This window comes from Methylomonas sp. MgM2 (genome assembly GCF_054172045.1).
In genome coordinates this window covers 1-163,785 of sequence record NZ_JBSYXO010000008.1, presented here as the reverse complement: position 1 = coordinate 163,785, position 163,785 = coordinate 1, and the positions used below count along the sequence as shown (strand labels likewise).

The 163,785-nt window shown below is 51.9% G+C and carries 135 protein-coding genes, 1 tRNA gene and 1 pseudogene; 60 read left to right on the top strand and 77 right to left on the bottom strand.

What is annotated here, in order from left to right:
• Positions 1-192, top strand: a 192-nt coding sequence (locus ACW73I_RS08845) for a hypothetical protein (protein ID WP_458028901.1), incomplete at its 5' end; no start/stop codon positions are given.
• On the opposite strand, the gene ACW73I_RS08840 is transcribed toward ACW73I_RS08845, so the two are convergent.
• The 7 genes from ACW73I_RS08840 to ACW73I_RS08810 form a co-directional block, all read right to left on the bottom strand.
• Entirely contained in the window at positions 183-311 is a 129-nt protein-coding gene (locus ACW73I_RS08840) for a hypothetical protein (RefSeq protein ID WP_458028900.1), read from the bottom strand. The two genes, ACW73I_RS08845 and ACW73I_RS08840, sit on opposite strands and share 10 nt — an antisense overlap.
• 10 nt (positions 312-321) lie before the next feature.
• Positions 322-882 (bottom strand): cytochrome P460 family protein, encoded by a 561-nt coding sequence (locus ACW73I_RS08835; protein WP_458028899.1) that lies wholly within the window; start codon positions 880-882, stop codon positions 322-324.
• Positions 883-896: 14 nt separating this feature from the next.
• A complete protein-coding gene (locus ACW73I_RS08830; protein ID WP_458028898.1) occupies positions 897-2,978 on the bottom strand; it encodes an amylo-alpha-1,6-glucosidase in 2,082 nt (693 codons plus the stop codon).
• A gap of 252 nt (positions 2,979-3,230) precedes the next feature.
• On the bottom strand, positions 3,231-3,716 hold the full coding sequence (locus ACW73I_RS08825; protein WP_458028897.1) for a DoxX family protein: 486 nt from the start codon (positions 3,714-3,716) through the stop codon (positions 3,231-3,233).
• A gap of 3 nt (positions 3,717-3,719) precedes the next feature.
• Complete coding sequence (locus ACW73I_RS08820) at positions 3,720-4,529, bottom strand: HvfC/BufC N-terminal domain-containing protein (protein WP_458028895.1); 810 nt, start codon at positions 4,527-4,529, stop codon at positions 3,720-3,722.
• Entirely contained in the window at positions 4,513-5,385 is an 873-nt protein-coding gene (gene bufB / locus ACW73I_RS08815) for an MNIO family bufferin maturase (protein WP_458028894.1), read from the bottom strand. The genes ACW73I_RS08820 and bufB overlap by 17 nt, the downstream gene beginning before the upstream one ends.
• A gap of 9 nt (positions 5,386-5,394) precedes the next feature.
• Positions 5,395-5,670, bottom strand: a complete 276-nt coding sequence (locus ACW73I_RS08810) for a BufA1 family periplasmic bufferin-type metallophore (protein WP_458028892.1) — start codon at positions 5,668-5,670, stop codon at positions 5,395-5,397.
• Positions 5,671-5,967: 297 nt separating this feature from the next.
• On the opposite strand from ACW73I_RS08810, the gene ACW73I_RS08805 reads away from it, so the two are divergent.
• The gene (locus ACW73I_RS08805) at positions 5,968-7,860 is read left to right on the top strand and encodes a sigma-54 interaction domain-containing protein (RefSeq protein WP_458028891.1); all 1,893 of its coding nucleotides are present in this window, start codon (positions 5,968-5,970) and stop codon (positions 7,858-7,860) included.
• Positions 7,861-7,963: 103 nt separating this feature from the next.
• Here ACW73I_RS08805 and ACW73I_RS08800 read toward each other — a convergent pair whose 3' ends face one another.
• Both ACW73I_RS08800 and ACW73I_RS08795 read right to left on the bottom strand, forming a co-directional pair.
• Positions 7,964-8,368, bottom strand: coding sequence for a hypothetical protein (locus ACW73I_RS08800; protein WP_458028890.1), 405 nt, complete (start codon positions 8,366-8,368; stop codon positions 7,964-7,966).
• Between the two features lie 130 nt (positions 8,369-8,498).
• A complete protein-coding gene (locus ACW73I_RS08795) occupies positions 8,499-8,642 on the bottom strand; it encodes a hypothetical protein (RefSeq protein WP_458028889.1) in 144 nt (47 codons plus the stop codon).
• Positions 8,643-8,804: 162 nt separating this feature from the next.
• Between ACW73I_RS08795 and ACW73I_RS08790 the strand changes: the two genes are divergently transcribed.
• The 19 genes from ACW73I_RS08790 (at position 8,805) to ACW73I_RS08700 (ending at position 41,328) form a co-directional block, all read left to right on the top strand.
• A complete protein-coding gene (locus tag ACW73I_RS08790) occupies positions 8,805-9,431 on the top strand; it encodes a DUF4255 domain-containing protein (RefSeq protein ID WP_458028888.1) in 627 nt (208 codons plus the stop codon).
• Positions 9,428-10,438 (top strand): hypothetical protein, encoded by a 1,011-nt coding sequence (locus tag ACW73I_RS08785; protein ID WP_458028886.1) that lies wholly within the window; start codon positions 9,428-9,430, stop codon positions 10,436-10,438. The genes ACW73I_RS08790 and ACW73I_RS08785 overlap by 4 nt, the downstream gene beginning before the upstream one ends.
• Positions 10,439-10,464: 26 nt before the next feature.
• Positions 10,465-12,432 (top strand): phage tail sheath C-terminal domain-containing protein, encoded by a 1,968-nt coding sequence (locus ACW73I_RS08780; protein WP_458028884.1) that lies wholly within the window; start codon positions 10,465-10,467, stop codon positions 12,430-12,432.
• Between the two features lie 51 nt (positions 12,433-12,483).
• Entirely contained in the window at positions 12,484-12,921 is a 438-nt protein-coding gene (locus ACW73I_RS08775; protein ID WP_458028882.1) for a phage tail protein, read from the top strand.
• A 12-nt stretch (positions 12,922-12,933) separates the two neighbouring features.
• Entirely contained in the window at positions 12,934-13,389 is a 456-nt protein-coding gene (locus ACW73I_RS08770) for a phage tail protein (RefSeq protein ID WP_458028880.1), read from the top strand.
• Positions 13,390-13,422: 33 nt separating this feature from the next.
• Positions 13,423-13,605, top strand: coding sequence for a DUF5908 family protein (locus ACW73I_RS08765; RefSeq protein WP_458028879.1), 183 nt, complete (start codon positions 13,423-13,425; stop codon positions 13,603-13,605).
• The gene (locus tag ACW73I_RS08760; RefSeq protein ID WP_458028878.1) at positions 13,605-14,306 is read left to right on the top strand and encodes a CIS tube protein; all 702 of its coding nucleotides are present in this window, start codon (positions 13,605-13,607) and stop codon (positions 14,304-14,306) included. The genes ACW73I_RS08765 and ACW73I_RS08760 overlap by 1 nt, the downstream gene beginning before the upstream one ends.
• On the top strand, positions 14,303-16,069 hold the full coding sequence (vgrG, locus tag ACW73I_RS08755; protein ID WP_458028877.1) for a type VI secretion system tip protein VgrG: 1,767 nt from the start codon (positions 14,303-14,305) through the stop codon (positions 16,067-16,069). Before ACW73I_RS08760 ends, vgrG begins: the two co-directional genes overlap by 4 nt.
• Positions 16,070-16,082: 13 nt before the next feature.
• Positions 16,083-16,352, top strand: a complete 270-nt coding sequence (locus tag ACW73I_RS08750; protein WP_458028875.1) for a PAAR domain-containing protein — start codon at positions 16,083-16,085, stop codon at positions 16,350-16,352.
• Between the two features lies 1 nt (position 16,353).
• On the top strand, positions 16,354-16,797 hold the full coding sequence (locus ACW73I_RS08745) for a GPW/gp25 family protein (RefSeq protein WP_458028873.1): 444 nt from the start codon (positions 16,354-16,356) through the stop codon (positions 16,795-16,797).
• Between the two features lie 2 nt (positions 16,798-16,799).
• On the top strand, positions 16,800-20,510 hold the full coding sequence (locus ACW73I_RS08740; protein ID WP_458028872.1) for a baseplate J/gp47 family protein: 3,711 nt from the start codon (positions 16,800-16,802) through the stop codon (positions 20,508-20,510).
• Positions 20,507-24,259, top strand: coding sequence for a hypothetical protein (locus ACW73I_RS08735; protein WP_458028870.1), 3,753 nt, complete (start codon positions 20,507-20,509; stop codon positions 24,257-24,259). The genes ACW73I_RS08740 and ACW73I_RS08735 overlap by 4 nt, the downstream gene beginning before the upstream one ends.
• A 14-nt stretch (positions 24,260-24,273) precedes the next feature.
• A complete protein-coding gene (locus ACW73I_RS08730; protein WP_458028869.1) occupies positions 24,274-28,776 on the top strand; it encodes a hypothetical protein in 4,503 nt (1,500 codons plus the stop codon).
• Positions 28,773-30,278 (top strand): contractile injection system tape measure protein, encoded by a 1,506-nt coding sequence (locus ACW73I_RS08725; RefSeq protein WP_458028868.1) that lies wholly within the window; start codon positions 28,773-28,775, stop codon positions 30,276-30,278. The genes ACW73I_RS08730 and ACW73I_RS08725 overlap by 4 nt, the downstream gene beginning before the upstream one ends.
• A gap of 21 nt (positions 30,279-30,299) precedes the next feature.
• Positions 30,300-33,440 carry a hypothetical protein gene (locus tag ACW73I_RS08720; RefSeq protein WP_458028867.1) on the top strand — a complete coding sequence of 1,047 codons (3,141 nt, stop codon included), beginning with the start codon at positions 30,300-30,302 and terminating at the stop codon, positions 33,438-33,440.
• A gap of 51 nt (positions 33,441-33,491) precedes the next feature.
• The gene (locus ACW73I_RS08715; RefSeq protein ID WP_458028866.1) at positions 33,492-37,067 is read left to right on the top strand and encodes an eCIS core domain-containing protein; all 3,576 of its coding nucleotides are present in this window, start codon (positions 33,492-33,494) and stop codon (positions 37,065-37,067) included.
• Between the two features lie 250 nt (positions 37,068-37,317).
• Positions 37,318-38,643, top strand: a complete 1,326-nt coding sequence (locus ACW73I_RS08710) for an ATP-binding protein (protein WP_458028865.1) — start codon at positions 37,318-37,320, stop codon at positions 38,641-38,643.
• Between the two features lie 254 nt (positions 38,644-38,897).
• Complete coding sequence (locus ACW73I_RS08705) at positions 38,898-40,574, top strand: P-loop NTPase (protein WP_458028864.1); 1,677 nt, start codon at positions 38,898-38,900, stop codon at positions 40,572-40,574.
• Positions 40,575-40,647: 73 nt separating this feature from the next.
• Positions 40,648-41,328 carry a hypothetical protein gene (locus ACW73I_RS08700; RefSeq protein ID WP_458028863.1) on the top strand — a complete coding sequence of 227 codons (681 nt, stop codon included), beginning with the start codon at positions 40,648-40,650 and terminating at the stop codon, positions 41,326-41,328.
• A gap of 269 nt (positions 41,329-41,597) precedes the next feature.
• On the opposite strand, the gene eutC is transcribed toward ACW73I_RS08700, so the two are convergent.
• The 3 genes from eutC to ACW73I_RS08685 form a co-directional block, all read right to left on the bottom strand.
• The gene (eutC, locus tag ACW73I_RS08695; protein WP_458028862.1) at positions 41,598-42,356 is read right to left on the bottom strand and encodes an ethanolamine ammonia-lyase subunit EutC; all 759 of its coding nucleotides are present in this window, start codon (positions 42,354-42,356) and stop codon (positions 41,598-41,600) included.
• Positions 42,353-43,741 carry an ethanolamine ammonia-lyase subunit EutB gene (locus ACW73I_RS08690; RefSeq protein ID WP_458028861.1) on the bottom strand — a complete coding sequence of 463 codons (1,389 nt, stop codon included), beginning with the start codon at positions 43,739-43,741 and terminating at the stop codon, positions 42,353-42,355. The genes eutC and ACW73I_RS08690 overlap by 4 nt, the downstream gene beginning before the upstream one ends.
• Before the next feature lie 211 nt (positions 43,742-43,952).
• The gene (locus tag ACW73I_RS08685) at positions 43,953-44,270 is read right to left on the bottom strand and encodes a hypothetical protein (RefSeq protein WP_458028860.1); all 318 of its coding nucleotides are present in this window, start codon (positions 44,268-44,270) and stop codon (positions 43,953-43,955) included.
• Positions 44,271-45,128: 858 nt separating this feature from the next.
• On the opposite strand from ACW73I_RS08685, the gene ACW73I_RS08680 reads away from it, so the two are divergent.
• Genes ACW73I_RS08680 through ACW73I_RS08670 form a run of 3 tightly spaced genes read left to right on the top strand, consistent with a single transcriptional unit; the run spans position 45,129 to position 46,673 of the window.
• Positions 45,129-45,668, top strand: a complete 540-nt coding sequence (locus tag ACW73I_RS08680) for a hypothetical protein (protein WP_458028859.1) — start codon at positions 45,129-45,131, stop codon at positions 45,666-45,668.
• A 31-nt stretch (positions 45,669-45,699) separates the two neighbouring features.
• Positions 45,700-46,359: a hypothetical protein gene (locus ACW73I_RS08675; protein WP_458028857.1), complete on the top strand. Its 660-nt coding sequence runs from the start codon at positions 45,700-45,702 to the stop codon at positions 46,357-46,359.
• A gap of 11 nt (positions 46,360-46,370) precedes the next feature.
• Positions 46,371-46,673: a DUF3298 domain-containing protein gene (locus ACW73I_RS08670; protein WP_458028856.1), complete on the top strand. Its 303-nt coding sequence runs from the start codon at positions 46,371-46,373 to the stop codon at positions 46,671-46,673.
• A 273-nt stretch (positions 46,674-46,946) separates the two neighbouring features.
• Here ACW73I_RS08670 and ACW73I_RS08665 read toward each other — a convergent pair whose 3' ends face one another.
• The 4 genes from ACW73I_RS08665 to ACW73I_RS08650 are packed head-to-tail and all read right to left on the bottom strand — an operon-like array spanning position 46,947 to position 49,412.
• Complete coding sequence (locus ACW73I_RS08665) at positions 46,947-47,402, bottom strand: ankyrin repeat domain-containing protein (protein WP_458028854.1); 456 nt, start codon at positions 47,400-47,402, stop codon at positions 46,947-46,949.
• A gap of 15 nt (positions 47,403-47,417) precedes the next feature.
• Positions 47,418-48,095, bottom strand: a complete 678-nt coding sequence (locus ACW73I_RS08660) for a hypothetical protein (protein ID WP_458028853.1) — start codon at positions 48,093-48,095, stop codon at positions 47,418-47,420.
• Positions 48,092-48,856: a 4Fe4S-binding leucine-rich repeat protein gene (locus ACW73I_RS08655; RefSeq protein WP_458028852.1), complete on the bottom strand. Its 765-nt coding sequence runs from the start codon at positions 48,854-48,856 to the stop codon at positions 48,092-48,094. The genes ACW73I_RS08660 and ACW73I_RS08655 overlap by 4 nt, the downstream gene beginning before the upstream one ends.
• Position 48,857: 1 nt before the next feature.
• Positions 48,858-49,412 carry a flavodoxin gene (locus ACW73I_RS08650; protein WP_458028851.1) on the bottom strand — a complete coding sequence of 185 codons (555 nt, stop codon included), beginning with the start codon at positions 49,410-49,412 and terminating at the stop codon, positions 48,858-48,860.
• A 325-nt stretch (positions 49,413-49,737) separates the two neighbouring features.
• Between ACW73I_RS08650 and bfr the strand changes: the two genes are divergently transcribed.
• The 4 genes and pseudogenes from bfr to ACW73I_RS08630 form a co-directional block, all read left to right on the top strand.
• On the top strand, positions 49,738-50,205 hold the full coding sequence (bfr, locus tag ACW73I_RS08645) for a bacterioferritin (RefSeq protein WP_458028850.1): 468 nt from the start codon (positions 49,738-49,740) through the stop codon (positions 50,203-50,205).
• 176 nt (positions 50,206-50,381) lie between these two features.
• Positions 50,382-51,407, top strand: coding sequence for a GlxA family transcriptional regulator (locus tag ACW73I_RS08640; RefSeq protein WP_458028849.1), 1,026 nt, complete (start codon positions 50,382-50,384; stop codon positions 51,405-51,407).
• Positions 51,408-51,498: 91 nt separating this feature from the next.
• Positions 51,499-53,661: an enoyl-CoA hydratase-related protein gene (locus ACW73I_RS08635; RefSeq protein WP_458028848.1), complete on the top strand. Its 2,163-nt coding sequence runs from the start codon at positions 51,499-51,501 to the stop codon at positions 53,659-53,661.
• A gap of 95 nt (positions 53,662-53,756) precedes the next feature.
• Positions 53,757-54,055: pseudogene (locus tag ACW73I_RS08630) on the top strand (transposase); the annotation flags it as partial.
• Between the two features lie 143 nt (positions 54,056-54,198).
• On the opposite strand, the gene ACW73I_RS08625 reads toward ACW73I_RS08630, so the two are convergent.
• The 3 genes from ACW73I_RS08625 to ACW73I_RS08615 form a co-directional block, all read right to left on the bottom strand.
• On the bottom strand, positions 54,199-55,107 hold the full coding sequence (locus tag ACW73I_RS08625; RefSeq protein ID WP_458028847.1) for a glycosyltransferase family 2 protein: 909 nt from the start codon (positions 55,105-55,107) through the stop codon (positions 54,199-54,201).
• Positions 55,107-56,048 (bottom strand): glycosyltransferase, encoded by a 942-nt coding sequence (locus tag ACW73I_RS08620; RefSeq protein WP_458028846.1) that lies wholly within the window; start codon positions 56,046-56,048, stop codon positions 55,107-55,109. Before ACW73I_RS08620 ends, ACW73I_RS08625 begins: the two co-directional genes overlap by 1 nt.
• Before the next feature lie 90 nt (positions 56,049-56,138).
• A complete protein-coding gene (locus ACW73I_RS08615) occupies positions 56,139-57,143 on the bottom strand; it encodes an acyltransferase (protein WP_458028845.1) in 1,005 nt (334 codons plus the stop codon).
• 1,537 nt (positions 57,144-58,680) lie between these two features.
• Between ACW73I_RS08615 and ACW73I_RS08610 the strand changes: the two genes are divergently transcribed.
• A complete protein-coding gene (locus ACW73I_RS08610; RefSeq protein WP_458028844.1) occupies positions 58,681-59,499 on the top strand; it encodes a class I SAM-dependent methyltransferase in 819 nt (272 codons plus the stop codon).
• Positions 59,500-59,634: 135 nt separating this feature from the next.
• Here ACW73I_RS08610 and ACW73I_RS08605 read toward each other — a convergent pair whose 3' ends face one another.
• The 19 genes from ACW73I_RS08605 to ACW73I_RS08515 all read right to left on the bottom strand — a co-directional run bounded on the left by ACW73I_RS08605 (position 59,635) and on the right by ACW73I_RS08515 (position 77,545).
• A complete protein-coding gene (locus tag ACW73I_RS08605; RefSeq protein WP_458028843.1) occupies positions 59,635-63,423 on the bottom strand; it encodes a glycosyltransferase in 3,789 nt (1,262 codons plus the stop codon).
• Positions 63,424-63,555: 132 nt separating this feature from the next.
• Complete coding sequence (locus ACW73I_RS08600; protein ID WP_458028842.1) at positions 63,556-64,398, bottom strand: FkbM family methyltransferase; 843 nt, start codon at positions 64,396-64,398, stop codon at positions 63,556-63,558.
• Positions 64,399-64,513: 115 nt separating this feature from the next.
• On the bottom strand, positions 64,514-65,839 hold the full coding sequence (locus tag ACW73I_RS08595; protein WP_458028841.1) for an FkbM family methyltransferase: 1,326 nt from the start codon (positions 65,837-65,839) through the stop codon (positions 64,514-64,516).
• Positions 65,840-65,889: 50 nt separating this feature from the next.
• Entirely contained in the window at positions 65,890-66,798 is a 909-nt protein-coding gene (locus ACW73I_RS08590) for a hypothetical protein (RefSeq protein ID WP_458028840.1), read from the bottom strand.
• Positions 66,799-67,333: 535 nt separating this feature from the next.
• Complete coding sequence (locus ACW73I_RS08585) at positions 67,334-67,588, bottom strand: DUF2442 domain-containing protein (RefSeq protein ID WP_458028839.1); 255 nt, start codon at positions 67,586-67,588, stop codon at positions 67,334-67,336.
• Positions 67,589-67,599: 11 nt separating this feature from the next.
• Complete coding sequence (locus ACW73I_RS08580; protein ID WP_458028838.1) at positions 67,600-67,860, bottom strand: DUF4160 domain-containing protein; 261 nt, start codon at positions 67,858-67,860, stop codon at positions 67,600-67,602.
• Between the two features lie 69 nt (positions 67,861-67,929).
• Positions 67,930-68,175 carry a hypothetical protein gene (locus ACW73I_RS08575; protein ID WP_458028837.1) on the bottom strand — a complete coding sequence of 82 codons (246 nt, stop codon included), beginning with the start codon at positions 68,173-68,175 and terminating at the stop codon, positions 67,930-67,932.
• Positions 68,176-68,475: 300 nt separating this feature from the next.
• The gene (locus ACW73I_RS08570) at positions 68,476-68,913 is read right to left on the bottom strand and encodes a DUF29 domain-containing protein (protein WP_458028836.1); all 438 of its coding nucleotides are present in this window, start codon (positions 68,911-68,913) and stop codon (positions 68,476-68,478) included.
• Between the two features lie 253 nt (positions 68,914-69,166).
• Complete coding sequence (locus ACW73I_RS08565; RefSeq protein ID WP_458028835.1) at positions 69,167-69,349, bottom strand: PIN domain-containing protein; 183 nt, start codon at positions 69,347-69,349, stop codon at positions 69,167-69,169.
• A 665-nt stretch (positions 69,350-70,014) separates the two neighbouring features.
• Positions 70,015-70,707, bottom strand: a complete 693-nt coding sequence (locus ACW73I_RS08560; protein WP_458028834.1) for an ABC transporter ATP-binding protein — start codon at positions 70,705-70,707, stop codon at positions 70,015-70,017.
• Entirely contained in the window at positions 70,707-71,471 is a 765-nt protein-coding gene (locus ACW73I_RS08555; protein WP_458028833.1) for an ABC transporter permease, read from the bottom strand. Before ACW73I_RS08555 ends, ACW73I_RS08560 begins: the two co-directional genes overlap by 1 nt.
• A gap of 84 nt (positions 71,472-71,555) precedes the next feature.
• On the bottom strand, positions 71,556-72,104 hold the full coding sequence (gene rfbC, locus ACW73I_RS08550) for a dTDP-4-dehydrorhamnose 3,5-epimerase (RefSeq protein WP_458028832.1): 549 nt from the start codon (positions 72,102-72,104) through the stop codon (positions 71,556-71,558).
• Positions 72,104-72,988 carry a glucose-1-phosphate thymidylyltransferase RfbA gene (gene rfbA / locus ACW73I_RS08545; RefSeq protein ID WP_458028831.1) on the bottom strand — a complete coding sequence of 295 codons (885 nt, stop codon included), beginning with the start codon at positions 72,986-72,988 and terminating at the stop codon, positions 72,104-72,106. The genes rfbC and rfbA overlap by 1 nt, the downstream gene beginning before the upstream one ends.
• Entirely contained in the window at positions 72,985-73,887 is a 903-nt protein-coding gene (gene rfbD / locus ACW73I_RS08540) for a dTDP-4-dehydrorhamnose reductase (protein WP_458028830.1), read from the bottom strand. Before rfbD ends, rfbA begins: the two co-directional genes overlap by 4 nt.
• Complete coding sequence (gene rfbB, locus ACW73I_RS08535) at positions 73,884-74,954, bottom strand: dTDP-glucose 4,6-dehydratase (RefSeq protein WP_458028829.1); 1,071 nt, start codon at positions 74,952-74,954, stop codon at positions 73,884-73,886. Before rfbB ends, rfbD begins: the two co-directional genes overlap by 4 nt.
• A 293-nt stretch (positions 74,955-75,247) precedes the next feature.
• Positions 75,248-75,559, bottom strand: coding sequence for a pyrimidine/purine nucleoside phosphorylase (gene ppnP / locus ACW73I_RS08530; protein ID WP_458028828.1), 312 nt, complete (start codon positions 75,557-75,559; stop codon positions 75,248-75,250).
• Positions 75,560-75,590: 31 nt separating this feature from the next.
• Positions 75,591-76,166: a tRNA (mnm(5)s(2)U34)-methyltransferase gene (locus ACW73I_RS08525; protein ID WP_458028827.1), complete on the bottom strand. Its 576-nt coding sequence runs from the start codon at positions 76,164-76,166 to the stop codon at positions 75,591-75,593.
• Positions 76,141-77,196 (bottom strand): NAD(P)/FAD-dependent oxidoreductase, encoded by a 1,056-nt coding sequence (locus tag ACW73I_RS08520; RefSeq protein WP_458028826.1) that lies wholly within the window; start codon positions 77,194-77,196, stop codon positions 76,141-76,143. Before ACW73I_RS08520 ends, ACW73I_RS08525 begins: the two co-directional genes overlap by 26 nt.
• Positions 77,186-77,545, bottom strand: coding sequence for a HopJ type III effector protein (locus ACW73I_RS08515; protein ID WP_458028825.1), 360 nt, complete (start codon positions 77,543-77,545; stop codon positions 77,186-77,188). The genes ACW73I_RS08520 and ACW73I_RS08515 overlap by 11 nt, the downstream gene beginning before the upstream one ends.
• Positions 77,546-77,756: 211 nt before the next feature.
• On the opposite strand from ACW73I_RS08515, the gene ACW73I_RS08510 reads away from it, so the two are divergent.
• From ACW73I_RS08510 to ACW73I_RS08495, 4 genes are read left to right on the top strand one after another with little or no spacing between them, the layout of a single operon-like run.
• Positions 77,757-78,374: a polysaccharide biosynthesis/export family protein gene (locus ACW73I_RS08510; protein ID WP_458028824.1), complete on the top strand. Its 618-nt coding sequence runs from the start codon at positions 77,757-77,759 to the stop codon at positions 78,372-78,374.
• 39 nt (positions 78,375-78,413) lie between these two features.
• Positions 78,414-79,721: a hypothetical protein gene (locus ACW73I_RS08505; protein ID WP_458028823.1), complete on the top strand. Its 1,308-nt coding sequence runs from the start codon at positions 78,414-78,416 to the stop codon at positions 79,719-79,721.
• Between the two features lies 1 nt (position 79,722).
• A complete protein-coding gene (locus ACW73I_RS08500) occupies positions 79,723-81,468 on the top strand; it encodes a lipopolysaccharide biosynthesis protein (RefSeq protein WP_458028822.1) in 1,746 nt (581 codons plus the stop codon).
• Between the two features lie 16 nt (positions 81,469-81,484).
• On the top strand, positions 81,485-82,264 hold the full coding sequence (locus tag ACW73I_RS08495) for a CpsD/CapB family tyrosine-protein kinase (protein WP_458028821.1): 780 nt from the start codon (positions 81,485-81,487) through the stop codon (positions 82,262-82,264).
• Positions 82,265-82,361: 97 nt separating this feature from the next.
• Here the strand turns inward: ACW73I_RS08495 and ACW73I_RS08490 are convergent, their stop codons facing one another.
• The gene (locus ACW73I_RS08490) at positions 82,362-84,767 is read right to left on the bottom strand and encodes a tetratricopeptide repeat protein (protein ID WP_458028820.1); all 2,406 of its coding nucleotides are present in this window, start codon (positions 84,765-84,767) and stop codon (positions 82,362-82,364) included.
• Positions 84,768-85,006: 239 nt separating this feature from the next.
• Between ACW73I_RS08490 and dhaL the strand changes: the two genes are divergently transcribed.
• Positions 85,007-85,645 (top strand): dihydroxyacetone kinase subunit DhaL, encoded by a 639-nt coding sequence (gene dhaL, locus ACW73I_RS08485; RefSeq protein ID WP_458028819.1) that lies wholly within the window; start codon positions 85,007-85,009, stop codon positions 85,643-85,645.
• Positions 85,646-85,798: 153 nt separating this feature from the next.
• Here the strand turns inward: dhaL and dhaK are convergent, their stop codons facing one another.
• Positions 85,799-86,785 (bottom strand): dihydroxyacetone kinase subunit DhaK, encoded by a 987-nt coding sequence (gene dhaK / locus ACW73I_RS08480; protein WP_458028818.1) that lies wholly within the window; start codon positions 86,783-86,785, stop codon positions 85,799-85,801.
• Positions 86,786-86,800: 15 nt separating this feature from the next.
• Positions 86,801-87,613, bottom strand: coding sequence for an HAD-IIA family hydrolase (locus ACW73I_RS08475; protein WP_458028817.1), 813 nt, complete (start codon positions 87,611-87,613; stop codon positions 86,801-86,803).
• A gap of 149 nt (positions 87,614-87,762) precedes the next feature.
• Here ACW73I_RS08475 and ACW73I_RS08470 point away from each other — a divergent pair.
• Positions 87,763-87,838: transfer RNA gene (locus ACW73I_RS08470), tRNA-Phe, on the top strand.
• Between the two features lie 111 nt (positions 87,839-87,949).
• Here ACW73I_RS08470 and hypF read toward each other — a convergent pair.
• From hypF to ACW73I_RS08440, 6 genes are all read right to left on the bottom strand, one after another.
• Positions 87,950-90,208, bottom strand: coding sequence for a carbamoyltransferase HypF (gene hypF / locus ACW73I_RS08465; protein ID WP_458028816.1), 2,259 nt, complete (start codon positions 90,206-90,208; stop codon positions 87,950-87,952).
• Between the two features lie 14 nt (positions 90,209-90,222).
• The gene (gene hypD, locus ACW73I_RS08460; protein WP_458028815.1) at positions 90,223-91,335 is read right to left on the bottom strand and encodes a hydrogenase formation protein HypD; all 1,113 of its coding nucleotides are present in this window, start codon (positions 91,333-91,335) and stop codon (positions 90,223-90,225) included.
• A 14-nt stretch (positions 91,336-91,349) separates the two neighbouring features.
• The gene (hypB, locus tag ACW73I_RS08455; protein ID WP_458028814.1) at positions 91,350-92,189 is read right to left on the bottom strand and encodes a hydrogenase nickel incorporation protein HypB; all 840 of its coding nucleotides are present in this window, start codon (positions 92,187-92,189) and stop codon (positions 91,350-91,352) included.
• Positions 92,190-92,208: 19 nt separating this feature from the next.
• Positions 92,209-92,577 carry a hydrogenase maturation nickel metallochaperone HypA/HybF gene (locus tag ACW73I_RS08450; protein ID WP_458028813.1) on the bottom strand — a complete coding sequence of 123 codons (369 nt, stop codon included), beginning with the start codon at positions 92,575-92,577 and terminating at the stop codon, positions 92,209-92,211.
• Positions 92,570-92,806: a HypC/HybG/HupF family hydrogenase formation chaperone gene (locus tag ACW73I_RS08445; RefSeq protein WP_458028812.1), complete on the bottom strand. Its 237-nt coding sequence runs from the start codon at positions 92,804-92,806 to the stop codon at positions 92,570-92,572. The genes ACW73I_RS08450 and ACW73I_RS08445 overlap by 8 nt, the downstream gene beginning before the upstream one ends.
• A gap of 523 nt (positions 92,807-93,329) precedes the next feature.
• Complete coding sequence (locus ACW73I_RS08440; RefSeq protein ID WP_458028811.1) at positions 93,330-93,833, bottom strand: hydrogenase expression/formation C-terminal domain-containing protein; 504 nt, start codon at positions 93,831-93,833, stop codon at positions 93,330-93,332.
• Between the two features lie 279 nt (positions 93,834-94,112).
• Here ACW73I_RS08440 and hypE point away from each other — a divergent pair, with 279 nt between their 5' ends.
• Positions 94,113-95,132 (top strand): hydrogenase expression/formation protein HypE, encoded by a 1,020-nt coding sequence (gene hypE, locus ACW73I_RS08435; protein ID WP_458028810.1) that lies wholly within the window; start codon positions 94,113-94,115, stop codon positions 95,130-95,132.
• Positions 95,133-95,179: 47 nt separating this feature from the next.
• Here hypE and waaC read toward each other — a convergent pair whose 3' ends face one another.
• The 4 genes from waaC to ACW73I_RS08415 all read right to left on the bottom strand — a co-directional run bounded on the left by waaC (position 95,180) and on the right by ACW73I_RS08415 (position 99,282).
• Positions 95,180-96,181, bottom strand: coding sequence for a lipopolysaccharide heptosyltransferase I (gene waaC, locus ACW73I_RS08430; protein WP_458028809.1), 1,002 nt, complete (start codon positions 96,179-96,181; stop codon positions 95,180-95,182).
• A 5-nt stretch (positions 96,182-96,186) separates the two neighbouring features.
• Positions 96,187-97,146, bottom strand: coding sequence for a lipopolysaccharide heptosyltransferase II (gene waaF / locus ACW73I_RS08425; RefSeq protein ID WP_458028906.1), 960 nt, complete (start codon positions 97,144-97,146; stop codon positions 96,187-96,189).
• 54 nt (positions 97,147-97,200) lie between these two features.
• Positions 97,201-98,124 carry a branched-chain amino acid transaminase gene (locus tag ACW73I_RS08420; protein ID WP_458028904.1) on the bottom strand — a complete coding sequence of 308 codons (924 nt, stop codon included), beginning with the start codon at positions 98,122-98,124 and terminating at the stop codon, positions 97,201-97,203.
• A 177-nt stretch (positions 98,125-98,301) separates the two neighbouring features.
• Entirely contained in the window at positions 98,302-99,282 is a 981-nt protein-coding gene (locus ACW73I_RS08415) for a malate dehydrogenase (RefSeq protein WP_458028808.1), read from the bottom strand.
• A 194-nt stretch (positions 99,283-99,476) separates the two neighbouring features.
• Between ACW73I_RS08415 and ACW73I_RS08410 the strand changes: the two genes are divergently transcribed.
• The 5 genes from ACW73I_RS08410 to ACW73I_RS08390 all read left to right on the top strand — a co-directional run bounded on the left by ACW73I_RS08410 (position 99,477) and on the right by ACW73I_RS08390 (position 105,547).
• Positions 99,477-100,334, top strand: coding sequence for an NADP-dependent methylenetetrahydromethanopterin/methylenetetrahydrofolate dehydrogenase (locus ACW73I_RS08410; RefSeq protein ID WP_458028807.1), 858 nt, complete (start codon positions 99,477-99,479; stop codon positions 100,332-100,334).
• 16 nt (positions 100,335-100,350) lie between these two features.
• Positions 100,351-101,697: a glycerate kinase type-2 family protein gene (locus ACW73I_RS08405; protein ID WP_458028806.1), complete on the top strand. Its 1,347-nt coding sequence runs from the start codon at positions 100,351-100,353 to the stop codon at positions 101,695-101,697.
• A gap of 21 nt (positions 101,698-101,718) precedes the next feature.
• On the top strand, positions 101,719-102,978 hold the full coding sequence (glyA, locus tag ACW73I_RS08400; protein ID WP_458028805.1) for a serine hydroxymethyltransferase: 1,260 nt from the start codon (positions 101,719-101,721) through the stop codon (positions 102,976-102,978).
• 54 nt (positions 102,979-103,032) lie between these two features.
• Complete coding sequence (locus ACW73I_RS08395) at positions 103,033-103,710, top strand: glutathione S-transferase (protein WP_458028804.1); 678 nt, start codon at positions 103,033-103,035, stop codon at positions 103,708-103,710.
• Positions 103,711-103,873: 163 nt separating this feature from the next.
• Positions 103,874-105,547 carry a formate--tetrahydrofolate ligase gene (locus ACW73I_RS08390; protein WP_458028803.1) on the top strand — a complete coding sequence of 558 codons (1,674 nt, stop codon included), beginning with the start codon at positions 103,874-103,876 and terminating at the stop codon, positions 105,545-105,547.
• 63 nt (positions 105,548-105,610) lie between these two features.
• Here ACW73I_RS08390 and ACW73I_RS08385 read toward each other — a convergent pair whose 3' ends face one another.
• The 15 genes from ACW73I_RS08385 to ACW73I_RS08315 form a co-directional block, all read right to left on the bottom strand.
• Entirely contained in the window at positions 105,611-107,446 is a 1,836-nt protein-coding gene (locus ACW73I_RS08385) for an Hsp70 family protein (protein ID WP_458028802.1), read from the bottom strand.
• Complete coding sequence (locus ACW73I_RS08380) at positions 107,443-108,090, bottom strand: DUF2760 domain-containing protein (protein WP_458028801.1); 648 nt, start codon at positions 108,088-108,090, stop codon at positions 107,443-107,445. Before ACW73I_RS08380 ends, ACW73I_RS08385 begins: the two co-directional genes overlap by 4 nt.
• Before the next feature lie 130 nt (positions 108,091-108,220).
• A complete protein-coding gene (locus ACW73I_RS08375) occupies positions 108,221-108,601 on the bottom strand; it encodes a hypothetical protein (protein ID WP_458028800.1) in 381 nt (126 codons plus the stop codon).
• 346 nt (positions 108,602-108,947) lie between these two features.
• Positions 108,948-111,047, bottom strand: a complete 2,100-nt coding sequence (locus ACW73I_RS08370) for a putative bifunctional diguanylate cyclase/phosphodiesterase (protein WP_458028799.1) — start codon at positions 111,045-111,047, stop codon at positions 108,948-108,950.
• Positions 111,048-111,174: 127 nt separating this feature from the next.
• The gene (locus tag ACW73I_RS08365; RefSeq protein WP_458028798.1) at positions 111,175-111,600 is read right to left on the bottom strand and encodes a CBS domain-containing protein; all 426 of its coding nucleotides are present in this window, start codon (positions 111,598-111,600) and stop codon (positions 111,175-111,177) included.
• Between the two features lie 740 nt (positions 111,601-112,340).
• On the bottom strand, positions 112,341-112,976 hold the full coding sequence (locus ACW73I_RS08360) for a YqiA/YcfP family alpha/beta fold hydrolase (RefSeq protein ID WP_458028797.1): 636 nt from the start codon (positions 112,974-112,976) through the stop codon (positions 112,341-112,343).
• A gap of 9 nt (positions 112,977-112,985) precedes the next feature.
• Positions 112,986-113,945, bottom strand: coding sequence for a GNAT family N-acetyltransferase (locus ACW73I_RS08355; RefSeq protein WP_458028796.1), 960 nt, complete (start codon positions 113,943-113,945; stop codon positions 112,986-112,988).
• A 306-nt stretch (positions 113,946-114,251) separates the two neighbouring features.
• Entirely contained in the window at positions 114,252-116,927 is a 2,676-nt protein-coding gene (locus tag ACW73I_RS08350; protein WP_458028795.1) for a molybdopterin-dependent oxidoreductase, read from the bottom strand.
• Between the two features lie 11 nt (positions 116,928-116,938).
• Positions 116,939-118,156: an NAD(P)/FAD-dependent oxidoreductase gene (locus ACW73I_RS08345; protein WP_458028794.1), complete on the bottom strand. Its 1,218-nt coding sequence runs from the start codon at positions 118,154-118,156 to the stop codon at positions 116,939-116,941.
• Positions 118,157-118,257: 101 nt separating this feature from the next.
• A complete protein-coding gene (locus ACW73I_RS08340) occupies positions 118,258-119,517 on the bottom strand; it encodes an alginate export family protein (RefSeq protein WP_458028793.1) in 1,260 nt (419 codons plus the stop codon).
• Positions 119,518-119,557: 40 nt separating this feature from the next.
• Positions 119,558-121,324, bottom strand: coding sequence for an ABC transporter ATP-binding protein (locus ACW73I_RS08335; RefSeq protein ID WP_458028792.1), 1,767 nt, complete (start codon positions 121,322-121,324; stop codon positions 119,558-119,560).
• A gap of 10 nt (positions 121,325-121,334) precedes the next feature.
• Entirely contained in the window at positions 121,335-122,348 is a 1,014-nt protein-coding gene (locus ACW73I_RS08330) for an ABC transporter permease (RefSeq protein ID WP_458028791.1), read from the bottom strand.
• A gap of 113 nt (positions 122,349-122,461) precedes the next feature.
• The gene (locus tag ACW73I_RS08325; RefSeq protein ID WP_458028790.1) at positions 122,462-123,862 is read right to left on the bottom strand and encodes a CmpA/NrtA family ABC transporter substrate-binding protein; all 1,401 of its coding nucleotides are present in this window, start codon (positions 123,860-123,862) and stop codon (positions 122,462-122,464) included.
• Between the two features lie 401 nt (positions 123,863-124,263).
• A complete protein-coding gene (locus ACW73I_RS08320; protein ID WP_458028789.1) occupies positions 124,264-126,027 on the bottom strand; it encodes a DUF2235 domain-containing protein in 1,764 nt (587 codons plus the stop codon).
• Positions 126,028-126,241: 214 nt separating this feature from the next.
• Positions 126,242-126,415 (bottom strand): hypothetical protein, encoded by a 174-nt coding sequence (locus tag ACW73I_RS08315; protein ID WP_458028788.1) that lies wholly within the window; start codon positions 126,413-126,415, stop codon positions 126,242-126,244.
• Between the two features lie 138 nt (positions 126,416-126,553).
• Between ACW73I_RS08315 and ACW73I_RS08310 the strand changes: the two genes are divergently transcribed.
• From ACW73I_RS08310 to ACW73I_RS08290, 5 genes are all read left to right on the top strand, one after another.
• The gene (locus tag ACW73I_RS08310; protein WP_458028787.1) at positions 126,554-127,288 is read left to right on the top strand and encodes a VIT1/CCC1 transporter family protein; all 735 of its coding nucleotides are present in this window, start codon (positions 126,554-126,556) and stop codon (positions 127,286-127,288) included.
• 135 nt (positions 127,289-127,423) lie between these two features.
• The gene (locus ACW73I_RS08305; RefSeq protein WP_458028786.1) at positions 127,424-129,760 is read left to right on the top strand and encodes an alpha/beta fold hydrolase; all 2,337 of its coding nucleotides are present in this window, start codon (positions 127,424-127,426) and stop codon (positions 129,758-129,760) included.
• Positions 129,757-130,905 (top strand): thiolase family protein, encoded by a 1,149-nt coding sequence (locus ACW73I_RS08300; protein WP_458028785.1) that lies wholly within the window; start codon positions 129,757-129,759, stop codon positions 130,903-130,905. The genes ACW73I_RS08305 and ACW73I_RS08300 overlap by 4 nt, the downstream gene beginning before the upstream one ends.
• Entirely contained in the window at positions 130,895-133,207 is a 2,313-nt protein-coding gene (locus ACW73I_RS08295; protein WP_458028784.1) for a 3-hydroxyacyl-CoA dehydrogenase NAD-binding domain-containing protein, read from the top strand. Before ACW73I_RS08300 ends, ACW73I_RS08295 begins: the two co-directional genes overlap by 11 nt.
• A 43-nt stretch (positions 133,208-133,250) precedes the next feature.
• Entirely contained in the window at positions 133,251-135,560 is a 2,310-nt protein-coding gene (locus tag ACW73I_RS08290) for an acyl-CoA dehydrogenase (protein ID WP_458028783.1), read from the top strand.
• A 79-nt stretch (positions 135,561-135,639) separates the two neighbouring features.
• On the opposite strand, the gene ilvA is transcribed toward ACW73I_RS08290, so the two are convergent.
• Positions 135,640-137,292 (bottom strand): threonine ammonia-lyase, biosynthetic, encoded by a 1,653-nt coding sequence (gene ilvA, locus ACW73I_RS08285; protein ID WP_458028903.1) that lies wholly within the window; start codon positions 137,290-137,292, stop codon positions 135,640-135,642.
• 17 nt (positions 137,293-137,309) lie between these two features.
• On the opposite strand from ilvA, the gene rpiA reads away from it, so the two are divergent.
• A complete protein-coding gene (gene rpiA / locus ACW73I_RS08280; RefSeq protein WP_458028782.1) occupies positions 137,310-137,987 on the top strand; it encodes a ribose-5-phosphate isomerase RpiA in 678 nt (225 codons plus the stop codon).
• A gap of 65 nt (positions 137,988-138,052) precedes the next feature.
• Here rpiA and ACW73I_RS08275 read toward each other — a convergent pair whose 3' ends face one another.
• A complete protein-coding gene (locus ACW73I_RS08275) occupies positions 138,053-138,541 on the bottom strand; it encodes a hypothetical protein (RefSeq protein WP_458028781.1) in 489 nt (162 codons plus the stop codon).
• Positions 138,542-138,795: 254 nt separating this feature from the next.
• Between ACW73I_RS08275 and fliK the strand changes: the two genes are divergently transcribed.
• Genes fliK through ACW73I_RS08255 form a run of 4 tightly spaced genes read left to right on the top strand, consistent with a single transcriptional unit; the run spans position 138,796 to position 142,720 of the window.
• On the top strand, positions 138,796-140,322 hold the full coding sequence (gene fliK / locus ACW73I_RS08270) for a flagellar hook-length control protein FliK (protein ID WP_458028780.1): 1,527 nt from the start codon (positions 138,796-138,798) through the stop codon (positions 140,320-140,322).
• A 28-nt stretch (positions 140,323-140,350) separates the two neighbouring features.
• Entirely contained in the window at positions 140,351-140,956 is a 606-nt protein-coding gene (locus tag ACW73I_RS08265) for a nitroreductase family protein (RefSeq protein WP_458028779.1), read from the top strand.
• Between the two features lie 22 nt (positions 140,957-140,978).
• Positions 140,979-142,007 carry a class 1 fructose-bisphosphatase gene (locus ACW73I_RS08260; RefSeq protein WP_458028778.1) on the top strand — a complete coding sequence of 343 codons (1,029 nt, stop codon included), beginning with the start codon at positions 140,979-140,981 and terminating at the stop codon, positions 142,005-142,007.
• Positions 142,008-142,027: 20 nt separating this feature from the next.
• A complete protein-coding gene (locus ACW73I_RS08255; RefSeq protein ID WP_458028777.1) occupies positions 142,028-142,720 on the top strand; it encodes a helix-turn-helix domain-containing protein in 693 nt (230 codons plus the stop codon).
• A gap of 113 nt (positions 142,721-142,833) precedes the next feature.
• On the opposite strand, the gene ACW73I_RS08250 is transcribed toward ACW73I_RS08255, so the two are convergent.
• From ACW73I_RS08250 to nifJ, 4 genes are all read right to left on the bottom strand, one after another.
• Entirely contained in the window at positions 142,834-143,808 is a 975-nt protein-coding gene (locus ACW73I_RS08250; RefSeq protein WP_458028776.1) for an alpha/beta hydrolase, read from the bottom strand.
• Positions 143,809-144,194: 386 nt separating this feature from the next.
• The gene (locus ACW73I_RS08245; protein WP_458028775.1) at positions 144,195-145,391 is read right to left on the bottom strand and encodes an NAD(P)/FAD-dependent oxidoreductase; all 1,197 of its coding nucleotides are present in this window, start codon (positions 145,389-145,391) and stop codon (positions 144,195-144,197) included.
• Between the two features lie 143 nt (positions 145,392-145,534).
• The gene (locus ACW73I_RS08240) at positions 145,535-146,548 is read right to left on the bottom strand and encodes a dihydroorotate dehydrogenase-like protein (RefSeq protein WP_458028774.1); all 1,014 of its coding nucleotides are present in this window, start codon (positions 146,546-146,548) and stop codon (positions 145,535-145,537) included.
• Positions 146,541-150,179: a pyruvate:ferredoxin (flavodoxin) oxidoreductase gene (gene nifJ / locus ACW73I_RS08235; protein ID WP_458028773.1), complete on the bottom strand. Its 3,639-nt coding sequence runs from the start codon at positions 150,177-150,179 to the stop codon at positions 146,541-146,543. Before nifJ ends, ACW73I_RS08240 begins: the two co-directional genes overlap by 8 nt.
• Before the next feature lie 534 nt (positions 150,180-150,713).
• Between nifJ and ACW73I_RS08230 the strand changes: the two genes are divergently transcribed.
• The 7 genes from ACW73I_RS08230 (at position 150,714) to ACW73I_RS08200 (ending at position 159,345) form a co-directional block, all read left to right on the top strand.
• Positions 150,714-151,409 carry an SDR family oxidoreductase gene (locus ACW73I_RS08230; RefSeq protein WP_458028772.1) on the top strand — a complete coding sequence of 232 codons (696 nt, stop codon included), beginning with the start codon at positions 150,714-150,716 and terminating at the stop codon, positions 151,407-151,409.
• 330 nt (positions 151,410-151,739) lie between these two features.
• The gene (locus ACW73I_RS08225) at positions 151,740-152,942 is read left to right on the top strand and encodes a YcjF family protein (RefSeq protein WP_458028771.1); all 1,203 of its coding nucleotides are present in this window, start codon (positions 151,740-151,742) and stop codon (positions 152,940-152,942) included.
• A gap of 9 nt (positions 152,943-152,951) precedes the next feature.
• Positions 152,952-154,493 (top strand): GTPase, encoded by a 1,542-nt coding sequence (locus tag ACW73I_RS08220; RefSeq protein ID WP_458028770.1) that lies wholly within the window; start codon positions 152,952-152,954, stop codon positions 154,491-154,493.
• A 1,405-nt stretch (positions 154,494-155,898) separates the two neighbouring features.
• On the top strand, positions 155,899-156,462 hold the full coding sequence (locus ACW73I_RS08215; RefSeq protein WP_458028769.1) for a lipid-binding SYLF domain-containing protein: 564 nt from the start codon (positions 155,899-155,901) through the stop codon (positions 156,460-156,462).
• A 737-nt stretch (positions 156,463-157,199) separates the two neighbouring features.
• Positions 157,200-157,739, top strand: coding sequence for a DUF4136 domain-containing protein (locus ACW73I_RS08210; protein WP_458028768.1), 540 nt, complete (start codon positions 157,200-157,202; stop codon positions 157,737-157,739).
• A 563-nt stretch (positions 157,740-158,302) separates the two neighbouring features.
• Positions 158,303-158,731 (top strand): hypothetical protein, encoded by a 429-nt coding sequence (locus ACW73I_RS08205; RefSeq protein ID WP_458028767.1) that lies wholly within the window; start codon positions 158,303-158,305, stop codon positions 158,729-158,731.
• 104 nt (positions 158,732-158,835) lie between these two features.
• On the top strand, positions 158,836-159,345 hold the full coding sequence (locus ACW73I_RS08200) for a hypothetical protein (RefSeq protein WP_458028766.1): 510 nt from the start codon (positions 158,836-158,838) through the stop codon (positions 159,343-159,345).
• Positions 159,346-159,503: 158 nt separating this feature from the next.
• Here ACW73I_RS08200 and ACW73I_RS08195 read toward each other — a convergent pair whose 3' ends face one another.
• From ACW73I_RS08195 to ACW73I_RS08180, 4 genes are all read right to left on the bottom strand, one after another.
• Positions 159,504-159,944 (bottom strand): c-type cytochrome, encoded by a 441-nt coding sequence (locus tag ACW73I_RS08195; protein ID WP_458028765.1) that lies wholly within the window; start codon positions 159,942-159,944, stop codon positions 159,504-159,506.
• Between the two features lie 178 nt (positions 159,945-160,122).
• On the bottom strand, positions 160,123-160,422 hold the full coding sequence (locus ACW73I_RS08190) for a NifB/NifX family molybdenum-iron cluster-binding protein (RefSeq protein WP_458028764.1): 300 nt from the start codon (positions 160,420-160,422) through the stop codon (positions 160,123-160,125).
• A 46-nt stretch (positions 160,423-160,468) separates the two neighbouring features.
• A complete protein-coding gene (locus tag ACW73I_RS08185; RefSeq protein ID WP_458028763.1) occupies positions 160,469-160,975 on the bottom strand; it encodes a DUF1269 domain-containing protein in 507 nt (168 codons plus the stop codon).
• Positions 160,976-161,004: 29 nt separating this feature from the next.
• Entirely contained in the window at positions 161,005-162,414 is a 1,410-nt protein-coding gene (locus ACW73I_RS08180) for a cytochrome c peroxidase (protein ID WP_458028762.1), read from the bottom strand.
• A gap of 223 nt (positions 162,415-162,637) precedes the next feature.
• Between ACW73I_RS08180 and tsaA the strand changes: the two genes are divergently transcribed.
• Both tsaA and ACW73I_RS08170 read left to right on the top strand, forming a co-directional pair.
• Positions 162,638-163,123, top strand: a complete 486-nt coding sequence (gene tsaA / locus ACW73I_RS08175; RefSeq protein WP_458028761.1) for a tRNA (N6-threonylcarbamoyladenosine(37)-N6)-methyltransferase TrmO — start codon at positions 162,638-162,640, stop codon at positions 163,121-163,123.
• A gap of 24 nt (positions 163,124-163,147) precedes the next feature.
• Positions 163,148-163,561, top strand: a complete 414-nt coding sequence (locus ACW73I_RS08170; protein WP_458028902.1) for a GNAT family N-acetyltransferase — start codon at positions 163,148-163,150, stop codon at positions 163,559-163,561.
• Here the strand turns inward: ACW73I_RS08170 and ACW73I_RS08165 are convergent.
• On the bottom strand, positions 163,558-163,785 hold a 228-nt coding region (locus ACW73I_RS08165), incomplete at its 5' end, for an ATP-binding protein (RefSeq protein ID WP_458028760.1). The genes ACW73I_RS08170 and ACW73I_RS08165 overlap by 4 nt on opposite strands.

Here is a 163,785-nt window from a genome sequence, read left to right as displayed (position 1 = left end):
AAACCGCCCGGCGCTACGGCTTCCTGGGACTACTCAACCTTCACTCGCTGGCGCTTCGTTTCCAAGGTTTCGCAGCGTGGGATACGCGAACATTTGAATAGCTTCGGAATCAATTTAGCGGAATTGCCAATCCAAAAACGACGCGACCGGTTGGAAATAATCCCTGTGGGAGCGCCCTTCAGTTACATTTGAGCCGGGCCGAGGCGAATACGGCAACCTGCCGGCCAATCGTTCCAGCCAATTTTTCGCCGGTTTTCGGCGCCCGGACGTTGATTTTCCAGGCGCTGCCGTTCCGCGTTATGGTTTGGCATGGCCGCCCCCTCATTTTGGACCTAGGCTGGGATAACCCGACACGAACACCCAGTCACTCGCTCTGGCCGGTTCGTGACAAGCCTGGCAACTATCCCGAAAGCCGGTGGACACGTTTTTTTTCGTATCCGCCGCATTAAACAAGGCCCAGCCCCAGCCTTCGGCCCAGTGGCGGTTGCCGGCAAAACGGTTTTTGTCGTCCTTGACCATGACGAACCAAACCTTGGGATCGGCCGCCCAGGTCGCGGGGCCTGTGGTCATTTCGGCCGAAGACAGGCCGCGAATTTCCTTCACCAATACCGTTCCGTCCGGAAAACGCCCGCTACGCTTGAAGGCTTCGACCGCCTGCGCTTGCGTGTAAACATCGTGAAAGCCGTAGCCCGGAGCGTCAACCTTCGCCACCACCCACGAGCCTAGGTGCGTCCAGTGCTGCCTGAAACCGGCCGGTAAGCTAATTTCGCCCTTCTTGTCGACATAGTTGGCATAGGTATGATCGGCCAAATCGACGGCTCTCGCTTCGATGCCGTGAGCCAGGGTCAACAATAACAGTGTTTGGATCAATTTCTTGTTCATGATTCCGTCCTCCGTCAGTTTTTAAACGTAGTCAAGCCGGACGCCGTACCCTCCGGCTTGGAATGCTCCCGCTGCAAGCGCCACCAGGCTTCCAGCACGCAAGCGACCGACCAGGCCTGAGCCGGCGCGCCGCGCGGGGTATGAGGCGGGTCGGCGTCGAAGATCTCGCTAATCGTGCCGAGCCCGGCATCCAACAGATGTTCGCGTATCGGTTCCAGCCGGCTGAGAGCCCGGCCAAGGTCGCGGTGGCAGCGGTATTCGGCCAACGCGTAATGACCCAACAGCCATGCCCATACCGTACCTTGGTGGTAAGCGCCGTCGCGCGCTCGCACATCGCCCCGGTAAGCGGGCGCATATTCGGGATGAGTGGCCGCCAGCGAACGCAGACCGTAGGAAGTCAGCAGCATTTGTCCGCACTTCCCTACCACGGCTAGCCTGCCTTCGGCCGATAGCGGACTGAACGGCAGGCTGACGGCAAGCAACTGGTTTGGCCGTAGCGCGGCGTCGTTGCCGTTGGGGCCGTCCACCACGTCGAACAATGCGCCTTCGACCGGCGCGGAATCTGAAGATATGAGGAAACGTTGAAAACCCTCGCGGGTGACGAAGGTCTGCTGCCGGTACTGTTCGGCCGGCCGCGCCAAGCGCTCGGCAAAGCCGGCCATGGTTTCCAGCGCGTTGTACCACAGCGCGTTAATCTCCACCGGCTTACCGATGCGCGGCGTCACCACCCAGTCGCCGACCTTGGCATCCATCCAGGTCAACTGCACGCCGGGTTCGCCGGCCTTCAGCAAGCCGTCCCGCGGGTCCATTCCGATGCCGTGCCGGGTGCCGTTTCGGTGACAGCGGACGATGTCTTCCAAAATCGGAAAATGCCGGCGCAATTCAGTCCAGTCGCCGCTCGCTTCGACATAGGCGCGCCAAGCCTCGATATACCATAGCGCAGCGTCGGCGCTGTTGTATTCCGGCCGCCGGCCCGCTCCCGGAAACAGATTGGGCAGCATGCCGCGATCGACATAGCGGGCAAACGTCAGCAAAATCCGCCGAGCGCTGTCGTAGCGCCCGGTCGCCAATGTCAGGCCCGGTAAGGCGATCATGCTGTCGCGCCCCCAGTCGCCGAACCAGGGGAAGCCGGCGATCACCGATTCGCCGTGATCTTGACCCTCGTCGGCACGGACGAACAGGAAACTATCGGCCGCTAACAGCAATTGCCGTATCCAGTCCGGCGCGGCACTCATTCCGCAGGCCGGAGCGCAGGCGCGAGCCAAAACCTGTTCGTCTTTAGCCCGAAACCGCAGAAACGCTGATTCGATGTTCGGCGACGCGTCGCCATGCAAACTGGCGCATAATCCGTTCCATACGCCGTTAAGCAGCGTCAGCCTGCATTCGCCCACGCACAAATGATGGTCATGGTTATCCAGGCCGCGTTCGGCCTCGATCGGCAGCTCGAAGTTGTTATACCAGTCGCGCGCAGCGGAAAAACTGCCGCCGCAGGCCTTGAAACTCAAACGATAAGACGGCATGCCGGCATCGGACGCGTGGCGGACGCTCAGGCCGTCGATGCCGCTCGGCTCTACGATAGGATTGAAATTTTCTCGCCGGGTATTGCCGTGGTGGTCGCGGGCATTGACCAGCAGTTTGACGCGCAATTGGAGCGGGCCTGTTTCCCGGCTCGGAAAGTCCGGTTTGTAGGCCAGATAAACCGTGTTGGATCCTGGCTCCAGCCAGATCCGCATTTCCAGTTTCAAATTACCGAAGGCGTATTGCCAGACCGGCATGCGCCCGTCCAGCCAAAAGGCTTCGATATGCCGATACCCTTGCGGCTCGACGATTTGATCCGGCCAGCGGTTGCTGCACAAAGGCCAGACGCTACCATCCGCTTCCAGCCAGGCGTCCGCCTTGGTGAACACCAACACCCGCCCCAGCGGCGGCTGCAGCGGCGCGATCAGCAAGCCGTGATAGCGCCGGGTCAAGGTACCGGCGATTGTGCCGGCGGCGTAGCCTCCCAGGCCGTTGCTTAACCACCACTCGCGGCGCTCGGCCTGAGCCAAATCGCCGCATAGCGCCCGCCCGAAGCGGATGAATTGAGGTCTAGACATAAACTTACACCTCCCGGATTAGCTGACCGGCGGCGCACTGGGTTTTGCGAAAACTTAGCGCCATGGCCCGGTGCTTCCTTACCGCTGGACACGCGAGCCTCGTCATAATTCAAAACAAGCATGCCGTTTGCGCCGCTACCAGCGACAACTCAGTTTTCCCGTCCTCGGTTTGCAGAAAAAACCGTAAGCGCGTTCACAGAAAAATCGGCCCGGCCGGCGCGGGACCGCAACTCAGCAAACCGGCGGCGCTTCTTAGCCACCATAATTAAAAAATCGCCGTTTAATCCAGGCGTCGGCCGAATAACGCCCCGGCCCGTGCAACAGACAAACCAGCAACATCAGGCCCCATACCTGATGCTGCTCGATGCCGGCGGGACCCAGGTCCGGGTAGGAAATCAGCGCGACGATGTTGAATAAAAACAGTACCGCCGCGGCCGCGCGCCCAAAAAACCCCAGAGCTAGAAACACCGGCCCCAACAGTTCTACGCCGGTACCGAGCACGGCGGCCAGATCGGGCGGCAGCAACAGCACTTTGTACTCGTATTCGAACAAATACAAGGTACTGTCCCAAGTGCGGATTTTGGTCAGCCCGGACACCCAAAACGCGTAAGCCACCCAACAGCGCAGCGCCAGGTCACCCAAGGGAGCCAGCGTATCCAGAAAATGTTCCAGCTTGAAAAAATACGCCTTCGCCCTTTTGTCGGGCCCGGAAAAACCGTAAATGTTATGAACGTTCATTTTTTACGACTCCTTCGTTAGGGATGCGCTTGGCTGCCGCATTTGCGCGTCGATAAAAAAACCGGTCAGCAAGCCCGCCGCCAACCAGCGCAGTAACGCCGATTGCAGGTCGAAATCCGACTGATACGCTAACGCCTGCGCGGTAGCCGCGACCAGGGTTTGCCTCCGAGCCAAGGCTTCGAGAAACCGGTAATCGGCGCCGTCCAACGGCCACATCCGGATTTGCCGGTCTGGCCTGAACACCAACAGCCGGCAGCCGCCTTCATCCAGCCGGATCGTATCGTGGTCGCCAGGCTTTTGGTTGGCCTGCCAAATACGGGCGATCGGGAAGTCGGAAGCAAGCAAGCGGGCCGACGGATGCAATTCGAACCCCAGGCTGTCATAGGCCGCACTGTCCAGGCGCGCCAGCGCGGCCGGGTCCAGACTTTTGCCGTCGGCTGCGTGATAGGCCTCGTGCCAGGCCCATTCCAATCGTGCGACGTCGGGCAGATAAGGCAGCGCGCCCAAGCCGGGATAGGACGCCAAGAATTCGGGCAAATCGCCGCCGTATGCCGATAAAACCGGCGACCGCGGCGGCTTGGCCCGGATAAAATCGCGTGCCAGCGCGCGAAAGAAAGCGTCGCCGACCAGTTTGTCCAGCACCGGATAGACATTCCGCAAGGCTTCGGCCAATCCGGCTTCGGTGTTATTGCGGTAAATCGCCAGGCGTTGTTCCGGCTCGACTCCGTTGCGGCGAATGCCGCAGGAGACGGCCGCTTGGCCGGAAAGCAGCGAACGGCAAAATTCGCGCTGAATGTCATGCAGCCTGTGCATAAGCCCTCTCTAGAACAGCGTCGGCTTGCCCGGCCTCGGCCAACAAATTGTCCAAACACGGTAGGTCGGCGTCCCATTCGATCAGCGTCGGCCGGGGCCCGAAGCGTTGCAAAGCCGTCCTGTACAATTCCCAGACCTCGGCGCAGACCGGTGCGTTATGGGTGTCGATCAGGATTTCCTTGCCGCCCGCGCGGTTGACGGAATGGCCGGCCAGATGGATTTCACCGACCGATTCCGGCGCGATTTCGCCCAAATAGGCATCGGCATCCCAGCCGTGGTTGACGCAAGAAACATAAACGTTGTTGATATCCAACAAAACGCCGCAGCCGGTTCGCCGCGCCAGTTCCGCCATAAACGCGCTTTCCGAGTAGGTAGAAAAGGTGTATTCCAGATAGGTCGACGGATTCTCCAGCAGGATGCGTCTGCCCAAAAATGTCTGCGTATCGATGATGCGCGTAACCAGGTGATTCAGAGTCTGCTCGGTGTACGGCAGCGGCAACAGATCGTTCAAATAGGTGCCGCCGAAGGAACTCCAACACAAATGCTCGGACACCAGGCCGGGCTGAATGCGGTCGATCAAACCTTTCAACCGGCTCAAATGCTGCCGGTTCAAATCGTCGACCGAACCCAACGACAGGCCGACTCCGTGCAGGCTGATCGGGTAGTCGGCCCGAATGCGTTCCAATTGGCGTAACGGAGCGCCGCCCGAGCCCAAATAATTTTCGCTGTGCACCTCGAACCATCCCGCGCCGGGCCGCCGCTCCAGCACTTCCGGAATATGCGGAGAGCGTAGCCCGATTCCGGCTAACGCCGGAATCGATGCCGCTACATTCAACGCTTGCTTGATAAGCGTCATGGCCGTCACTTAGTTGCCGACAGGCGCTACGGTGCTGCCGCCGACGATACGATCGCAAGTGCCTTTAGGCAATGCGATGAACGCATCCGCTTGACCGTCGGTCATGGAATGGCCGGCGCAGGCGTTGGATTGGGTCTTGCAATCGTTCATGCCGGCCCTGGCGACTCCGTAACATTTCTCCATTTCCGGCTTGTCGTCGGCAAAAGCGTTAGTTTGCATACCCAAGGCGCCCAAGGCGATGACGGATGCCAAAGCGGATGTGACGACAGTGTTTAGGTTTTTCATATGAGTTCTCCAAATTGGAATTGATAGATAAGGTTGTCGGCAGTCATCAATGCCCGGAGGGATCGAAGCACGACAAACGGGACATGGCAATCGCCGTGCCAACCGCCTTAAAATACGAATACTCATTTATTTTCATATTGTTAAGAACCTATCGCCCTAAGGAACCGCTGTTATAGGAGCTGTGTGCGCCCACGAAAAATGGTGGCGGCCGCTAATATTGGTGGCGGCATAGTGCGGATTGGCTTTATGCCGGGGAGCGGATAAGATACCGTCCGGGTTTTGCAAGCGAGAACACGTATGCCGCAACTACCGCCCGGCGATATAGGCGCCTATTCAACGGTCGACGAATCGGAATTGGCCGTGCTCCGCAGCATCGTCGCCGGCACAGCCCAAGCCATCGGGGAGGATTTCTTTCGCTCCTTGGTGCAAAATCTGGCTTTTGCCACCGGCGTATCCAATGCCTTCATCGCCGAATTCGCCGGCGACGAAACCCGGGTGCGCACGCTGGCCTATTGGATGAAAGGGCGATTCATCGAAAACCGGGAATGGGAACTGGCGGATACCCCCTGCGAAGAGGTATTGAAAGGCAGGCTGTGCCATTTTCCATCGGGCGTCTGGCGCCGCTTTCCGAAGGAAGCCGGCATCGAAAGCTATCTGGGGGTGCCGCTGACCGACGCCGCCGGTTCGACCCTGGGCCACCTTGCGGTATTCGACGAACACGTCATGCCGGAAGAGCCTCGCTTGTTGTTTACATTCCGGATTTTCGCCGCCAGAGCCGCGGCGGAACTGAGCCGCATGCGCGCCGAACGGCGTTTGCATGAGAGCGAAGAGCGCTTCCGCGACTTGTTCGACGAAGCTCCGATCGCCTATGTGCATGAAGACATCGAATCCCGCTTCATCCGGGCCAATAGGACCGCGATGCGCATACTTGGGATCACGCCGGAGCAAGTACCGGGCATGGTGGGCATTTCGCTGGTGCCGGATACGCCGGAAGCGCAGCGCCGAGTGAGGGAAGCCTTCGAATCGGTCGGCAAAGGCACCGACACCTCCGGCGTCGTGCTGGAATTGCGCCGCAAGGACAACGGCAAGCCGATCTGGATACAGTGGTGGTCCAGGCCCGACCCGAGCGGCCACTATACCCGCACCATGTTCATCGACATTACCGAACGGGTACTGATGGAACGCGAACAGGCCCGCCTGAAGGCGCAAAATCAGTATTTACAGGAAGAAATCAGATCGGCGCATAATTTCGGCGAGATCGTCGGCGACAGCCCGGCGCTGAACGCGCTATTGAATCAAGTGCAAAAAGTCGCGCAGACCGATGCTTCGGTTTTAATCCAGGGGGAATCCGGAACCGGCAAGGAATTGATTGCCCGCGCCATCCATGGCGCCGGCAAGCGCAAGGATAAGCCTTTGATCAAAGTCAATTGCGCCGCGTTGCCGTCGAGTTTGATCGAAAGCGAGTTGTTCGGGCATGAAAAAGGCGCCTTTACCGGAGCCACGCACAAGCGCATCGGCCGCTTCGAATTGGCGGAAGGCGGCACGCTGTTTCTGGATGAGGTGGGGGAAATTCCGCCGGACATTCAGGTGAAATTGTTGCGGGTCATTCAGGAACGCGAATTCGAACGTATCGGCGGCCAGACCCCGATCAAAATGGACGTGCGCCTGATCACCGCCACCAATCGCAACCTGCTGCAGGAAGTTGCCGACAAAAATTTCAGAGAAGATCTGTTTTACCGGCTGAATGTGTTTCCGCTGACCACGCCGCCGTTACGCGAGCGGTCGGAAGACATTCCATTGCTGGTCCGGTTCTTGATCGAGAAATTCACACCTATACTCGGCAAGAAAATTTCCGGCATCGGTGCCGAGTCGTTGCAAAGGCTGCAACGCTATCATTGGCCCGGCAATATTCGCGAACTGGAAAACATCATCGAACGCGCGGTCATATTGGCCGATGGACCGATACTGGAAATCGGGGCCGACCTGTTGCCGCCAGCCGATCACCGCATAGAGCAAACCCAATCGGACGACGCGAGCCTGGACGCCGTCGCCAAGGAACACATACTGTCCATTCTCGATCAAACCCGCTGGGTCATCGAAGGCCCCGGCGGCGCGGCGCAACGTCTAAACTTAAAACCGAGCACGCTGCGCTACCGCATGCAAAAACTCGGCATCCGGAAAAAAGTCTAAGCGACGCCTTAGCCAGCGACCGTGGAGGGTTTGAGTGCACCATGCATCATTCGCAATCGATTTCGGCGGTCGGGCTCGGCGACTGAACGTCTATGCTTGAGGCTCAAATCAAACCACGGACTTTAGCCGCAAGCCAAGGCGCAAGAGCTGTAACGACCAGCACTAGAGGCCAAATATTTCCGCCGCGAAAACAGTATGCTTCCAACAGCTCGACCCAGGATTTATGTTGTGCGAAGCGTCCGAAGCCGAATTCGAACATCAAAGTCAGCAGCAGCCAAAACAATCCGACCCATAACCATTGACGAGAAACCAGCGGTCCGTACCAAGGCGCGGCGGCGAATGCCGTAAAAAAGATACACATGGAAAGGATGGCGCCGCTGGCGACGAAGCCCGCGAAACTACCTAAGCTTGGAATCAGGACCCTTTCCCTCAGAAGACCATTCAGAATGGCCAGCACCAGAATGGCCGCCCAAAGTACGCCGGCCTTAAGCCAGACTATCGTTGTCATAATCGCTTGTCCACATCGCAGAATTTAAATTGGGCAGCTACCGCAAGGATACCTCTGCCTGACCACCGCCGACATTGCATAAAGATAGTCTTGATCGCGGCAAGACAACCGAAAGCATCGGTCGGCAAACTCATGCGGATAGCCTCCTTAACCGATTTTCGACCGGCGTGGATTTCTTGGCGCCGGCCTCGATAGCCTGGGAAAACACCACATTCCCATCGCTTAAACACAGGTGCAGCTTGACGATGCTGCCGCCCAAGGTCGTTAGCATCATCCCCTATTGACTTGGTGCAATGACGACTGTAGAGTTGTTGCGCCCATCACAAAAACGTGAGGATGATCGAATGCTTATCCCCGTGGAAATGCCGGTTAACAGGCATGTTTTACCCCGACGTAAGCGCAATGCGCGGTTGGATGTAGTCCAAAGGGTGGGACTATGATTTCTCATGCGCTTACGATTACCGTAAACGAAATCAACCGCCATTTCGTCAATGCCTATGGCACTGCCGACAACACGGTACGGCTGGGCAACTTAGCCGAAGGCTTAGGATCCGGCGGCGTACCTAGGGAAATGCTTATTCTTTCTGTGGTCAATATACAGGAAGAAAAAGCTCTAAAAAACATGCCGGCCTACACCCGCAACGACGTCACCTTAACCGCCGTGTATGAAAACCCGCCGGTTTTCCTGAACTTCCAGCTTCTCGTCACCGCCACCCACGCCGATTACGGCAATGCGCTATTGGTGCTGTCTAGGGCGATACGGTTTTTTCAATTCAATCACGTCTTAACCCAAGACAACGTAGATCCGCTATCTTTAAGCACTAACGCGCCGGCCAATATACTGGATCAGCTGGCTTCGTTCCGGCTGGTTTTCGAGCTGTATTCCGCAACGATGGAGGAAGTCAACCATTTATGGGGCACCTTGGGCGGCAAACAATATCCCTTCGTCCTCTATATGCTGCGGGCGCTGGATTTGAAATTCAAATCGACGCAAGGCGAAAGCGGCCTTATCACCGAGATCGTCCGCGATTTTCGCCATAAAGACCTGGCGGCCGTCCCATGAGCGAAAAATCCCGTAGCGCATATCAAGCCTTATTCGACGTCCGCCTGTTGCACCATTACTGGCTGGACGACGGCGCGACCTTGTTCGACCGAATTACCGATGAAACCCAAAAAAATCAACGTTTACTGGCTTACGACCGGCGTCGCTTCTTGTCCGTCGTACCCACCGGACCCACCGTCGAGAAGCTGCAAGGTCTTGATTGCGTTTATCAGGACACCGCGTTGGGTTTCATCGTTGCCATGCCCGACGACAGAACCATCGCCGCCGACACCGTGTTCGAATTTGCCGTTTCGGTCGCCAATAATCAATTTAGCAACTACACCGCATTTACGTTACCGGCTCAAGAAATCGTCGAGTTGTATCACGAGCCCGAACTGCGCTATTACCGATACAAAAGCAAGGTGTTTTTATTGAGCAATTCAACGGGCGCTTCGCGCGGGAGCGGTGCCGGCAAAACCCTGTATTTGTCGGGCAACTACTCGGTGCCCGGCGCCGAAGATAGAATCGAATCTTTGGTATTAACGGGCGGCGCCTTGTCGCAACTCACCAGCGACCCGCCTAATCCGGATTTAAATCAATTGGATGCCGATGCCGACGCGATGCCGGTTTTCGTACATCAAGACGATGTGCCGGCCATCACGCCGCCAGCCGGATTATCCGGCGCTCCTGAACGCGGCATTCTGTTGTCGGACGGCATGCCCAACGACCTATTCGCACTGATACGGCTAAACGCGATCACCGAGGGCGACCCTGATTTCAGCTTCATCGACAGCGATGGCGGCGCAAAACTGAATTATCCGGTTTTCCACATCCGTTTCAAAAACCGATCGACCATACGGCAATACCTTAACCAACGCACCGGCAGCATCACTTTTACCGAACCGGCCGTGTTGCCAATGACTTATTTCGGCAATGCGGGCAACCGGAAAAAACCTTCGATCGACCGGGTAAAGGCGGAAAAAAGCGGCGCGAAAATCGTCCGACTCGTCTCGGAAATCTTTGTCTAACCTCTGTTAACTAAACGGTGAAAAACATGGCAACAGTTTATAAAACCCCCGGTGTCTACATAGAAGAAATTCCCAAGTTTCCCCCGTCCATTGCCGCGGTCGAGACCGCGATTCCGGCATTTATCGGCTACACCCAAAAAGCCGACAGCATCAAGCCGGGCGATTTGATCAACATCCCCACCAAGATCGGTTCGATTGCCGAATACGAAGCCTACTTCGGCGGCGGCGCAACGCCGTCCATCAGCAAAGTGACATTGGACGACGCCAACAACTTCGCCGCCGCCGACATGGCCAATATCTTTTTCATGTACGACAGCCTGCGCCTGTTTTACGCCAACGGCGGCGGCGATTGCTATATCGTCTCCACCAGCGTCTACGATAGCGCCGGCAAAACGGCCGCCGATTTCACCGGCAAAGGTACCGGCAAAGGTATCGACGCGCTGGAAAAAGTCGACGAACCGACCATCCTGGTGTTCCCGGACAACTCTTTGTTGACTACCGGCAAGGATTTTTACGACGTCTACGATGCCGCATTGGGTCAATGCAGCAGCCTAATGGACAGGGTAGGTCTGTTCCACGTCAAGGAAGCCGATACCAAAGGCACCGAGTTCCGATCCAACTCCGGCATCAACGACCTCAAATACGGGATGGCCTATTCGCCTTGGCTACAGATCAATTTCCCGAAAAACGTCACCTACCGCGGTTTTAAGGATGTCATCTTCAAAGGCGCAACCAAATTCGGTTTGGCCAGCCTGACCGACGACGCCGCGATTCAAACGCTGATTACCGACTACGAGGCGGTCATCGCCGATGTCGACACCATCGCCGCCGCTTCGACGGCATTGGCCGCACCCGCTAAAACCTTAAGGGATCAGTTCACTGCGCTGGAAGGCACTTATCTCGATTCAAAAACGGCGGCCAATTTTATGCCTTTAGTCGATTTTCTGTTCGAAGCTGCCAGAAAAACCGATGTCCTGGTCGGCGCCGGCGCCGGTTCGGTCGGCAACGCCGAAATCAAAACGGCATTGAGTAGCCTGATTAATTCGACGCTTAAAGCCGTCTACACAACCTTGATCGGTTACGACAAGGAATTGGCCGCAAAACTGACGCCGGGGGCTGCCTACTCGGTGCAATTCAGCACCGGCGTTCCCCCAAGCGCCGCCGATTGGGGCGACATCTTCGGCGCCGCCGCGCCGGCCGAATCGAACGTCATCCCCGGCAGCGCGAGCAATAACCCCGCCCGTATGGACAGCGTGCTGCCGTTGCTGCGTACGCTGTTCGATCAAATCAACAATGCTTGGCTGGCCGGCGTCGTCGCCATGGCCCAAGCCTTGGAAACCAAAAAACACGACGGTTTACTGGCGGCATTCCCGCTGTATAAGACCTTGGTCGCCGGCATTCAAAGCACCAGCACCACCGTCCCGCCGTCCGGCGCAATCGCCGGCGTTTATGCCTACGTCGACCGCACCCGCGGCGTCTGGAAAGCCCCGGCCAACGTCAGCATTACCGGCATCGTCGGCCCGGCGGCCACATTCACCTCATCCGAACTAGAGGCCCTCAACGTCGACGTCAACAGCGGCAAGTCCATCAATGCGATCCGCAGTTTTACCGGCAAAGGCACACTGGTATTCGGAGCCAGGACACTGGCAGGCAACGACAACGAATGGCGTTACATCAGCGTCCGCCGCTTCTTTAATTTTGTGGAGGAGTCGGTCAAGAAGGCCACCGAACAATTCGTGTTCGAACCCAACGATGCCAATACCTGGGTAAAAGTGCAGGCGATGATCGAGAATTTCCTGACCGTGCTTTGGCGGCAAGGCGCATTGCAAGGCATCAAGCCGGAGCACGCGTTTTACGTCGCCGTGGGTTTGGGCAAAACGATGACGCCGTTGGACATCCTCGAAGGCCGCATGATTATCGAAATCGGCATGGCGGCCGTACGCCCGGCCGAGTTCATCATCCTCCGATTCTCGCACAAAATGGCGGAATCCTAACGGTACACCGGACGCCGACGACCACATATCCATTACATCGGAGTACACATCATGGCACAAGAATATCCAATTCCGCGTTTCCATTTTCAAGTCGACTGGGGCGGCGCCAAAATCAGTTTCACCGAAGTCACCGGCCTGGTGATGGAACGGGAGAAAATCGAATACCGGCACAGCGACAGCAAAGACTTCAACAAAATCGCCATGCCGGGCATGGTCAAGAACAACAACATCACCCTCAAGCGCGGCAAGTTCGAGGGCGATTTCGACTTCAACACCTGGTTGGAAGACGTCGCCAACGACCGCGTCAACGGCCGGCGCGACTTGATCATCCGGCTGCTCAACGAAAAACACGAACCGGTGGCCGCTTGGTCGGCGACACGCTGCTTTCCGGTCAAGGTGACGGCTCCGGATCTGAAATCGGACGCCAACGAAACCGCGATCGAATCGCTGGAAGTCGCGCACGAGGGCTTGAAATTAATGAAGGTGTAAGCGGATCGGACCATGGCTGAGGCAAAACCGATCGACTACTACCCGCCGCTGGGCTTCTACTACAAAGTGGAGTTCATCGATGTCAGCCAGGATGCCAACGACGTGCGTTTCCAGTCGGCGTCCGGCCTGTCGGTCGAATACGAATACGAGAGCTTCAAGGAAGGCGGGGAAAACCGGTTCGAACATAAACTGCCGGTACGCACCAAATATGCCGATTTGGTGTTGAAACGCGGCATGTTGACCGATTCCGCCGTGGTGACCTGGTTTCTCGACGCTTTCAACAATCGCGCGTTCAAGCCTAGCAACATCAACATCATTCTGATGAACGAAAAGAGCGAACCGTTGCGCACGTGGAAAATTGCCCAGGCCATCCCGAAAAAATGGCTGGTCAGCGACCTGAACGCCAACGAAAGCGCCGTCGTCATCGAAACGTTGGAATTGACGTACCGTTATTTCACTATCCAGTGACGGACGAATTAAGCCATTAAACCGGACATAACCATGCCCATCGAGATCAAAGAATTGCATATCCGCGTCACCGTCAACGCCGCACCGGAACAGGCCACGGCGAAAAAAACCGCCGGGGCGGCGCAAGAAGGTGAAGACAACGGCGGCAAAGACGCCATCGTGGCCGAATGCATCGAACAGGTATTGCAAATCTTGCAGAACAAACGGGAGCGCTAATGGCAGGCAAACTGGAAAAAATGCTGATTCTGGCCTTCGAATCCGCCACCGACGCCGAAAACGGCGGCCAAGCGGAAGCCAAGGACAAGTTCGAAGCGTTGATCAACCCTGAAACCTATACGCTGGAATACAAAGTCAAAACGGCGGACGGCCAGGGCCAAGGCACCAGCAACGCGCAGGCCAAGTTCGAGTACACGATGCCGGAAGAGTTGACGTTTGAATTTTTGTTCGACAACACCGGCATTATCGACGGACAACCGAACGAAGACGGCGTGTTCGACGATGTCGATCATTTCCGCCAAATGTTGACCGGCTACCAAGGCTCGTCGCATGAGCCCTATCATTTGAAATTGGTCTGGGGCAACTTGATTTTCAAAGGCCGCGCCGTCGAACTCGGCATTACCTACAAACTGTTCAGCCCCAACGGCCAACCTATCCGCGCCGTCGCCAAAGTCAAGTTTAAAGGCAGCATCGAAGAGAAAAAACGCGCCCTGGAGGAGGATAAAAGCTCACCCGACCTCACCCATGTCCGCCAAGTGAAGGCCGGCGACACCCTGCCCTTACTTTGTTACCGGATTTACGGCGACCCTCGGCATTACTTGCAGATCGCCAAACTCAACGCGCTGGGCAATTTCCGTGTGCTGCGGCCCGGCACCAAGTTGGTGTTCCCGCCGTTGGCCCAAACCTCCTCCGCGCCGTGACTAACGAATCGACTATCCCGACCCCGGCGACACCGGACGTTTGCACGGCGGCGATCCTGATCGAAGGCGCACAAATTCCGGGCGAATTCCATTTGCTGTCGGTCGACGTCACCCGCGAACTGAACCGGATTCCGAGCGCGATGCTGTGCTTCAAAGACGGCGAAGCCAGCAAAGCGACATTCAGCGCCAGCAACGCCGAATATTTCATCCCCGGTAAAAAGATCGAAATCCAATTGGGCTACCGCTCGCAAAACGATTCGGTCTTCAAAGGCATCATCGTCAAGCACAGCATTAAACTGCGCAAGAACGGCGCCCAGCTGATCGTCGAATGCCGCGACGAGGCGGTAAAAATGACCAGCGGCAGCAACAGCCGGTATTTCGCCGACCAAAAAGACAGCGACATCATGGAAGCGCTGATCGGTCCTCATGGCCTGCAAACCGATATCGCCGCCACTCAACCGGCATTAAAGGAAGTCGTGCAATACGATGCCAGCGATTGGGATTTTCTGTTGTGCCGGGCCGAGGCCAACGGCATGGTCGTTAAAGTCGAGGACGGCAAAATCATCGTCGCCCCGCCGGCCGTTTCCGGACCATCGGTTCTGACCGTCAAATACGGCGCGACCTTGTTGGAATTGGACGCGGAAATCGACGCGCGCTGGCAAAGCAAAGGCCAGAAAGCGGAAAGCTGGGATCCGGGCGGCCAGGCGCTGGTCAGCGCGGACGCCACCGAACCGGCCACCACCGGCAACGGCAATCTGAGTCCCGACGCTTTGGCCGATGTGATCGGCGGCGATCCTCACCGTTTAAGGCACAGCGGCAAATTGGGCGAACCGGAACTCAAAGCCTGGGCCGACGGCCGCCTGTTGAAAGAGCGGCTGGCCAAAGTGCGCGGCCGCGCCAAGTTTCAAGGCTTCGCCGGCGTCATGCCGGATCAGGTCATCGAGGTCGGCGGCATCGGCGAGCGCTTCGAAGGCAAGCTGTATGTATCCGGCGTCCGCCAAAGTTTCGCTAAAGGCAACTGGGAAACCGACGTGCAGCTCGGCTTGAGCACGGATCTGTTCGCCGAAACCTACAACTTGCGCCCGCTGCCCGCCGCCGGGCTGATACCCGCCGTCAGCGGCCTGCAAATCGGAGTCGTTACGGTGCTGGAAAACGATCCCGACGGCGAAGACCGCATCAAAGTCAGACTGCCCTTGATCAGCGACTCGGACGAAGGGCTTTGGGCCCGTTTGGTGACGCTGGATGCCGGCTCGAATCGCGGCACTTATTTCCGACCGGAAATCGGCGACGAAGTGGTGGTCGGCTTCCTGAACGACGACCCGCGCCATCCCTTGGTGCTGGGCATGTGCCACAGCAGCGCGAAACCGGCGCCGGAGCCGCCGAATGACAACAACCACCGCAAAGGTTACGTCAGCCGGGAAGCATTAAAGTTAACCTTCGACGACGAAAACAAAGTCATCACCCTGGAAACGCCCGGCGGAAACAAAGTGGTACTGTCGGAACAAGACAAAGGCATCAGCCTGGAAGACCAAAACGGCAACAAAATCAAAATGGACGACAGCGGCATCAGCATAGAAAGCAGCAAAGACTTGACCCTGAAAGCCGCCAAAGACATCGCAATGGAAGGCACGAACACCGAAATCAAGGCGCAGGCCGGGTTTAAGGCAACCGGTAACGGCAGCGCCGAAGTTTCCGGCGCGAGAGCCACATTGCAAGGCAGCGCGAATACCACCATTAAAGGCGGCATCGTTCAAATCAACTAAACCGGAGGCTAGTATGCTACCCGCAGCGCGCGTAACCGACCTGATCGCCAGCCCGGCAACCCTGGGAGTTCCCACTCCTATTTTGCCGCCGGGCGCGCCGACCGTACTCATCGGCGGATTGCCCGCTGCCCGCATGGGCGATACTTGCGGTGCCGACGTCATTGCCAAAGGCTCGGCTAGCGTGCTGATCGGCGGCGCACCGGCCGCCCGCATCGCCGACTTGACCGCCGGCGGCGGCGCCGTGTTGCCGCCGGGCGCGCTAACCGTGCTGATCGGAGGCTGATATGGACAGCGCTTTCTTAGGCCGCGGCTGGTCGTTCCCGCCTTCTTTCGATGCCGGCACGGGCCGCATGGCCATGCTGGAGCAGGAAGCCGATATCGCTTCCAGCCTGGAAGTGTTGCTGTCGACTCGGCAAGGCGAGCGGGTAATGCTGCCCCAATACGGCTGCAACCTCGACGAATTGCTGTTCGAAGATCTGGATACCCGGATGAAAACGCTGATGGCCGACAAGATAGCATCGGCGATTTTGTACCACGAGCCGCGCATCAAACTGGAAAAAGTGGAACTCGACCAGAGCCGGGAACGGGACGGCGTGGTGCTGATCGAAGTCACTTACCGAGTGAAAACCACCAACTCCCGTTTCAACTTCGTCTACCCGTTCTACAAGGCGGAAGGCACCGACATCAACCTTTCCGCAACGGTCAACCTCTTGCCTGACGGTACTTGATTATGGCGATTTCCATCGACTGCAAGCAAAATACCGATCCGCTCAAGCTGCCGTCGGAAGGTACGCGCCAAGACGACCGGTTTCCGGCGGAACTGGATCCCGCCTACGCGCCGGTGGACGGACGCAGGCTCGAACATGCCTTGGTGTTCGCCGAAGCCTATTCCCGCTACCTCAAATTTTACGGTCTGGACAACCAAGCCGGCGGCGATTGGAGCGCGTTTTTTAGCCGCGACGTGTCGGCGCAACTCGCGGTTGCCGCCGTTCAGGACATCGCCTATTACAAAAGCCGGTTGAAAAGCTGGTTCGATTTCCTCAACGACCGCAACAACGACGACCCCGCCCAAACCGGTGCGTTGAAAATCCGGCTCGGTTGGCTGTTTAGCGCCATCGGCACGCTCGCTCAACAATTGGAGCAACTCAAGCAAGACCTGCCGGACGGCATCGGTCTGAAACAAACCCTGCGCAATCTGATCCGCGGTCAACTGGCGGGAGATTTAACCCGGCTGGCCGCCTACCACTTGGCCTTCCCGGATACGGACGCCGATTTTGCCGACGCGCATCCCGACCTAAACATCCTAGGCAAGCAGGCCGGCGTTTTCGGAAGCGTTTACCACTATCCTTTTTCGGAAGACTGGATCACTTCCAACGCCGCCGATTGGCCGGCGCATGCCGCCGCGATTGTTCCAGACGCCTCGGTTTACGGCAGCGGCGCCGGCCTGTTCGAACGCGTCAATCACATCGCTACCCATAGCCTGTTCACCGGGATATTCGATCAATTCCTAAAAGTGTACGCCCGCAGCGTGACCGAAGCCGGCACCGCGTTGCAGCAAACATTGACCGAGCGCGACGATCACGAACCGCACTACGCCTTGTTGCTGGCATTTCTCAGGCTGTTCGATTACGTCCGCGCCGAGACCAACACCCTCACCGGCCGGCATCTTGATTTTTATTACCGGCAAATTCTCCGGCTCAAGGAAAGACCGGCGCAACCCGGCCACGTCCACCTGTTAGTCGAATTGGCGCGGCAAGCGGAGAGTTTCGAAATAGCGGCCGGCGAACTGTTCAAAGCCGGCAAAGACGCCGGCAAGGTCGATGCGTTCTTCGCCAACGATGCCACTTTGGTCGCCAACCAAAGCCAAGTAGCCGCATTAAAAAATTGGTATCGCCACAAAAACACGCCCAACGATTCCTTGCCTTTTGCCGACGGGCGCTTGTTCGCGGCTGCGGCCGCCGATTCCGACGACGGCTTGGGCGCCAAACTGACTTCGTCCGATCAATCCTGGCAGCCGTTTTTCAACAAGGCTTACCAACTGGGCACTCTGGCTGGTATCGATATGCCCGTCGCCGAGCTCGGCTTTGCCATCGCTTCGCATTATTTGTTCTTGGCCGAAGGCGTTCGCACCGTGGCCTTGAGCCTAACGGTGGACAACGCCGACGTTTTGAGCGGCGACCGTAAAGACGATTTGGTTTGCCTGTTTACCGGCGCCGAAGGCTGGCTTAGCGCAACGACGGTGGAATTCAAAAAATCCGGCGCCGGTATTTTGAGCTTGGTGGTCAAACTCGACGGCTCCGCACCCGCGGTGACGGCGTATTCGGACAAGGTTCACGGCTACCATTTTGCGACAGGCCTGCCCGTCTTGCTGGTTAAACTCGCGCACCGTCCCGATGCCGATTTTATCTACGGCATGCTGGAAAACGTCAAATTGACCCAAATCGGCATGAGCGTCGAGGTCAGCGGCTTGAAGACCTTGGCCTTAAGCAACGATTTCGGCCCGGTCGACGCATCCAAACCGTTCCAGCCGTTCGGTGCGATTCCGGCCGCCAACAGCAGTTTGGTCATCGGTTCCCGGGAAGCGTTTCAAAAACAGCTGACTAACTGTAAAGTCGGCATCGAGCTGCAAAACACGCCGTCGCCCTACCCCGCCGGGACGCAAGTCAAAATGGGCGTCGACTATCTGAAGGAAGGCCAATGGCAAGCCGGCAATTTGCAGTTCGACATCAGCGCCGGCCTGATCGATCTGCCGGGCAATACGATTAAACCGTTCGTCGATGCCGCCGATTTCAGCAATCAGGAACTTTATACCTCCGCATCCCGGCACGGTTACATCCGCTTGAAACTGAATAAAAGTTTCGGCCAGGACCAATACGAACAAGCATTGGTCACCTATATCGCCAACACCATCAATAAGGTCACGCCAAACAACAAGCCAACGCCGCCGGTGGCGCCGTCGTTCGGCAAGCTGACCTTGAGTTATGTGGCCAGCCAAACCCTCGCGTTAACCAGCGCCCAAAAAAGCGATTTCGACCAGCGTGGCGGCCGGTTTTTTCATTTGACGCCGTTCGGCAACGCCGAGCAGCACGGCTACTTAAAAAACATGGCCGCGCTGAAATCCGCTTATTTCGATGCCGGCCTTTATTTGCTGCCGCAATTCAAACATCTCAACCGCGACGATAAAAGCCGGCCGGACAAATTCTCGCTCGCGCACGAAGCGGAAAGCTACATCGGCGTCTCCGGCTTGAAGCCGGCGCAAAATCTCGCGCTGCTGTTCCAGGTCACGGACGGCACCGCCAACCCTTTGTCGAAAAAACCCAAACCTCATCTGCATTGGAGCTATCTGTCCGAAAACGAATGGCTCCCGTTCGACGAATATGCCGTGCAAGACGGCACCGGAGAATGGCTGAATTCCGGCATCATCACGTTGGCGATCCCGGCCGCCGCCACTTCGGATAACACGCTGCTTCCGTCCGGCCAATTTTGGCTCCGGGCTGCCGTCGCCGGACTCAGCGACGCGGTTTGCCGCTTGCGTATGGTCGCGGCGCAAGGACTTAGGGCGACTTTCGAAGACCACGGTAACGATCCGGCCTTTCCGGCCACCCCATTGGCAGCAAACACCATCAGCAAACTCAACGTGCCCAATGCCGCCGTCAAAAGCATCAGCCAGCCGTTCCCCGGCTTCGGCGGCCAGGGTGCGGAACAGCCCGCCGCCTTTTACACGCGCGTCAGCGAACGCTTGCGGCACAAAAACCGCGCGATCGCGTTGTGGGATTACGAACATCTGTTGCTGCAAGCCTTCCCGCAAATCTACCAGACCAAATGCCTAAACCACACCCATTACGAACCGGGCAGCGGCATCTACCGCGAACTGGCGCCCGGCCACGTCACCGTCGTGACGATTCCCAGCCGGCAAGCCGATAATTTGCGCGACCCCTTGCGGCCTTTTACCAGCCTGGGCGTTTTAACGGATGTCAAGGCTTTCTTGCAGCGGCACTTATCCTGTTTCGTCAAACTGCATGTCGAAAACCCGTTGTTCGAAGAGGTCCGCGCCTCGTTCAAAGTCCATTTTTACGACGGTTTCGACAGCAATTATTACCAAAACCAGCTTGGCCAAGCCATAACCCGATTCTTATCGCCCTGGGCGTTTCCGGGAGGCGGATACCCGAGTTTCGGCGGCAAGGTTTATAAATCGATACTCATCGATTTCGTTGAAGAGCAGCCCTATGTCGATTACGTTACCGATTTCAAACTGTCGCACAGCTACGAGACATTAAACGAAAACGGCATCGTCACTGCCGTCACCAACCCGGACCAAACCGAAATCGCCGGTTCCAAGGCCGTGTCGCTGCTGGTTTCCGCCCGCCAGCACGGCATTGAAGTCATAAACCCCACCCAGACAAGCGCGTCCGGGTCCACTTGTCGGTGCGAATCCTCATGAACAAGATACCCGACAGCATAGCCAAGAACCCGGAACTGAAGCCCGCCGAAGATTATTACCGCTTGCGGCGGGAAGGCATCGGCTTCATCGCCCAGATGGCGGGCGCCTTATGGACCGATTACAACACGCACGATCCCGGCATCACCATCCACGAAAGCCTGTGTTATGCGATAACCGATCTGGCCTACCGCAACGGTTGGGACATCGCCGACTTGTTGATGCCGGCCACACCCTCCGCCGACCCCGAACAGCCCTATCCCAACCAAACCTTTTTCACCGCCCGCGACATCCTGACCGTCAACCCCTTGACTCCGGACGATTTCCGCCGGCTGCTAATCGACCTGGAACCCGTGCGCAACGCCTGGGTGTTCTGCCGGGAATGCGCCTGCGACGCCGGCTATTACGCCTGGTGCGACAAAGGCCGATTGAACGTCGGCTATCAACTGCCGACGACTGTCAACCAAACCGCTACCGTTGCTCCGCAAGGCTTATACGACGTGCTGCTGGAACTGGAATCCGATCCCCGGCTCGGCGATTTGAACGACCGCACGATCCAACATCGCTACAGCGTGTTCGACAGCGAAGGCCGTCCCCACGCCACACTGCTGGAATTGCGTTTCCCGGAATGGGGCTTGGTCAACCCGGCACAATGGCAACTGTTTCTGAACGCCGACGACGCTTTCGCACAACAAAACGGGGCTTCGTTCGGCATCAAGGTCGGCATCGGCGCCGCCAAAGGCTACGACGTACTCAGCGACGCCGGCCTGGATGACGATGCCAAGGACCAATACCTGCGCGACCATTGGCGGCAGGTTTGGTACTTGCGTTTCGAACTGGAACTGCAACCGGGCCTGGAAAAGATCGTCATCGAACCGGCCTCGCTGCGGCTGTTCGGCGACATGACGGCGAAAAGCCGGATCAGCGCCGACGCCATGCGCGGGTTATTCGAAGACGCCACGGCCGCCGGGTTTATCCGCCGCTACCGCGAAAAACTGAAGCTCACTCTGGACGGAATTGCAAGCGCCAAAAAAACGCTGCGGCAACGGCGCAACCTGGACGAAGATTATTGCCGCATCCAATTAGTCGGTATCGAAGACGTAAGCGTCTGCGCCGATGTCGAAGTCGCACCGGATGCCGACATCGAAAGAGTGCAAGCGGAAATTTGGCTACGCACCGAACAATACCTGAATCCACCGGTGCCGTTTTATAGCCTGCAAGAATTACTGGCTGAAAATCGGCCGGTCGAGGAGATTTTCGACGGCCCGGAGCTGGACAACGGCTTTTTGAAGGCCGCGGACCTTGACGCGTCGGCACTGAAAAGCGTGCTGCGCGTGTCCGATTTGGTCAACAGCCTGATGGACATCGACGGCATCGTCGCCGTCAACAACCTGTTGCTGAGCAAATACGACCAAGAAGGCCAAATCGTCAAAGGCGCCGCCGATCCGACCTGGACCGGCGACGGCACCCCGGTGTTCGCCGCCGACAAAATCAGCGCGGCCTGGCTGTTGTTCGTTTCCCCGCTGCACCAGCCTCGTCTGCACCGGCATTTGTCCCGCTTCCTGTTTTTCAAGAACGGCCTGCCCTTCCTACCTCGCCCGGACGAAGCCTACGACACGCTGATCCAGCTGCGCGGCGAGCGGGAACGGCCGAAGATTAAAAACAACGCCGATAAGGACTTGCCGATTCCGTCCGGCCGATTTCTCGATCCGGAAGCGTATTTCCCGCTGCAACACGGCTTTCCGCCCGCTTACGGCATCGGCCCGGAGGGTTTGCCGCCGCAAACACCGGCCTTACGCCAAGCGCAGGCGAGGCAGTTGAAAGCTTATTTACTGGTTTACGAACAAATACTTGCCAATGCGCTGGCGCAAATCGCCCACGCGGCCGACCTGTTCTCGCTGAGCGCAGCGCTAACCCGCACTTATTTCGTCAAATTGTTTGACGACACCGTCATCAGCGCCTATTCCGATCTGATCCAAGGTTTAGGCTTAACCGAACTGCAAGCGATGACGGAAACCCGGGCCGAATTTTACGAACGGCGCAACCGTTTTCTCGACCACGTGATGGCACGCTTCGGCGAACAATTCAAGGAATACGCCTTGATGCTGACGCAGTTTCAAGGGCCGGCCAAAGCCCAGGACCGGCTAATCGCGGACAAAATCGCCTTTTTAAGCGCTTACCCCGCCATCAGCCACGACCGCGGCAAAGCATTCGATTACGCGCTGCCGCTAAGCCAAGACAATCAGTCCGGCGTCAAAAAACGCATCAGTTTGCTACTCGGCTTTCCGGACTTACGGTTTGATTGGACGGTAACCGGGCCTGACGGCGGCCCGTATTCAGTCGCGTATGAATTGCACGACCGGCAGCAAACAAGCTGGTTTTCCGGCAGCATAGCCATTACCGCGGCCGATGCCGAATTGGCCGAGCAATCGGCCTACCACCGCCTGTTGACCGCGTTCAGCCGTCCGGCGTCTTATTCCGTCGATGCCTCGGCGGACAAATACCGGCTGACCGCCAAAGAGAGCGACGGCACGCTGCTAGGGCAAAGCGCCTTGCTCGCGAAAAGCGAGGCCGTCGACTTACAAAACGAATTATTAAGATGGGCCGCGAACGAACGCGCCATCGTCGTCGAACATTTGCTGTTGCGTCCCAAATTCCCCGGAGACGCGCTTTATCCGGTTTGCCCGGACGGCGATTGCCGTTTATGCGGCGACGAAGACCCTTATTCGTTTCGCATGACCTGGGTGATGCCGGGCTGGACGGCGCCTTACAACGACAATCTGGAAATGCGCGGCTTCGCCGACCGCACCGTACGGAAAGAAATACCGGCGCATTTGCTGGCGAAAATTTGCTGGGTCGGCAACGACGGCTTTATCGCCAACGACTGCGACCCTATCGTCACCGAGCTCGCCGATTGGCTGCTGCTTCATACCCAACTAACAGACGACACCCGGCCTACGCAAGAACAAGCCTGCGCTTGCGCCATTGCACTGTACCGACGCTTCAGCGCCGCGTTCGGCGTTTGGTATGAAGACAAGACTTTGAAGCAATACACTGCGGACACGCTTAAAACCGAATTGGAAACATTGTTCGCTCCGCTGAACGACGATGGCCTGGACTGCGCCATCGCCTTCGATGCCGCATCCTGGCAAGGCGCAACCGCGCTGCTGATCGAGTATTTCCGGCAAATCGTCGGCGCAGGCTGGCAATTCGAACGTTTCGAAGATATCTGGCGCCTATGGCTGGCGGCGGACGCCAAAATCGACTGGACGGAAGAACGCTTGCCGGAACAGCTCTCCGCCATGCTCGCGGCCCATCTGGCTGAGCCGTCCGCTGCCGATTTATGCGCTTGCAGCGGGGAAATTCTTGCCGCCTACGGCGACAACTTCTTCCGTTGGCTGCAAACCAACGTCCGGCAAGGCCGCGACTTGGACGATCTTGCGCCGTTCCAACCGGCCGAGGTCATCGTGCCGGAAGCCGGCGGCGCCGCGCCGACGTTCTGCGCCGACCTGTTGTTCCAAGCCGGCACCAGCCAGATGCTGCAAACCTTGCTCGATACCCGATATACCCGCTACCTGGAAGTTTCGTACCGATTGTGGCGGGTCGTGATCGGTCTGGCCGAACTTCGCAACACTTATCCCGCGGCAACCCTACATGATTGCGACGACGGCAGCGATGCCAATCCGGTACGGCTAGGCAGTACCGCGCTCGGTTCGCTGCATGCCGCCCGTCAACCGTCCGACACCCTTTGATAACGGTGACAACCATGCAAGCAAAGCAAAATAATTTTCCGGTTTTCGAAGCCAACCAAGTCCTGACCAACGCCCATCTAAACCAAATCTTCGATTACCTCGACGAACAGGAACGCCTGACCCGCGCCAATTTAGTCGGGATCGGCATCGTCTGCGGCTTGGATATCGCCTTGGACAACCCGGCGGCTCCTACCAAGATCCATCTCGGCAAGGGTTGCGGCATTACGTCGGAAGGTTATTTGATTATCGAGCCGGATGACGTCGACTTGGTCGCCTACCGGGATTATGTGCTACCCGACGACATTGCCTATCCGGCTTTCATCGACGCCGCAAGCGGCGACCCTTATCCGCTGTGGGAGTTGTTTCCGGCCGGTGAAGCCGAAACCACGCCCTTAACCGGCCCGGCCGGTTTTCTCGACGACAAGGCCGTGCTGCTGTTTTTGGAATTGAAAAAATCGGCCTTACGCAATTGCAGTCCCAATAATTGCGACGATAAGGGCGCCGGCGTCGCGGTTCAAGTTCGGCGTTTGCTAATCCGTAAACAAGATCTCGACGCAATTATTGCCGCCGCCGATACCGAATCGGAGTCGAGCGGCGCCGGCTTGGAAGCATCGCTCGCGGCGCAACTGAATCTGCCGGATCTACGCTTGCCGCGTTTCGACGTAACAAACAGCCAGCCGATCACCTCTAATCAAGTATTGGCCGCGTTTTTAAAAGTGTTTGGCGCCGGCGATCTGGCGACGGCGCTGGCGACGGCGTTGACTGCGGCTTATCAGGCGTTTAAACCTATTTTGCAAGCGAGCTACCCCGGCGATCCGTTCTCCGATTTCATGACCCGCTTCGGCTTTCTGGATAACGCACCGGCCACTACGAACCAAGTTCGCTTCCTGCCTTATTACTACGATTTTTTCGACGATTTGATTCGCGCTTACGACGACTTTCGCGAACAAGCCTTGGGTCTAATGTGCGCCTGCTGCCCGGCCGAAGGTTTATTTCCGCGGCATTTGCTGCTCGGTTTACTATCGTCGAGCACCCAGCTCGAAAACAGTACCTACCGCCATCGCTTTCTGGCCTCCCCGGCCGTCGGCGATTGTGAACAACGCACCCGCGATACGGTGATCCTGTTTCGGCGTTTGGTCGAGATGATCCGCCAATTTACCGATACGCCAGCCTTGCCGCCGATGCAAAATCAGCTTATCGATACCCAAATTCGGGCGACGCCGTCCAAACTGGGAACGGCCGCGCTATCGGATAAAGCCATCCCTTATTATTACCGGCAAACCGGCAGCCCGCCGCTTTACGAACTCTGGCATCCGGAAAAAAGCCGTCTTTTCAAAGCCGGGCAAAATCTCGGTTACCGTGCCGACGAATACGTGCCGCCGGCACCGGCGTTTGTTAGCAAACCTTTAGCCTACGATCTGGAGCCGTATAATTTTCTGCGCATCGAAGGGCATTTAGGCAAAAATTATCAGACCGTGCTCAACACCTTGTTATCGTTGAAGAGCCAATATCGCTTGCCTATCGGCGTGATTGCGTTGAGAAGCGGCGTCTTCGATGAAAGCATAGCGACCGATTTAAGCAAGGAGGACTGCCGCTTTCAAGATTTGGAAGCCGCCTACGACCTTAGCCGCGCGCAATTGCTCGGCGCCTTGGTCAAGGCGTTGACCTATTTTTATCATTTGCCTGCCCAGTCTGGTTCTCCGGTCACCACGCCGGTCCCGTCGCAGTTCGCGCTTATCAACCAATATCAACCCGGATTTTTGGTGCAACCGCAAACGCTGGGCCGGCTATTCGAGGATTACATCACCCAACAAGGCGGCACCGTGCCTGATATCGACGCCAATTTGATGGCCAGTTGGATCAATATCTTCCCGCCCGGCGATAACTTGATTTACTACAGCTTCTTTTATTTGCTCAAGCTGGGCGAGGCGCTGCCGGACACGCTTTCCGGCGCGAATTTCGCCGATATCGAGAACCGTTACCGGAATTTGTTAATCGTCGTTGTCGCCATCGAGACCAAACGCGAACAAGGCGTCGCCAATCTCGAAGGCAATAGCCAGTTATTGAATTGGGAAGAGATTGACGACCGGTTGGAAGACCTGCTCAAAAACACTCAACTCGACGCCTTGCGAGCCGTTCATAAGGATTTTGGCGAGCGAGTCAAGCATCTGAAAAAAAAGCAGTTCTTAAGTCACTTTCTAGTCGACCATCCCGGCATACAACATAAAGCCGGCGTCCCTTTCGGCGGCACCTTCATTATCGTTTACCATCAAGACCCGCCGGCCGCTTCCGGTTTAAGCGCTTCCGCCGGTTTTGCCGCCGCGACGCCGGCCATCGACCCGTTTGCGGTCCGCGCTATTTTGCCTGAACATGCGAATAACGCCAATTTGACCGACTTTGTGTTCAGACCGGTCGATGTAAACTTTATCAATATGGCCGCCGCTGCCTCCGCGAGCCAGCCGGCAAACCCTAGAGCCGGTGATACCGCCGGCGTTAACGCGGCATCACCGGCGGTTAACCCCGCGACGGATGCCAGCGCCGCAGCGGTCAGGCCGACATTGAATCTAAGCGCCTCGCTGTTGCGAGACTCGCTGGCGGCCGGCGCTGCCGCCAACCAGCCGGCGGCATCCGGTGCCAATATCAATACGGCCGCACTGGCTAATGCAGCTGCCGGCAGCACCCTAGCGGCCTCGGCGGCCGGCCCCCGAACCGCAGCAAACCCAAGCGTCAACCCCGCAACACTTGCCCGCACGACAAATGCCTCCGTTAGCCCCGCTGCGGAAACCCCGGCACTAAATCCCCAGGCGACCGCGAATGCGCGTATTAATCCCGCCGTGGCGGCGGCCGGAACCACCGGCGCGGTTAGCGCTGGTATAAGAGCAACGGATACGGTTGGCGTTACAAACGCAACAATAGGTATAAGAGAAACGATCACGGCCGGAGCCGCCGACACGGCGACGGCCGGTATCAGAGCAACGGATACGGCCACGATCAATCCGGCCTTAATCGACGCCATCAGACGCCTGCAAATTCAGCAGCCGACCGTCACCAACCCCGATTTGCAAATCGTCATCGACGGCTTATCGACATTAATTCCGACGGTGCCGATTTTTCCCGGCGGCTTCGAATTCCTGTCCCCGGCCGACCAGATCATAGCCGCGACGGTAAACGGTTTTGCCGACGGCACCGTGATCGCCGATTTTTATCTGCCGTATTTATATTGCGGAAGTTGCACGCCGATTCAATTCGTATTGCCGAAACCGCCGCCGACCTTTACCTTCACGGTCGCTTGTACCGCTTCCGGCGAAGACGGGCCGTCGGCTCCGGTGAGCATAAACGCCGAACAAGGTTTGCCGCCTTACCGTATCAAAATCGACGATCAGGCTTTCCAGGATTTGGCGAATCCCGTCATGTTGGCGCCGGGTGAACATACCTTGATTATCCAGGACGCCGACGATTCCCTGTCTTCGGCGCAGACATTGACGATACCGCAGCCGATCGGTATCGGCGAACCGACTTTTACCTGCACGGAAGATCGTTCGCAATACGTCGCCGTGGTGCCGATTACCGGCGGCACGCCGCCTTATACGGTCAACGAATCCGTAGTGGACGGAGACAGCTTTACTTCGGCGCCGGCGGCCAGCGGCGCGGACGTCGTGATTCGTGTGGTCGATCAGATGCAGTGCGTCTTCGAAACCACCCTCACGCATACCTGTCCCCCTCCTTGCGATTTGCCGAATGACGGCCAATCGCGGCGCAGCGCCTATCGGCTCTGGTTGCAGCCATCGGGCGGAAGATTCGGCAGCTACAAACAAACCACGGCGATCAGGTTCAATTTTAACGACAAGGAATTCGATTTAAGCGATACGGCGGAGCTGCTGCAAATGCCGGCCGATGATCTCAATAACGATTTTCAAACGGCATTTGCCAAGGTTATCCGGGAACTCAACGCGAAACTCAATGCTGTCTTGGGCGAAGCGTTCGAACGCTTGAGCATCACTTACGCACCGGCCGACACCGATCCGTTCGGGGTTTTGATGATCGAACATTTCGAGGGCGATAGCTTCAGCTTTGCGTTCGATTTCGGTTTTAGCAAATCCGGTACCACGGGTAATTTTGCAGTTCGGTACGGGAATGATGGCTTTGGCTTGGAAAATGCCTTCGACGGGGTAATTTTCACTAACTTGGATCAGGATAACCGACAAATCCGCGTTCCCGCGTTCGACCCCAACGAGCGCAATCAATGCGATCAAACACCTTTTGTCAAAGCGTGTAGCGGTTTCGACGTCAAACCGAACTTTACCAATCAAAACTTTCAGATTTTCACCATTGCCGACGACATGCCGAGAACCGGCATCGCCGCATGGGTCTGGGATTTCTCGGCGCCGACGGCGGAACCGTTTTACGAGGGCGAATCGATTACCGTTAATTGGCAAGTCGTGGAGAGTTCGATTCGCCTGACGGCGATCACCGATAAAGGTTGTTTCAGTTCCAACCAAATTTCGATTCTTTTATGACGCACCTGATCCGCGCGCAGCATTGGCAAGTGGAATTTAACGGCCCAGAATCCGATGCCTTGGCCCTTCAACGCCGCTTGGCCCAGTGGTGCAACGGAGATGGGGTGCGGATGCTTGAACGCAGCCTGGACAAATATGTTCCCGACGCCGAATACTGGGTGGTGGATAGCCTTGAACTCGACGCCGGCAGCGTCGACCTCGAACGCTTGGAAGATCAGTTAGCGGCGCAAGTCGGGCAAGCCTTGGAACAAGCCCTGCCTGCGCCGCGCCCGCTACAGCCCCGGAGTCCGCCGCAGGTCGCAAGCACTATCCGGCAACAATCGCCTGCGCTGCATCTCGATCAATGTCTCGCGTATTTTTTAAGCACAGGTATGTTACCTTGGACCGTCCGGCTCGCGCCCGGCGAACATTTGGAACATCTGCTGCTGAATTTTTGGGAAGAGCAGCCGTCAAATCGAATATTCAGCGCCACGCTGGCTAGCCTGGCTTCGGCAAGCGCCAGAAGACGGCTGGTATTACAATTTACCGAGGCCTTTTTGGCCGAATTGTTAGATCGCCTGACCCCCGCTCGGAATCATGCAGTAGCCTCTATCCTGTCGCAGGTGCATGGCGCGGGACTACCGGCTGCAATCAGCAAAGCCTTCCGTTCGCAACTGTGGGAAACCCTTTTTGCCTCGATAGCGGCCGGCCGATCCTATTCGGATAATGAGCTCGACATCGTTCGCGCCGTTTGGCGCCAACTTCCGGAACCGCCAAAAAAAACGGCCGTCCTTACCCGGTTTTTAGCAAGCCGTTGGCCTGCAATCAGCAATGCCGATGGTTTCGACGTACCGCCGCCATCGACTGATACAACGGCTTCGAAAGCAAAAACCGATCATAAGCGCGATGTTGGCGACGAGCAGTCGCAGTGGTCTCGTCTGTGGTTGGACAGCAACGGCAACAGGAATGAAATCGTCCTCGCCGAGGGCCCGGAGAATCCGATTAAACACGCTGCCGAAGCGACGCAAGGCTTTTATATCGATAACGCCGGCTTGGTTTTATTGCATCCGTTCTTACCGCAATTTTTTCAATCGCTCGCGCTTGTAAATGAAAACACTGTCGTGCAACCGGCCCGTGCCTGTTGTTTGTTGCATTACTTAGCGACCGGCCGGCGGATTGCGCCGGAATACGAACTGATTTTGCCGAAAGTGCTGTGCAATATTCCGTTAACTCAGCCGGTCGAACCCGATGCCGATTTAACCCCTGCCGAAACGGCAGAGGCCGAAGCCTTGCTGGCCGCCACGATTCAGCACTGGGAAGCATTGAAAAATACCGGCATAGACGCATTACGCGGCGCATTTTTGCTGCGCGCCGGAAAAATGACCTTGCGCGACGACGGCGATTGGTTGCTGCAGGTCGAAAACAAAGGATTGGACATTTTGTTGGCGCAATTGCCTTGGGGCATCGGCGTCATCAAATTACCGTGGATGGAATCGATGCTGTGGGTGGAATGGCCTGTGTAGTCCGATAGGCGGGAGCGCAATATGAAAACGAGCGCCGAAAAATCGTCGACCACTGCCAGCGCGGCAACGCCGGCGGCTAAGCAAGCGTTCTTTGCGAAAACAGGCGAAGATAGTTTTTTCGGGCCGAATAAAATCAATAAAGACGGCCATACGCAGGTTAACTCTAAGACTGCCAAAACCGCTTCATTTTCGTCGCCGCCCAATGAAGTCACTTCCTTGAAATCCGGCCTGTTTTCACCGACACCGTTCATCGCCAAATTGATCGACGAAGAGCGCAAAGGCGCGTCGATCAGAGCGAGTTTCGGTTCTTTCGCGCAAGGCGAAATCAAAGTCAGAAAACGTAAACAAGACTATGAAACAGTCGGTATCGGCCAACTGCCGCTAGTCATCCCTGCCTTAAAACCGCTTCAAGACATCGGCGTACCGCTGGTTCTGGCGATAGAGATTAGAAAAAGCGCTATCAGCGGTTATATTGCCGTTGCCGGCAAACGATGGCCGGAAAAAAAGAATCTTGCCAGACTTCTTCATCAAAACACAAAATCGCTTGGCTGGACCGGCTTGCAGTTCAAATCGTTTTCCGACAATTCGGTCAATTCGATTAGCAACGGCGTTTTGCAGTTCTCCCAAAACGATATTCCGGTCCGTCTGGGTGGATTTTTAGACAGCCGGTTTGCTCTAGGTTTAAGCGACGACCGTTTCTTCTTCGAAGGCGGCGGCACCGCTAAAATTCCGGGCTTGCAGCCGACCGCGTTCGATTTGGCGCTGAAGCCGGACGGAAAAATAAAGGGGGAAGTTAATACCGGCGTTACCTTCAAGAATTTCAGCGGTTCGCTCCGGCTTCGATTCGTCAACGGCTTAGTCGACGGACAAGGCGATGTCCAATACAGCACGGAAAAATTGTCCGGCAGCTTCCATATCGTTTTAACCGATCAAAAAACCGCGCGCGGCATCGCTTTCAACGTGCTCCCGCCGGAACAGCTCAACCAAAAGGCGATCGAACAATCCGGGCTGCAAAGTTCCGGAACAAGTGCGGAACCCATGCCCGGCCCGCGCGCATTGGCCGGTACGGCGACGCTGAACGTCGTGTTTAACGAATGGCTGTCCGGCACGGCTTTGGTGGTGGTCGACGGTGCCGGACATGTGACCGTGGTGTCGAAGATCACGCCGCAAAAAGTCGTCACGCTGTTTCGGCCCAGACAATTTCCTTCTGCGGGCCCCCGGGTTCTGTTTAGCGCCAACCCTACCTTTCGTTACGGTTTACCCTATGTCGCCGACGTTCATGTCGGCATCAGCGTCGTATTGACGGTTGGCGCAACGATAGGCCCGGGCGTACTCAGAAACATTAGCGTTGAAGGTACCTATTCGACCGATCCTTTAATCTTCAACCAATTCGCTTTATCCGCCGAATTACATATCCAGGCGCTGGCGGAATTAGCCTTGGCCCTTGAAGCCAAGGCGGGCTTGACCATACTCGCGCATGACATCAACGCCGGCGCCGGCATCAAAGGCGCGTTGGTGCTGAAAGCCTATGTCGAAGGCATACCGACCATCGGCTATCGGGAAAAGGCCGATCCCATGCAGGGCAAAAAAGGGGAATTTTTTATCAAGGGCAGCGCCGTTGCAGCCGCGCAACCCTTCTTCGTATTGTCCGGCTACTTGTTTATCGAATTGGATAGCCCGTGGTGGTCGCCGGCACCGGACAAACGCTGGCCTTGGTCGTTGGGCGAAAAAGAATACCCTTTAGGATCGGGCTGGGGTGTCGGCATGAAAATAGGCGGTAACGACGGCTATGTCCTGGGCTCCGACAAGGCGCCGGACATCGATTTCGACGATGCGCAATTCGACGGAAGCAAATTTATCGACAATGTTGTGGACGACAATGTCCCTAAAGAACAAGGGCGCAGCAAAGAGTCAAAAAACCCTTACTCGGATCAATTGAAGGGCCAAGCGCCTCCGCCAACGGCCAAGCCAAGTGTCAGCATTCCAAGCAAAACGTCCAAAGCCAAGCCGCCGGCCAACGCCAAGTTGACCGAAAAATGGATGCAAGCCTCTACCAAAGGTCTCCTGCCGTTAAAGCAAAAAGCCGAAAAAACGCCTTTCGATGAAATCAAACTGACTAGGGAATTGAATCGGCTCCGTACCCGCTTCGGTTTCACCGCCTTACAAGCGACCCAGTCCGGAAATAATTGGCTGGTGGTTGCCGAAATGTTCGACCGAAACAATAAGCTTAATCCGCTTGCGCTCAAGGGTGCGCCGACGCGGGACGGCAAAGGCGGCGACAAGCCGATTAAAGGCGAAGCCGCGCAAAATGAAGAAGGCTTACCGGACAGGGTTAAAACCGGCCTGCTTGCGCTGGAACAGGTAACCCAAGGCTATCTAAAACAAGGCGCGACGGAAGACGAATTACAGACTGCGATTAAATCGGTGAGACGGAAATTTTCGTTCAAATCCATTCAACTCATCAAACAACAAGGCTTTTGGCATTATTTATATGAGATCAACCCGAAAGGCGATTTGAAAGGCCCCAAGGTACGGGAGGACGGCAACGCGGCCGACTGGCCGACCGGTTCCGGTCAAAATCCTATTCCGATCAAATGGTTTAAGCCGCGCGACAATTTTTATCCTACCTTGAGACTTAGAGGCGGCGCGGAAAGAACGCCGCGCCAAGGCATCAAACTGCCGGCAGTCGGCAGAAGGCCCGAGCGCTTATTAAAAGTTTCCGACGCCAACTTCATGCAAGTAGATCAGAAAATCGGCAGAACGGATCGAGGCTCCGAAGCGGAAAAACAGAAAATACGGGAACATATCGAGGCACTACGTGATCTGGGGCCGAATAACGAAAATTACATCGTGTTCGATGGCGCAGGCAGTTACGCCATAGATCACGTTAGGGACTTGACCTGGCAGGGCGGCGACAACTTCGAAAATCTCTGGCCGCTAGCCAGCGACAAAAACAATGCGATCAACGCTTCGCACAATCAACAGGTACGCGTCAACGACAACGGCACGGTGCTTACCAAAGCGGCCTATCTATTTAGCGATAAAAAGTTCATCATCAAAAAGATTGCTACCACCGCGCCGTCTTCCAGTAGCGACCACGGCTCGACCAAAGATTCCCCGATTAATAGCGGCGAACACGGTATTCCGAAAAAAGCCATTTAATTTATGTAAAACTTCGCGCTTCCATCGTGAAGAAAAATTGTCAAGGCGGGCATGATGAAGACCAACACCAAAAAGTCATCGACAGCTGCTAAAACCCCGACACAAGCAGCCAATCAAGCGTTTTTCGGCAAGACCGGCGGCGGTAGTTTTTTTGCGCCGGCGGTGCAAACGAAAATGACGGTTAACCAACCCGGCGATAAGTTCGAACAGGAAGCCGACAAAACTGCCGACAAGGTCATGCGCATGCCGGCGCCCGTTACCGGCAAAGACGAAAAATTACAGCGGGCACCGGAGGACAAATTACAGAAAAAGGACGAAGAAAAAATCCGGAAAGCCGACATGCCCGAGGAAAAAGTCCAAAAGCAGGAAGAAGAGAAAATTCAGAAAGCGGACATGCCGGAGGAAAAGGTTCAAAAGCAAGAAGACGAAAAGATACGGAAAGCGGCCGAACCTGAAGAGAAAATCCGGAAACAGGAAGAAGATAAGCTACAAAAAGCCGACATGCCCGAGGAGAAGCTCCAAAAGCAAGCTGACGACAAGTTGCAAAAAGCGGACACGCCGGAAGAGAAAATCCAAAAGCAAACCGATGAGAAATTACAAAAAGCGGCGGCCGACGAAAACAAACTCCGGCGTAAAGGCGACGCCGGCGCACCTTCGGTAAGCTCGGATGCCCAGTCCTCAATCAAAAACAAAACCGCCGGCGGTCAACCCCTTTCCAGCGACGTGCGCGGCTTTATGGAACCGCGTTTCAACGCCGATTTCAGCAATGTCCGCGTGCATCACGACGCCGAGTCCGCCGATCTCAGCCATCAGTTGAGCGCCCGCGCTTTCACCTATCAAAACCACGTCTTCTTCTCCAAGGATCAATACCGGCCCGGCACCAGCGAAGGCAAGCAGCTGCTGGCGCACGAACTGACGCATACCATTCAGCAGGGTCACGCCGTTCAGCGCAGCCCGCAAGTCACGACAACCGCTACGCCGCCGGCTGTGCAGCGTTTATTGGGCATCGACATCCCGTCGTGGCAAGACGTAATCGATTGGCTGGCCGAAAAAGCCTACAACATTCCGGGCTATCGCATGTTTACCATTGTGATCGGCGTCAATCCTATCAACGGCCGCGATACGGATCGAAGCGCGGCCAATATCTTGCGCGCCGTCGTCGAATTCTTGCCCGGCGGCAAAATCATTACCGACGCCTTGGAAAAATACGGCGTATTCGGCAAGGCCGGCGCATGGGTGGAAGGCAAGTTAAAACAATTCGGCAACTTGCTTGGCAGCGTTAAATCGGCTATTTCGGAGTTTCTGGATGATCTGGATTTCATCGACATCATCCTGCATCCGGTGCGCACCTGGGAAAGAGCGGTCGACATATTCACTTCGCCGGTCAAGCAAATCATCGATTTTATCGGCGGCATTTTTCAAGACATTCTGCAATTTATCCGCGATGCCGTTTTGATGCCGTTGGCGGCGTTGGCGCAGGGCAAGCCGGGCTTCGACTTGCTGTGCGCGATACTCGGCAAAAATCCGATCAGCGGAGAACCGGTGCCGCGCAACGCCGATACGTTGATCGGCGGTTTCATGAAGCTGATCGGACAGGAAGAAGTCTGGGAAAACATCAAAAAAGGCCACGCGGTACAAAAAGCCTGGCAATGGTTTCAAACCGCCATGCAGGAGTTGTTCGCGATGGTCGTGCAATTCCCGCAAGATTTCATCGCCATGTTGAAATCGCTGGAAGTACTGGACTTTATCGTGCTACCCAAGTTGTTCGTCAAGGTCTTCAAAGTCTTCGGCGGTTTCGTGGTCAAGTTCAGTTCGTGGGCTTTCGGCACCATTTTGAGCTTGCTGGAAATCATCTTTTCGGTAGTCGCGCCGGGAGTGATGCCCTACATCGCCAAAGCCAAGGGCAGCTTCCAGAAGATCATCAAAAACCCGGTCGGTTTTGTCGGCAATTTGGTCAAGGCCGGCAAAATGGGCTTTAACCTGTTCATGCACAATATCGGCATGCACCTGAAAACCGCATTGATTAAGTGGATCGTGGGGCCATTGGCCGAAGCCGGCGTTTACATTCCCAAAGCATTCTCGTTAACCGAAATCCTCAAATTGATCTTGTCGGTATTGGGCTTAACCTGGCAAAACATCCGCGCCAAACTGGTCAAGGTTATTCCCGATCCGATTCTGGCCGGCCTGGAAAAAACCGCCGGCATTCTGGTGACGCTGGTAAAAGAAGGCCCGGTCGCGGCCTGGGAGCAGATCAAAGCCGAGTTGACCGAATTGAAAGACCAGTTGATCGCCCAAGTCACGCAAATGGTCACCACCGAAATCGTCAAGGCCGCGATCACCAAGCTGGTGATGATGCTGAACCCGGCCGGCGCCTTTGTTCAGGCCGTGCTGGCGATTTGGAATACCATCAGCTTCTTCGTGCAAAAAATCCGCCAAATCGGTGCCGTCGTCGGCGCGTTCATCAACTCGATTGCCGCCATCGCCGCCGGCCAAATCGCCGGCGCCGCGAAAAAAGTCGAAACCACGATGGCCAACACCTTAACCGTGGTCATCGCCTTCCTGGCTAAATTCGCCGGCCTCGGCAGTATTCCGGAAAAAATCGTCGGGATTATCAATAAAATTCGCGCGCCGATCGATAAAGGACTGGATAAGATAGTCGGGTGGTTGGGGGCAATGCTGAAAAAACTAGGCGGCGCCGTCGCCCAAGCGGGATTGCCCGCCGATCCGAACGAGCGCTTGAAATTGGCCGCAGCGGCAGCCGTTACCGCCGCCAGAAAATTAAGCGGCCGCGTTACCCAGCCGCTGCTGACGTCTGCACTGACCGTCATCAAAACCCGTTACGGCTTGCAGCAAATCCTGCCCTACGAAAAAGACGGCGAGTGGCGAGTGAAACTGACGATCAATCCGGTCATCGATCAAGCGACCGGCGTTTCAAGTCAAAGCCCGGCCGCCGGCACGGCTGTTGGCCGGGTTGCCGTCGGTTCGTGGATAAAATTGGCAAACGGTTCGTTCGAACGCGTTAAAGATTCCGCAACGATTGTGAAAAGAGGCGCCGACGGCAAAACCCAACCCGTAATGTTCGGGACTGTTAAAACCGACGGTTCGCCGGGGTCGCATGCTTACAGCGCAGAGGGAAAAGATTGGGAGCGCAGCGCTTTCACGCACGCTTCCAACTTCGTTACCCTGGAAGGCAGCGGCACGACATTTGTTTTGAAACCGGAATATCGCGGCTCCAAGAAAATCCGCCCGAATTTTTATTCCGACTCAAGCTCGAGCCTGGGAGCGGCTAGGAGCGGTAAACTGCCCTCATTGTTGCATCCGTCCGACCCGACCAAATTTTTAAGCGAAGGCTCGCCCGCGCAAGAAGCGGCTCAAGGTTACACGCAAACCTTTAACGGCAAAGCCGTTGTACCGGTGGCCGCCGCCTCGCCCGACCACGATCCTCCGGTAGCCGATCACTGGACCAACCGGCAAGGTAACAACACGACTCAAACAAGTAGAGAAAACTGGAATACCGATCTAAACACATATAAATTAATGTCCAAAAAACTGAACCTTAGCTTAGGCAGCCGTGGGGAAAACTTCACTAAAACGGTCGGCGTCGACTTTCGCGGGCCGGGCGAATAATTGTTCAACTGCTTTTTAAGGATATCGTCCAAAATAACTTCCCGATATGGCCATAGTCACTGGGGACGTACCGAGTGAGGATGTCGGCAGCAAGGACGCTGCCGTGCCCCCATGGAAGGGTTCTCGGCGTTCCTCATTCGGTATGCCCCAGGGTTCGCACCGGCAAAACGGGAAGTTGTTTTGGCCGAATCCTAAGACAAAGTCGATCGCCCCGAAAATGGAATAAAGATGTTCGCAAATTATGGTAATCATGCAAAACAACGCCGCCAACCTTGAAACAGCCCTCGCGTGGCTGAAAGAACTGATCGATGCATGCCTGAAGATGCACTTTAAGCGAATTGAAAGCCAAGAACTCGGCTCTTTAAATTTATACATGGGCGAGTCCTGGCTGTCCACATTCATCGAACAATACGATCCGCGCATGGAAGAATTCGTGGTGTTGATGCTCGCCGCCGCTCCTCACCTCCAACCCCACTTTTTCACCAAACTGATCGCCGAACATTTGCCGGAAGGCGGCGATTTTCCCGAATTCGGCGGCGTTAAGGGCGGTAGTCACCGCGGCATCTTGCCTACCGGAGAAACGGCGCAATTCATTTTAGCCGGCGATAAGCTGGAACAGCGCTTGGAGGTTCAGCGTATTTTGAGTAACGACCATTGGTTCGCCCGGCAGCGTATCCTTTGGCTGGAGCCGGTACGCGAAGGCGAGCCGGTGATGAGCGGGCGCTTGATTCTCGATCCGGAAATTGTCGAGTTGATGACGCTAGGCACGGTAAGCAAGCCGCGGTTCAGTGTCGATTTTCCGGCCGAATATCTGGAAACGGAGATGGAATGGAACGATTTGGTGCTGCACCCGAACACCTTACGCCAAATCGGCGAAATCGAAAACTGGATCAAGCACAACGATACCTTGCTGTACGGCTGGGGCATGAAGAAAAAGATCAAACCGGGTTATCGCGCGCTGTTTTACGGTCCGCCCGGCAATGGAAAAACCTTGACCGCGACCCTGTTAGGCAAATATACCGACAGAGCGGTATTCCGCATCGATTTGTCTCGGGTAGTATCGAAATATATCGGTGAAACCGAAAAAAACCTGTCGCGCTTGTTCGACAAGGCGGAAAACAAAAACTGGATTCTGTTTTTCGACGAAGCGGACGCCTTGTTCGGCAAACGCACCGACATCCGCGACGCCCACGATAAATACGCCAACCAGGAAGTCGCCTATTTGTTGCAGCGCATCGAAGCTTATAACGGTTTGGTCATCCTCGCGAGCAATCAGCGCGGCAATATCGACGACGCTTTTATCCGCCGCTTTCAAACCATCATCCACTTCCCCATGCCGCGCCCGGAAGACCGCCGGCAAATCTGGCTCAAGGCGTTTCCGGAGCAAATCCGCATCGCCGACGAAGTGGATTGGCATCAGCTATCCGCCCGTTACGAATTAAGCGGAGCGGCCATCATCAATGTTGCTCATCACTGCGCTATAGAAGCGCTGGCGGACGAGTCTTTATTCCTGAATTTTTCCAAACTGGAAGCCGCGATCGTACGCGAGTTCGTTAAGGAGGGAAAGGTGGTCTAGCCTTTTACCCAAGCTACTATATTGGGTTCTGTTGTATTGCTTAAGCTTTCGTCGGATATTGATGTGGCTACACTAGACCGGACACACTTTTTAAAATAAGCGAAAAAGTGTGGAGCCCAAATGAACAGCAAAAAACCCAACTCCTATACAATTTACTCTGATGCGACACAGTTAATCTACAATATATTGGTAACGGCTATTTTCTATAACCGCCCAGCTTAATTTACAGCGATAATCGATCTATTTGGACAGTAATGATTTCACCAGAATACTTAGACCAATTGCGCCACGGGCTGTTTGCAGGCCAATATAACTTATTGTTGGGCAGCGGCATTTCTCTTGATAGTAATGATCGAAATGGCGTACCACTAAAATCAGCCAAGAAGCTCACTGAAGATTTATGCAAAATAAAAAATCTTGATCCCGGAACAAGGCTGCAACGAGTAAGCATCCTCTTAGATACGAAGGAAATTGATAAATATTTAACTCAACCATACCTAGCTTGTCGACCTGGCGAAACCGTAAAGAGATTGACTTCGTATGTATGGCGCAGCATCTATACATTTAATATTGACGACGCTATTGAAGCAGCATATGAATCGACCGAAAGACCCAAGCAAACAATCGATTCTCTTAATTACGACACTTTATTTAAAACACAGCCTAACAAAAGCTACCTTTCTGTTGTACACCTACACGGCTATGTTAGAGAGCCTGAAAAAGGCTATGTGTTTTCCACATTGCAATATGGCAAAGTTACCAGAGGCATGTGCGCATGGATGCACGTACTATCTGAGTTGATCGCAAGTGAACCCTTTATTATTTCTGGCACAAGCTTAGATGAGCCGGATCTCGAATACTATCTAGCTGGACGAACACCAACGTCGGGAAGAGCAAACCGAGGTCCGTCATTCCTCGTCGAACCATATCCAAACAAGTTGACTGAAGCAATATGTGAACAGCATGGTCTTATTCTTGTTACCTCCACGCTATCCGAATTCTTGAGATGGCTCTCAGAACAATTTGGAAGCGCGCCAACGGTTGCCCAGCTTACAGTCCCATCTTTAGATGGAATATTTAGAGCGAAACCGATTCCAGCGGATCAAATCAATTTCTTTACGTACTTTGAGCTCGTGAAAACAGCGGTCCCTAATCCTGATGGGGATGTGCCTTCATTTTATTTTGGAAAAGCTGCCAAATGGTCTGACTATGAGTCGTCAATAGACGTCCCTTCAGAGGATGAGAGAGTAATTTCAGCCAAGGCACGAAATTGGCTTTCCGGATCAAATATTGCTGCAAAAATTATAAACATCAATGCAGAAACCGGAAGTGGTAAGACAACTATCATCCGACGAATTGGGTATGATTTGGCAAAAGATGGATTTATTGTTCTATGTCTAAATCCGAGTTCAGCAATTGACCCGGAAAATGCATCAAATCTCATATCCTTAATAAATCGGCCTGTTGCAATCATAATTGATGATTTAGCTGATCATGCGCCAACAATACGGTCTATGGTTTTAAGTGTTAGGCTACAGAAACCGATGGTTATAATTTCAGCCGACAGATATTACCGAAAGGATCATCTTGATCGAATAATTGGCGACTTAAATATCGAATACTTTGACATTTCAGCTTGGTCAAAAGACATGTTCGAGCAGTTAATCGAAAAACTCCATCGAGTGGGGTTGCTTGGGCACTCCGACGCAGTTTACCGTCCAAAACAATTTGCGTTGGAACTGGTTAAAAATCCTATAGCTATTGCCACGTGCCGTGCTCTCAATAACTTCAAGCCTCTTGAAGATATTGTTAAATCACTATGGCGAGATGCATCACCAGATGAGAAGCGCACCTATGCGGTCGCAGCACTAGCTAGGCACTGCTACACAGGGGGGGGTTCTTTACGCCATACTCGAAAAAGCGCATCATAATCCCTCATTGAAAGATCAGTTGGAACTATATCGTCCATTACCTCTGACATATGTGGATAACGACGATTACATTATGCCCCTTCACCCTATTGTGGCTGATCGACTTCTTGTCATGCTGGCAAAAGAAAAGCAAGACCTACTTCTTGAAATATTTACGCTCTTGGCAAATGCTCTCGCGCCATATGTTAATAGAACTACTGTTATTGCCCGAACCCCTGAAGCAAAATTGGCAGCAAGGTTATTCAGCGCCGACCAAGTAGTAAAGACATTTTTAGGCGATCAGGCAGCTACCTTCTTTCACCAGGCACACGAGGCATGGAAATGGAACTCTAGGTACTGGGAGCAACGCGCCAAACTTACACAATCTGAGAATCTTGATTTGGCCATTCAATACGCGAGACACGCCGTAGCCATTGAAGAGCATCCCTTCCCTTGGACTACCCTGGCATCATTACTTACAAAAAAAATTGAAAATACAATCGTTGGAATTGATTCGCTTTACGACGAAATCTTTGAGCTAATAAGCAAGGTCAAAAAATACGAAATAAATTCTCCGTCATGGAGGCAAACTCCCCATCCTTTTGTGGTGCTTTTTCATGCAACAGATGTATTTTTGAATAAGGGTGGAAAGATTATGTTTAAGAAAAAAGGCTGGATACTCCAGCAGATTGAATACTGTTCGAGAACATTTAGTCGTGACAAATCGCTTAATGATTATGGCGAAAAGATTTTTCAGGCACTAAATCCAGCATAGCTTTGCATAAAGAAAAGCTAATCTGTCATCGGAGGGAGTACTAGCGAGTGTTGCTTGTAATTTTCCTTAGCCTATTGCTGAACCCAGCGTTAAAATGCTGCTTACTACTTAAATGTTGCCATATTTTGAAATCCTTGAATGTCTCTAAGTGGCCAAAACTGAGAATTCGTCAATATTGATAGCGTACGTTCAAACTTAGTGGTTTGTTTTACGAATCCAGGATTGCGGCCCGACCCGGACCAAAACCCAATCGCTTGTGCCCGATAGAATTAAATCGGCCCGCTTTGTTTTAAGCAATTGCCCGGCATGTCGTCTTTTAATGCGACGCCGGACACGCCTCGCTGTAATGCCTGTTCGCTTAAATACGCCAGTTTGGCGGCGGCGGCCTCGTAAGACATGCCCGCCGGCGGGCGTATGTTGGAAATACAATTGCGCTCGGCGTCGCTGTTGCCGATGCGAGGGGAATAGGTTAAATAAACGCCCAAACTGTCGGCCGCGCTGAGTCCCGGGCGTTCGCCGACGATCATCGCCGATAGGCGGGCGTTGAATAACGCGCCGATTTCATCGGCTAGCGCCACTCTGGCATTTGGTACTAGACAAACCGGCCCCAGACTCAATCCGCAATTGATATAGGCGGCGATGACGGCCTCCAGCAACCCGGCCCCGTGGCGCTCGACTGCCGTGGACGACAAGCCGTTGCTGACAACTAAAACCACATCAACGACCGGATATCGGAGCGATTGCAAGCGTTGGCGGCTGGTTTTATCCAGGCACCGCCCCAGATCGGGGCGAAGCAAATATTGGGTGCGATCGGCGACCGGCGTAGACAACAACAGCGGCGGCCATCCTTTTACAGTTAGAGTTTCGGCAAAATCTTTCAGTTGCCAGGCTTGCTGAACGGCATCCCTGGCCATGGCATGGGCCAGTTGAAACTCCAGATGCGCGGCCGTCGGCGTCGAGCAGCCTACGCAGCCCTGGCCGATTCGTGCTTGCGTAAAGCGCCTAAGATCAAACCATGGGTCGTTCATGTCCGAACGGCGCCGTAATTGGAAAAGTCGCTCAACAACGGGGCCTTGAGCCGTTTATCGGCTAGCCGGTTATTGCCGTCGAAAACCCCCATTTTCTGCAGCCAGGCCTCGAATTCGGGCGCAGGCCGTAAACCCAATACCTGGCGCAGATACAAAGCATCCTGAAAGGAGGTACTTTGATAAGCCAGCATCACGTCGTCGGCACCGGGTATGCCCATGATGAAATTGCAGCCGGCGACGCCAAGCAAGGTGAGCAGATTGTCCATATCGTTTTGATCCGCCTCGGCGTGGTTGGTATAGCAAATATCGCATCCCATCGGCAGGCCCAGCAGCTTAGCGCAGAAATGATCTTCCAAACCGGCGCGTATGATTTGTTTGCCGTCGTACAAATACTCCGGGCCAATGAAACCGACCACGGTATTGACCAGCAGCGGCGAAAACTCCCGCGCAAGCGCATAGGCCCTGGCTTCGCAGGTTTGCGCGTCGACGCCGTGATGAGCGTCGGCCGACAGCGCACTGCCCTGGCCGGTTTCGAAATACATGACCTGATTGCCGAGATTGCTGCGCCCCAATGATTCCGCTATCGCCTGCGCCTCGCGCAACAGAGCCAAATCAATGCCGAAACTGCGATTGGCCGCCTCGGTCCCGGCGATGGATTGAAACACCAAATCGACCGGCGCGCCGCGACGCATCAGTTCCATGCTGGTGGTGACGTGACAGAGGACGCAGGCTTGCGTCGGGATCGCGTGGCGCCGGATGATTTCGTCGAGCAGATTGAGCAGCGTGTGGACATTGTCGAGATTGTCGGTGGCCGGATTGATGCCGATCACGGCGTCGCCGCTGCCGTACAGCAAGCCGTCCAATATGCTGGCGGCGATGCCGCGCGGATCGTCGGTGGGATGATTCGGTTGCAGCCGGGTCGCCAATCGTCCCGGCAAACCGAGGGTATTTCGAAAGCGGCTGACCACTCGGCAGCGCCGGGCGACTGCAATCAGATCCTGATTACGCATGATTTTGCTGGCGGCGGCCGCCATTTCCGGCGTCAGCCCGGCGGCCAGCGCCGATAAATCGCTTTCGTCCGCAAGCAACCAGTCGCGAAATTCGCCGACCGACAATGCGGCGACCGGCGCGAATGCCCCGGCATCGTGGCGTTCGAGAATCAGCCGGGAAATTTCGTCGATTTCCGGCGCGATCAGCGGTTCTTCCAGAAACCGCCGCAAAGGCACTTCGGCCAATAGTCGCTGAGCCACCGCCCGTTCGACTTCCGACGCCGCCGCCAAGCCGGCCAACTCGTCGGCTGCCCGCATCGGCGATGCCTTGGCCATTAAAACCCGCAAATTCGCAAAGTTGAAATTCCTGCCGTTTACGCTGGTGGAGTAAGGCATAGTCAAAGTGAGGCCGAGCACCGGCCGGTTAAATGAGCAAGGGTATAGCAGTCATGTGACCGCTTTGTGACGACGGCAAGGTGACGACTTAATCGCCGCGGCAACACAAGTCTGTTGAACCACCAGTCATTTGCGCACGATATTGCAAAGCGATCCTTGACCTTCAGCAGAGCATGACTGGCGCTACGAAAGTCGCTAAGCAGAAACCGAGTTACTTTCGTTGATGATATTCCGCAACCAGCACCTTAATCTTTAGTCTCATAATGTCTTTCAGCATACGAATTTTTCGATCGTGTTCCTGATGCGCGATATCGTAGATCTGTTTTCTCAGGGTTTCGCTACTATCTTCGGGTAGACTCAAGGACCATTCAGTGAAAAAGGCATCATAGCTGTCAACGGTTTTGATCAGCTCAAACCTGAGCTTTTCGCCGTCTTTCTTCGGGATGCTCCTGAGTGCTTCATCGATAACCTCGTCAATATCTGATTTATGTTGTTTGTTCGAAACGGGAAACTGGATGATTTCAGACATAAGCACCGTAAAATTATAAGTAACCGAACACCGCGTTGATTTGTGTGTAGCTCTCTTGACTCAATGCTTAATTCATATTCTGCACCAATTTATAAGCGATTGAATTATAGATAAAATTTACTGAAACTATTTGTGGCGTTCGTAACAAATAACAGCCGGATGGAACGTCGATGTTTGAATGACTGCAGTTGCGCTTAATCAACCGCCGAAATCCTCGCTGAAATGTTAGCTAACGGCGGTGGCACTCATAAGAGTTTCTTCTGCCATTGATTCAATGTTAATTGGTACGATACGGTTTAGAGATTGCGCTAAAGACGAAATCGACTCTTCGGAGACATTCAAAGTTTTTCCTCGAATGTCGGCAGCAATACCTTTAGTTGCCATTCAACTCAGAGGTAATGAGCTCGCCGGGGACAGACCATGGACAAAGCCACAAACCGTTGAAATTAAGCCAACCCACAAAAGCATCCTGAACCAGTGCGTCGCTTCGACCGCTGGGTTAGGGTTAGCTACGCGAATCTTGCAGCCGCAAGCCAAACCAACACATACCGGAATTCCTTCGATACCCAGACTGGAACAGCCAAAGAAAAACGTTTTAACGCCAACATTCGTAAAAACTGGTCTAACATTTATACTTTGTCTCTATATTACCGCTTCAAAAAATCTATGTGGAAAAAATCGATAACTTTACTAATCCTAATCGGCCAAACCGGCTGTAATATCGAGTGGAAACAGAAACCGGACAAAGTTAAATGGGCCATGGTGGATACTGGAAAACTACGGACCACGTTTTACGATACCTTTAAAAAAACCGTTCCATATCCTCCGGAACTGCTTACCAGCGATGAAACCTCCCGAATGCAGGAGCTGACCAAAAAACAAATCTCTCAGTTGGAACAGGATGCGAGAGAAAACTGCCGCAAGAACATTGAAGGAAGCGCAAAATCGCTACCGAACAGAACCGATGAAAACGAAACCATCATTATGCCATCCGGGGAAAAAATCATTCGTCCTAAGCGACATCAATACCCGTCAGAAGCAGTCCGGCCAACTGCCGCCGCGAGTAATGCATTTTATGAATGTACCGCGAATATTCAAAAAGACCCGTTAATTACCGAGCTGCAAAACAAACTACGAAGCGTATACGAAGCGAACATAGCCAGAGGGAAATTTGATCAGGAGACTCGAAAGAAATTTGACGATTTCTTAAAAACCGCGGTTGATAAATATGCGCAAAGCAAACACTTTCAGCTGATACTAAACAACAATCCCGAGAATATCCTTTACAGTGCCGACAAAATTTATATACAAGCGACCGATGATGTTATTGCATTTATATCCGACAATCAATTACTAACCTCCCCAGCCGATACCAACCTAGAAAACCAAGTCCGCTAAGCCAATGCATCGATCAAGCCGAATCATTCTTGTGATACTTCTATTATGCGCCGCGTGCGGCAGAACTGAACGTACCGAAGCCCGGCTGCCTGCCGAAGAAGTATTGGGCGCCGAATCAGGTGGTTACAACCTGTTTTATAAAAACACTCGAGAAGGTGCGACGGCCATCGGCCAAATATTTTCCACCCCTAAAGGGCATCCAAATTTAATATACGTCGGATTTTTATATCGAAAATATAAAAATATTAACCCAGCGCCGCAAGCCAATCTGAAACTGATAATATCGGAATGGCAGAATGATAGACCCCTTCGCCCTACTTTATGGGAATCCGAAATCAAAACGGTGACGGGAGAATCCATCGGCGACTGGTTAGAATTCAACTTGCCGAGCGTAAAACTAAAGCCCGGCGTCAAATATATCGCCTGGTTGACACTATCCGATCTGGAAAATGCGGATGACGCGAGTTTGTCGATAGTCAATATGGGACCGAGGACCTTAACTCCTATGCCAACTGCCGGAGAGCCATGGAATGCCGAATGGAAATTCGCCTACGCAGAAGGACAAAGGGCTATGTGGGGGCACGGCAATCCAGATGGTATCACCGATTACATGACGGAATATCCTTGGAAAACGGACGCACCCGGCCACAATTTGCATTTCAATATGCTATTTGAAAACCGGGCCAAATAACTAAAAGAGAATTGCCATACTATCCTGAAGATGTATTTATAGAGGATGTGAAATGGCGACCTAAATTGCAATCTTTGTTTTGGAAAGCTCTTGCTGCCCAGGGCTGGATTACGACAGAAGATCAAAAACAAGAGGTTGAGACTGAAATTAAGAATATAGTGATTCGCCCAGAAAGATGGTTATTTACCGACCAAGGACTAAGTATCTATTTCAGAGCTTACGAGGGAATATGCTATGGCTGTAAACCGGGGCCAGTTGCAGTCGCTTGGTCAAAACTCAAACCGTTATTGCGCCAAGGTTCGGTGTCGCCTTAATCCGCTTGTTCAAGATTTTTACAATTCGCACATTGATGTAGGGTCGTAGAAGGCTGTATACAACATGCAGGTCATCGTTTGCGATTGATGCAGTTCGTCAACTCCCCTCACGCAAATGAACGGCCGTTTTCTGACTTTCACCTGCCGTTATGCTGGAGTAATTGATCAGCAGGTACTGGCCGAAAGCGGGAATGAAGTTCGGCAAAATATGGATTCTGCTTTTAAAATCAAAGGATGATTTTTCGATCGTTTTGTCGCCAGGCAAGATTAGCCTTATTTCAAAGCCTTCACAGCGTGGAGTAACAGCTGCAGACATTCTCGGGTCGAGGCCAAGTCCAGGGCGCTAAAATCGTCGTCGGTCGTCAGCGTGGGGTCGGCACCGGCCTGTAGCAACTGCGCCACAACGGTATGTTTGCCGCTGGACGACGCATACGTCAGCGCCGTGGCGCCGCTTGGGTTTTGATAATCGATATCTATTCCGGCATTCAGCAGCGTAGAAATGCAATCGGCCGACTCCGAAAAACAGGCGGCCCATAAGGCATTGTTGCCGTAGGCGTCCACAACTTTCAGGTCCGTACCTTGCTGCAATAAATATCTCAATATATCGCCTCTGCCCTGTTGCGCGGCCAGAATTAGCGCCTGCCGCCCGGCCGCGTTAGGCGCCGAAAGTTGCGCGTTATCGAATCCGTTATCGAGCAGCCAGGTCTCGATGTCCGCGAATGCATCCATCAAATACTCTCCCGATTAAACCAGCGAGGGGCGATTCAGTAGCGACAAGTGGCCAATGCCGGCGTCGTATAATTTACCGACCATTTCGAGGCGGCCGGCGTCGCCTTTACCTCGCAGATATTGCAGTTCGGGAACGGTCAGCAAAGTGGCTGCGATAAGCTTGACTTGGCCGCCGGCGATATCCAATTCGTTGGGTAAGTTGCGCGGCGTATGCAGCAGGGCGCCAACCCGGCCGCGGCCGTCCTTGATGTGATCGATGTTGAATTCCAGCGACAGCAAGTCTCCTGCCAACAATTTTTCGGAAAGACGCGGAAAACCCGCCAGCGTGTGACTGACTTCCGCCAGCATCGGAAACAGCCAGGTGTCGGCCAGGGCGGTCAATGATGCGTCGGCCGGAATGTTGGCATCAGGCGATTCGACAAACACCTCGATACCCAGACCGGTTTCGGGCTTGTCTCTTTCCACCCAAGGATCGGACAAGCCGTCGGAAACGATGCACGCATTGTCACCATGCCGCGCCGCCAACCAGGAAGCGCCCGCCGGCCATTCCGGACCATCGCTCATAGGCCCCATTAAGGACGTCAGGGGAGCCAGATCGGAATCGAACAATTCTTTAATCGCGCGATGCCGCGCTTCGGAAGCGATATTCAGACGGTCGGCATAGCTTAAGCCGACGATAAAGGTATTGGTCATGGACTAGAGCTGGCTACGGTTACGGTTTCCAGACGCTGCCGTACGGTCGAACGAACTTCGTCATCGGCATCGTCAAGCATTTCTTGAAGTAAATCCGGTTTGGCGCGTAAAGCCACTTCATAGCGTACCGTCCAGTCATCGTCTTTGCTCATCATAGGCAAATCCTCTACGTCCATGCGTTGGGCGACCGTACGCCGGATTTCGACTTCGGCGTCGTTCGCCATCAAGCCCAGACTGACTCTGGGAATGCGAGCGGCTACCACACGCCGAACTTCGCAATCGGAATCGGCAGCCAAGCGGAATAAACGCCCTTGAGGCAAACGTCTGGCGACATAGACGCGCACTAAATAATCGCGGTCGCCGGCCATCGATTCCAACTCTTCTTCGGGTAAACGGTCGGCTACCGTAATTCTGACCTCCCGATCGCTGTCGTTACGCAGCAATGGCAGCCATTCCAACGGTACGCGGTATGCCAGCACTCTGCGAACGGCTTCGTCGGGATCGGTCAATAGCGGCTTTAATTTGTTGGTCGGAAGATAGCGGGCCGCGATGGCGCGCCGTTCCCAAAAAGGGTCCTGGGCATATTCCGGCGCGTAAGCGGGATTGGCTTTGAAAAAGCGGTCGATTTGGCGTCCGCTTTCGGCTGCCACACAGCAGTCGCCGGGGACACAGCGCCCGCTCGCTAACAAGGTTTTCGAAAAGCGGCAGAGTTTACAATCGGCTCGCGGGGTCAGGTCCGGTTCAATATCTTCGGCCGGCATATCAAGCTACCTTGGCCAAATCCGGCAAGAGTTGCGGAGTAACCTGCGTCAACCAAGTTTTGATCCGCTCTTCGGTTAGATGAGGCTGACCGCGCTGGTCTATTACCAGTCCGACGAATTGACCATCGACGATCGAAGCCGAATGCTCGAATTGATAACCTTCAGTACTCCAGCGGCCAACGATGTCGGCGCCATAACCGTAAAACACATGGTAAAGTTTGATTAACGAGCTGGCGAAACGCGAAGCATAACGCTCCTGATGGCCCAAGCCGAACAACGCAACCTTTTTGCCGGACAAATCGACGTCGTCGAGATAAGGTACAAACTCGGCCCAATTGGCTTCTTGACAGCCTACCGCCAAGCCCGGCAAATCGCCTACCCCGTAACTCGGCGTGCCCAATATGAGTGCGTCGTAACTCAACAATTCGGCAGGTTTGGTGCGGTTGATATTCTTGGGTTTGTCCGCCAGTTCTTCGCCCAAGATGCTATAGATTTTCTTTGCGACCAGACGCGTGCTGCCGGTATCGGTGCCGAAAAATATGCCGATCTTGCTCATAAATCACCTATCATCGAGATTGCATAATTGGTCAAAAAGGCCTTTTCAACCAATTATGCAAATTTCGATCCAGCTTATACGATTTTTTTCGAAAAAATTTAATCATTTAGTTTCAACACGTTATAAATTAAACTCCTGCACCGTTTCTGTTCGAGTTGAAGTGATATCTACAATTGGGTTAAACAACACAATCTAAGCCGCCTCGAAACATCGCGCACTCGCGCCGGGATGCCTGATAGACTTAAGATGACATTTAACAGTTGTGGACAACCGGATAAAATCGAAAATATCCAAATTTAATCATATCCGACGGGAGAAAATGACCATGAAAGGCGATACCAAAGTGATTGAGATGCTTAACGAATTGCTGGCCGGCGAGCTGACTGCGATGGATCAATATTTTATCCATTCGCGCATGTATCACGACTGGGGTTTCGAAAAACTCTACGAGCGCATAGACCACGAAATGACGGAGGAAACCCAACATGCCGATCAACTGATCCGTAGAATTCTGTTTTTGGAAGGTACGCCCAACCTATCCAAACGCGATCCTTTGAATGTCGGCAGCGACGTGCCGCAGATGTTGCAAAACGACTTGGCAGTGGAAATTCAGGTGGTGAACGCACTTAAAGAAGTCATCGCCTATTGCGAATCGGTCAAAGACTATCAGACACGCGAAATACTCGAAGTCATGCTGAAAGATACCGAGGAAGACCATGCCTATTGGCTGGAGCAGCAACTTGGCCTGATTGACAGAATAGGTCTGCAGAACTATTTGCAATCTCAAATGTAGCCTGTTGCCTGATAGATGATTCGACTTCAACCTGGACCACGCAATGTTGTGAAACCAGCAAGTTAGACGCTAATCAACACACCCTCGTTTTGGCCGAAAACGAGGGATGTTTGTCATTGAATCTAGCGGCAAAATTGGTGACTATTTAGCCATGCAGAGTTACCGAGGATGCCGCCATGTCCAAGTTCAGTTTTTCCAAGCCGGAGAATTTCAAATTCCAGGCCCGAACCGTCGGCGTTTTAGCGTTTCCGGATGTCGAAATATTAGATATCGCCGGTCCCAACGAGGTATTCGGTTTTGCCAGTGCAGCGTTGCAACATCGCGGCATCTGTGACCGAAACATTTATTCGACCAAAATCTTCGCCGAAAAATCGGGCCCCGTTAAGACTTTATCCGGCTTACAGATCGTTGCCGACGAAGCTTACGGCGATACTGACGTCGAATTCGATACCTTACTCATTCCGGGCGGTTATATAGAAAAGGCCATAGCCGACGAAAAATTGATCGCCTGGATAAAGGCGATGGCAGAGAAAGTACGTCGAGTGGTTTCAGTTTGTACCGGATCGTTTTTACTGGCAGAGGCCGGTTTACTGGACGGTTGCAAAGCCACAACTCACTGGCACTACAGCTCACAACTTTCCGAGAATTATCCTTTGGTCTGTGTACAACCCGATCATATTTTTATTAAAGACGGCAATATTTTTACGTCCGGCGGCATTACCTCCGGGATTGATTTGGCATTGGCGTTGATAGAGGAAGATTGGGGGCGAGAATTGGCTCTGCACGTCGCCCGTTTCATGGTGGTTTTTCTAAAGCGTCCCGGCGGTCAATCTCAATTCAGCGCCTATTTAACCAACGAAGCGGCTCATCGCTCGGACATCCGCGACTTGCAAGGCTGGATTATGGATCATGCCGGAGAAGAGCTGACGGTCGAGACGTTAGCCGGACGCATGGCGATGAGTCCGCGCAACTTTGCCCGTTTGTTCTCTACCGAAACCGGCATGACGCCGGCCAAATACGTCGAAATGGTACGCATCGATCAGGCTAGAAATCTGCTGGATAGCAGCGATTTGGGCGTGGAATGGATAGCCGTTAAAACAGGTTTTAAGGATCAAGAGCGTATGCGGCGCGCCTTTCTGCGTCAACTCGGCGTGAATCCTCACGATTACCGGCAACGCTTTAGCCGAGCTATCGTTGCCTGAATACCAGGCACTGGTCCCAATGCCTACTCAGCCAGTGCTTTTACGGATTTTGCTTATTAATTTAAGAACTTCACATTTAAGGGGGAGTGTCATGAGAATCTTACTGTTATCGAGCGCATTTTCCGGCCTCACCCAACGCTTTTACACCGAATTGGACGACGCCGGCTACGAGGTTTCCGTCGAACTGCATTTGGGTAACGATGCTGAAGTGCTGGAGGGTGTGGAGCTATTCAAACCGGACTTGATTCTATGTCCGTTTCTAAGACAGCGCATACCGGCCACCATTTATCAACATTACCGCTGTCTGATCGTACATCCCGGCATCAAGGGCGACCGCGGGCCTTCGTCATTGGATTGGGCAATTCAACAAGGACTGAATGAATGGGGAGTCACGCTGTTAGAAGCAGCGGAGGAAATGGATGCCGGCGACATCTGGGCCAGCAAGACTTTTACGCTGCGTGATGCGACCAAAAGCAGCGTGTTCAACCGCGAAGTCACGCAAGCGGCCGTCGCTTGTTTATGGGAAGCGTTGACTTATTTCGATGCGCCGCATTTTAAGCCGGAACCCTTGGATTACAGCAAGCCCGATGTGAAGGGCCAATTACGGCCGGCGATGAAACAAGCCGACCGAAAAATAGACTGGAAAAAACACAAAACCGACGAAATTTTGCGGCGGATCCGGGCCGCTGATGGTTGCCCGGGGCTGTTAGACGAGATATTCGGCCAAGCTTTTTATCTTTATAACGCCCATAAGGAATCGCATTTACGCGGCAAACCGGGCGAAATCATTGCAGTAGCCGAGCATGCCGTTTGCCGGGCAACCCTGGACGGCGCGGTTTGGATCGGCCATTTGAAACCGAAATTGGCGCATGGGCCGGGCATCAAATTACCTGCGACCCGGGTTTTGAAAGACTATTGGCCGAAAACCCAATCCGGCTTACAGGCTCGCTTGACAAAACCGCCTAAGACTTTTGTGATCGACTACACCCAACCCGGCAAACAACTACCGACCCAGGAAGTCTGGTACGAAATACACGGCGAAGCGGCCTATCTGTATTTCGCCTTCCATAACGGCGGCATGGGTACCGCACAGTGCAAGTTGTTGCTGTCGGTTTATCAGCACATCGCCACCTTGCCGGTCAAAGCCATCGTGTTGATGGGCGGCGAGGACTTCTGGTCCAACGGCATTCATCTGAACCATATCGAAGCCGCGGATGATCCAGCCGAAGAATCATGGCATAACATCAATGCCATCGACGATATGATTCACCAAATCGTCACGACGCTGGACAAATTGACCATCGCCGCAGTATCGGGAAATGCCGGCGCCGGCGGCGCGATTTTAGCCATTGCAGCGGATAAAGTGGTGACAAGAGATGGCGTGATGTTCAACCCGCATTACAAAAACATGGGCGAACTCTACGGCTCCGAATATTGGACTTATCTATTGCCGAAGCGCGTCGGCCATGCATTAGCAAGTCAACTAACCGAACAGCGTTTGCCTATCAGCGCGAAAAAAGCCTGGCAGTTGGGCTTGGTCGACAAGGTTTTGGATAGGCAACACGCGATTTTTACCGCGCAAGTCAGGCATTTGGTCGATACCTATCTGAACAACCCGGCCGAGTTAGGCAAATTGCTGCGAGAAAAAGCCGGCACCCGCTGCATGGATGAAGGCGCTAAACCTTTGGCCGCCTACCGCAAATTCGAACTCACTCAAATGTACGGCAATTTCTATGGAACCGGTGTCTACCACGAAGCCAGGCAGCGTTTTGTGTACAAGAAACCCATTGAGCAGACCCCGACGAATATTGCTAAACACAGGCAATGCGGCATGATAAACCCCGCATTACCGGGCAGCATGATCCACTTCGTCTGGCACGATAGTTATGCGACGGGCGATGAGAAGATGGATCAGGAACACAAAGACTTTTTCGAACTGGCGGAAAGACTATCCGTTTCGACCACCAAACAAACTATGCTGGAGACACTGTTCGATTTACACCAGCATGTTAAAGCGCATTTCGGCGAAGAAGAAGCCTTGATGCAAAAAATGGGCTTTCATAATTACATCAGTCACGCCAAGGAGCATAATTTGATGCTGGAACAGCTAGTTCTAATGACCGAAAAGGTCGAACGTGAAGAATGGCATCCGCAAGATACTCAAAAGTTTATTGAAAAATGGACCAAACATATTTTGAACTCCGACATGGCTTTCAATCAACATTGGAAGGAGATGAATAAGTATTGTGTTTGAAACTAATTAGGGGCTGTTGCCATTTTGCCATCATCTCCCTGAAATTCAATTCTGCCGTATGGAATGGTTTTTCAATCACGAAAGACAAGCCACTTATGCCGCGACAACCGTTTACGGATGAATATTGGGATAAATTCAAAGCTATCATGTTGAGCCGGAGGAATTATGACAAACCGATGCTTCGACAAACAGTAGAAAGGATATATTACTGGCTGCGAGTAAGCCGCCACTGGAGAGACTTGTCGGCAGTCTTTGGAAAGTGGAATGCGATATATAAACGATTCAATGCGTGGTCACTCCAAAAAAGCTGATGGCCATCTTCCAGGCATTGGTTGTTCAGCCGGATTTGGAATGGGTCTTTATTGATGGCAGTATTATGAAAGCTCATCAGCATAGGTAGTGCGGGAAAGGTAGCGGGCAAAGCAATTGGCAATATCGCTGCATCACTACGACTATGATGAACTTATTTTCACTTACTTAGCCATCAATTTGTTCAACCCTAGGCATAGGCCTTTTAAAAATCATTTATATTAATTGTCATTTGTACCAAACAAGACCGCGTACCTGTTTTGAAGCCCAGTTCCAATTATACGAAGTGATCGCTTGCTTACCGAAAACATGGCATAAAAACCAAAGTGTTCCGCCAAATACCAAACGTTTTAAAATAGGCAGATATTGAAAAGGCCTATCATAATACCCCCTCATATCGAAAGCCTTAAATAAAAACCGATAAATGTCGGCCATATATCCATTTAATGGTCCGTACTTTTTGGTTATACGGTACATTTCTTCTATTACCTGCAAGCCGGCCCTAGAAGTAAGATTGTCGTCACTGAAATAATAAACTGATAGCACATCAGGAATTGCCTTAAATTTTGCGCCCGTTGCATTGAGGCGGTTCCACCATTCCCAATCGAAAGCAAGTTGAAAGCTATCATCAAATTCCCCGAGCCGCCGATGAAAGGTTGCCCGCCAAAAGGTGCTCGGCTGTTCTATGCCGTTTCGCATAGACAAAACGTGGAGATAATCTACCGGTAATTGCGTAATGCATTCTGTTCCATCGGCATAAACACGCCGACAGGCGCCGGTAACGACATCAACTGACGGATGATCAATAAATATTTGCGCTATACGGGCTAACGCGCCTGAAGTTAGAGCGTCATCTGCGTTGAGATAACCAAATATTTCACCATCTGCCAGCGTAAACCCTTTATTAAGCGCATCAGCTACGTTTTTGTCTTTCTCGATAATCAGATGACTGACTATATGCGAATAACTTCTAATAATACTAATCGTGCCGTCAGCGCTCAGGCCATCCACGCATATTAATTGCAAATTGGGATATTGCTGTTGCTCGATCGATTTAAGCGTCCGGTCTATGGTTTTTTCGGCATTTAATGACGGCGTAACGAGAGTAATTCGTGGAAAGGATATATTCGTAACCATTATTTTTGATACGGGCGAAAATACTCCGACCGGGCACCTAGATGGTAGGCTGCTATACCTATACCAAAAGCCAAAGATTGATTAGCTGCGCCTTTAAAGGTTTTCAATATGAGTTTTAAAAATTGGCTGGTCAGTCGATACTCATCGGGTATTGTCACCTCGTTATTGTTTAACAAAGCCTCCAGCCTTACATGACTAATACCATAGGAAAACATCAATCGCATAAGATATTTAAACTTAAATCTTTTTTCATCTAAATGATGGTACAAGACCATATTTGGGTTATAAGCAGTTGCCAAATTTAACGAATAAGCTAACCGCATCATAAAGGAATCTTCGCAGGATACGAGATTATTTGTACCCACTCGTCCAAGTTGAAAAATAGCCTGATTACTTTCCACTCGCTGCCGATAGAGTTCGAGTACAGGCCTTTTAATAAATGCACCTGCGGTAGGCGGCTCCCATATTTCCCACGACTCACTCTTGCCAATAATAACTTCATCACCGGCATCTTTAATTGCGAGACGTGACAAAAATGGATAAATCCATTTAGAAGGGTTTAACGCCGGTGCTAACAAAAGCTTACCCCCAAAACAACCAATATTCTTATGCATTAAGGCAAATTTAATTCCTTCTCCAACGTAATTTGGGGCCAGTTCGTTGTCGTCGTCAACAAACAATAGCCACTGACTCTTAGTTTCACAAACGGCTCGCAGGCGAGCCCTAGCTATTCCAGGTACTGATTCCCTAACTATACGCGCGGACATTCCCTTAGCTTCAAACTGATCAATAAGCGAGTTTTCAAGAGGCGGCTCAGAAGCGTTATCAACAATCAAAACTCGAAACTTCCATACATAACTTGATTGATTACATATAGCCCCCAAAACCTTTTTTAAAACTTCTATCCGTGGATTATAGGTACAAATACAAATCTCAAGCATTTAACAAACGCCATATATATTAAAACACCCTTACACGATTAGCCTTTTACAACCTAACAACTGTAACAACAATTTTAAGACATAAAAATATTACGAAACAAGTCGATGCCTATCAATCTTTCTTATAAAAATAGAAAAAATTAAGCTAAATAAAAGTGTTACAAAAAAAACACAAGATATATCTATAAACGGATGATTAAAATCTCTATATCCATTTTTAAAAATAAAATCTAGAACCAGCGCATGGATTCCGTAAATAGCTAGTGAATTATTAGACAAAACATGTAGCGGTCTATCTAGGTACTGTAGTTTATTAGCATAAACTCTAGTAAAAACAAACACAGAAAAAGCACCAATCGCGACTAATACGCTGCTATATGTGTAAAATACATGGACGTATTTATATGCTTGTAGTGAGACAAAAAACGTTCCATAGCCTATTAATAACGACGATAAAATATAAAATAGCGGCGCAAATACAACAAATTTAAGAGCCTCACTTATTAATCCACGCCCTAAAATACGACCAAATGCTGCATATAAGACATAGTAAATTAGCTCACCATCTAATTGGAGTTTATTTTTGAAAGAAAAGCCAAACAATCCCGTCAAGTTTGATAATTTTGGATTAATTAAAATAAAAAAAACACAAGCAAATAAAACCGCACTTCCAAAAGAAACATCTCTAACAGTTAAGATATTGCAAATCATATAAACGATTAGCAATGCATAAAAAAACCACAAATGATAAAAAACCGGAATAAAAAAAATGTTACGCAATGCTTCATATACAGGCTCTCCTTTATAGCACTTTGAATAAATCAAACAAAGAGCACTATAAAACAATAATGCAGAAAAAACACGAACATAATTCTTGATATGCGGCTTCTTTTCACCAAAAAAAATATACCCGGAAATCATAAAAAACAACGGAACAGAAATCCTGGTAAAGGACTGTATATAGTTAGCCACTGACCATGAAAACAAATCGATCTTTTCCATCCTATACAGGTAGAAAGCAGATGTATGCAACAATACAACCAATACACATCCTATAGCCCTTAAATAGTCAAGCCAAATAATTTTTTCTCTCATTTTCTAGAAAGACAAGTCAAAATCAATTAGACACCATATTCACATTCTGCCAAATGCTATTCCCGCTTACGAAATTTTTATTATGGCAAGTTTAATTAAGAAAAAAGCAACACTATCACTCATATAATAATCCAAGAGCAAAATACAACTAGCTTTCTATTTCCACAATATAAGCATGCTTAACTTCAATGACTACTGTCCGAATACCAAGTCATAATATTATAAAATACAAGAAAATTTGTAACGGTTATTGAAATTAATTAAACTGCACTTATTATGAAGCCAAGCTATCTAGATCCCGGGAGATTATACTTTTATAATATTTTTTTGCAACTCGACATCCGCCCTTCCGATACGTCTAATTCGATCGTGTTTCCAGAATCTCTTAATCTTTTCGGAATCACAGGCACTTGAAAAATACTCATCCCAGTAACTATACATAAATGGAATACAGCAAAGTTGAACACTTTTTAGTTTTAGAGCTCGATGCAAATGAAATAACGTCTGCGCAATATTAGACGATCTATACTCCAATACTTGACAATGAATAATCAGTTCGTAAATTTTTGTTGGTAGCTAGCGGTTGCCTATATTGCATAAATCAATTTTTCGTATTGTTTTAAAAAATCCGTAACGCCCTTGCCTATAGCCATAGTAATGGTAATTCGAAAAATTACCCCTAGATACCAAGCATTCATAAAACCTGTGTCCGGAGCAAAATGACCAATGAATACATCTTCAGGCTAGCTATGATTTTCTAGATACAAACCGATTATACGTATTCTTGGATAAGAGCTGCACACGTGCAACGTATTTTTTCTTCGCCCACCTTACCTACATCACAAATTGCATAGAGACATTTAACCCTTTTAGGATAGCAAGTGCTACCAGTCCAAACAGAATAATTTGAATCGCCTCTGTCGAGCAGGTTATTTATGTTTGGGAGATTATGGACGCTGACATCGGTTACGGTATATTTACGGACCAGTTTATAAGCGCTGTAGACATTGGCAGCATGCATATAGCCGTAACGTCTTTCTTAATGCAACAAGCATTGATATTCTTCTGATGCCACTTGGAATCAGATGAACCTTCGGCATCATTTCCTGACTTCGTCCGGTCATTTTCGTTCGGAGCACCACACTGCGCCGGCGCTTTGACGAAGCCAGCAACGATCTTGACCTTTTCAGGCAATCAAACTCACCCGGTCCAGCTCCCTGCACTCAACCTGATTAAAATCGCTTGGAAACACGCCAAATACCGCTGGTGGCGATTCATAACTTGGTCAATATAAGCATTAAGCGAGAAAGTCGTAAAACTTGTGGATTCCTTGGGCCAACAATTTAAACTCTGGTTTACGTGAATCACTAACATCTGATAAAGTAGTAATGTGTGCAATACTAAGCAAATCCAAGGGTGTATTAAAGAGTAATTTAGCATCACAGGTACAAATAACATCAAGTACCGCTGCTCCTTGAATTTACTAGAACATTATTATATTAATATTAAAATAATTTATAAAATTAAAGGGTTATAAATGTCAGGATTTGAAAAAAAGTATACGCATATCTATGATTCCATTCTTCATGATCTTAATGAGTTTGCTAATATAGACTTAGGCTCTTTTTTAGGCGCTGAAGACCATGTACTGGAATATGGATGTGGAACTGGAGAGGCTTCACTCAGATTCGCAGTAGAATTTCCCTCAATAAATATATTTGGTGTTGATTTACATGACGCATTCAAGTCTATTACTAAACCGGCAAAGAGTATACTAAATATAGATGTGGATACCATTCAAAACTTAAAATACTCTGCTATAGGCACGTGCAGTAGTAATGTGGCAATAGCATCTGATGCGTCCACGATTAAAGATAAGTCTTACGCTACACTTGGTCGTTATAAGTTTATTTTTAGTTGGTGCGTGTTTGAGCACATTAACCAAGAATTGATAAGTCAAATATTAGGTGAATTATACACATCATTAGCCGACGATGGATTGTTTTATTTTAGGGTCAATCCTCTGTTTTATTCCGAACGCGGGTCACATTTAAATCAATTAAATACTACGCAGTGGTGCCACCTTATATATCAGCATGACGTATTGAAATCAAAATTTATTGAAGCGGCTATCAGTTCTGGCGTGTCACCAAATAACATTGACCTAATATGGCACCAATATGAGACATTGAATAGGTTTACAGCGGATATGTTTAAACAAGAATTGATTTCTGCTGGATTTAAAATACTAAAAGAAGATCGCAAATATAGTGGCCGCCCAAGTTCGCGATTAAAATCTGCCTATACAGAAGAAGCACTGCGGAATAAGGATATATTGTTTATTTTAAGCAAGTAAAAGCATATAGACAAATGGAACTTGTAAAATTCACAAACCAGCTGATTGAGGGTGTGAACCACCCTCAAAAATGATTCTCGTGACCCATTCTTTTACACTTACTGGAAACTAAGGACATTAAAAAGTACGGCGCTTCTAGACAATATCCACATCTAATTCATCAATCTGCTTGATCACCTCTAGCTCATCATCTTGAGAGGAACCAAGCGTTTGGAAAGCGATCAACTCATGAAATAACAATTCATATCGGTTTGCTTGCTTCATGAAATCCAAATAGGATAGTGCATGAGTCCGACACTGCTCCCTAAGACTGGAACCGTTTAACACGCGCTCAATCCCACTTACTAGTCCTTTAACATCACCAACTTCAAACGTGTAACCAGTTATTCCATCTAAAGCTAAATCAGGAATTGCTCCTGTTCTAAATCCGACCACCGGAACACCGCAAGAAATAGCTTCCGCTGCTGTATTTGAAAAGGTTTCTTCGAGGGAAGGAACAACAATAACGTCTGCGGCACTGTATGCCAGCGCCAGTTTGTCATTATCAGAAATGTACCCTAGATATTGCTTATCTAAATTTATTTGAGAAGTTGCTGGCGTTTCGTTACCAACTAACATGACAAATAGATTTTTAGACATGTCCGTGTTTTTTAAAATATCAAAAGCTTTAACTATCTCTTTATACCCTTTGACCGAGCTAGAATATGAAGGAACGTAACCGATAATTTTCTTGTCAACAGGCAAACCCAACTTATTTCGCGCCTGAACTCTATCATATGGCTGAAATACATCCGTTTCAATTGAATTAGGGATTACCTCTATTCTGCATTTATTAAAAAATGGCGTCGATTCAATAATCCGGCGAGAATGTGCACTCAAAACGACAATGGTTAAATTCGAGAATTTATAGCGATCTCTCTTTGCTGCTAATACTTTAGACGGATATTCAATTTGGTCGGACGGAATTTGTGGGCAGCCGTAGCAATTCGTTTTCCAAAGAGTACAACCATGGAAAAAATGGCATCCGCCGGTAATAGGATACATATCTCTAATTGTCATAACCACCGGTTTACCTAGTCGGGTAAGGGTGGCTATATTTTCAACTGATAAAAAGCGCGCATACCAGTGCAAATTAATAATATCAAAATCACGAACCATATTCACCAAATCATATGAAGAGATGTTTCGTTGATTTATCGTAAAAATAGTGTGATCTGGTTTCGCTTGTAGCTGAAAACCCTGCCAATTAGCGTTGTTCCCAGACGGATGCGTAATAACATTTATATCGCTCTCCGACTCATGATTTCGTACTGTAGTAAACAAAGTAGTTACCACTGAGTGATCCGGTACTGCACGCAAACCTTTATGCAATCTGTATGCTGCATAGCCCGCACCCTGGATAGTACTAGTAGAAAACAATGCCGCCCGAATCGGCATACTAGTTACCTGGCAAATAAGGGCCGATAATTTGGTGATCTGAGCCCTTGGTGAAAATATTTTGAGGCGATTTTCGCTGTAGGCCTTGTTATCAGCAAATGCTTCGCGAGATCGCCAAAATTCAGAAAGTGCTTCAGCGATCGCTATGCTGTTAGCATGCGGCACAATTTTAGCAAATTTAGTTTCTTCTCCGATGACTTCTGGTAGCCCCCCTGCGTCAGTTGTGATTACCGGTAACCCCGCAGCAATCGCTTCTAGTACCGCCACACCGAACGTCTCAGATTGTTGATATTGATTTGAAGAGTAAGTCGACGGGTGAACAAAACAGTCAAAATTCGAATAGTAATCTGGCCTTTCTTTAAAGTTCACAAAAGGCACGAGCGAGACGTTTTGTTCAAGGCCTGTTTCTCGAATCAGAGTTTCAGTATATTCGAGCAGGTCACCGCTATTGCCGTAAACAATAGTCAAATGAACATCTGGCGTGCACGTATCTTTAAATATTTTGAGTGCTCGAATAGCGAACTCATGTCCTTTCCATTCGACTAGACGACCGACCGAAAGCAATTTTAATGTGTTCGTGGGCTCGTAAAACCCAGAGGATTTACGATGATTAAAGAATTGTGCATTTACTGTATTATGAAGCAAAACAACTTTATCGCTAGGAACCCCATGCGACAACAACTCCGCTCTTAGATATTGCGATACTGTTGTAAATATAGTATCTGGACGACTACAAAATTCATCTAAAATATACTTTTTATAATCTAACTTATCTCTTAAAGAAAACACGTCGATACCGTGAGTCATACTTATAGTCGGTATAGACAAAAATAGTGGCTTAATGCGAGTTGAAAATTTCCACTCATTCAGTGAGAAATGAGCGACTACGACGCTAACGCCTAGATTTTCAATAACATACTTATATATTTGAGTGGCAATCTCAGGTCGAAAATCCCCCCAAGGCACATGAATTGCCTTTGCATATGGACGCTGCTCTCGCAGTTGTTCATGCTCGAAAAGGATATAATTATCGTAAATTGTCTCGTTTTCTAGTCGAGTGAGTAAATCATATATAAAGGCTTCAGACGCTGCAGAAAAAACTGAAACAAAATGCAATATAGTTTTTCGAGCATTTTTTTTTCGCAACTCTAAAATAGAATCGATTTTACTTAAAACATCGGAAAATAATCCATGTTTGGTATTAATCTGAATACATTTTAAATTTCCATTCACGACTTCAACAAGCTTACAAAGCTCTACAAAGGCACTATCGCTTTCTGTATGACTTAATAAAAAGTTACTACGATCCCTCAAGCAATGCTCAACATATCTTTTCATGGCTTCAAAAAATTGTGGTCGGTTTTTATACTTCATTACAATAGACCGCAACGCAAAGGCACGATTTTTATTAAACCGAAAAAGGTAAATTTCCTCAGCTTCACTCGCAAGCAGAAATGAAAAATTCCTTTGATAGCTTTCGACCACTTCACTAATAAATAAGTTTCTCCTTTTTTCGCTATTACCCGATGACAAACCACCATCGCTCAAAGTAAAAAGTGGTTCCCTGATACATTTAAAGTTTATACCACCCGTAAAAGCCTTACGAATCCATATAGCATCGCTTACGATTTTAAAATTTTCGTCGAATCGCCCAATGCGATCATAGCAATCTTTTGTAGCCAAAAATGTATTATGACAAATATTAAGATGGCCAAATAACACTCCTTCATTTATTTCTTGTGCACGCAACAAATTTGCGCCCGAAAAATAGTCTGTATAGATAATATCAACTTTATCGCGATAATGTTTCGCAGCTTCAATTGTTTTACTCAAGAACTCGGGACTATAAAAATCATCTGAGTTTAATAAGCAAATGTATTCACCTTTGGCTAATTCAAGCCCTTTATTCATCGCAGAATAAATACCTGAATCAGGCTCTGAAATAAAATAATCAATAATATTTAGGTTATCTCGAATAACCTTTAGTGTACCATCATCGCTCCCACCGTCAATTATAATATATTCGACATTTGAATATGATTGCTGCCTAACGCTATTTATACAACGTTGCAACATATTTTCATTGTTATATACAACGGTAACAATTGTAACCAACGGCATATTAGGTTTAGAAAACTTTAATTCTCCATTTATACGCCTTCCTCCCTCTCCCTGGCGCTTACCTGTCAAATCAGGATATTTATCATAAATTCCGACAAGTTTCGTATCCCGTTTAACAGTATCAGAATTTTTTATTAATAACGAAGTCTTTAGTTTTATCCATTCCGCCGAAGAATTCAACTCAAGAGCCCTTTCATAACAAATTCTGGCTTGTTTAATGTCGTTTTCTTGAACAAGCAAATCGCCTAGCCGTTCATGATACAGGTAGAAGTCGTCGTTTTCTTTGATTGCAATTTCCAAAACCCGCTTGGCTTCAGCGGTGTTTTTATTTAGATAGCATTGATTAATTTTATTAATATATGGCATTTAAAACTTAACAGTTACATTCAGAATCATATAAAATATCGATTATGTTTTATTTTATCCCTACTAACATCTAAATAGATGACAACTAAAACTACCAAAAAATATTTCTACAAATCAAAGGAAATTTTTCATTCAGTCTCTATTAGTTCTTTTTATAATATTCGACAGATATTCAATCAAAAGTTCTGGTTGTGCTCTCTCGATCTGAACCCTACTCAGGGGTGTGAATTCTCCAAAAACACGCTCTTTTGAAGGACTGGATGCAAAAATAAAACCATCGAATGAAGTAGTTTCGAAATCAAAATCAGCCGATATTTCAACCCTGTAATTAAAGCTTACAAGTCGATCTTTAATATGATAATGTAATTGTTGCGAATGGGTTGAAATAAAAAGATAGTCTATCCTTTGTTTTTCTAAAGAATCTGAACAATTCTCCAGCATCTCCACTTCATACCCTTGAATATCAGAATGAAGTATGTCAATTTTTTGGATTTTATTTTCTAAAATATACTTGTCTACTTTAAATTGGTCTTTACTGACGAATGCATGTATAAATTCACCAATGAGCCCATTAACCTCAAAATTATGCTTTCCTGCATTTAGATTTTGCAATTCTGGCTCTACTAATATAACGGTAGCATCTGGGTAAGCGACTTTTAACCACATAGAGTAATGCCCCCAGTATGCTCCAAGCTCAAGCATTGATGGCGAAGCTGGTAACCGTTTGATTAGTTGTTGAAATACATATTCCTCAAGCGGTTCGTGCACTCCGCGATTTATAGCGAGAATTGAACTAAATTCTCCGTAGTACGCATGAGGACCTGATACAGGAACTTTCAAACCATTATGGAGATAAATATAATTGCCATCCACAAAGCCAGCGCGCGGATCTCTTCGAATCGCAACGTTAAGTGGATCAGAGACGATTTCTCTGAATCGACCCAAGAAATCATTAGCTTTTGATTTCGCTCCCATATCTGCTAGTTATCCTATTAATAGACCAGTTTCTATAATTAGATCAGTCTTAGATCCATTCTATGATCAGTAAGACTTGTTGATGCTATATATCTTATTAAAAAACCGACAAAAACTAGTAAGCATTATTGATCAAATCCGGTCTCCAAAACCAGTCATCCCATTGAGCGTCCTGAACCTGATACCCGTAATTACTTAATAAATTGCGAATTTTTTTTCTAGGTTCTTCTTGAAAATTATGCTCCACAGTTAATACTTTAATATGCCAATAATTAAAATCAAATGTTTCCAATATTTCTAGCTCACTACCTTCAGTGTCGATACTAAGATAGTCAATTTCCTGAGGGGCGTTACATACTCTTAAAAAACTATCAAGTGTTTGAGTAGTAACTTTTATAACCTCTCCTATTTCCCTGTAAGCCAAGCGTTTTTGTTTGTGTTGATCACAACCTTCGTATGAAGCTAAAGAACCATACGCATCTGCAAGAATAAATTCGCGCTCCTCGTTATCAAAACCCGCTACGCATGTGTTCTTGCAAACACATTTGCGATTATTTTGTAACTTGGAAAACAACTTTGGATTTGGCTCGGCGCAAATCCCTCGCCAATCAAATTCTTTCTCCAACAAATAAGTATTACTTAATAATACCCCATCAGTTGCTCCGAATTCGACAAAAAAGCCATTTCGCTTATAGTTTAGTTTTTCTAAAACCCATAGATCTTGCCCGAGCTGCGATACTGATTTATATTCAAGTCCTTTTAATTTATCTCTTTGGTTATCAGATTCGTGTTTGGTGCCTATCAATGAATATTTAGTTGCTAACTGATTCCGTTGCTGTGCGAGTGATAACTCATTATGTAGCAAATCTAGCTCGGTTCGTAGCACATTAATGCGTTGATTGGTTCTGCTAGAATTTACTTGATTGGATAATGAATTGACCTCTTTTTCTACAAGAGAAGCCGCTTGCTTCAATAAGCCTAACCTTGTTATTTCGTGTACGCTTCTAGCTTGACAGCTTAATCTTTTGTCTCCACTGATCCCTGATACCGCTTCGGCAAAATGTTTTAACGAGGCAGCTTCATTTTGTAAAATCGCGGCGGCCTTACCTAATGTGTTATACACACCTCCAATTAACATTCGACTTACCAAGCGTTTATTACCACCCCATTCCAATGCTAATTGGACAAACTCCTTTGTCCTTTTAATGTCATCTAATTGTTGATACCCGACGGCGACGAATATTGCCAATTTAGCCCTTTCCGGATGCTTTTCAATCGTTTCACGCTTTAATTGAGTTAACTTATCCCAGTCGCCAAACAGCCATTGAGTACGTACCTGATCAAGCAAATTTTCGTCATAAACTTCTGACTGGCGCGATGTTAACTCAGTATCAACGACTGATTGATTCCTTTCAGTTTTTTGGGTAAGTTGTGCAGACATTATTAAGGATTTATCAGCACGGCTATTTGGCTTATATTTTCGCCGGCGACTCATAAAACGCTCTCTCCAAGCAGCAGATCTTTGATCAAATCAATCTGCGCCTCAGCCTTTATCATCTCTTCATTAAGTAAAGTTTGTCGTGAATACATATCTTCAACCTGATCTTCAAGCTTTTTGATGTGTTGCTGTCTATCCGCAGCAAGTTTTGTCTGCTCGTCTTTTGTCTGAGTGAGTTCGATTATTCTTGCTTGACGGTCTTGGACTTGATTTTCAGCTTCCGCTTTGGCTACTGTCAGTTGCTCTATCTGATCTAGACATTTACGAGTTTGCTGCTCAGCTTCTGTTTTGGCAACCGTTAACTGCTCGATCTGTTGCAACCTTTCCTCCGCAAGCCGTACCTGAAAGTCTCTAGCCTGCACTAGTTGCTCAAGTTCGGCTTGAATGCTGTCTTGCTGCCGAGCAAACTGCTCGCACTCTTGAGTCAGACGCGCGATCAATTCCTGTTGTTCCTTTGCTTGTTTCTTCGCCACTTCGTTAGCTTGCGTCAATTGTTCGATGCGGCTCTGCCGTTCGGACGCAAGCCGCGACTGCTCGTTGCGTGCCTTTGTCAACCACTTTCTTTCATTCTCAAACGGATCGGTTGACGGTTGTATACCCCCGCGCCTAGGTAGCCGCCCTTCGTCTTGTCCAAATTGGACGTAATGCCAAAGCGGGTTGACACCTTTTTCGGCAACGTCTCGATTGTTGCTCAAATACCATTGCGTATCGAACTGCGGGCCGGGATTTCGACCTTCTTTGGCACCATGGCGCAGATAATGAGCCACCGGATCTCTGTGTTTTTCCGCGACATCGGGATAAGTTTTGAGATACCAGGCTTCATCGAAAAAGCCGGAATGCCTCAATATCGACTTTCTAACAAAAGTTGTCCGTTTAAGGATTTTAGCCAGATTTTTAGGCAATCTCTCGACAAACAATGGCGAACTTTTGGCTCTATGCTGATTAGTTGGCAATAGAGCCTTCGGTGGCGCGGCTAATTCCTGATTTTTCGCTTCGCAATCCCGGTATAACAAAAAATAATGTTCCAATTCCTCTTGAACCTGATGCAATTGAAGCAGCAATAATTCATTTTCTTGTTGAAGCTCGGTAATCTGTTTTTCGGATTCGTTGGATGAAGTCATTTAGGTAAATCTCTATCGTTTATGCGTTTTCTTCGTAACCATTTACTCTGAAAGTCGCCCCCACCTCTAGCGCTACTTCCATTTGCCGGATTGATCGGCGGGTTGATTCTGAGTCGCTTAAGGAACAAAAATCTTATAACTTTAGCATTTAATCCCCTCACCCTCTCCCGAAAGGAGATGGGATGCCTTGTTAAAGCTATTTTGCGCGCATTCCTAACCTGCGGCGTACCACTATTTTACAGACAATTATGGCTCGTATGGGTCCAGCATCAAGGTGAGGCGCAGTATCGCCAGTACCGACTTTTTGAGCTTTGGTTTAGTGAAGTATCCATTCGCCAGTCTGCTGGATGCTTTGGTGCATTGCGTCCGGGGCTAGATCGAGTTCGCCCGGCCAAGTGACGAAATAACCATTGACCATGAGTTTGTTGAACTCACAAGGATCTCGCAGTTTTTCAAAGACACCGCGATAGGCGCTGGGTCTGAATCGCACCTTACCTTCTAGGCCGTCGGCAAATTTTACATAGATACAGCCGTGTTCCAGGACACGGGCTTCGACAACATCCCATTTCATATTGACTGTTCTTATTCTAGAGGTTGAATTTCGTCGGGTTGCTGGTGATTTTGACAAAGTTCCCAATCAAGGAGCAGCTCGCTCTGGTGTAATTCAGCCCAGTCTAACACCAACTCGGTCGCCCGGCGAGGCAGTTTGCCCTCGATTACTGCTAGCGTGCGGATGTCGACGATTGCCCGGTATTCTCCATACTCGGCGTGAAAGTGCGGCGGCGCATGCTCGTTAAAAAACATGCGGATGATGATTCCGAAAAAGCGGCTGATGATTGGCATGGTCAGAGTTCTTTAAGAATGTCAGAAAAAATAAGGTACACCTCAGGGACAGCTCCCAATTATTCCGCACTACCAACGCTCCTTAAGGTCTGCTTCCGTATACAATGTCGATTCATCTTCTACACCGCGCATCGCCTGCACTAGTGAAAACTCTTTAAAAGTTTGATCGGTCCAGTCATTAAGCTGTTGAACAGCACTTTGCAGTGTTTCGCTCTGCATCTCACGGCGATAAATAAATTCAACAAAATCAATAACCTCTTCTTGCTTATGCAATGGAAGCTTGCTTACTTGATCGATTAATTTTCGCATATTCATAATATTGCTCACACAAAAAAGAGGAACAGACTCTTCTTATTTTCCATAGTCAAACTTTGCAATTGTTCAGTCCCCCTCGATCCCCTTTATGCCCTTGTGGGCACTTTTTCAAAAGGGGAAGCCGAATTTCCGACTTGTTTAGACGCACAATTAGGACTGAACCAAATCTCGCTAAAAAATAGGCGCAATAATGTTACCGTGAAAGCCATCATCGGTGCGACGCCTCGTCGCGACAAAGTGTCGCTCCTACATTAGTGTCTTTCATGTTCCGGGGCATTGCTAGAGCCTTATTGAAATATATCACTCCGGGCAAAACTCCAAGTTCAAAATATCTTGCGGAGCATAAGGGCAATCGGCTGGAAAAACCGATTCATCCAAGCCAGTCTCTTTCGCTGCCAGCAAAACGGCATCGCCGTATGCATCTGCTATAAAGTCGGGCAATTTTGCCTGTAAGCTGCTAGGGTTATCTTTCAGCAATCTTTGTAATTGCCGCCTGCGCTCTTTCAGCGTTAATTGCCAACTACGGCCCCGAAACGAAGGCTGATATTGCCATTTCAATAAATGTGCTAGTAAAACAGCTAACCGGTTAATCAGTTCTCGTCGTTCGCTCGCGCCCATACTATCGATTTCTTCAATCAAGCTTTCAATATCAATCTCGGACCATTGCGCCGATTTGAGCAAACCGACCTGTTGTTGAGTCCATGCATAAAAATCCACGTCATGAAGTTTTGTGCTCATCGTTGTCTACCTGTTCTAAACCTTTAGCACTTCAAATTAAGGTTTATTGATGCCGTCACCATAGAAGCCCTTTCAGGCTACAAATTCTTACTGGAAAAAGCTAAAGCTTTTTCACTCCATTCGCAACTCTGGAGTGCAATAGCTTTAGCCGCTGCCTGTTTACACAATAACCGGCATGTAAAATTGACTTGATGAATGCCGAAACTGTCCATTTTCGTTGCGGCGATCTCCGACCTTATTTGTTTTCGAATTTTCAATCTTGTATCAATTTTCCGGCTAATTCTAAGTAATTCGGAAAATGACTATCGAGACTCATTAGTCGAGCATTCGATTCGATGGCCGTTGCAATGATGAAACGGTCCGCCGGATCCCGATGATGTTCCGGTAAATTTGCAGCAATTATCGAAATCGACCGATTCAATGGGATACAACTCACATTCTAACCTTCTAAGGCGTTGTCCATCCAAACTGGCAGTCCATACCAAGTTGCAAACGGCCCCGACGCAATAGCCACGCGGCTTACCAGCAACTTATTACGCTCACGGCAACTTGATCCTCTGTTTCAATAATTTCGACCAACCCAGCTGGTAAAGTATTAGCCTTTGGATCGAGCCACCTTACCCATATGTGGGTATCGAGCACAATCACAACAGACTATTCCAGTCATCTGACGGTAGGGCTGGTTGAATTAAGTCATCCTGCATTTTAACCGTACCCTCTAATTTAGACGAAGGTTTGCGGCGTCTTATTTTTTGCGACTCTACGATCTCGTCTTCGAACAATAACAACACACGGAGCGATAGACCATCCGGTATCGAATCAGGAACACGCAATAGATGCTGTTGAACTGTTGCTTGAAATTCAATTGCTTTCATGTTGTTGCAGTACCAAACATAAAGATATTCTGCCAGCGTCGTAATGCCTCCTAGCATACAAATCACACGCCTTCCATAGAATTAAAGCCATTAGCGCCCCAAAGATACGCTGCAAAATGTTATTTAACAGTGCCAATTATTGCAGAAAAAACTCGTGCTCTTGTTGAAGCTAGGAAATCCGTTTTTCAGGTTCCGTCGGCGTATTCATTATATAAACCCCTATTGCTTATAAATTTTTATATTGTTCCAGTACATCTACGGTATGCCCAGCCAGTTTTATTGTACCTTGATCTATTAGGATCGCTCGATCACAAAGCTCGTTTATGACTGGAATTTGATGAGAAACCAGAATAATCGCGGTATCCGATTTGATGAGGCGTTTCATTTCTTCGGTGGATTTTTTTCTAAAATCTTCATCCCCGACTCCCAGTACCTCGTCAATCAGCAAGGCATCCGGTGTCGCCTGGATAGACACGGAAAAACCCAATCTCGCACTCATGCCGGAAGAGTAGGTCCGCAGGGGCTGATCGATAAACTCACCCAGCCCTGAAAACTCGATGATCGCATCCATGCGTTTTAATATGTCACGTCTTCGCATCCCCAGGAGCATACCGCTTAGCATCGCATTCTCCCGCCCCGTTAGAAACGGCATAAAACCAACTCCAAGCGCGAGAAGAGATACACGAGCACCGTTATTTACGATTTTTCCAGTGTCGGGTTCGATAATCCCGGCGATCATCCTTAGCAACGTACTCTTGCCCGCCCCATTGCGTCCAATGATGCCAAGCGTCTCCCCACGATGAAGGTCGAACGATATGTGTTTTAGTGGTGTATATTTAGCCCATTTCAAATACCCTTTCTTAATCGGGTAAGAAACGGTCACATCTTGCACACTTATAAGAACGTCTTTACTTGCCATTAAAAAGGTATTTTTCCGTATTTGTGATCCAATTGCTTAAGCAACACTAAACCGAATGCGCCTATACCAAAAGACGCCAGCATAATCATTCCAATGCGTTCAAGATTTGGCCATATCCCCCGAAGCAAAATGTTGCGATATTCATCCATTAGGCCCGCCATTGGATTCAATAATAAGTAACTTTTGACAGGCTCCTGTACTTCATTAATATCAAAAAATACTCCCGAGATAAAAAACAGTAACAACATGCCGTTATCAATTGCCACCTTTAAATCGGGCAAGAAAGGGGTCACAGCGCCAATGACCAAAGCTAAAGATAATATCAAACATAATTGAGCGGCAAATAGCAGCGGTGCGGCCAACCATGTAATTTTTGCCGGAATGCCATAAAGCAGTAAAAAACCGCAAAAAACGCCAAAAACCGGAATAAAACGTGCCGTACTCCCCATGACGGTAATCACAGGAAAAACGAATTTCTGTACATAAACTTGTTGTAATAGCCCCCTATGAATCGCTATGGCTTGGCTTCCACCGGTAACACCACTGTTAAACCATTTCCAAACGACGGCTCCGCATAAAAAAAACGGTACAAAGTCGGTTCCATCTCGGCGCATGATAAGCACCTGGAAAATATAAAACGCACTTAAATAAAAAATCGGTTCGATGAGCCACCATAAAAATCCGAGATATGATCTCTCGGCTTCGGCCTTGAGGTCAGTAAAAGTTTTATAAACAATGAGTTCGATGCTATTAATAAGCCGCATAATTAAAAATTGAGGTTTAAGGCAATATCTGATTATGGAAAGAGTATCTGAACAAACAAAATACCATCTATAACGAAAGATGCATTATTCAAATACATCCGCTTCAGTCAATTGTAAGCCGTCTTTATCTTTGCCTGATAATTGCGGCAATTGCTCATAGAGCCAATCGATGCCAATTTGCTTGTCATTCCACGCGATACAGCGCTCGAGTTCAGGCGCATAATAATCCGTGGTTTTATATAAAAATTCCGCTGTTTCCGACAGGGTCAAAAAACCATGAGCAAATCCTTCCGGTATCCACATTTGTTGCTTGTTGTCGGCAGATAAGACTGTTCCGACCCATTTTCCGAATGTCGGCGAACTTTGGCGGATATCGACAGCCACATCGAAAACTTCGCCTTGCACTACCCTGACTAATTTGCCTTGCGCTTTTGGCGGTAACTGATAGTGTAAGCCCCGCAACACGCCCTTTTGAGACTTGGAATGATTATCCTGAACAAATTTGCGGCTTAGACCGGTTAGTTCTTCAAAAACTTGTTGATTAAAGCTTTCGTAAAAAAAACCGCGGTCGTCGCCGAAGACTTTTGGGGTGAACAGGATGACATCGGGAATCGATAAGCGCGTTACTTGCACTAAAACACCTTTTGTTTAAGAAGGGAAAGAAGATACTGACCATAACCATTTTTCGCAAGCGACTTTGCGATCTCTTCGATCTTGTCAGTGTTTATCCAGCCGCTTCGCCAAGCGATTTCTTCCAAACAGGCAACTTTCAGACCCTGGCGAGTCTCGATAGTCTCTATGAAATTGCCGGCCTCGATCAGACTGCTATGGGTTCCGGTATCCAGCCAGGCATAACCGCGGCCCATGATTTCGACGTTAAGCCGCTGTTGCGCCAAATAAGCCTTGTTAACGTCGGTAATTTCCAACTCGCCGCGCGGAGACGGTTTTAAATCGGCGGCGATATCCACCACCTGGTTATCGTAAAAATATAAGCCGGTCACCGCGTAATTGCTCTTGGGCCGTGCCGGCTTTTCCTCTAGTGAAGTCGCTCTGCCCTCAGTGTCGAAACTGACGACGCCATAGCGTTCCGGATCAAGCACATGATACGCAAAAACCGTTGCGCCGGCTTGCCGACTATCGGCACTTCTGAGTAATACATGCAAATCATGGCCATGAAAGATGTTATCACCCAGTATCAAAGTGCTGGGGCAGTTGCCGATAAAGTCTTTACCGATGATGAAGGCCTGAGCCAAACCGTCCGGACTCGGCTGCACGGCATATTGTAACGATATGCCCCAATCACTGCCGTCACCGAGCAGATACTGAAACAGCGGGGTATCCTGCGGCGTCGAGATGATCAAGATATCCCTAATGCCCGCCAGCATTAAGGTACTAAGCGGATAATAGATCATCGGTTTGTCGTAGATCGGCAGCAGTTGTTTGGAAACAGCCTTAGTTACCGGATAAAGCCGAGTGCCGGAGCCTCCGGCCAGAATGATGCCTTTGCGTTGGTTCATGATGATAGTCCGAGGATTTCTGTCAACATCCGCTTGACGCCAATTTGCCAACCGGGTAATCGCAAATCGAAAATCGTTTGGAGTTTTTCGGTGTTTAAACGGGAGTTCAACGGCCGGGTCGCGGGTGTCGGGTATTGCGCCGTGGGAATCGGCTGTAAGCCATCTGGCGCAAGCGTTAATTTAATGTCCATCTGTCTAGCGACTTCGAAGACATAAGAAGCATAGTCGAACCAACTGGTTTCGCCTGCCGCCGCCAGATGATAGATACCCGATAAGTCCTGTCGCATCTTGGCGGCGCGGATCGCATGGGCAGTGACATCGGCAATCAATTCCGCTCCGGTCGGCGCACCAAATTGGTCGTCAATCACGGATAATTGCTCGCGCTGTTGCGCCAAACGCAGCATGGTTTTGGCGAAATTCCGGCCGCGAGCGGCATAGACCCAACTGGTACGGAAAATCAAATGCGAACAGCCGGACGCTTGAATCGCCTGTTCGCCGGCAAGCTTGGTTTTGCCGTAAATACTGAGGGGGTTGACGGAGTCGTCTTCGCGCCACGCCTGATTGCCGCTACCGTCGAAAACATAATCGGTCGAATAATGAATCAGCCAAGCGCTGCAGCCGCATGCTGCAGCGGCCAACACGGCCGGTGCCTTGGCATTAACCGATTCGGCTAGTTCGGGTTCGCTTTCGGCCTTATCCACTGCGGTATAAGCCGCGGCATTGATAATCACATCCGGTTTTACCTGAGCCACGGTTTTTCTGATGCCGGCGAAGTCGCTTAAGTCGCCGCAATACGTCCGGTTATGCCGATCCAGTCCGATCAACTCCCCTAGCGGTGCCAGGCTGCGTTGTAGCTCCCAGCCGACCTGGCCGTTTTGGCCGAATAGTAAAATGATCATGCCTGGCGATTCGCGTAGTTTTGCTCCATCCAGGATTGATAATCGCCCGATAACACGTTACCGACCCAGTCCTGATGATCCAGATACCATTGCACGGTTTTCCTGATACCGGTTTCGAAAGTCTCGGCCGGTTTCCAGCCCAGCTCCCGCTCCAGCTTGCCCGCATCGATGGCATAGCGCCTGTCATGCCCGGGGCGGTCGGTGACGTAGGTGATTTGCTCTGCATAAGACTTGGCATCGGCCCGCGGTTTCAACTCGTCCAGAATATCACACAAGGTCTTAACCACATCGAGATTGGCTTTTTCGTTCCAACCGCCGACATTGTATACCGCGCCTACTGTACCGGCTTCGAGCACGCGCCGGATTGCGCTACAGTGGTCTTTAACGTATAACCAATCCCTGATCTGCTGGCCGTCGCCGTAAATCGGCAGGCTCTTACCGCTTAGGGCATTCTGGATACACAAAGGGATTAATTTCTCCGGAAAATGGTAAGGCCCGTAGTTGTTCGAGCAGTTGGTGGTCAAGACCGGCAAACCGAAAGTGTGATGATAGGCTCGCACCAAATGATCACTGGCGGCCTTGCTCGCCGAATACGGGCTATTCGGTTGATATTGGTTGGATTCCGCAAACGGCGGATCGCTTTTTCCCAACGATCCGTAGACTTCATCGGTCGATACATGCAGAAAACGGAACCCATCTTTGGCGGACGGCTCCAGGCCGTTCCAATGACTGCGCACCGCTTCCAACAGCCGAAAGCTGCCGACCACATTGGTTTGGATAAAATCTTCCGGCCCATGTATGGAACGGTCTACGTGCGATTCGGCGGCGAAATTGACCACGGCGCGTACCCGATGGCGCTGCAGCAAATCTAACACTGCATCGAAATCGCCGATATCGGCTTTTACGAATACATGCCTAGCATCATTATGCACTGACACGAGATTTTCGAGGTTACCGGCGTAGGTCAATTTATCCAAGTTAACGACCGGCTCGTCATTTTGCGCCAACCAATCCAAAACAAAATTACTACCGATAAAGCCGGCACCGCCGGTTACTAAAATCGTCATATGTGAATTAAGATAATGTCAGTGAATCGCCTAATTTTGTTCGATCCGAAACGCTACCTCCATTGCATAAACCAATGATCGTGCGCTCGTATTAATAAGTTCCTTGTCCTACGCAGCAAGGCGCGTTTTCTATATCTTGGCAAACTGCAATGGATTACAGTATCGCGATCTGCAGTACCGGTTATCTATTAACCCAAGGATACATACACGGCCAGTTAGAATACTGTCCGCTTCCGATTTTGACAAGCCATATCATCAAACCTGCGGCTCACGACTTATACTACGTTGCCGTTCTATTTTAAAAACGAACAGCAGTAGTCGCAGGCTGTTCTGACTTTCATCGTAAACGAAGCGTTGCCCGGCACGTTAAACGACTCGCCGCCTTTTACCGTTTTCCAATCGCTGCCGGGCAATTGCACGTCCAGTTCGCCGGCCAGAATTTCCATCAACTCCGGATCGCCTGTATTGAAAGTGTATTCTCCCGGCTGCATGAAGCCCAAGGTTTTTCTTGCGCCGTCCGCAAAAATGATGGTTCGGCTATTGACCTTGCCATCGAAATACACATTGGCTTCTCTGACGACGCTGACATTATTGAATTCGGACATTTCACACTTCTAAAGTAAAAAAACGCGGGTATCATAGCAGATTAGCGAGTTTTCGAATCACAAAAAGCCGCGGCGCACTTGCCTTATGGTGTTCGCTACAGATCATTTGGCTTCGGTATTGTGCCGGATTCAGCTGTCCTGCCCAAAGCTCAACACAGCCTGCCTCTTCCTCGCCGCCAACGTGGCCGGGATAAGCCATCACAGTCATAACGCCGTGACTTTCCAATATTTGGCAAGCCGCATTTAGGGCCGACAAGGTGCTTTCGGCCCTAGTCATGATTTTTTTGTCGCTACCCGGCATATAGCCCAGGTTGAACATAATCGCCTTTACCTGCCCGGGCACGTATTCGGCCAACTCGGCGTGACTTACTTGCAGCAACGTGGCCCGGTTCAGCATCCCATGTTCACGCAAGCGCAAGCCGGTCGCTTGTAAGGCACCGGCTTGTATGTCAAAACCGTAAACGTGACCGGTTTTACCGACGCATTGCGTTAAAAACAGCGCATCATGGCCGTTACCCAACGTCGCGTCGACGGCAAGATCGCCGTGATGCAAATGCGTTCGAACGGCATCGTGCGCCGTTTCAGATAGAGAAATACGTTTGCTCATAACGTTGAACACGGCAATGACCAGGTAACGGCATTCGGCCTTTCAAAGCGGCGACGAATCGGCGCGCATGCCACGGAATGGACATGCTGCCTTTGGCGCCAAACCCGTTAAAAATATGCAGACAATCAAAGCTTGGATGAGCGCCGATGAACGGCTGTTTATCCAACGTGGCCGGGCGGACGCCTACTTCGTGCGCCAAAACCTCAACCGGCGTCAAGCCAGGACAAACTGTTCCAAGGCTTTGCAATAATCCGTGCCTTGCTGCCTGCGTCGGCTGGTTGTCGGTTATTCCCGGCTCGAAAGTCGACCCGAGTTTAAAACGCCGCTCATCGTTAGGAATTAACCAGTTACCGAAGTTTAGAATCCGATTAGGTACGGCACTATCGGCACGACAGCTTAGTATCTGACCTTTGGCCGGCTGAAACGGTAATTTACCGAACCAAGGATTGGCTATCGCACGGTGTCCTTCGCAAAACACAATATGTTTAGGCTGTAAGTCGCGCCATGTTAAATTAGGCTCCAAGCGAATTTCTGTATACTCCAAGCCCGTTTGCCGATAACTGGCGTTAACCACAAAAAACTCGCGCAATGTGTTGAGTAACAATTCGGTTCGCAAATAACCGGTGTGTTGTTGTTCCAATAAGCCGAAGGGACTATTTATGTCCGGGACGCAAGCGTCACAATTTTTTAAAAAATCCTGATAAGAGGCCTCGGATAAACGCCGATAAGCGAATTCCCGTTCACGCGGGCTTTTTAGAATCCGCAAGATCGGCAAAGGCACGAAAAACTGCTTTTTAAATGTTTCACCTAATTGCCTATAAAAGCCCGTTGCCGCCGGCAATAGCTCATCGACACCCGGCGTTTTGACCAGTCTTTGCCCCGTGACCGGATTGATCAAGCCTGCCGCAACTTTTGAAGCATTCCGGTCTCCATGATCGATGACCACGACTCGAAACTGCTGCCGCATCATTTCCCAAGCCAGGATGCTACCCGCCAAACCTTGACCGATAATTAAAGCGTCAATCTGCACGTTTGAGTACTAATGCTTCGGATTCAAACCGAATGCCTTCCCAACCGTCACGGAGAAAATTGCGAATATTTTGGTGATCGTCACCGTCCGGATTTTGTAATACATCTTTACGGTAGTAGTCACCGAACAAAGCCAATGTTTGCGACTGAGTCAGGCCGTGCAATTTGGCAAAAGCAAAAATCTTGCAAGAGCCTTCATTCCGCCCTGCCCCGTTGATTAAAGGTTGCCGAATCCCATTACTGAACTCAGTGGGATGATAATCGTAATAGTCGGCGATAACGCTCATCGTATCTTGAAAACCCACTAACTCTCCCGCCAGAACCCGACCGATGAAGTCATTTAATTTCATAGCCTTACTCCAAAAAATATTTAATTACAAAGTTCGGTAAACTATAATTTATCAAATTGTGATGAAGACAAAATGCGTAAAATTGTTATGGCAATGCATCTATTATAAACTCCGCTATTTCGTTGCATTTCGCCTTTACAGCATCGATTCGTCACTGTTATGCTTAAAAGCCTGTACGGATCAGTAGTTAACTCTATACAAGGAATACGTTTTGAAACAGCTTACCAGCCTTTTTTTTATCTCGTTATTCGTCTTCAACCAAGCGATTGCCGAACCCGATTCCGCTCCGGCGCAAGCGGAAACGACACCCGAAGTTCTCGTACTCAAAGATCCGGAAAATCTCTCCGCCTACTTACTCGCACCGGGCGACGCACTGGAGATTACCGTCTGGAAGGAAGAGGACTTGCAGCAGCAACAATTTCTAATCGGACCTGACGGCAACATCATTTATCCTTTGATCGGCACCATTACCGCCGCAGGGAGGACAATCAACGACCTTAAGGATCTGTTGACGCTTAAACTGTCCGATTTCATTGCCGATCCGTCCGTGAGCGTCAAACTGCTTAATAACCAAGGCAATGCTATTTTCGTAATCGGCAAAGTAAATAAACCGGGACAAGTCTTTGCCGGCAGGCGCATCGACGTACTGCAAGCGCTTAGCCTCGCAGGCGGGCTAACGGTGTTTGCGGACGAAAGCGATATCACAATTCAGCGTCGAACCGGCAATGAAATCAAAGTATTCCCGTTCGATTACAGCAATGTCATAGAAGGCGAAGATCTGGAACAAAATATTCTTTTAGAGCCGGGAGACACCGTCGCAGTACCTTAAGGAAAAAGGTAAACCTTATTTTTTCTCATGAAATTAAGAATGAAGCTTTTGCTTCCTGCCATGGCGGCGATCAGCAATCCATCCCAGGCTGTCGATTGGCTCTTCGAACCGGATTTTAGAGCGAGCGAGCGCTATTCCGACAACATCAGCATGCAAGCTAACCCCGCCAACATTATCAGCAGCCCGATTACTACGATTTCGCCGGGTATATTGCTCGGCTATCAGGCGGAAAACAATCAACTTAGAACGCACTTTAATTGGAATGAACTGATTTATCACGACGCTTCTTCGTTGAATTTTTCCGAAAAAATACTCGACCTTAATCATCTATACCAGGGAGAACGTTTCACAACAAACCTCGCCGCCGCTTATTATGAGCAATCGTCTATCAACACTCAGCTAATCGACCCAACGCTCGACATAACCGGCCAAACCCTGGTTCCGCGCTTTACCCGGTCGATTTCGCCCGGCGTGACTTTTTTCGTGACGGAAAAAAATTCGGTACAATTCAACTATAGCTACCAGGATGTCACCTTCGACAGGCCGCAAGATCTCAGATCCTTACGCTACTCGGATTACACCAACCAGCAGTTTTCGACGACATTGACCCACATATACTCGGAAAGGCTGTCTTTCAACCTGCTAGGCGCTTATTCCTTATTCGACTCCTTTGTAAGCAACTCTGAAAACGGCGTAATTCCCTTTTTCATTCCCATCAATGTTGCGTCGACAACCGGCTACGAACAAAAATCAACCAACTTTTTCTACCAAGCCGGAATGCAATACGAGTTCGACGAACTCACTCAATTATCACTCTCGGCCGGTATGCGGTTTACGGAAAATGAAACCCGCATTAGCCAGACTTTGGTATACGACCCCGAATTCCCGCCGTTCTTTGTTAATCGGCCTACCAGCGAAAGCAACGTTTCCAGCAAAGCCAACGGACATGTATTCTCTGCGGATTTTACCCGGAAAGGCGAATGGGGCAATTTCGCTCTGAATGCCGGCCAACAGTTGAATCCGTCCAGCAGCGGCTCGCAGCAACAAACCACTTCATTCGGCGCCACAGCCAATTACAACATAGACGAACGCTGGACTACCGGCATTAATGCAAACTACCGCATCTCGGAATACACGTCGACCTTTAGCACAGTAAATAGTCGCTACGACTCTACTTATACGACCGTAACGCCCCGTATCCGCTGGAGATGGACACCGGAAATCAATTTAGAACTCTCGTACACCTTTGCCCAACGGGAATACACCTCTCAGCATCAGACATCGACCGGCAATAACGTGCAACTACAATTTTCTTATCACCCTCAAATCAACCGTCAGGTGCAATAACGTGGAAAATCAAACACCCGATATCAAGGATTATCTGAAAATAATCAAAGTACGCCGAAAATTTTTGGTCATCCCGTTTATTATCATCGCCTTGCTCAGCATCATACTGGCGGTAGTCTTGCCTTCGATTTATCGTTCATCTGCCACTATTTTGATCGAAGAACAGGAAATCCCGTCGGAATTGGTCAAATCGACGGTGACGACCTTCGCCGACCAGCGCATACAGATCATCAGCCAGCGCATTATGTCGCGATCCAACCTGATCGAGATCATTAAGAAATACGATTTGTACGCCGACGACCGAAAAACCAAAACCGAAGAAAAGATTTTGGAAAAAATGCGTGACAGCATTAAAGTGGAAAGCATTAGCGCCGATGTGATCGATCCGCGTAACGGCGCCCCTACAAAAGCAACCATCGCCTTTGTTCTCTCGTTCGACGACGAGTCGCCGATACTATCCCAAAAAGTCGCGAATGAATTGACGTCTTTATTTTTAAAAGAAAACATCAAATCAAGAACCCAATCGGCTGAAAACGCGGCCATGTTTTTGAGCGAAGAAGCCCGTCGTTTAAAAGAAAAAATCCAGCAATTGCAAGCTCAGCTCGCCTCGTTCAAGGAGAAGTATCTGCACCAATTACCGGAGGTCAATCAGCTGAATCAGCAAGAATTAACCTCGCTGAACAATCAATTGATTAGCCTCGACAGTCAAGAGCGCGCGGCGCAAGAACGACGTTTCTATCTGGAAGGACAACTTGCGCAGATCGACCCCAATGCCATGGCCACCAACGCGGTCGGCAACCGCGTATTCGACATGAAAGACCGCTTGAAGGAATTGCAATCCCAGTACCCGTCGCTTTTAGCGCGATATTCGGAGAACCACCCTGATCTTGTAAAAATCAGACGAGAAATAGAATCCTTACAAACGGAAATCGGCGTCAACACGGATCTAAACGCCATGAACGCCGAACTGACCGAGAAAAAAGCCGAACTCGGAATGCTGCTGAAACAATATTCCGCTAAACACCCGGATGTTGTTAAGTTGCAACGGCAAATTTCATCGTTACAGGATGCGTTGGTTGAAGCGAAACAGAATAACTACTCCAGCATCGATTTAGAACCGGATAACCCTGCCTATATTACGCTGAAATCGCAATTAGAGGCGGCCAATTCCGACATCAAGGCCATCAGCTATACCCGAGAGCAAATTAAGCAAAAAATCGAGGAGTTGCGTAGCAATCTGATGCAAGCGCCGTTGGTCGAAAAAGACTACATGGATCTGGTCCAGGAACTCACCAATACCAACCAGCGTTATCAAGAAGTGAGTGCCCGTGAAATGGAAGCCCAAATTTCCCAACAGCTGGAACTGCAGAAGAAAGGCGAACGCTTTACCTTGATCGACCCGCCACAGGAACCTTTAGAGCCGGTCAGTCCGAATCGGGTTGCGATACTGTTTTTGGGTTTCGTCCTGGCCATGGCCGGTGGATTCGGCGCGGTTGCGCTGGCTGAAACCCTAGACTCCACTATCCATAGCCAAAAAGCAATCACCAACATCCTAGGCGTAGCCCCATTGGCGACGATTCCTTATTTGGAAAGCCAGCAAGAATACGAGGCACAGAAAAAACATCAGATGATCGTGTCAATAGGAATATTGATCACAGGCGTTATCGCCATCGTTATTTTCCACTTTGCGGTCATGCCGCTCGACGTATTTTGGTACAAACTAATGCGCGTGACCGGCGCTTTATAATTTAGAGAGAAAAGCGATGAACTCCATACAAACACCCACCGAAACCGGACAACCATCGGCTACGGCCAGCACCGACGCAAATAGAACCAGTATCAGCGTCGCCTATAGCCAAACTCGTGTTCATACGCCAAATAAAGATCTACTCAAAAGAAATCGAATCATATCCGCGTTTCCTCCCGGAAAATGGCTGGAGTCCTATCGCATGTTGCGTACCCGCTGCTTACAAAGCATGGATGCGATGGAGTGGAAGACTCTGGCGATTACCAGCACTAGCGGCCACAGCGGCAATAGCCTGATTGCGGCCAATTTGGCCGTCAGCATTGCGATGGAATTAGATCGAACCGCTTTGCTAGTCGATGCCAATTTCCAAGCTCCTGCGATTAATCGCCTGTTTGGCATTCAGCCGGATAAAGGTTTGAGCGACTATCTACTGCATGATACCGAGATCAACACGATGCTGATCAACCCTGGCATCGATAGGCTGGTGATATTGCCGGCAGGCAAACCGCTGTTTAATTCTACCGAAATGCTGCATTCGCCTAAAATGGTCCGATTAGTCGACGAATTGAAAAGCCGCTACCCGTCACGCATTATCATATTCGACATGCCGCCTATACTCTTGCACGATGACGCCTTGGGTTTTTCACCCTATGTCGATACCGTGCTATTGGTTATTGAAGAAGGTCAAACCAAAACCGACGAAATCAAGCACGCGGCCGAATTATTGAAGGATATCAACGTATTGGGAACCGTATTCAACAAGGCGAGCGACAATAAAATCCGCTTTAATAATTAACGGGATCAGCGCATGGCGGGCCGAAACAACCGGTTAACGTTTTTAAACTAAACAATCTAAAACGGTTCCCGTATCCGCGGGAACCGAACCGGCCTCGCTAACCGTTTACCTTGATTTTCTCCAAGGTCTGCTTGAGTTCGTCTAAACCACTAAAGTTGGCCTTTGAATCCAATGCCTTCTGCAAATGCTGCTGAGCTTTTGCCATATCGTTTTGCTTAAAATACAGCATGCCTACATGGTAGTTAATGATGGGAGAACCTGAATTTTTTTCCAAGGCTCTTTCCAGCATTTCCTTGGACTTGTCTAAATTTCCTTGTTTATAGGCTATCCAGCCGACCGTATCCAAAAAGTCGGGATTATTCGACTTAGTTAAAGGTTCGGCCATTTCCGCCGCGCGCTTCAAATTGTCGGGAGTATCGGCGTAGTCGGACAGATAACTGGCCAGATTGTTCACGACGAGGGCCGAATTAGGGTAACGCTTGTAGGACTCTTCGTACAACTGAAGCACTTTGTCATGTTCGCCGGAACTGCCATATAGGCGCGCCAAATCCTCGACTAATTCCATCGCCCCGTTGGTTTTATCGATACCCTGCTTGTAAATCTTGATCGCTTCTTCTTTATTTTTTTGAATCAACTCTACCAGCGCAAGGTTGCGATAAGAGCTAAACCAATCCGGCTTAATTTCTATTGCTTTATTAAAAGCAGTTTTTGCATCGGCATTTTTTTTCTGGTCCAGATAAACCCCTCCGAGCAGGTTATAGGCAACAAAATGATCAGGATGTTGTTTAATCACCTGTTGCAGCTCGGATTTTGCCTTATCGGGCTGTTTATTGGCGACATAGGTTTTAACCAGCTCGGTCAGAGGTTGAACGGCATCCGGTTTTTTTATCAGCGCTTGTTTGAAGGCTTCAATCGCAGCCTCCGATTTGCCTTGAGCCCGATACGCCAAGCCGGACAAGAAGAAACCCACAGCGCTGTCCGGATCGCTCTGTTGAATTCGTTGAGCTAATTCCTGCGCTTCGTCCCAATGTTTTTTGGCGACTTCAAACTTGAAGGCGGCTTCGAGACCTCTCTGACTTTTTGGGTTCAGTTTCAACAACTCGTCAATTTGCCGCTTGGCTTGGTCTTCATGACCAGCTTGCAATTGCAGATTGGCTAAATCCAGCCTTGCGGCTTCGTCCTGCGGCGCTGCGGCAACGGCTTTTTCCATGTTTTCTCGGGCTAACTCCGGTTCGTTGTTACGCAGATGAGCGGCCGCCAACAGTTTTAATACTTTGACATTATTCGGCTGATCGACCAATACAGATCGAAAATCGCCGATTGCTTCCGGGATCCTATTTTCAGCCAAGGCAAATTGGCCGCGTAAGGTCAATGCTTCGGCATCGCGAGGATTCTCCTCCAATACTTCCTTGATCAGCGCCTTAGCTTCGTCGCCCCGTTTGCTTAGCGCATAATAAACGGCCAATTTGTCGCGTGCCGAAATGCCATTCGGTCCCAATTTATCCTGTTCGACAATTTGTTTCAAAGTCGCTTCGGCTTTATCCGCTTCTTTATTGGCAAATTGCAATGAGGCCAGTTTAAATTTCAAGGGATAGGCATCGGGATTCTGTTCGATATTAGATTGCAATTCCGCGATAGCGGTTTCCAATCCACGTTTTTCAATTAAAAAGTCGATTAAATTAATTTTGGCGATGTCGTTATCGGGCACGGCTTTGATGGCGTCGCGCAGCGTCGCTTCCGCTTTATCCAACTGATTGGTGCTCACTTGAAATAAGGCCAGATTTTTATAATGCTGAACACCCTCCGGCTGCAATTTAACAATAGCCACCAACTGTTCTTCCGCTTCGCCGATGTCCTTATTTTTTGTATAAATCCCGACCAACATCGTACGCAGCGGAATGCTGTCGGATTTTTTCTCGATTGCTTGTTTTAAAAGCCCGATTGCGTCGTCAACTTTATTCGTTTTCACCTCGATCGAAGCCTTCATCAATGTTGCCGCGACATCATTCGGATTAATCTGCAAGGCTTTTTCAACGGTTACCGTAGCGCCATCGGCATCATTTCTAGCCATTTGAACGCCGGCCTTCAATACCAGCGCCTCTATATTGTCCGGCTCTTTTGCCAGCGCTTCGTCGGCCATTTTTTCCGCGTCATCGATAGCCCGGTTCAGCAATAACAACTGGCCGACTCGTACGCGCGCCATCACATGATTTTCGTCATTGGCCGCTACCGTACTGTATTCCCTGAACGCCTTTTCAATTTTGCCTTGTTTACTGAAGGTTTCCGCCATCCGGTAGCGACTTTCCCAGTTTTTTGGGTCTATCTGTAATACGTTCTTGTAGGCCAATTCGGCTTTTTCGTAATCCCCAGCCTCAAAAAGCTGACGTCCCTCTTCCATGTACTTTGCTTTGCGTTCTTCGGCTCCGCCGCATGCCACCAGACTAGTCGCTAATACGGCAATGCCTAAATTTTTCAGAAAGATTCTTTTGTTTGTTATACGCATCTCGGTTCCATTATCTTTGATTTATCGAGTAACATCCCTAATAACAGTAGGTCTGTCGGAATTTTATCGTATTTACCTAATCGAATTTGGCACAATTGCTAATAATTGCAACGGTTCGGTGCGGCACGTTGTCGCAGCAAGTTGCGTCTCTTAGCCGACGAAAATGCCTCAAAGACAGGCACCGATACCAACAGACGCAATGTTGTCGGACCCTACACCAAAATCTAACAGGAGAAATCATGCCTCTTACGCCAGAACAATTTCCTGAACTAATCGATGCCGTCGCTAGCACGATTAACGAGCATACAGATGTTATCACCGAATTGGACCAAGCGATCGGCGATGGCGATCATGTATTTAATCTACAACGCGGCATAGACGCTTTGCAGCGCCATCGCACGGACATAGCCGCACTAGACTGGCCAGCCGCCTGGCAGAAAATAGGAATGACTGTGATGTCGGCAATTGGCGGCGCGTCCGGGTCTTTATACGCCACGCTGTTCATCGGCCTGCACAAAAACACAAAAGACAAAGAGTGCAACATACAAACTTTTTCCGACGCCTTTCACGCGGCTGTTGAAGCGGTCAAACAACGCGGTAAGGCCGACGTGGGCGAAAAAACGATGCTTGATGTCTGGATACCGGTGGCGAACACGTTGAAGCAAGATGTCGCGGAGGGTAAAGCGCTAAACGATATGTTGGATCATATTTGTTCGGTCGCCGAAACGGGAGTCGAATCAACTCGTGACATGCTGGCCACTAAAGGCAGGGCCTCGTTTTTGGGGGAACGCAGCAAAGGGCATATCGATGCCGGCGCCAAAACCGCGCAATTAATCATTAACGCGATTGCAAATGTCATTAGGCGAACTTCAAATTAAACGCTTACAGGAGAGAATGTCTCAACAGCCCTCTCTCCTTGCGTCGCCCTAGCTTCTGCATTCATGAAGCCGTCCTGACGGAGGAAGGAACCGGTTTTACTTTAACATCAGCCTGCATAAAAAGAGTTCATGCGTCCCCGGTCCGAAATCTTGTCAGCTTCCCCAGCGCAATGCGGCGGTGTTAACCGGCGCATCCCACAAACGCGTCATTTCGTCATCCAGCAAGGTCAAGGTCAACGAACAACCGGCCATATCCAGTGACGTCGTAAAATTGCCCACCAGCGAACGTTGTATGTTCAATCCTCTCTTACGCCAATATTGCCAGGCTAATTCGTACACGAGGTGCAGTTCGACCAACGGCGTCCCGCCGAAACCGTTTACATGCAAGAGCACTGGTTGGCCGGATTGCGGATTCAGTTCGTCTTGAATATGGCCGGCCAATTGCTCAACGATGGCGCTGGCCGGAACCAGTTTTGCCGTTTCACGGCCCCGTTCGCCGTGAATACCCACCCCCAGTTCGATTTCATCGTCGCCGATATCGAAAGTTGGATGACCCAAGGCCGGCACGGTGCAACTCGTCAAAGCCACCCCCATGGATGCGGTAGCGCTTACGACCCGGTCGCCTAAGGCCTTGCAGGCCGCAAGATCGTAACCTTCTTCCGCGGCCGCACCTACTATTTTTTCGACTATCGTCGTACCGGCCACACCGCGGCGGCCAATAGCGTGATCTTTAGGCAAGGACACATCGTCGTTAACCAAAACGGTTTCGCTTGGTCCATCCAACAGTTCCGCAGCCATTTCAAAATTCATCACATCGCCGGCATAGTTTTTGACAACGAATAAAACGCCCGCACCTCCTTCGACTGCCTGCGCCGCAGCTAACATTTGGTCAGGCGTTGGGGACGTGAATATTTGCCCGGGACACGCCGCATCCAGCATACCGTAACCGACGAAACCGCTGTGCAATGGCTCATGTCCGGAACCGCCGCCTGAGATCAAGGCGACTTTGCCTTGCTTGCGCTGCCTACGCGCAACAAAGTTCGGATCGGAACTCAATTGCACGATGTCGGCATGGGCTTTGGCGAATCCTTGCAAACTGGTATCCAGAACGGTAGCAGGACTATCGATGAATTTTTTCATTGCTGTCTCCTTTAATTAATTGAGCAGAGCCCGGGCAAGTTCCTGAATGTCTTGCATCACCCAAGTCGGGGCATAACCGGCATTGGCGATATCACTCTCGCGAGAGATGCCGGACAGTACCAGCAAGCTATTGATTCCTGCACGTACGGCTCCCAGTATATCGGTATCCAACCTATCGCCTATTGCAACCACGCGTTCGGGTGCGACGGCAAGCAAATTCAACGCTTGTTGGTAAATAATAGGCTCAGGCTTTCCAATCAGAATGGGGCTAACTCCCGTCGCGGCAGTCAGCGCCGCCAATGTCGATCCATTACCCGGTAAAAAGCCGCGCTCGCTGGGCAAGGTCACATCCCCGTTGGTGCCGTAAAAATCGGCACCGGCTTGGATATTTAACGCTGCCGTGCACAGCTTGTCCCAACTTAATTCCTTATCCAGCCCGCTCACGACCAAGTCGGCACGCCGCCCGTCTTCGATGTCGCTCAAGCCGGTCAGGGTAAAACCCAGATCCGACAAAGGCTGCTTCGCTCCCGCTCCGCCGATGACAAACACGCGCGTGGACTCGGGCGAATAACGTTGAGCCAGATAGGAAGCCGTGGCCATCCCCGAAGTCAAAATTTCATTTTTTTCAACGCTAACCTGCATATTCGCCAATTTGTCGACGTATTGTTCAGCGGTCAGGCTAGCATTATTAGTGGCTAATACGAACGGTAAGCGCAATTCGCGCAAGACCTGAAAAAACCGGATCAATCCGGGTTGCGGCTTATCACCGTGCCAAAGCACGCCATCCATATCGATGATCAGGCCGCCGATATCATTCAATGTTTGCATATCCAAACCTTCAACTCGGACTTTCGATCTTTGAACCAGCCGCAGAGAATTGCACAAACATTAGACCGTGTCCAGCCGAGCAGGCCAAGATTAATTTTGTTGCTTGACGTGATTTTATAAATACTGTTTAATGAGCGGCTCTTAAGCAAGCCCAGGTAGCTCAGTCGGTAGAGCAGAGGACTGAAAATCCTCGTGTCGACAGTTCGATTCTGTCCTTGGGCACCATGAATTACGGAGCCTTGCGCATCGCAAGGCTTTTTGTTTTTTAGCCTGCCCTGCTTAGCCTTGTCTCAGGCCGACTCGAAATAGCTCCCGGCCGGGATACCTCAATCGTTTTCAAGTACCGGACCAACCGGATGCTTCGATCAACTGGCCAAAGCTGATACCGCCGTCTCCGGCAGGAAATTTTTCGTGTAAAAAGACATCAAAACCGGCTTTTCGCAATGCGGCCTGCGCTTGTTCCGTCAGCAAACGATTCTGGAAAACACCACCACTTAGGCCGACTAAATTGACATCATAAGCCTGTCGATGCATCAGCGATTGATTGACAATGGCGGTGGCCAAGCTGGCATGAAATACCGAGCCGCGCTCGGCAGCAGCGATATTTTTATCCATTAGGAAAGGCAGCAATGGCCGCCAATCCGTGATCAGGATATCTTCAGCATTAGCCGTTTGCGGCAATACGATAGGCTCCGCGCCGTCGGAACTCATCGCTTCCAGACACATAGCGGCGTGGCCTTCATAACTGGCTTCGGACTTCACACCGATTAAAGCCGCCGCCGCATCGAACAAACGGCCGGCGGAAGTGGTTCGAGGACAATTGATGCGCCGCGCCCAAGCCATACGCAACAAGTCGGTATCCATCGGACACTCCGCCCACTCTTGCCCCGCCTCCCAACAAAGCGCTAATGCGCTACGCCACGGTTGCCGACCGGCTTTATCGCCGCCCGGCAAATGAAATGGTTTTAACGAACCGATTCTTCCCCAGCGTCCGGGTGTTCCGAACAAGGTTTCGCCGCCCCAAATCGTGCCGTCTTCGCCGTAACCCGTGCCATCCCAAGTAAAAACCAACATCTTTTCCGGCGAATCCTGTTCGCCGGCCAAGGCCGAGGCATGAGCATGGTGATGAAATACCGGGATTATCGGCAACTGCGATTGTTGCGCCCAACGCCTGGAATAATAAGCCGGATGCGCATCGCAAACGAAGGCGGCAGGCCTTACACCGAATAAGCGCAGCAAATCGGCGATGACTTGTTCGAATACTCGGCCGCTTCTAAGCGCTCCCAAATCGCCGATATGCGGCGACATCACGATTCGATTACCGAATCCCAAAGCCACCGTGTTTTTCAGGTCGGCTCCGACCGCCAATAGCGGTTGCGCGAATTCGAACGGCACGGTATGTTCCAGCGGCGCATCACCGCGCCCAATCCTAACGGGCCGGGTTTTACCGGCAATACGCCTATACACCGAATCGTCGGCGGGTCGGCGTATCGGCCGATTGTGATGCAAAAAAGCATCCGCCACCTGCCCCAGCCGCGTTTCCACTTCCCTGTCGTCGGTAAGTACCGGCTCGCCGCTCAAATTGGCGGACGTTGCGACCAACGGCTTACCGAAATCGTTTGCAAGCAGATAGTGCAAAGGGCTGTAGGGCAACATCAATCCGACCTCGTTCAGATCCGGTGCAATTTCGGCCGCCAACACCGAAGGCAAGCGTTTTTGCGCCAGCACGATGGGCCGCAAGGGCGAACGAATCAACTCTTTTTCGCAGGCTTGCACAAGCGCTAGTTGGTCTATCCAGTCTAAATCGTTTTCGGGGCGACAAGGCGCCATGACGGCTAGAGGCTTGTCGGGACGCATTTTTCTTTCCCGTAAGCGCCGCACAGGCTCAGGATTTGTAGCATCGCATAGCAAATGATAGCCGCCGATACCTTTCACGGCGACCACCAAACCCTCGCGCAAGCCTGTTATACAAGCGCTCAAAGCCGCTTCGTTGCCGGAAAGGTCATCGAAACCGGGACGCCGAAATCTCAATTCAGGGCCGCAGGCCGCACAAGCCAGAGGTTGGGCGTGGTAGCGGCGATCTAAAGGATCGGCATATTCAACATAACATTCGGGGCAGAGCGGAAAGCCCGACATGGCCGTATTCGGTCTGTCGTAAGGCAAACGATCGATCAAGGTGTAACGGGGACCGCACTGCGTGCAGTTGATAAATGGATAACGATAACGCCGTTCCCGCGGATCTTGCATCTCCGCCAAGCAATCGCTGCAAACAAAATAATCCGGCGGAATATGGGCGTCGACGGCGCCGCCGCTGGCACTGGTTTCTATGCTGAATCCGCTAAAATGACTCGGCTCGGCGGGGGTCACTTGAGGACAATCGGGCCGAGCCAGCGGCGGCGCTTGTTCGGTCAAGCCTAGTTGAAACGCTTGTATATCGACGGCCTTTCCTTCGGCATGGATATCCACCTGTCCGTTGCGATTGCGCACCCAGCCGCGTATATCGAATTCATTGGCCAAACGCCTGACGAAGGGCCGAAAGCCCACGCCTTGTACGCGGCCGGTGACGACGATGCGAACGGCAACCGATTCGGACAACGCTCGCGCCTTAATTAAACGGCATCGGCAATTTCGTCCGTTTCCTTGCGCAAACCGCTCGCCCACCAGATACGGCACGCGCCCTCGTCCGAAACCATGCACGGCCCGACCGGCGTGCGCGGCGTGCAAGGCGAACCGTAAATGCGGCAATCCAAAGGTTTGATTTTGCCCAAAACGACGCGCGCGCAATCGCAACCGGGCGGCATTTCGCCGACATGCGAACGGGCCTGACTTGCCATATCGGTAAAATGCAAGCGCGCGTTATGCTGGTCGAATTCCGGTTTTAGGTCGTAACCGGACCGTGGAATGACGCCTATGCCCCGCCATGGCGCGTCGACGATATCCATGATCGATTCCAGCAAAGCCTTGGCCTTCTGGTTACCGTTGGGTTTTACCACTTCGGAATAACAGTTATCCAAAAACGGCCGATTTTCGATCAACTGGCGCAATACCGAATAGGCCGCGGCCAACAAACTATCGGGGGTAAACCCGGCGATTGCGGCCGGAATACGGTGCTTGTCGACGACAAACCGCCATTCCTCCGGCCCCATGACCGTAGCGACATGGCCCGGCGCGATCAACGCGTCGAAGCCTGGTTCTTCGGATTCCAGCAACATCGACACCGCCGGCCAGGTTAAGCGCCCGCTGACCAACAGCAATAAATTATCCGGCATGCCTTGAGCAACCATGCCGGCGACCGGCGCGGTGGTCGTCTCGAATCCCGCGGCGAAAAACACGACCGTCTTGTTCGGTTCGGCCTGGGCTATTTTTATCGCTTCCGACGGTGACGCTACGGGCCTGACGTCGGCGCCGGCGGCTTTGGCTTGTTCCAGAGATCGGATAGCATTTTTCGGGACATTGACCGGCACCCGTAGCATGTCGCCGAAACTGACCAAGGTCACGTCTTTATCCATGGCCAAATGCATAGCCTGGTAAATATCCTGTTCCGGACAAATACATACAGGACATCCCGGCCCTGGGATCAATTCAATTTGGGCCGGTAACGCGGCGCGCAAACCCGACATGGAAATCGAACGTTCGTGTCCGCCGCAGACATTCATCAGACGAACATGATCCGGTAACGGAAGTTCACGGATTTTTTCAAGCCAAAACCGCGCGCCATGCATAAGAGATCCGTTGGCTACAGACTGACGACCGGCCGAAAACGCGGCGCATCCTGGGCATGCAAGCTTTGACCGTCCTGTTGTATTCTAGGCCGTACGGTTTGATGCTGCGCCAGCCGTTCTTTATGATCCGCAACTTCTTGCTCCAGCCAATCCAGCCACGCTTCCATACCTTGGCCGGAACGACTGGACAGACTGACAACCGGAGCTTGGCTGGCCAAACGGCGTTGACATTCCTCGGCTTTTTCCGGCGAAAAATCCCCCAAATGCGGCAACAGATCGGTTTTGGTAATCAGCATCAAATCGGCCGCACGGAACATCACCGGATATTTGGCCGGCTTGTCGTCCCCTTCAGTCACCGACAATAAGGTCACGTTTCTGTGGTGGCCCAGATCGAAGCTGGCCGGACATACCAGATTGCCGACGTTTTCGATAAACAACAGGTCGAGCTTGCTAAGATCGAAATGCTCCAGCGCCGGCTCGATCAAATGGGCATCCAAATGGCAGGCGGTGCCGGTGGTGATCTGATAAGCGGGTACGCCTTGAGCCCGAATCCGGTCGGCATCGTTTTCGGTTTCCAAATCTCCTTCGATGACGCCGATACGGAGCTTGCCTTTAAGCTGCCGAATGGTCGCTTCCAATAGCGCGGTCTTGCCCGAGCCGGGCGACGACATCAAATTGATCGCCAAGACTTCGTGCGCGTCAAGCTTGGTCCGGTTTTTCTCGGCATGAGCATCGTTATGCTTCAGCAAATTACTCAATACATTCACGGCCGATACGGGTTCGTGATGGCGATGATTTGTAAACACTAAATGCCGGTTGCCCGGCGTGATATTACATCCACAGGTATTACACATATTCAAAACTCCGGATTCGTCATGATGCGGGACGCTCCTGATCCATACTTTCTAATTCGACACGCGCCAAAATCAGCTCGTCGCCGCTAATCAGTCGGGTATTGTAAGCTCCGCATTGTCTACAAGTCAGATCGTTAACCGACGCGTCGGATTCGGTCGCGCAGACATTGCAAAAAACCTTGACCGCTTGAGACTCCATCAAAAGCTCTGCCTGTTCGGCCACGCTTCCGACACTGGCGATCTCGAACGCACTTTCCAACAATTTAGCTTCGACTCCCGACAAAGGCCCAATTCTGACGATAATTTGCACCACCTTGTCAGCGCAATGCCGTTGGGCTATGTCCGTTACTTGATCCAGCAAATTCTGGCACAACGATAATTCATGCACCTGCCGCTTCCTGCTCATACATCCGGTCGAACAATTCCCAGGCCGTCTGCGCATCCTGCTCGGAAATTTTCTGTATTGCGTAGCCTACGTGTATCAACACATAATCGCCTACCTGTACGTCCTCGTCCTGCAATAAGAACAAACTGACCTCGCGCTGCACGCCTTTAGCCGTGCACAGCGCATTAAACCCGTCGACTTGAGTCACTTGCATTGGTATCGCAAGACACATTCATTCATCTCCAAAGTAACCATCGCCCTATGAGTTAATATAACTCGGCAAAAAATCGGCTCGACCTTTCGTTAAGTGTGCAACGCCGCGTGAAAAGTTGCAACCAATTTGGCTGGAAATCGCCTGTTTCCGGCAAAATTCAAACCGGCGGTCATCGTGTAGCCGAAGCTATCGCTGCCTGCAAATTCTTTCCCGGGCCTATAAATCAGCCTTTCGCCGTTTCGATTAACGATGCCGCGGCGTGATTCTGTGAACGCCGCGATATTTAACGAATCGCGAAAAACACATCGTTTTACGGATCGATAGCCGAACCCGAATGAATCAACGGGCTTAAGAGATTCGGCTCGCCGGCGAATGCGGCACCGGATCCGGAAAAGATATCCCCGTCCAGCATAAAATCACCCCGATGTTCAAGTGCCGGCCCATCGACGCCACTAAGTAAGAACCCGGTACGGGCTTATGTTTGTAATTGATACCGGCGCTGCATACGCGTCCGCGGGATCGTGTTTGTTACACGCTTCGGTTAGACGATTTCGTTTTGAACGCTATCGACTCCGAAACCCAACTCGCTCAACCTCCTGGCAACTTGATCGGACGTCGAACGCCGGGTGTATTGGTGAATTTTGTATTGTAGTCCGGCGACCGCCGCATCCAATTCATCCGGAAAAGTTTTTAAAAGATCCGGACAAGTGGTGATTTCGATGCATTCTCTGATCACACTGCCCTGTTCATTGGTGTGCGTTATCCACCAGATACCGGCGACTCCGGTTTCTCGTATCGTGGTTTTACCCAAAACATTTAAACTTGCCTCGACCTCGCCTCGGCCTAAAATATTTTTTAGCTCGTCGATATCACCCGAGGTCAGCAGCTCTCGGTTCAAATCGAAAATGCCATTTTGTCCCGATGAAATTAGCGCGGTCAGTTTGTCGGCTATTTCATTCAAGACGAGGAATAGCCTGCACGCGCCTTGATTCTCGGTTTTATGATAGGTTTCTAATTTTATTAGAATATTCTTTAATGTGCTCATCGTCTTACTTAATCCTTGTCGTTATTGAGGCTAATCTAAGCGCGACCCTGATGAATTCAGTCTAACGCATTGGTCTTCCATACATTCTTAACAGCCAACAAGCCCTATCAGCGGATTTCCGGGAGCAGCAGTCCCCGGCAAAACAGGCGGTATTATTTCAGTAGTCTTACTAAAACTCATTCTTGTAACATGCTATAAACCGGCGGCCGAAAACACTTCGTCGCTTAGAAGTATATTGAGTAAAAACACAGTTTACATGTTATACAAAATTAAAATCTCATGAAAATTACAAGGAAAATTTCCGACTCGCATATCGCTCTCGCTCACGGCAATGGCGGACGTTTCATGCGTGAGCTCATCGAATCCTTGTTCGCTGGCCATTTGGCTAATGAACTACTCGACACCAATGCCGACGCGGCGCGTTTACCAAAAGCTAACGGCGAACTTATGATGACCACGGACGGATTTACCGTGGAACCGTTGGAGTTTCCCGGCGGCAATATCGGCAGCCTCGCCGTTCACGGCACCGTAAACGACTTGGCCGTATCGGGCGCGGTTCCGCAATATCTGAGCCTGAATGCCTTCATCGAGGAAGGGTTGGAAATCGCACTATTGGACAGGATACTCGCGGCCATGGCGGCTGCCTGCCGGGAAAGCCAGGTCAATATCGTCGCAGGCGATACTAAAGTGTTGAGGCGAGGACAAGGCGGCGGCATTTATTTTGCGATGACCGGCATCGGCGTGCGCCGTGCCGGCATAAGCTTGGGCATGGACCGGATTCGGCCGGGCGATAGCGTGATACTCAGCGGTTCGGTCGGAGACCACGGCACGGCCGTGTTATTGGCAAGGGAGCAATTCGGCTTATCCGGAGATTTATTGTCCGACTCGGCCTCGGTTTTGCCGGTCGCCGAAACGCTTTGCGAATTGCCCGGGTTACGCTTTATGCGCGACCCGACGCGCGGCGGCTTGGCCACGGTCGCGCATGAAATCGCCCTCGCCGCCCATTCCTGCGTACGCTTGGTCGAAACCAGCATTCCGGTAAAGGAACCGGTACGCGCGGTCTGCGAGATATTGGGTTATGACCCGATGTATCTAGCCTGCGAAGGCAGAGTCGTGGCGGTGATCGACCCTGCCGATGCCGGCCAGGCGGTCGAACGTTTACAAGCAACGGGATATACCGACGCGGCCATCATCGGAACGATAGCCGAAGGCAAACCGGCGGTGATTTTGGAAACCGAAATCGGCGGCGAACGCATTTTGCAGGAATTGGAAGACGATCCGTTACCGCGGATCTGTTAGCTGTCGTTGCGCTAGACCGATCATAGGCCGATCATTAGGATCATCGATTAGGTATGGCGATTCAGCAGCGACTCGGCCAACGCGATCACGGCGTTTTGATCGATCTCGCCGATAGAGAAATCGTTTTTGTCCAATTTAAACGGATTGACAGCCGAAGGCGACTTCAAAACCTTGTTGATATCGGTTTGATAAACCCGGCTTACCGGCGTCGGCCCGAATAAGGTGATAGACGGCCGGTTCAATCCCCATGCCATGTGAGTCGGTCCTGTATCGTTTCCTATGACTAAATCGACTCTAGCCATCACGGCTTTCAAGTCGTTCAGGGTAAGGCTTGGAAGAACCGCAGCGCCGCAACGCTCGGCAAGCCATTCGGCCGACCGGCGCTCTTCATCGCTTCCCCAACTAATCAGGCATTTAGCCTGTAATCCGCGCATCACTTCCAGATATTTTTCTTTGGGATAATTGCGGCTGGCCCAGGTTGAGCCGACCACGAACAAGACATGGGCTTGCCCGGGTTGGAAATATTCATCCAGCGCCGGATCGGCTGCGCGATAAAACAGGAATGGCTGTTTCGCCAGAATCTGCGGCCGACTGACGCTAATGCCTAATGGCTGAGTCAATACCGCCACATTACGATCTATCGTGTTGGCGTCGTAAGGATAAGCAACCGTTCGTCGATAAAACCAGGTAGCGGCTTTCTCTCTTATCGAAGACCGATCGAACCCGATGCAATGCTTGCCCAACAGCCTTGCCGCGATTGCCGACTTGATCAAGCCCTGGGCATCTATGACCAGGTCGTACTCCCGCTTGGCGTAGTTTCCGAGCTTAGCGATTTCGCTACAGACCGCCGACTTGTCGGTTTTTAGCGCCTTTAAATTTACCGTGAGAATTCGGCGAATATCGGGATTGTGCTCCAGTAACCCGGCAAAGCGTTGTTCGACCAGCCAGTCGATTTCGACCTCGGGCCTGGCCGCTTTGAGGAATTGCAGCGCAACCATCGCATGCACGATATCGCCGAGTGCCGACAATTTAACGATGGCAAGCTTCATTTAGATTAAAAATTCAGTGCCGCCAACACCCGCTCCGGAGCAATATCAGTCAGACATCGGGTATGTCCCAATGGGCATTCGCGTTCGAAACAAGGCGAACACTCTAAGTTTAAGCTGATAACCTGGGCGAGTTTATGTAAAGGCGGCGTGAAGCCGGGATCGGAGGAACCATAAATAGCGACGACTTTCTTATCCAGGGCTGCGGCCACATGCATCAATCCTGAATCGTTACTGACGACAGCATCGGCCAGCGACAAAGCGTCTACCGCCTCCGCCAGCGACGTGTGCCCGGCCAAATCCGAACAAATGCCGTCCGTCAAGCGGTTGATTTGTTCGGTGACGGCTTTGTCCTTATCGGAACCGAACAACCAAACTCGCCAGCCTTTTTGGTGCATGGCTCGCGCCACACTGGCAAAATGCTCTACCGGCCAGCGCTTGGCCGGACCGTATTCGGCGCCGGGACACAAGGCCAGCACCTTCCCTTCTCCCTTCAAAGAAAATTTGTTTACCGCCGCCCGCTGTAGGTCAGGATCGATCTTGAGTCCGGGAACCGAATAACTCGGCGCGGTATTATCGTCCTTGTCGTTAGCCAGGGCCACAAAACGCTGCACGGTCATCGGCAAACGTTTTTTATCCAGCGTCCTGACGTCGTTCAATAAGCCCCATCGCATTTCACCGACATAGCCGGTTCTAAGGGGAATATTTGCAAAAAACGGAACCAAGGCCGACTTCCAGGTATTGGGCAACAAAATCGCTTGGTCATAGCGATTAGCGCGCAAATCTCGCCCCATGCCGATACGGCCAAACAGCGCCAGTTTTCCGCGCGCATACGGAATCGGAATGGCCAGGCTGACTTCCGGCATGCGCTGCAACAACGGCAAAGACCACGCCGGCGCCATCACATCAATCGTACATTGGGGATGTTTGCTTTTCAGGGCGATGAATAAGCTCTGCGCCATCACCATGTCACCGACCCATGACGGGCCGATGACCAGAATTTTATAGCCTCCGGTTATCACTTAGGAAACGAGCGTCAACCAATCCCGATGGTCGTCGCGCCGACCATGCACGTAGTCGAAATACAGCGTTTGGAGTTTTTCGGTGATGGGGCCGCGGCTACCCGAGCCGATGTCGCGACCGTCATATTGCCGAATCGGCGTGACCTCGGCGGCCGAACCCGTGAAAAACGCTTCATCGGCCACATAGACTTCGTCGCGGGTAATGCGTTTTTCGATCACTTCGTAACCCTGCTCGCGGGCGATGGTGATCAGCGTATCGCGGGTAATGCCTTCCAATGCCGACGTGGTTTCCGGCGTATACAATTTGCCGTTGCGCACGATGAACAGGTTCTCGCCGCTGCCTTCGGCGCAATAGCCTTCGTGATCCAACAGCAAGGCTTCGTCGTAACCCGTGGACAAAGCCTCCTGTAAAGCCAATATCGAATTGATATAGTGGCCGTTGGCTTTGGCTTTACACATCGTGCTGTTGACATGGTTACGGGTATAAGACGAGGTGCGGATACGAATGCCTTTTTCCATGTTCTCCGCCCCCAGATAAGCCCCCCAGGTCCAGGCGGCCACCATCACGTGGACTTTCAGATTGTCTGCGCGCAAGCCCATGCCTTCCGAACCGAAAAACACCATGCTACGAATATAGGCGCTATCCAATCCGTTTTTTGCGACCGCTTCGCGGTGAGCTTGATTGATTTCCTGTTTCGAATACGGCATTTTCATGCTCATGATATGCGCCGAACGATATAGACGGTCCGTGTGCTCCGCCAGCTTGAAAATCGCGGTACCTTTTTCAGTTTTATAGGCACGCAAACCTTCAAAGACGCCGCAGCCATAATGCAAGGTATGAGTCAGGACATGGACTTTCGCCTCGCGCCATTCTACCCATTGCCCGTCTAGCCATATCCAACCGTCTCTGTCATCCATCGTCATCATGTTCGAACCTGTATGTTAATCTGTAATCGGGAAAAATCCGGCGCAAGCCATCAGGCGAATTGTACTATAGCCGGGCTTCGGACTTTAAGCAGAAAAATAGGGAGGGCGTTAATCGGAATTTTACGGCCGCTTTCGGAAAATTCGGCCTTGTACGAAAGCGGCGCGAAAGGGCTTTCAGGGCAGCAAATGTTTAACCGTCTGCCGTTCTTCAATCAACTCGGCTTGATTTTGTTTCAAGCGCTCCAAGCTGAATTCGTTCATATCCAGACCTCGGACGATATCGTATTTGCCGTCGCTGACCGTGACCGGAAACGAACATACCAGCCCTGACTCTATGCCGTAGCTGCCGTCGGAAGGTACGGCCATACTGACCCAATCCCCTTCTTCCGTTCCGTTTATCCAGGTCGACATATGCAAAATGGCCGCATTGGCCGCCGATGCCGCGCTGGATTGGCCGCGGGCTTTGATGACTTCGGTACCTCGATGCTGGATTGTCGGTATGAATTCATTTTTAAACCAATCGTCTTCGACCAATGACAGGGCCTTCTGGCCTTTGACGCGGGCATGATGCAGATCGGGATATTGCGTGCAGGAATGGTTTCCCCAAACCATAACGTTTTTGATATCGCGGGTTGGAACTCCGCATTTCATTGCCAGCTGGCCAACCGCTCGGGTGTGATCCAACATAGTCATGGCCGCAAAGCATTCCGGCGCTAAATCCGGCGCCTTATTGATCGCTAAATAGGCATTGGTGTTGGCGGGATTGCCGGTCACCAGTACCTTGACGTTGCGGCTGGCAACCTCGTTGAGGGCTTGCCCCTGAACAATGAATATTTCGGCATTTTGCGACAACAAATCGCTTCTAAGCATGCCCTGCTTGCGCGGCTTGGCGCCCACCAAAAACGCATAATCCACATTATCGAACGCAACCTTGGGATCGGATGTGACGATGACCTTATGCAACAGAGGGAATGCGCAGTCGTGTAACTCCATGACCACGCCGTTTAGCACGTCCATGGCCGGCACAATCTCCAACAGGCGCAATACGATGGGTTGGTCGGGGCCGAGCAAATCCCCGGCGGCCAAACGGAACAATAAAGAGTAACTAATCTGACCAGCAGCACCGGTAACGGCGATATCGACAGGTGTTTTCATAGCTTCCTTTTTTTGTTATTAGAATTGAATATTAAGCGGCGTTACGATCTCGCTAGCGCACTGTTACCCACTCTTTCGGCAAACAATAGCACATTCCTCCGGCAATGGGGGTAATTGCATTATGCAGCGACCCGTTGAATATCACTGTATAATAATTTGCCTTGAATGACCGGCCGAGGCTATCCGCATCCAACATGAAAAAATTACTGTTTCAATTCGACACCGACACGCATCCTTCGGCTTTCGATACCGTTGTGGCTTACGACGGTGGCGCCGACCACGTCATCGGCCATGGCGGATTGACGCCGGATACCGTCGGCAATTTGATTGACGGTTGCATCTTTACTCGCGCTCCGAAAGACAAAAAAAATACCGCCATCTTCATCGGCGGCAGTAATATGGAAGCCGGTCAACAATTATTGGCGGCCGTACAACAACATTTCTTTCCCGGTTTCCAAGTCTCGGTGATGCTGGATAGCAACGGCAGCAATACGACCGCAGCCGCGGCAGTGGCCCGCATTGCTCAAAGCACGCCGCTCGCCGGCAAAAAGGCCGTGGTATTGGCCGGCACGGGCCCGGTCGGCCAACGCGCTGCAGCGATGATGGCCTTGGAAGGTGCTCAGGTCAGCATCACCTCGCGCCATATTTTCAATGCCGAAAAAGCCTGTTTTGCGATGAAACAGCGCTTTGGCGTGGATTTAATCCCCGTCGAAGCCGCCGATTTCGATACTCGGGCCGCCGCGATTCAGGATGCTCACATCGTGTTTGCGACCGGCGCGGCCGGCGTGGAATTATTAAAGCCGGAGCATTGGCAAAATCATCCGCTGTTGGAAGTGCTGGCCGACGCCAACGCCACACCGCCGGTCGGAATAGGCGGCGCCGACGTGATGGACAAAGGCGAATTACGCCATGGAAAAATCATTTGGGGCGCCATTGGCTTCGGCACATTAAAACTGGCCTTGCACCGGGCATGTATCTCCAAATTATTCCAAAATAACAAACAGGTGTTCGACGCCGAAGTTATTTTTGAATTAGCCAAGCAGATGGCGTAAGTTCCGCGTTTCGGCGATGTCTCAGGCTACGCAACCCCTACGCGAACAATGCCTTTCGCTTTTCCGGGAAGGCATAGCGGCCGCCGATCCGGCAGCAGCGGTCAAATCGCATTTACAAATTGAGGACGGCCGCCTCGTGATCGGCGGCGCCCCCAAAGACTGGAAAAAAATTCATATCCTCTCGTTCGGCAAAGCAGCCTGCGCCATGGCAAAAGCGGCTCGTCAAATCGTTCCGAACAATCGACTGTCCGAACCCGGCATCGTCGTCACCACCTACGAAAACCTTGTTTCCGTCGAAGGTTTCGAGGTGATGGGCGCCGGCCATCCGCTGCCGGACGCCAACGGCCTTTCCGCCGCCCAAAAAATCGCCGCCAAACTGCAACAAGCGGGCGAAGGCGAATTGGTATTGGCTTTGATTTCGGGCGGCGGATCGGCCTTATTGCCCTACCCTGCCGACGGCGTCAGCCTGGACGACAAAATCGCCGCCACCCGCCTGTTGCTGGGCTGCGGCGCCGACATCAAGCAAATCAACTGCGTCCGCAAACATCTCTCTCAAATCAAGGGCGGCGGCCTAGCCAGACTCGCCGCGCCGGCCGAACTACATGCCTTGATTCTGTCCGACGTGCTGGGCGACGACTTAAGCACCATAGCCAGCGGGCCGACCGTGGCCGACGAAACGACTTTTGCCGATGCAATCGAAGTCTTCAAGAACAAAAACGTATGGGACCGCTTGCCCGCTTCGGTGCAACATTATCTGAGACAAGGCGCGGAAGGCTTGAAAGCCGAAACGCCTAAACCCGGCGATCCGCTGTTCGACGCCGTTTCAAATGCCTTAATCGGCAGCAACAGCCTGAGCGTGGATGCGGTGCTGAACGCCGCTTTCCAACACCGCTATCGGACCGAGGTTTACAGCCGTCATTTGAGTGGCGAAGCGCGCCGGGTCGCCGAACGACTGCTGCTCTATGGCAAAAGTTTATTCAACCAAGGCGTTCAACAAAACGTAGCCGTGATCGCCGGCGGCGAAACCACCGTCACGCTGGTCGGAAGCGGCCGCGGCGGCCGCAATCAGGAAATGGCACTGGCCTTCGCGCTGGCCGCCGATCGGAACCCCCTTCCTTACCGCTGGACCTTTTTGAGCGGCGGCACCGACGGCCGCGACGGCCCGACCGATGCGGCTGGCGGCCTGGTCGATCATCAAACGCTGGGCAAAATACGCGCGGCCGGCATTGATCCTCAAACCGCATTGGATAACAATGATTCCTACACGGCATTGAAAGCGGCTAACGATTTGGTCATCACCGGTGCCACCGGCACCAACGTCGCCGATTTACAGATATTGTTACTGCATCCTCATTCCGAATAATCAATCCCTTTGGAGAACACCATGTTTAAAAAATCGATGACCATAGAAGGTTTTGATAACGAACTATTCAAGGCCTTGGAACAAGAACGCCAACGCCAGGAAGACCATATCGAGCTGATCGCATCGGAAAACTACGCCAGCCCGCGAGTCATGCAGGCACAGGGCACTTTGTTGACCAACAAGTATGCCGAAGGCTACCCGGAAAAACGTTATTACGGCGGCTGCGAATACGTGGACATCGTCGAACAACTGGCCATAGACCGCGCCAAAGAACTGTTCGGCGCCGATTATGCCAACGTACAGCCGCACTCTGGCTCTCAGGCCAATATGGCGGTCTATATGTCTTTGGTGGAACCCGGCGACACGATACTCGGCTTGAGCCTGGCCGACGGCGGCCATTTGACCCACGGCGCCAAACCCAACTTCTCCGGCAAGATCTATAAAGCCGTCCAGTACGGTTTGGATCCGGCTACCGGCGAGATCGATTACGGCCAGGTCGAAGCGCTGGCGCTGGAACACAAACCGAAAATGATCGTGGCCGGCTTTTCCGCCTATTCGCGCATCTGGGATTGGCAGCGCTTTCGCGACATTTCGGACAAGGTCGGCGCTTATCTGGTCGTGGACATGGCTCACGTGGCGGGATTGGTCGCCGCCGGTTTGTACCCCAACCCGGTGCCGATCGCCGACGTGGTCACCAGCACCACGCACAAATCTCTGCGCGGCCCGCGCGGCGGCCTGATCCTGGCCAAAAGCAATCCGGAATTGGAGAAAAAACTCAATTCCAACATCTTCCCCGGCATTCAAGGCGGCCCGCTGATGCACGTGATCGCCGCCAAAGCCGTGGCCTTCAAGGAAGCGATGACGCCGGAATTCAAGACCTATCAACAACAAGTGGTCGCCAACGCCCGGGCGATGGCCGAAGTCTTCATCAAACGCGGCTACGACGTGGTGTCGGGCGGCACCGACAATCACTTGATGTTGGTCTCGCTGATCGCCAAAGGCATCACCGGCAAAGCCGCCGACGCCGCCTTGGGTAGAGCGCACATCACCGTCAACAAAAATGCCGTACCCAACGATCCGCAATCGCCGTTCGTGACCAGCGGCATCCGCGTCGGCACGCCGGCCCCGACCACTCGCGGTTTCAAGGAAGACCAGATGCGCGAAATCGCCGGCCTGATGTGCGACGTGATGGACCACATGGACGACGAAAACGTCATCGCCGCGGTGCGCGACAAGGTCAAATTACTGTGTTCGCGCTTCCCGGTCTATTCCGAAGCATGACCACTGGGGCGGGCGGCCCACGCCGCCCGCCTTCGATCAGCATTTCCCCGCCGCATGCACTCCCCGCAAGACCGCGCTTACCCGATTCTATACAGCTTCCGCCGCTGCCCTTACGCGATGCGCGCCCGCCTTGCAATCGCCGCCGCCGGCATCGCGGTGGAGCTCAGGGAAGTACAACTGCGCAGCAAACCGGAAGCGATGCTGAAAGCATCGCCCAAGGGCACGGTGCCGGTGTTGGTATTGCAAGACGGCCGCGTCATCGACGAAAGCCTGGACATCATGCATTGGGCGTTGGCCATCAACGACCCCCGCCATTGGCTGCACGCGGCTACGCAAGCGCACATTCTGATCGCGGAAAACGACGGCGAATTCAAATATCATCTGGATCGTTACAAATACGCCGACCGGCATCCCGAACATCCGGCCGAATATTACCGACGACAAGGCGAGCAGTTCCTAACGAAATTGGAAAGCCGGCTGGAGCAACAGGCTTTCTTATGCAGTCCGCGATTCGGTCTGGCCGATGCGGCGATCGCACCGTTTATCCGGCAATTCGCCGCGGTCGACAGCGTTTGGTTCGAGTCCGCGCCTTATCCCGCCTTGCGCCGATGGCTGCACCTATTTTTGGACTCGGCGTTATTCGGCGGCATCATGCACCAGTACCCGCAATGGCAAGCGGGAGACCAAGCCGTCATTTTCGGCGCGGATAGTCCGGTACCGCCGGAATGTTAAAAAACGCAGCCAGTAGCGGCAATTAGGCCCATAAATCGCTAAAATAGCCGGCCAATATCCGCCGGATTTCTTGCCACGCAGCGGCCCGATTCAACAATCCCAAGCGAAACGCCGGCACTCAATCAGTTTTTTTCCGTTCACCCTTATATTTTCGGAGACATTCATGTCAGACATAGCAATCGCCCAGAAGGCCAAGATGCGCCCCATCATCGATTTGGCGGGCGAAAAATTCGGCATTCCGGCCGAACATCTCGACCCTTACGGCCATTACAAAGCCAAGATCTCGCTGGAATACGTCAACAGCCTGAGCGAAAACCAAGACGGCAAGCTGATCCTGGTCACCGCGATCAGCCCGACCCCGGCCGGCGAAGGCAAGACCACCACGACGGTCGGTTTGGGCGACGCCTTGAACCGCATCGGCAAGAAAACCATCATCTGTTTGCGCGAACCTTCGCTCGGCCCCTGCTTCGGCGTCAAGGGCGGCGCGGCCGGCGGCGGTTATGCCCAGGTCGTGCCTATGGAAGACATCAATCTGCATTTCACCGGCGACTTTCATGCGATCGGCATCGCCCATAATTTATTGTCGGCGCTGATCGACAACCACATCAACCACGGCAACAAACTGGGCATCGATTCCCGCCGCATCCAATGGAAGCGCGTGGTCGACATGAACGACCGCGCCCTGCGCCAAATCACCGTCGGCATGGGCGGCCCGGCCAACGGCTATTTGCGCGAAGACGGCTTCGATATCGTGGTCGCCTCCGAAGTCATGGCGATTCTGTGCCTGGCCACCAGCCGCGCCGACCTGAAAGAACGCTTGGGCCGCATCGTCATCGGCTACAAAACCGACAAGGTCACGCCGGTCTACGCCAAAGACCTCAACGCCCACGGCGCGATGGCGGCGGTACTGAAAGACGCGATCAAGCCGAATCTGGTGCAAACCCTGGAAAACAACCTGGCCATCATCCACGGCGGCCCGTTCGCCAACATCGCCCACGGCTGCAACACCGTCACCGCGACCAAGACCGCCTTGAAACTGGCCGACTATGCAGTGACCGAAGCCGGCTTCGGTGCCGACCTGGGCGCGGAAAAATTCATCGACATCAAATGCCGCATGTCCGGCCTGAAACCGTCGGCGGTGGTGTTGGTGGCGACGGTGCGCGCGCTGAAATTCCACGGCGGCGTCGCCAAGGACGAGCTGAATCAGGAAAATCTGGCGGCGCTGGAAAAAGGCTTCGCCAACCTGGAGCGCCACCTCGTCAACGTTACCCAATATTACGGTTTGCCGTGCGTGGTCAGCGTCAACCATTTCACCTTCGATACCGACGCCGAAATCGATTTATTGAAGCAAAAATGCCAGGCATTGGGCGTCAAATGCGTGATCGCCAAGCATTGGGCGCAAGGCGGCGCCGGCGCCGAAGAATTGGCCCGCGAAGTATTGAACATCGTCGACAGCCGCGAAGCCGAGTTCAATTACGTCTACGCCAGCGACACACCGCTGTGGGACAAAATCGAAACCATCGCCACCAAGCTGTACGGTGCCGGCAGCGTCAGCGCCAGCCCGAAAGTCAAGGCCGAAATCAAGGCCTTGCAGGCCGACTACGGCCATTTTCCGATTTGCATGGCCAAGACCCAAATGTCGTTTTCGACCGATCCCAACGCCAAGGGCGCGCCCAGCGGCCATAACGTCGAAATCAGGGAAGTGCGTCTGGCCAACGGCGCCGGCTTCATCGTCGCCATCGCCGGCGACATGATGACCATGCCCGGCCTGCCGAAAGTGCCCGCCGCCGAGCGCATCGACATCAGCGACAACGGCGTCATCAGCGGATTGTTCTAAGCCGACCGCACCCGATGGCGAGGACTCGCCATCGGGCCTCATGCCGGCAACGACACCGACGGCTTAGTCCTCGCCGGCCCTGACGTCGAATTCGATTTTCCAGCGTTTGCCGTCGCGATTGGAAACCGCTCTCAACTCCAAGGTACCCACTTCGGTCACCGCCGACGACAAATGCACCGGCACGATTTCGCCGGACATGCGGCCTTCTTCCGGCAGCGTGATCTCGATTTCGTCCAGTTCTTCCAATTCGTCGCCGTCCCAAGTTTCCAAGCGCGCTCCAACCGGATCGTCGCGGCGGGTCTTGGAGGCGAAGAAGCGAAAGCGCACTGGTTCGCCGATGATCAAGCCGAATTCTTCGTTGGGTAACGCTTCCTCGGTGCCCTCTTCCATGCCGAACGGCGCGATACACAGCGCTTCGATTTCGGGCGGCAAGCCGGGTACGGCCGGCATCGCGCTTTCCACGCCGACATAATAGGAAGCAGCGACGCCGCCTTTGATGCGAACGCCTTTGCCTTTGCGCACGAAACCGTAATAAGAGGCCCCTCTGGCCACCGCCAGATCCAGATCGGCGCCCTGCAACAAACGCGCCTCAGGCGCCTGTTCGGCTTGCAGCCAGCCGTTCAATATGCCCATCAACCTATCGGCCAAAACCGGCGCCTTCAGCACGCCGCCATTGAACAGCACCGCGGTCGGATGCAGGAAACTGGCGTTTTCCGGCGGATTATGGCCGAGTTCGACGGTAGCGTCTTTTTGCTTGGACAAAAAGGCCGCCAGATGCCGGGTGATACCGGCGTCCTGCGCGTAGGGCAAGCCGGCCGAGCGCAAACCGCTGCGCGGCCTGGCCACCGGCTTGTCGCCGGCTTGCACCTGCGGCAAAAAGCCTTCGACCAGCACCCGGTTCAATTCGTCCCGGGTCAATTCGGTGCGCAAGGTCCCACCGATCAAGGACGATCCGCGGCTGGCCACCACCAAGGGCATGCTCTGCAAATCCGGCTGGTTGAATAATTTCTCCTTGGCTTCGCGGCAACCGTGGGTCAGCGCCTGCAGCTGCCAGGATTCCAGCTTTTTGCCGCTTTCCTGTTCCAGTTTGGCCTTGACGGTATAGGCCAAAGCCAGATCCATGTTGTCACCGCCCAGCAGGATGTGGTCGCCGACCGCGACCCGGGTCAATTGCAGGCCGCCGTCTTGTTCGGTGACCGCAATCAGCGACAAGTCGGTGGTGCCGCCGCCGATATCGATCACCAAGATCACGTCGCCGACATTGACATGGTTGCGCCAGTCGCCTTCGCTTTTTTCGATCCAGCTGTATAGCGCCGCTTGCGGCTCTTCCAACAAAATAGCCTGGCCCAGACCGACATGGCGCGCGGCCTCGACGGTCAGATCCCGCGCCGCCGGGTCGAACGAGGCCGGCACCGTGATGGTGACGTCCTGATCCTCCAGTTTGTGCTCGGGGAAGCTGTGATTCCAGGCGTCGCGCATATGCTCCAGATAGGCCGTGCTGGCGTCGAACGGCGATATGCGTTCGATGTCATCGGGCGCGTCGGCCGGCAAAATCGCCTGCTTGCAATCGACCCCGGCGTGGCACAACCAGCTTTTGGCGCTGGACACCAGCCGAATAGGCGTCTTGCTGCCCAGATTGCGGGCGATTTCGCCGACCAAGTGCGCCGGCTTCCCGGTCCAGGGCAATGCGGTCTCGCCTTCGGCGATCTCGGCCGAATGCGGCAAATAGGTAAACGAAGCCAGCTGAGACTTTTCTTCTATGGTGCCGGGCCCGGTCAATTGCGGGATGGCCATCACGGCCAACACGATTTGGTCTTCCGGCACGCCGAGTTCGACATAGGACAGCACGCAATGCGTGGTGCCCAGGTCTATGCCGACCGAATAATGCGCCCCGCTCATAATTCCACCTCGGCGGCCGCGATGATTCTGGCGTTGTGGCCTTCGGTCAGTTTGGGCAAGCGCAAATCGGTCACCTGCCAGCCTTTATGCACCAAGGTCCCGGTAAACGGCGCTTCGCCGACGATATTGCCGGTCAGGCGGAAGGACGAGGCGTCGAAGCCTTTGTTCAAGGTCACTTTGCCGCCTTCCTGATCCTGGCTGACCGGCGCCAGCGTGAAATGCTCGTTGACGACCTTGACGCAGCCCTGATGCACAACGCGCGCGGCCGCGCCGATATCGGCATCGGAAAAGGCGCTGACGTCTTCCTTGACGAAATCGATGAAGCGGGCTTCCTTCTGCAACAGGCTCAACAATTGCAGCGCCGCGTCCGGCGTGGCTTCCTTCAATATCACCGGCTCGGGCGCGGGTGCTTGCACGATTTTTTCGACGACTTTGATTTCGGGCTCCGGTTTAGGCATCACCGAAGCGGGCGCCGCTTCCACTCTGGCCGCCGCCGCTTTCCGGCAGCGGCGCATGCCCAGGATGACCGAAACCAGCACGACGATCAGCAGCAGCGCCAGCGCCGCGACAGTGCCCGCCAAACAGACGTGCCACAAATCGAAGGTGGTCGGGCGTAGCGATAAATCTATGGTATAGGTATTCATATTTAATTGAATGAAGTTTAAAAGTTAAACAGCCAAATACTGCAACCGGCATGTAGCTAATACTTCGGCCGGCACGAAACTAAACACAAATCAACGCCCATCCGGAAATTCGGGAAAACCGGACATTAAATCAAGAACCGCCGGCTTTTTTCGCCGCTTCCCTATACATCAACTCTTGCAACAGATTCCGGGTCACACGGATACGTAATGTTTTCAAATGCCTATCCGCGACTGCTCCGGGCACTCCGGCTTGGGTATAGACATTACGCATTTCCGCCAGCGTCGGTTCGCATTGTTTAATGATCGCATCGGTCGCATGACGGCTATCCAGGCTCAAGTGATCGGACTTGTTCATCTCGTCCGCCACGCACCTTTTATAGGAGTATTGGGCTTTTTGTACGTTTTCGATAGTTGCGTCGCTCAACGTAGTCGTGTTCCAATCCTGACCTGATTCTTTAGCGTCGGCCAATCCGGCAACCATCATAAGCACGACAAATAAACGAATTTTCATGACTTCCTCCAAAGCTCTAGCGTTTTATTTGGAATTTTACGCGATGCGAGCATTCAACGCCAACCAAGAGACCCGGACGCGAATTGCCGTATATTAAAACTGAACCAAGATTTGGTTAAAAACAGGTCTTTGCGCCGTAACCCGCGTATCCTTGTAAAACCAGGCTTCCTCTATGGAAAAATACGGGAAATGAGCTTATTTACCAGCAGTCCGAAACCGCCGTCAGCGAAGCACTCCGGACCGAAGCGAAAATATCAAGCAGACATGAGAGCAAACCGCATTCGGCTGCCGGCGGCAGCGTAGCGGCTGCGACTGAAAAACAGAAGCTCGGCTTCCTGAAGCGGACTCAAGCCACTGAAACCTTATCGACCTTTTCCTTAAGGATGCGTGCAAACGCTGCCGGAGTAACCGGCTCTCCAAGCAAATGCCCTTGAAAAATCGGACATCCGTAACCGGCAAGCTGTTTGCGTTGTTCGTCGGTTTCAACGCCTTGGCTGATCACATCCATGTTTAAGCGTTTGCCGATATCAAAGGCAATCTGCAGGATCTTGACGTATTCCTCTGTCGAGGAAATTCGATTGATTATCGATCGATCGATTTTCAGCTGGCGAAAAGGCATTTGCGACAACAGCGCCAACGAGTTATTGCCCATGCAAAAATTGTCCAGACAAACCCCGACACCCAGCGCATTCAAGGCCTTGATTTTTTCGATGCTTAGGCTGGCTCTGTCGAATATCATGCTCTCCGAGAGTTCAAGTACCAAACATCGCGGGTCGATTGCAGCCTGTTCCAGTAGGGTTTTCACTTGCACAACAAAATCAGCCTGAAAAAAGTATCGCGCCCCTATGTTGACCGCCAAAGTCAATTCTCCGGCGTACGGTTGGCTTTTCCAATAATGGAGCTGGGCACAAGCCTGTTCCAACACCCAGCGGTCGATGGTTAGCATTAGGCCGGTTTTTTGAGCTACCGAAATAAAGTCGGATGCCGCGAGCAAGCCTCGCTCGGGATGTTGCCAGCGCAACAGGATTTCGGCCCCGATCACTCGATCGTCCGGGGCCCGCTGGACCTGATAGAAAAGCCGCAATTGCCCGTTAACCGCCGAACGTAGATCGGATTCCATCGTGGTCTGCACCGACAATCGGGCCTGCATATTCTGATCGAAAAAACACATGCGGTTTCGCCCGGCGATCTTGGCATGGTACATGGCAATATCGACCTGCTTGAGCAAATCCTCATCCGTAACCGCTTGGCCGCCGAACAAGGATACGCCTATGCTAGGCGTGCAATGGTATTCGCACCCGCTTAACCGATACGGTCGATTGAGTATGGTCAAGATTTTTTGTCCGGTGATTTTGGTCCGATTGATGACCTCTTCAGGGTCGCTGCTGAGTTGATCCAGCATGACGACAAACTCATCGCCGCCTAGCCGGGCCGCCGTATCGACCTTACGCAAACTGCCCACCAAACGCTGTGCGACCTGGCGTAGCAATTGGTCGCCGGCATGGTGGCCAAAGGTATCGTTAAGCAGCTTGAAGTTGTCCAGGTCGATAAACATCAACGCCCCTTGACGCTTGCTACGCGCGCTCACCGCTATGGCTTGCCGCAATCGTTCGCTTAGAAGGCGCCGGTTCGGCAGATTGGTCAACGGATCGTAATAGGCCAAGCGCTCGACTTGGGCAGACAGGGAGTTTTGTTGAGTTTGATCATTCAGCTTTCCGACATAACGCGGTTGAACATGATCGGTTTCCGAAGAGGCGCTCACCTCCAACCAAAAAGGCTGTGTGCGGCCGTTTTTAAGTTGACCCCAAACCAGGCCCTGCCAGATACCCGAAGCGGCAAGGCTGATCCAAACGGAATCGGGAAAGTCCGAGCCATGGTCGCTCAGAAAGAGACGACTTAAAGATTGTCCGCTAACCTCTTCATTACCGTAACCGGTCATCGACGTGAATGCGCGGTTCACTTTTAGAATTTTCTTTTGCGCGTCAAGAACGAATATGCCCGCTTCGAGATTAAACGCGCTTGCTTCGATTCGCAGATCGTCCCCAGACGGCACCGCCCGTGTGATGTCGACCAGCGCCAGGTACAATTGCCGTCCGTTCCTGCCGTCGGTCTTGCAACGGCATAAACAATGGACTTGGATTTGACTGCCGTCCTCCCGAATCAACAACAAATCAAACTCGACCGGCACGATGTTCGGATGCCCGGCAATATTCAATAATTGCTCTAGCCAATAACGCTTATCGCGTTCGTCCACAAACTGCTCGAATCGCCGCTGTACCACGCGGTCGCGCCGGATGCCGAGTAATCGGTCGCAGGCCGGATTGTGGTCAAGGATAACCCCGAATGCCGATAACCGAAGATAGGCAACAGGACAAAGCTCGTCATAGTCGGCGCGGCTGTCCGCCGACATCGCAGTTCCCGCACCTCGCCCCTGCTGTTCTTTCATCAATATTTGCCTTTTATGCATATTGTTATTCGCTAGTGTCGACATCTATTTGTCGAATGAAGCAGCACAGTTCCGTTCCGGCTTTGGCGGCAATCCGCAGGGATACCATATGACCTTGCAGCACTTGTTATTGTTCACTCTCCACTAAGCGGCTCAATAAACTTAATTCTTCGGATAGCAATACCAACATATCATCGAGGGTGACGATACCGATTAATCCGTGTTGGTCGTCGACCACCGGTAAACGTCGCACTCCTTTGCTGCGCATATATTGAATCGCTTCAAACACTCCGCAGCTTCCATTAACCGACGAAAGCTCCGGCATCATCAGCTCGGAAACTCTGATAAAACCGGGATCGGCTTCCGCAGCGACAATGTCGACGACCAAATCCCGATCGGTGACGATACCTATCGGCACGTTGTGGCCCTCCCGTTCTTCAACGACCACGACAGTACCGACGTTGCGTTGCCTCATCAATTTCGCCGCATCTAACACGCTGTCGTCCGGCTTGGCAATAATGACTTCCCGTGTGCAAAATTCAGAAATCGGCATGATTGTCTCCTATGAATGTCGTTCCGTCCGCGCGCTCTCGCTTCTATGGTCGGCCGACCGTCACGGCGCTGCCCCATGACAAAGTGATGACCATGGAACGGTCAATCGCATACGAGGGATGGACGGGCGCGGACAGACCAAACGCCGGCTCGAACGTTTTCTGTCATAAACAACCCTTGTCTTTGTCAGCCGGACGGAACATTGAGTATGCTACAGGCAGACAGGCAAGAGTATTCGTAAAAACCCTGATTGAAAAAGCGCCGCAACTCAATTTCAATGCCGGGTTTAATCTACAGCGCCTTTCTCGGCGCACGAGCCGGTTCGCGGTCGCATAGATGACGGAACAGGTGTCGGCGGATTAGATCCAGGCGATAGACTATGTATGGTCTCAGTGATTTCCGAATCGATGGCTGCAGCCGTTTCCCAATTGAAATTCGCTTGGTGTACTTAGCCAAGCGCAGCCGTTCTTGTATGCGGCGAAGCCAATCTGCGGCTTGACTGTGTCAACTTGTCGCACGCGACAATCCGCCACATTCCAAGCATAAGAACATTCTGATATTCTATAACCGTTGCATAGATGCTTTTTCATTGCAATAAATCCTCCTCTAAAATCCGGCGCAATGCCGGATTTTTTTTATCGGCAATTAGTTCTATAAACCGCTTTCGAACAGAAACACCCGGGAGATTTTTTTTTTAGATTCGGCAAGATGCTTGGCCGAATGGGCGGAATAAAAGATCGGTCAACCGGTTTTCGGAAATTCCGGACAACGGATCGCCCGTTCGACGACGGGTAACGCCTCTCGCATATGTTCAAAGCTGTGTGAGCCGCCGTCGAAGCTCACCACGCGAGCCACTGCTTTATATTTGGAAATCGTTTTTTCGGAATCCAGCAATTCATCCGCCAAATCCAATAAAATCGTTCTGTCTAACGTTTTAGTGCAATGGGCCAACTCCGCTTCGTACCGGGCATACTGCTCGCAATGCGCTTGATGCCAGCTGTAAGGCTGACCGGTTTCGTAGTTTTCGCCGATTCCGATAAATTGCGGCAGTAATTCGGTCGGACTTGGCACAGGATTGATCATGATCGCTTTGCATCCGGTCTTCATGGCCATGTATTCGCTGGCAAAGCCGCCCATCGACGAGCCCATGAAAATGACCTCATATCCATGATCCGACAACTCGCGCCGTTTAGCCGATAAATTCCCGACGAGATTTTGAAAATCCCGGTAATCGACGTTAGGCGCATAAAAGAACACGCCGTTTTCAGCGCAAAACGCTTGCATGACCCTAAGCTTATCCTTGGAGATCAATAAATTACCGTTTGAGTCCAGCGACGCCGAGTTGAAACCGTGCAAGTAAACGATCGCCTTCTGCATGAGCCGGACCTATAGACCTAATGCGCGAAATTCGGTACATGGCCGCGAACGCTGCCAAACCCGCTCGAATTCCTCGCGCAGCTGGCGGTTTTTTGCAGGCAAATTGGAACTCCAATGACCTTCGTAGCGGCTGCCCAGTAAACGGAATAAATAACCATCGCTATCGTTGATGACAAATGCCGAAAGATTCTGGATATCTTCCGCCTCCAGCGGCGCGCGAATCGAAAAATGCGAGGTCAATCTCTGCGCCAGCTCCAAAACCGGATGAACCCTGCCACGCAGGTTTCCCGGCTCCTGAACGATAATCCGTACCTGGCTGTCTTTATGACCCAGCGCAAATCGTTTAAGCGCTTCCACCAGTTCATTCTGCCCATACAAGCTGTATTCAAGATCACGGCTGTATAGGTATAGTTGACGCCGCGCATTTTCGAAAAGCTGGATCGAGGCTGCCAAGGTCGATTCGATTGTTTCCAAGCGTAAGGCCTGGATCGAAGGGCGGCGGGGCTTAGGTTGAGGGCGGCCTTCCGCTTGGATAGCCTCAAGCGCAAGCCGCATGGTACGGTGCGGAATACCCGCCTCAATAAAAGTGTCGCCTTCCTCGACAAAGCCGAATTTTTGGTAAAACCCTAGCGCGGCGAGCTGCGCATTCGCATAGACCGATGCCAGTCCCAATTTGCGCGCTTTCTCGATTAAGACTCGCAGCAATGACTCACCGACGCCCTGCCCCCGCCAGTCGTTCAACACCGCAAGACGTCCGATCCCGCCTTGCGCCGACAGCCTGCCGGTACCGATCGGCCTGCGTTCGCCGTCTCGCGCAATCACATGGTGGCAATGCCGGTCCAGCTCATCGAACTCCACCTCGGCCGGAATCTGTTGTTCGACGACAAACACTTGGTTTCGCACATGATGAATCGTGTCAAAATCGACCTCAAAGCTCGCCGGCTCTATGTGAAAATCGGGAATATCCATCGCGCAACACCCGGTCTTGAAATTAAAGAAAGACTATATCGTTTTATCGCCGTATCGGCTGAACTAAGGATATCGTCCAAAATAACTTCCCGATATGGCAATAGTCACTGGGGAGGTACCGAGTGAGGATGTCGGCAGCAAGGACGCTGCCGTCAAGCTCCCATGGAAGGGTTCACGGCGTTCCTCATTCGGTATGCCCCAGGGTTCGCACCGGCAAAACGGCAAGTCGTTTTTGGCCAAATCCTAAAGGAAATATAGCCTAGTCCACCCGCGGCGTCTTGCGAACTGATAGTAGCGGAGCAAACCTCAGTCGGTTTGGCGGCCGCTGCCCAACAAAAGCTTTAATTCCGGCAAGCAGGATCCGCAACCCGTACCGGCGCCCAAACACTCGCCGATACCCGCCACGCTATTTAACTGACGGGTCTTGATGGCGTTGAGTATGGTTTTTTCACCGACGCCGAAACAGGAGCACACCGTTTTTCCGACATCTTCCTGGCCTTGCGGCGGAAATCCGCTCAAAAGGCTCAAGCGCTCCTGACGCGATAATGCCGGTTTTTTGAATAATCCGCCCAGCCAACCGGGTTCCGGCAATTGACCGCCGGTACAGAGAAACACGCAGTCCGCCAGCTGTCCGTCAACGGCTTTCGCCAGACGATAATCGCCGGCGCCGATATCCTGAAATTCCAGCCACTCGCCTTTTTCATCGGCGCCCAGCAACTGACGGCATAAGCCGGAAAAATCGCCGGGCCTTGACCGATCGGCCAACTGGTAACGCCAATAGCCGTCGCCTTTGATCTTGACCAGATACTCGGCGTCTTCGATATCGAGTTGCCGCCGCGATAAAACCAAGGCTTGCCAGGCCGCTTGCCAGGGTTTGATGTTCACGGGCGTTTGTTTACTCTCCGGCTGACCCGACAAAGGATCTACCACCGGATTGACCAGAGCGCCCACCCTGCCGCGGCTGCTGAGCTGGCGGCCCCAGTGCATGGGCACGAACAAACTACCGATTTGTTGGGCCGGAGTGACATCGACCCGTGCCAGCATGCTACCCCACCGGCTTTCGATGCAGGCGAGACCGTGCTGTTCCAACCCTAGGCGCCTAGCGTCTTCCGGGTGCACTTCAACCGTCGGCTCGGGTTTATGGCTGTTCAATTTCGCGGCCAAAGCCGTGCGCGTCATCGTGTGCCATTGATCGCGCAAGCGGCCGGTATTCAAAATAAAGGGATATTGCCGGTCTACCCGGTTGACGGGCGCGCGCGGGGTAACGGCGACAAAGCGGGCTTTGCGGTTTTCGGTAAAAAACCGGCCGTCGCCGAACAAACGGGCGGTACCTCCGGCCGATTCCGCCGTTACCGGCCATTGAACCGGAAGCATGGCATCGAACGACGCTTGATCAACTGAGGCATAGGCCGAAATGTTGAAACCGCGCAAACCATGCTCATCGTCGTTTTCAAAACCGGATAACGCGGCATGTTCTCTGAAGATATCGACACTGTTCCGATAAAAAAATCCGCTAAAGCCCATGCGCCGGGCCACTTGGCTGATAATCCACCAATCCGGCTTGGATTCGCCTAAAGGACTAAACAAAGCCCTTTGCCGCGAAATGCGCCGTTCCAAATTGGTCGCCGTCCCGTCTTTTTCGCTCCAACCCGTCGCCGGCAATTTGACGTGGGCCAGTTCGATCGTGTCGGTATTGGCAATGCAATCGGACACGACGACGAAATCGCACTGTTGCAGCGCGCGTTTGACCTTGTCGGCATCCGGCATCGATACCACCGGATTCGTGCCCATGATCCATACCGCTTTCAGCTTGCCTTCCGCGATCGCATCGAATAGCTCGACCGCTTTTAAACCCGGCCGGCTGGCGACCTGACCGCTACCCCAAAAACGGCCGACACGGTCCACGTGTACAGGATTATCCAACTCCATGTGCGCAGCCAACATATTGGCCAATCCGCCGACTTCCCTTCCTCCCATCGCATTCGGCTGGCCGGTCAACGAAAACGGCCCCATGCCGGGCTTGCCGATTTTGCCGCCGGCCAGGTGGCAATTGATAATCGCATTGCACTTGTCGGAACCGGAGCTGGATTGGTTGATGCCCTGCGAATACAGGGTGACTACGTTTTTGCTGCCGGCGAACCAGGCATACAGTTCCGCAAGCGCATACGCCGGCAAGCCGCAGTTGTCGGCAAAATCGTCGAATCGGCCGGCGCTCTGCCGAGCGGCAGCCAGCGCCGATTCGAAGTCTTGGCAATGATCCCGGATAAAATCTTGGTCCAGTGCGCCGGTTTCGGCCAAATAAGCCAGCAAGCCGTTGAACAACAAAGCGTCCATCCCCGGCCTAATCGGCAGATGCAGATCGGCGATGTCGCAGCTCGGCGTGCGCCTGGGATCGATTACCACTAATTTCATCGCCGGATTGTTTTCCTTGGCCCGGCGTATGCGTTGGAACGCAATCGGGTGACACCAAGCCGCGTTGGATCCGACCAGTACGATCAAGTCGGCCTGTTCCAAATCTTCGTAATTGCACGGCACCGCGTCGGCACCGAAAGCGCGTTTATAGCCGACGACCGCCGACGACATGCACAACCTGGAATTGGTATCGATATTGGCCGAGCCGATGAAACCTTTCATCAGCTTGTTGGCGACATAATAATCTTCGGTCAACAATTGACCGGACACATAAAACGCCACCGCATCGGGCCCATGCTCGGCGATGATGCGGTTAAAAGTATCCGCCACATGCTCCAGAGCGCTATCCCAATCGGTCCTTTGGCCGTAAAGTTCAGGATAGAGCAAACGGTTTTCAAAGCCGACCGTATCGCCCAAGGCGGCGCCTTTCGAACATAGCTTGCCGAAATTGGACGGATGTTGCGGATCGCCCTTGATATCGACGACATGCCGCTCGGCGTCGATGACCGTGGCTTCGATGCCGCAACCGACGCCGCAGTAAGGACAGGTAGTCTTGATTGTTTGAGGCATGCCCAAGTCCCTCAAGCTGCGAGTTTGGGCTGATTGAAGATCAAACGATCGCGAAAGCCGGCAATGTTGGTCCGGTTTTTGATCAGATTCAAGTACCAGGCGCTGTCGCTGGTATCGCCGTACATGATCATGCCGACGATCACATTATCTTTCAAGACGATTTTGCGATACACGCCTTGGGCGTAATCCGCCAGGATTTGCTCTTGACAATCGGCGCCGCCTTCGAAATCGCCTACCGAAAACAAGTCGATGCCGGTGACCTTCAGCATCGTCGCCGTCAGCAAGGTTTTATATGCCACACCGATCTCACCGGCCAAATGCCTCGCACAGACTTTTGCCTGTTCATACACCGGAGCGACCAAACCGAACAATTCGCCGCGGTGCTCGACGCACTCGCCAACCGCGTAAATCCGCCGGTCGCTGGTTTGCATGCCATCGTCGACCAAAATGCCGCGTTCGCAAGCCAGGCCCATCGCCCGGCCGAGGGCGATATTGGGACGTATGCCGGTCGCCATGACCAGTATGTCCGCCGATATCAGGCTGTTATCGCTGAGTCTCACTTTTTCGACATGCCGGCCGTCGCCCAGAATTTCGCTAATGGTTGCGCCCAGGCAAAACTCGATGCCTTTTTGCTCCAAGGCCTGTTGCAACAAGCCGGCCGCTTGCTTATCCAATTGCCGATTCAACAAATGGCCGGCACGATTGACCACGGTGACCTGCATGCCGCGTTCATTCAGGCCGTTTGCCGCTTCCAATCCCAGCAAGCCGCCGCCCAATATGACGGCATGTTGCTTGACCTTGGATTTATCTATCATGGTTTGCACATCGGCAATGTCTCTAAATCCCATGACGCCTTCCATGTCGTTGCCGCGAATATCCAACATTAACGGTAAGGAGCCGGTCGCAATCAGTAAACGATCGTATTCGGCAAACGTACCGTCTTTAGCTATTATCTTGCGCTTGATTCTGTCAACCTTTATCACCGCTTTATCCGCACCGCAATGCAGCGTGATTCCGTTGCGCCGATACCAGGCGAAGTCGTGGATCATGATGTCGTCCACGCTTTTGGCGCCGTATAAGACCGGTGTCAACATGATGCGATTGTAATTGCCGTGCGGCTCCGCACCGAACACGGTGATATCGTATTTATCCGGCGCGATTTGAATTAATTCGTCGACGGTACGCATGCCGGCCATACCGTTACCGATGACCACGAGTTTGGATTTCATGACGTTGTGCTCTTACTTCAAAAAAACGACCGCAGTGGTGACGGCTTCAACCTTGGCCTTTAAGCCCGATCTTCACCACGGCGATATAAAACTCAATCGCGTTAAAAACTCACGTTAGCCTGTAACCAGATCTTTTGGGTATCCGTCGCATACGTGTCCGCATTGTAATTCGCGTACTTGGCCAATAAGGAATAGTGCTTGCCGAATTTTTTCAATATCGAGAAGTCCCATTCGTCGCCGTAGCGAATCGTACCGGTATCGTCGAAAAAATCGTGATAGACGCCGGTAATGATCAAACTGTCGTTCATCATCTTGTAATCGGCGGTGACGAACACATCCCGAATGCCGTCGGCCGGCGTGACCACGAATATGTCCGCCCAGCCCTGGAAAGCGTGGTTGGTACCCAACGGGGTTTGGAAAGTTTTACCGGGGCCGTAGCCATTCAATTGTTCCATCGCACCGGATAAGGTGAAATTGTAGGCGCTGGCCCCTCCCATCAAGTTGATGCGGTCGGCCTGATAGTGATTCGGGTTATCGGCGTAATCCGACTGATTGCTCCACTCGGCCGTATAAACCGCGTTGACGGTATCGAAAAATTTCGGCGACTTTCCGTGAAAGCGCAAACCGTAGCTTTGCGAGGACACCGCGTACTTGGCCGGGTCGCGGAAATCCAGCCAGTAACCGTAAGCGACCAGATTACCCCAAGCGCCGACCTTGTAATTCATATTTAAAATCGGCGAATTCATGGTTTCTTTGGTGTTGGTAAAGGTCCTGACGCTGTCGAGGTAACCGACGTTAATGGTCAGTCCGGTAATGCTTTGATTGGTGAACAGGATAGAGTCGTAGACCTGCTCCAGCTGACGCCAGCCGACGTTGCCGATGAAACGGTCGTCGTCGAGCTTGATGCGCTGGCGCCCGACTTTGGCCAGGGTGTCGGGTATGCCGTTGTAACTGAGCCAAAACCGGTTCAAGCGGCTTTGATCCGGATCGGCGACCACGGAATATTGAGTGCGGCCATTTTTGGTGCTGTTGTAGTCTTCGTCCATCGCATACAAACCCTCGTATTCGGCGAAGCCCTGAAAACCGTAAAACACGGGCGACAAGTAGCCCAAACGCAGACGGGACGTAACGGCATTGGCTGTTTTAGGGTCGGTCGCCGGCGTCTTGCCGCCGTGATCCTGATCGACGTTTTCCCAGCGCGTGTTCAAATCCATTTTTATCGCGCCCATGTCGCCGTTATGGTAGAGATTGAATGCGTCTTCTATGTTCTTATTAAATTCGTTGAAGCCGGCTTGAGCCGGCGCGGCAATACTGGCCATGGTTAAAAGTCCGGCCGGAATGAGATGAGTCGGTTTCAGCATGAAAAGCCCCCGTTGAGATCAATAAAAAGTGTTTCGCCAACTAGTGCGTGTGCTCGCACTCGGACAGAAAGGTCAGCAAGCTTTCCCTGTAGCGGTAATAGTCCGGATGTTCCAGTAGGGCCTTGCGGCTGCGCGGGCGCGGTAAGTCGATGTCCTGAATCTTACCGACCTTGGCATGCGGACCGTTGGTCATCATGACGACCCGGTCGGCCAGTAAAATGGCTTCATCCACATCGTGAGTCACCACGATCGCGGTGACGTGCGTGCGCTCCCAGACTTCCATCAACACTTCCTGCAATTCCCAGCGCGTCAGGGAATCCAGCATGCCGAAGGGTTCGTCCAGCAACAACAATTTGGGGGACAAGGCAAAGGCCCGGGCGATACCCACGCGCTGGCGCATGCCGTTGGACAGATCGGCCGCCTTTTTGTACATCGAGTCGGCCAGACCGACTCTGGTTAAATAGTATTCGACGATGTCGTCGCGCTCGCCTTGCGTCGCATGCGGATAAACCTTGTCGGCGCCGAGCATGACGTTGTCGAACGCGGTCAGCCACGGAAACAAGCTGGGCGCCTGAAACACCACGCCGCGGTCGGGGCCGGCGCCGTCGATTTCCCGATTATCCAAAATGATGCCGCCTTCGGAGACTTCGTTCAGTCCGGCCGTCATGGATAGCACCGTCGACTTGCCGCAGCCGGAATGACCGATGATGGAAATGAACTCGCCTTTTTTCAGTTTTAGTTCAAAACCATCCACGACCGTGACGGTGCCATTGCCGTCGGGGGTCGGGTAGATTTTCGACAATTGGCTGAATTCCAGGTAACGGGGTCTGCCCAAGTCGCTGGCGTCGGCCTTCAAGGCGGAGGTATCCAGTTTCCAATCGTTACTGGTATTCGGCCTGACATTCGGCAGTTTCAATCGGTCGCCGGTTTCCGCCCGGTTTTTTTCCATGCCGACCTTCATCAAATACCGGGTGATTTCGGCGCGCAGCCGTTTGAATTCGTCATTGTGATTTAATGCGGTGCGGTCGCGCGGCCGTTCGATGCCGATATGAAAATCCGGACCGAAAGTCGCGTTCGGGCCCGGATTCAACGGGATCACCCTATCCGCCATATAGATGGCTTCGTCGACATCGTTGGTAATCAGTATGACGGTCTTTTTGTCCTGCTCCCAGATTTGCAGGATTTCGTCCTGCAGCTTGCCGCGGGTCAGCGCATCCAACGCACTCAGGGGTTCGTCCAGCAATAGGATGTCCGGATTAGCCGCCAAGGCGCGCGCCACGTTCACGCGCTGGCGCATGCCGCCGGAAAGTTCGGCCGGCTTCTTGTCCATCGCCCGGCCGAGATTGACCATGTTGACGTATTTCTCCGTATGGGCGCGGCGTTGTTCCGCCGGCCAATCCTTGAAAATCGCGTCGACGGCCAAAGCCACGTTTTCATAAACGGTCAACCACGGCATCAGCGAATAATTCTGGAACACCACCCCCCGGTCCGGGCCGGGTTCGGTGATCGGCTCGCCGTTTTTTAACAGTTTGCCGCTATCGGCCCGAATCAGTCCGGCAATCATCGACACCAGGGTGGTTTTGCCGCTGCCGGAGAAACCGACGATCGCAACGAATTCGCCTTCCCGGATATCGAGATCGATGTCTTTCAGTACCGAGACTTTGTCCTTGCCGTCTCCGTAGGATTTGCCGACCTTATTCAAACTCAACAATGCCGGGCAAAGCTGTTTGCTTAGTGGGATCACGTTATGTTCCTGTTTACGCCGGGTCGGCGGTTCCACGATTTTTAAAAGGGGAGCTGCGTTCATGGTGGCGTCCTCAGACTTTGGTGAACGAAAACACGTTTTGTAAGGACTGCATGATGCGGTCCAGGACGAAGCCGATAATGCCTATCGTGAACACCGCCACCATGATGCGGCCCAGCGAATTCGAGCTGCCGTTTTGGAACTCGTCCCAGACGAATTTGCCCAATCCGGGATTTTGCGCCAGCATTTCGGCTGCGATCAGAACCATCCAGCCCACGCCGAGCGACAAGCGCATGCCGGTGAAGATATAGGGCAATGCCGACGGCAGAATGATGCGTTTGATTTGGGTAGCCCAATCCAGGCGCAAGACTTTGCCGACGTTAACCAGATCGCGGTCTATAGAGGACACGCCCACGGCGGTATTGATCAAGGTCGGCCACAGAGAGCATAAAGTCACCGTAACGGCCGAGGTAATGAAGGACTTGGCGAACCAGGAGTCGTCGGTCGTCACGTACACCGCGCTGACCACCAAGGTCACGATGGGCAGCCAGGCTAGCGGCGATACCGGTTTGAAAATTTGAATCAAGGGGTTGATCGCGGTGTTTATCGTGGGGCTCATGCCGCACAAGATGCCCACGGGTACCGCGATGATGGTCGCAATCAGAAAGCCGGCGAATACGGTTTGCAGACTGGTCAATATCTGATCCAAGTAGGTGGGTTTGCCCGTGTACGGGCGAATCTTGACTTCGGCCTTGGGATTTTCCGCCAGTCTGGCTTGATTGCGCTCTTGCTGACGCTGATAAAACGTGTTCATTTTCGTGCGCTCGGCGAAGTGTTCATCCACCAAGCCTTCCGCCTCGTGCCAAACCGCGACCGGGCCGGGAATGGCGCCCAGACTGGTATTGATCCGCGAGGCGCTTGCGCTCCAAGTGCCCAGGAAAATCAGGAAGGCAATGACCGGCACGCCCATGATCAACCACATCTGGCGTAACTGTTGTTTAGGGCTGTCGCCCGCGGCGATTCTGACCACCGGCACAAACCAGGTCAGACCGGTAATATTGAAAAATTTGATTAATCCGTTGCTCATCGTCTTCAGCCTATTGCTATCGTTCACGCCCAAGCGGGGAACATGAACACGTTGAAAAAAGATGCGTCCCTGCACCAAACGAACTCCTTTTTCCGAGCACTCACCAGAGTCGGTTAATCCACGACCTTACCGCCCGCTACGGTTTGTTTGGCTTTCAGGCCGATGGGAAACTTATTCAGATAGTCGTTGGGTTGATTGGCGTCGTAAACGATGCCGTCGATGAATCCGGATTGCGGCGGCTTAATGCCGGTTTCGCCGTCGGGCGGAAAATCGCCGGCTTTGGCTTTGCCTTCGGCGATCAATTCTTTGGCCGCGGCCATATAGATATCCGGGCGATAGACCTTCTTCGCGGTTTCCAGATACCAACCGTCCGGCTTGTGTTCATTGATTTGGCCCCAGCGCCGCATTTGAGTCAAATACCAGATCGCATCGCTGTAATAGGGGTAGGTCGCGAAGTTTCTGAAAAAGGTGTTGAAATCCGGCATCGGCCGTTTGTCGCCTTTTTCGTATTCGAAGGTGCCGGTCATGCTGTTGGCTATCACCTCGGCATCGGCGCCGACATATTGACTTTGCGCCAGCATCTTCACGGCTTCAGCACGGTTTTTGTTGTTATCGGCGTCCAGCCACATCGCGGCGCGGATCAACGCCTTGACCACCGCCTTGTGGGTGTTCGGGTATTTGTCCGCCCAGGCCTTGCTGACGCCGAACACTTTTTCCGGATTGTCTTTCCAGATTTCGTAGTCGGTTACCACCGGCACGCCTATGCCTTTGAACACCGCTTGCTGGTTCCAGGGTTCGCCTACGCAATAACCGTAAATCGTGCCCGCCTCCAGCGTCGCCGGCATTTGCGGCGGCGGCGTCACCGACAGCAAGGCATCGGCGTTGATTTGGCCGGTGGTTTCCTGCGGCGGCGCGTAATAACCCGGCTTGATGCCGCCGGCCGCCAGCCAGTAGCGCAGTTCGTAATTGTGAGTGGAAACCGGAAACACCATGCCCATGTTGAACGGCTTGCCGGCCTTTTTGTACTGTTCGACCACCGGTTTCAGCGCATCCGCTTTGATCGGATGCACCGGCTTGCCGCCCTCCATCGCCACATTCGGCTTCATTTGCGCCCAGATGTCGTTGGAAACCGTAATCGCATTGCCGTTTAAATCCATACTGAACGCGGTAATGACCTCGGCTTCGGTACCGAAGCCGATGGTCGCGCCCAGGGGCTGGCCGGCCAGCATGTGCGCGCCGTCCAGTTCGCCGTTGATGACGCGGTCCAGCAGGACTTTCCAGTTGGCTTGCGCCTCCAATTGCACGTAAAGGCCTTCGTCTTCGAAAAAGCCTTTCTCGTAGGCGACCGCCAGCGGCGCCATATCGGTCAATTTGATGAAGCCGAATTTCAAATCCTCTTTTTCCAGATTACCGGCAGCCGATACTTCGGCAGAAAAAAACGGCGACGATAAAACCAAACAGGCCGATAGTGCCAATAAACGGCTCTTGGACTTAGCTATAGATGCAATTTTCATAAAGGGTCCCAAACAAAAACGACAGAAAATAAAAAAGGCGTCGGCATGTCATCGCCGAAACGATGCATGCCGGACGCCTTTGTCCGGTTTGCTCAACTATGAGCTTGATTAACGACTCGCCCCCACTCTGGAGCGTTACTTAACCGTGAGCAATAGTGATACCAGTTTTTTAAAAAGATAAAAAAGCTTTTTAAAATTATTTTATAAACAATAACTTATTAAAAATCATTACCTCTTAAACATAAAACGAAATTCGGTTTTATCCTGGGCGCAAGCACCACACACGCACATAAATAAAACAAGTCCTTCAATTTTTGCACTTGCATGGTGCGGATACGACAAATTTGCCTCAACGTTCAAGCGCGTGCGTTGCCAGCAAGACTGCGGCGCGCGCAAAACCCTCATCTGCCCGGAAACAAGTCCGTCATCTCGCGGCAGATTCGATCCAAACGGTTGACCAGTTTGTTGCGTGTGTTCATCAATTGAAACAACACCGCCAACATCAGCACGGCCATCCAACTATGCGCTTCGACCACGAAAGTAATGAAGTTGTCGAAATAAACCGGCGTCACATATCGCAAGAAGTCGCCTAATAATTTGAGCGGCCTGTCGGCGGCGATACGGCAGAATTCCGGTTCAACCGGCGTCGAGCAATTTGCCAATTCTCCCGGCTCGAACAAGTCGTGCCGCTTCTGCTGAAAACTGACGAAGGCGGCGTCCGTCAGCTCGCCGGCGTTACAAGCGGTTTGGCCGTTTGCCGGCATTTGCGCGATTTGCACGTGCTCTATCTCGCAGGTATTCAGATCGCTGACCGAAACCGGCGGGTTTTTCCAAAAGATGCCGGATACGAGCAAAATCGCCATGGTCAATTCCACGAATACCCGGTAGACGCCCTTTCTTCGCGCTATGACTTGTTTGGCTTCATTATCCAATTGCAACCATTTTTCAGCCGGTTCGGCTTCGACCGAGCGAATCACCCGCTGCTTGGCCGGGTCCCTGTCGTCCACATCGACCACATCGAATGCGGACGGCAAACCGTCCGGCGCGTAGCCCTCGCTGAATTCCTTGATTTTTCGGTAGGCGCTATAGTGAACGGCAATCTTACCCTTGAGTTTATCGGCGCATAGTTCGACCAAATTCCTCGGCCCGTAGCGATAATAAACGGCCACGCCGTCCCGGGAATCGTAGAGTTTGTCGTAGACATTGGCGCTTTCCTCGATCTCGTCGATATGGTCCTGATAAAGCACCAGGCCATGCGCCGCCGCTTTGTGCCACATCCAGCGCAACGCGGTATCGGACAAACCGGTTCTCGGATAGCCGCCGCCGACGTTGGAATGCACGCCGGCGAACCAGACTTGCTCGACATAATTATCGAACCCTTGCTCGTTCCAGACCAAAGGATGAAAGGTCTGGCGCTCGTCGTCCATCGATAATGCCTGGTAGGCGTTTTCGATGGATGGATTCAACTCGTAATCGTAAAAATCGTGTTTCCAACAGATTTCGTAATCGATCAGCGGGATTTTGAAGCACACATGATTGGACGCCTTTTCCAGCCAGCGAAACGGCCAACTGACGACGACGCTGAAATCCTGCGGAAAGCCCAAGGCCGATACCGTATCCCAGACGCCGACAAACTTGATTTTCAAGTCGCCGCCGGGCGCATGAACGTCGTCCTGCACGGCGTAACGCGCCTTGAAGGCTTGTTGCGCGGCTTTGTCTTGGCTGCGATAACAAACGAAGGCTTCTTCGACCAAGGCTTTGAATTTGACGCTGTCGAACACGCCGTTTTCGGTTGCTTGGCGGATATCGACCAATCCGCAGGCATGAACGAAGCCGGTAAAGGCTCTGATCGTCGCCGCGCCGCGGCTAAAGCCGAACAGAAATATCGCATCGCCGGGGTGATAGCAGCGCGCCAAAAAATGGTAAAGATGCAACACATTCGCTCGAAATCCGAAACCGAATGCACCCGACAAGGCTTTCCGATACTTGTTCTTACTGTGTTCGCTTTTGTCGGTCCCGACGCCTTGGTCGTAAAACGTGTACTGATACACGTCAGGCGAACTGACGTCGACCGCTTTGTAGGTTTTATAGACATTGGTATCGGCACCGTACCCTCCCTTGTTGCCGGTGCCGTCCGAACATAACACAATGTTTTTATTTTTCATTCTGCCCACTCATGATTACAAGATTAGTTTTAACTTTAAGCGAAAATATTGAAAGGCAATCCGTCCGGCAAGCGCCGGAGTTTCATGCACGCCAGACAAAGGTTAACGGGGCGAGCAACGACAAAACTCGCAATCCCGCCGGATTCATCTACAATTCAACGACTTAGAATCTAAGCATAGCCTAATTAAATTAGGCCGGCGAAACGGCCGGCCTTTAACCGGCTTTATCGGCATAGATGCTGTCGATCAACGCTTTAAACCAACGCGGCCTAAAGATCACCACGTAAAAGCAGATCGAGCTGGTAATCGGAATCGGGCCGAGACTGGCAACCATGAAGATGAGCAATACGATTGCGCATTGGATTCGAACCCAGGTCGAGTGATTCATCGTTACATCCTTTGCTGAAATTAACATGCGCCATTTTACAGTGTGCGTATGGCGACTATAATCGGATACCGGAAACTCCGGCAGTTTGTTAAGCGAAAATTCTAATTTAAATCTTGCGTTTTTCGGAGGAATCGAGCGTTGAGACATTTGGAATTCCATCACTCGCATCGCATCGGCTGGTTGCGAGCGGCCGTACTGGGCGCCAACGACGGCATTGTTTCGACATCGAGTCTGGTCATTGGTGTCGCCGCGGCCCATGCCGAACTTAACACCATAGTTGTGAGCGGAACCGCCGGTTGGGTGGCGGGGGCCATGTCTATGGCGGCCGGCGAATACGTCTCCGTTTGCTCTCAATACGATACCGAACAAGCCGATCTGCGCCGGGAAAAACAGGAACTGGCGGAAAATCACCACCATGAAGTGAATGAACTGAAAGCCATCTACATCGACCGGGGTCTCGAACCGGCACTAGCCCGACAAGTCGCCGAGCAACTGATGGCACATGACGCGTTGGCCGCGCATGCGCGCGATGAGCTAGGACTCACCGAAGTCACGGTGGCCCGCCCCCTGCAGGCGGCCTTGATTTCCGCTTTAACCTTCTCCCTGGGCGCTTTTCTGCCGTTGTTGACGGTGATGGCTTTCCCTTATCTACATTTTCTACGCGCCGATAAAATCGTCGGCGATATCAGCGTGCCTATCATGGCTACCGTGGGTTCGATTTCCTTGCTATCGCTGATGTTGCTGGGCGGACTATCCGCTTTGGCCGGCGGCTCTTCCGTTTTGGTCGGCGTTGGCCGTGTGCTGTCCTGGGGCATGTTGTCGATGGGCATTACCGCAGGCGTCGGCTTTTTATTCGGAACGAATCACTTATAACACCCTCTCTCGACGCCGTCTTCCCAAGACATCCCGAATCGCCCCCAGACCCGATAAGAAACATTTACCATCTTTTTATGTCCAAAGCTGAACTGATTCGAGTATCGCCGGCGATAAAGACATTAGAGGGCGCAAATGAAATCATCAGACTACCCCGAAGACTGGCCCGACATCGACACCGCGCTCTACAAACGCTCGGTAAAGCTGTTCAGAACGGTCAAAAACCTGCTCAAGGTTAAAGTAGAGCTGTTTGCGGACACCCAAGTCCTGCAAGGCGACATCTTTTTGTTCAATCATTTTTCACGTTTCGAAACCTTCATTCCTCAGTTTCTGATCTTTGAACAAACAGGCGCCTTCAGTTGCGCGATCGCGTCAGGCGAATTTTTCCGGGAAGACAACATACTGTCCAACTACCTCAGACACGTCGGCGTGTTTCCGCACGACCACCCCCGCCTGTTCGCCATGTTGGCGGAACAAATCCTGCGCGGACGTAAAGTCGTCATTTTTCCGGAAGGGGGCATGGTCAAGGATCGCCGCGTCATCGATAAAAAAGGCCAGTACAGTATATTTTCAAGAACGCACGGCATGCGGCGCAAGCATCATACCGGCCCGGCCGTTTTGGGCCAGGGCGTGGAGGCATTGAAAGCGGCCATACGCCACGCCTTTAAGAACAACGACTTGCGGCGCTTGCAATTCTGGAAGGACAAACTGTATTTCGACAGTTTTGACGCCATGCTGGCCACGTCGCTGAAACCGACATTAATCGTTCCCGCCAACATCACTTTCTACCCGATTCGCTCCTCGGAAAACTTGCTGTTTAAAAGTGTCGAAATGTTTGCCGGCGATCTAAGCAAAAGACAGTCCGAGGAACTATTGATCGAAAGCAACATCCTGCTCAAGGATACCGACATGGATATCAGAATGAGCGACCCGATTGATCCCTGCTGCGTTTGGGATTGGCGCACGCATTGGATCATGAATAAATTGGCCCCCGACATTTCCGATTCGGACGCCGTTTTCAAATTCAGCAAGCAAGCGACCAATTGGAAACAGCGAATATTGGGGTATTTTTTCATTAAAAACGCCAATTGTTCGCGCAACCAATATATGGAAAAGATCTACGCCAACGTCACAGTCAACCTGAGCCATCTGGCATCGACCTTGATCATGAGCTATTTGGGCGACAACCGCTCCCTCGTCGAAAAAAGCCGTTTTTACACGGTGTTGTACATCGCCATCAAAAGCCTGCAAAAGAACCCCGACATCCATCTGCATCGCAGTTTGCTAAACCCGGAGGAATACGGCGATTTGGCCTATGGCGCCAGTCATCGCTTCGATCAATTCATCTGCATTGCCGAGAAAGCGGGATTGATTGCCGAACAGGACGACAGTTACCGTTTTTTACCGAAACTGAGCGAGGACCACGAATTCGATCAGGTTCGCCTGGAAAACCCGATTATCGTTTACCATAACGAAGCGGCGCCGTTGAGCAGCGTGCGCGACGCCGTGCTGAAGGCGGACCGCTTGTACCGCCGGGTACCCCCTCAACAAATGGCCGCATGGCTGTTCGACGACGAACAATTGGTGCTGGCGATCGAGCAGGAACGCTACAGCATGCCGGAAAACGGCGGCATCAAGGATAACGAAACAGCGATTGCCGATCCTTCGCCTTTTTTGATGCGTCCGAAGCAAGCCAATGGCTTCGGTATATTGTTGATTCACGGCCTGTTGGCCAGCCCCGCCGAAGTCCGGGATTACGGGCGCTATCTGACTACCCAAGGATATACCGTGCTCGGCGTCAGGCTCAAGGGCCACGGCACCTCGCCCGACGCTCTGCGCGAAGTCAACTTTGAAGATTGGGAAAAAAACGTCAAGCACGGTTTCGACATCCTTAAAATTCATTGCGGGCAACTCTTCATCGTCGGTTTTTCGACCGGCGGCGTGCTGGGTCTCAAATTGGCCGCGGAGAAACCGCCCGAATTGGCCGGCGTCGTGGCGATATCCGTGCCCGTCAAATTCCACAACCCCGCCTTCATGCTGGTTTCCTTGCTACATAACACCAATGCCCTGGTGCAGTGGGTTTCGTCGTTCGAAGGCGTCAAACCGTTCGTCGACAACATACCGGAACATCCCGATATCAATTACCGGAATACCCCGATCCGGGCCCTGTATGAGTTACGGCGCTTAATCCAACATACGGAAGCGTTATTGAGCGATATCGAAACACCGACGCTGCTACTCTATGCGGACCAGGACCCGGTCGTGTTACCGGAAAGTTCGGAAATTTTTTTCAACAAACTCGGCGCGAAACACAAATACCTGCAAGCGATCACGGCCGACCGCCATGGCATATTGACGGAAAATTTAGGCAATACCTGGGCCGCGATAGACGAATTTTTACGGCGGGTGCAAAGTCCGTCGCATGAGTCTTCAGCGCCCGCAACGGAGCTCTTAAAGGAGGTTGCATCATGAATAACGTGATTATCGCGGGCTACGCGCGCTCGCCATTCACACCGGCGCGTCATGGGGCGCTAGCCGCGGTGAGACCGGACGAATTGGTTGCGCAAGTGGTCGAATCCCTAGTCCGGAAAATCGAAATCGACCCCAACGACATCGAGGACCTGATTCTGGGCTGCGCCTTTCCCGAAGGCGAACAAGGCCTAAACCTGGCCCGCCTGGTCGTCCATCTGGCGAAACTGCCCGTCGGCATTGCCGGAACCACCGTCAACCGCTTCTGCGGTTCCTCGATGCAAGCCATACACATGGCCGCCGGCGCCATTCAAATGAACGCCGGCGTCGCATTCATCTGCGCCGGCATCGAATCGATGAGCCGGGTGCCGATGGGCGGATTCAATAACCTGCCTCATCCCGGACTTTACCGGGATTATCCGCAGGCCTATATCGGCATGGGCGAAACGGCCGAAAATCTGGCCTCGAAATACGCGATCGCCCGCGGCGACCAGGAAGCTTTTGCGCTGCTAAGTCAGCAAAAGGCTGACCGGGCGCAGCGGCAAGGATTATTTGACGATGAAATCATCCCGATCACAACATCGACCGGCGAACGTATCGAGCGGGACGGCTGTTTGCGCCCGCAGTCGACTTTGCAGGCCATGGCCGAACTCGCGCCCGCCTTTCTGGCAAACGGCAGCGTCACCGCCGCGACCTCATCGCCTTTGACCGACGGCGCATCGGCCGTCCTGGTTTGCAGCGAAGCTTACGCGGATGCGCGTAGTCTGCCTAAACTGGCGCGTATCAAGTCCGTCGCCGTCTCCGCCTGCCAGCCGGAAATCATGGGCATAGGCCCGGTTGCGGCGAGCGATAAAGCGCTTAAGCGGGCCGGGCTGGAACTTGACGATATCGACATCGTGGAACTGAACGAAGCCTTTGCCGCCCAAGCCTTGGCCGTTCTGAAAGAACTTCCCATAGCCCCGCTGAAGCTGAATCTCGACGGCGGAGCAATCGCCCTGGGCCATCCGCTAGGCGCAACCGGCGCGCGCATCACCGGCAAGGCGGCCGCCCTGTTGCAGCGCGAACGCAAACGCTATGCCATGGCCACCCAATGCATAGGCGGCGGCCAGGGCATCGCAACGATATTGGAGGCCTGCCATGAATATTGAAAAAGTCGCCGTGGTTGGCGCCGGCGTCATGGGCGCCGGCATCGCCGGGCAAATCGCCAATGCCGGCATAGAGGTGTTTTTGCTGGATTTACCGGCCGGAGCGGGCGCTCCGCGCAATGCGCTGGCCGAAGCCGCCATCGCCGGATTACTCGAAACCTCGCCGCCGCCCTTGATGCTTCCGGAAAATGCCGGCCTGATCCATCCCGGCAACAGCGAGGACGACTTGCCCCGTCTGGCCGAGGTCGACTGGGTCATCGAAGCGGTGGTCGAAGACCCCGGCGTCAAACGCGATCTATACCGAAAACTGGATCAGGCCTGCCGGCCCGGCACCGTGATTTCCTCGAACACCTCGACCCTGCCGTTGAGTGTGCTGACGCAAGGCTTGCCGGACAGCTTCAAGCGCCGCTTCCTGATCACCCATTTCTTCAATCCGCCGCGTTACATGCGTTTGTTGGAACTGGTGGCGTCTCGGGAATTGGCGCCCGAACTGCTCGCCGGCGTCCGCGCCTGCGCCGACCGAAGACTCGGCAAAGGCTGCGTGATGTGCCACGACACGCCGGGGTTCATCGCCAACCGCATAGGCACTTTCTGGCTTCAAACCGCATTAAGGGAAGCCATCGCTCTGAATTTGAGCGTCGAACAAAGCGATGCCGTCATGACTTTGTTCGGCATCCCGAAAACCGGCGTGTTCGGATTACTGGATCTTATCGGCCTGGATTTGATGCCGCATATCCTGCAAAGCTTTCTGCAAACCTTGCCGTCGGGCGACAGGCTGCGCGACATCGCCGCCATTCCACCGCTAATGACCGGCATGATCGAGCAGGGCTATACCGGCCGCAAGGGCGAGGGCGGCTTTTACCGCCTCAAGCGCGATGGCGCCGCCAAGGTCAAGGAATCCATCGATCTGCACAGCGGAAACTATGCTACCAGTCAAAAATTCCGCATCGAAGGCGCGGGCCATAGTCCTGACGAGCTGCGGCAGTTTTTGGAGGGCGACGGCGCACTGAATCGCTATGCCTGGCGAGTCTGGTCCGAGACCTTGACTTACAGTGCCGGCCTGGTTCCGGAAATCGCCGACGATATCGTCGCAATCGATACAGCCATGCACCTTGGTTTCAACTGGCGCTACGGCCCGTTTCAATTGGCCGATCGTCTCGGCGTCGATTGGTTTGTAAAACGCCTGCGCGAGCAGCATCACGCCGTTCCAAACCTGCTGGCGGACGGCCAAAGCCTGTATCGGCTCGACAAGCGTCAGCGGCAGTACAAGAACCAGACCGGCCGGTACTCTCCCGTGCCGCAGCAGCCGGACATATTATCGTTAAGCGCCGTCAAACAAGGCGCCAAACCCTTGCTGCACTGCGCCTCGGCCAGCCTTTGGGACATCGGCGACGGCATCGTTTGTTTCGAGTTTCACGGCAAGATGAATACGCTGGATGCCGATAACCTTCATTTGATCGGCGAGGCCGTCGAACTGGTTCAACGGCGCTTCGCCGGATTGGTGATCTACAACGAAGGCGACAACTTTTCCGCCGGCGCCAACCTTAAGCTGTTGGGACCGTCACTGATGCAACAGGATTGGCCGGCGTTCGAAAACATTCTTCGTCTAGGCCAACAAAGCTATGAGGCCTTGAAATACGCCGCTTTCCCGGTGGTGGGCGCGCCGTCCGGCCTGGCGCTCGGCGGCGGCTGCGAAATTCTGCTGCACTGCGACGCCATCCAAGCGCATGCCGAACTCTATGTCGGCCTGGTGGAAACCGGCGTCGGAATCATACCGGGCTGGGGCGGTTGCAAAGAATTGCTGCGGCGCTGGCTAACGCACGCGAAACGTCCGGGCGGGCCTATGCCGCCGATCGCGCAAACTTTCGAAACCATTGCTCTCGCCAAGGTATCGAATTCGGCATTCGAGGCCAAGAAATTGCTCTTCCTGAGTCAAGCGGACGGCATCACGATGAACAAGGACAGGTTGTTGAGCGATGCCAAGGCCCGCGCCTTGCGCCTGGCGCAGGATTATCAAACGCCGGAACCTTACCGGTTCCATCTGCCCGGCGCTTCGGCCCGGGCGGCGCTGGATAGCGCCATCCATAACCGGCAGCTGGCCGGCAAGGCCAGCGCGTACGACGGCGTCATCGCCCGCCAGCTGGCCTGCGTCCTCAGCGGCGGCGACACCGATATCACCGAGCCGCTGAGCGAACAAGACTTGTTCGATCTGGAAAGGGAGGCCTTCATGCATTTGGTCAAACAGGCCGGCACGCAGGCCCGGCTGGAACATTTTCTGAAAACCGGCAAGCCGTTACGAAACTGACGCGGTCCGGCTCAAAACGGCGTCATCCTAAAGCGAGTATGTCATGAACGAATTTTTGCTGATTTTCGCCGGTCTTGTCCTAGTCCTGGCGACACCATTGCGACGCCGATTACTGACGCGGCCGCTGTTCGACAGAATGCGCAGGCAGCTGCCGCCGATGTCGGAAAACGAAAAAGAAGCCCTGCAAGCCGGCAATACCTGGTGGGATGCCGAGTTATTCGGCGGCAAGCCCGACTGGCGCAAACTCGCCGGCCTTCCCGCCTCGCGCTTGAGCGACGAAGAACAGGCCTTTCTGGACGGCCCCGTCGAGACCTTATGCGCGATGCTGGACGATTGGGAAATCACCCATATTCGCCGCGACTTGCCCGAAGCGGTATGGACCTATATCAAGCGCCATAAATTCTGCGGCATCATCATCCCCAAATCTTACGGCGGACTGGCCTTCTCCGAATTCGCCCATTCCCAGATCGTCATGAAAATCGCCAGCCGCTCGGTTTCGGCGGCGGTCACGGTGATGGTGCCGAATTCACTGGGCCCGGCCAAGTTGCTGCTGGCATACGGTAGCGAACAGCAAAAAAGCCATTATTTGCCGCGTCTGGCCGACGGCTTGGAAATTCCGGCATTTGCGCTGACGAGTTCGAAGGCGGGCAGCGACGCCGGCTCGATGACCGACAACGGCGTGGTTTGTCACGGCACTTTCCAGGGCAAGCAACGAACCCTGGGCATCCGCTTGAACTGGGAAAAACGCTACATTACCCTGGGGCCGGTCGCCACGGTGCTGGGCCTGGCGTTCAAATTGTACGATCCGGATCACCTGTTGGGCGACACCGAAGAATTGGGCATCACCCTGGCGTTGATTCCGACCGACACGCCGGGCATCACGATAGGACAGCGCCATTTTCCGCTCGACTCGGCATTTCAAAACGGGCCGAATTGGGGCAAGGACGTATTCATTCCGCTCGATTGGATCATAGGCGGCGCGGACCAGATCGGACAGGGCTGGAAAATGTTGATGCAATGCCTCGCCACCGGCAGGGCCATTTCATTGCCCGCCCTCAGCGTCGGCGCGGCCAAATTCGTCTGCCGCAACAGCGGCGCCTACGCCCGGATTCGCAACCAATTCAACGTCCCGATCGGATCTTTCGAAGGCATAGAGGAAGTGCTGGCAAGAATGGCCGGCTTGACCTATTTGATCGATGCGGCGCGCCACGTTAGCTGTAGCGCGCTCGACCAAGGCGAGCGGCCGGCGGTGATTTCCGCGATACTCAAATACCAGGCGACCGAAGCCATGCGCCGCATCCTCAACGACGGCATGGACATACAGGGCGGCTCGGGCATTTGCCTGGGCCCTTCCAACTTCATCGGCCGCCTGTATCAGGTGATTCCGGTCGCGATCACCGTTGAAGGCGCCAACATTCTGACCCGGTCCATGATGATCTTCGGCCAGGGCTCGATACGCTGCCACCCTTTCGTACAGGCCGAGATGAACGCGCTCGACCATCCCGATTTCGATAAGGCCTTGCTTGAATTCGACGCCGTTCTTTGGCGGCACATCCGTTTTTTTCTGGGCAATCTGGCGCGCGGTTTTTGCTTCGGCTTGGGGGCTACAAAACTGCTGCGTACGCCGGGGAATAAACATACCCGGCCTTATTACCGGCAATTAACCCGCCTCAGCACCGGCTTCGCGTTGGCCGCCGATTTTGCACTGTTGACGCTCGGCGGCCGGCTGAAACGCAAGGAACGCCTGTCCGGCCGTTTGGCCGACGTTTTGAGTCACTTATACTTGTGTTCCTGTGCGCTCAAGCATTTCGAAAACCAGGGCGCGCAACAGGACGACCTGGCCTTGCTGGAATGGGCCTGCCAGTATAGCCTGCACCGCGCCCAACAATCGCTGCTGGCGGTATTCTGGCTGTTACCGGCAAGGCTTCCGGCCCTATTTTTACGTTATGCGCTGTTTCCGCTGGGCAAGCCCTATGCGCCGCCGCGGGATGCTCTGATCGGCAAGCTCGCGCAGGCGCTGACCGGCGACAATCCGACACGAGAACGTCTGACCGCAGGCATTTATATCAACGTCAAACCGGACGATGCCAGCGGCCGCATCGAAGCGGCATTCAAGGCGGTGCTCGATGCGGCCCCGGTCGAGGCCAAGATCCGCAAAGCCCGGAAACAAGCCGGTTTACCCAGGCGAACGATGACTGAAGTATTGGACGAAGCCGTGCAAAGCGGCCTGATCGACGGTTCGGAAGCGGCATTGATCAAACAAGCGGAACAAGCCCGGGAAAATGCCATCCGCGTCGACTATTTCACAGCGGAACAACTCAGGATTCAGTTGCAAATAACTTCCCGAGTTTAGCCCGCACAATGCGGCTGCAAGCGGCAAGCGCGTCGGATTTCTTAAAGAACGCAGAGAAAAACCGAAGCCTCGCGCCGACTTATGCGGCACCGCCGGCAAACAAGCGGTAAGCCGGATTGCCGGTTTCCTGCCGGTAGGCCAACCCAAAGCTATCCATGCAATGCTCGAACGCCTGGCTATCCGCATCGTTCATTTGCAATCCGATCAATACCTTGCCGAATGCGGCGCCGTGGTTGCGGTAATGAAACAGGCTGATATTCCATTGGCTGCCCAGCGACGTCAGAAATTTCAACAAGGCGCCGGGCCGCTCGGGAAACTGCAGGCTGTAGATTTTTTCGTTCAGTTCGCAAGGCGCATGGCCGCCGACCATGTGTCGAATATGATCTTTCGCCAGTTCGTTACCGGTCATATCCGTCACCGCGAAACCGCTTTTGAGTAAGTGATCGATCAACTCTTGCTGATCGGACCCGGCGCCGCTGCTACTAATGCCGACGAACACCCGGGCCATTTGACTGTCGAAATAACGGTAATTGAATTCGGTGATGCTGCGTTTACCGAGCAGTTTGCAGAATTTGAGGAAACTGCCGGGTTCTTCCGGAATGGCGACGGCCAGCAAAATTTCGCGATGTTCGCCGACTTGGGTGCGCTCGGCCACGTAGCGCAGGCGGTCGAAGTTCATGTTGGCGCCGCTGTCGACCGCGATCAGAGTTTGGCCGGTGATGCCTTGCTGTTCGACGTATTTTTTCATTCCGGCAACGGCCAAGGCACCAGCCGGCTCGGCTACCGAACGCGTATCGTCGAATATGTCGTTAATCGCGGCGCAAATCTCGTCCGTACTGACGGTAACCACCTCGTCGACAAACTGCCTGGCTAACCGGAAAGTCTCTTTACCCACGCACTTTACCGCCACGCCGTCGGCGAACAAGCCGACCTGATCGAGCTCGACCCGTTTTCCGGCCCTGAGCGCCTGATTCAAGCAATCGGCGTCGTCCGGTTCCACCGCAACGATTTTGATTTCGGGACGGACGAATTTCACATAAGCCGCAATCCCCGCCGCCAGTCCACCGCCGCCTACGGGTATAAAAATCGCATGAATGTCGCCGCTGCGCTGGCGCAAAATCTCCATTCCTATCGTGCCCTGCCCCGCGATGACTTCGGGGTCATCATACGGGTGAATGAAGGCCAGGTCTTTTTCCTTCACTAAATCCATCGCATGGGCATAAGCGTCGTCATATGAATCGCCATGCAGAACGATCTTCGCACCGAGCGCCTTGACCGATTTCACTTTGATTTCCGGCGTCGTTTTCGGCATCACGATCAGCGCTTTGATGCCCAGCTTTTTCGCCGCCAGCGCCACGCCTTGAGCGTGATTGCCCGCCGAAGCGGCGATCACCCCTTTGGCGGTTTGCTCCGGCGTCAACGATGCGATCTTGTTGTAAGCGCCGCGCAGTTTAAACGAAAACACAGGTTGCAAGTCTTCTCGCTTCAAGTAAACCCTATTCCGGAGCCTATCCGACAGCGTGACCGCAAAATCCAAAGGCGTTTCCTCGGCAACGTCGTAAACTCTTGCGCGCAATATTTTTTCGATGTATCGGTGCATAGATATCCTTGGTGAGCTTCGCCGGGTTGCCCTGACCCGGAATGTTAAAAACAGCTGAGAGATTGGCGTCAATCGGTTATTATCCCATACAATCACGGCCGCAACGCCGTGGCGCACATCACAGCAAACCATCAGCGGGAATAAAAACAATGACTCAAGATGAATTAAAAAAACAAGTAGCCGCAGCCGCTCTGCAATATTTGAAAAACGTGCCGATTATCGGCATGGGCACCGGCTCCACCGTCACCCATTTGATCAACCAATTAGCCGATTGCGACTTCAAACACGAAATCGAAGCGGCGGTGTCCAGCTCGATCAAAACCACCGAACACCTGAGATCGATCGGCATCAAAGTCATCGAATTGAACGAATCCGGCGATTTGGACATCTATGTGGACGGCGCCGACGAGGTGACTCCGCATAAGAAAATGCTGAAAGGCGGCGGCGGCGCGCTGACCCGTGAAAAAATCATCGCCGGCGCCAGCAAGAAATTCGTCTGCATCGTCGACGAAAGCAAATGCGTCGACGTGATGGGCAAATTCCCGTTGCCGGTGGAAGTGTTGCCGCTTTCACGCAGCTTTGTCGCCCGCCAGTTGGTGAAGCTGGGCGGCCAACCCGAACTGCGTATCAGCAAAGAAAGCGGTCAACCCTACATTACCGACAACGGCTGCGAGATTCTGGACGTGCATAACATGAGCATCGTCGATCCGGTCGGCATGGAACAGGCGATCAACAATATCCCCGGCGTGATCACCAACGGTTTGTTCGCGATGCGCGATGCGGATGTGGTATTGGTCGGAAAGGGTTCGGAAGTGATTTCATATTAGGATTTGCTTTTCCTGGTACAAAAGAAAACCGCCCGAAGGGGCGGTTTTTTGTGATCTATTATTGATTAGAACGCCTCGTCGCCCGGCAAATCGATAGAATAACGGGTGCCATTGGTCACGCCGTAAACACCGAATTGGTTGCTGAATTTACCCACCAAACTTTGCTTATCGGGCGTAAACTGCACATCGAAGTTTGAGACGACTTCAAATTCCTGGTTTGCGGGGTTCGGGCGAAAGCGAATCTCCATTTCCGCAGAACAATTGGCGTTCATGGTCGCTGTGCCGTATACGGGTCCGTTAAAATTCGGATTACCGCTAACGTTCGGATCGAACGCGCAAGTTCCGGATAATTCGCCATCGGCGATACTCACTTCACAACGGCCGGTATGATTGAGGTCGGGATTGTTTACCGCGGCCTGAAACATCACGTAATCGCCGTTCAAATCTTTGCTACGGCATTGATGTTTTTTCCGATGATGCCCGTGGTCGCCATCAGCGTAGGCTTGAGCGGATAACAAGGCCAAAGCGGCCAAAAGCAAGGTGGTTTTTTTCATAATTTTTACCCTTTTTCTCTATTCGATAGATCGTCGTCCGAAATAACGTTGCTATTATTTCGGTTGTTCCGGCGTTAAATTGGTTCGATTTAACGGTGATAGATGTTACTCAGAATGCGGCGGCCAAACATATGCAAAACGGAGTTTTTCGTATGCGAAACGGAGTATTTTTCGGTTTTGGACAATGCTTGTGATTTAACTTAGTGAATCGCGTACAGAAGGATCTCGACCAATCCATTCGGGAGGTAACCAGCATGGACATCAAACTACCTTTGGACGCCAATTTGCAATTGGCCGTTAACAAAAGCAACGACGGCAGCCTAGGGCTTAAACTCAATCAAGTCGTAGAAGCCAAGGTCATTGAAAACCAAACCATGCTGGATACCCTAACGCTGCAAATTAAGGACAAAACCGTTACGGCCCAAACCAAGCTAGCTATCGACATCCAACCCGGACAGTCGCTAAGATTACAAGTCATCAAATTATTACCCGTGCCGGAGCTGAAGCTTATTTCATCGTTATTACCGCCATCGACCGCGCCGGATCCGGCGCAAAATAACGACGAACTGACTCTTACACTGCTCAACAAACCGGTCGCGACGCCGTTACCGGCATCGCCGCCGCTAAAAAATGCTCCGGCGGCCGCTCCGCCTCCGCTGAACAGCGGCCAACAATTGCAAGCGATTGTAATAGCGGCCGCGGATGATAAAGTGACCTTGCAGCTAGCGCCGCCAGCGGCGGCACACCCTCAAACCGGCCGACCGGAAGTCTGGTTGCTGACGCTCGATACCAATCAATTACTTTCCGGCACCGACAAAACGGCCATAGCGCAAAAACCCGACCAAGCCGCAATCCCGCTCAAAGAGGGAATGCAACTCCGGTTAGAGGTAGTTAAGTCAGGAGATAGGCCGGTGTTCTTGCTCAGTTCGGCGTCCGCTAAACCGGAACAGCAAGTCGTCGAAGCCTACAAACAGATGCTACCGATACAAGCGTCTCCCGCAGGCTTTATAAATCAGCTGCAGCAATCCCTCCCGGCGCTGCTGGCCGATGCCTCGCTTTCCGAAACCTTATTGACATTGGCGCAAAAGATTTTAACTAGCATACCGGCGAGTTCTCAGCTGGCCGAACCGCCGATATTGAGCCGGGTTTTCAAGGAATCCGGCCTTTTCATGGAAGCTAAACTACTTGAGTTATTACTAGGCAAGCCCAACCTATCATTGCAAGACGACTTCAAATTCAAATTAAGCAAGCTCATTCAACTGCTGACTCAGGAACTAACAACTCAAATCGCCGACAAGTCCGCATTGAGCAACGAATTATTGAAGGAAAGCTTGGAAAAAGCTCAAAGCGCGTATGCCAAGCTCACCCTTGATCAACTTAACTCACTGCCCAAAGAGGAATCGCCCAAGCAAACCTGGACATTGGAATTGCCCTTTTTTCACAACGGCCGATCTGAAAGCGTGAAAATCGAAATAGAACGCGATAAATCCAAGAGCACGGACAGTTCCGAAAAAAACTGGGTAGTCAATATTACCATTACGCCACCTGATCTTGGTACAATACACTGCCGAATTTCCTACTACGACGACTCCGTTAATACCCGCTTTTGGAGTGAAGTGGCCGGCACGGCGGAAATTATTAATGCACACCTCGACTACCTAAAACATCAATTCGAGACGAAAGGACTAAACCCTGGATTTATGGAAGCGCATCAAGGTCAACCCACGCAAACAGATCCCGTTAAAACACCTATGCCGCATCTATTAAGCGAAAAAGCCTAATCAATTAAGCACTCGTCAGGACTTCAGCATGGATACAGTCACCGCTATAACATCGCGTCGATCGGTCAAACAATTCGACCCGGATCACCAACTCACGGAACATGAAATCGACTCGCTATTGTCGTTAGCGCTACTATCGCCCACGGCATTCAATCTTCAGCATTGGCGCTTCGTATTAGTTCGTGATCCCGACCTACGCCGGCAAATTCGCGCGGCGGCTTGGGAGCAGGCCCAAGCCACTGACGCCTCGTTGCTGATCGTGATTTGCGCCGACCTAAAAGCCTGGGAAAAACAACCTGAACGCTATTGGCAAAACGCTCCCCGAGAAATGCGCGACTTCCTGCTACCCGCCATTCATGCCTACTATGACGGCAAACCGCAAGTGCAACGGGACGAAGCCATGCGTTCCTGCGGCATCGCCGCGCAAACTCTAATGCTGTCCGCAAAAGCCATGGGCTACGACTCCTGTCCGATGGACGGCTTCGACTTCGACGAAGTCGCTAAATTAATCCGCTTACCGGCCGACCACGTCATCGGCATGTTTGTCGCGATCGGCAAAGCATTACAACCGACTCAGCCGCGCGGCGGTCAATTAGACATCAGCGAAGTCGTCATCAGCGACCGCTTCGCCTAATTCTAGATATCAGATTAAATCCATGAATCGAACTCAAAAACCCGACGCAACAGACCAAGTCACCCTGACCCAGTTCATCATCGAACAACAGCGGGGTTTGCCCGAGGCATCCGGCACCTTTACCCTGCTGCTGAACAATATCGTCACGGCTTGCAAACAGATTTCGCACCTGGTCAACCGCGGTGCGTTGATCGGCGTATTGGGCAGTGCGGAAACCGAAAACGTGCAAGGCGAAGTACAGAAAAAACTCGATATCATCACCAACGACATCATGGTCAAAGCCCTTGATTGGGGCGGACATCTAGGCGGCATGGCTTCGGAGGAAATCGACGATCCCATCCAAATCCCCAAACAATACCCCAAAGGTAAATACCTGGTATTGTTCGATCCGCTGGACGGATCGTCCAATATCGATATCAACCTAACGGTCGGCACCATCTTTTCTGTGTTACGCTGCCGTGAGGGCGTCGAGCCGGAACCGGAAGACTTTTTGCGTCGAGGCACCGAGCAAGTCTGCGCCGGCTTCGTGTTGTACGGCCCGTCGACCATGCTGGTTTTGACCACCGGCAACGGCGTGAACGGCTTTACACTGGACCAAGATATAGGCGAATTCATCTTGACGCACCGAAACATGCGTATCCCGCAAGATACGCAAGAATTCGCCATTAATATGTCCAATCAGCGTTTTTGGGAGCCTCCCGTTAAACGTTATATCGATGAATGCGTGGCCGGCACGGACGGTCCGCGCGGCAAGAATTTCAACATGCGCTGGATCGCCTCTTTGGCGGCCGACGTCTACCGCATACTGAACCGAGGCGGGATATTCCTTTATCCCTATGATTTGCGCGATCCGGACCGTCCCGGCAAATTGCGCCTGATGTATGAAGCCAATCCAATGGCGTTTATCATCGAACAAGCCGGCGGAGCCTGCAGCACGGGAAAGGAGCGTATCCTCGATATCAAGCCGCACGACATTCATCAACGCGTACCGCTGATTTTCGGCGCCAAAAACGAAGTCGAACGCATTATCGGCTATTTTCAACAATCTTAATCTAACGCTAGAATCCGAACGTGTCCCATAACCAAGTTAGTTGCAACAATTGTAGTCTGGACAATATATGTTTGCCTCGAGGCCTGTCGCAAGCGGAAATCGACAACATCAGCAAGGTGGTGAAAGCCAAAAAAACAATACAACGGGGCGATTTTATCTATCGCGAAGGCGATAGCTTCAAAGGCATACTGGCCATCAAATCCGGCAGCGCCAAGCTGGTTGCCAACGACAGCCACGGTAACGAACATATTTTGAACATCCTGTTGCCGGGCGAGTTATTGGGCTTTGACGGTCTTTCCGATGAAAAGCACAGTTGTGCGGCCATTGCGCTGGAAACCATGACTTTTTGTCTCTTACCCGCCGACAGTATGGATCAACTGTTTCAAAATCTTCCGAGTCTGACTAGAGAGTTGTTTCGCCATACCGGGGAGAAAATGCTGGAAGACAAAAATCAGCTTGTACTCAGCAAACGGCCGGCTGAAGAACGGCTGGCTTATTTTCTGATCAGCTTATCGCAGCGCTTGAAGCGTCGCGGCTTCTCGTCATCGGAATTCAAGCTTTCGCTGACGCGGCAGGAAATCGGCAATCATTTGGGGCTTGCACTGGAAACCGTCAGCCGACTGTTAAAGAAATTTCAACAAGACGGGCTTATCACCGTGCGAAACCGGTTTATTACGATCAAAGACATTAATCTACTTAAGACACTGCTGTGAGGCCGGCTGCGCAATCGACTTTGTCGGCTTGGGTAGTCGCCCAATGAATTGTCCCAATACCGGGTTCAAACTCTTGCTGAAAGATTAGTAAGCAAGACGAAAGCGTAGACTAATCAGTCTTCGTCTAGCTGCAGCTGCCCAAGCATTTTTTCGCTGTTGTCGGCGTCATGGCGTTGGACTAATTTGTCGCTGTTCTTGTCCGCTCCCGACGGCAAGGCCTCATTTTGATTAAGTATCCAATGCGCGATGTCCTGCCAAATCAAAGGCGCCTGCAAATCGCGCAATAGCATATGGTAGCCGTTTTGATAATAAGCGACTTTTTTACCGCGAGCTTGATGATTCAATAGATTCTGGACAAACAGCTGAGTCGGCTCTCGCGGCACGATTTGGTCTTTCTCGCCGTATAACAATAGCGTTTGGGCGGTTAATTTATCCGCCGAACTTAACGCGTCATCCATCAGATCGGTCAAACCGTAGATAGCATCGACACGGGTTTCTTTGATCACAAAAGGATCCCGCCCTAGCGCCCTCAGCATGTCGATATTATCCGACGGCATGATATCCAGCCCTTTACCGGTCAACGTCATCCAAGGCAAAGTGTGTGACAGAGTCCATAGCAATGAGGTCTGGTACCAAGGCATCGTTTTTCGGCCCCAAACCGCGGGCGCCGACAAAATAATACCGGCTACTTCGGGCTTTTGCGGTCTGACCATCGCATCGATGACAATCGCGCCCCCCATGCTTTCACCAAGCAAATACACGGGTACGCCCGGGTGTCGAATTTGAATCAAACGAGTGAATTGAAGGAGGTCGTCCGCGTAGGTATCGCTGCCAGCCCAAAATCCAATATTCGGGCTGCCGCCAAAACCCCGTTGATCATAGGCATAGCAAAATATTTGCCGCTGCTTAAGGTATTCGGCCGCCGATGCGAAAAAATGGCGATAATCATTAAAACCATGCAATGCGATTAATACCGCCTTTGGCTGCGGCGCCGGCCATTCGCTTAAAGGTAATTCAACGCCGTCTTCAGTAATAAAACTGGCAGCCGTTAAACGGGCATCCCCTGCGGTGGGCCCCGGACCTATCATCACAGGAGTACATCCGCCGCATAATGCCGTAGCAAAAAGCAGCGATACTGCGGAAAAAGCGGATTTAACCGAACTGAGTAAGCGTCGAGATATTACAATCATGTTTGAAAAAATCACTATCCTCGATTTAAATTGCAAAGCCTTTGTAAGTCCCCCAATTATTGCGCTCACTTGTTTGCCGGTTTATTAGCCCCGGCCACAATAACAATACACAAACATTAGGGTAGGACTCTAAGAATCAATGGGACCTACAAATATAAATATTTCATTATTTAATTCTAAGACACATATCCTCGCGGTAGGGTTCATAAATTTTCGTTGCGATTCTTTGGTTCAAAACCACGATGTCCGTATCGGACGCCGATCGCTCTAAATCACTCCAACGCCTAAACGTACTGGCCGGCACACCAACCTGAGGACCAGGCCCACTGAAAGTTATAGCCGCCCAACCAGCCGCTCACATCGACCACTTCGCCGACGAAGTACAAACCCGGTACTTTCAGACATTCCATGGTTTTGGACGATAAGGCATCGCAGTCGACACCTCCGACAGTCACTTCAGCCGTGCGGTAGCCTTCACTGCCGTTGGGTTTGATACGCCAAGCTTGCAAATGATCCATAAGTTGCCGAATTTGTTTATCCGAACAATCCACGAGAACAGTTTCCAATAGCGGCTGCGGCAGCAACGCTTGCAGTAAACGCTTAGGTAACATGCCTCCCAGCCAGGTTTTCACTTTCAGTTTACTTCCGTGGCTTCGCAACTGCCTCATGTCGTTCACTAAATGCCGATCCGGCAGGCAATTGATCGTCAGAATTTCGCCCGGCTGCCAATAGGACGATATTTGCAAGATCGCCGGTCCGCTCAAGCCGCGATGGGTGAACAACAGGTTTTCTCTGAAGCCGATGTTGCCTACGCTAACTTCGCACGGCACGGCAATACCGGTCAACGCGGAAAAAACGGCTTTATCGTCCGGCTGCAATGTCAACGGTACAAGACCTGCACGGGTCGACCAGACCTTGACGCCGAACTGCTCGGCAATGTGATAACCCAGCGGTGTCGCACCCATTTTCGGAATCGATAAACCGCCGGTCGCGACAACCAGCGATTGGCAATGCCACTTACCCTGGTTGGTTTGCACTTGAAAACCGCCGCCCGCGTCGCGGGCGACACGCTCGATTGAACATTGCAGGCTAGTTGTCACTCCGTATTGCCGGCACTCGGAAAGCAGCATATTCAGAATATCCTTGGCGCTATGATCGCAAAATAATTGCCCGTGCTCGCGTTCATGGAACGGAATCTTGTAGCGATTGACCATTGCCAAAAAATCCCATTGGGTATAGCGTTTTAAGGCGGATTTACAAAAATGCGGATTATGCGAGATGTAATTATCGGCGTCGACGCTGTAGTTCGTGAAATTACAGCGCCCGCCGCCCGACATCAGTATTTTCTTGCCGGCCTTATTGGCATGATCGATCAGCCGTACCTTGCGTCCGCGCTTCGCCGCTTCGGCCGCACACATCAAACCCGACGCACCGGCGCCAATGACGATCACATCCGGGTGTTTATCGGCAATACTAAGCATCGAATGTTCTGCCTTGAAGGTAGATTCATATATGAAAAATATTCGTAACGCGCAAAAAAATCGACTCCGGCTGAAGCGGGAGTCGATTAATCAGTCTCAAGCGCCCACTTGCGTGGAAACCGCTCAATAATCGACGAACCTAGCTATCGCCGGACCCCGCTCGGGGCCGAATAGCTATCCAATACCTGCAAATAGTTCGCTCGCTCGTAGGCGCTGGGATCAATGGCGTACTGATGGCTGACGCTGCCTTTCATTTGCGCAACCGATTGATATTCATGATCATTCAGCCATTGTTGCAGTTCATCGCGTATTTCCGTCAAACGACTAACGCCGTCTTTTAGCAACACGCTGCATAAGTGCACGACATCCGCCCCCGCCAACAGCGCTTTAATAACATCCGGCGTCTGGTGAAATCCGCCGGTGACGGCTAAGGACATGTTAATCCTGCCATACATCAAAGCGGCCCAGCGTATACGCAGCAACGCTTCGCTCGGCGTAGACAGTTCCAGTTTCGGTACGACTTGCAAGGTTTCCAGATCGATGTCGGATTGATAAAAACGGTTGAATATCGCTATACCGTCGGCGCCCGCGGCTTGTAAGCGTTGAGCAAAATTGATCGGCGAGCTGAATTGCGGCGATAGTTTCAACGTCAGCGGAATTCCGACTTGCGATCTCAATTCCTGCAGTATATCCAAATACAGCCGCTCGACGCTGGCGCTGCTCTGATCCGAGTTTGCGGCTAAATGATAAATGTTCAGTTCCAGCGCATCGGCGCCGGCTTGCTGCAATGCTAGGCCATATTCTATCCATCCGCCCACCGTTGTGCCGTTTAAACTGGCGATCACCGGAATTCGTAACGTTTCTTTCATCTTCAGCAGATGTTCCAGATATTGCTCTTGATAGGTCAATATCTGATGAGGAACCGGGTGGAACGAATCGGCTTCGCCGTATCCGATTTCTTGGCCGTAGAAAAAACGCTCCATGTTCTGCATTTCGGCTTCGATCTTTTCTTCGAATAAGGACGCCAATACGATGGCGGAAGCGCCGGCATCTTCCAATCGCTTAGCGCTATCAAGATCTTTACTGAGCGGTGACGCCGACGGCACCAAGGGATGCGCCAGTTTCAGGCCTAAATAATGCGTTGTTAAATCAACCATTTTGGGTCTCCTTGGTATTCTCGGTTATCAACTGTGCCTTCGCGGCCGGAACGCTGGTACTTTCGGTCCATTCCAGCTGCGACAGCTGTTTGTAGTAGCGATAGCGGCTTTGCACGTCTTGTTGCGCTTGCTTCAAGAAAGCTTCGGCATCGTCGGGATGAGATTGCCACAACATGCTGAAACGGGTTTCGCTCATGACGAATTCGCGATACGGCACGGACGGCTCCGCCGAATCCAATTGCATAGGATTCTTGCCTTGCTTAATCCGATTCGGATTGAAGCGGAACAAGGGCCAATGCCCGCTTTTGACGGCCAGATTTTGTTGTCTATGGTTGTTGGACATGTCCACGCCGTGCGCGATACACGGCGCATAAGCGATGATGATGGACGGGCCGTCGTGGGCCTCGGCTTCCAGGAAGGCATTCAAGGTTTGAATGTCTTTACCGGCATAAGCCACGTGAGCCACGTAGACGTTGCCGTAATCCATCGCCAGCAAGGCCAGATCCTTTTTCGCGGTCGCCTTGCCGCCGGCCGAGAACTTGGCCACCGCGCCCAGCGGTGTGGCTTTGGAGGTCTGGCCGCCGGTATTGGAATACACCTCGGTATCCAGCACCAAGATGTTGACGTTGCGGCCGCTGGCCAATACGTGGTCCAAGCCACCGTAACCGATGTCGTAAGCCCAACCGTCGCCGCCGATGATCCAGACGCTTTTCTTGCACAGATAATCGGCCAATTCCAGCAAGGTCTCGGCGGCCGGCTCATTCACGGCTTGCAAGCGCCGCTTTAATTCGGCAACGCGTTGGCGCTGCTCGTAAAGGCCGGGTTCGTCGGACTGGTCGGCCTGCAGAATCGCGTCGACCAAATCGTCTCCTAACCGGGTGCGCAAACTCGATAACAGCTCTTGCGCGAACTCGGTTTGTTTATCGATCGACACCCGCATGCCCAGACCGAATTCGGCATTGTCCTCGAACAAGGAGTTGCTCCAGGCCGGCCCCCGGCCTTCCGGGTTTTTGGTCCACGGCGTAGTCGGCAAGTTGCCTCCGTAGATCGACGAACACCCGGTCGCATTGGCCACGACCATGCGATCGCCGAACAATTGCGAGGCCAGTTTGATGTAGGCCGTTTCGCCGCAACCGACGCAGGCCCCGGAAAATTCAAACAAGGGCTGCAACACCATTGCGCCCTTGATGGTATTGGTTTTCAGTTTGGTGCGGTCATACTCCGGCAGCGACAAGAAGAAATCCCAGTTTTCCCGTTCCGGTTCGCGCAACGGCGCTTGCGGCGACATGTTCAAGGCCTTGCGGCTGGCATTGGATTTATCCCGTATCGGACAAATATCCGCGCATAAGCCGCAGCCGGTGCAATCTTCCGGCGCCACCTGATAGGTGATAGCCAAGCCGGCCGGAAAGTCCTTGCCGAGCATGGCCATGTGCTTGAAAGTTGCCGGCGCCGTATCCACCGCTCCGGTCGGATAAATCTTGGAGCGAATCGCCGCATGCGGACACACCATCGGGCACTTGCCGCATTGGGTACACAGATCGGTCTCCCAAACCGGAATTTCCAGGGCCAGATTGCGTTTTTCATAAGCCGTGGTGCCGGTCGGGAAGGTGCCGTCCACCGGCATCGCGCTAACCGGCAGCAGATCGCCGCGACCGGCGATAATTTCGGCTGTCACGCGCTTGACGAAATCCGGCGCCGTTTCCGGCACATGTTCGACACGTTCGATGCTGCTGGTGACCTGACCGGGCAATGGCACTTGATGCAAACCCGCCAGCGTCTCGTCTATGGCTTTGAAATTCATTTCGACGATGCGCCGGCCTTTCTTGCCATAGGTTTTTTCCACCGCGCGTTTGATGGCGGAGATTGCTTCGTCTTGCGGCAATACGCCCGAAATCGCAAAGAAGCAGGTTTGCATGATGGTATTGATGCGCTTGCCCATGCCGCATTTTTCCGCGACAGAATAGCCGTCGATCACATAAAAGCGGATATTTTTGGCCAACATTTGCGCTTGCATGGTTTTGGGCAGGCTTTCCCAAACCTTGTCCACCGACTCCGGCGAATTCAACAAAAACACCGCATTATCGGCCGCATTGACCAGCATGTCGTAACGCTCCAGGAAAATGGTCTGATGGCAGCCGATAAAATTCGCGTCGTTTTCGCCGATCAAATAAGTCGACTTGATGGGCTTAGGCCCGAAGCGCAGATGCGATACCGTCACAGCGCCGGACTTTTTCGAGTCGTAAACGAAATAGCCTTGGGCAAAATCCTCGGTTTCTTCGCCAATGATTTTGATGGTATTTTTGTTGGCGCCGACCGTACCGTCGCTGCCCAGACCGTAAAACATGGCTTGGAAAGTACCGACACGGGCATCGGTTCTGAAATTCGCATCCCATGCCAGGCTGGTTGCGGACACGTCGTCGACAATGCCAACGGTAAATTGATTCTTGGGGTGCTCGTTCTTGAGTTCGTCGAACACGGACTTGATCATGCCCGGCGTAAATTCCTTGGACGACAAACCGAAACGACCGCCTACCACTTTCGGCATCGCCGCGAATTTGCTGCCGCCGCCGGTGGCATCTTGAGCCATTGCGCCCAACACATCTTTATACAGAGGTTCACCGTCGGCGCCCGGTTCTTTGGTGCGATCCAGCACCGCAATTTTACGGCAGCTCGAAGGCAAGGCCGCCAGCATGTGTGCCGGCGAGAATGGTCTGAACAAGCGCACTTTGACCACGCCCACCAATTCGCCCTGGCGGTTCAAGTATTCCACGGTTTCTTCGGCCGCCTCGGCGCCGGAGCCCATCAGCATGATGACCCGTTCGGCTTCCGGCGAGCCAAAATATTCGAACAAGCGGTATTGGCGACCGGTCAATGCGGCAAACCGGTCCATGGCCTGTTGCACGATCCCGGGCAGCGCTTGATAAAACGGATTAACCGCTTCCCTGGCTTGAAAATATACGTCCGGGTTTTGCGCGGTACCGCGCAGCACCGGCTTATCCGGCGACAAGGCCCGGCCGCGAAAAGTACTGACCCATTCCTGCCGAATCATGGTTTTGATGACATCGTCATCGATCGTCACCAATTTAGAGACTTCGTGCGAAGTCCGGAAACCGTCGAAGAAATGCATGAAAGGGATGCTGCCTTCCAGGCTGGCGGCGTGCGCGATCAACGCCAAGTCTTGCACTTCCTGCGGCGAATTCGAGCACAGCATCGCAAAACCCGTCATCCGCGCCGACATCACATCGCTGTGATCACCGAAGATAGACAGGGCCTGCGCGGCCAGCGAACGGGCGGCGATGTGAAATACCGTCGGTGAAAGCTCGCCGGCGATCTTGTACATGTTGGGGATCATCAACAGCAGGCCTTGCGACGCGGTAAAGGTGGAGGCCATCGTGCCGGCCTGCAATGCGCCGTGTATCGCGCCGGCGGCGCCGGCCTCGCTTTGCATTTCGACGACTTGCGGTACCGTACCCCATAAATTCGTTTGTCCGCGCGAGGACCATTCGTCCGCCCACTCACCCATCGGCGATGAAGGCGTGATCGGATATATGGCTATGACTTCGTTTAATTTATGCGCGACACCGGCTGCGGCTTGGTTGCCGTCAATGGTGAGTGTTTGCTGAGTATCCATAAAACAACCCTGTAATGAACTGAAAGAAAAAACCGGTATGAACCCAGACTGCTGTTACTCTCGTCTTCAAATGATGTAGCGGAGAGAATATGCGATTCACCGGCTGTGCGACGATGTTCGGAATTAAGAGTAGAACAGCCTACGATACGGCGAGTAACAATTTGATGAAATAGGAAACATAAGATCCTCTCCGGCTAAGAGTGATGCACGAAATTAGCGAACCATTTTGCGCATGGTTGGTTTGAAACGAAGGGTGCTAGCAGGTTCAAAAAGTTCCGCCTCAATCGACTCAACCTTTGCCAATTAACTAAGCGATTAATTATCAATAACTTATAAAATCCGCATGGTATTTCGACAAGTGGCAATGTCAAGAATTCTGATTCAATAACAAATTATTTTGTCTATAAGTTCGTAAGCAACCTTACTGTCAAAAAGCTGGCATCTTCCTTCATTGGATTTTTTTACCTTATACATCTTGGACGGGATAATTCAATGCTTTAAAGTAAGCTTTGCACAATAAATTTGGAGCTTTCCATGCAAACCGTATTAATAACCGGGGCTAACCGCGGCTTAGGCTTGGAATTCTGCCGCCAATATGCCGCGGCGGGATGGCGAGTCATTGCCGCTTGCCGTAATCCATCCGTGGCCGCAGATCTTAAATTATTGTCCGAAGCTTATCCTGACCTGCAAACGGCGGCCTTGGATGTCTCTGATTTTTCTCAAATCGAAGCCTTGAGCAAGCAGCTTGCCGGGGAAAACATCGACGTACTGCTGAATAATGCAGGCGTTTATCCGGATAAGCCGGGACGTGGATTCGGCCATATCGATTACCAAGCGTGGTTAGACGGATTTACTATCAATAGCATGGCACCGGTCAAACTCGCTGAAGTGTTTCTGCCCCACATCCAACGCAGTCAAAAAAAACTCATCGTCAACATTAGCAGTCTAATGGGCAGTATGTCCGACAATCAGAGCGGAGGCAGTCTGCTATACCGTTCCAGCAAAGCCGGCTTAAACGCGGTGATGAAAAGTTTATCGATCGATTTATTACCGTACTCGATCGGAGTTCTGATTTTACACCCGGGCTGGGTTCTAACCGATATGGGCGGCAAAAATGCTTTGATCGGCGTAGAAGAAAGCGTGACAGGCATGAGACGACGAATTGAGGACTTTGCCCTAGAACGCTCCGGTAGCTTCTTAAAATATGATGGCAGCGCCTTGCCGTGGTAAATCGCGTCGCATTTCGATTATTTTGCAAGGTTTGCGCGGACTGGTAAGCGCGTCCGATTACCGTAATTTCCAATAGAATGCGGTTAAACTCATTGAGCCGTTTTTGCCGATCTACCGACCTATGCCGGCAGGTTTAACCCACCGGGAACTAAAATTGAATGCGTCAACGATATCGAGACGATCGGCAGCCACCCATTTTTTTCAGCCGAGTAACGGCCCTAACGATGAATGGCTTCGTTCCGAACGCACAATCTCAGACATCAATCCACTGCACTAAATCGGCGGGATAGTGTCAAAATAGCATTATCGCTACTTTCACCCCTTTGAAAAATGTCGGCTTCCTTTTTGCATCGCGTATTTGACGACTGGTCCGATCGCATTCTGAAACCCAAGGTTTCCGGCGAACGCTTACACGAGGAATTAGCAAAGGCTCGCCAACATCTGCCGGTCCCGGTATTCTGGCTGTTGGGCAAGACTCAAAGCGGCAAAACCTCCATCATTCAGGCCCTGACCGGTCACACTCACGCCGAAATCGGCCAAGGATTCAAGCCCTGCACCCGTAGCGCCAGAGTTTATGATTTTCCTGATACCGACTCAGCTTTCATCCGTTTTCTTGACACCCGCGGCCTTGGTGAAAGTCACTACGATCCAAGCGAGGACATTGCCTGGTGTAGAGGACAAGCCCATCTGCTGATGGTCGTGATCAAAGCCATGGACCACGATCTGGACCCGGTCGTCTCGGCCGTACGTGAGATCGCCGCGGAACAGCCGCAATGGCCGGTGCTGGTGGTACAAACCTGTCTTCACGAGGGCTACAGCAGCAAGGCTACCGATCATATCCTGCCTTACCCTTATGCCGGAAACGTTTTTGGGGGCAAAGTGCCGGCCGATCTGGCCCGGTCGCTACATGTGCAACGCCAGCGCTTCAAAGGGTTAGACGCGCATTTCGCGGTGGTCGATTTCACCCAAGCGGACGACGGCTTCGAACCTCGCTACTACGGCTTGGAAGTACTGTGGAATTCGATCGAAGAAGCTTTGCCGATGGGTCTGCGGCAGATACTGAAGCATAGCCCAACGCAGACCGGTTGGCTTAACGACATATATACCGAACAAGCCCGTCCTCATGTAATCGGCTACGCTGTATCCGCCGGTTTGCTGGCCGCGACGCCCATTCCCGTACTCGGCGCACCTTTGATTGTCGCCGTACAAGCCAAGCTGTTTCATAGCATCGCCTCGATTTACGGCCTGTCACTGACTCGGCGGAGCGTTTCCGAAATTGCCAGCGCGGTCGGAATCGGTAGCCTCGGCATCGGTTATGGCGTGCGTGAATTGGCCAAATGGGTGCCGGGCTGGGGTTCAGCGATCGCCGGCCTTTCCGCCGCCGCCATCACCTATGCGTTGGGTATGACCTTATGCTTTTATTATGCCAAAACCCGGCAAGGCCAAACATTCACACCCGCCATGTTGAAATCGGTGTACACGGAGCAACTACGACAGGGCCGGGAATTGTTGAAGGCGAGGTTTAAACAGTAGGGTAAGAGCATGCTGAATAAAAACACGTGGCCGTGGCTAGCGATTCTCGCATTAGGCTGTATTCCCGTTTTGGTCTTAGTCGCCGCGGGCGGCTGGATGCTGTGGGCGCAACAACTTCTCCTGCCCTGGTTGGGGCTCTCGCTTTCTTGCGGCGGCGTTGCCTGGATAGTAGGCCGGGAGTTCGCGCGCCGTCAGCAGACATCGCCGTTCGAGCCGCCGCCGGAACCGGACCTGGCATTTTCTCAACGCGACAGGGCGGTTTGGCAGGCCGTCTCCGAATTTGCCGATCGTACAAAAAAACGCGACAAGCAAGGGCTGGATCAGCTTGAGACCTGGTTGCAGTTGGGCCGAGAAGTGCTGGCGACGGTCGCCGTGCAATACCGGCCGAATTCGAATCATCCGGAATTGGAAATACCGGCAACCGAGTTGCTGCGCATCGTGGAACAGGTTAGCCACGATCTGCACAGCCAATTGCACGAACACATTCCGTTCAGCCATCGCATCACGCTGGCGGAAGGACTGAATCTGCACGGCTGGGTTGAACGTTTGCGCAGCGTCAATACCGCCATCCGTTTGAGCCGCATCGCGCTGACTCCATTCAGCGGTGCGATGGCCGAAGCGAGCAAATTCGCCCAGGGCAAAACCGTGATGCTTACACTGGCGCATTTGCAAAATTGGCTGCTGGAAGTTTACATAAAGAAGGTCGGTTACTACGCGATCATGCTGTACAGCGGCAGAATGGCGATGCCTAAAGATCGGGTCCAGACATTGTCGCCCAAGTCCGAGCGGGACCGTTTGCTAGCTGAGGAACTGCAACAGGGGCGGGAAAACGAACCCTTGCGGATTTTGGTCGCCGGGCAAACCAATGCCGGAAAATCGACATTAATCAATGCCCTGTTCGACTCGCCACGCGCAGCTACCGACGTCATATCCTGTACCCAAGAATTGACACCCTATATTTTGGAACGCGAAGGCTGCCGCACCGGTCTGATTTTCGATACGCCTGGTTACGGCGAATCCACGGCTTGGCTTGCCAAGAACCAGACGGAACTCGATAAAACCGATCTACTGTTACTGGTCTGCGATGCCAATAATGCGGCACGAGCCGCCGACAAGATATTCTTGGAAGGATTTTGGCAGCATTTCAAGACGCAAGTTCACCGCAAAATTCCGCCTATAATTTTGGTCGTGACTCATATTGATCAACTTCGCCCGCTGCGGGAGTGGCAACCGCCATACGACGTAGAGCGCCCGAACGGCGCGAAGGCTCGCAACATTAAGGCTGCCGCCGAGGCAATTCGTCAGGATTTGCCATTAACCGACGATGTCGCCGTCGTGCCGGTGAGCCTAGGAACGAACGATGGAATGGGATTTTACAACATCGATTCGTTAATTGAAGCAATGGGCAGGCAGATGAATGAGGCCGACCATTCCCGTCTGTTGCGCTGTTTGAAAGAAGCCGGCGATAGAACAAAATGGACGCAATTACGGAGACAGGTCAAAAACTCAGGGCGTTGGTTGTTGCATAAGGCAGGCAGCGTGTTACCTTAAACTTTTACTTTGAGTCGCTTCTTAGGCGGGGTCAAACTCTTTTTCAACAATGCGGCAACGTCACGTTGCTCTCTGGGTACGATACCGGTCATTTAAAAAACTATTGAAAAAATTTTTCCGGTTTATACCAATCTTTAAAGTCTTCCGGAAAATCGGCGCCGGAGCCAATTTTGTAGTAGCTCACTAAGCCAGAATTCGTGATATACGGGACTGTAATCATTTTACTCTGACGGTTTTTGATTAATTTTAAGTTTATTGATCTTGATATTTGCATAACATTTCGTACTAAATCAATTAGCCAACAATTCCTGCACAACATAATGGTATATTTATATCTATATAAATCAATGCATAAGATAATTAATTTTGAGTTGTTTATAACAAATTAGCAAACAATAACTTGGAAAGTTTTATAGATATTCGTGCTAACAACGATTAACCATTCAGTTATACTAACGCCAAAGTAATAGGCGGAGCGGGGATGCCCTACTATAGAGCAACTCGGCTTAAATGCTAACGATTTAATGGAATATTAATGTTAGTAGCCAGTACCGTTTAGTTCACACAACAATACATTTCGACGGATTTAGCTTCAAGGGTGAGGCGGATTTCACAGTTTTTGCGGCACCGTATTCATAGACTGCGCTCAAAATTTAGTCGTAATTTAAAAGGTAACGATCGATGCAAATTTCCGAAAGGCGCAATCACAACATTTCGTTTCACGCTTGGCTTAAGACACATGTTTTGAACGATTCCAAACGTTGTATACGAATATTTCTTTTCTGGGGTGTCATAGCCGCATTGGCTGATCTAATTCATTAAAATGTTCGTAAATTGAACCTTTTTGCATCACCGGGAAATAAATGCGTCGCAATACATCGGCTTACATTAACCGTTCATCCATTAACACCGGATTCCGGCAATCCATGCCGGAATAACAACCATAATTAACTAAAGGACTTTCAGCCAAGCGCTTAACGCGTTGGCCGAGTATATACTTGGCCATCCTATGTCCAACACTGAAACAAGTTCAGTTTTACCGTGAGCGCCATTCAACAACAAGGTTACCTCGCCTGCTTCGATTTCTTTCTTGTCATAGCCATACTGACTTTCGGATTAAGTTTGTTATCTCAAAACCGGATCGGCGGCTTTTTTCAGGCGAATGCATTTTGGTTAGTTTCGAAACATCAAACGGGGAAAGACATAGCGAAGCCTTGTCGCACTGTCTATTTAAAAAGCGAATCCGGCCCATTGTGTCGGCCACCAGAATGACGCCGGCCTCAACTTGATCCTATCGCAGCTTAGACAAGCCTCGTCCTACCCAACGGACAGGAGCGAATTTATCGCGACTTTCGAGTTTTTAGGATAGTATCGCCGCTGATTAAGTAAACATTAGGAGCAACGTATGTTATCTAAAAAATGGTTGGCCCTTTCACTGATAAGTTTACTCACGCTGATCGGCTGCCAATCGACCGGCGGCCAGTTGGCGGGTTCTGCAACAGACATTCGCCGAAATTCCAACATAGCCTTGCAGACACTTTATGCGAACAATCCCGAGGCTAGAAAGTTGGCAAAGCATGCTAAAGGCATTCTGATTTTTCCGGACGTCGTTAAAGCGGGATTTCTGGTCGGTGCTCAGTACGGCTCCGGCGGCACCTTGTTTAAACAAGGCAGGGAGGCGGGTTATTACAATATCGTCGCCGGATCTTACGGCTTGCAAGCGGGTGTGCAGTCGTTCAATTACGCTTTGTTTTTCATGGATAATGCCTCGTTAAAATACCTGGACCAAAGTGAAGGCTGGGAAATCGGCGTGGGACCCAGTGTTGTGATTGTCGATGAAGGAATGGCAAAAACGTTAACCTCGACTACCGCACAAAAAGGCGTGTATGCGTTCATCTTCGGCCAGAAAGGTTTAATGGCCGGCCTCGGACTGCAAGGGTCGAAAATTAGTCGTATCAAGCCCGATTAACGTATAAATACTGAGTAGATCGGAATTTTTTCGGTAAGGCTGAAATGGGATCCCGTTCGATTTCAGCGAAAAACTCCGTCCCCGTCATTATCGATTGTTCGAGACGGCTCATCCTGTGCGCCGATTATGTCAACGATTACGAAACCACGCCTAAAATTTCTGATGGTTTCAAGGACGATACGGCTAAGAAACAACTTGATCACGCATCGCTAAGACTGCTCACTTTTACGTTGTTCAGCCGTTTTTCCGCTTAGGATATCGTCCAAAATAACTTCCCGATATGGCCATAGTCACTGGGGACGTGCCGAGGATGTCGGCAGCAAGGACGCTGCCGTCAAGCCCCCATGGAAAGGTTCACGTCGTTCCTCATTCGGTATGCCCCAGGGGGTTCGCTCCGGCAAAACGGGAAGTTGTTTTTGGCCAAATCCTAAGTAGCGATTTAAGTCGCGATATCTTATTATTTACCGGCTGGTCAGGTCTTTGTGGTTTCACACCTATTCTGTTAGGCTTAAATTTGGAAGGACAAGCAGTTCTTCCTGCTGAGATGACGGTCAAATTCCGCGTCATGACAAAGGTCCCGTTGAGTTTTTTCAGTCATGCCCTAAGCTCAACCAGCAGGTATAAATACCTACGTAAAAGGATTGCCGAGTTATCCCTCTCTGCGCCGAAACATCAGACCTCACAATGAAAATCTGACGGGATAAAACAAATCTATTATTAACAAAAGGAGATGAAAGATGTTCCAGATACTAAACCGCTATTATAAGCTAGCCGCCGTTAGCGTTCTTCTGGCAGCCTGCTCCACCGTTTCGGTTACCACCGATTACGATCACGCCGCCCAATTCGAGCAATACAAAACCTATATGCTCCTTCCTTCAACCGATAAAATCGGACTATCACCTTCCAGCCAGTCGGCATTGGAAGAATCGCTACGCTCCAATCTTGCCGCTCATGGTATTTATGAAGCCAGGGAAAATGCCGATCTACATGTTGTAAGCCACGTATCAACGCAAGAGCAAACGGTGGTTTTTCCTGGAGGCGGCGGACCCTATGTTTACGGTCGTTACGGAATGTGGGCCGGCGGACCTTATTATGCTGATGTATCGCAATACACCGAAGGTACGTTGATTCTGGACTTTGTGGATGCTAAAACCCGGAAATTGGTATTTCGTGGAACAGGTACCGACACGGTTAGCGACCCGGAAACCAATGCTAAGCGCGTTCGCGAAGCGGTTGCACAGATCCTGGAAAAATTTCCTAAACCGCTTAGGCATTAATTTGCCAAACTTGGCCTCTAAACATAACTTGCAACTAACGGGTGTCAGCTAACGATTTTATGCCTTACTGTTACAATTTGTCTGGACCTCAATTCGCTAATTCAGTCCGGTTAAAATTATTGGCATCCATTTAATCAAACCTATAAGCTAGCGCCCGCGGTTCAGCCTCCGGTCATTCCATGTTCAATACTGTTCTATGGTTTATCCAAAACGAATTGGCCTAACGCTTACCTCAACTATCGTTTTACCTGTAACGGGAAGGTTTGGTAAACTAGCGCTCCAGTTGACCGCTTCAGCAGTATTCGGATTATCGTCTTGGAAAACTTATGGGGCATTTTAATCGTCTTCTATGGCGTTTTAGCTCCGGCGAGCTCGCAACAATAAAGGGAATTTTTTCTGATTCAATAAAACGAAAGCCTTTGTCATTCGAATGGAAATTAAAGAAATTGATCCAACACGGATGAAGCTTGATAGCGTACGTCGCGGCGGTTTACGCCGAATCGCCATTAGAACCATTTCAAAATCTAAGAAACTCACATTACTCACAGTCTATTAAGGATTTCATGAACACTAATCAAACAATAGTAAAAGTACTTGTTCTAGCGGGTGTGATTGGCGCCGTACCGTTCGCGAACGCCGAAGAGTTAATGGTTTACCCTGCCAACGGTCAAAGTGCTGATCAGATGTCGAAAGATCGCTACGAGTGCCAGTCGTGGGCGCAACAACAAGCCGGCAGTAATCAATCCTCGCAGTCCACAACTGAAAAAGGCGGCATTCTTCGTGGCGGTGCCCGTGGGGCGGCTGCAGGTGCGGCTATCGGCGCTATCGCGGGTGATGCAGGAAAAGGCGCCGCGATAGGCGCAACCGGTGGTGCGCTGAAGCGCGGATTTGAAAAAATTGACAATCAAAAATCGGCCGCCGCTCAAGGCAATGAAAATTTACGCCGCGCGGAAGCGGCTTGCCTAGAAGGTCGCGGCTATAGCGTGAAGTAATGACTAAATCCAGCCGTTTACTTTAATAAGAATTCCCGCATGCAACTATTGTTATACGGTGAATGATACCAACCACTAACCATCAATAAAACAGGAGTAAACACATGAAATACAAACACCTTGCCTTCGTTTTTGCGTTTGCGGGCCTTAGCCTTCCGACTATCGGTAACATTGCCTATGCGGAAGAAGCGGCAGCTACCGCGAGCTCGTCCGAAGAAGATAAAGGAATGGAAATGTTTCGCTTTAGCCTGCGCATGGATAAATTAGAGTTTGTAAAAAAAGCGATGCATTTAAGTGAAGAGCAAGAAAAGAAATTTTTGGATGAGTACTTCCCCTACGACACCGAGTTAAAAATGCTGAATGATGAACGCTTGTCCATCATTCAGGAATACGCGGATAAATTCGAGCAAATAACCGATAACGAAGCCGATAAACTGGTCAAACGTTCTTTCGACTTCCGTAAAAAACGCCTCGCTCTTCTTGAAAAATATTACGAAAAGATAGCAAAAGCAACCTCGAAGGTGATCGCAGCTCGTTTTCTACAAGTTGAAAGTGTTTTACAAGGCGCAGGCGATGTAACCATCGGCGCCTCGATTCCTTTGATGGAAAAATAGGCCTAACCAAATCGTAAACCTACTGCTTAACCTGACACGTGCCTTTCAAGCGCCTGTCAGGTTAAGTGACTCCGCCGGCACTATAAATAAAAACCGCTCGTGCGCATTAATGTCGCCGGCGAACGGTTTTAACACATAAAACGAAGTTACAAGATTTATTATTCTTGCAATCGATATAGATATTCCACCAAAGCCAAAATACGGCTACGGGTAGCCGATTCGCTGTCTTGCGGCGGATAATTATCGAAATACAGCGATGTTTGGTTATTAAACGCATTGCCCCAAATCGGCATATCCCGCGTTCCGTGTGATTTGACTTCCTGCCGTCCATCTATGATCTGATACACGCGGTCGAATGGAAAGACGCCGTGATTGTTCCTTGCAAGCACGGTTAAGTTAGGCACCGGCCGTGTTAACAATGATTTTAACGGACCGTCGTCTCCCTTTCCGTTTAGGCCGTGACAGACAGCGCAAACCGACTCATATTCTCTTTTTCCGACATCGATTTTTTCATCTGCAATGGCATTGATCGGCAAGCCTATCAATAAAACACCAATCAGAGCCGAGAAATAATCTCGGCCTCGCTTAGGAATTATCATATTGCCTCCCAAAATTTATGACTAATGAACAGTTTATTGGCACAGAATAAGTTGCTATATCGGAAATCAAACATTCGAGCTAGATTGAGATACTCGTATATTGAGACCCGGGATTAATGGTACTCGTACTTATGACCATGCTCATGTGGTTCAAACGGTTCGGTTTTCAAGCTGTCATTTAAAAATCCGCTACTGCTTGATCAGAATTGCTTTCCTTGGCAATCAAAGCCCGGATGTTTTTTTGTTGCAATCGTCCAGTTAAGCCACTCCCCATGCCACCCGCAATTAACACTTGGACGTCATCCAATGGCGACGACTCTAGAGGCAGTGATTCATGGAAAGACTGTTCCCTAGATAATTCCAACAATTCTTTCGCTACAACCGCATTATTCTGAATGTTATAAATCCAGAACTTTCTACATCGGCCGATATGGCTAGTAATCTCTTTCCGATTTTGGCTTGCAACAGCAATTTTCATAGTATTTTCATTCACTATTGTGTCAAAGCATCTTTGAATCCAACGCTTAACCATAGTTTGGAGGCAACAGAGGTTCGATGCCCTCAAAGTCCGCAGTTGGATGATGCTTGGTTATCACCTGACGAATCGCATCGATACGATCCATTGCGATATCTATCATAACCAGGAACGCGCCGTTCTCTATCGCTTCGGCATACGCTTTAACCCGGGAATTACCCACTTGAAGACCTGCCAAACCGCCCATCATGGCACCTATGGTCGCGCCGTACATCAACACACCCAGGACGGGGCCGCCAGCAATGGCAAAGCCGGCGAAGCGCAACGCCACAAGCCCGGCCAGCAAACCGGTGGTCCCGCCGAGGGCGGCACCGCGTTCCAACGCCGGAATAAAATCGGTTTTTTCAAATACCGAAGCCTCCGGCAGATCGCCTAGCGGCGTATCGCGCTTGGCCAATACGTGGATATGCCTATCCGCTATTCCTTCCGAACGCAGCTCATCGACAATTTTATGCGTTGTTTCTATATTCGGGGCTAAAAAGTAGATTCTTCTCATGTTCTTCTCCTCGTTTGCTAAGGTTCGACTCATCGAATGTCGTCGGCAGTTAATTGCGTGATAGGTTTACCGTTATACTCACCGGTCAAAGTCATTAAAAATGCCACTATGTCCGCGACTTCATCGTTACTAAAGGTTTTGTCGAGCTGGTCTCTTCCCATGACTCGCACCGCCTCGGCCAAGTTAAAAGTCGATCCATCGTGAAAATACGGATAAGTTAATTCAATATTGCGTAGCGTCGGTACTTTGAAAACATGCAGGTCTCTCCCATTTTGAGTAACGTTGAATCGACCATTATCCGCCTCGGTTAGTTCGCCGCCGCGTTGTTTAAAATAGTCGTGCTTGACGCCCATTTTTTCGAAGGACAAACCGCCCAGCGCCGGGCCGAAATGGCATGACGTACAGTTTTCTTTGAACAGTTCGTAACCTTGAAGCTCATGCCGGTTTAGCGCCTCGGCATTGCCACGCAGGTACTGGTCGAAACGGGAATTAGCGGTTATCAAAGACTGCTCGAATACCGCAATCGCGTCGGTTACGGTCGTTTTGCTGATGCACAGGTCTGGATAAATCTTCGCAAAAGCCTCTTGATATTCAGGCATTTGCTTGAGTTTTTCGATAACCTCATCCCATCGCGCACCCATTTCGATCGGATTGGCAACCGGACCGGCAGCCTGCTCCTGCAAGTCTCTGGCCCGCCCGTCCCAAAACTGGGCAATGTTGTACATGGCGTTATAAACCGTCGGCGCATTGATCGGTCCTTGCTGTCCTCGGATGCCGGTCGACACTCTGGCCTGATCCGTGCCTCCTCGAGTTAAATCGTGACATGAAGCGCAGCTGCTTTTGTTGTCGCCCGACAGCAAAGGATCGTGAAAAAGCTTGTTGCCAAGCGCCACCTTTTCCGCGTTCAATTCCAGCGTCAGCGGCAAAGGCTGAACCGGCTCACCCTTGAACTCAGGAGCGGCTTCTTTACTCCAGGGCGATTTTGCTCTCTCCTTTACTACCCAATCGAGTATGCTTTGTTTCTCATCGGACGTTAAACGCCCCGACCAATGCATTGAAAGATAAAGCGACGGAGGCATCATATCATTGCGAACGGCATGTTCTATCCTAGTCAGCTGCAACGGGGTGAAACTCTTCTCGCCGCTAAAAAGCTTTTTCGTTAAAACCAGCCGCGATTGCGCCCGTATAATATCGCGATCCATCACCTGAGCGGCGATGGGCAAATCCGCGTAGATCGGTTTTCTCATCATACCCGGCGCATGGCAGTCCACGCATTTATTTTGAAGAATCCGGGAGACTTTATCGTAGCCTTCCGAGGCTTCCACACTCACCGGAACCAGAGAGTTTTCGCCTTGTAGTCCAATCAGGTTGGAAATGGGCAAAAATAATACGATTAACGCCAGGATAAATATTAAAGACAAAAGGACTTTGTTTAGCATCGATCTATACACTCGTTTTGGAAACCGCGTTGTATGAATTTATCCAATCCGTTAGCCTAGAAAGACATCGGCACAACGATTAAATTCACCCCTAAAAAGACTGACGTCGCCCTACCATCCCGGTTAGAAACTACGGCTTTCTTTAGTGCACTTTATCAGTCTGTATTTAAAAATGCTAATATAGAATAAGCCGCTTAACAAATTTTCTCGGGATCAGAACAAGATGAAATGCGCCCCGATCGGAATCATTCACTCGCCGTACTCCGGGTTGGAAAACATGCCTATCCAGCCAGCCGGAGCCATCGGCGTCGAAGGCAGCGTCGAAATATTCGATGAATATCGTACCGGACTCCAAGATCTGGAGGGGTTCTCTCACTTGATATTGTTATATCACTTCCATCGCAGCCATTCGTTCGAGCTGCAAGTGATACCCTTTATGGATACGGTGGCAAGAGGGCTGTTTTCGACGCGGGCACCCAAACGACCAAACCCTATCGGACTTTCGATTGTTCAATTGAACGGAATCGAAGGCGCCGTCCTACACATTGAAAATGTGGACATTTTAGACGGCACCCCCCTTTTAGACATCAAGCCTTATGTGCCTGAATTCGACGCTCATGCAAACGCCAGATCCGGCTGGTTCGGAAAAAGCGGAAAAAACGTCGCAGATCTAACGTCGGACGGCCGCTTCAATTTGAACGACGGATAATCATAGGCTTGCCGCCGAACTAACATAAAAACGCTTGAATCCACGATTGAATACCGCCATAACTTTCCTCTCGAGGCCGCCGATGTAGCGGCGGTTTTCGCGGCTTCCGGCATTCGCCGCCCCACCGATGATCTCGATCGAATTCGGCGCATGCTGAATAATGCCGATCTGATTCTCTCCGCCTGGCATGAAGGCCGCCTGATCGGGATATGCCGCGCCCTGACCGATTTCAGTTATTGCTGTTACCTTTCCGATCTCGCGGTGATCAAGGCTTTTCAAAAACAAGGCGTCGGCCGTGAACTGATCGACCGCGTTAGGGCCATCATCGGAGACGAGGTTACGCTGGTGCTGGTGGCCGCCCCCGAAGCAAAGGGCTATTACGCCAAGATCGGCTTCGATGAAATCGAAAACGGCTTTATCATCAAACGCGTGCGCTAGCGCGGCATTAGCGATTTGGGGAGCGTAATACCAAGCAATAAGCCGCCGCCTTCCCGATCTTTGAGAATTATGTCGCCGCCATGCTTGCGAATGGCGGCACGCGCGACGGTCAATCCCAGGCCCGTGCCGCCGGTTTCGCGGTTACGCGACCCTTCCAGCCGAACGAAAGGGGCGAAGACTCGTTCCCGCATGGTTTCAGGTATGCCGGGACCGCGATCCGCGAT

What these genes read in the sequence shown, in the direction of transcription:
- ACW73I_RS08800 (WP_458028890.1), bottom strand. Translation starts at nt 8,368, where the DNA reads ATGACAACGATAGTCTGGCTTAAGGCCGGCGTACTTTGGGCGGCCATT.
- ACW73I_RS08330 (WP_458028791.1), bottom strand. Translation starts at nt 122,348, where the DNA reads ATGAGCAACGGATTAATCAAATTTTTCAATATTACCGGTCTGACCTGG.
- ACW73I_RS08230 (WP_458028772.1), top strand. Translation starts at nt 150,714, where the DNA reads ATGCAAACCGTATTAATAACCGGGGCTAACCGCGGCTTAGGCTTGGAA.
- rfbB (WP_458028829.1), bottom strand. Translation starts at nt 74,954, where the DNA reads ATGACGATTTTAGTAACCGGCGGTGCCGGCTTTATCGGTAGTAATTTT.
- ACW73I_RS08210 (WP_458028768.1), top strand. Translation starts at nt 157,200, where the DNA reads ATGTTCCAGATACTAAACCGCTATTATAAGCTAGCCGCCGTTAGCGTT.
- ACW73I_RS08760 (WP_458028878.1), top strand. Translation starts at nt 13,605, where the DNA reads ATGGCAGGCAAACTGGAAAAAATGCTGATTCTGGCCTTCGAATCCGCC.
- ACW73I_RS08260 (WP_458028778.1), top strand. Translation starts at nt 140,979, where the DNA reads ATGAATCGAACTCAAAAACCCGACGCAACAGACCAAGTCACCCTGACC.
- ACW73I_RS08190 (WP_458028764.1), bottom strand. Translation starts at nt 160,422, where the DNA reads ATGAAAATTGCTGTTGCAAGCCAAAATCGGAAAGAGATTACTAGCCAT.
- ACW73I_RS08315 (WP_458028788.1), bottom strand. Translation starts at nt 126,415, where the DNA reads ATGAATCACTCGACCTGGGTTCGAATCCAATGCGCAATCGTATTGCTC.
- eutC (WP_458028862.1), bottom strand. Translation starts at nt 42,356, where the DNA reads ATGAACGACCCATGGTTTGATCTTAGGCGCTTTACGCAAGCACGAATC.
- ACW73I_RS08205 (WP_458028767.1), top strand. Translation starts at nt 158,303, where the DNA reads ATGAACACTAATCAAACAATAGTAAAAGTACTTGTTCTAGCGGGTGTG.
- ACW73I_RS08475 (WP_458028817.1), bottom strand. Translation starts at nt 87,613, where the DNA reads ATGCAAACATTGAATGATATCGGCGGCCTGATCATCGATATGGATGGC.
- ACW73I_RS08825 (WP_458028897.1), bottom strand. Translation starts at nt 3,716, where the DNA reads ATGAACGTTCATAACATTTACGGTTTTTCCGGGCCCGACAAAAGGGCG.
- ACW73I_RS08340 (WP_458028793.1), bottom strand. Translation starts at nt 119,517, where the DNA reads ATGCTGAAACCGACTCATCTCATTCCGGCCGGACTTTTAACCATGGCC.
- ACW73I_RS08835 (WP_458028899.1), bottom strand. Translation starts at nt 882, where the DNA reads ATGAACAAGAAATTGATCCAAACACTGTTATTGTTGACCCTGGCTCAC.
- ACW73I_RS08580 (WP_458028838.1), bottom strand. Translation starts at nt 67,860, where the DNA reads ATGCCAATCATCAGCCGCTTTTTCGGAATCATCATCCGCATGTTTTTT.
- ACW73I_RS08615 (WP_458028845.1), bottom strand. Translation starts at nt 57,143, where the DNA reads ATGAGAGAAAAAATTATTTGGCTTGACTATTTAAGGGCTATAGGATGT.
- bfr (WP_458028850.1), top strand. Translation starts at nt 49,738, where the DNA reads ATGAAAGGCGATACCAAAGTGATTGAGATGCTTAACGAATTGCTGGCC.
- ACW73I_RS08495 (WP_458028821.1), top strand. Translation starts at nt 81,485, where the DNA reads ATGAACTCCATACAAACACCCACCGAAACCGGACAACCATCGGCTACG.
- ACW73I_RS08225 (WP_458028771.1), top strand. Translation starts at nt 151,740, where the DNA reads ATGTCGGCTTCCTTTTTGCATCGCGTATTTGACGACTGGTCCGATCGC.
- ACW73I_RS08415 (WP_458028808.1), bottom strand. Translation starts at nt 99,282, where the DNA reads ATGAAAACACCTGTCGATATCGCCGTTACCGGTGCTGCTGGTCAGATT.
- ACW73I_RS08625 (WP_458028847.1), bottom strand. Translation starts at nt 55,107, where the DNA reads ATGGTTACGAATATATCCTTTCCACGAATTACTCTCGTTACGCCGTCA.
- fliK (WP_458028780.1), top strand. Translation starts at nt 138,796, where the DNA reads ATGGACATCAAACTACCTTTGGACGCCAATTTGCAATTGGCCGTTAAC.
- ACW73I_RS08745 (WP_458028873.1), top strand. Translation starts at nt 16,354, where the DNA reads ATGGACAGCGCTTTCTTAGGCCGCGGCTGGTCGTTCCCGCCTTCTTTC.
- ACW73I_RS08335 (WP_458028792.1), bottom strand. Translation starts at nt 121,324, where the DNA reads ATGAACGCAGCTCCCCTTTTAAAAATCGTGGAACCGCCGACCCGGCGT.
- ACW73I_RS08410 (WP_458028807.1), top strand. Translation starts at nt 99,477, where the DNA reads ATGAAAAAATTACTGTTTCAATTCGACACCGACACGCATCCTTCGGCT.
- ACW73I_RS08305 (WP_458028786.1), top strand. Translation starts at nt 127,424, where the DNA reads ATGAAATCATCAGACTACCCCGAAGACTGGCCCGACATCGACACCGCG.
- ACW73I_RS08325 (WP_458028790.1), bottom strand. Translation starts at nt 123,862, where the DNA reads ATGAAAATTGCATCTATAGCTAAGTCCAAGAGCCGTTTATTGGCACTA.
- ACW73I_RS08215 (WP_458028769.1), top strand. Translation starts at nt 155,899, where the DNA reads ATGTTATCTAAAAAATGGTTGGCCCTTTCACTGATAAGTTTACTCACG.
- ACW73I_RS08730 (WP_458028869.1), top strand. Translation starts at nt 24,274, where the DNA reads ATGCAAGCAAAGCAAAATAATTTTCCGGTTTTCGAAGCCAACCAAGTC.
- ACW73I_RS08445 (WP_458028812.1), bottom strand. Translation starts at nt 92,806, where the DNA reads ATGTGTCTTGCGATACCAATGCAAGTGACTCAAGTCGACGGGTTTAAT.
- ACW73I_RS08405 (WP_458028806.1), top strand. Translation starts at nt 100,351, where the DNA reads ATGTCTCAGGCTACGCAACCCCTACGCGAACAATGCCTTTCGCTTTTC.
- ACW73I_RS08560 (WP_458028834.1), bottom strand. Translation starts at nt 70,707, where the DNA reads ATGGCAAGTAAAGACGTTCTTATAAGTGTGCAAGATGTGACCGTTTCT.
- ACW73I_RS08635 (WP_458028848.1), top strand. Translation starts at nt 51,499, where the DNA reads ATGAGAATCTTACTGTTATCGAGCGCATTTTCCGGCCTCACCCAACGC.
- ACW73I_RS08790 (WP_458028888.1), top strand. Translation starts at nt 8,805, where the DNA reads ATGATTTCTCATGCGCTTACGATTACCGTAAACGAAATCAACCGCCAT.
- ACW73I_RS08820 (WP_458028895.1), bottom strand. Translation starts at nt 4,529, where the DNA reads ATGCACAGGCTGCATGACATTCAGCGCGAATTTTGCCGTTCGCTGCTT.
- ACW73I_RS08610 (WP_458028844.1), top strand. Translation starts at nt 58,681, where the DNA reads ATGTCAGGATTTGAAAAAAAGTATACGCATATCTATGATTCCATTCTT.
- ACW73I_RS08380 (WP_458028801.1), bottom strand. Translation starts at nt 108,090, where the DNA reads ATGAATACCTATACCATAGATTTATCGCTACGCCCGACCACCTTCGAT.
- waaF (WP_458028906.1), bottom strand. Translation starts at nt 97,146, where the DNA reads ATGGTGATGGCGCAGAGCTTATTCATCGCCCTGAAAAGCAAACATCCC.
- ACW73I_RS08620 (WP_458028846.1), bottom strand. Translation starts at nt 56,048, where the DNA reads ATGCTTGAGATTTGTATTTGTACCTATAATCCACGGATAGAAGTTTTA.
- hypD (WP_458028815.1), bottom strand. Translation starts at nt 91,335, where the DNA reads ATGCATGGCGCGCGGTTTTGGCTTGAAAAAATCCGTGAACTTCCGTTA.
- ACW73I_RS08525 (WP_458028827.1), bottom strand. Translation starts at nt 76,166, where the DNA reads ATGAGCAAACGTATTTCTCTATCTGAAACGGCGCACGATGCCGTTCGA.
- hypE (WP_458028810.1), top strand. Translation starts at nt 94,113, where the DNA reads ATGAAAATTACAAGGAAAATTTCCGACTCGCATATCGCTCTCGCTCAC.
- ACW73I_RS08395 (WP_458028804.1), top strand. Translation starts at nt 103,033, where the DNA reads ATGCACTCCCCGCAAGACCGCGCTTACCCGATTCTATACAGCTTCCGC.
- ACW73I_RS08265 (WP_458028779.1), top strand. Translation starts at nt 140,351, where the DNA reads ATGGATACAGTCACCGCTATAACATCGCGTCGATCGGTCAAACAATTC.
- ACW73I_RS08200 (WP_458028766.1), top strand. Translation starts at nt 158,836, where the DNA reads ATGAAATACAAACACCTTGCCTTCGTTTTTGCGTTTGCGGGCCTTAGC.
- ACW73I_RS08370 (WP_458028799.1), bottom strand. Translation starts at nt 111,047, where the DNA reads ATGAAAGAACAGCAGGGGCGAGGTGCGGGAACTGCGATGTCGGCGGAC.
- ACW73I_RS08180 (WP_458028762.1), bottom strand. Translation starts at nt 162,414, where the DNA reads ATGCTAAACAAAGTCCTTTTGTCTTTAATATTTATCCTGGCGTTAATC.
- ACW73I_RS08750 (WP_458028875.1), top strand. Translation starts at nt 16,083, where the DNA reads ATGCTACCCGCAGCGCGCGTAACCGACCTGATCGCCAGCCCGGCAACC.
- ACW73I_RS08355 (WP_458028796.1), bottom strand. Translation starts at nt 113,945, where the DNA reads ATGGATATTCCCGATTTTCACATAGAGCCGGCGAGCTTTGAGGTCGAT.
- ACW73I_RS08220 (WP_458028770.1), top strand. Translation starts at nt 152,952, where the DNA reads ATGCTGAATAAAAACACGTGGCCGTGGCTAGCGATTCTCGCATTAGGC.
- ACW73I_RS08385 (WP_458028802.1), bottom strand. Translation starts at nt 107,446, where the DNA reads ATGAGCGGGGCGCATTATTCGGTCGGCATAGACCTGGGCACCACGCAT.
- ACW73I_RS08585 (WP_458028839.1), bottom strand. Translation starts at nt 67,588, where the DNA reads ATGAAATGGGATGTTGTCGAAGCCCGTGTCCTGGAACACGGCTGTATC.
- ACW73I_RS08375 (WP_458028800.1), bottom strand. Translation starts at nt 108,601, where the DNA reads ATGAAAATTCGTTTATTTGTCGTGCTTATGATGGTTGCCGGATTGGCC.
- ACW73I_RS08725 (WP_458028868.1), top strand. Translation starts at nt 28,773, where the DNA reads ATGACGCACCTGATCCGCGCGCAGCATTGGCAAGTGGAATTTAACGGC.
- glyA (WP_458028805.1), top strand. Translation starts at nt 101,719, where the DNA reads ATGTTTAAAAAATCGATGACCATAGAAGGTTTTGATAACGAACTATTC.
- nifJ (WP_458028773.1), bottom strand. Translation starts at nt 150,179, where the DNA reads ATGGATACTCAGCAAACACTCACCATTGACGGCAACCAAGCCGCAGCC.
- ACW73I_RS08275 (WP_458028781.1), bottom strand. Translation starts at nt 138,541, where the DNA reads ATGAAAAAAACCACCTTGCTTTTGGCCGCTTTGGCCTTGTTATCCGCT.
- ACW73I_RS08240 (WP_458028774.1), bottom strand. Translation starts at nt 146,548, where the DNA reads ATGGTTGATTTAACAACGCATTATTTAGGCCTGAAACTGGCGCATCCC.
- ACW73I_RS08650 (WP_458028851.1), bottom strand. Translation starts at nt 49,412, where the DNA reads ATGAGCAAGATCGGCATATTTTTCGGCACCGATACCGGCAGCACGCGT.
- ACW73I_RS08805 (WP_458028891.1), top strand. Translation starts at nt 5,968, where the DNA reads ATGCCGCAACTACCGCCCGGCGATATAGGCGCCTATTCAACGGTCGAC.
- ACW73I_RS08640 (WP_458028849.1), top strand. Translation starts at nt 50,382, where the DNA reads ATGTCCAAGTTCAGTTTTTCCAAGCCGGAGAATTTCAAATTCCAGGCC.
- ACW73I_RS08600 (WP_458028842.1), bottom strand. Translation starts at nt 64,398, where the DNA reads ATGGGAGCGAAATCAAAAGCTAATGATTTCTTGGGTCGATTCAGAGAA.
- ACW73I_RS08505 (WP_458028823.1), top strand. Translation starts at nt 78,414, where the DNA reads ATGAAGCTTTTGCTTCCTGCCATGGCGGCGATCAGCAATCCATCCCAG.
- ACW73I_RS08250 (WP_458028776.1), bottom strand. Translation starts at nt 143,808, where the DNA reads ATGATAGGTCCGGGGCCCACCGCAGGGGATGCCCGTTTAACGGCTGCC.
- ACW73I_RS08795 (WP_458028889.1), bottom strand. Translation starts at nt 8,642, where the DNA reads ATGATGCTAACGACCTTGGGCGGCAGCATCGTCAAGCTGCACCTGTGT.
- rfbA (WP_458028831.1), bottom strand. Translation starts at nt 72,988, where the DNA reads ATGAACCAACGCAAAGGCATCATTCTGGCCGGAGGCTCCGGCACTCGG.
- ACW73I_RS08185 (WP_458028763.1), bottom strand. Translation starts at nt 160,975, where the DNA reads ATGAGAAGAATCTACTTTTTAGCCCCGAATATAGAAACAACGCATAAA.
- ACW73I_RS08490 (WP_458028820.1), bottom strand. Translation starts at nt 84,767, where the DNA reads ATGCGTATAACAAACAAAAGAATCTTTCTGAAAAATTTAGGCATTGCC.
- ACW73I_RS08195 (WP_458028765.1), bottom strand. Translation starts at nt 159,944, where the DNA reads ATGATAATTCCTAAGCGAGGCCGAGATTATTTCTCGGCTCTGATTGGT.
- ACW73I_RS08770 (WP_458028880.1), top strand. Translation starts at nt 12,934, where the DNA reads ATGGCTGAGGCAAAACCGATCGACTACTACCCGCCGCTGGGCTTCTAC.
- bufB (WP_458028894.1), bottom strand. Translation starts at nt 5,385, where the DNA reads ATGACGCTTATCAAGCAAGCGTTGAATGTAGCGGCATCGATTCCGGCG.
- ACW73I_RS08810 (WP_458028892.1), bottom strand. Translation starts at nt 5,670, where the DNA reads ATGAAAAACCTAAACACTGTCGTCACATCCGCTTTGGCATCCGTCATC.
- dhaL (WP_458028819.1), top strand. Translation starts at nt 85,007, where the DNA reads ATGCCTCTTACGCCAGAACAATTTCCTGAACTAATCGATGCCGTCGCT.
- ACW73I_RS08515 (WP_458028825.1), bottom strand. Translation starts at nt 77,545, where the DNA reads ATGAAATTAAATGACTTCATCGGTCGGGTTCTGGCGGGAGAGTTAGTG.
- ACW73I_RS08840 (WP_458028900.1), bottom strand. Translation starts at nt 311, where the DNA reads ATGCCAAACCATAACGCGGAACGGCAGCGCCTGGAAAATCAACGTCCG.
- ACW73I_RS08555 (WP_458028833.1), bottom strand. Translation starts at nt 71,471, where the DNA reads ATGCGGCTTATTAATAGCATCGAACTCATTGTTTATAAAACTTTTACT.
- hypB (WP_458028814.1), bottom strand. Translation starts at nt 92,189, where the DNA reads ATGTGTAATACCTGTGGATGTAATATCACGCCGGGCAACCGGCATTTA.
- ACW73I_RS08780 (WP_458028884.1), top strand. Translation starts at nt 10,465, where the DNA reads ATGGCAACAGTTTATAAAACCCCCGGTGTCTACATAGAAGAAATTCCC.
- ACW73I_RS08245 (WP_458028775.1), bottom strand. Translation starts at nt 145,391, where the DNA reads ATGCTTAGTATTGCCGATAAACACCCGGATGTGATCGTCATTGGCGCC.
- ACW73I_RS08765 (WP_458028879.1), top strand. Translation starts at nt 13,423, where the DNA reads ATGCCCATCGAGATCAAAGAATTGCATATCCGCGTCACCGTCAACGCC.
- ACW73I_RS08570 (WP_458028836.1), bottom strand. Translation starts at nt 68,913, where the DNA reads ATGAGCACAAAACTTCATGACGTGGATTTTTATGCATGGACTCAACAA.
- ACW73I_RS08295 (WP_458028784.1), top strand. Translation starts at nt 130,895, where the DNA reads ATGAATATTGAAAAAGTCGCCGTGGTTGGCGCCGGCGTCATGGGCGCC.
- ACW73I_RS08830 (WP_458028898.1), bottom strand. Translation starts at nt 2,978, where the DNA reads ATGTCTAGACCTCAATTCATCCGCTTCGGGCGGGCGCTATGCGGCGAT.
- ACW73I_RS08720 (WP_458028867.1), top strand. Translation starts at nt 30,300, where the DNA reads ATGAAAACGAGCGCCGAAAAATCGTCGACCACTGCCAGCGCGGCAACG.
- ACW73I_RS08715 (WP_458028866.1), top strand. Translation starts at nt 33,492, where the DNA reads ATGATGAAGACCAACACCAAAAAGTCATCGACAGCTGCTAAAACCCCG.
- ACW73I_RS08575 (WP_458028837.1), bottom strand. Translation starts at nt 68,175, where the DNA reads ATGAATATGCGAAAATTAATCGATCAAGTAAGCAAGCTTCCATTGCAT.
- ACW73I_RS08710 (WP_458028865.1), top strand. Translation starts at nt 37,318, where the DNA reads ATGCAAAACAACGCCGCCAACCTTGAAACAGCCCTCGCGTGGCTGAAA.
- ACW73I_RS08605 (WP_458028843.1), bottom strand. Translation starts at nt 63,423, where the DNA reads ATGCCATATATTAATAAAATTAATCAATGCTATCTAAATAAAAACACC.
- ACW73I_RS08680 (WP_458028859.1), top strand. Translation starts at nt 45,129, where the DNA reads ATGCAGGAGCTGACCAAAAAACAAATCTCTCAGTTGGAACAGGATGCG.
- ACW73I_RS08665 (WP_458028854.1), bottom strand. Translation starts at nt 47,402, where the DNA reads ATGGATGCATTCGCGGACATCGAGACCTGGCTGCTCGATAACGGATTC.
- ACW73I_RS08420 (WP_458028904.1), bottom strand. Translation starts at nt 98,124, where the DNA reads ATGACGATGGATGACAGAGACGGTTGGATATGGCTAGACGGGCAATGG.
- ACW73I_RS08775 (WP_458028882.1), top strand. Translation starts at nt 12,484, where the DNA reads ATGGCACAAGAATATCCAATTCCGCGTTTCCATTTTCAAGTCGACTGG.
- rfbD (WP_458028830.1), bottom strand. Translation starts at nt 73,887, where the DNA reads ATGATCATTTTACTATTCGGCCAAAACGGCCAGGTCGGCTGGGAGCTA.
- ACW73I_RS08290 (WP_458028783.1), top strand. Translation starts at nt 133,251, where the DNA reads ATGAACGAATTTTTGCTGATTTTCGCCGGTCTTGTCCTAGTCCTGGCG.
- ACW73I_RS08440 (WP_458028811.1), bottom strand. Translation starts at nt 93,833, where the DNA reads ATGAGCACATTAAAGAATATTCTAATAAAATTAGAAACCTATCATAAA.
- tsaA (WP_458028761.1), top strand. Translation starts at nt 162,638, where the DNA reads ATGAAATGCGCCCCGATCGGAATCATTCACTCGCCGTACTCCGGGTTG.
- ACW73I_RS08320 (WP_458028789.1), bottom strand. Translation starts at nt 126,027, where the DNA reads ATGAAAAATAAAAACATTGTGTTATGTTCGGACGGCACCGGCAACAAG.
- ACW73I_RS08685 (WP_458028860.1), bottom strand. Translation starts at nt 44,270, where the DNA reads ATGTCTGAAATCATCCAGTTTCCCGTTTCGAACAAACAACATAAATCA.
- ACW73I_RS08740 (WP_458028872.1), top strand. Translation starts at nt 16,800, where the DNA reads ATGGCGATTTCCATCGACTGCAAGCAAAATACCGATCCGCTCAAGCTG.
- ACW73I_RS08735 (WP_458028870.1), top strand. Translation starts at nt 20,507, where the DNA reads ATGAACAAGATACCCGACAGCATAGCCAAGAACCCGGAACTGAAGCCC.
- rpiA (WP_458028782.1), top strand. Translation starts at nt 137,310, where the DNA reads ATGACTCAAGATGAATTAAAAAAACAAGTAGCCGCAGCCGCTCTGCAA.
- ACW73I_RS08660 (WP_458028853.1), bottom strand. Translation starts at nt 48,095, where the DNA reads ATGACCAATACCTTTATCGTCGGCTTAAGCTATGCCGACCGTCTGAAT.
- ACW73I_RS08785 (WP_458028886.1), top strand. Translation starts at nt 9,428, where the DNA reads ATGAGCGAAAAATCCCGTAGCGCATATCAAGCCTTATTCGACGTCCGC.
- waaC (WP_458028809.1), bottom strand. Translation starts at nt 96,181, where the DNA reads ATGAAGCTTGCCATCGTTAAATTGTCGGCACTCGGCGATATCGTGCAT.
- ppnP (WP_458028828.1), bottom strand. Translation starts at nt 75,559, where the DNA reads ATGTCCGAATTCAATAATGTCAGCGTCGTCAGAGAAGCCAATGTGTAT.
- dhaK (WP_458028818.1), bottom strand. Translation starts at nt 86,785, where the DNA reads ATGAAAAAATTCATCGATAGTCCTGCTACCGTTCTGGATACCAGTTTG.
- ilvA (WP_458028903.1), bottom strand. Translation starts at nt 137,292, where the DNA reads ATGGTTTGCTGTGATGTGCGCCACGGCGTTGCGGCCGTGATTGTATGG.
- ACW73I_RS08365 (WP_458028798.1), bottom strand. Translation starts at nt 111,600, where the DNA reads ATGCCGATTTCTGAATTTTGCACACGGGAAGTCATTATTGCCAAGCCG.
- ACW73I_RS08300 (WP_458028785.1), top strand. Translation starts at nt 129,757, where the DNA reads ATGAATAACGTGATTATCGCGGGCTACGCGCGCTCGCCATTCACACCG.
- ACW73I_RS08655 (WP_458028852.1), bottom strand. Translation starts at nt 48,856, where the DNA reads ATGCCGGCCGAAGATATTGAACCGGACCTGACCCCGCGAGCCGATTGT.
- ACW73I_RS08700 (WP_458028863.1), top strand. Translation starts at nt 40,648, where the DNA reads ATGCCCCTTCACCCTATTGTGGCTGATCGACTTCTTGTCATGCTGGCA.
- ACW73I_RS08390 (WP_458028803.1), top strand. Translation starts at nt 103,874, where the DNA reads ATGTCAGACATAGCAATCGCCCAGAAGGCCAAGATGCGCCCCATCATC.
- ACW73I_RS08345 (WP_458028794.1), bottom strand. Translation starts at nt 118,156, where the DNA reads ATGAAATCCAAACTCGTGGTCATCGGTAACGGTATGGCCGGCATGCGT.
- ACW73I_RS08690 (WP_458028861.1), bottom strand. Translation starts at nt 43,741, where the DNA reads ATGCCTTACTCCACCAGCGTAAACGGCAGGAATTTCAACTTTGCGAAT.
- ACW73I_RS08360 (WP_458028797.1), bottom strand. Translation starts at nt 112,976, where the DNA reads ATGCAGAAGGCGATCGTTTACTTGCACGGTTTCAACTCGGCGTCGCTG.
- ACW73I_RS08595 (WP_458028841.1), bottom strand. Translation starts at nt 65,839, where the DNA reads ATGTCTGCACAACTTACCCAAAAAACTGAAAGGAATCAATCAGTCGTT.
- ACW73I_RS08350 (WP_458028795.1), bottom strand. Translation starts at nt 116,927, where the DNA reads ATGCCTCAAACAATCAAGACTACCTGTCCTTACTGCGGCGTCGGTTGC.
- ACW73I_RS08705 (WP_458028864.1), top strand. Translation starts at nt 38,898, where the DNA reads ATGATTTCACCAGAATACTTAGACCAATTGCGCCACGGGCTGTTTGCA.